Here is a 230,686-nt window from a genome sequence, read left to right on the forward strand (position 1 = left end):
ACCACATATATCAAGTCGGCGATATCAATCTGGCAGGAGGCATCGACATCGGCCGAATTCATAACCGGCGGTGGTGGGCCGCCCAAGAACATGTAATCTACCAAATAGACGAGATCGCCTATGTCGATCTGACCGTTGTTGTCGATATCACCATGTTCGCCTAAAACGACCGATTCACCGAATAGGTTTTTGGCATAGGACATCAGAGCGATGGCCGATTCGTCGGTTATGTACATCAGAGGAAAGGCCAGCACTACCCGTTTGCCGTTGGGACCGTCGTAGTAGACTCCACAGACGTTGCCCTCCGATGCCGGATCATCGGTCTTGGAGTCGTACAGGTAAATAGGCTGCCCTCCGGTGGCGAGACCCAGGGTTGGGATAAACGGCAGGAAGCCGAGCAGTTCGGTTGTGTCGACCTCGATATCCGGCCAACCACCTACACCGGTCGCACCGGCAAAGTCATATTCAGCATGTACCGAGTGGCTCGCAATCCGGCATTGGTCATACAAGAAATCTCCATTGGACAAAGGCGAACCGGTCCAGAACTCGATCGTCCGGAACCCGGCAAAAAACAGGTTTCCGGTGTAGCCGGCGTACCAGAAAAGGCTGTCTTCACTCTCGCTGGCCAACTTCGGCGAAAAGTCATCGTCGATCCAGAAGAGCGACGAATACTGACCGGCAGTGTTACGGGTGACAGGCAGACCGACTGTCTCGATCTGCACCAGGTTGTATGGCGTCGGAGCGAAATAGGAGGCGTAGCGCGCCTCCTGAGTTGGCTGGTCGGGCATACCGCCGCCCTGCCGGGTCTCATCGACCAACAGGATGCCGCCGTCAAAGGTGGCAGCATAAGCGGAGACTTCGGATGAGTAGTCGGACTCATAACCATCAAAATCGACCGCTGTGATTTTGTATGAGTACTCGGTTTGACCAAGCACCTCCGTATCGGTGTAGCTTGACGAGACGATGTTATCCTTGAATAGCGAATGGGGCAGCCCTTCAATTGCGCGATAGAGCCGGTAGTGACTGAAATCGGCTTCGGCGTTGTCGCCCCATTCCAGAAGTACCGAGTTCAACTCCGGCCCCGCCTCCGCTGCAGTCGGCGGCCTCGGTATCAAGTACGGGGTGGCGCTGGTTTCAGTACTGTAGACGGCGGGATACCCACCCTCGATCTGACTCAGGACATAGAAGAACCGTTCCTGACCGTCGATTAGGCCATCAACTATCCACGTGCAGGTGCCCGATGGAATATCGATACTGTCGGTGTAGAATCCCGATGAAGGGCCGTGGTAAAGCCGGTAGGTGTATTCCGGGGCGCAGGAAGTCAGATGTATCTCAAGAGCCTGTCCATCACCCTGATCGATGATCTGTTCGATTGAAATCGGGCTGGCGGAGTTACCAACTATGCCGAGGGTAGCTACGGTCATACGGGCGACCTGGTAAAGATAGTCAAAGTCCATGCGTGAAGTCAGATCGAGGTCGGTGTGCCAGCCGCCGTAGTTAAAGTCCTCTTCGATATTGTTGCAAATGTTGTAGCCGAAGTTCCAGAAAGACATGTGATCGGACGAGCCGGGACTGGAGGTACCGGAGAGTGCGACCAGATCGGGATTGACTCGACTGCAACTGGCAGCCTGCAATTCGGCATAGGCTGAGTTTTCTCCGGAGCCAACCTCGAACAACCACAGCCCGTTGCCGTTGTATCCGACCATGTCAAAGTTGAACATTACTTCCAGAGGTGTGCCGTCATGAAAGAAATCGGAGGCCGCATAGTATGACCCGACCAAGCCGACCTCCTCGGCGGAAAAGAGCATGAAGATGATAGTTTTGCGCATCGGAATGTCGGCAAGTATGCGTGCCATCTCAAGCGTGATTGTTGAGCCGGAGCCGTTGTCGTCGGCACCGGGAGCAAAAGTGTATGAGGACCCCCCGTTGTAGCTGTCGTAGTGGCCACCAATAACGATCACGTTGTCGGGTTCGGCATATCCAGGTTTTACAGCTTTAACGTTGTAACAAGGGGTACCGTTATGGTAGAACAGCGGCGTGGTGATATCTGTGTAGCCCCAATCGGCCAACTTCTGCACCGCCCAATCACGGGCAGCAAGAATCGAGTCCGTATCATAATAGCGGGTGCGAAAAAGCTCGAACCGAAGATTCATGGCGTAAATCGAGTCCTGATTTACCAGGTCTACCAGCGAATCGGTAGGGTAGTCGGTGATCTCCGACATGAGAGTGGTGATAGCAGGGCCGGTGAAAGTAATGGGTATCGGTCGTTCCGATAGCGCCACCGCAGCCAACGATGTATTCCTGGTCATTGACTCAGCTACCGATGGACTCATTCGGACCGCGTAGATATCGTTACCGAGATCAATGCTCTCCCCCAGCGTCGGTATGTCAACTGCTGCCAGTGGTCGAGTGTCCGGATAGAAAACAGCAAAGACCCGAGCTGGATCCACTTTTGCCATTATGATTTCGACCTTGATCCCGGCTGCCTGGAGATTTCTGCCTTGCTCATCTGAAACCTTCACCAGGAACCGGTTGCCGTTTCGTGAGTATGCAGTTCCCAGGACATTTTGAGCATGGTTCGCTTGATGCCGGTCGGTGATAGTAATGAAGGCAAGATCGTCCTGGTCGGCTCCGGCGCCGGGCAGAGCCAGACTAAACACAAGCAACAGAGTCCAGAAGTATCTCATCCGTTTCTCCTAAAGGATGCACCTCATCGGACTTACAGAACGACAGGTTATGGTGCTAAGATAGCCTATGTTGCCAATCTGTCAAGGTGCGGTTGTATCCGCGAATAAAGCAGCGGATAACTTGGTCGCAACCTGTCTTTCCTTTGCGCACCGGGTCGTGGTGGTGATGGGATCACCAGGCGCCTGGGACAGGCCGGCCCGTTACTCCACACAACCGGCCAGAGGAGCCGGGCCACCGAGGAAGATATACTCGGCCAGGTAAACCAGATCGGCAATGTCGATCCTGCAGGAGGCGTCGACATCGGCGGCGTTCATCGACCATGGAGCCGCGCCGGCGATGAACATGTAATCGACCACATAGACCAGATCACCGATATCCACCTTGCCGTTGTTGTCAACATCCCCTTCCACTTCGGTCACGGCCGACTCACCAAACAGATTCTTGGCGTAGTTTACTAAGGCAATTGCCGATTCGTCGGTCAGGAAATAAAGTGGGAAAGCCAGTACCACCCGTTTGCCGCCACTGGGACTATCATAGTAAATCGCACAGGTGGTGCCTTCGGCTGAGGGGTCATCGGTTTTGGAATCGTACAGGTAGATCGGCTCGCCTCCGGCGGCGATACCCAGCGATGGCACATACGGCAGGAAGCCCAGCACCGAAGTGCTGTCGACTTCGATATCCGGCCATCCACCCACGCCGGTGGCGCCTGCAAAGTCGGAAGCTGTGTGAACATTGTATGTAGCCACGCGCATCCGATCATAGAGAAAACCGCTCGGCGATAACGGCGATGATTCCCAGTACTCGATGGTGCGAAAGCCGCTGATGAACAGGTTTCCATCATACCCGGCGTACCAGTCCAGGCTGTCCTCGGACTCACTGATCAGTTTGGGCGAGAAGTCATCATCAAACCAGAAGACCGATGAATACTGTCCGGCCACACTGCGAGTGAGCAACAGCCCACTGGTTTCAATGCGATTCAGATCATAGGGCGTCGGGTCAAGCAGGCTGGTAAAGAAGGCCTCCTGTGTAGCCTGGTTGGGCATTCCGGCGCCCTGACGGGTTTCATCTATTACAAGAATGCCGCCATCGAAAGTACCGGCATATCCGGAAACCTGAGAGGACGGAACCGACTCGTAGCCATCAGAATCTACAGCGGTGAATTTGTATGTGTACTCGGCCTGGCCGATTACATCAACGTCGATATAATTCGAGTTGGCTACGTTGTCTTGATAGAGCGAGAAAGGCAGTCCACTTATGGACCGGTATATGCGGTAGTGATCAAAATCCGCTTCCGGACTGTCGGACCAGTCGAGCAGAATCTGATGATCGTCCGGGTCCAACACCGGCGAGACCGGTGCGCGTGGTATGATGTATGGTGTCTCGGTAGCTTCGACTGCATAGACGGCCGGATAGCCGCCACCGATAACACCGATAGCCAGGAAGTAATACGGCTGCCCCTCGGTCAAACCGGTTACCATATACGAACAGACGCCGGTGCCGATATCGACTGTATCGGTGTAAAGGCCGGGCGAAGTGCCATAGATCAAAGTATACTCATAGGAGGCGTTGCATGGTCCAAAAAACACTTCCAATGACTGCCCGTCCCCCTGATCAACTATTTGATCGATATTAGTCGGCTGGGCGGAGTTGCCGACAATGGCCAGCGATGCAACTGTCATCCGACCGACCTCATACATGTAATCGAAATCCATGCGCGAGGTCAGATCAAGATTGGTGTGCCAGCCGTCGTAGTTGAAGTCTTCCTCGATGTTGTTCACAACGTCAAAGCCGTAATTCATGAAGGCTGCATGATCGGAACTTCCACCGGGCGGGGAGGCGATTGGAATGAGTTGGGAGTTGACACGGTTACAGGTAGCCACCTGCATGTCTCGATATGCCGTGTTCGGCCCGGAGGAGATTTCAAACTGCCACAGCCCGTTGCCGTTATATCCAACCATGTCGTAGTTGAACATCACTTCAAGATCGGTACCGGCATTGTAAAAATCACCGGCAGCGTCGTATGAACCGTACAACCCAACCTCTTCGGCCGAGAAGGGCATGAAAATAATCGTCTTGCGCATTGGGACGTTTGCCAGAATACGCGCCATCTCCAAAGTAATAGTAGTACCGGAAGCGTTGTCGTCGGAACCGGGCGCATAGTCCATCGGATCGGTCGGCTGTCCGTAGGTGATGGCGTCGTAGTGACCGCCGATCACGATCACTTTGTCCGGTTCGGCATAGCCTGGCTTGACCACCTTGACGTTGTAGCACGGCAGGCTGCCATAGTAGAACTGCGGCGTGGTTATATCGGTGTATCCCCAGTCGATAAACTTTTGGACCATCCAGTCACGGGCGGCATGAATCGAATCGGTGAAAATATACCGTGTCTCGAAATCTTCAAGCCGGGTGTTGAATGCATAGATCGAATCCTGACTGACCAGTGCCGTCAGTGAATCGGTCGGGAAGTCGGTCACCATGGACAGAGTGTTGCCGATGACCGGATCGATGTAGCCAATCGGAATGGTTCTTTCCTCAAGCGAGGTCAAGGTAAGTTCGGTCGTTCTGGTCAACGATAAAGCAATCGACGGACTCATTCTGACGATATGCACGTCGGATTCCAGCTGAACCGTTTCACCAAGTTGAGGTACATCCACGCCGACCCCACGTCGTCCGTCCGAGTGGCGCGCGATAAAGGTCCTGGCCGGATCTATCGCTTCCATAATGACTTCAAACTCTATCCCCGCCCTGCTCAAAGCTGTTGCTTGCTCTTCATTGACAGCAACCACGAACTGGTTGCCAACCCGGCTGTAAGCCGAGGTAACAATACCAGCCACGACGTCGGCCTGATAACGACTGGCCAGATTCACTTTGGCCAAATCATCGGCCGCTACAGAACCTCCCCCAAGAACCACTAAACAGCAACAGATACACAGACATTTAGAGAGCTTCATCAATACCTCCGAAAGAAGCGAAAGTCAGCATGTACATTCCAAGGTGGGGACTTTAAGCATTGGCGGTATAAGGGCTTGTGTCCCGGCCGGTTTTCAGGAGTAACTTACGCGGATTGGGGCAATTGTCAAGGCAAAAAGGGTGGGGGGCAGGCCTGATGGCCCCTATAATTTAATACCCTTGCGGAGGGGCTCGAAACGCGGCTGAGAACTCTCAGGTTGGTCGGGCTTCAAGCCAAGTGAACTGGATTTGGGCATTGATGGATAGTCGGCCGGTGAGACCAGAGCCTGATTCTTGATGGCGTCGACAAAACTGACAGCCATCTGAAACTCACGGTTGAATCCGGCCAGTAGTTTCATGCGTTCCGATTCCGGCTTGAGGTGCCGGGAGTTACCTGTGAACGAGAAGACAAACTCCGGATTGGATGAGAAAATATGCAGATGCTTGATCTTGCGATCGGCCAGCTTGGTCTTGATGAACTTCAACAATGCAAAGAGAGCGCCAAACTCAAGGTCGATAGGATCACCCTCGGCCCTACAGCGAAAGAGAATACCCAATTCGGGGATGGAAAACACCACCAAGCCGCCGACCACGCCGTGAGCCGTCAGGACCGGGTCGATACTCTTCGGTTTTAGTCCGACTATAAAGCACTTTACACCATCGGTTGCCTTCATACCGACTGAGATAGCAACGTCGATGCCGCCGTCCGTTAACTAACAGATAGATGGGCTAAAACAGGTCGATGCATTCAGTTAGGACTCTGCCGGAATTCACGAGCCGAAGCCTGAGACGGCAAACAGTTTCACCGAAAGGTCAAAGTAATGAAAGAGCTTTCACTCTATCGATGATTCGAGAGTTTTTTTCAGATCGCTGCTTGCTTCAATGTACTTCCCGAGGGCGGTCGCACGTAACGTGTTGTCATTGCCTCGCACCTCCCCTTCGGTCAAATACAGTCTGCCCTTCGAGCCGGTGATTCGACCGGTGAACATGAGCCGATCACCGATGTTTACCGGGGCCAGATAGCGCACCGTAAGTTCGACTGTGACGGCAACCACCGGCTGGGCCAGAACCGCCTTGATCATCACTTCGTCCAAAAGCGTGGCAATGATACCGCCGTGGTAGATGCCGCGATAGCCTTCGAACGATTGGTCGGCTGTTAGTTCAGTGTATGCTTTCTCGCCGTCATAGAAAAACTTGGCCTTGAGGCCGTGAACGTTTAGATCACCGCAGACAAAACAGTGGGGGTATTTGACAACTTCTTTCATACTCAGACATAGTCCTTTCGCACAAGTCGTCGTGTCGAAACCTCACTTCGTGACCATAAATGGCATTCATGCCCATCGGGGCAGGGGTGTCGACAAACCTGGATCGCGTAGAGGGCGGCCTTGTGTCGCCCCAGAAATATGTCGCCCCTCGAGTGCCCTCGGGGTGACGGAGATCGGCGGAGACAAGCCCCGCCGCTACGCGGGAACCACCTTCCTTGTGATGGTCGAGTCTTCAGACTCGGCCATGCCCTCGGCGAATCTGAAGATTCACCGAGCACAAGTACTCTAACCAGGCGAACCTATCGGGCCAACAAAAAAAGCCCGGCCAAAAGACCGGGCTCGCAGAATAAAGTTGGGAATATTCTACTGAGGAACATCACACATATCGGAGTGGTATCCCCATACCGTGTTGCCTTTGCTGACCGAAGCAGTCATGGTGCCGTTGTTGAACGTAAAGGTGGCATTCCAGGTAGTGGTGACCGGATCGCCGTCGTCCTTGGTGTAGACCATCTCAATCGTCGTCGAAACCGAACCGCCGACGGGACAGTTGCTCCAGCCGGTGAAAGCCGAGTTCTTCAGCGTGACGTTGTTGACGTCGGCGGTGAAGGTAAAGTCACGCCAGACCGTTGAGTCGAGGTGGACAATCTTGTTGCTGGCGTTAAAGTCGCGGCTTCCGGTAACAGTGGCCAGACCTGTGGTCAGATCGGCGAAAGTGAAGTCGGCATTGCCTTCAAAGTTGGTGTGGTTGACCGTGGTGTCAAATACATCCCAGGTCCAGTGATGCTTGTACACCAACTGGTCATGATCTACCCAACTCTCCTGAGCGACACCGTTCTTCTTGTACTGAATGGAGTCGGCCAATGACATCTGCCAGACACCATCCTCGAATTGGTCCTTCTCGGTGTAGGCGATCTGGATGACATGCCAGCCGTTTGTGTACGAAGTGTCCCAGCTGTCCTGCTGTTCCGGATTCACTGCATACTGCGGCGGGATGATGTCTTCACCGTCTGAGATCCCCTGGAAAGTGTTGATACCATTCTCAAAGAAGGCGATGGTGGAATCGACGAAGTCATCCATCTGGGTCTTCACCGCCAAGAATTCGTGATCGGCCATCGATCCGGTGATTGTGGTGGGGGTGTTGGTCTCATCGTCGCCACAGCCGGCGACCAGGAGAAGCATGACACCGATCAGAATTGTCATTCCTGATACGAGAACGCGGTTTTCAAGACGCATGGGCCGTCTCCTTTCTGTTGTTCCCGTACAGGTGTCGGCGAGAGTCTGCTTATTTCAGGAGAAAGGCCATGATAGCCTTTTGAACATGAAGCCTGTTTTCCGCCTGATCAAAAACAACCGACTGCGGTCCGTCCATCACTTCGTCTGTGATTTCCTTGTTTCTTTCAGCCGGTAAACAGTGCAACACAATCGCTCCTGGGTCGGCAATCGCCAACAGGGAACCGTTTAACTGATACTTCCTTAGCTTATCTTCTTTCTCTTCAACCAGATGTTTCTGCCCCATTGAGGCCCAAACATCGGTATAGACTACATCGGCACCAGAAACGGCTTCTTTAGGATCATCGGTAATCAGTATTTTGCTATCTGAGGCGGCTTGGGCCTTTTTCAGGAGTTCCGGGTCGGGATGGCAATCATCGGCGGTCCCGACCCGCAGGTCGATGGGCAAGCGACAAGCCAGGTTAAGCCAGCTATTGACAATATTGTTGCCGTCGCCGACATAAGCGATTTTGTAGCGACCCCGTTTGCCGAGATGCTCCAGCATGGTGAAATAGTCGCCCAGAATCTGACAGGGGTGGACCAGATCGGTCAGGCCGTTGACAATCGGCACGGAGGCATGTTTGGCCAACTCCTCGACATCCGATTGTTTGAACGTCCGGATCATGATAGTCGCAACATATCGTGACAAGACGCGAGCGGCGTCGGCGACCGACTCGCGCTGACCGAGTTTGATCTCGTTGTCGGTGATGTAAAGGGCGTGACCGCCGAGTTCGTTGATGCCGACTTCGAACGATACTCTGGTTCTCAACGACGCCTTGGTGAAGATGCAGGCGACTGATTTGCCTTCGAACGGTTTGGGGGCGATTTTTTTGTTTTTCATCTGTGCGCAGAGATCGAACAATTCGTGCAGTTCGTCGGTGGTGAGGTCTGTTATTTGGCAAAGTGAGCGGGCCATGTTTATCTCCTTTGGACTGATGTTCTGTGTCTCACAATTCGGCTGAATAAATCAGAAAGGGTGGTGGATGTCAAGGCTAGTGAATTGGTGATAAATCACTCTTTTGCGCTTCGCGCGTTACTCATGTCATCCTGTTTGTGCGTAGTGTACATCCTCGTGCGCCACGGTATCAGTAGGTCAGGAGCCCGGTGCTCCTGACAAAGTTCTTAGCCGTTCAGCAGGGTCCCGGCTTTGCCGTAGGTGAAGGTGTGACCCTGCTGGTCGTTAGCGCGCTGGGTCTCACCCGCCTTCGGCGAGAAGGACCCAGCGCAACGTTGTGGGGCAATGCGACATGCAAATGGGTTCGTTTCCCGGAAAAAGTGTTTTCTGTGGGCGGCAGACGTCCTCGTCTGCACCAAGTCCGCTCTCAGTCAAGGTTTGCTCCATCCACCCAAACACCGCACAAATGGCTTTGCCTTGCTTGTGTCTGCATTATTGATACGGGATCGATGGTGATTATCGAGTGGCCCATAAACGGGTCCATTGATTCGTGCGCAGGTAACCACATCCTGAGCGGAGTCGAAGGATGCTGCGCGGCGGTGTGTATTGTGCAGGTGTTCATAGGATAGTCCTTTATGAGAGAACGTGCCACCGCGTTTTGGATGGAGTTGGTAGGGTTCTTGACAACGTGGATCGGTGGGGGTATACTTATGGTTGGAAGGCGCAGGAGACGATCACTGCAAACCAAGAACGGAGCGTGGCCCCAGGTCAATCTGGACCACCTAAAGGTCGGCAGACAGTCATCTACTGGAGTGAGTATTGTCATTAAACGTCAACGAGTGTTGAGCGAAGGCCCTGAGGTGCATGGGTGAACAAGCTGGTCAAGTGGCTGATTTTTAGTGTGATCGCCGCACTGGCGCCTCTGGTATTTCACTACATGAGTGCATTGACGACCGGTAAAGAAGTATCGTTTCTTGGACCTATTAGCGGAGGGGAGCTGCTCCTACTTTCCGTAGCATTAGCTGCCGTAGCAATCGGAGAGAACTACATGCTTGGTAATAACCATCTGACGAGGAAACTGATTCTCGGCGGTCTTTCGCTGCTGTCTCTTCTTCTTGCATCCTACTGGTACGCTTATATTTCGACTTTCGTAGGTGCGTCTGAAGCTGTCGACAGGGGATTCGTTGGTTGGGGTTCCATCATCATTTACGCAGTAACGTTGGTATTGGCAGGACTAACCATTGGTTTGCCAACCAAGACAGAGCGACAGGAGAGAGGTTAAATGAGCTCGGTTCTTGAGCCCGGTATACTTGGTAAGCTGATTAAACGTCTGCGAGCATTGGTACCTGACGTGCTAATTGCAACGGCACTGATGTTCCTCCTAAGTAGCGCACCAGCCATACTTGGTTGGCTAGGTCTGAACCAGGATAGTCGAGGCTTGCTTGTAAGATCAGAATGGATGCACTATTCACTGAATGAATTTGGCGTTCGTGACCAGGGCGTACTCATCCTACAATTGCTCAACAACACGGATCAGCCGATTAGTCTCGGTGACGGCGAGGTTCCTTTTCGAATTGAACTAAGCAATGTCGAAAGTATTCTTCGCAGCGCCACAATCCCGCAACGAGACACGGGGATGACGTCTGCGAGAATGCTGTCAGAGATGGGTGCGATCGAGATATTAAACTGGCTGATAGAACCGTCTGATTCCCTCGAGATTATGTTGATGGTTGCACCCACGATTGAGGGATTAGTCGAAGTCTCAGCTGCAGGTCCGGGATCGCCGACTGATGATTGGGAGGTTGTGGTTCTTGGATCGGAAGATAGATTCGGCAACGGCTTTGGGCTTGTCCCGTCCATATGGCTTGCACTCTCCATGTCCACGTTCATACTTCTAATCGCCATCGCTCTCCTTTACAGGAGGGTTGCAGTACGTTTTAGCCTAGATACCGTTGACTCGTCGTCCTCCCCTCGCGATGGAGAGGGAAAAGTTTAGAAGCCTAGACAGTAAGCGACAGTACCTGCTCCACTCCCCAAGAGATCTGCAGACATTAATCCAACAGTTCGATGTGATAGAGCCTTCAAATACAAGCGACGGATGTCGAAACCTCGTCCTTCGACTGCGCTCAGAACGACACGGTCAAGCCGTGGGTGACACGGTCAAGCCGTGACTCTCGCCCTTCGGCGCAGGGGTCTCGACCTCCCACTTTCTTCGTCCCCTCTCGAGAGGGGATTCAGGGGTGTGTTATTCTCTTTGGGGCAGACGAGGGCGTCTGCCGCCCACGGATTCGGCGGGTTCACGCCGCGGCGCGCAGGCGAAGACGGACCCGCCCTACTTCTAATCCCACAGCAAGCTGTGGGCCACCTGCCCACAAACGGTCGAGTCTGAAGACTCAACCGTCACAAGTATAAAACGATGTCGCAGGGGAAGACGAGGGCGTCTGCCGCCCACGAACAGTGGAAAATATTCGCTTTTTTAGCTTGCGGCGGTTTTGGCCAAAGCGTATCATCGGGGCTGATTTGACGGGCGGTTGTGCTGTCTTGTAGTCGTATAGCTGCCTGTAAGGTATGTCATTAGGAATAAAACGCCAGAATAAGGAGAAGTACAGGTGAAGAGCATTTTTAAGGGATTGATTTTGTTTGCCGTCTTATTTGCGGTAGCCGTTCCCGTGAGCGCCGACACCGAACTTAAGTTCTCTGGGCAAATCAGACTTCGCGAAGAAGCCGACTTGAGAGATTTTGACACCGCCAAAACATGGCTCACGTTTGCCAACCTGCGCACCCGCGTCGCAGTCGAAGCAACCGTGGATGCCAATGCCCATGTCTTCGTCCAATTCCAGGACAGCCGGCAGATGGGTGGAAACACACAGTTCGGCACCAGAGCGTCTGGGCAGTTGAACGACGGCAAGAATGTCGACGTGCATCAAGCTTACTTCCAGGTCGACCGGTTATTGGTCGATGGCTTGGGTTTCAAAGCAGGCCGGTTTGAAATGAACTTCGGCAACCAGCGTGTATTCGGCGCCGTCGGCTGGAGCAACGTGGGCCGGGCATGGGAAGGCGGCATGGGCTGGTACGATCATGAAAAATACCGGATCACCGGCTTCGGCTTGAAAGCTACCGAAAAGAACAACGAGTACTACCACGCCGATTTCGATATCGGTGGTCTGTATGCAACCTGCAAAGAAGCGAATGTCGATCTGTTCTGGTTCTATGAGTACGATGCCGACACCACCGGTTACTGGTACAGCATCAACCGTCTGGACCGCCTCAATGCCGGTACCTACTTCAAACGGGAATATCCGGACTTGAAGCTCGACTTCGAGGGCAATTTCGTCTACCAGTGGGGTCAGCAACCGCGCGGTCTCTACAATCCGTTCGGTGTGGGACTTGCCCGGAACAGGGACAAAATCGATATCGCTGCTTATATGTTCGCCTTTGAGGCTGGTTATAAAATCGACGCTCCGTGGCCGGGCAGGCTGGCTGTAGGCATCGACTATACATCAGGCGACGATGATGCTGCCGACGACAAGTTCAAAGCATACAACAATCTCTACGCGACCGCGCACAAGTTTAACGGCTTCATGGACTACTTCACCGACGGAGCCAAGAGTGGTAGACCGTATGCCAACTCAGGTCTGGTCGACATCGTGGTGCGCGCGGCGGCTGAGCCGTATGCAGGCTGGAAAGCCAAGCTGGATGCACACTTTTACTCGACCAATAAGGACTACATGTACACAGCGAGCGACGGCTCCACTGTTGTTTCCAACAAGGCCGGGATCGAACTGGATGCTACCCTGGCCACAACCGTGATTGACGGACTTAACATTCAGGGCGGCGCTTCATTCTTCTTTGCCGAGGATGATTTCACCATGGCCGCCTCCGGTGTGGCCGACGCCGACCCGGGTATGTGGTTCTACGCTATGACCACGGTCAATTTCTGATCGTTTGAAACTGAACAACTAAGGTCGCCTTATTCGTGGGCGGCCTTTTTTTTGCGTTTTTTTCTTTCTTTAATCTATGAGTCGGGTTGATTTGACTTAAGTCAAACCGGATCGATGTCGGTCTGTCGTTAATGAGATCAGACAAAGCAATCGTGTTCGGCACGATGGAAAAAGGAAGACAGTCAAGACAGGGAACGACCAAATTACACAGCAGAGGAAAGGGTTACCAAATGAAACGCATCAGTATCGTTGTTATACTCGGCTTATTGGCAGCAGCAGCCGTGTGGTCCCAGGGCGGTCGCTCGGTACCGGCATCGTTGTCGGAGGAATCGGCTTCGTGTATCGAGTGCCATGAGTCCGACATGCCGGGACTGACCAAAGAGTGGCGCCATAGCCGCCACTATGCCGCCGACGTAGGTTGTTATGAATGCCACGCCGCGGCCGAAGGTGACGCCGACGCTATCGAGCACAACGGCTACAGCATCGCCGTGATCGTCTCGCCGCTTGATTGCTCCAAGTGTCACAAGCAGGAGTTCGACGAGTTTCAGAAGTCGCACCATGCCGACGCCGGGAAGATTCTCGGATCGCTTGATAACGTGCTCGGTGAAGTGGTCGAAGGCCCGATGGCGGCCGTCAACGGATGCAAGCAGTGTCACGGTTCGATTGTCAAAGTGAACGAAGACGGCAGCCTTGACGCAGCCACCTGGCCGAACACCGGGATGGGTCGTATCAACCCGGACGGTTCCAAAGGTTCTTGCGCCGCCTGCCATTCACGGCATTCGTTCGATGCGGCGCTGGCCCGCCAACCGGAAAATTGCGGCAAGTGTCACCTTGGACCGGATCATCCGCAGAAGGAGATTTACGAGGAGTCCAAGCACGGTATCGCGTACTATGCCAACAAAGATCGGATGAATCTTCACAGTGCATCGTGGGTGGTTGGAATCGATTACTCCGCTGCGCCGACCTGCGCCACCTGCCATATGTCGGCCACCAGCGAGTTGCCGCTTACACATGATGTCGGCGATCGGATTAGCTGGACCCTCCGCCCGCTGGTATCGCAGAAAATTGATGCCGCCGCCAAGGCCAAAGGAAAGCCAACCAAGTCGTGGGAAGATCGTCGCAGTGACATGAAGAAGGTCTGCGCCAACTGTCACACATCGAATTACATCGATAATTTCTATGTCCAGTACGATGGTGCGGTAAACCTGTATAACGACAAGTTCGCTATCCCGGTGTCCAGAATTGCCAAGAAAATCCGCGAGGCTGGTTTCCTCACCAACGACATTCCCTTTGATGACGAACTGGAGTGGATCGTCTTCTACTTGTGGCACCATGAAGGACGTCGCGCACGGATGGGAGCCGCTATGTTCGCACCGGACTACACCCAGTGGCACGGTTTTTACGAAGTGGCCGACCGGTTCTATATGGAGTTCTTACCAGAAGTGGCAAAACTCGTTGAGCACGCCAAAGCCGAAGGTGGCGATAAGGCTAAAGCTGCCGAGGAAGTTGAAGCGATCGTCGCCGAAGTGCTCGAAATGGACGAACACAAATGGTTCACCGGCAACGAGCCGGCCGAGGTCAAGGCGGCGCGCATGAAAGCGGCCGAAGAGTTCAAGATGCGTTACGTTGAATAGTTTCCGATGGTAGTGTGGGTTTACAGCAAAGGCCGCCTGAGAAGGCGGCCTTTTTCTTGTGCTTCCTAGTTCCTACAAGTCCCGAGACTGATCGATGTGACATAAGTCAAACCGGAGCACCACCGATCTGTCGTTAATAGATTTAGAAAGAGTAAGCATGTTCGTCGCAATATTTCAATTGCATGAATTGGTTCTTTGCAATATTCTATCTTGTCTTGAGATCTTAGGGATCGTAAAGGAAAGGCTTTGTTATGATGCAAGAGATATCCCTGTGGTGGGAAAACTCAAACACATTCACGTTCATCGCTACCGGGATTTATGTAGTGGGCCTGGTGATTTGGTTATTCGTGTGGCGATTACTGGTCGGATATGCCTGGTTTAAGAAAGAGCGCATGCTGTATTTTCCGTTTTGCGGAGGGATAGTTGTTTTCTTTATTAATATTGTTTTGGCCCTGTTAGCCGAAATCCCTGAATATGGAATAGAAGTAGGCATATATGGTTTTGTTGAGAAGAACGCAGCAACTGTGGCATTGTTAACTCTGGGTATTGCGGTTTTTGTTGTAGTGACATTCAAAAAGCATGCAAAAATCCTTGCTCACGATAATTCTCGTAAGTTCCTGCAATTGGTATTCACTTCATTTCTTCTGTCAGTTCTAGGTGTACTACCTTTGTATTGGGTCCCTCAGGTTTTTGGATGGTTGACGACCCTCCGACATTTGAAAACGGTTCCATTTCTTTACTCCTTGTTCATATTGGGTGCTGCAATGATTGTCTACTTGCATGAAATCAAGAAGAACGACAGCCCCCTATTACCATCAGGTGACGAAGAGGACGAAGACTAAACGACTGCACGGTACCCCACCTATAGCGAAGCGACAGGTGGGATACTACTCGGTGCCTAGAGACCCCACCCGGCGCTACGCTTTGGGTGGGGTACCCTGTAGCCGAGTCTGAAGACTCGGCCACCACGAGTTTAGATTCATGGTTCGACTCCGCTCACCATGAGGTGATAAACCACAAGCATGGTGTCGGGCGGGGTCGCCCAACACCACCTGTATGAGATTACCGCGCTCCTCCGCCCCGCCTGCGGCGGGGATCGCTCGCAAGGACTTCACAAAATCAAAAGACCGGACTCAAACGGCATGGTAGGCGCCGTCGATCAGTTGCGGGACGGCAGTACAGGCGTTCAGTTGAGCTGCCACGCGAACGTCTTCTGCAAATCCCATTTCCACCAATTCGCACCCGGAAGCGCATGAGATCAGATTATCCAGCAGCGATGTTCGCATGCCGCGGAACACGGCCACGGCCGCCGACGCCTCGGGTGATAATGACGCATCGGTCATCGAATCGAGAATCGCCCCGGCGCCAATGAGATCCTCCAGAGCAGGACGCAGCAATCGTTGGGACTCGATGGATCGACCTTTTGAGTCGGTTGGCCAAAGCTCCCCCGCGGCAATCAGAGCCACCGACCGTCCCAGTTGTTGGGCGTGAGAAGCCACAGCCTGAGCGTTGCGCAAACATCCGCACAGGACATGGGAACATAGCTCCGCGGCGCTTAAGGACAATGTGGCGCCGTTGGGTGAGGGCAGAACAATGCTCTCACCCGACCTGATTTGCTGAAGCGACCTGGGTGAGAGCGAAAAGGGGTGCCTCCGGTCCATCCGGCTTCGCGAAACGGCCAGGCGCGCACCTTGCTTCCCGGCGAAAGTCGACACGGAGTCGTCCCGCATCGTGAACGGGTACACTTTTGCCCCATGCGCGACAGCCACACTGACGGCTGTCGAAAACGACAACACGTCGACGATTACCACAACATCGACCAACGGGCCTACCTGCAACAAGCCCTCAAGCCCCCACTCGAATCTCAAATCGTATTGCTTTTGCCAGAGTGTGCTCATCAGTTGCGCTGACCGCCATGACATGAATTAACTATCGACTTAGGAGTAAGAGGATACAGCAGTGGACGCCATCCGGCAAGCAGCTCTTTTGCCCGGCGTAAAAAAACACCCAGCGGTGCCAGCACTCGCACCACCAGGCATCATTCGTCAGCCCTTCCCCTGGGCTGACCAGCACGTTCCCCCGGCGTAATATTGCGGTCTCGCTAGCGACCGCAGGTCCTCCTCGCCACTTCCAAGCGGGAGGCATCATCAGCGACGAAACACTTCCACACCAGTTTCGACATAGAGGCTGGTCGGTTGGGATCGTTCCTCAGCAGCACCTCTGCCTCTACCCAGTGGGTAACAAGAACCATGCCCGTTATTGGAGTAAGGCCGACATTCTTATCTTGTTGATATACAGAGAGATAGGGTTGGTGTTGGTCTTTGCCAAGAGCGCTATGGGTAATAGTCACCAGAAACAGGCTTCGCGGGCTGGGTGAATTCAACCAGTTTCGATATCAAGATCTCGCAGCGTCTTGTGCAGATTCGATGGATCAACATCCAATTCGCGTGCCGCGGCGCTCACATTTCCACCGTGGCGAGCCAGGCTTTGGATAAGGACGAGACGTTTGAACTCTCTCATTCGCGTGGCAAGACCGCCTGCACCGTTGGGTCCGGCGCCGGCATAGACGAGGTAGTCCTGAACTTCTGTTCGTGTGATGAGATGTGACAACGAAAGGTCAATCAGAGACTGCACCGTGTCCTGAAGTTGACGAACGTTTCCCGGCCATTCGTACTCGATCATCAAGTCGCGTGCGCTCGGCTCGAATACTTTGATTCCACCATCTTTCTTTCGGCAGTAGTTCTCCGTGAAGAAATCAATCAGATCAGGAATGTCCTCGCGACGGTCGGCCAGAGCCGGCAGACCAATTCGGATTCCCTTGAGACGGTAGTACAGATCCTGACGGAAAGCTTTTTCCTTGACCATCTGTTCAAGGTCACAATTGGTGGCGCAAATCAAGCGTACATCGACACGAACCGTCTCCGGTGTACCAATCGGCTGCAATTCGCCGGTTTCAAGAACACGCAGCAGCTTGCCCTGGGTAGTGATGTCGAGATTTCCGATTTCATCGAGAAAAACGGTGCCACCGTCGGCATGTTGGAATAATCCCACTCGATCGGCGACCGCACTGGTGAAAGAACCGCGTAGATGACCGAACAGTTCGCTTTCCACCAGATCGGGCGCTTTGTGATCGCAGTTAAAGACAGCCAGCGTCATTTCCGAACGTTGACTGCGGCGGTGGATAGCACGCGCGACCAACTCCTTGCCGGTTCCGGTGGGACCCAGGACCATCACCTTGTTGTCGGTGGGGCCGATTTTTTCAATCATCTGGTAGACGTCGCGCATCAGGCGCGACCGTCCCACCATGCCATAATGTCGCCGCGCCAGTTCCACCAAGTCGGAACTGTTGGATTTCAGTCGGTGCATAGACACTGCGTTACGCACCGATCTCTGCAATCGAGCGGGACGCTCGTTCTTGCCGACATAGTCGAACGGCTGGTGATCGGAATCGATGTCACGTTCTGAGTAGTCGCCGGGATAACCGGTGTGAAAGATTACCGGCAATTCGGGATTGATATCACGAATTCGACAGGCCGTGTCCAGACCATCCATCCGGGCCATTTTGATATCAAGCACCACTGTGTCCAGATCGCCGTGATTGTCCAGTGCCTGCAGTGCTTCCATACCCGAGGCGGCCAGGACAATCTCGTAGTCATCCATGAATGTCTGGTGAAGGGCCTCAAGCACCAATGGATCATCGTCCACGATCAGTATTTTACCTGTCTTGGCCATTGACATGTCACCTTATGAAGGGTCTATCCGGGCTGACTTCAGAAATATAACGAATATGGACCCCTTGTCAACCATCGGCTCCAGGTCTATCCGCCCGCCGTACAACTCTACAATTCTTTTGACGATGGCCAGGCCCAGCCCGGTACCCCGTGTGGGTTTGGTGCTGAAGAAAGGATCGAATATGCGCGGTCGGTGCTCGGACGGTATTCCCGGTCCGGTGTCGATGAATCTGATTCGGACGACGCCCTTCTCCTCGGACGCCACCACCCTGATTTGCCGAGCCGTCACTTCTTCGAGCGCATCCAGTGCGTTGACCAGCAAGTTGGAGAACAAACTGTGCAGATGATCGGTTCGGCAACTGATGATTACATCTTCGGCAACGGCCAGATGGACGTCGATGTCCAGGTCGTTGATACGGTCGGCGTTGGTTTCGAGAATCTCATCCAGAAGCGACCGCAGGGCGACCGGTTCGGTCTTCTGCTCACTGTCCAGCCGGGAATACCTGGTGACCAGATCGGTCATCTCGATAGCTCGCCCGACGGCGCTTTCGGTCAACTGAAGCAATCGCCGATTTCGTTGCATGTCATCGGTCGATCCGTCCGGCAACCGATCGCTCAGTTTGGCCAGACAGCTGGTAGCCGGAAAGAGCGCATTGTAAATCTCGTGTGCGACGCCTCCTGCTATCTGCTTGACCTGGTTGTAACGTGCTTCTTCGGCCTCTCTGAGCCGTTGCTCAGCCTCGCGACGCTCAGTGATGTCTACCAGCGACCCGAAGAAGGCCGGTTCACTGTGAAAGGTAATAGGACTCAGTGAGAGTAGACCCCACAAGTAACTTCCATCCGCTCGGATGACCCTCGTTTCGAAGTTCCTGACCAGGCCGGTTTCACGGAGGATATCCAACGCCTGTGCGCGATCCGCCGGTGTCAGGTAGAGGTCAACAGCTTTCATACCGATGAGGTCTGACTGTTTGTAACCAAGACTCTCCGCAACAGCCAGGTTGGCATAGAGGATAGTGCCGTTGGCGGCGTTGGTGACGACCATCGAGATGGGCGTCGCCTCAGCCAGTGTACGAAACCGCTCTTCACTTTCCCTGAGCGCTTCTTCGGCTTGCTTGCGCTCGGTAATATCCTCTGTTAAAACGACCACCCGGTCAACCTGGCCAGTAACATCTTTGAGCGCATAGAAGTGTTGCGACAACCAAAGGTGTTTGTGCTTTGATGAGCCTTCAGCCTCGATTTCCGGGATATGCAGGTAGCCGCCTTCACCGTAAACCCGGCTGACCTGGTCTTTCCACTCGCCCAGATAGTTGTCACGTTTATCGAAGACGAGCTCCGGGCGTTCTCGGGTCGTGTAGTCATGCAGGTCTTGATCGGTGACTTGCCATATCCGACGCCATGCTTCGTTGTAGGTCAGTAGCCTGCCCGCCCGGTTGCGCACCGTCACGCCAACCGGTGATCGTTCGATAACGGCACGATTAAAATCCTCACTCTCCCTGAGCGCCTGCTGTCCCTGACGGCGTTCGGTGACATCCCTGAAATATCCGATCACGGCGTTTCGCCCATCAAAATCATGGATGACGCCGGTGACATCGAAATAGCGCAGGCTGCCGTCTTTGTGCAGAAACGGAAGCTCGGCAAAGATGTTGATCCTGCCTGATACGATCCCCTCAAAAGCCCTGAAAGCGTCCTCCACCGCACCGGGCGGGTGCATTGTCTCAATGCTCTTTTTAAGAATCTCCTCCTGGCTGAACCCGAGATGACGACACATACCGCTATTGACAAACAGAAACTCACGGGTCTGAGTGTCGACAACCCCGATCCCTATATCAGTCGATTCGACGAGCGACGCATAGCGTAACTCGCTCTCCTTGAGCGCCTCCTGGGCCTGTTTCTTATCTGTTATGTCCTGACCCACGGCGATGGCTACAAATTCGTCGGCCGCACCATTGAACATCGCTGAGTTTGACCACAGGATGGTTCTGATCTCGCCGGACTTGGTCCTAAGCGGCCCTTCGTAGGTATCCTGAGGATGCTCCTTGACCCAATTCACGAAATCGTCCAAGCCATCATGGTGAGATTCATCCGGCAGGAACGTCTCAGGCCACCTGAGGCCGAGAACCTCAGCACGCGAATAACCAGTGACCTCCTCGCAGCCTTTGTTGAACACGGTGATCCTTGCCTCGTTGTCCAGGCAAACGATCAGGCTGTTGGCGGTATCAAGAAGGGAACGCACGAAATCTTTTTCTGTTTCCAACTGCCGCCGGGTAAGGGCCAACTCTGAAATGTCTCGTGCAAATGCCGTCGCGGCCACCACCCGACCGGTAGTGTCCTTGACCGGTTCGATACCGGTGATGTAGCGGTGCAGTTTCCCGAGCAATTGTACCTCGGTCTCCTTGACAAGACCTTCACCAGTGTCAAGCACTTCGAGAATACTGGCCATTTGTGAATCCGCCTGCTCCTTCGGAAACAGATCCCACATTTTTTTTCCGATGAAGTCCGACGGCATACCCCCCAACCGTTCCGCGGCGATACTGTTCATGAACAGAAACTCCCCCTGTCGGTCCAGGCTGAAAATAGCCTCACTTGCACTTTCTACCAGACTTCGATATCTCTCTTCGCTCTCGACCAGGGCCTTGTCGGCGGCTCTTCGTTCAGTGACATCACGAATGACTCCCTCCACTCCTGCTATCCTGCCCCGACTGTCCCGATGGAAACTCGAACTGGTGCTGATAACCACGATGGAACCGTCTTTCTTGCGAAGCTTCACCTCATAATCGGATACGTGGCCGTCTTTTTTGATTCGTTCAATCAGTAGCTGCCGCTTGGCTGGGTCGACATAGTAATCAACTATCCGTGTACCTTTCACTTCTTCGACGCTGTCATAGCCCAGAATTTTGAGCGCCGCCGGTGATCCCCAGATGAATCGTCCTTCATTGTCCGATCGGTAAAAGCCGTCCTGGCTGGTTTGGAAGAAATCGTGCAACCGTCTTTCACTGAGGGCGAGGCGACGCACCGCCCGCTGGCGGAACATATTCACGGTGAACAGGGCCAGGGCCAGGAGTGTTAGCGCGATCAGGAATTGGCTCTGGTATTGCCAGAAGAGAAGTCTAACAAAATCAGAAAACCCCAGCCGCCTGACGGAGTAGATACGATTGACATTCGAATCGGTAGCGACCAGGTGTGTCACACTACCGCGGTCGTCCTTTACCAGAGACTGTACCCGACTGAAACTGGCCTCGATGGTCCCCAGGTGTTCGAACTGTCGGGAGTGGAATTGCAGCCCGCTGCCGGTGCGGAATAGATACGCCGGTTCGTCCATGCCTGCCAATCGAAAAGTGTCGACAAAGCTTCTCAAGAGCGTCTCATCGGACTCAGCCTGCAGGTTGAGTGAACCGTCGAAGATGCGCACGAACCCGTCTGAGGAAAGAGTGTAGTAGCGGCGCTCCTTGGCCTGGTCAAAAGGGTCCCACCAGGTGCTGACAATTCGATCATCCAAATCGACAGACGCCAACACGCGAAAGTCGGAATCAATTGTGGACAGTTGATATTTCTGGGGTGGTAGATGGCCGCTGTCGCCGGGCGCCACCATCGGCAGGGCATGGAACACCTGGAACAACCCATCGCTCTCGCCTGGCCATAAGCCCTTGCCGCCGTGCTCCTCGGAGATTATGCGTCGATGAAGAATCTCACCACGATTGTTAACTTTGGCCAGCCAGCAAAAGTTGTCGTCGAAGTTATCATCGACAACACCATTTTTGAAATTATAGGTGGCGAAGATGACGGCCGGGTTTGTAGAATCACGGCAGCTATAGAGATTCGAAGACGAGATTGCACCGGCCACCGGCAACGACCACTCAATGCTTCGAGTGTCCGGTTCGAGACAGACCAAAACCCTCGGCCTGAGATCGCGCCCCGGACCGACCCAGAGAAACACTTCGTCGTGCCCATCGAAATCGTAGTCCTCACTAAGCAGCGGGGCAACGTTGCCCTCCCATCGATCATTACCGGAATGATCCTCCCCGGTGGCCAGGAACACAAAGTCGTACTGATCCGAGCCGAGCAAGGTAATGGCCGCAAAAGAAGAATCGTTGCGGTGGCCCACAGCAACGACACCATCCTGACCCGATCGGCCATCGCGGTACAATGCAAAACTGGATAGGGTCAGGTAGAGAGGATTCCAGTCCACGACCTGACCGCGCGCATACATTTCCAGGCTCAGAACGGCCGGGTTGTCGCGATTAATGTCGCTGTTGAAGGCGTGGATGTACCAGGCCGTGTCGGACGAACCCATCTGGGGATGAAGGACCTGAATCTGATTGCCGACAGGTATCTTGCGCACGCTCCAGTCGTTAGACTGTTCGACAACAAACTGATAGGGCAAACGATTCTGGTCGCTTCGACTTTCGATCTCCAATCGATCGACACACTTGGCTGCTTCGAATGGAACAAGAGACAGAGTGATCCCGACCACCAGGCCCATCGAAATGGTGCGCAACTTAGGCATTGACTCAAGATACTCAAATGTCACCATGTTTGCAACGACCGAGGATGGAACCCGAAGTTGGGACGACCTGAAGGGGCCGCGTTTTATCGGGAGATCAGGGATGGCCGACCGCTGAGAACGTTACGAGCCTTCTAAGACGACTGCCGCTTGACCCGAAACTCGGCCATCGTGCAGTACAAGACCGGCACCAGGAAAACCGTGACCAGCACAACAGTCATACCGCCGAACGACGGGATGGCCATGGGCACCATGATATCGGCCCCCTTGCCGGTCGAGGTAAGCACCGGGATAAGGGCCAGTATGGTCGTGCCGGCCGTCATCAGAGCGGGACGGATACGTCGCTTGCCGGCTATGATGGTCGCTTCTCGAATGTCATGTACATTGTCCGGACGACGCTTGTCGAACACCTGCTCCAGGTAGGTCGATATTATCACGCCGTCGTCGGTAGCAATTCCAAACAAGGCCAGGAAGCCCACCCAAACTGCGACTGACAGGTTGTATGAACGCACCTGGAAGACCTCGCGGAGATCCACTCCGAACAGCGAGATGTCCATGAACCAACCCTGACCATAGAGCCACAACATCAGGAATCCACCCGACCAGGCCACGAAGATACCTGAAAACACCAAAAGTGTGGTGGGTACTTTCTTGAACTGAAAATACAGAATCAGAAAGATCAGCATCAGGGCCAGCGGCAGCACCACCATGAGCTTCTTCTCCGAACGAATCTGGTTTTCATAGCTGCCGGCAAAAACGAAACTGACTCCGGCCGGGATTTCCAATTCACCGGAAGTGATCTTGCCGTCAAGATACTCACGAGCCGCTTCGACCACATCTACTTCGCCATAACCCGGCTTTTTGTCGAAGATGACATAGCCGACGAGAAATGTATCTTCGGACTTGATGACCATCGGTCCGCGCCGGAAAGTGATTTGCGCCAATTCTCTCAGTGGGATTTGTGTGCCGTCCGGCGCACCTATCAGGATCTGTTCGAGCGATTCAATACTGTTTCGCAACTCACGCTGATATCGCACGCGCACCGCGTAGCGTTCGCGACCCTCGACCGTCGTCGTCAGACGTTTGCCGCCGACCGCCACTTCGATAATGTTCTGCACCCGCTGAATGTGAATCCCGTAGCGTGCGATAGCCTCGCGGTCGATCTCAATCTCAAGGTACGGCTTACCCACGATACGATCGGCAACAACGGCGTCAGGTTCGACCGACGGCACCTCTTTGAGCAATCGCTCGATGTCGTAGCCGACCTTTTCGATTGTTTCCAAATCGGGTCCTTTGACCTTGACACCCATGGGCGCCCGCATGCCGGATTGCAGCATCACGATTCTCGCTGCGATAGGTTGCAGCTTGGGTGCATTGGTGGTCCCCGGTAGCCGGGCCGCTCTGGTCAGCTCTTTCCAGATGTCATCCGGCGAAGTGATATGGTCGCGCCATTGACGGTATGGGCGTCCTTCCGGGTCCGGGATCGGTTCACCGAGATCATCAAGAACAAAGGCCTCGGTCTGGTGGTCGTACTTGAAGGTGATCACTCGCCCATCCTGATCAAGGCGATACTCCGGTTTGTAGTTGATAACCGTTTCGACCATCGAGATCGGCGCCGGGTCCAAAGGAGATTCGACCCGTCCAATCTTGCCCACCACCGATTCGACCTCGGGAATATTGGCGAACGCCTTGTCCTGATGTTGCAGGACATCCATCGCTTCCCCAATCGAGGCGTGGGGCATGGTGGTCGGCATGAAGAGGAAGGAACCTTCGTCAAGGTCCGGCATGAACTCCTTGCCCAGCCCGGGGAACATGTGGTTGACACTGGTATAAACCGACGTTGAGCGGACAAAGTCCGGCATGAATCCGAACAAACGGTCAAATCCAAGCCAGATCGACAAACCCAGGAACACAAGCAGCGTTGGCAGGGCCAAAAACAACAGCTTGTTATCAAGACACCATCTCAGGATCGGTTCATAGAAGTGTTGCAGCAGCCACAACAGAAAGAGAATACCGCCAAGCAATACGACTACGAACAGATAGTTGGTCACGCTGCCGGCTTCCAGGCCCAGCGGCATCCAATGACCGGCCAGTACACCGGCTACGATGAGGACGATCACGTAGTTGATCCAATGGGGTAGTCGTTCACGAAGCCGCTCTGGGATTTTCGTTCTGAATTGAAAGTAGGCGGTTGCTACCAACAGAGCCAAAGCCGACAGATACATCGACCAGACCAATGCCGTAACACCCGCGATCAAGAGAATCAATGGTAACAACCTGGTCAGCCATCCCCACCGACGGCGTTTGAACAACAGGTGCGCCAGAGGTGGAATAATCGTCAAGGCAACCACAACCGAAGCCAACAAAGCAAACGTCTTTGTGTAAGCCAGCGGTTTGAACAGTTTACCTTCGGCAGCTTCCATGGTGAAGACCGGCAAGAAGGATACCACCGTGGTGGCGATAGCCGTAAGCACGGCGCCGCCGACTTCCGACGCACCCTGGAAGATAACATCCCGCGAGCGAGCACCCGGTGGGGCGGCGTCGAGATGCTTGAGGACATTCTCGGTCACAACTACCCCCATGTCGACAATCGTCCCAATGGCAATGGCTATCCCCGACAGCGCTACGATGTTGGCGTCGATCTTGAACAGTTTCATGGCGATGAAGACCATCAGCACGGTCAGCGGCAGCATGCCTGAAATCAAGAGCGAGCTGCGCAGGTGCATGACCATTATTATGACGACTATGATAGTCACCAGAATCTCGTCCACCAGGGCGGTGTTGAGTGTCCCCAGGGTCTCGTAGATCAAGCCGGAGCGATCATAGAACGGCACGATCTTAATCTGCGAGACGGTGCCGTCCTCAAGAGTCTTCTTGGGCAGTCCCGGGGATATTTCCAGAATCTTCTTTTTTACATTCTTGATCGCAGCCAGCGGGTTCTCACCATAGCGCACGACCACCACACCGCCGACCGCCTCGGCGCCGCCTTTGTCCAGGGCGCCGCGTCGCATGGCCGGACCCAGTGACACGTTGGCTACATCTTTGATGCGTACCGGCCTTGATGATACTTGTTTGATGACCGAGTTTTCGATGTCGTCCAGGTCCTCAATGAAGCCTATCCCGCGCACCACGTATTCGACCGCGTTGATCTCAATCGTCCGGGCGCCGACATCGACGTTGGACATCTTGACGGCGCTGAACAGTTCGGTCAGGGTCACGCCGTGCGCTCGCAAAGCATCGGGATTGACGTCGATCTGGTATTCCTGCACGAAACCGCCGACCGATGCAACCTCGGCCACCCCATCGGCCGCCTGCAAAGCGTACCGCACCGTCCAGTCCTGAATGGACCGAAGTTCGTGCAGGTCCCAGCCGCCGGTGGGACGGCCCTTTTGGTCGCGACCTTCGAGGGTGTACCAAAAGACTTGCCCCAGCGCCGTAGCATCGGGACCAATGGTGGCCTGTACACCGGGTGGCAGGGTACCGGGCGGGAGTGAGTTCAGTTTTTCCAACAGACGCGACCGCGACCAATAGAACTCGACATCCTCTTTGAAAATCACATAGACAGACGAGAAGCCGAAGAAGGAATAGCTGCGGATTGTTTTGACACCGGGGATACCAAGCAACGAAACGGTCAGTGGATAAGTGATCTGGTCTTCGATGTCCTGCGGCGAACGACCCATCCAAGGTGTAAAGACAATCTGCTGGTTTTCGCCGATGTCGGGGATGGCATCGACCGGCACCGGGTTGCGGGGCAAGCCGCCAATCTCCCAGTCGAACGGCGCCGAAAGGAGGCCCCATCCGATGAAGGCCAGGGCCACCATGATAACAACCAGCTTGTTGTCCAGACAATAGGCAATGACTTTGTCAAGGACGGATCGCGCGGGTAGCGTGGGTTGCTGGGAGGACTGGTTCATGTCGACTTAGTTTCCTGCGTCGGTCGAAGCCATGCGGTCCTGGATTTCACCACAACGAAGCATCATGTCGCCGAAGTATGGGTTGTTGATGATGCTGTCGGTTTGCAGCCAGTGCGCCCCTTTGTTGTCGAAGGCCATGGGGCAGAAAGCCAGATAGTATGTTCTGTCACCGGCATGACCAAAACGTTTATGCAGATCGATCATGCCATAAGACACTTTTTCAAACGATGTTCGCAGGGTTTCGATGTCCTGCCCACCGGCGGCGGCCATGGCCGGACGAAAGACATTGGACGAATGTTCCGCCCACGGCATTCCGGCCGCCCCTTTGAACAGTGTTGCATCGACTGCGTCCAGGGCATCGATAAGTCCTGACACGGCCGTCACTGCGGCCTCCAAATCATCGGCGGCCAAGGCCTCCTGGAAACGGAAGTAGGCATCGTAGGAGGGTGTGAGAGCGCTGACCGCCTCGTGCGAGAGATCAAGCGGCTCGTCGTCGGCTTCGTCTGCGACTGCCGCCAGGCGGCTGCCGACATCGGAAGGATCGGGTTCATTGGTGCTATCATCAGGCGACATCATGCTCGGTTTGGCACGTATCTGTAGTTCTGCATCGATCTTAAAAGCACCGTTGACCACCACTCGTTCACCCTCAGAGAGTCCATCTTTGACGATGTAATAGTCACCGGCTCGCGGTCCCAATAGGACGATGCGACCTTCGAACAAGCGGTCGTCATCCTGCGGCAATTCGACGTAAACAACGGCCCGCTTACCGGTAACCAGCGGCGCCGTGGCCGGGATCAACAACGGCGCTGTGGCTGAGGCAACCCCGTCGGCAGTGGTCACTCGGCCGGCTGAGTCAAGCATGGACCGGACGACAGACTGGGTAAACATGTCCGGTTTGAGCCGTCCGCGACTGTTGTCGACTTCGGCCCGGATGCGCGCTGTGCGCGCCTTGCTGTCGATAATGGGGTCGATAAAAGTAATGACGGCTTCAAACTGCTCACCCGGGAACGAGCGCGCGGTAAACGTAACAGTTTGACCGACGGTCAGCCATTGTAGATCGGTCTCGTAGGCGTCGAGAATCAGCCAGAGTTTTGACAGGTCGACAATTGTGAAAAGCTGCGTCCCCGGCTTGACGTACATTCCCTCCAGCGCATCTTTCCTGATCACGATTCCTGAGGCCGGTGAGTAGACCGTAATGTGATCCACAGGCACATCGGACGATTCGATTTGTTCGATCTGATCGGCCCCCAGTCCATATAACCTGAGTTTCTCGCGGGCCGCTTTCAACGTCGCCTTGGCTGTGGACCGCGTGAGTTCGCCGGTCGACTCTTTTGCCACCACTCGGGCGGCCTGGATCAACTCCTCCTGGGCCGAGAGCAGCGCCGGTGAGTACAGTGACACCATGGGCTCACCCTGTTTGACTTCGGCGCCGGTATAATCGATGTGTAACTTGTCCAGACGTCCGGCCACCCAAGCGGTGATGTATGACATGCGTGTTTCGTCATAGGCCAGCCGCCCGTACATGCGGACCTCTGTTTCGGCAAAGGCGCGCTTGACCGGTTCCGTTCGTATCCGCGCCAGTAGGGCGGCGTTGTCGGTCAGGCGCAACTGATTAGGCTCCACCGTGCCCTGGTCGCCGGTCTCGACGGGAATCAGATCCATGAAACAGATAGGGCACTTACCCTGCTTGGGCAGTTGTATCTGCGGATGCATGGAACAAGTCCAAACAGACGGCTGCTCTTCGGCATGATCGTGGGAAGCTTGGCCCGAGGCGCCGGTGGTGGCGGAATCATCGCTTGAGGATATCATCCACCCGACCACGAAGGCGGCTGCAATTATGGCAAGAAAAGCCACCAGCCCCGGTCCGCCGCGCGGGATGAACCCGAACCATCGGTTGCTCTGACTTTGCGAGTCGGTCATAGATTCACCAACTTCGTCACTCAACTCTTAGTGTCCACCGCCGTGACCGTGGCCGGAGTGATCGTGGTCCTTGTCGTGGTCGTGATCGTGTTTCCCTTCTTCGGCTTCGGACTTCTCGGCCGGTTTGTCCAGAGCAGCCAGGAATTTCTTGGGGTCCTTTTCAAACATCGGAATGCAACCCTCGCAGCAAAGATACACGCGGCGACCTTCATAATCTGTGTACGCTTTGCCTTTTTTCAACTCTTCGCCGGAGACCGGGCATTTGGTCTGGATGTTCTCAAAGAGAACGCCTTCGGCCGCCGCCTTCTTGAAATACTTGTCGGGGTCCTTCTTTAGGGGCGAACCACATCCGGCACAGCAATGGTAGACTCGCTGTCCCTGGATGTCGGTATAGACGGTGGAATCGATCTTGCCGCCCATCACAGGACAATGGGTTTGGTTTTTCAGCGTGACTTCTTTCGCTTTTTCGACAGGCGTAGCTTCTTCGCCGGCCATCGCTACCGATACCATCAGCAGCAGGGCCATCATGGTTGCAAAAAAGATGCGTGTGAACATTTTGGTTCTCCTTCGTTGCGGGTACTTATAGTTAATCATTTGATTCGTATCCCATTAGCATCATCAGTTGGGCCTCCTTGACGGCCGCTGTTACCAATGCTTTGTCTTTGGCAAGTTGGAATCTAAGCAACTGGCGCTGCGCCTGCAAGAGAGTAAGAAAATCACTCTCCCCTGCCTGGTAGGCGGTGAAGGTGGCTTTGAGCAGTTGTTCGGTCCGCGGAATTAGTTGGTCGGAGTATAGCGCCAGTTGCCTGCGGCCGTCGCGGTACTCATGCATGATCCTACTGACCAACACGGCCAGGCGGTCGGCAGCGTCCTCTCGATGGTACTGGGCCGCACGGTAGCGAGCCTGCGCCTCTTTCTTTTTTGATTCGTTCTGCCCAAACCAGAGCGGAAGGTTGACTGATGCGCTGAGCATCCAGGGGTCCTTACCGCTTTCTTCCATCATCGGATTATCGGCCTCGCCGGTCACAAGGTAGGTCAGGCCGAGGTTGAAATCGGGGTAGCTTGTTTTAGAGGCCAGGCGTTTTCCGGCTTGTTCTTTTTCGATCAAGTGTTGCAGCGCCTTCAGGTCGGGATTGTTGGCCAGCATCTGTGCAGTCACGCTGTCTTCATCGAACGATCTTAACGAAAGCAACGGTCGACCGGGCCAGGGAAGTTCGACATATTCAGACAAGTTCAGTTCGGCCATGAGGACGGCGGCGGTTGTTCTTTTTTTGTCCGACAGTCCGGCCAGGCGATCCTCAAGGAGTCCCAATTCGACCTGCGCCTTGATCAGATCGGGATGCTTTTGTAGGCCCACAGTATAGCGAGCTCGCACGACCGACTCCCAAAACCTGAGCAGTTCCACGTTTTCCCGGGTTAACTCAGTCTGGCGACCGAGAAGGTAGAATTGATGGTATGCTTTCTTCACCCGGTAGATCACGCTTAACCGCTCAGCCTGAAAACGGCTGTAAGCCGAGTGAGCAGCCTGGAGGGCCATATCGTTTTTGGCGTCAAGTTTGCCCGGCCATTTAAGACCCTGCGACAGGCTGAGCCGCTGCTCTTGTGGTCCTACGCGAGTTTCGACATTCTCGACAAAGTAAGCCCACGAGAACTTCGGGTCGGCCCAGGCACCGGCGTAACCCAACTTTTCGACGGCGGCCTTGAACTTGTAAAAGGCGGCTCGCAGACTGTTGTTGTTCAGTTGGGCGATCAGTAGGTATTTGTCGAGGTCAGCCGGGGCACCCGGTTCGAGAGTCGCCCCGTCTTTTCCCTGATAGCCCAGCTCCAGTTGGCGGACCATGGCATTCAGGTCATCCCGCTGGGAGGCATCCACGCTGGTGAGTCCTGTGGCCCCAAGAGTCATCAAAAGGGTCAGCAGACCGGCCATGCTCAGTTGGCGGCGTCTAGAACTCGTAATATGTCGAATGGCAGTTTTCATGTTCTTCACTATCTTACACCTGGTGTATAGTCAAGTTTCGTGCCAGGTCGATCTTATCTCAATAAGTGTTAATTGGACAACATGTTAGTCAGACGGGGGCAAATCCGCAAATAAAATAACCAATAATATTGTTGAATTATTGAGAATATTGTTTGATTCAAGTTGAGAATATTATTGATTAGTGGAGAATTAGAACGTATAAGGTAAGCATGACTGGTGATAAGCTACGGCACCACAAGCGTTAAGCTTCTCCATCGGGGAGCTTGCAGAAAAGGGCACGGTTCCTGCTATGGGGTTAGGTCGGTATGAGCATGACAGTGACAACTGATAACAAGGTCAAGATTGTGTCGGTGGCCGGGCTGATCGGCCTGACCGTCGGCATTCACTACGGATGGCTGCTGGAGCCTCTGTTTGGCGAGTCGCATTGGATACATGCCATCCACGGCCGATTCTGCTACATCCCAATCGTGGTCGCGGCTACTTTTTTTGGAATGCGCGGTGGGCTTTGGGCGGCGGCGGCCATTAGCGCACTGGTAATGCCGTTTGTTCTTTCCGGTGAACATACCGACCACAACTTAGCCGGCGAGATTGTAGAAATCCTGTTCTATTTCGCCATCGCCATCCTTACCGGCGCCTTGACCGACCGTGAACGGATTTCACGTCGCCGCCACGAGCAGGCACAACTGCAACTGGAGAGGTCACACAAACTCTCCATGGTGGGACGAATGGCCGCCGGTGTGGCCCACGAAATCAAAAACCCGCTGGCTTCGATAAAGGGGGGCGTGGAGATTATTTGCTCGGACAGCACCGGCAACGATGAACGTCAGGAATTCCGAGATATCGTGGGCAGCGAAATCAAGCGAATCGACGGCACCGTCCAGGAGTTTTTGGATTTTGCCCGACCGCGAGAAAGCCAGCCGGAGGAAATTGATTTGTCGGAGGTGGTTGCCGCCGGTGTCAGACAGATTGAGAGTCAGGCATCGAGCGCTGGTGTCACTGTCGCACATATATCGGGCAGTGGAGTCGTCGTTTCTGCCGACCGTGAGAAGATCCATCAGGTGCTGCTCAACCTTTTGCTCAACGCCATTGATGCTTCCGTCAAAGGTGGAAAGATCAATGTTAACGTATCCGCCGTCAACGACAGCGCGGCCACCATGACCGTGCGGGATTTTGGACAAGGGGTAAACTCAGCCGACTCAGAACGGATTTTCGAACCGTTCTACACCAGCAAAACCAAAGGCTCGGGGCTCGGGCTGGCTATCGTGAAGTCGATCGTTGAGAGTCATCAGGGCACGGTCGAGTTGGGAACGGTTTCGGGACCGGGTGCGCTTTTTCGAGTTACCCTGCCGCTGAGCAAGGTGAACCGATGAGTATACGGATTCTGTTGGCCGATGACGACGCGGCTTTGTTGCGGGTAATCCAATACAAACTGAAGCAGCGGCAATTCGATGTCACCGCTGTGGCCGATGGTGCCTTGGCCCTGAAAGCGCTGAACGGTGGGCGCTACGACCTGTTGTTGTCCGACATGCGTATGCCCAAACTGAGCGGGATCGAATTGCTTGAACGGGCGAAACAGATTCAGCCCGACCTGGAAGTCATTCTGATCACGGCCTTCGCGACTATATCGCAGGCTGTCGAGGCGGTCAAGCTGGGCGCCTTTGACTATCTGACCAAACCGTTTGAGGACGAACAGTTGTTCGTGGCCATCGACAAGGCGCTGAAATTTCGTGATCTGCAAGATGAAAACAGGTATCTCAAAGGTCAGCTATCCGGTCGCGACTATCTGGACGGCATCGTGGGCGTATCACCGCAGTATCGCAAGATGATGTCCCTTGTTGAGAAGATTGCGCCAACCGATGCAACGGTGTTGCTGACCGGTCCTTCCGGCACCGGCAAAGAAGTGATTGCGCGGGCTATTCATCACCGCAGCCGCCGCGGTCAGAACGATTTTATCGCCGTCAACTGCGCCGCCATTCCCAGGGAGTTGATCGAATCGGAACTGTTCGGTCATGTCAAAGGTGCTTTCACCGGCGCTATCAAAGACAAGCGCGGGAAGTTCGAGCTGGCTGAGGGCGGAAGCCTGTTACTGGATGAAATCGGCGACCTCTCTACCGATCTGCAAGCCAAGTTGCTCCGAGTTATACAAGAGCGGGTAGTCGAGCCGTTGGGGTCTGAGTCCAGGCGAGAAATCGATGTGCGTCTGATGGCGGCCACCAATGTCGACATGAGGAAACAAGTGGCTTCGGGGAAGTTTCGCGAGGATCTGTTCTACCGCCTCAATGTCATACCGATCCATGTCCCGCCGCTGACCGAACGGCGTGAAGACATTCCCATCCTGGTCCGGGAGTTTCTTAGCCGTTTTGCCGCCGGAAGTGAGATTCGGGTGGCCGATGATCTCATGAGAACTCTCGTAGAACATTCCTGGCCGGGAAATATCCGCGAACTTGAAAACCTGACGGAACGAATGGTAATCCTGCGCCGGTCAGATGAACTAACGTTGGCTGATCTACCGGCCGAGTTCGATAAACTGCTCACCGCGGAATCCCCGGCGACCGATCCATCGACCAGTGAGAGTCTTACCTTTCATGAGGCTGAGAAAAAACTGATTCTGGGGGCTCTGGCAAAATCGGCCGGTAACAAGTCTCTGGCGGCCAAAAACCTCAACATTCCACGGCATGTACTTGTTTATCGAATGAAGAAGTACGGTCTGTTCTACGACAGCGATCAGCAGTCGTCTCGCTCTTCCGGCGCATCTGAATCGTAGGTCAGGACCACAGCGGTGCTGACTTGTCGTGCGATGTTAGGTCCGTAAAGGACCTGACCTGCAAAATTGCTCAATTCGTCGTGTGGCATGTGGTATGAGATTGCCGCGCTCCCTCCGGTCGCTCGCAATGACGTAAAACCGGACATTTCTATCTTGCTAAAAACCGGACATTTCTATTTTGCCTTGACCCCCACTAGTGGGTGGCTTGACAGTGAACACCATTGTCCTATATTACCTGACACCAAACGTGCAGACGAACTCAAACGGAGAGCCTCAAGATGCAACACCGCCCGGGCGCCAAAGTACTCCTAACTGTCATTCTAACTATATCGCTCGTCAAAATCTCTGCCTCGACAAACGGAGCGCCTGTCGAACCGGTCGACTCTTTAAGCCTCTTCGCTCAGCCCATCGAGGTGGAGGGGATGGTGATACGAGCCAATCGCATCCCGCTAACGGAACTGAGAATCCCGGCCGCTGCGACAGTTGTTCATCTTGATGATTCTCAACCGACGGCTATGGGCACTACCGGTGACCTCATGGCCCGACTGCCCGGTCTTAGAGCCTACCCAAGCGGCAATCGTTGGGGCCGGGCCAATGTCGATGTCCGCGGCTTTGCCGGCGGTGGCCAGGCGCAGTACCTGAAAGTTACCTACGACGGCATTCCGATCAATCGGGTCGCCTCCGGGCTGGTGAACTGGGCGGCGCTCGATCCGGCCGACCTGGATCGTGTCGAGGCAATCAACGGACCGGTTTCGGCGCAGTACGGCGATTTCGGTTTCGGCGGTCTGCTGGCGCTGACGAGTAGTTGGTTGCCGGATGATCGACGGGCAAAGGTGACGGCGAGCTATGGTTCATTCGATGCGGTCGCTATTCATGGGCAAGCGACTCATAGGTTTGAAGAAGGCCGGGCGCATCTGACTCTGTCGCAGAAACAAAGTGACGGTTGGCGTCGACACAGTCGGATTCGCGCCGAGAAAGTGGGTGTCAAGGTGCAACACAGTCTCGGCCACCGTGGCCGACTCAGCGCGCTGTTCAACTGGGCGCACACCGACGAAAAAGTGCCGGGCGCTGTTACTCAGGAACAACTCGACACAGACCGCACCGATGCCGCTCGGGACTGGGCGGGGACGATCCTGCCGGACCAATCAGACTCAAAAGATATACTGGCCGGACTGGCCGCCGACTTCTCGCTCGGTACTGATCATGAACTGAAGTCCCAGGTGTACTTGACTTCGTCAAGCGGCGATAGAACTGTTACCATAATCCGATCGGTTGACTCCGAACCTGAGTTGCTGACAGTGGGCGCAGATATTTCTCTGGGCATGCAGAAGCAACTGGGCGACCGATCGGTGCACCTGGTTTACGGAACCACCTTTGAATATGGACGGCTCAACAGCAGATGGACCGAGCATCTGGGGACGACCACGCCGGGTGAGGTTATCAGTTCCGGAACAGGCAAGCGAAGCGAGGTGGCTGGCTATGCGCATTGTGTCTTCCACCCGACCGCCGGGTTTCAGGTCTCGCTCGGCTTACGGGTCGACTACATCAAAACGGAATTCAAGGCCGACCCCGGTTTGGTCCAGAGGGCAAACGACACGGAAACGAATGAGCACACGGCTTTTTCGCCAAAGGTTGCAGTGGGTTTTGAAATCGCTCCGACCGTCACGACCTATGCCTCCGTCTCCGGCGCATTCAAGTCACCGACATTGCTGCACCTGTATGACTCCCCACCTTTCGCGGTGCCTCCTCAAGTTGGCGGCCCCTGGATATTGATTTCCAACCGACAACTCAAGCCTCAGGAAGGTACGTGCTATGAAGCAGGGATCAAGTGGATCAATAACGACACTCGACTGACGGCCGGCTACTATTTCTATGACATCACCAACGAAATCGATTTTGATCTGGCCAAAATAAGTTATGATAACATCGGTAAGTCTCGTCATCAGGGTATCGAACTGAGTTACTCACAGCAACTGAGTTCGATACTGTCGGTTCATGGGTCGGTTGCTACTAATCTGGCCAGATTCAAAGGAGGCGACAACGACGGTAACCAGATCAACGGCGTACCGACCAGGCAGTACAGTTTCGGTTTCAAGGTGGAGCCCGTCTCCGCCGGATATGTCTCTCTTCGTACCGTAGGTCAGAACCTGCAATACCTCGACGAAGCCAACGAGCACGAACTGGATGATTATGTCACGATTACTCTAAGCGCCGGGTATCAATACCGAGCGCTAAATATCGGGGTGACTGTCGACAATCTCTTCGATCGTGAATACAGCCACGATGGATACGTCGACCTGTTCGGTTACAATCGTTTCTACCCGGCCGCTACGCGCTCGGTAATGGTGACCGTGTCTGGAACGTTGTGATTTACGGGATCGGCGAACACGAGGCCCGCCGCTACGCCGAGAAATAAGATGGTAGATGGTAGGGCAGCCACAAGTGGCTTCCACTTGCCGCCCACGTTCCGTACAGGGGCCGATGGTAGGGCGGGTCCGTCCTCGCCTGCGCGCCGCGGCGTGAACCCGCCATCTCGGTTCCCCTGAGTCATTCTTCGACTCCGCTCAACATGACACGGTTATGCCGTGGGTATCACGGTCAAGCCGTGGGTATCACGGTCAAGCCGTGGGTGTCACGGTCAAGCCGTGGGTATCACGGTCAAGCCGTGGGTGTCACGATCAAGCCGTGGGTGTCACGGTCAAGCCGTGGGTGTCACGGTCAAGCCGTGGGTGTCACGGTCAAGCCGTGTTTCTCGCGCTACGCGCACCGCTGGTCTCACCCTGAGCGCCCCTAACCTCACCCTGAGCGCCCCTAACCTCACCCTGAGCGAAGTCGAAGGGTGGAGTATCAGTAGCTCAAGTGATTTAATAGTCAGTCCGGGCTAACCGGGTCGGGCTGGTCGGGGCCGAGATTGGCCGCATCGATGTCGGCCTTCACAAAATTCTCAGCCGGCACCGGACTACCATGCAGACGCCTGAGCAAGGCCAACTGCCCGGCGTGAGTCATGGCATCGGAGAATGGCCCCTGAAGGATTCGTTCCGGTGTCGTGCCTTCGAGCGGTGTCCCGTTATCCAAATGCTGCCCCAGACTTTCCAACAACTCATGGAACCTGAGAACTTCCTCCCGAAAAGTAGGCAGTCTCTCCGGACGCCACCGCCCACTCTCGAAAAAAGTCCGTGCGTAACCTAACACACCGGTCATGTGACGGATTAATTCGTGCGCTGTTCGAACGCCCGGCGCCGCCTGGTAATCGGCAAATGAGTCGGGCGCGCCGCGTAGCGCTTTTTGCGTTCGATAGGCCAGTGCGGCCAGAAAGTGGCGCAGGAGTCTTCGTGTTACCGGATCGTTCTTAGCGGCAGCGTTCAAGATTGTCTCCTCAGTGTTTTGTCAAAGTCTGCATCTTCCGTTGTAGAACCCACCCCTCGACTGCGCTCGGGGTGACAGAATTTCGCACGTGGTGTCGGGCGACCCCGCCCGACAGATGCCTTCTGACCCACAGGCCGTCAGGCGAGTCGCCTGACAGCACCGCCACATCCACAACCCACCTGTAGCTTCGCATCAGATGGGGTCGGAGTATTGTGTCATGCTTCGACTCCGCTCAACATGACACGGTTATGCCGTTTTTCTCGGTTGCGTGCTCCGCTGGGTCCACCCAACTCTTGTTGGCCGGGTCTGTCTTCGCCTGCGTGCCGTGGCGTGAACCCGCCATGGATTCCCGCCTTCGCGGGACTGACAATAGTCAACAGGCCGTCTGCACAACGCTCACCTGCATCGACCAACAAACCCGTCAGCGGTCTCCAGTTTCTCAAGCGCTTCCTCTTTACTACACTCGAATTGATGCATGACAATGGCGACTTTGACCGAACCATCAGCTCGCTCCAACAGTTCATGGGCCACAGTCAAATCAAGTTCCAGAAGATCCATCAGGATTTTGCGTGAGCGTGCGGCCAGTTTCTCCGAACGCGCCTGGAGATCAACCATCAGGTTGCCGTAGGTCTTGCCGGTCAGCACCATAGCGGTGGTCGAAATCATGTTAAGGACCATCTTCTGCGCCGTGCCGGATTTCATCCGAGTCGATCCGGCGATCACTTCGGGACCGACCGGCAAGCTGATTACAACGTCGATATGTTCAGGCACGTCCAGATTGTCGTTGCAGACCACGAATACCGTCCCGGCACCCAGCGAGGCCGCATACTGAAGCCCGGCCTGAGTGTAAGGGGTGCGCACCGAAGCAGCCAGGCCGATCACGAGATCATGTTGGGCCAGATTGTGCCGTTTCAGATCAATAACGGCTGCCTCTCGATCATCTTCGATTCCTTCTTTGGAAAGTACCATGGTAGCATAACCGCCCGCAATAACGCCCACGATCCGGTCCGGATCGCTTCCGAAAGTCGGTGGACATTCCGCCGCATCAAGCACGCCCAACCGACCGGAGGTGCCGGCGCCAAGATAAAAGACTCGTCCGTCCCGACGCAGCGATTGGGCGTATAGCTCAGCCGCCTGAGCAATCTGCGGCAGAGCGTTTTCGACTACCGCAGCGACTTTTTTGTCCTCAACGTTTATCTTCCGGGCTACCTCAAGAGAAGGCAAGCGGTCGATATCGACTGTGTCCGGATTGATCTGTTCGGTATCGAGACGGCGCAGTTGTTCAATGAGTTTGTCGTAGTCAGCCATAAGGCCAAGCTATTCGGGCCGCTGGGTTGGCGCAACCTAAAAGGTCGTGAGAACAATAAGAACCATCTGTCGCATCGCTACAGGTGGGGTACTTTATCGTTCATGCTTCGACTTGGCTCAGCATGAGGTGATAAATCGCTTTCTTGTTTGTGCCCGAGTGATCTTCAGATCGCCGGAGCACAAGAGTGTGAAGTAGCAAGGCGCTTAGGGCGAGAAAGCGATTTATCGCCGCGAAGCGCAAGAGACCCATTTATGGGCGGCTTGACCGTGACACCCACGGCTTGACCGTGACACCCACGGCTTGACCGTGTCGCCCCTCGAGTGCGCTCGGGGTGACAGAGTGTTTACGGGATGATGGTGTTGGGAGCGCCTATTGCATGGTCACGTACACCGAGTCTCGACCGGCAACAACGATTGTGCCAAACCGACCTGAGATAGGTGTCTGATCGATGTTGTCCGTCCGGTCTCCCGGCAGAGGTACCGGCAGCGGATCATCCGACAGGGCGCTGTCGGGGGCGCCTGTATAACTGTAGGCAAAAACGTAGTACCAACCAGTGTCCAGGGCGACACCGTTTGACCAGCGGAAGGCGCTAATTGGAATCGTCCCTTCCGAACTGCCGACCCATTCGCTGTACCCGGCGCCGGTGTAGGCCAGGTGTCTGGGTACAGCAGCCATGACGTAGGCGCCCGATCCGGCCGATTCGGTCCAGTCGAGTGTCACTACGTCGCCGCCCGGATTGAGCCGGTTCGGTGGGTCTGAGACCGTTACGCTGAAGGTGTCGGCGATGTCTATTAAGACGGTGTCCATAAACTCCGGCAGGTCGGCCAGTACGAGTCGGTGGCTTCCTTCTGGGAAAGTACCCGACGGTTCCACATTCAATCGATAAGTATCGGTGGTGGAATCGAAGCTGAGAGTCTCATCGCCAATCCAGACCAGCCCTGAGTCAAACAAGGTGTCGTTGCGAGAGACAGATATCTCGGCCCGAGTAGCCATCCGATTCCAGTCTTCGATGAGAACGCCCCGAATCTGGTATTCGGCTTCACCCTGGGCGCCCCCGGTACCGGATTTACCATCACATCCCAGCGTGGCGATAATGGCCGCCATGGCTAATGTCGCCGGTACCAGGAAATCTCTTTTGATCCAAATTGCTGTCATCTTAGAGTATAATCGACATTTAGCGGCCAATAATCCACTCAAAATGTTAGACAGTTTGCTGGTACTTTCCCATCCAGGCCGGTTGCCGACCCGTAATCCTGTCTCCTGGCTCTCCGGATGGTGGAATTGGGCAGAGAACAAGGGCGGTCTCAGGGGAGAATTTAGGTCAAAAAAGTGGCAAAAACTTGTGGTTTTTTCCCGTTTTGGAACTATATTACGCACAAGTTGTTTGGAACATAGGTCAAACGTGACCATAAAGGCCCAGGCGGCCGGATCACAGAGCACATGATCTGACAACAGTGTCGCCTGTTTTACGTCCCCGTGCCGTTCCCCTCCCCCGGCGCGGGGCGTCTTTTTGTGTCAGATTTCGTTCCGGGTTGCCGCACTCCTGCCTTAGGCCTTGTTGAAAGAGCCCCTCTTCCATGTTGCGGTGGGTCCTGTCCGCCGCGGCGGACGCCAGCGGATTCGTGTGACCCGCCGCCGCTGTCATGTATGGAGTTAGGTGTCGGGTCACAATCACGCCTTTGGCGCGCTCAGGACCCGACACAACCAAAACGGGGTTTGTCAATAAGCCCCTTAGCCTGACTTTTGCGATATCATATATAGCGTCATTTTCATTACCAACTTGGCGGTGTTTGCGTATAATTGTCAATGCAACTTGGTGACGTAACGAGATGATGAGAGCCTTACCCGATGCGTGAATTCTTTCCCCTGATTTTCTCGCTGATCGCCATCGGTGTGATCGGATTGATTGAGATTCTGCTTTTGGCGCTGGCCAACCGACCCTGGTGGAGTCGCCCCTGGGTGCGACGAGTTTCGTGGGGGTTGCCATTGTTCGGCATTCTGATGGTTCTGGTCTGGGGGCTCGGTCAGTACTACGCTGTGACCTGGCTGAGGTCGCCCGCGGCCGTTCTGGCCGTTTTGTCCTTTGTACTGGAAGTTGCGTTGATGTTATCGCTGCCGGTATCGGGAGTCATCCATCTGGCTCATTGGGTGGTCGATCGAGTGGTTCGTCGCCGCCGCCTGAACGACCCCAAAAGAGTCGATAACAATCGTCGGGCATTGTTGCGCGTAGCCGCGGCCGGATTGCCGGTGGCCGCCGTCAGCATGGGTCTGGCCGGCGTCACCCATGCCTTCAGCGACATCAGAGTTTATCTAAAACCGATCAAAATCGATCCCCTGCCACCCGCCCTAGAAGGACTGCGCATCCTGCACATCAGCGACAGTCATCTGTCGCACTATATAACTTTGGATGCTATCGAAGACGTGCTAACTCGAGCCGAGTCCCTGGCCCCCGACCTCGTAGCTATTTCAGGTGACATTGCCGACGATCTCTCTATGTTAGGCGGCGCCCTGAACATGATTACCGAACTGCGCGCCCCGCTTGGTGTTTACGCCTGTTTGGGCAATCACGAATATTACCGAGGTCTGCACAAGGTAAAGCAGATTTTCGGACGCACGACGGTGCCTCTTCTGGTCAATCAATCGGTCCGGCTGGATGTCAACGGTACCAAGTTGCGAGTAGCCGGGATTGAGGACCCCCGCTTCGTGGGCGGCGGGGATCGTGCTTTTTTCAAGAACGCTATAGACAGTATGCTCGAAGATACAGACCCAGCCGACTTCACCATACTTCTTAGCCACCGTCCATCGGCTCTGGATTATGCATCCGAAGTCAATCTTGATTTGATCCTGGCCGGCCACACGCACGGTGGACAGATCGGCGGCTTACAACGATCACTGTTTGAAGTGGTCAGTCCCGACAGCTACCTGTGGGGGCACTACCAAAAAGAGCAAAGTCATTTGTACACATCCAGCGGCGTCGGCCACTGGTTCCCATTCCGTCTGGGCTGCCCGGCTGAAGCGCCGGTCATCGAACTCTCATCGAAATAGTTGATCCAACCGCCAATTTCCCCTATGAAAACGACTCGCGCTGAGGCCTGTTTTTTTTTGCCCGACAGTGATCTTTTTTCTTGCAAAAAAACATTGAAAACTCGAATTTTAACGCTGGAAGCTAAGGATGGATGAACCACAAAGGTATCTTGTTTAGATTTGTCCATGATTGTTTGGATGTAAAGTGAGTCGAGTAACCATAACCTGAACGTTAAAGGAGCAACCAATGGCAGTAAAGAAAAAGGTTGTGAAGAAGACTGCCAAGAAGGCAACCACCAAGAAGAGGACGCCGGCCAAGAAGGCAGCGCCCAAGAAGAAAGCTGCGAAAAAGGCACCGGCCAAAAAAGCCGCCGCCAAGAAGACAGTGAAGAAGAAGGCTACGACGAGAAAGAGTACCGCCAAGAAGACTACGGCGCGTAAGACTACTCGCAAGGCCACGACACGGAAAACGGCCGCCAAAAGAGCTCCGGCCAAAAAGGCAGCCGCCACCAAGAAAGCTGCCCCCAAGAAGAAGGCGCCAGCCAAGGCCAAAACCAAACGCAAACCAAACCCGGCTTTCATGCGGCCGATGAATCTCTCGGATGCTCTCGGCGCCGTGATCGGCAAGAAGCCGATTCCGCGCACCGAAGTGACCAAGAAACTGTGGCAGTACATCAAGAAGAACGACCTTCAGGATCCTGTCAACCGGCGCATGATCAATGCCGACGAAAAACTGAAGAAGGTTTTCGGCGGTAAGAAGAAGGTTAATATGTTTGAGATGACCAAGCTGGTCTCCAAACATATGGAATAGCATCTCGAGTATACAACTTTGCGTGTACAAGGCCGGAGATATCTCCGGCCTCTTTTTTGTGCGGTGTTTTCGTTATAACTTCACAACTGCAAGAAGTTCATACTTCGACTCCGCTCAGTATGAGGTTACTGTAGGTTCGCGGTGAATCCGATGGATGCTCACCCTGAGCGGAGTCGAAGGGTGAATCTATCGTGCAGATACCTGCTCCAAACAAAGAGGCTGTGTCGCAATCGTGTGTTCCACCGGTTCCTGCGTTCGCCGAAGGCGAGCGTGTGAACCGGTGGTTCTTGAGGTTGCTCTCTCACAACACGATGCCGAGAATCGCAGGGTCACAACCACGCCTGGGGCGTGGTCAGGACCCTGCGAAACCCTATTACGACACAGCCTGAAGGTTTGGGACGGCCACGCCAGATCGTGTTTCTCGCGCTACGCGCGCGCAACCTTTGGCAATGTTTGAGTCATGTCACAAGACGCGAAGCACAAAGAAGCGATTTATCACCGCGAAGGGCGCAAGACCCATTCATGGGTGCCAAAAAAACCGGCCCCGAGGGGGGGCCGGATTCATAGGAGGAATAGGTTGGGAAATCTATATTCAAGAGAGTTTCGACGCGCCTGCTGCGCTCTTTTTTTGTCTCTCAGTTCATTATACGTGGACACTCCATTTAAGTTTCCAAAAACCGATAATCTCAGTTTGTGATCAACCGGACCCCGGTTTTATGGTGCTTGCGCAGGGCTGCATTTATGAGTATTATTGCCGACTTAGTCAGGAACAAATTGGCCACGCCCTTGACGGGAGACAAAGAATGGATTACAAAGTTCGAACCAAGATCGCCAGAATATTGGTAGACGACAAACTACCGGTCGACAGCGAGGTGACAATACTCGGTTTCGTGCGGACGGCTCGGATCGGTAAGGGGGTCGCTTTTGTCGAGGTCAACGACGGCTCCTGCATGGGTAATCTTCAGGGCGTGGTGGCCAATCCGGAGCAGTTTCCTATACTTGAGAAGATTCTCACCGGCGCTTCGGTTCGGATGAAGGGGAAGCTGGTCGTGTCGCAGGGAAAAGGGCAGAAATACGAAGTGGCCGTGGATTCCATCGACCTGATCGGTGAAGCCGACTCTACATATCCCCTTCAGAAAAAGCGGCACTCAATGGAGTTCCTGCGCGAGATCGCCCACCTGCGAGGGCGCACCAACACGTTCGGTGCGGTCAACCGGATTCGTTCGAAGATATCGTATGCCATCCATACCTACTTTCAGGAACGCGGATTCTACTACGTGCATACGCCGATAATCTCAGCCTCCGATTGCGAAGGGGCCGGTGATCTGTTCAGCGTTACCACTCTTGATCCGCAGAAGCTCCCGATGAAAGACGGGAAGATCAACTGGGACGAGGACTTTTTCGCCCAACAGGTCTTCCTGACCGTGTCCGGGCAGTTTGAAGCGGAAGTGGCCGCGCTGGCCTTCGGTGATGTTTACAATTTCGGTCCTACCTTTCGCGCCGAGAACTCCAACACGGCCCGTCATGCTTCTGAGTTCTGGATGATCGAGCCGGAGATGGCCTGGGCGGAGTTGGAAGACAACATGGATTTGGCCGAGGACTTCCTCAAGTGGTTGTTTGCTTATGCCCTCGAAAAGTGCACCGATGAAATGGACTTCTTCGGCAAGTGGATCGACAAAGAAGCTCGTCAGACTCTGGAGGGTGTGGTCAATTCGAAGTTCGAGCGCATCACCTACACCGAGGCCCAGGACATTCTGGCCAAGAGCGGCGAGTCGTTCGAGTTCCCGATTGGTTGGGGCAAGGATATGCAGACCGAGCATGAGCGCTACTTGACCGAGAAAAAGTTTGGTTGTCCGGTAATCGTGACCGATTATCCGGCCGTGATCAAGTCGTTTTACATGCGGGCCAACGACGACGGCAAGACGGTCCGTGGTATGGACGTGCTGGTGCCCAGGGTGGGTGAGATCATCGGCGGGAGTCAGCGTGAAGAGCGTTACGACGTACTTCAAGATCAGATCAAGCAGCACGGGATCGAAAACTTCGAGGATTACCAATGGTATCTCGACCTGCGCAAGTATGGTTCGGTGCCGCACTCCGGTTTCGGGCTTGGTTTTGACCGTGCTATTATGTACATCACCGGCATGGCCAACATCCGCGACGTGCAGCCTTTCCCCCGTGTCCCCCGCTGGGCGAAGTTTTGATCGAGTAAGGAATGTCGAAACCCGCCTCCGGCGGCCATAAATGGCATTTATGCCCTTCGGACCAGGGGTTTCGACCTACTTCCGAAGATCAAAGGGCACAAACCGGAGGTGGCGGGTTCGAAGACGGACCCGCCCTACGAAGAATGAGATTGCCGCGGCCCGCAAAGTGTGCCTCGCAATGACCTCACAATGACGTGAACCGGAGTTTTTTGGGTTTCCCCACCGCCCCAAGCGAAGATGGATTCCCGCCTACGCGGGAATGACAGAGGGGCGCGGGAATGACACCGATGAATCGGTTTCTTGCGCTTCGCGCACCGTTAACCTCACCCTGAGCGGAGTCGAAGGGTGCCACCCACACGATATCCCACAGCAAGCCGGTGGGCCACCCACCAAAAAAACGTTGCGGATAGTGTCTGAGAGCCGTAGTATTCCTCGGAAGAAAGATCCGTTGGGGGTGGCGTAAAAAACCGCCTGAGATTATACCCCCACGACCTGATCCGGGTAATACCGGCGTAGGCAAACGGAGATGTGCGAAGCATCCCCCGTCCCGCCCTTGGCGAGACACCCTATCGATTCAGGACGGAATCTTGCAGCAACTATAAACGTTCAATGCGAGGTTACTGTCATGAAGTGTATCACAGCACTGTTTATTTTCACTCTGTCATTCTCATTGCCGAGCCAGGCCTTCGACCTGAGCGGAAAGGTAGTGGATGACAATGGCGATCCGATTATCGGTGTCTCGGTGGTGACCGATGTCACCGGAGTCGGCACCGCCACTGATGAGCAAGGCGCCTTTACTTTGCCACAAGACGTATCCATGACCAGGATAACGTTTTCCGCGGTAGGCTACCGCTCCCGACAATTCCATCCGGGCAGCCTGCCTGAAAAAGTACAGCTTGAGCCTGTCTACATTCGCGGCGAGGATATCCAGGTTACGGCCGACCGAGCCAAGGTCGGAGTGACACCGATTGCGTTCGATAACTTATCGTCCGAAGATATCGAGCGCGACTACACTGTGGGTGAGTTTCCATTGTTGCTGGCCTCGACGCCCAATCTTCACGCCTTTTCGGATGGCGGGACGCCCCTCGGATATAGTTATATGAAGATACGCGGATTCGATGACAAGCGTATTTCGACCTACATCAACGGCGTGCCGTTGAACGACCCGGAAGATCAAGCCACCTACTTTGTCGACCTGCCCGACTTCGCGGCCAACGTCACAGACATCCAGGTGCAGCGCGGTGTGGGTAATTCGCTCTACGGCGATGCTAGTTTCGGCGGTTCGGTGAACATCGTTACTTCCGGTTTCAATCGGGAGCGTAAAACGACTTTGTCGTTCGGTTATGGTGAATACACTTCCGACGGTGGATCGGTCAGTGACATTTATAAACAATCGCTTGAGTACTCTTCCGGGCTGATCGACGGCCGCTGGTCTTTTGCCGGTCGTTTTTCCAAACAGAAAACGGGCGGGTACCGGTACAATAGTTGGTACCGCGGATGGAGCTACTATTTTTCGGTGGCCCGGCTCGACCGGAATTCGTGGACCGAACTTTTTGCCTACGGCGGACCGATGAAGATGCATCTTGCATACTCCGGAGCGTCGCGCGAGGTGCTTGATGCCGATCGCCGAGCGAATCCCTATCACACATACTCTAACGAAACCGACAATTTCAATCAACCGCACTATCATCTGCATAATATCTACCGATTGGGCGACCGCGCTACGTTGTCCAATACTCTGTACTATATTCGCGGGCGGGGTTTCTACGAACAGTTCAAGCAGGATCGCTGGTATCCCGAGTACAACCTCGATGCGTCCATGACCGGCGGTGAGCAGGAGGGTGATCTGGTACGACAGCAGTGGGTCGAGAAGAACCAGTACGGCTGGAATCCACGGTTGGATATCGATCATGATCGTGGTCGTCACTCGATGGGAGGATCGTTATACTATTTCGAATCCGACCATTGGGGACAGGTAGTCTGGGCACAACACATCACCGGCTCTTTTGATCCTCAACATCGCTATTACCAGTATAACGGCAAGAAAGTGGTGGGTTCGGTTTGGCTCCAGGAAAACTACGAGTTGACAGAGCAACTTTCGGTGTTGACAACGGCACAAATCAGGTATCAACGGTATAGCTTCGATCAGGCCATAATGGGGGCATTCAGAGGCTATGACTACACGGTTGACTGGCTGTTTTTCTCACCCCGGATCGGCTTCAACTACGACTTTGAAAACGGCTGGTCAATGTTCAGCACTTTTGCGATTTCATCGCGCACACCGACCGACGCCGCCATCTATGACGCCAATGATCCGTCAATTATGCCGTCGCTGGAGATCGAATCGGTTTCGTTGACCGCTTCGGGAGACAGCGTTTTTCAATTCGGCGATCCCACCGCGGCCAATGAACGAGTGTACGATTTTGAGCTTGGTGGAGAGTACCGACAACCCGGATACGCTCTCGGCATCAACGGATTCTGGATGAGATTCAACGACGAGATCATTCCCAACGGCGGTATTAACGATAACACCGGGCTACCGATCACAGTCAATGCCGACCATTCGGTACACGCCGGAGTTGAACTTACTGCGGCGGTGAAACCGCGAGAAGAATTCAAGCTCGACGGAAACTTTTCGTACAACTACAACCGGATCAGGAATCATCGTGAACACCTTGGGTGGGTAACGCTCAATCATAACGGCCGGACGATTCCCGGATTCCCGGAGTATCTGGGCAACTTCATAGTTGATTACAACGCCGACCCCTTTCGGGCAACCATGCGGACGCACTTTGTAGGCAAACAGTTTATGGAGTTGAACAATCTGGATGACCTGGCCATAGACCCGTACTGGACGGCTTCGGTTTCGCTGGCCTATACGGCGAAGAATCTGCTCGGGCTCGGCACCGTAACCGTTCAGGCAAGGATCGACAATTTGTTCGACAGACAGTACGAAACATCCGGATACGGAGACAGCTATGTCACCGGAGTCGAACCTAATGGCGACTTGGTTGCGTCAGGTTGGGCTGAGTACTTTGTTGGTCCGGAGCGTTCGATCTACGGGCAGGTCAAGGTCGACTTGTTCTGACAGGCAAGCCTGTTTCTCGCGCTTCGCTCGCCGGGTTCGGAAATGGCGAGGTGCTCCTTGTGGGCTGCTTCCGAGTAGTGTAAAGAACTTATGCATGTTATCGATTACAGTCTGATCGCTGCCTATCTCGCTTTACTCCTTTGGCTGGGGTTGCGCTATCGGGTGGAGGGCGGCAGTGGCGCGCGTGACATGATCGTTGGCGGGCGGATGCTTACGCTGCCGGCCTTTGTGGCCTCGCTGGTGTCCACCTGGTATGGTGGCATCTTAGGGGTGGGCGAATACAGTTACAACTACGGGCTGTCCAACTGGTTGGTTTTCGGGTTGCCGTACTATCTCGCGGCTGCTCTTTTTGCGATATTCCTGGCGCGCAAAGCCCGCCAAACAGAACTGCTCACTATCCCTCAGCGACTGGGGCAGGTGTACAACAGTCGGACAGCCATGGCCGGGGCGGTGACTGTCTTTTTCATGACAGTGCCGTCGGCTTACATCCTGATGTTGGGCGTGCTGTGTCAGTTCCTTTTCGGGTGGCCGGCCTGGGCTGGGATTCTGGGAGGGACCTTATTCTCGATAGTCTATGTTTTCACCGGCGGCTTCAAGTCGATTGTACGCACAGATGTGCTCCAGTTCGGGCTGATGTTTGTCGGCTTTGGCGGGTTGTTGGGGATGCTGTTGGCAGAGTATGGCGGGCTGGATTTTCTGGTGGCCAGCCTTCCCCAAACGCATCTCACCTGGCATGGCGGTAATTCCGGATGGTACATAGCCGTTTGGTATGTGATCGCGCTTGCAACGATGATCGAACCTGCGTTTTACCAACGCTGCTACGCAGCCCGATCACCCCGGACAGCCCGTCGGGGGATATTTATTTCAATAGGCTGTTGGTGCTTGTTCGATTTCATGACCACCACGTGCGGTCTGTATGCCCGGGCCTTGTTGCCGGAGCTGGCCGACCCGGTGGGAGCTTATCCGGCTTTGGCGCAGGCGGTCCTGCCGGTTGGTTTGATGGGTCTGTTCGCGCTGGCGCTATTGGCCACGGTGATGTCGACCGTGGATTCCTACTCATTCCTGGCCGCCTCGACCTGGGGTCACGATGTCGTTCCACGCCTGAGAAAACTGGACGACCAGGGTATTGTCCGTCAGACGCGGATCGGCCTGCTTTTGTCCAGTGGGCTGGCGGTCGTGTTGGCCCTTTTCTTTCGGTCGGTGGTGGATATCTGGCATGCCCTTGGTTCGATCGGCACTCCGGCCCTGCTGGTGCCGCTGTTCACCGCCTTTGTGGGCAATCGTCGTCTGCCGCCGCGAGTCGCGTTCGTCTCGATAGTCACGAGTTCATTGCTATCTCTGGTGTGGTACTTGTCAAAGTATATGAACATCGACGGCAGCTACTGGTGCCAGGTCGAACCTATCTTCCCCGGCTTGCTTTGGTCATTGGTTTTGTTCGCCGTTTTTTCGCGTCGTTCACCGCAGCCTGACTTGCCAGAATCCCGTTAGTTAATTATATTGATCTGGTTATGAGCGAATCGATCAAAATGTCACGAGCCGCGCTGGTCAAACTCGAGGCGGAGTTGAAACGTCTCAAGTTCGAAGAGCGCCCGAAAATCGTCGCCGAGATTAAGCGCACCATGGAGTTGGGCGACCTCTCCGAGAACGCCGAGTATCACGCCGCCAAAGAAACCCAGCGACACCTTGAGGCCAAACTGGCCGACCTGGAATACAGCCTGTCGCGAGTGGAACTGATCGATACCGATGCTATCCCATCGGACAAAGTTTACTTGTACGCCAAGGTGCTGGTGAAAGACCTCAGTGACGGTGAAGAGATTGAATACACTATAGTGCCGGCCGAAGAAGCGGATGTCGACAACGATATCATCTCGGTCAAATCGCCGGTAGCCTCGGCCATGCTGGGCAAGGCAGTCGGCGACAAGGTCGACATCAAAGTCCCGGTCGGGACGATCAGCTACGAAATTCTAAAGATATCCCGCGATTGAAAGCTGGGTGGCCAGGCTGGTGTTTTCGTTGTCGCGTGGAGCGAAGACACGATCAGACCCATCCGTTGGGGGCAGTAGCGAATGCAGAACTGGATGTCGGTTCAAGATCGGCATGATAGATACTGATGTCGAAACCTGCCCTTCGACTGGTTCATGCTTCGACTCCGCTCAGCATGAGGTTGTCGACACCTCGCCCTTCGACTGCGCTCAGGACGACACGGTCAAGCCGTGACTTTCACCCTGCGGGTCAGGGATTTCGACCTACCGCAGTGGGTGGGACGGCAGGTGTCGGGCGGGGTCGCCCAACACCACCTGCGATCTGGACCTTGTGGACTGGTCCGTTCAGGTGCTGTCAGGCGACTCGCCTGACGGCCTTTGGGTGGGACGGCAGGTGTCGGGCGGGGTCGCCGCGACACCACCTGGCGGCAGATGTGGACATCTGCCGTGCACGAAACACCACCGAACCGAGAGATTGCCACGACATCCCGCCAATAGGAGCCACTTTTGGCCGCGGGATTCCTCGCATTGCCGGTTCCGTAGGTTCGTCAGCAAGCCCGTTGCGTGGGGTGGCAGAGTTGTCGGGCACAGTACAAACTTGACAGAACAGCCGCTCAGATCGTCTATAGGTGAAGCACAAGCATATTCGTGGGAGGATCAGATGCATCAACTATACAGCGTTATAACAACCGGTCTGATCGGACTCTTGGTAGTGGGCGGCACAGCCTGGGCGGGTGCGGCCGGTGAAGCCAAAACCACCCGCGTGGCGACGGGCCTTTGCCTGAGCAACGCCCGGCTTTCACCAATCGGAGACCGCTTGGCCGTTACCAGGCGCAACTGCGATCATGACCCGCACCTGTCGGATTTCGAACCTCGTGTGGAGTTGTTGATCTCAGAGATAGGCAGCTCGGACTTCCGGAGCGTGCTGGCAGCCACCGATATCGATTATGTCAGTTGGTCGGCTGATGGAAAGCAGATCCTGGCCCGCGCCAAAGCGGACGGAAAACACCAGATCATGCTAATCGATGTGGATAGCGAAACCAACAGGCAGCTTGACCTCCTCCCAACCCAATCTTGCTGGTCGCCTGATGGACGCATCATAGCCACTTCGAGGCGCGGTGGTATACTTCTGTTCGATCTGACGACCACCGATTCAACGATCCTGCGCCTGCCCGATTCGACAGTCGGGCCGAGACGGATGGATTGGAGCCCCACTGGTAGGCATATTCTCTTCACGATTGGTCGGTCATCGAACAAACCTTGCCCCCTGTGGACGGTCGCTGTCGACGGTAGCACGGCGCCCATGCTGATTGACACGGCGGTGTTTTCAGGCCGATGGTGTCCGGATGGTGACGGCGTTAATGTTTTGCAATGCGGTCCGCGGTTGAACAAGTCGTTGGTCAGGATACCAATCGATCCGGAAACCGGAGCGCCTCAGGGCGACGGGACGACTCTGCTGCAGGGGATAGAGGGGGATGGCAGCTTCACCGTCTCTGCCGATGGGCGACGGCTGCTTTACGAGGAGGAAGTCATGGGGTCTGATGTGTGGCTGTTTGAAAGAACAACGTCTGGCAGCTATGTCAAGAAACTACTGCACAGCGACAACAGACCTCTGCGGTCACCGGCTATTTCGCGCGACGGCGAGAAACTGCTCTGCGTGCGCGAGTTTAATTCTGGCTGGGGACCGAGCGATATCTATGTGTTTGACCTGACCTCCGGGGAAGCTGACTCGGTAACGACCACAGCCAGTTTCACGCCATCGGCGGCCTGGTCGCCGGACGGTCGGTTCATTGCCTTACCCACCGGCGAGGGTGACTATTGTTCAGAATCCTACCTGACCGCTGTTCCAGCCGCCGGTGGCCCGCACAGGGTTTTTGAAACAGAAGTTACCAGGCGCTGTGGACCTCAGATCGCGTGGCAGCCTATGGAATTCATCAGCTACTTCGGCAAGACGAACAAGAACCGCAGTTGCTACTACCCTGATGTCGACAGTAGCGGACTGTTTTATTCACTGGACACACTGATGCTCCTCCCCGAGCATCACTCGGCGGCGATAGTATCACCAGATGGTCGGATGGCGGCGGTATACACGCACGGTGACTACCTGGGAATTATTCCATTGGCCGACCCGGCAGGGTACTACACAATCCGGGGTGACTTCTGGCCCCTGATGTGGTCGACCGACGGAGAGGTACTGTTCGTCTGGAAGTTCGAGCGCGATCGTGCAATCTGTCGACTCGCCCTGGGCTCCCGGGAGCCTGAGACAATACTTGAACTGTCGTTTGATACACCTTGGGACTACTTCCTATACGATCTTCCCGAACCGCCCGGAGTTGCCATAGATCCTTCGGGGGAAAGAATCGTCTACATTGAGGGCACTAATCGCAGCGACATTTGGCTGGTGGAAGATTTCGATCCTGGTGTAGAATGATCGCGACTTGACAGACCATAGGCCCTGTCGATTTCATACCTCGACCGCGCTCGGCATGACACGTACAAAGAAGGCGGGGTCACGCCTCGGCGCGCAGGCGAAGACGGACCCCGCCCTACAAGCTGGTTTCCGGTCAGGCGAGTCACCAGACAGCACCTGCAATCTCAATCGTTGAGTGACTCGCTGAGTGAGATTGCCGCGCTCAGCCGCGAAGCGCGGATACGCTCGCGATGACTCGAATGCGGACTTCTTCGACAAGCCCGAACGGTCGGTATGGCTCAGTTTGACCGGCAGTGCTTCGCACCACACAAACAAAGTAAATAAGGCCTTTTTGTCATATATCGCTTGACAACTGCACTCACACGAGGTAAGATAAGCATGTACAAACTTACGCAGCGGAATTCGCTGACGACTTCAGGTTTTAGGGACGTTATCAGAAAGGAGATGTTAGGCAATAATTCCACAAGAGAAAAGTTAACGCAAGCCTTCACGGGCTGATCTTTACAGCATTTGCGGGACCGCCCAAGAGTAAATGCATCTTTCGATTGTCGTCCGACGGTCTCAAACAACATTCGACATACTAATCGTGATTCATCATCGCACTCTGCGTTTCAGTGTGTGATGTTTGGGGTGGGCGTTGGCCTGCCTGAGTGAGAACATGAAAACGTGGATATAAGTCCACTGTAAGGCGGAAACCATTATGGCATTGATCTACGGAACTCATCATCGAAAGGTGGAAGCGCAATGAGACGCATTACTCCAAAGGAGGCCGATGTGTGGCCGCCGACAGCGAGCACAGCCGCCTCGGTACGACAATTGGGCCGGATTCTACTTGTAGCTATCGTGGTCTTTTCATGCGGCTGGTCCCTTGCGCAGGCCGCTCCTGAGGACTGGGATATCTACCTCACGATAGACAACTTCGGGACAGTCTACGCAGGTACCAACACACAAACTGTCGGAGGGCCTATCGGCGTATCCAACTCATGGCCGGTGGAAGATCATTTTACGACGACGCAGCCGTCTGACGCCTACCTTTATGTGGCAGCTTCATCGGATCATAGTATTGCTCAGGGATTTATCTGCAAGTTCATCAACATGACGCGGTATTTGGAGGGGTTCACCGGAGAACCGGCCTGGGAGGTCTTTCCCGCCGGTAAATATGCAAGTGCCCTGGGGATACCTGATCCCTGGCCGGCCAGCACTCAGCCGACACAAGCACAGGTCGATGCAGCCATCGCCTACGCGACGGCCAACAACCTTTGGGTGGCTCCAACGAGCGTTCCCGGCTATGATCTTGATCCCACTACTCCCACCGCACCTTTCTCATATGTCTGGGGTTACGGTTTCCCGAATATCTGGGTTGCGGCCTATTCACCCAGGCAGGCGAAGTGGATTTGGTATGAGAGCGGTCTCGTTCCCAGCGGCACGTTTTCGACCCCGTTCCAGGCCGGGAATCATCACGAGTTCCTGGTGTTCCGCATTCACGGCACCATACCGGGCGAGTATATCGAAGACTGCGGCACCATAATCCAAGGTGTCGAATGCCAGTTGTTTGATTCTGACAATTACGGAGTCTACATACTGGCCGACTATGGTGGTTTCACGGTCGGCGATCGGGTACTGGTGAAGGGACGATTGATGTCCCAATGCATTTCGTTTTGCCAGCAGGGCGACGGCTGTTTTCAGTACAACACGATTGAAGCTTGTCCCGGCATCCAGTTCTCAGTCTGCGGTACTATAATCCAAGGTGTCGAATGTTGGCTGCTTGATGCCGACAACGGCCTGGTTTATGAAGTTCAGAATTTCGGCAGCTTCAATCTCGGAGATCGTGTATTGGTAAGGGGCATAATACCCCCGGAATGCTTCTCGTTTTGCATGCAAGGCGACGACTGCATTCGAGACAACACGATAGAGGCTTGTTCCGGAGAAATTCCCACCCTGACCGAATGGGGGATGATCATCTTTTGCGTGCTGCTGTTCGCTTGGATGGCCTGGATGCTGGCGAAAAGGAAAAAGAGAATAACAATAGGAATATAGCTACAGACAGAGGGTGAAACCAGAGAGGTTTCAGCATATGGAGAGGATGTTATGAGAAACCGCACGTGTTTTTGTCTTGTGGCCGCACTTATGTTCGTCACTGGACTCATCATACCTAGTGAAGCCGTCGCCGGCAGGGTGCATGCCAGGACCAAGATCACATATCGCCGTGTCTTCCTGGTCGGCTGGTGCAACAAGATGGACGCCGACTACTCCATGTTCACTTGGGGCAGCGCAATGTGCTATCGCAGCGTAAGAGCCAGAGCCTATGCCCTGGAGGAGTGGCGGGGCACAGACCCTGGACAGGTTCCATATCTATACAATAGGTGGTGGAAGACGGATTACAGAAAATACCGTGGGTACGCTAGTGCGTGGCACAGCGGGTCTATGCCTGCCCGTGCCAGCGAGATGGGACCGACAGCCTGCTCCGAGCCGGACACGCTCTCGCCGCCGATTCCCGGTGACACCATGACCGCAGCGGACTTTGCTATCAGCTACATGGACTCTGAGGAGGGCTACATCGATATCTCCATCGACTCGTCTTCGTTCCTTCAAGTATACTTGGGTGACGTCGAAGAGGGTGATTCGACCGAGATGGAGTGGAAAGTCGATATCAATGGAGAGGTCAGCCGAGTCCGCCTGGTTGGTTATGTTCTGCCCCCTGGAGCGGATTCTGTTGCACCGAGTGTGGATGGACTCTTTGCCGGGTGGACTTACACGCTGACGCCGTACCCGGATCGCGTTTACGTGTTAACTTTCGGCCCGCTTCACTTCACCGCGCCAGGGACCGTGGAGGATTCCTATTTGGAGATATCTTCAGGCGATGAGCCGATCACTGAAAATATCCCCACTCTTTCCGAATGGGGGATGATTGTGTTTTGTGCCTTGTTGTTCGCTTGGATGGCCTGGATGCTTGCGAGAAGGAGAAAGAGAATAACGGCAGGAATGTAGTTAAAGACAGACGTCGAAACCACAGGGGTGTTGACCATCAGAGGTGTGAGGCGCTGTCAGGCGAGTCGCCTGACAGCACCGCCACCCCGGCTACTCGTCTTCTTCGTAGATGCCTTCCAACTCCGATTCTTCATAGTACCCTTCTCCCTCTTCCGGATCGAGGTCGAAGGCCAAGTTGGCGCAACTTTCGGAGCAATAGCTGGCGCCGGCCATTTGGATAGGTTCATCCAGGATTCTCTCGGTACAATGAGCACAAACCATTTGAATTCCTCCAAATGCTTATATTAACACGGTACTATGCCTGAAATATCGGGCAACTCCTGTTTTTCTGAATCCATATTTTTATATGCACGACTTGTTGTCAACTTTTTTTTCGGGACTCCCGATAGAGAAGAACCCTTGCTCAGAAGGGCATTAGGTTGGTCGGGGACAATCCGAGAGACGGAAACATCTTGACAAATCCAAGTTACCTGTTATAATCCATCTAAGATAGGCATTCTTGGTACATATTTATGACACCGATTTACACCCAGAAGACGATTTGCCGAAACAATATAGTAGGCTGTTGTTGTTGTAGTCAGCAAGAATGGCGAGGTGTGCCTTAGTCTGCCTTTGTATAGGAATTCTTGAAGGTCCACCTCGACGGAGGTGGATTTTTTTGTTATGATAGGCAAGGTTATTGATAGTACTAGATGAAAGGGAAAATGAAAACAAAACAGCAAGGGATCCAGTCTGTGCAGCCAAGTGGCCAATTCTACGGTGAGGACATAACAGCCGCTATCGGCAATACGCCTCTTATAAGGCTCCGTCGAATGACCACGGTGCGCAATATCAAGGCGACCGTCCTGGTGAAACCGGAGTTCCTGAATCCGACCGGTTCGATCAAGGACCGGATGGTTGTCTACCTTCTCGACCAGGCGGTCGAGCGCGGCGAACTGCCGCCCGGTGGCACAATTGTCGAAGCAACCTCGGGCAACACCGGCGCGGCTGTAGCCATGTATGCAGCAGCTAACGGCTACAATACAATTCTGACTATTCCGGACAAGATGTCCGATGAAAAAGTCGACACCCTGAGAGCTTTCGGCGCCGAGGTGCATATTTGTCCGACCGCCGTTCCCGGTGAGTCTCCTGAGAGTTACTATGAGACCGCCAAGCGAATCCACCGCGAGACACCCGGTTCATACATGGTGGGGCAGTATTTCAACCTCGACAATATTGAAGCGCACTACCGACTGACCGGCCCTGAAATCTGGCGCCAGACCGGCGGGCGGATCGATGTGCTGGTAGGCGGCGTTGGGACCGGCGGTACTGTTTCCGGAACGGCCCGCTATCTGAAGGAGCAAAACCGAGAGATAGAAGTTGTGGGCGCCGACCCGATTGGTTCGGTCTACTATCAGTACCATCAGGATCAGACCATGATCCAGCCGCACCCCTACCAGGTGGAAGGAATCGGCGAGGACATTCTCTGCCCCACGATTGACTTTTCGGTGATCGACAAGATTTATCAGCACACCGACCAAGAGGCCTTTGTAGCCGCTCGCGAACTGACCCGCACCGAAGGAATATTCGGCGGCGGTTCATCCGGGGCGGCGGTACATGTGGCGCTCAAACATGCCGCCTTACTTGAGGAAGGAAAGATCGTTGTCGTGATTCTTCCCGACAGTGGCTTCAAGTACATCTCGAAAGTATTCAACGACGCCTGGATGCGTGAACACGGACATATCGATTAGAGGAGTTCATGGACGACCATCTCAAAGACAGAAAGTTAGCCACCCGCGCCGTGCACGCAGGTCGCGTTCCCGAGGACGGCACCAATTCGGTGACGACCCCGATTTATCCCAGTTCGACTTATCGTATCGCCTTCCCCGGTGACGAGTCGGGGCATGTCTATTCTCGCTGGTCCAACCCGACCCGGGTTGCTCTGGAATGCGGTCTGGCTTCGCTCGAAAGCGGAAACCACGCCTACGCTTTTTCATCGGGCATGGCGGCCGTCAGTGCCGTCACCAATCTGCTCAAGACTGGCGATCATGTGGTGGCCGTTGATGATCTCTATGGCGGTACACATCGTCTGTTCGACCGTTTGTTGGGTAATTTTGGTCTTGAGTTCAGCTACGTTGACGGACGCGACCCGAGCGCCTTCGAGAACGCAGTCAAAGAAAATACGCGCCTCTTCTGGCTGGAGACACCGACCAACCCGCTGTTGCGTCTGATAGATATCTCCGCGGTCGCGAAGATCGGTCGTGCCCACGACATTCTCACCGCCGTCGATAACACCTTCGCCACGCCTTATTTGCAGCAGCCGCTCAAGCAGGGCGCCGATATCGTACACCACTCTCTGTCCAAGTATCTGGCCGGACACTGTGACGTTATCGGGGGCGCCCTGGTCACCGGCGATGAGAAGCTGGCCGAGCGATTGTGGTTCAACCAATATGCGGTCGGGGCACAACTCGGTCCCTTCGAATCATGGTTGGTGCTGCGCGGCCTTAAGACCCTGCATGTGCGGATGGATCGGCATTGTGACAATGCCTGTCGGATCGCTGAATTCCTGCAAAGTGTTGATATCGTCGAACGAGTTTACTTTCCCGGGTTACAGACGGAGTCGTTGCCGAACGGTATGATGGGACCGGGCGGAATCGTGTCGTTCAGAATCAACGCCGACTTTGAGCAGGTTAAGTCATTCGCTATGGCCACCAAGCTCTTTGTGCTGGCCGAATCGTTGGGCGGCGTGGAGTCGTTGATCAACCACCCGGCTTCAATGACCCATGCCTCTATCCCGCGCGCTGTTCGCGAACCACGCGGGGTCGGGGACGGACTCATCAGATTGTCGGTCGGGTTGGAGGATGTTGATGATCTGGTGGCCGATCTTGAGCACGCTTTTGAGGTTATGCAAAGTCACAAAGTAGTCCGCTGACATTTCGGCGGTGACAGCCCGGCGGCGGCGGCCGCTGACAGATACAAGTACTTATCGTTTGGCCGGTCGATACGGTCGGATGTTATCGAATACCATGGTTCGATCAGTATGTCCATGAGACAGATTTGAGGTAGATTATGAAGACACACAGTTTCAATCAAGTGGCCGCGGATTACTCCCAGAAAGTAGCACCTTACCGTTTCTCTCAGTTTCTCACGCTGATTCATGAACTGGATCTCTTTGGCGATGAGAAGGTGCTTGACATCGGCAGTGGTCCCGGGGAATTGTCGATGGAGATCGCCAAACGTCTGGCCGATGGAGGCTTTTTGCAGGGGGTCGATCTATCGCCACAAATGATAGAGTTAGCCAGTCGAATTGCCGAGCAGCAGAAGCGCAAGAATGTTGCTTTCGCCGCCGGTGATGCTCTTGATTTGGAGTTTGAAGAAAACTCGTTTGATGTGGTCGTATCGTCCAATGCTTTCCCCTGGGTGCCGGATCGGCAGAAATTTCTCAATGAGGTGCTGCGCGTGTTGAGACCAGGTGGTCGGCTTGGGTTGGTGGCGCTGTCCAGTCGTTGCTATCAGGAGTTCTTTCACGCTTTCGCGCGGGTGGCCGCGAGTAATCCCGACCTGTTTCCCCAGGAACGACCGCACGACTCTATGGGCGCACGGTTGCACACGCCCAAGGAGTTATCGGAACTCGTCGAAGAAGCCGGGCTGAAAGTGATAAAACGGTTTTCCGCCTCGACCGAAGAACCGATAGATGCAGCCGGATATGTTGAACGGGTCAACGCTATCGTGGGCGAAAATTATCTGGACCACCTGAACAACAACGGCGCACAGACCAAAGCCCGCGCCTTGATTCTGGACGCTCTCAAGAGCAAAGTCGACTTGAATATTACTGAATCATCGGCCTTTGTTCTGGCGCGCAAACCGGGTTGGGATATCAACTACCAGATTTGAGGTGGGGATTGCTCAGACTCAGGTTTGATCCCGACGACAGGTCCAATATAATCCCAATCAATCTCCAATGAAACTGTAGTGTCGGCAGTTAACTTATTGTTATAATTGCCGATAGCTTCCAATAAAAAGCCATTGACAATACAATATCAAACCTATAGTATTAACTATGATTCAGTATCGGTTGCCAGATTCCTGGCTCAAGTACGATATTGGCGCGATTGCGGGAGACTTAGTGGAGGCAAAATCGGCTGTTATATCATTGCACTCCATGCCATACCAGCGCTCATGGGTCGAGCAATTGCAGCAGATCGAACTTAAGCGTGAAGTGGCCGGCACCTCACGAATTGAGGGTGCCGATTTCACCGAGAAGGAGTTGGACATTGCGCTGGGCGAATCGCCCGACCAACTGATTACCCGATCGCAGCGGCAGGCTCATGCAGCCAAGAATGCTTACCTATGGATAGCTACTATCCCGGACGACAGGCGCGTGGATGCAGAGTTAGTCAAGGAAATCCATCAGCGCATGGTGCGAGGAGCCGATGATGACCATTGCGAACCCGGAAAGCTCCGAGGACCGGATGACAATGTAACGTTTGGGAACCCGCGACACCGGGGTGTGTCCGGTGGCGACGAGTGTAGTGATGCTCTTGAGCGGATGGTTGCGGCAATTCAGACTGGGTACAACCAACACGATCCGCTGGTCCAAGCATTGGCAGTTCATTACCACTTCGCAGCCATGCATCCTTTCGTTGATGGCAACGGTCGAACGGCGAGGGCACTTGAGGCTCTCATGCTTCAGCGGGCCGGGCTCAGGGATTTCTGTTTCATTGCTATGTCGAATTACTACTATGATGAGAAGACGAACTATCTGGCTGCGTTGGCCGCTGTGCGTGCTAATGAGCATGATCTGACACCGTTTCTGAAGTTCGGTCTGAAGGGCATTGCCACCCAAAGCAAACGGGTGTTAGGAGAAATCAAGACTGCCGTGGCCAAGGCTGTCTACCGCGACACCATGTATGACCTGTTTAACCGTTTGCTGTCACCGAGGAAGCGAGTTATCCGAGAGCGTCAGCTTGCGATTTTGAACCTGTTGCTAAAACATGATGAGATGAGCATTGGCGACCTCTATTATATTCATACCAAGCATCTTTACACAAGACTAAAGAAACAAGCCGAAGCGTTTTTCCGTGACATAGACGGACTGATATCCATTGGTGCGGTCTCCATTTACAAGATCGCAGACCCATCCTTCGGAACCTTATATCGCCTTCGTTTGAATCTTGATTGGCCGACTGAGATCAGCGATACAGACTTTCTTGAGCGGATGAAAAACCTGCCCCAAGCAAAGACCTATCCATTCTTGTAACCAGCCCCCGACTTCCCTACTGGCCGCCCTCTTCCACCAGCGACATCATGTCCTGCACCTGGATCGGTTCGACAGCATAAAAACCCTGACCAAATTTGCACCCGGCCTGCAAACCGAATGATCGAGCCATCGAGGCGATGTGGTCGATGTAGTCTTTCTCTTTGTCCGGATTGAGAAACTGTGATTCGTGAGCGCAGAGTGCCTGGCACCATTGGTCGAAGTAGGCCGTGATGTCGACCACAAAGTTGGGCGCTACTCGCGGCGGCAGAAAGTAGTGAAAGATTCGTTTTACCAGATGAGGCTTACCCTTCAGGTCGGCTTTTTTGAGTGAACATAGATTGGCCGCGTTTATAGCCAGGATGCCGGCGGCGACATGGTCGGAATGCGACTGGCGGCGTCCGTGACCGACGTGGGGATAGGGCGCCAGGACTATCCTGGGCCGGGTCTTTCGAAGTATCTCACCCAGTTGTAGTCTTCGTGGATAGGTATCCTCAAGTCGCGTGTCTCCCCAATCAAAGGTCCGAACGATGTCCACGCCGAGAATTCCAGCTGCCTTCTCAACCTCGACGGCGCGGATATCAGCGTCGCCGCCGGTACCCATCTCACCCTGGGTGAGTATGACGATACCGCAACGGTAGCCCCTTTTTGTCAGGCTGATCAATACGCCGCCGGTGCCGACCTCGACATCGTCGGGATGAGCGCCAATTGAAAGCAGATCGTAGGTTTGTGAGTTGTCTGCCATCGCAATAAAAAAACCCGGAGACTCAGGTCTCCGGGTATGTCATTTAGTTTCGAATCAGTTTCCTGCGCCGTTGGCTTCAAAGTTGTCGGAATGGAACTTAAGCATATCGCGCATCAGCTCGAAAATGTACTGGTGGGTGGTGGCTGGGTTTTCATCGGTGCCGGTATACTCCACCACTGTTGGTGAGTAGCCGCTGCCCTCCAGGGTCGATATCCACGACATGGTCTGATCATGATAACCGTAGTGGACTTCCGGGCTGGTGGCGATCCAGATATCAACGCCGTCCAATTCGTTCCCGGTCATCATGTTTTCCAGGTTGTTTTCAAGCCACAGGTTCCAGATGGGTGGGTGGGGCTGTCCTGCGTAATCAAAGGGCAGGTGGAAATCAAAGTTGCGAACATCCTCGGTAATGATTCTGGAAATCAGAGTTGTTGAATCCAGTATGGCGTAGCCGGCCGTCCCACGGGTGTTCTCGTCGATGGTTATCAGCAATTCTGAGAAGCCACCGGGGGAAGTATGCGGTTCCGTCTCATAGTCGAGGGCGGTGTCGTGCGGCGAGAAGGCCATCGAAGCGCCAATAAACATCCTGGACAAAGGATAAGCCGCTAAGCTGTCAAAACGGTTTCTGAAGTCTTCGTTATCAACAAAACCGCCTTGTTCTTCGGCCACGATCTGAGCCATCAGACCTATCAAACCGTTACCTCGTCCGGCCGAGCCGTCAAAATCCAGCGGGCCATCGACGACCGTGATAGACGAGAAAGCGCCCGGGTGGACAAGAGAGGCTCTGAAAGCGCCATAAGCACCTGTGCCGACGCCGCCGATTCCACGAAAGTCCGGATTCTCGCTTGGATATTCCCAGGTCTTACTGATGTAGTCCATCAGGGTATTGCCGATTAAGGCGTCGTTGTTTCCCGCAGCAAAGACCTTTGATCCGGCGTACATGTAACCGCCGAAGGCTTCAGTCGGATCGGAGGGTATGGTGGCGATATACATGGGCACAATCTCACCAGACGAAATCATCTGGTCAGCCAGGTCTTTCAGGCCATGTTCAAGATAGAAACTGGCGTCCTGGCCGTGCGGCGGCAGAAGTAACAGCAAAGGCAACTCTCTGGCGCCTGATCCGCCGTAGTGCACCGGGAACGACGCCCGCGGCATATACAGCATTATTTGAATGAGCTGAAACTGATTGCGAAGCTGCAGCAGTAGCTCGTCCACAAAGACGTGATTCTTGGGAGACATACCGCCGGTCGTGATGTCGGTTGTGGTGATCAGAGATTCCCGGTCGGAGCAACCTCCAACCAAAGCTAAGACCAATATCACTGTAGACAATATTATGAGTATAGTCTTTCTTGCCATCACTGATCTCCTCAAAAGCGATAATTAAATGCAAACACTGTTTGGTACGTTGCGCCCTCGAAATCACCCGCGAAGTTTTCCGGATGACCGTTGCCGTCGGCATCTTCTAAGTCAGCCACGCTGGCTGAGGGGTGGCGGGTATAGCTGGTGGAAACGCCCAGGTCCCAGCGATCCAGATGCAACTGCGCTCCGGTGCTGAAAGTCAACTTGGTTCCCAGATCAAAAAACAGTGGGTGGAATTTTTCTTCTTTACGCGCCGGTGACTGATCGTAAGAAAAGCCGCCCATAATGGTGAAATTGTCGGAGTAATCGAAGGCGGCGCCGGCCATCAATTCGACGGTATTTGACCAATCCACGGTATTGGATATGTCAGCCGTGAAGAACTCTCTCATGTCGGTGGCGGTATCGGCCGCTCCGGTGAGACCCCGGTGATTGCTGTATTCGAAATTGAACCCGTCAAACTGCGACCAGAACGTGTATTCGGCATCGAAGGAGACCAGGAGCCTCTCCGAGGCCTGGTAAGCCATACCCAGACCGACCGTCGGCGGCAGTTTCAGCTTGGCTTCGTAATGAGCCGAGTCGACAACTTTACTGCCGGCCGTCAACAGGTGTTCAACCGTGCCTTGATGCTCGACCGGGTTGTTAAGTTTGGGCATGTAGAATTCCAAGGCACTCTCACCTTTGGCCGTAACGGTAAAGGGCACCGCCACCGATGCGCCCAGTGTGAGGTTTTCGCCGTGCTTAAGTTTGGCGCCCAGGTTGAACCCAAGGCCCCATCCGCTACCGTCGTTGGAAGCCCATTGGGTGACCTTATTACGCGGATAGAAAGCCGGCTCCCACTCCGAATCACGGGCCAGGTAAGGGTTGTTTCGGAAGATTATTTCGGTGTACAGCAAGTCTACCCTGAGCAGTTGCAAGCCCACACCCAATGAGAGCTTATCGGCAATGTGCTCGCGGGCCGCCGTCACCTGAAAGGCAACTACGTCAAAATTGTTCTGGAACTGGTTTTTGGGAAAGGTCAATGAGTCGTTGTAAGTACTCACCGGCCGGTAAAGGTCCCACATGACATTATAGTCAAACGGCTGGTAAGCCGAGATTCCGAAAACGGACTCACCAAAAAACGGCATGCGAACAGCAAAGCCGGCCGAGGGATTATTCAGTATCTCGTCGAAATTGTAACCGGGTTGCCCGTTGAAAATACCGGACTCATACTGACCACCCCAGAGATAGTTGGGAGTAATCTCATTGCGATACTGGAACAGGGCCAGATTGGCGCCCATTTGATTGTCCAATAGGTCGGCATAGCCTGCCGGATTGTAGTATGCGGCAGTCCAGTCGTCGGCCACGGCTCTGAAGGCGCCACCCATGGCGGTGGCTTTGACACCCACGCCGTTGGCCTCAAATCCGCTCGCCATGATACCCGGAGCCAGCAGCAACAGTGCCAAGAGTCCCGCTGCCGTAAACCTAACTATCCCCATTCTTTTCTCCATACGATTTATAGACCAAAACTTCATATTTCCCATCCGTGTCCTCATACCTATGTTGCAACCGCATCGGCGGTAATTCGCCTAACCGCCGCCGGTCAATACGTGCTGTAAAGGGCAAAAGCGAAGGTCGCCGATAGCCTGGGTACAGCAACTTGCAAACTTACAAAATGCCATCTGTATTGTCAAGGGCCGCACCCGCTTTTTTAGGCCGTCCGCCCGCTGTCTGAGCGGGCTTGCCAAAGCCACGTCGGCGCCACATTTAGAGACGTAAGCCGACTGGTGAGCGTCTAATGAAAACCGCCCATATTTGGCGAGGTTCTGAGGGCTTCGGTGGGTCCGAACCATGAGATCGCGGCAGATGTGGACATCTGCCGGTCACGGAAAGAAAGAGCCCCTGCTATCCGTCATTCCTGCGAGCGCAGGAATCCAGACTTTGATCTTGTGGGGCGGAGGCTTTCTAGTGGTTGCACAATCGGTAGGCGGCAGAACCAGAAGCGGCTCGTCCCTACATCGGTTCTCGGTGGGGCGTCGGCCGGTCGACCGGCACCCCACGCAGGTTTGGTAACGTTACTTACACCGTCATACTACAAGGTGGTTGCTGAGGAGAGGTGCCCCGTCAACAGGGACCGTCCCAAAAGCATTCCCACTGACCGCCACCGACGGGACAGCAGACCCAATACCAACCGTTAATGCAGGTTGCGATGCACTTCGGTGCGGCCTCGACCGTTGGCGTCAGAGTCGATACTGCAACCCCGAGCACCAGGGCAACGATAAAGACCAATGCTAACAGTTTCTTCATCCGATTTCACCTCCTTTGTGTGGTTGAGATTAACCTCCTACTCCTGCGGACACAATGCGTCCATCCCGGGACATCCGTCTTCTCTCCGTTCTATCATTCGGCCAACTGAAAGGTATCCTCGTGTTTACCGGCATAACCAAAAACCCACCCTTCCAAGCCGCCGAGGCTTCACGGGTAACCATCGCCAACGGTTTGCGCCACAACTCGTGCTGCTAAGCCGGTCCCGAATGTTGATTTTGAGTTGTCCTAATACTCCGCCATTAGCGTATCGAATTCCAGAAAGCGTGTCAAGCGAAAAGACGACTTTTTTGTCGGTGCTTGGTCCCATGCTACGCCGTTCATGATGCCACTGCGCTCAATATGACGTGGTGAGTGTCGTCCAATTCGGAAGATGGACCCCGGCCTTCGCCGGGGTGACAGACAAAGACCGCGCGGTTCGGCTGTGCTCATGCTTCGGCTGTGCTCATGCTGCGACTGCGCTCAGTATGACGTAGAGTGGCGCCGAAATTTAGAGCGGCCCCTGAATCTTGTGTGAAAGAAGATCAGTCGGTGACCGGTTGGGTCAGGGCGTACTTCTCGATGCGGCGGCGAACAGTGGCTTCGCTGACGCCCAACAGAAGCGCTGCTTCGCGGCGGTTCCAGTCGCACGATTCGAGCGCCTTGAGAGTGCGCTCGCGTTCGGACCCGGATTGTTTGGCCAGGGCGATCATGCGGTCGATGTCGTTTTTACCAACGGTGACAAGTTGTTTCACCCGCGCCTGCAACTCGCGCACGTTGCCCGGATACTCCTGAAGAGCCAGCACTGCGGCAAAATGATCGGCGCCGTCGCCGTTCGCGGTGAAACCGGCTTCTTTGAGGAAGTGCTGCACCAACGGTGCGATATCTTCGGTGCGGGCCGACAGAGGCGGCAGGGTCAGCGGTATCTCGTTGAGACGATGGTATAGATCGACCCGGAAATGTCCGTCGTGCATGCGCGCTTTGAGGTCGTGGTTGGTGGCGGCGATCAGACGGAAGTTGACTTTTTTGGACTTGTTGCTGCCAAGTTTGCGCACCTCGCGGGTCTCCAGCACTTCGAGTAGCTTGGCCTGAAACTCCGGGGTGGCGTCGGCGATTTCGTTCAGGTAGAAAGTCCCTTTGTCGGCCAGTTCGAGCAGTCCTTTGCGCTCTGCCTCGGCTGAGGTGAAGGCTCCTTTGGTGTGGCCGAACAGTTCCGCCTCGATCATCGGGTTGGGAATGGCGGCGGCGTTGACGGTGACAAACTCACCTTTGCGACCGGAACAGAAGTGCAGGTAGCGTGCCAACAAATCTTTGCCGGTGCCCGTATCGCCGGTGAGGAATACGGTCATCTCCGACTGGGCCACGTGCTCGGCCAAGTCGAGCAGTTTTTTCATGTCGTCGTTGACGGTGATGATGTTCGGGCAACCGTCGGATGTTTTGTCGACGTTGACAGGTGACGGTTGTCGGCTGAGTTGCGTTTCGACCTTTGCGATAAACGGCGTGATCCCCTCTGCCTCGAAATATTCTCGTGCCATGTACAGCATAGCCGTCCGCTCACTCTTGCTGTAGAGCCCGGACGCGGCGGCCAGGTAGCGGGCGACGGCCAACTCATAGCGGGTGCCGATCAAGTTGAACAGATCGATCGCTTTATCGAACCACTCGCGCGCCTGGGCCTCCTCGCTACGGTGCTGCGCCACCTGGGCGAAGATGCGCCAACAGGCTGCTATCTCGACACGCTCGTTGATTTTTTCTGCAACTACCAGGGCTTCGGATGCAAACTTCTCGGCCAGGTCGTACTTTTCAGTGGCGATATAGAGGTCGCCGAACAGTCGTTTGTTCTGTGAAATCAGGGCCGACTCCGGGGCGATAGTGAGCGACAGTTCCAGACCTTCTTTGAGCGCCTTTTCGGCGGCAGCGTATTTGCCATCGAGGATATTGATCCAACCAAGGTTCTCGAAGTAAATAGCTTTTTCACGCGGATACTTATCGAGGTACGGCTTACATTTGGCGATCCGCCTGCGGGCTTCTTTGATGTCACCTTTGAGGGCGTAGGGGATAGCGGAGTTGTAGAAGAAGACGACAGCAAGCTTCTCCTCTGAAGCTGAGACTGAGGGTCCATACTCTGAAAAAACAGAGAGCGATTCTGTAAGTCTTCCAGAACTCCACAACACACCCGCCAAATTGATTGCAAACCTCGTTTGATGAAGATTGTCCCCAATTTCTTCATAAATCCTTATGGCATTTTCTAGGTTTTCAACGGCTGATTGAGTATTCCCGGTCTGTAATGAGCCATAGGCCAAACGATTAAGCACCAAACCTGCCTTATGTTTCTTCCCGCACCTCAGATAATTCGCGTATGCTTCAAGCAAGACCTGCTTTGCATCAGCGTGCATCCCTTGAAGCGATAGGAGCCAACCTTTCGCATACTTGGCTCTGGCAAACATCTCAGTTTCAACCGAGTGCCGGAATATCTCCACCGCTTCATCAATGAATCTCTCGTCATAAGTGCCTAAGTAGGCGTTTGCCTCGGTCAGGAGGATACAGTAGAATCCATAGTCTCGGCTCGAGAGCAAAGACGCATCCAAGGCTTCCAGTGAACTCAGAGCTGAGGCGTATTCACTATTGCGGAGCAGTTGTTCTGTCGTGGTCAAGACTTTGGCGGTCATTTCCATTACCCTGATCTGGCGTAACCGATGAATCCATCAACTCCAAGAACCAAAGGAAAAGTGTGGGAGCAGTGTACCTGATGTCAAAACAACCAAACTTGTTCTTACTCGGGCTGGAGGATTTGGTTTGGCCATCGACCCACCCTATATCATCCATCTCCGGCCTGACGATAACCTGGTCTCTTTCTGGAAAGACCTTATCGGGGGCCCATTGCGTGGCTGTCACTGTGGGCGCGAATATCGCCACACAAAAGACAGCCAAAAGCAGAAGGACGACAGCCCTGCGTTTTCCCGAACCTCTGGTATTGCTCATACCGTTTATCATAGCTTTTACCTCCTGAAAACCGGATTACGGTCTATACTATAAGTAGTCGACCGACGGGTCAATCCGATTTACAGGTGTTGCTAGTTCATTTATTTCCGTTCAATTGTCGATACCACCGGTGGCGCACCTTCCGATCCCACAGCAAGCTGTGGGCCACCCGTTCAGGGGTCTCGACCTGCATATAATTGTGCCTTTACTCCATTAGCCACTTGAATCGTATGTTGATGTTTCCCTGCATACGCAAAGACCCAACCTCTCAAAGCCGTCGAGGGTCCACGGGTAACCACAAGCGACGGACACGATACAACTCGTCCTGCGATGCCTGACCCAAATGTTGCTCTCGAGTTGTCCTAACTTTACACCAAATGATAGGTAAAGCTTGAAATTGTGTCAAGGGATAAAACAGGTTTTCTTTAGTTCATACTTCGACTCCGCTCAGTATGAGGTGGTGTGTGCGTGGTCCTCTTCTTGTCATGCCGGACCTTGATCCGGCATCCATCCGGAGATGGCGGGTTCGAAGACGGACCCGCCCTACTAGATGCTTACATCACCCCGCCTGCGACGCTATAATGGCTGTCTGCGACGCATTTACCCCGAATGCGTCGCAAAACGATCCCTTTTCGACGCTAAAAGGGCTAACTGCGTCGCTTTTTGGTCGTGCTGCGACGCTGGGCGGTTTGCGGATAAGTCGAGCGACCGACCCGGGAAATTGTTCCCGGTCGCATTCGACTCGCATCGCATTGTAAGCCAGTCGGATGCAAGAAAGATAGCTATCTTACAAGGCGTTTGGCACGATTGTTGTATAGCATACCAGTGGACAGCGGAAGGTTCCCAACCTCTCTGCCGCAAGAGCGCGGAGTTGCCAATAGCCGGGTGTGGGTGTTGGGTTTCACACGGGTCAAGACGCCCACCCCCCACCCGGCAAAAAGAAAAGGGGTCAGAATATGAAAGAGTGAAAGGACGCCAATGAGCGAGGCGACATACGACAATGTTTTATTTGAATTCACTCTGGAAAAAGGGGTAAGCTATGTACAAGAAGACTTTTCAAGAACTGTTTATGGTGTTCATGGTGGTAGCCATGCTGAACGGCACAATGGGCTGTGATCTGACCGACTTCTCTTCGCAGCAGGAGCTGGATGAGAACGTCTCCGTTCGTCTGACGGCGAATAGTATCGCTCATGAGACACTGCTGGATGAGACCGAGGCGAAGGCGCACGTATTACAGAGTTGTATGGCCAATCAGGATGTCGCATGGGGTCATTCGTGGCTTCAGTCACAGGGATACGCCTTCGTCGATACCAATTCGTTGGTGCTGATTGAGATGGAGTACCGAACCGATCCGCCGATTCAGGATGACGAAATCACACGACCGGGCCTCTCAAAACAGGGTCCTGAACCGGGTCATACGCCGATCTTGATTCGTGCCGATACGATGGTTTGGCAGGCGTTTGAGAATCCGACGCATGATTCGGCCAATCATACCGCGTTATTGACCTATTGGCGGAACGGCGGCGAGCCACAGACAATATTCTTTGAGTTGGATATATCGGACAACCCGCCCGTAGTATTACGCGAAGGGCATGTTAGCTCCGAACAGTTCATCGCAGGTGATGTCGGGATAGTGGATTGGTGGGGATGTGTGGTGGGCGGCCTTGCCGCAGCCGGCACACTTTGTCTATTCACCAATTGCGGGTGGGGGCACTGTGTAGTCGCCGGCGCTGGGGCAGCAGTAGTAGGCTGCACAGCGCAAGCCATCTGGAATTGGTAAAGGAGGTACTGAATTGAGTGATTTCTTGTCCGGTAGATACCTTTTGTCCATGCTCGGTGTCCTCATCGGCGTGTTGGTGGCAGAAACTTGTGCTAACAGATTGGCGATGCCGATCCTTGGTTGGTTTATCGGCGGGTGTGTAATTGGGACCTCATTACACATCCGCTTTCCGGTCAAGAAAAGCGAGTGGTATCTCGCTAAGGCGATCGGAGCAGTGATACTGACCGGAATTGTGGCCAGCGCCGCTTACTATATCGCGGGTCGACTCCTGTAAGAGCGAGACCAAATCTAGGCCGGTTCGGTATGATCTGGCCACGGCGGGTCAGGATCTGCGGAGCGATTGCAGCCCCATGCAAGAAGGAAAGCTATCTCCGCCGGAGATTCACAGCTGTTGGTAACTCATTTAGTTTCGTTCAAATGTCGAAACCTGCCTGCGGCAGCCCTTCGGGCCAGGGGTATCGACCTACGCTTGCTTCGACTGCGCTCAGGGTGACGGTGAATGAGATTGCCGCGTCACCCGCTTGCAGCGGATTCCCCGCAATGACAAGTTCCGGCGGACTTGTTGGTGAAGATCGGATGCCGGATCATGTCCTGCATGACAAACGAAACGCCTACTGGCGTACGCGGTACATACGTTTGATGGGAAGGGAGTAGCGGATACCACTGCCGTCGTCGAGCTCAAAAGTGACGGAATGCTCAAACCCGGTAGGAATGGCCTCATCTTTGACAATAACGCCGCCCCAAACGGAGTCCATTGCCGGCACCATCTCAGGCATTTTTATGTCAAAGACCTGATCGGCGTAGTCGATAACTTTGATTCGATAATCGACTGAGTCCTTGTTGTGAATCCAGAATCTCGCCCGACGCCTTACTTCCGGCTTAAACTGCGAGACATCAAGACGCGAGGGACTGAGATGGATAGGCATGATCGTATCAGGCTCGGGCAGGAGTTCGGACTGGAACCTGATATAGTACTTGGCTTCTGAGATATTGGTTTCGATATAAGCGCTCTTGTTCACGATTCCCCTAAACGACTTGGTGGAGAAAAACAACTCCAGAGTGGTTTTTTCCCCGGGGGCCAATACAGAATCGGCCAGTGGCGCCTTGGTGCAGCCACAGCCTGGAACTACTTTGTTGATCACCAGAGTATCATCACCGGTAGACGCAATGGTAAAGCGATGACTTAGCACGGCGTGCTGCGCGGCACGCCCAAAATTGAAACTGTCTTCGGCGATTTCGATATCCGCACCCGCCTCTACCGTTGTGAACAAGACAGTCAGACCAAGGATCGATAGTAGCAGAACTTTTATCACTTAAAATGCCTCAAATTTCACTGTGTTTGATGTCGGTAAATCTCAATAGAGGAATCATCGGCCTTTCTCGCTAAAGAATGAACAGGTTCGGCCGCTCACTTAGATGATGGTGAAGAGGCGATCGAAACGTACCTTCTCATGGAAATGCACGACTTCATGAATAAACATCCGTGGCACCGAAAGCGGGTCCTGCCAGTTCACTTCCGGTGACGGCGATCGTGTATCATCCCACGACCAGTGGATCATCATGGCTTTGCCCACCACCAGGTCCTTTGATACCGGACCCCAATAACGAGAGTCGGAGGATTTGTCGCGGTTGTCGCCCATCATAAAGAAACTGTTATCCGGAACCACACGCGGGCCGTAATTGTCACGAGACGGCTGAATCCGCCTCTGGCCGGTTCTCAGAGTATCGACAAATTTGGAATCATCCGGGTCCGGGAACCGCCTGCCGTTGACATACAGTTGTTTGTTGCGAACCTCGACCGTGTCGCCGCCCACGGCAATGCAGCGTTTTATGTAGCGAGTGGTTGAGTCTTCCGGGAAGAGAAAAACGACTATGTCACCCGGCTCCGGTTCACGAAAAGCGGGGAAGCGGTATTCGACAAAGGGCAGGCGAGCGCCGTAGATAAACTGGTTGCACACCAAGAAATCACCCACCAGAAGGGTATCCTCCATTGACGACGAGGGGATTTTGTATGCGGCCAAAACACTGGTCTTGAGCACGAAAAACAGAAGGACGTAGACGACTAACTCCCTGAAAGTGCGCCACACGGAGTATTCCGGGGCTTGGGCCGGACTGCTTTGAGGAATTGGAGCGGGCTTTGTCGTTTCGTCGTTCATAGTCATATCCAGGTTTGGCCTTCTTCCGGGGCCGCTTTTTGTTAGTTATTTATACGCAGATTCCGGCTGGTGGTGCCATTAGTCTGGTGCATAGGCTCAAAGACAGGCCACAACGCACAGCTTATGAGACCAGATTGAACAGACGTTTCCACCTGACCTTCTCGAAGAAATAGATGGCGTTATGGACAAACAGACGCGGCACCGACAATGGATCGGAGACCGTTACCTCGCCTGAGGGATGGATATCATCATTCCAGGACCAGTGAATCATCATCGCCTCGCCCAGGATATTTGCCTGAGGCACCGGCCCCCACCAGCGCGAGTCGTAAGAATTGTCGCGGTTATCGCCCATCATGAAGTAATGCCCGGGTGGCACCACGAATGGTCCGAAGTTGTCCGGGCTGTCGGTTCCTCCGGCTCCTCGCGGCTCAATCCGCGGCTTGAGAAATTTGGATTTATCCGGGTCGTCAAAGCGCGCGCCGTTTACAAAAAGCTCTTTGTTCTTGATCGTCACTGTGTCGCCGGCCAGTGCGATACAGCGTTTGATATACTTGGTAACACCGTCACGCGGGAAGATGAAAATTACAACATCCCCTGGTTCGGGATCGTGAAAAGCAGGCATGCGCCAACCGACGATGGGCAGTTGTGCCCCGTACACGAACTTGTTGGCCAAAAGAAAATCACCCACCAGCAGAGTGTCCTCCATAGATTGCGAAGGAATCTTGTAGGCTTCAACAATCGAAGTCTTGATCAGCAGGGCCAGCACCACCGCCACCCCAACTTGTTTGACATTATCCCAAAGTGAAAGAGAAAGATTTTTGCTCGCCATTTACTGTTTCCTGTTTGGTTGGGTCATCAAATCGTCCGGAATCATCCGCCCACGGTTAGTCGCCCAGTGGGCGTTTGATGTCCTCGTCTGCGCCTGTACCAGCGCCGGGCACGAACGGGCGGACATACCGGCCGTATCCATGTCTTTAGTAACCAAGAAAGAGTCGTGCAATATCATTATAGGTCACCATCAGAATAAGTCCCAGAATGGCCACCAGGCCGATCTGTTGGGCCCAGGTACGCGCCTTAATCGAGAGTGTCTTGCCGCGAATCTTTTCGATAGCCAAGAAGACCAGGTGGCCTCCGTCGAGTATCGGAATCGGAAGCACATTCAATACGGCCAGGTTTATCGACAGTAGTGCGATCAGATTAAACAGAGCGTAAGCTCCCCGGCGCGCCTGTTCGCCGGACAATTGGGCTATGAATATGGGGCCACCCACCGCCTTGGATGAGATATTTCCGGTGATAAACTCTTTCAAAAAGAAAGCGGTGGCGGCTACTTTCCAATGAGTGTCATTGACCGCTTGCACCAGCGCCTCACCCAGGCTGTATTGCACGCGGCCCAGCGTCATTTCGGTAAAGCCCAATTGCCCCACCGAATCAACACCCCCTTCAGCGTTTCTTAGAGGCCTGACAGCGGTAACGGCCGATGTCGAAAGGGTGTCATTATCGTGGAGCCAAACCAACTCGACCGCCTGGGCCGGTTTGGCGTAGATACGATAGCGCAGGCTGTCGAAACTACTGACCGGGTGACCATCGACACTGATAATCTGATCGCCGGTCTGAAGCCCGGCCAGTTCGGCCGGACTATCCGGCTGGATCTGGCCGATCATGACTCTGTCCGGGTCGGTGATAAACTCTCCCCCACCGAAAGCAAAGAGGCCGAAGGAGACGACCATAGCCAGAACATAGTTCATAAACGGTCCGGCAAAGATCACGGCCGCCCGATGGGCGATCGGTTTGGAAAGAAACTCGTCCGGCGCTCCGGCTGTTTCCTCAAGCGGATTGTCGCCGGCCATCTTGACATAGCCGCCGAGTGGGATCAAGCCTATACAATATGTTGTGTCGCCGACCTTGTGTTTGAAAATATTCGGAGGAAAGCCTAACGAAAATTTCTCCACACGAATCCCTGCCTTCTTGGCCACCAAAAAATGACCCAATTCGTGGATGAAAATCAGGATTCCGAGAACAAAAATGAATGATGCAATTGTTACCATTACTTAAGACCTGCTAAATGAGCCGCTTCTTTTCTGGCCAGACTGTCCGCCTCCAGAATATCACTGAGAGTAGGGCCTGACACAATAGTTAATTTATCGACCGCTTCTGCAATAACCCGGCCGATCTGCCCGAACTTGATCCGGCCATCCAGGAACGCAGCCACCGCCACCTCGTTGGCGGCGTTGAACACGGCCGGAGCGGTACCGCCGACGGCTGCTACTTCAAAGGCGATCTTAAGCGCCTCAAAGCGGTTGAGATCGGGCGGTTCAAAAGTCAGACGGTTCAGGTTGCTCATGTCCAGCCGCCCGAAATCAGACTCGACCCGCTCAGGCCAAAACAAAGCGTTCGTTATCGGTAAACGCATATCCGGCGTTGATAGTTGCGCCAAAATCGAACTATCTACGAATTCCACCATAGAATGGACAATCGACTGCGGGTGGATGACCACTTCGATCTGCTCAACCGGCACCTGAAAGAGGGCTACCGCCTCGATCACCTCAAGACCTTTGTTGGCCAGAGTGGCGGAGTCTATGGTTATTTTCGGACCCATTTTCCAGGTAGGATGATTTAGTGCTTGATCTTTGGTGATGTCATCGAACTGCTCAAGCGGGTATTCGCGAAATGGTCCACCGGAGGCGGTGATGATGATTTTTCTGACTTCCTCTTTTCGACCGCATGCGAGGGCTTGCCAAATGGCTGAGTGTTCGGAGTCGATGGGCAGGATAGTACCGCCGCTCTTTTCCATGAGGGCGGGGAATAGCGGTCCCCCGGCCACCAGCGACTCTTTGTTGGCCAAAGCCAGCGCTTTCCCCTTTTCGACCGCGGCCAGAGAAGCACGCAGTCCGGCCGCTCCGACCACCGCGTTGACAATCATCTCGGCCTCAGATAAAGAGGCCAGTCGGACCAGTTCTTCCTCACCGGCCAACACGGTGACCGATTGATCGCTCAGTTGTTCCGTAAGCAGCGACGCTTTGGACTCATCGACGACGCAGACGTATTCCGGGTGAAGTTTTTTGGCCTGACTGACCAGCAGTTCGACATTGGAATGCGCGGCCAGTGCGCAAACATTGAAGCAGTCGGCGTGGGCCTCAAGAACCTCTATGGTGGAACGTCCGATAGAGCCGGTCGAGCCTAAGATGACAATGTTTCGTTTGCTCATGCTTCTCTTTCCAGGAATCGAAGGCTCACTCCCCCCGTTTCTGGGAGTATTGAGTAACTAAAAACTCTCGTCATTGCGTGCGATCCCCGCGCCATGCGGGGTGAGCGCGGCAATCTCATGCCTCGACTCCGCTCGGCATGACACTTAGCCAACGAATTGAGATTGCCGCGGTCCCGCGAAAGGCGGGACCTCGCAATGACGGCAAACAGGGGTTTACCAGCAAGCCCCTTCAGCGGGGTCCAAGACCACACACAACGACTGGGTGGCACCCTCAAACCCGGTTTGGGGGTGGTTCTTGCTACCCGCCCCAAACAAGGTTTGAGGCGGCCACCCGGCCACCGGCTTGTCAGCCCACAAAGGGCAGGAATACCCCGCGTGGCGCGGGGTGTCGGGTCACAACCCCCGCTTTCGGGCTTGTTGATAAACCCTCTGCGCCGCCAAGTGACGTGCCTTGCGGTACCGGTGCTGTAAGGCGACTCGCCTGACAGCCAGCGGGTTGGACGATAGGTGTCGGGCGGGGTCGCCCAACACCACTCACGTTTTGGACCGTTTTCAACCCCAGCTTTCAGCGGGGTCCAGGACCCGACACAACGGCTTGATTCACAGCTCTTATACGTCAAAACCGGCCGTCTACAACGGACTCCCCTCGGCGTCGGATAGATAGGCTTTGACAATCATCACATCTTCGACCGGTTTGGTGTTTTCTTTCGGATTGGCCGGGTTAGTCATGCATTCTACATTGCCAATCGCATGCAACGCCTCATATCCCTTCAACAGATGTCCGAACACCGTGTAGGTCCCATCCAGTCCTTCTGAGGCAGCGGTACGGGCCAGGCAGATAAAGAACTGAGACGAGGCGCTGTTGGGATCTCCGCTTCGCACCATCGAGAGGGTTCCCTCAACGTGCGGTAGATCCGAGAACTCCGCCTTCAGATAATACCCGGCATTGCCCTTTCCGGTCCCCAACGGATCGCCTCCCTGGATTATGAAATTCCTCCAGACGCGATGGAAGATCGTTGAGTCGTAGTAGCCTTCGTTGGTGCGGGCGATAAAACTATCGACATGGACCGGGGCTACATCGTGGTAAAGTTCGAGCGTCATATCACCGTAGTTTGTAGACAACGTAACGATGGGATTGTCCGCATTTCTAATCATGGGACCATCGTCGACCAGGCTGTCGGTCTCGGCCTCAGAAACGGTAGTGTCGATCCTGCTTTCGGCGATATTGGTTGCCGAATCGGAGGCTGTCTGGTCGGTCGTCTCGCCGTTGTCGGAACAGGCCAACATGGAGAGAATACACAGCAGAGCCAACATCACGATACTGATTCTGATATTCACGGTGATTCCTTTCAGGTTGACAGACTTCGATACCGGGCGCGAATATAGAGTCTGCCCAGGACGGTGTCAAGGTAGTAAACCAAGGGGAGTCAAGGCAGCCTTGCGTCGCCGCGGATGTATGTCAGCCTTCGGCTGCCGGGCTGTGTCACAATCCTGTGTTCCACCGGTTCAGCGCTTGTGGCGGGTAACAATTGATTCCACCGCGTCGCAGACTGCGTCGACCTGGCTAAGCTTCAAGGTGGGATAGAACGGCAGCGACACCACTCGCAGACCGGCGTAGGCAGCATTGGGGAAGAATTGCGGCGACAAGCTGAGGTGGTTGCGATAGAACGACAGGTCGAACAGCGGTTTGTAATGTACGCCGCATTCGATCCCGCGCCGCGCCATCAGATCGATAAATCGATCACGGTCAATCTTGAGGGCCGAGAGATGCAGCCTGATAATGAAAAGATGCCAGCCGTGACGGCAATGTTTGCGTTCTACCGGCGGCTCAAGAAAGTCGGTCAGGTCGGACAGGTTGGCCAGGTATCTTTGGGCCAATCGTTCGCGTTGTTTTTGCTGTTTTTTGTATTCGCCCAGTTGGCCCAGCCCTACCGCCGCATGAAGCTCCGACATGTTGGCTTTGAGGCCGGGCCGCACTACGTCGTAGTCGGCACTGCCGGAGGTGCGTCGTTCGTGGGCGGTATTGGTCAAGCCATGCCGAGAGATTAATCTGACCATCTCGATGAACGGTTGATGACGCGACAGCACCATGCCACCCTCACCACAAGTCAGATTCTTGGTCGAATAAAACGACAGCACGGCGCCGTCGGCCGCCAGGGGGACACTGCGTTTTTTGTGTGTTGCTCCGATAGAATGAGCGGCGTCGGCTATCAACGGTACGGTGGCTCGGTTGCAGAGCGCTTGGAGGCGGTCGTAGTCGGCTGGATGACCGGCTATATCAACCGGGATCACTGCCCCGGTGCGGGCGGAGAATTTGCGGTCTATCTCATCGGGATCGATGTTGAGAGTATCGGGGCTTATGTCCGCGAGCACCGGATGTGCCCCTACGGCCATTATTGCTCCTACCGTGGCCACATAGGTGAAGGGCGTGGTGATAACCTCGCGTCCCGGACCGACGCCGATCGCCTGCAATGCAACCTGCAATCCGGTGGTGGCCGAGTTGACGGCCACGCCGTGCGGGACCTTCAGAAGTGAGGTGACCTTTTTCTCGAACGCGGCCACTTTCGGACCGGTTGACAACCAGCCGGAGCTCATCACAGCAGCAACTTCCCTTTTGGCTGCAGCCGACAGTTTGAGATCGAACAGAGGTATTTTTTTCATAGACCAAGCCTGCTATCTTTGGGCGCAGTTTCTAAAGTCCGTTTTAAGTCTAATGCGGCTGCCGCCGTGATGCAACATAAGTTTTGCATTGCCATAGCATACCGTTGACCGTATCGTTGACCGGCCTGAGATTCAGTGGACGCCTTGGAGCATGTAGAAACGACGAAAATGGGAAAACAATCCAGCCTATCGTATCGATTCCGCCGCTGGGCCAAACGAGTCGCGCCGCCGACTCTGGTCGGTTTGGCGCGCCGACCGTTGAAAGCAATTCGGTCTCGAATCGGAGCGCGAAGCCGACGCGGCGAAGCAATGCTCACAAGGGAACAGCTGGCTCACGACCTGAGACAGGCCGGAATTGCCGACGGCGACATCGTGATGGTGCATACATCGCTGTCCAAACTGGGGCATGTCGACGGTGGTGCCGAGACCGTAGTCTCCGGGTTGATCGATGTTGTGGCTGATCGCGGAACAATTCTGATGCCCTGCTACAACTCAGCCGACCAGATGATCCGTGAAATGAAGCGAGGCCGTCTTATCGATCTGACGCGCCACCCAGCCGTGACCGGCGCTGTGACCGAATGCTTTCGGACCTGGCCGGGCGTGCTCAGGTCCTCGCATCCTTTTTCATCCGTCTGTGCCTGGGGCGCCCAGGCCGAGTTTGTGACATCGGGTCATGCCGACCGCCCGGAAATCTGCCACGCCGCTTCACCGGTCGGTCGGTTGGTGGAACTCGACGGCTGCGTGGTCGGCCTGGGTATTTCAATCGCACAGGGGCTGGGAGTAGCCCATTGTGTCGAGGACACTACTGATGACTTCCCTATTGAAGTCCACACTCAGGCCTTCGAGGTGACCTATATAGATGGTCATGGTGAGCAGATCACACGCGAGATTCGTCGCTACGATCCGGTGGTTTCCGAAACTCGCATCGACTACCCCCGAGGTCGATGGATCCTCGAAAGACTCACGCAGCATCTGGTCGGCAAGGGTATTTTGGCAGAGTTTCGCTGCGGCGCGGCAGATGCCTGGATTATGCCGGCACGTCCGCTCTACGATGAGCTGAAACGGCTGGCCACCAAGGGGGTGACCATGTATCTGACTGAGGAGCAACTGACCGATAGAAACTCAGACATTGAGAATTGGTAACTGATCGTGCAAGGCCAAGCTCCACGCCCAATCAACCTGCTGATCACGGCCGACTATGAGTTGTTCCTGGGGCGCAACTTTTTCGGGCATGATGAAGTGCTGTTCGGTCCCGCCGAACAATTAATGGCAAGATGCGAAGGGCTGGGTGTCGGCGTTACTTTTTTTGCCGATGTTTGCTCGGTTTGGGCGCACCGCAGGTTCGGACTTTCCGATTACGCCGATCAATTCGAGACCCAGATGCAGGAGGCCGTGAAGCGCGGTCACGATGTGCAGCTTCACCTCCACCCGCACTGGCTGAATTCGACCTGGTGTGAAGATCGCTGGCAGGTAGCAACCGACCGGATGTATCTTGCAGAGTTCGGCTTTTCAAGCGACGAAGAGGCAGCCCCGGCTATCATCAAACGCGGTGTGGACTATCTGCACGACCTTCTGCGACCGGAAACACCGGAATATCGTTGTGCGGCTTTCCGCGCTGCCGGGTTGGCCCTGCAACCGGATGAGCGCAAGCTCATCGCCGCTCTGTTAAAACTGGGTATCAAGATAGATTCGAGTATTGCCAAGGAGCTCGTGCTCGATCTTGACACCATCGCCATCGACTACCGCCGGATGCCCGGCGCGGCCAATTGGTATCTCGCACCCGATTGTGGCATTGCACAGGACGCCGGCGCGGGTCTTCTGGAGATTCCGATTGCAACATTCAAGTGCGGTTTGCTCAGTCGGCTTGGCTTTCTGAGTCGCCGCCTTCGCTCGGTCCGAATGCGTCGCGGTGCCGGTATCTCAAGAAGCTCCGAACAGACTCGTTGGTCCAACCTGAGTACCATGCTGCGCTACAATCTTCGCTACCTGTACGGCAACCCGCTGTTTTCATTGTCGTGCGACACCAAAGGGCATAATCTCGACATGCTTTTGAACGGCTTCGGAAAATACTTAAGACAGCACTCAGACAGCTCACCTATATATGTGGCTATGATTAACCATCCCAAACTGATGTTCGATGCTCAGTTCGACATGCTGGAATCGTTCGTGAGCGCGGCCAGAAGTCGGTATGGTGATGCGCTCGATTTCGTGACCACTACCGATGTGATTAGGCAGATTGATGGCGAGAATTGACACGGCTCTTTAGAAGTAGGGTGGGTCCGTACTCGAACCAACGGTTTCGACCTAACGAAAGGTCACACGTGGCGCACGAGGACGTACACCACGCACGAGGATGGATGCCCGCCTTCGCGGGAATGACCCATAAATGGGTTCTTTGGCGCAACGCGCTGAAGATTCGCAGGGTGGGTTACTTGCAATCCCGCCTTTTCTTGTAGCATAGATAACAGCGACAAGAACAATATGCAAGGGCGTCCGCCCCGGCGGATTAGCGGTTCCGTCATCTATATTGGCAAAACCAGAAGCGGTTCTGCCCTACGTCGGTCAACTCATTTCGAACCGTCGGGCGTGTCGCCTGACGGCACCTGCAAACGGCCGGTCTACAAATGAAACTCGAGTATGTCTTCGTCGATTAGTTTGAAGTCGCGCTGGACCCGCTGACCATCGAACTTACCTTCCCCCCATATCTTGGCGAACTTGAAACGGGTAGCGAAATCTTTGTGCAGATCGACAGCGGCATCTTCGACCGTGCTGCCGATCGGCAGAATGACCGGATTGGAAAAATCCGCCTCTTTGCCGACCGGTTTGGTGTAGACGCGGATAATCGAGAGGTTCCGAAAAACGGCTGTCCGAAAAGCGTCCAGAGAATCGTCATCGAGAATCGAGGTTGGAACCATCTCAAAGTCTGAGAACTGCGCAGCGACTCTTTTTAGCATCTCGCCGGATTCGTCGTCGTACTCCTTGTGCCCGCAGAGCATGCAGCGCTTGACACAATAGCGCGGATCGTCCGGTTGTTCGTCGGCTTCAGGTTTCAGAATGATCCGCTTCTCGTTGAGTTTCTGCATAACGAATTCGAGATCATCGGGACATTCGTCAGCAGCCAGATCGCACACGAGCACGACCAGATCGGCGTTGCGAATCAGACCGGACAAGTAGTTTTCATACGACTCAGGCGAAATCGGTGGCGTGTCGATCAGTTGAATCTGAATGGTCTGAAAAGACATCATCCCGGCTTGCGGTTCACGGGTGCTATAGGGATAGTCGGCCACCAGCGGTTTGGCATGGGTAAGCGCGTCGAGCAACGATGACCTCCCCGAGTTGGGCGGACCGATCAGGATGACCTGTCCGGCTCCCTCTTTGTCGATATGGTCGTGGGTGGGTGCTTGCCGAGCGCCGGGGGACTTGCTCGGTTGCACGATTTTCTTTTTCAGCGCAGAGATTTTGGATTTCATCTCGGCCTGAAGTTTGTCGGTCCCCTTGTGCTTGGGCATCATGCGCAGGAGTTCTTCGGCCATACGCAGTTTTTCGCGGGTATCTTTCTCGGCGCGGAACTCGCGTTCCAGTTCGTAATACTGTGGTGGCAAATTGGCCGGCATAATCTTATAGATAATAATCATGGACCGCTTTGGCAAGGCGACAGGTCGCTTTTTTGCGCTTCGCGCATCGTAACCTAATGCAGCACGGAGTTGGAGCATTCCCCGGTGCGACTCCGAGTTGATGGGGTACGTTTCTTATGCTTTCGTCCGGCGAGTTTTTTGTCTATACTGACAGTCCAAGGAGAATTCTATGCCGCTCACCGTTGACATCGGCCAGCATTCAAGTGCATTCATCACCGAACAGCGCATGGCAGATCGTACCGGGCTGGGACTAGCCCTCATCTCTGTTGTGGTAGCTGGTCTGTTTTTTATCGGCTGCAAAGAGGACCCGACCAAGTCCGGTGGCTCAGGCTTTCATCCCCGTTACAAAATCGAAACCGAACCGACCCGCACGCTGGATGGTCAATACATTTACTATATTGCCACCGACACTCTCAACCTCGGCAATAGCGGTGTGTTTCGCGCTGAAATCGATAAACCGATACGAGAGTTGGTGCTGGCAGGCGAGGACCTCCACTCCCCCACGTTGGCGCCCGACAATAACAGACTGGCCTACCTCAACGGTGGAATCATCGAGTACTACAATCTTTCCACCCAGGCGGTTGATACATCCAGCATTGACCGGGAATTCAGTTCGATAGTGTATCTCAATGACACTTTGCTGGTGGGACGCGCCAACATGTCTATCTATATAGTGAACGAAGTGCGCGGGACGTTAATCAATGTAGGGAATGGTTGGCATCCATCGGTGGTAACACAAGATACGTTCACTTACACAGCGCCAAGACACGGCCTTAACGACGTGGTAGTGAAGCGCGATGCCTCGCTGACTGTAAACGACACCCTGCTGACGTTGCCGCTTGAATCTACCTGGAGGACAATTCTATGGCCGGGCGGGGACCCATCAAGCGATCGTTGGGTCTGGGTGCGTTCCAGCAACAACGGGCTGGCCCTACATGCCGTTCAGTTGCAGCCGTATGTCGACAGAATGCTCGATTCGACCATGAGTGAGAAAGCACTGTTGCTGGGTCCTGACAAAATCATCTTCACCAGCTTTGACGGACGCTTTTATGAGACTGACTGGGCCGGCTCTGATCCATTCCCCTGGTGGTACCAAGAGCCGAACGATTGACAGGGTCAAGGCCTGTTTTTCGCGCTTCGCGCGTTGCCACCATCACCCTGAGCGGTTGAATGCGGCCCCCAATCATGTCATTCAGGGCTTTGACCCGGAATCCAGTCTTGGATTTGAAGGCTGGATGCTGGCCTTCGCCAGCATGACAGTAGTCGTCAGGACCACAAGGGTCCTGACCTCTAAGATTGCGGTGGCCGGGAACCAAGGCGACAAGTCTCTTCCTTCCTGGGTGGCCGTCCCAAACCTTGTTTGGGGCGGTAATCCACACGAGAAGAATCACCCCCAAAGAGGCTTTGAGGGTGCCACCCGCCGACAAACCAGGCGCCACACAGTTGTCAATGTCGAAACCTGCCTTCGGCAGTCCTACGGACCAGGGGTTTCGACCTACCTTACACACAAGGATGGATTCCCGCCTGCGCGGGAATGACAGAGCACCGCGGATCAACGATCAAGTGACATTGAACTTCCTACTACCACGCTGGGTGAGGGATTCGCCATTGGCACAAAGCGGACATTCGTCGGTCGACCAGTCGTCGGCGACAACGGATGCAAGGGCATTGAACGGGTAATCGAAGGTCACGGTACCATTGGAACGTTCAAGCATGACGTTGATCGAGACAATGTCGGCATCGTACTGGTTCACCAGTTCGATACACTCGCGCACAGAACCACCACGGGTGAGTACATCGTCGACAATGGCTACTTTCTGACCCTTTTCCAGTGAAAACCCGCGCTTGAAAACACGTCCGCTTTCCCCCGGTTCGGCATAGATCGCTTCGAGTCCGAGATACCTGGCAACATCGTAGGCGATGATAATTCCGCCGGTGGTGGGACCGACAATTGTGACTGCGCCGCTGGGTCGGATGCGCTCGGCCATTTCTTCACAGATGCGCGTACAGATAGCCGGCTGTTTTAACAACGTGAATTTCTCGTAGTAGATGTCGGAGTGGCGACCGGAGGACAATTTGAAGTGTCCGTCCAATAGAGCGCCTGAGTCTTTGAACAGTTTCAGTAGTTCATCCTGATTCATGACGGGTCCTCAAAAACAGCCACCGCGGCGGCGTAGTTTCGTTCGTGTGTGATCGACAAATGGCATCGTGCGCCCTCGAGATTCGCTTCAACATCGCTCGGCATTTCAAGCCGTGGTTGTCCCGAGTCGTCGTTGATGATCTGAAGGTGCTGAAGCGGCGGTCGGTCGGTAAGGTATCGCCCCAGGGCTTTCACGATGGCTTCTTTGGCCGCGAAGCGTCCGGCCAAAAACAGCGTCTTATCCTGACGTTTCTCGAACATTGCCAGTTCTTTCTCGCCCAAGATGCGCTCAACGAAACGAAGACCGAATCGTTTCACATCTTTTTCGATCCGAGCGATCTCAACAATGTCCAAGCCTACCGACGCTATCATCCGTGTTCAATCCCTGTTCGTTCGATCTTTCTTTCGGCCCACAACATATTATAAAATGTGGTCTGAGGCAACCACGTCAAAATTATCTTGCGAAAAAGTTTGTTCATTTCGATATTACTTATAGATAAGAGTAAAGTGTGGAGAGAGAGGTCATTTGAAAACCTCTAACAATTTGCTCATGAAGGTCGTCTCTTGATTGCTGCGCCGACGCCGTGACCCGCCCTTTGGACGGCAGCGAGAGCTAAATGCCGCAAGTGGCTGTAAAAACCCTTTACCGTGAATACGGTGAGCGTTTTCAAATAGCAGTCTCTCTCCCAATTATTCAAAACCCGTTCTGTGTGAGCGGGTTTTGCTTTACGTCGCGGTTGCGTTTTCTTATCTTCGAAAATCGCAGGCGAGTTTACGGACGCTTTGACATGGGCGGCTGAGTAACTCGCGTCGGACATGGATGGCGTCTTACGCCTCACAGAAAGGAACGTGAATGTCTCGCCTCTCTGCAGGACGCAAAACCAAAATAGCTGCTCGCACCGCGCTCAATATTGTGCGTGGAAAACCGGTCACGGTATCATTTGAGATTACCTACAACTGCAACGCCAATTGCGAACACTGCGACCTCGGGCATTATGTTGAGGAACCTCGCCTGGGTCCCGAGGTCTTTGCCGACTGGGTGCCAAAGCTCAACCCGGCCGTAGCCCAGATATCCGGCGGTGAGCCGACCTTACGCAAGGACCTGGTTGATATAGCGAAAGCGATGAGAGCCAAGGACAGCACCATGATCCTGGTGGTTACGACCAACGTGCACAACCTGAACGAGAAGAGATACCTCGACTTAAAAGAAGCAGGCATAGACCATTTCTCGTTCTCACTGGATTATCCGGATCAGCGTCACAATACTTTTCGTCATCTTAAGAAGAACTTCGAGCACATGGAAGAGCTGGTGCCCAAACTGGCCAAGCACGATAATCAGGACATCATAATGGCCTGTGTCGTGCAGAGTGACAATTTTCGTGAGTTACCGAAAATCGCCGAAGTGGCCAAGCGCTGGGGGGTGGCGTGCAATTTCTCCACCTACAACTCTCTGCGTACCGGCAAGGATTTCTACTTTATCAGCGAACCGGACGATCAGGCGGAACTGGCCGAAGTAGTCGAAAAACTTCTGGCCATGCAAAAAGAGGGGTATCCGATCCTGACTTCGGAGTGGACCCTGCGTGCAATGATGAAGTTTTTCAAAGCGGGGAAACACACCAACTGCAAAGCGGGAAAACGGTTCGCCATCGTGAATCCATGGGGCAAGCTGACACCGTGTGGGATGGTGCGTGAGCAGTTCGATACGCAGGCCGACATGGTCGAGAGGTTCACTCAGGAGAACCGCTGCGAGAAGTGCTTTACGGCCATTCGCGCCAATTGCGAGAAGACGCCCGGACGCATGCTGAAAGACTCGCTACGCGCTGTCAGGGCCCGGTAGGTTTTCCATGCGCAGAAACGATAGAGAGTTTACCGATCCAGAATCCATGCTGGAATTGTTGAGCCGCTGTCAGGTCGGACGACTGGGGACGGTCGGCTCCGATGGCCGGCCGCGAATCAAGCCGGTGAATTTTGTGGCTTTAGACAACTTCATTTATTTTCACACAGCCTTAGAAGGGGAAAAAATAGACGACATCAAACGCGACGGACGAGTCTGTTTTGAAGTTGACCTGCCTATTGCCTACGTGGCCAGCGGAAACAAAGCTTGCAGCGCCGGGTATCTCTATCGCAGTGTCATGATCCAGGGGAACGCCTCGCTAGTGGATGATCCTCAGGAGAAGATCGGTGCTCTGGATGGTCTCATGCAAAAGCACGAAGGGGCTGACAAGCCGTTTCACTATGGCCGGGCTGCTCTTGAGGAAACCGGTATCGTCCGTATCGCAATCGAACAGATGACCGGTAAAGAATCACTCGGCCAGGGTAAAGCGCGCGAGGCGGCGCTTGAAGCGCTTGACACGGGCGCACCTTTACCCATTGTGATTAAGCCAGAATGAACCGCAAGGGGCTAACGCCTAAGATCCAACTGAATTCCTGTTGACTTACGAAGTATATGCGAGGTAACTTGGAGTCGGTCGGATACTTGGCTTGACAAACTCCAATCGACTTCGTAAAGCCGGCAAGGAGGTTTTTATATGTCACTCTCTTTCAACTGCCCCCACTGCAATGCCTCACTAGTGGCACAATATCTAAGACCGGGCGACGTTTGCAAGTGTCACCAGTGTGGGCAGGAGTGCAGTGTGCCGGTCGATGCCACCTCGGTGTGGCAACCTTCTTCCGCGGACGGCCAGCCGACTATGGCGGCCCCACCACCACCCCGCCAGGTGGCGGGACAGTTGGCTGATCGCGGTACCAGGCTGGGTGCACAGCTAATTGACGGCTTACTGGTTCTTCCTCTTATTATTGTATGGGTCATCATAGCCGGTACGTCCGAATCTGATGCCGGTGAGCTGATGGGATTCTTGCTCTTCATTCTGGGCATGGTTGGGCTCATCGCTTACCAATGGTGGCTTCTTTCGACCGAAGGCCAGTCAATCGGCAAGAGAATGCTCAATATTAAGGTTGTCAAATTGGATGGCACCAACGGTGGATTCGAAACTAATGTCCTCATGAGACTGATTATAAACGGATTTATATGCATCATTCCATTATATTGTTTGGTGGATGTGCTCTTTATCTTCAGCGAGGAACGACGCTGCATTCACGACCATATCGCCGGCACTAAAGTGATAATGGTCTGAATGAACGGGTACATGCTTAGAGAGTATAAGAGCCAAACATGAAACATCTGGTAATCATCATATCGGCTGTAGTATTGCTACTGCCAACGATGGCGAAGGCCGCCGAGCAGATCAGTTTCGACCAAGCCGCCAAGCTGTCATCCCAGGGCGGGAAGCCGCTGCTTTTGGAGTTCTTTCGCGACGACTGAGAGTATTGCGAACTGGCCGCTCGTGAAGTGGCCTCGGAGCAACGAATCAGCGACGCGCTCACCCAGGTGGTGCACCTGCCGCTGAATATCAAAAAAGGTGAAGGGATTCAACTGGGCGAACGGTACAGCGTGGGACCGTACTTTCCGGTGTTCATACTCACCAACAGCGAGGGCGCGGTCATCAACCGCTGGACCGGATACACAGGCGCCGAACGTTTTCTCAGATCGTTTTACAAGGCCATGTCGAACCTTACCCCGATTGCTGAACGCATTGCCGCCTTTGACAAGATGCCCAGTCATGCCGAGGCATTGTTCCTTGCCTCCTACCATGCCGACATATCGGAATTCGTAAAAGCAGCCAAATACTATCAGCGTGCCCAGACGCTCAATGGTTCATCGACTGATTACTCATACCAGGTCTTCGAGAACTACGCCAACGCGGCATGGAACGATCAGATTCCGTTCGACGACGTCCTGCCCGCCGCCGACGCTGTACTTGAAGCGCCGCGCAAGAATTTACAGAACATCGCAAGTGTGGCCCAGTTGATCTGCAAGCTGGCGCGGCGAAGAGATGCAACCGACCGGATTGCGAAATACTTGCAAGCCGGAATCGCGGCCTCCGGTGCGCGTAAAGATGACAAAGGTCGCAAGCTGCAGGCCGAGCTTAAAGCCGATCAAGCGCTGTATGTCCATGGGGACACGTTGGGTGCCATCGAGCAAAAGAAGTCCGGTTTTGGTGAGAACTGGGACACGAACCTGAACAACTACCTGCCCTTTGCAACTTACTGTTTTGAACGGCGGATCAATCTGGAGGAAGCGCAGCGTTTTGTCGAGACGGCGGCGCAGCGCGCCTCGGACGGATCGTTCAAGGCCAAGCATCTGAGTTTGCTGGCCAACATTTGCGAAGCGCGCGGCAACTTCGCCGATGCGCTCCGGCATGCCGAGGCTGCCGCTGTGCAAGACCCGGATAACGAGGCGTATGCCAAACAGCTTTTGCGCATGCGCGAGGCTGCGGGGCGGTGATAAATCACTTTTCCCGCTTCGCGCACCGCACATCGGGTCTTGAACCATCACATGTCACGCAGAGCGGAGTCGAGGGGGTTTTCGTGCGTGGTGTACGTCCTCGTGCGCCACGGATGGATTCCCGCCTGCGCGGGAATGACATAGGGGCGCGGGAATGACACCCCGCGCCACGCGGGGTCCTTTGCGCTTCGCGCACCCTTCAACTGCAATCGGAGTGACAATGGCTGCGCGGGAATGACAGCGGGGAGCGGGTTCACGCCGCGGCGCACAGGCGAAGATGAACACAGCCTGCAAAACCCCAGACCTACCGTTGGTGGCGGGTTCACGCCACGGCGCGCAGGCGAAGCCGGACCCGCCCTACAAGAAGAGATGTACCCCGGCCTGCGCCGGGGTGTCAGAAAGTAAGGGGCTACGGCACGACCTCGAAGCAGTGCGGGCCGTCCCAACCCGGTGGCTCGGCGCCTGCACTACCGAACGACCACATCCAAGTGCCGGACGGAGGATAAAAGCTGGAGTCGAGACAAATGTGTTTTCCCGCTTGAGAGGCATCAATCGGACCAATGGTAATCGCATAGGCGACATCATCGAACCCATCAACCATACCGGGGCCGGACATACTGGCCCCACCGTAGGCTACTGTGTCGCTGCCGCTACCACTGATGGAGAAGGAATTCGACGTAAAGATCAGATCGTAATCATCTTTGGTTAACGCACCCGTCGTGTCAATGGATGTCGTAGTCCAGGTGGCATTGTCGGTTGAGTAGATTCGCCAGCCGTTGGTGATCCCTTTGGCCACGAAGCCGCTGGCGTTTTTCAGACGAAGATAAAACACCACGCTGGTACCGACCGAGATTTTCCCAGCCGCCGGTGAACCATCGACATGATCCAGAGTTATACTGCGCAGCGAATCAACAGGCCCGCCACCGTTACCACCATTGTTAATATCGCCGTTGGTTTCATCGTCGTCGGCACACCCGGCAACTATGAAGATCAGACCGAACATCAGACACAGGATCAGATTACGCATGTTAGTTTTACTCCTATAAGCGTTGCACGAATCTTCTACACAATAGAACCAGTATAGCCCAGACCATCTCGCCTGTCAACGGCAAGTTAACAGCCGGACTCCGTTTTCAAAATGTGCTTTGGGTTACTATTGAGTGTATAAGAAAACAGACAAGACAGTGGTTAATCTAAGGAGACTTTGGGATGACCCATCACGATAAGGACCAACATCGGCCCACACCGCTATGGGGATCGATTCTGACGGTCATTGCCGGCGTGACGATCATTGCGTTGGCCGCGACTGTTATCCATTACCGCGATTTGTACGGTGACACCCTTGATGATTTGCGAAAAGCCGAGTTCCGACGCAAGACGCTGGAGGAAGACTCTTCCAATTTCCGCTATGTTCAAAGGGACAAGTCGGCATACACACTGCAACTGATTCCGACCCTCACCCAGGCGGAGACGACGGCCTTTCAAGCGAGAGGACTGCGGGCACCATACGACGACCTGGCGGCCGACCTGGTCAACAACTGGGACTCGCTCGGTCGACTGGACAGACCGTCCGGCAGTCACGACTCGCTGGTGCGAGACGCCGTATGTGTACTTGGGCCCGACCGCGCTTTGGCCTTGTTCGATGACGGAGACCGGCATGGTACCGCTTTGCTGGCTTATCGAGTTTCGGAAAGTGGTGAGATTACTTGGCAATTGCTTGAAACAGTCGTGCAGTAATTCAGGACCCTTGTGGTACTGATGATAATGTCAGGTCCGTTAAGGACCTGACCTACCGTTGTCTTCGGTTGTCGAAACCTCGCCCTTCGACTGCGCTCAGGACGACACGGTCAAGCCGTGTGTGTCACGGTCAAGCCGTGGGTATCACGGTTAAGCCGTGTGTGTCACGGTCAAGCCGTGGGTATCACGGTTAAGCCGTGGGTGTCACGGTCAAGCCGTGGGTGTCACGGTCAAGCCGTGGGTGTCACGGTCAAGCCGTGGGTGTCACGGTCAAGCCGTGGGTGTCACGGTCAAGCCGTGGGTGTCACGGTCAAGCCGTGGGTATCACGGTCAAGCCGTGTTGCTCGCGCTTGGGGGTAGGGAACTCGATTTATATTTACATCGACAGATTGAAACAACGGTACAGCAACCGATCATCGCCGGTACCGATTCAATACGCTGTCGATAGCCGGACCCGACGGCGGCGCCTCAAAGAGAGACACATCGAATTCCTCGGCGATGTCGATCTGATAGACGGTACTGTCTGACTGGCGACTCCAAAGGGTCAGGTGCAGGGCATCAAAGACTACTTTGTGGGATAGCAGGTTCGGGTCGCTGTTGTCTACTATGACGAAATCAGGAAAACCATAGATCGGTATGAACTCGTTCCACCAATGCGAACCGATTCCGAGGCCGTCGATGGTAGTGCCCTCATATCGTGCACTCATAGTGGCGCCGCTGGGTGGTTGTGGATAAACGGAGTCAACGACAATAATCGAGAAAATCGGCGAAGTTGCTTCGATAACACCGTTTGTGTCGGTGTCATAGATGACAAAGACCACCCCCATGGTCGCTTCGTAATTGGCCACAAGAATCTCAGCACCCGGAAAAACATCGAGCGACACGGGTGGGCCGTTGAAATCGACAATATCGCCATAGGTGTCATCGAGCAATACATACTGCCCCTGCCCATGGTCCCCCGGAACCAGCAAGTCGGCCCGCAGATAGACTTCGAGCGTATCCAGATTGCGGGCAATAGCTCGGATGGTGGCATGCCCCATATTGCCGGAGAAGTTGTATTCGAGGGTCACCAGCCCATCGCTCCCGGACTTGATCGAGTCGGCGGAAATGCTGCCGTCCCCTTCCAGGAGCGAGAAGTGGATCCATTGATCGACCACAAAACTGCCGCTTGAGTTTTTCACGCCAAACTGAAGCGGCTGGTCAAGCCCGGAACCGCCCATCACTCCCTTGTAAACCTGGCCGTTCACAGCCATCACGCCGGTCGGATTGGGCGGCTGGGGCGGATCGTCACCGTTGCAGCCGCAGCCTGAGACAATTCCGATAACGAGTATCAGGGACAACAAAAGACGGGGCGAGCTTGCGATCAACTTGGGCCTCTCAGGTTTTCTGGTTTCTTGTTTTATCGGCCGAATCAGGGTCGAAAGTAATACTTGAGCGCCGCACCGACATTGAGATACTTGGGCCGATTGCCGGAGGCGAAGAGGTCATAGCTGTTGACCGAGGCCAGGGTCATAAAAGATTGCTTTTTCGCGCCCTCCCAGAGTTTCAGCTCAGCCCCACCGCTGGCCATAAACACGGTGTTGATGTGGGACTCCGACTCAAAGCCTGAGGCCGAAGCGTTGGTGAAACCGGCACGAACGCCTACACCGACGAAGGGTGCAAAGCTCTTCTCAACAATATTCATGAACAAGTAATAGAACGCGATTTCGAGATCATACTGATGAAGTTTGGCTTCGGCCGTCTGGTCATCGGGGCCAAAAAAGATCAGCGGGTTGTCGCCGGCCTGCTCAATACGAGTGTATCGAAAGCCTACATCCAAAAGCATTTGGTTATTACGCAATTGTCCATAGCTGAGCCCGAGATTGTATGTCGGGTCGTAGACCTTGTCGCCATCGACCTCGACCAGCCGTCCCTGTTCGTCAAGGAAATCTACAAACCCGGCTATCCCCTCGTATTTTCCGACCGGGCTGGAGGAGCCTGCGAAAAAACTGATGACGTTGTATCGACGAGCCACTCTGACGATTTCACCGTTGACCGACGATGAGAACAAAGGTAGAATGAGCGCCACTAGCATCGCTGTCTGTGCAAATCTGAGCATTTGGGTATTCCTCGTTTTTCGGTCTGTTTCGTCTCGATTGCCGGTTATCATCGACCTGCCCGCAATCAAATCAATAGGCCGGGCTTCGTCAACTTTTTCTACAATTCAGAAGCGGTTTGGCCGACTTTTGTAGTAGCAAGATTGTTGGGTGAATTCGGTTTGACCTGAGCCCAACTATGTGCTTACTTGACCATGAAACTATGGATGGGCCCGAGCCGAGTCGGGCCGACACAAAGGATTAGGTTATTCGATGTCAAGAACGAGAATAATAATCATAGGCGCCGGCGTGATGGGACAGGGACTCAGTGAGGCGATTGCTACTTCCGGCGAGGAAGTCACGTTGTGCGACAAGACAACCAAGCTGGCCGAGCGGGGTATCCGCGGTATCGGCGAGTCGATCGACCGAGAGATCCACAAGTGGGGCCTTACCCAGACCGACAAACGAGCTATACTTGCCCGAGTGTTTCCTTCGTCGGATGTGTCGCTGGCTGAAGATGCCGAGATCGTGATCGAGTGTATTCCCGAAAACCTTCAGAAAAAACGGGAACTGTTTATTGAGTTGGATAAAATCTGTAGTAGCGACGCTCTGCTGATTACCAATTCCGGCACCCTTTCAATCTCCGAGATCGCCGAGGCCACCCAGCGTCCGAGCAAGATTATCGGAATGCATTTTCTCAATCCGGTCACCAAGGTGCCGTTGGTTGAAATCGTCAAAGGTCTCAAGACCGACGAAGAGACTTTCCAAAGAGCGGTTGACTTTGCCGAGCTTCTGGAAAAGAAATGGATCACCGTCAACGAATATCCGGGCTATGTAACCACACGCATCATTGTACCGCTGCTGAACGAAGCCATGCATGTGCTGATGGAAGGGGTGGCCACAGCCGACGATATCGACAAAGCGTTGAAGCTGGGCTTCGGTTTCAACATAGGTCCATTGGCCCTGGCCGACATGATGGGTCTCGATGTGGTGATGTCGTGGATGGAGAACCTGCTGGCCGAGCTGTCCGAGCATAAATACAACCCTTGCCCGCTGCTTAGAAAAATGGTTCGCGCCGGGCATCTCGGTGTCAAAACCGGTTGGGGGTTTTTCCGCTACGACCAGGACGGCAACCGCATCGCCAACGGTTCAGATATAGCGCATGATAAAGAGGGGGAAAAGGTATCATGAAGTTGTTGGTGATCAACTGTGGCTCGTCCTCAATAAAGTACCAGCTTATCGACTCCGAAACCGAAGCGGCTCTGGCCATGGGAAACGTCTCGCGGATAGGTATGGCCGGCGCCGTACTTACGCACAAGCCGTTCGACCGACCGGAAGTAAAGGTGTCAGGCGAAATCCTCGATCACATAGTTGCTATCCAGTATGTCGTGTCGATTTTGATGTCGGAAAACCACGGTGTTATTGCAGACAAGTCCGAGATTGCCGCTGTGGGTCATCGCGTGGTGCACGGCGGTGAGACGTTTACAGAACCGGTTTTGGTCACGCCGGAGTTGATGCAGAAACTGCGTTCACTTATCGAACTGGCTCCGCTGCACAATCCACATAATATTCGCGGCATCAACGCAGCCATGAAAACGCTGCCCGGGGTGCCGCAGGTAGCTATGTTCGACACTGCTTTTCATCATCGGATGCCCCCCCATGCCTACATTTACGGCATCCCTTATGTGCTGTACAAACGGTATGCTATCCGGCGCTACGGTTTCCACGGCATGTCACACAGGTTCGTCAGTAACCGCACAGCCGACATTCTTGGTCGACCGATTGAAGAGCTTAAGATAGTCACTTGTCACCTGGGAAGTGGTGCTTCGATGGCCGCGGTCAAAGGCGGCGTGTCGGTGGATACCTCGATGGGCTTCACGCCACTGGAAGGGTTGTTGATGAGTACGCGGTCAGGTGATGTCGACCCGGCCATTATCCTGCACATCATGGCGCGCGAAGAACTCAACCTGCACGAGGCCAATACGCTGTTGAACAAGCATTCCGGCCTGTCTGGGCTTTCCGGAGTGTCGTCGGATCTGCGCGACATCGAGAGCGCCGCGGCCGACGGCAACAAAAACGCACAGTTGGCCATCGATGTTTACTGTTACCGACTAAAAAAGTACATTGCCGGGTACGCTGCGGCGATGAGTGGACTCGATGCATTGGTATTTACAGCCGGCGTTGGCGAGAACTCGTCGATGGTACGATCCAGAACATGCGAAGACCTGGCATGGATGGGTATCTCGTTGGATGAATCCCTGAACACTGAGTGCCAGGCCACCGAAACGGTGATTTCTGCCACTGACAGCAAAGTTCAGGTGCTGGTCGTGCCGACCAATGAGGAACTGGTCATCGCGCGCGAGACGAAACGGCTTGTGGAGTCGATTAAGCAAGCGGAACCTGCTAAGGCTGGGCAGGTGGAGTAGAGAGGCAACGCCAGACACCTCTTTCCACCCCCTGGTCACGTTACCTGAACACGCCCGCTTTTTCCAGATACCTATCCAGCCAGTCGGTGTCCTCGGATTCGTGCCACAGCGAACCTTCATAACCGCGCTCTTTGGCAATCGCAGCCACCCGCCCCTGGTTGTTGAGCAAAACGTCCGGGAGTTCATCGGCTATGGGATCGGTGTAGGCCTCGGTAGGCGAGATGATAGTCCAACCCTCGGCGCGGATGCGCGCGATCAGTGCATCTATGAACAGGGCAGCCACGTCGTTCTCGTGAAGCAGCAAGACATGCTTCGGAGAGCAACCCAACGTGCGCACAGCGATACTGTCATAGAATAGTATGCCCGACCAGAGAATGTCGACATACGCAACTTTGAGTTTTTCAAAATCAACCGCGCGATCATCTTTCAGCGCCGTTTGAAACGCTTTATCGATATACCAGTCGTAGTTGTCGACGGTCACGTAGCCATTGATGTAGCCGTGTTGCGCCAGGAGTTCACGCACACTGTCGCGCTCCGGCCGCGTGCGTCCTTCATGCAGATAGGGATACCGAAACCAATCGACCCGGGACGTGAACGATGTGAGCTCCTGGTGCGCGCGCGTGATGTTGGTGCCGAACCGCTTGGCGCCGACTTTGTCCAGATCGGGATGGTTGTGGGTATGATTGGCCAGAAGATGTCCGGCCTCAGCGTACAACTCCAGCCGCGCCCGCCCTGAATGACCGTCGAGCCGATTGGTGACACAATAGAAGACGACTTGTTCGATATCCAGGCTGTCGAGTTTTGCAATCAGTGTGCGAGTGCGCTCCATACCGGTCAGGTAGCCACGCCCGCTCATGGGAGCATCGTCGAAACTGAGCGCGATTTCACCGGCGGCGCAATACCCAGCGACTGCCAGCGATAACAATGTCGTTGTCAAGAGAACCATTATCTTGTTCATTAACTCAGTATCTGTTGATGACCGTTGCGCATCAACCAAAACATGCCCGGTGATTCGAGAGGATTGTAGGAAACTGAAGGAGATTCGATATGCAAAACTTTGACTACCGAAACCCGGTCCGCATTCTGTTCGGGAAAGGACAGATCGCCAAACTGGCAAGCCTGGTCGACCGCTCACACAAGATCATGTTGATCTACGGCGGTGGCTCGATCAAAAAGAACGGTGTGTATGACCAGGTGACCAAAGCGCTCTCCAAAGTGGACTTGATCGAATTCTCAGGAATCGAACCGAATCCGCAATACGACACCTGCATGAAAGCTGTGGATGCTATCAAGAATGAAAAGGTCGATTTCCTGCTTGCGGTCGGTGGTGGATCTGTGGTGGATGCCACCAAGTTCATTGCCGCGGCGGCTTGCTTCAAAGGCGCCGACCCATGGGCCATTCTCAGTCAGTGGAAACCGGTCAGAGAGGCGGTGCCTTTCGGTTCGGTGCTGACACTGCCCGGTACCGGGTCGGAGATGAACTCAGGCTCGGTGATATCGCGCGCCGAAACCGATCAGAAACTGTTCTTCAACTCACCGGCTGTCTACCCGCAGTTTTCTATTCTTGATCCCGAGACGACATTCAGCCTGCCGACAAGGCAAACAATCAACGGCATTATCGATGCCTATGTTCATGTCGCCGAGCAGTACCTGACATACCCGGTTAACTCTCCTCTGCAGGATCGATACTGCGAATCAGTCTTGCTGACTCTCATTGAAGAGGGGCCCAAAGTTCTGAGAGAGCCCAACGACTACGATGCCCGCGCCAATGTCATGTGGTGCGCCACTTGCGCACTAAACGGTTCGGTCGCTCCCGGTACCCCGAGCGATTGGGCGACGCATATAATCGGCCATGAGATCACCGCCCAGTACGGCCTGGACCATGCGCAAACATTGGCCCTGGTTCTGCCGGGAACTCTCCAGGTCCAAAGAGAGGCCAAGAAAGATAAGCTGTTGCAGTATGGCGCACGAGTGTTTGGCATCGACAGTGGTGCAGACGACGAACGTATCGACGCGACTATTACTGCGACCGAAGAGTTCTTCCGTTCACTGGGTCAGATGACACGCCTGTCCGAGTATGAAATCGCCGACGAAGCTTGCGATATCATTGCCAGGCGGATGGGCGCCAAGCCGGTGAAGTTCGGCGAGCATCAGGATATCGGCCAGGACAAAACGCGGGAGATAATGAAGCTGAGGGTGTGAGAAAAAGTGTACGTTCTTGGAACCGCATGTACAAAAGCGGAAGGGGTGGGAATCGAACCCACCGGGGACAGCATAACTGCCCCCCACACGGCTTTGAAGGCCGGGACCGCCACCAGACGGCATCCGCTTCCGAAAACAATATAGGAAATCGGACAAGCGACGGCAAACTCAGAATTCACAGCTGTCAGGCGAGCCGACAAGTCGGTTTCTCGCGCTACGCGCGCCGTCACCCTATCTTTGGCTCGGCACAATAACCGCAAGTGCGTGTTTCAGTGATTGGCAGATTTAACCGACAAACAGGTTATGGCAGTGAAAAAAGTAGCATTCCAGGGCGAACGAGGCGCCTTCTCCGAGCAGGCGGCCCGTCAGTTGGCCGGTAGTTCGGCGCGAGTTATCCCCTGCGATTCGTTCGACACTTTGTTTGACAGAGTCGAGTCCGGCAAGGCGACGGCCGGGGTTATTCCAATCGAGAATTCGTTGATTGGATCGATCCATCGCAACTACGATCTGCTGTTGGAGCGTGACCTTCATGTAATCGACGAGACCCAGGTGCGGGTGCTGCACTGTTTGATAGCTCCACCCGGAGTTACCGTGCGCAGGGTCAAAAAGGTTTTCTCCCACCCGGCGGCTCTGGATCAGTGCCGCAGGTTTTTCACCAAGCATCCGGGCCTGTCCGCTGAACCGTTCTACGACACGGCCGGTGCGGTCAAGATGCTCTCAGAGGAAACACCTCCCAATGCCGCCGCGATAGCCTCTCCCCTGGCCGCTGAAATCTACGGTATGAAAGTACTGCGCAAGTCGATCGAGGATGAAAAGTTCAACTTCACCCGTTTCCTGTTGTTGTCAAAAAAGATGCGACCAGTGCGCGGTGTGGCCAAAACATCGGTGGTGTTCTCATTGAAGAACGAACCGGGAAATCTCTACCGTGCCCTGTCGGTGTTCGCACTGCGTGATATCGATCTGCGTAAGATCGAGTCGCGCCCCTCCCGACGCAAGGCATGGCAGTATTACTTCTATGTCGATTTCATTGGATCGCTGGACGAGGATCGGGTGAAGTATGCATTGGCCAATCTCGATGAGATCACGCATTTTGTCCGGATACTCGGCTGCTACCCGGCCCGCGTGAACGGGTGACGCGGTCAATCGCTTTTTGTGCTTCGCACTCGTTGAATTTCAGATATAGCACGGGCCTGCTTTCGCGTGTAGTTTCCGTGTGAACTTGGTACCCCACCCAAAGCGCTTCGCGTCGGGTGGGTTTACTTTGTGCAAAGAGGATTCCACCTGTCGCTTCGCTCTGGGTGGAGTACCGAAGACAGAGCGCTCATAGTACGGCTACGCTCACCCCTCGACTCCGCTCGGGGTGACATGGTGTCGAAACCTCGCTTCGCGGCCATAAATGGCTCTGACTCCCTTCGGACCAGGGGTTTCCGACCACATTGATTTGACCGTGTCACCCTGAGCGGAGTCGAAGGGTCGCCCCTACTTTCCCTTTTGACCCTTGTTGATCTTGGCCCAGGTATCACGCAGAGTTACGGTGCGGTTGAATACCAGTTTGTCCGGCGTTGAATCTTTGGCGTCAACACAGAAATATCCCTGGCGTTCAAACTGGTAGGTTGTTCCCACCTTGGCATCCTTGGCAGCCGGTTCCAGTTTGGATTGGTCGAGGATTTCCAGCGAGTTCGGATTCAGGTTCGACGTAAAATCTTCGCCCTCTTCTGTAGCCAGGGGATTCTCCTTTGCAAACAGATGATCAAAGAAGCGCAAAGTGGCGTCAATAGCATGTTCGGCCGATACCCAGTGCAACGTGGCCTTAACCTTGCGCCCATCCGGCGAGGAACCGCCGCGCGACTCGGGATCATAGGTGCATCTCAATTCCACGATATTGCCATCGTCGTCCTTGATGGCTTCCTTGCATTTGATAAAGTAGGCGTATCGGAGCCGAACCTCGCGTCCCGGCGCCAGCCTGAAGAACTTCTTGGGCGGGTCTTCGTGGAAATCATCGCGCTCGATATACAGGGCCTTCGAAAACGGCACTTGGCGCGTCCCGGCAGAGTCATCTTCCGGGTTGTTGATTGCTTCCAACTCTTCGGTCTGACCTTCGGGGTAGTTCTCGATCACAACTTTGAGCGGTTTAAGCACGCCCATAAGACGCGGCGCATGTTTGTTGAGGTCTTCTCTAACCGCAAATTCGAGATCGGCCATCGAGACGATACTGTCGCGCTTGGCTACTCCGATACGCTCCAGAAAAGTGCGGATCGCTTTAGGCGTGTATCCTCTTCGCCGCAGTCCGGCTATGGTCGGCAGTCTGGGATCATCCCAACCGGTGACATGACCCTCGGTGACGAGTTTGAGCAGCCTGCGCTTGCTGAGCACGGTGTAACTTAGATTCATTCGCGCAAACTCAATCTGCTGGGGATGGAACACTTCCAATTGGTCGAGGAACCAATCATATAAGGGTCGGTGGTCCTCAAACTCCAGCGAGCAGAGCGAATGGGTAATGCCTTCGATCGAATCGGACAGACAGTGCGTGAAGTCATACATCGGGTAGATACACCACTCGTCGCCGGTGCGATGGTGGTGAGCGTGCAGGATGCGATAGAGCACCGGGTCGCGCATGTTCAGGTTGCCGGAGGCCATGTCGATTTTCGCCCGCAGTACGCGCGTACCGTCCGGAAAATCGCCTGCTTTCATTTTCGCGAACAAATCCAGGTTTTCATCGACCGAACGATCCCGGTATGGACTGTTCTTGCCCGGTTCGGTCAGGGTGCCCCGATACTCGCGGGTCTCGTCGGCGTTGAGATCGCAGACATACGCCTGTCCGATCTTGATCAATTGAACGGCGTGCTCATAGAGTTGATGAAAGTAGTCCGAAGCATAGTACAGCCGGTCTTCCCAGTCGCAACCCATCCACCGAATGTCCTCCAGGATGGAGTCCACAAACTCAACCTCTTCTTTGACCGGGTTGGTATCATCAAATCTGAGGTTGCACAGACCGCCAAACTCGGCCGCCATACCGAAATTGAGACAGAAGGCCTTGGCGTGGCCGATGTGCAAACAACCGTTGGGTTCCGGGGGAAAACGAGTATGCACCCTTCCCTCATGTTTTCCTTTGGCGACATCGTCTGAGATGATGGTTCTTATGAAATTGGATGGTGCCGTTGCTTCGTTATCTGACATGTTCTCACTTTCTGTGTTATTCACAAACTATGGCCTCACCCTTATGGCGAGATTTCGGCAATGATAACTATCCGGCCCGCGATTGTAAATCGAATTATTCCCAAAAGGAGTCATAGGAGAGCGAGCGACCATGAGTACAGTTCGTGGTTCTGCCTTGAGAAAATAGTTGCGATTGCAACGATCTCTTCGTACCATATTCAGCCCGATCGACAGGGTTCAATTATGAGTAAACACCGAAACATATTGTCACCCCCTTTTGGACGCACCATCGGCATGACAGCCAGGGCGTTCAAGAAGAGGCTGAGCCGCAATCTGCTCAACTCCGGAACCGATATCACGGCCGATCAGTTTATTACACTGATGAATGTGCGACTCAGAAACGGACTGTGTCAGCGGTCGGTTACGGACATACTCGGATGCGACAAGACCAAGACGACGCGGATTATTGACGCTCTGGAGAAAAGAAAACTGGTCACCCGGGTGCCTGACAAAGTGGACCGACGACAAAAGATTGTTCATGTCACGACCAAAGGTAGAGCGACCTGTCTTCGGCTTCAGTTAGTTGGAGAAACAACACAAAAGGAAGCGCTTCGCGGAGTGCAGGCAGGCCGGTTGAAAATCTGCCGCGGAGTGCTGGATCAGGTTTTGGATAACCTGAATAGGAGAGATGAAACCAATGATTGATCATAGGTGCAGATGCAATCGTCATAAGAGCAACCGTTGGGGATGCCGGGTCGTTACGTCCGGCCTGATAAATCCCAATATCTGTCGGTCGCCTTACTCCACTTTGTGCGGGGAGCATTCATGAACCGAGTTACCAAGGTTATCTTGCCGCTCGTGATTCTGGGCTTGGGCGCGCTTTCCATGATGGTATTTCTGGGACTGCGCTCGGACCCGCCGCCGCGGGAACACACTCCACGACCGAAGATCGTTCAGGCTTATCTGGTGGATATTCATCCGGTAGCTACAGATATCACCGCCTATGGCCGGGTGGTCAGCGCACAACCGCTGGAATTGTACAGTGAAGTATCCGGAGAACTTATGTCCGGCCAGGTTGAGTTTCAGCCGGCTCAGGATTTTTCCAGGGGTGATCTCCTGCTCAAGATTGACGATCGACAGGCCCGGTTGCGGCTGAACAGTTCCAAGAGCGAACTTCTATCGGCTCTGGCCATGGCCCTGCCTGAGATCAAGACCGACTTTGGCGAGGCGTGGGAAGATTGGCGGGAGTTTTTCTCCGGCTGTGACTTTGATCGCGGCCTCCCGGCCTTGCCCGAGACATCCAGCGAACGCCTAAAGCTGCTGCTGGCCCGATTCAATGTTTATAAGTTGTATTACGCAGTACGAGATCACGAGATCGTGCTTGAGAAGCACCTGTTTTACGCACCCTTCGACGGGTCGATTCTCCAGGTCAACCTGAGGTCCGGCTCGACGGCTCGTAGCGGCAGCCTGCTGGGCAGCATAATCAGTCTGGAGCGACAGGAGGTGCAGGTGTCGCTGCCTGCCTCAGAACTCGGTTGGATCGACGACAGCCGACCGGTGGTTTTGACCTCTTCTGAGACCGCCGAGAGTTGGCGCGGCCGCGTGGCGCGTATCGGCAAAAACGTCGACACACGCACCCAGACGGTTGATCTGTTTGTGGCCGTTGATCAGCACGGCGCACCGCCGTTGTTGAATGGAGTTTTCCTGCAGGCATCGATTCCCGGTCGCACGATCGACAGCGCCGTGACGATTCCTCGTAGCGCCATCTACGATGACAAAAGCGTCTACCGGGTTGTAGACAGCAAGCTGCAAAGCTGCGAAGTCACCGTTGCCCGCTGGGAGGTTGACTCGGCAATAGTTGCGGCGGGCCTCAATAACGGGGATACCTTGGTGGTCGAGGCGTTACAGGGTGTGACTGCGGGAATGCCGGCTACGCCAAAACTGAGCAGCGATGAAGGAAATCTCTGATGCGCCGGGTTATTGCCTACCTCATTCGCTATCCGGTGTGGACGCACGTGCTGTTGTTCAGTGTGATCGGTTTTGGTTTGATCTCTCTGGTCCAGTTGCGTTACTCTTTCTTTCCCGAGACTACACCCAGCGTGATCACAATCCAGGTCGCCTATCCCGGTGCTTCGCCTGACGAGGTTGCCGAAGGTGTAGTACTCAAGATAGAGGAGAATCTCGACGGACTGCAGGGAGTCGACCGAGTGACTTCCGTCTCCAGAGAGAATTTCGCTACGGTGAGTGTTGAGATCACTCGAGAGGCGGAACTGGACAAAGTTCTGACCGATGTGAAAAATGCTATCGATCGTATCAACTCTTTCCCGGTTGACGCCGAGAAGCCGGTGATCTTTGAACAGAAGTTCCGCATGCGGTCTTTGTCGGTGGTCTTGTACGGTTCTACCGACTTGTACAACCTGAAGTATATCGCCGAAGAATTCCGAGATGAACTGATGGCCACAGAAGGCATTTCGCAGGTGTCTTTTGAAGGATTGCCCAACCTTGAGTTTGCAATCGAAGTGTCCGAGTCGGACCGGCGACGCTACGGTATCGGTTTCGATGAAATCACAGCCGCTGTTCGCAAAGCCAACCTGAACATTTCCGGCGGCAAATTCGAAACAAGGGACGAAGAGATCCTGATCCGCGCCTGGGGTCGGGATTACTACGCTTCGGAACTTTACGACCTGCCGGTGCGTGGAGCTCAAGACGGCAGTGTTGTCTATCTGCGGGACCTGGCAACCGTCACCGAACAGTGGGAAGACATTCCGGATAAACGGTACTACAACAACCAAACCGCCGTCATCCTCAATCTTGATCAGACTGAGCAGGAAGATATAATTGCCATCGCCGACAGCACCAGAGCGTACATTCAACGCTTCAACGATTCGCACGAAAAGGTGCAGGCGGTCGTCTGGGATGACCGCACTATTCCGTTAAGACAGCGTATCGATTTGTTGATGAAGAACGGGCTGATCGGTTTGATGCTGGTCATAATGGCCCTGGGGTTCTTCCTGAAACTGAGACTGTCATTCTGGGTCGCCGTCGGCATTCCGTTCTCGTTTGCGGGTATGTTGATCGTGGCCGGGTTTTGGGGAATCACTATCAACGTGATTTCGCTATTCGGAATGATCATCGTGGTAGGTATCCTCGTCGACGATGCCATTGTCGTGGCCGAGAATATTTACAGCCACTATGAACGCGGGGCGCCGGCGCTGAAAGCGGCCATTGACGGCACGATGGAAGTTCTGGCGCCGGTGACAACTTCGGTGTTGACAACGGTTATTGCATTTGTCCCTTACTTCTTTCTCGACGGCATGCTCGGCAAGTTCATCTGGCACATGGCGCTGGTGGTTATTGCGTCGTTGTTGTTTTCGCTGGTGGAGGCTTTCTTTGTCCTCCCGGTTCACCTGGCTCACTCACGCGGTCTCGACATAAAACAATCAATCCCGGCAATTCGTCGGAAGATCGAAGGTATAATCCACGTGCTAACGCATCGCGTCTATGCTCCGTTTTTGCGCAAGGCGTTAACATACAAGTGGATCACAATAGTTACACCCATCGCCCTCGTAATGATGACCTACGGCATGATCCGAGGCGGCCTGATCGGCGTGACGATCTTTCCCTTTGTGGACCGAGATACAATTCCAATCAACGTCTCGCTGGTGGCCGGACGACAGGAAAAGGACACCGACTCTCTACTGGCTCACGTCGAGCGGGTTTGCTGGCAGATTAACGATGAGATCAAAAGCGAACGCGAAGACTCGGCCGACGTCGTCCTGGGCATCAAGCGAGAGATTGGCACCAACTCGCTGGGAGAGTCCGGTGGTCATGCCGGACGAATTACGCTGCAACTTCTGGACGCCGAACTTCGCGACATGCAGAGCTATCTCATTGCCAACCGAATCAGGGGCGCCGTGGGGTCTCTGCCCCAGGTTGAGAATATCACATACGGAGGATCGGGGCACTTCGGCAAACCGATTTCGGTCAGCCTGCGGGGTCACGACTTTGAACAGTTGGACAAAGCGCGTGACCTCTTGGTGGCGCGAATGGGAGAGTTCAGCATACTCAAGGATGTAACCGACTCCGATCAGGAAGGTCGGCGTGAGATTGATATCAAACTCAAGGCACGAGCCCATGCGCTTGGTCTCACCCTGCAGGATGTGGCCGGTCAGGTGCGGCAGGGATACTTCGGCCAGGAGATCCAACGCATCCAGCGGGGACGCGACGAAATCAGGGTGTGGGTACGGTATCGCCGTGAAGATCGGCTGGCTCTGGGACAGATAGATCAGATGCGCATTGTTGCTCCCAGCGGCAACGTCTACCCTTTCAGCGAGCTGGCCGCCTACAGTATTAAACGCGGGCTTACAACCATCAACCATGTCGATCGCAAACGCGAAATCAAGGTCGAGGCAAACCCGACCGAGGTGGAGGCGGACCTGCCACCGATCCTGGCTCAGATTGAAGATGATGTTCTGCCCGGCATACTGGCGCAGGTGCAGGGGGTCACGGCTTCCTTCGAAGGCCAATCGCGCGACCAGATGAAGATGCTGAAATCTATGCGCAGGACTTTTCCGGTAGCTCTGTTGGGAATGCTCGTCCTGGTGGTATTGGTCTTCAGGTCCTACGCCCAGGCCGGCCTGATATTTTCGTTGATTCCCATCGGCGTGCTGGGCGCTATTTGGGGCCACGGCATCCAGGGGATTCAGATCAACATGCTTTCATTTGTGGGCATACTCGCCCTCTCGGGAATCATCATCAACGACGCAATCATCTTAGTCGACCAGATCAACCGCAATCTAAGGCAGGGGCAGCAGGTGTTCGAGGCTGTCCACGCAGCCGGAGTGGCCCGCCTGAGACCGATTCTGTTGACCACTATTACCACGTCGCTGGGGCTGGCGCCGCTAATTCTGGAGACAAGCCGTCAGGCACAGTTCTTGATCCCGATGGCCGTAGCCATTGCTTATGGATTGATCTTTGGAACATTGATCCTCTTGATAATCCTGCCGTCAACATTTATGGCCTTTAGTTCCATCCGAGTCACCTGGGCGCGTCTTCTGCACGGTCGAAAGTTTGAACGCGAGGAAGTCGAACCGGCGGTCAGGGAACTGTCACGACCGGTTGTTGACTGACAAATCACCTGAGGATAAAACCGTCGCGCCGGGGGTCGTTTGGATCGATCAGGAACTCATGTCGTCCGGTGATGTAGGCGCTTCCCCCCACTTCCGGGATCACAGCGGACTGCTCGCCAAAAGTAGTCTCTTCCACAATGCGACCGGTGAACTTGCTACCGATAATGCTCTCGATTACAACTGTTTCATCCAGGGCAATCTCGTTGCGAGCAGCCAGCAACGCCAGCCGCGCACTGACTCCGGTGCCGGTCGGGCTGCGGTCGACCTCCCCTTCGGCGAATATGCAAACGTGACGACTGTGTGATGATTTGTCGGCCGGCGGTCCCGTGAAGATCGTGCCGTAAAGGAAACTTAGATCGGGTTCAAAGGGATGAATAACCGGACGGCTCTGCATAATCGCGCGCTTGATTCGCATGCCCGTGTCGATCAGCGCCGCATAATGCTCCGGCACACACTCAAGGCCTACCTGAGCTGCGTCGACAAAGGCATAAAAGGCGCCGCCGAAGGCCAGATTATATGACACCGCGCCGAGTTCCGGCAGCTCGATAGTCTCGTTCAATGCCTGAGCAAATGATGCAACGTTGCGAAATGAAACGGAGGTGACCGATTCGTCCTCCAGATGCGCAAACGATGTCACCAAGCCGGACGGTGTGTCGATTCTCACCTGAGTTACCGGAACGCTTTTCGATACCAGCCCGAGTTCCACTGCAACTTTGGTCACTGCGATGATACCGTGGCCGCACATGCTGGAGTATCCCTCGTTGTGCATAAAGAGAACGCCGAAATCGGAACCTTCCGTCACCGGTGGCGTTGTCAGGCAACCGTACATGTCGGCATGGCCGCGTGGCTCCCACATTATAGTTGTGCGAAGATGATCCAGATTCTCAAGCAGGTAGCGACGTCGATCCAGAATTGTCTTTCCCGGCAGTTCGGGGAAACCGTCCAGGATAATGCGCAACGGTTCCCCCCCGGTGTGCGCATCGATGGTGCGAATCTTCAACCAGTGCGCCGGTGGCTCCCAGTCGTCGGCACATCGGGGCCAGAGGAACGGCGCCTTCATGTTAGAATGTGCCCTGTTCAGTGCGACGGATGATCTCGTCTTGCAGGGCGTCGGTCAGGTCCACGAAATAGTCGCTGTATCCCGCTACCCTGACAATGAGGTCACGATGTTTGTGCGGTTCTTTCTGGGCGCAACGAAGGGTCTCTGCCGTCACCACGTTGAACTGTACGTGATGCCCGTCCATGGTGAAATAGGTGCGCACCAGGTGAGCCAGTTTGTCCAGACCGTCCTGATCCTGCAAAAGCTGCGGACTGAATTTCATATTGAGAAGAGTGCCGCCGGTTCGCAGATGGTCGATCCCGGCCGCCGAGTTCATGACAGCCGTGGGACCCTGTCGGTCGGAACCCTGCACCGGCGAGATACCTTCGGATAGCGGAACACCGGCCGCTCTTCCGTCCGACATGGCGCCGACTACACTACCGAAGTAAATGTGACAAGTGGTCGGCAGCAAGTTGATGCGATGATGACCGCCGCGAGTGTTGGGGCGGCCGTCAAGAAGTCCGAAGTAGCTCTCAAAAACGCGACGGGCCAAATCATCGGGATATTTGTCGTCATTGCCGTACTTCGGCGCATCCTGCTGCAAGGTTTTTTGCAGCTCCGGATCATTGGCGAAATCCTCCCGCAAAACGTTCACCAATCGGGGGAACGTAACGGTAGGATGATCGAACACGTGGAACTTGATGGCGGCCAGACAATCGGTGACGCTTCCCAGACCCACACCCTGAAGGTATGAGCTATTGTAACGAGCACCACCGGCGTTGTAATCCGTGCCGTCGGCGATGCAGTCATCAACCAATACTGAAAGGAAGGGCGCAGGAAGGTTCTTTGCCCACAAGCGTTCGATGATCAGGTTGCCCTTGATTTTGATGCCGATGAAGTGAGCCAGTTGATCCTCAAAGGCTGCATAGAATTGATCGAACGTCTCAAAAGAGGCTGGGTCGCCGGTTTCGAGGCCGATTTTCTCACCGGTGCGCGGATCAAGACCATTATGAAGGGTGATCTCCAGGACCTTCACGATGTTGAAGTACCCGGTCAGGATGTATGCCTCTTTACCGAAGGCACCGGCTTCGACACATCCACTGGCGCCGCCGTTTCTGGCATCCTCCGGCGTCTTCCCTTGCCGCAGGAGTTCGGATATGATAGCATCAGTATTGAACAGCGATGGTTGGCCGTAGCCGGTTTTGATGATCTCAAGGGCTCGCATAAGCAGCCGCTGCGGACTCTTCTTGGCAATCTGCACCATCGAACTTGGCTGCAAAAGACGCATCTCTTCAATGACATCAAGAATCAGATAGGACAATTCGTTGGCTCCATCGGACCCGTCCGGTTTCACACCACCGACATTGATCAGACAAAAGTCGGTATAGGTGTTACTTTCCTGCGCCGTGACGCCCACCTTGGGCGGCGCCGGTTGGTTGTTGAACTTGATCCAAAAAGACTGCAACAACTCACGCGCGCGCTCAGGTGTCAGTTTCCCTGAGGCAATATCGCGTTGATAAAACGGGAGCAAGTGCTGATCAAGGCGCCCCGGGTTGAAAGAGTCCCAGGTATTCAACTCGGTGATGACACCGAGATGCACGAACCAGTAATACTGGAGGGCCTGCCAAAAACTGTCCGGGGCATGGGCCGGAACGCGACGACATATCTCTGTCATCTGCACAAGCTCGGCCTTACGCTCGGCATCGGAGGTTTCTTGGGCCAAACGCTCAAGTTCATCGGCATGTCGGTTGGCCAATCCGATCAGAGCATCGGTGGTGATGGACATGGCGGTGAGTTGGTCCCGTTTGTCCAGGGCGCCGGGGTCGTATTGAAAGTCAAGCCGTTCAATGGCGGCACTGATGTCGGCTTTGAAGTCGAGCATCCCCTTATGGTAGATTTTGTCATCGAGCACGGTATGACCCGGCGCGCGTTGTTCTTGAAACTCCGTGAACACGCCTGAGTCGTAAGCAGTCTTCCAGTCAGGGTCCATCTCTTCAAAGATGCGGTCCCTAAGAGAACGACCCGACCAAAAGGGGATCACCGTTTCGCGCTGGAGATCACGCACCTCATCGCTGACGGCGAACGAGATTTTGGGGCGATCATTCAATATAGCCAGATCGTCCAGACTATGGGTGCAAATCTCAGGATAGGTCGGCGTTGCCTTGGGCGCTTCACCGCGTTCGCCCACGATCAACTCGCCTGAGTTTATGCATATAGTTTTGTGCTCAAGAAGATACGCAAAGGCCAGGGCCCGGGCTACCGGTGTTGAAACCTGTTGCGGCTTGCCGCTACTATAAAACTCCGTTAGGAGCACCGCCCGTTCAATCGAAACCCGGGGCGTGGCGTCGAGACTCTGGAGCCGCAGTCGTTTGATCCGGTCGTTCATGCAGACTATCCTCCGACTTTTATCTTGAATCCATGTGACTCGAACCGGCGAACCACCGATGCCGTCTGCTCATCGGTTTGAGGCCTAAGCTCGCCCAACCGTTGTACCTGGGCCGGGTCCTTAACCTTGTGATGGAAATAATGATGATACTCCAATAGGCTGATTTGATCGATTTGCGACAGTGGTTTTACAAAGGCGCAGATGGCCTCTATGTTCTCCGGCGTGTCGGTGATGCCGGGTATCATGGGCACCCTGATGATGATAGCACATCCCAGATCGGCCAACATCTTCAGGTTGTCGAGGATCAATCGGTTTGACACCCCGACGTGCTCTTGATGCAGTTTGGCATCCATTATCTTGAGATCATACAAGAACAGCCCGACCAATTCCACGATACTCCGAATCTTCTCGCCGGGCGCATAGCCGGTTGTATCAACAGCGGTATGAATAGATCGTCTCCGGCAGGCCTTAAGAAGTTCGGTCAAGAACTCAAACTGCATCAACGGCTCACCGCCCGTGAAGGTTACGCCACCGCCGGACTGATCATAGTACGGAACATCGCGAGCCACCGCATCTATTACATCATCGGGCGGGACCGACCCCTTGGTGAGCGATGCGCGACTACCGTTGCCGCGTTGATCGTCGGGTGCGGCAGATGGGCAGCGGCTCTCCGGATTGTGACACCACCAGCAGTTCAAGGGACAACCACGCAAAAACACGGAGGTGCGAATACCGGGGCCATCATGGATGGCGTAACGTTTCAAGTCGAATAGGGCGCCTTCTACGGGCACAACAGGACTCCTGAATACGGGCCGCTCACTTTCACTGCCGGCCACAATATACAGAGGATAGGGTTTTTTGGGCAGAAAAATGACAATACTTGCGGCCGGTTTGAGCGATGGCCAAGGCTGAGACCAGCGCCGACGGAGTGGATGACGTGCTGTCGGGCGACTCGCCTGACAGCTTGCGGGTGGTGTCGGGCGGGGTCGCCCAACACCACTCACCAAGATCGCCCGACGAAATGAGAATTCCACACCACGTGAAGCATCTGGCTCGCAGTGACGTTGATTTGCACTTTTGACTGTGACTTCAGAACTGGAAGACGAAGTGGATTATACTTGAGTTGGCCGCAGCGCTCACCTATTATGTTGGGCAATAATGAAGAGCAGACCCAAAGTTGTGTCAATCGTCGGCGCCCGTCCACAATTCGTCAAATTGGCGCCGTTGTCTCGCGCCCTGACCGGGCAGTGCCGTCATGTTATCGTCCATACCGGTCAGCACTACGATGACAACATGTCGCAGTTGTTTTTTCGACAACTCAGACTGCCGCGTCCGCAAGTGAACTTAGGTCTAAGCGGCGGGCGGCATGGCGCTATGACCGGTCGCATGCTGAGCGCTATCGAGAAACTGTTCAGCACCGATCGGCCGGATTTTGTAATTGTCTACGGCGACACCAACAGCACCCTGGCCGGCGCCCTGGCCGCAGCCAAGCTGTCTATCCCGGTCGGACATGTCGAGGCCGGGATGCGATCATTCGTAAACGACATGCCGGAAGAGATCAATCGGCGGTTGACCGACCACCTGGCCCAGGTACTTTTTTGCCCGACCGACACATCCATGAAAAACCTGCGCGCCGAGGGGATCAAGCAGAACCTTGTCCACTCCGGTGACTTGATGTACGAGCTGCTGCACGATTCGCGCAGTGTTATCAGAGCACACAAGCAAACTCTGCGTCGCTTCAATCTGACGGCCGACCGGTATTTGTTGATAACCGCGCACCGCGCCGCCAACGTCGACACCGTGGAGAACCTGAAGCGGTTGGTTGAGGTTTTTCGATCTGTGGATCTCCCCACGCTTTTTCCGGTGCATCCACGCACGCGGATGCAGTTGAAACGTAATCGCCTGTGGCCAACGCTGCATAAGTTGGAAAACCTGATTCTCTGTGAACCGCTCGGTTATCTTGACACCCTCACGGCGGCCATGCATGCCCGCGCCGTTCTGACCGATTCCGGTGGGTTGCAGAAGGAGGCGCTGTTTCTGGGTACGCAGGTGCTCACTATGCGCGAAGAAACGGAGTGGGTCGAGACGTTGGGGCGCGGCAACCGATTGGTCGGTCTGGACGCCAAGCGTATTCGTCGCGCTCTGGATAATCCACAGAAGGTCGGGCGGATACCGTATCTGATCAAGCGCCGCCGACCCTCGCACATAATAGCTGCAACTGTTAATCGATTCCTGACGGGGAGGTAGCGGTGCCGCGACGCTTGCGCACAGCGATCTACTCGGTTGCTTCGGTCGTCTTCATTTCCAAAATCCTCGGCTTTGTTCGTGGCATGGTCATAGCCCACAAATTCGGCACCAGCGCAGAATACGACTTCTACCTGATCGCGGTGATGCTGCCGGCATTGGCTTCCGGTGTGCTCGGTTATGCATGCTACTACCAGTTTGTTCCGTTCCTTACCCGCAAGGCAGAGCAAAGCGGCCCGGACGACCCGGCACTCTTCTGGAGTTCCACCTGGTCTGCGGTCAATCTCACCCTGCTGGTCAGCGGTGCCATCACGGCGGCAATTGTCTTGATCGCGCCCTATGTACTGACTTTTTGGGATGCCGGATGGTCCCCGGAACAGTTCGATCTGATTGTCTTCTACTGCCGACTAACGGCTGCATCGGTCGTTCTCTCGGTGTCCGAAGCTTTCATGCGAGCGCTGTTGAATGTCAAAAAAATCTACGCCTACCCCGCTGCCGGGTTGAGTTTGTTCAATCTGTGCTCGATTGCCGCCATCATGCTCCTGCATCAGCACATCTCGGTTGGGGCTGTCGCCGTTGGCATGGTCGGCGGCATGATCGTGCAAAACCTGTACCTGGCCGTGCGCCTGATTCCATCGCAAGCGCTTCGATACTTCAAGGCTTCGATTGTGGACAAAGAATCCCCGCTGTTTTTGTCGGTGGCTTCGACGCTGATACTGATCGAACTGATCAACCGATCCTACTTCATGATCGACCGCTACTTCGCACCACGCCTCGGTGAGGGTATAGTGTCGGCGCTAAATTACGGACAGGTCCTGGTGCAACTACCGGAATCAATCGTCGGATTCGCAATCGGCGCCGTGTTGTTCCCGATTTTCGCACGGTCCGACGATACGTCCGATATGTCGAGGTTCATCGCAGCCTATCGCAAAGGGATCACGGTGGCTCTTCTGTTCGCGGTACCGCTGGCCGTCTTCTTCTTTACGAATGCAGAGTCATTAGTCCATATAATCTACCATCGCGGCGCGTTCGACGAACAGTCGGTCATTATGACGGCCAGGATTCTCCGCACATTGGTGCCGTCGATCGTCGCTCTGTTTGTGGTCTCGACATCGATCCGAGCCTGCTACGCCAAAGGCTGGACAAGACCGGTACTGGTGTTCGCAGGGGTTTTCCTGGTAACCAAATTGGCCGCCACAGCCCTCCTGCCGCAGTGGTTCGGTTATGTCGGAATCTCCGCAGCTTCGTCGCTGTCGCATGTCGGATTCGGACTCGGGCTGATGGGATATATCGTGGTGCAGTGGTCACCACACGATAGAAACCGGTTTCTCTTCACTCTGCTCAGGTTGGTGCTGGCCGGTTTCTTAGTCTACCTGGCCGCCTCTGTTTTTCGCCGAATCACCTGGCCGCTCGTTGAAGAGTCCTCGCACGTGGTGATGTATCTCGCCCTGGCGGCTTCGGCCTTGGTTGTTTTTGGAACCTATGCCGCGGTTGTGGCGATGCTTGGGTTCAAAAAGTATTTCAGAGACGCTTTACCGTGGCGTCGATCGACGCGCCAGACAGAACAGGATTTGCCATGCGACTAATGATGATTGCCATGGGTGGGTCCAATCACACCACCAAGTGGGCCACGGCCATGAGGGATGTCGGCCACGAAGTCATGCTGGTAACTTTTTATCCACCTACGCCGATCGAGGGGGTCGATATCCGCCACCTGAAATGCCGCACCCGTCCGGGCATGTTGCTTGAGATCGGGCGCGTGCGCAGGTTGGCCCAGGAGTTCCGTCCCGCTATCGTGCACGCCCACTACGCCAGCAGTTGCGGCTTCGTCGCCGTGCGCGTAGGAGTCCGGCCGCTAGTGCTTTCGGTCTGGGGGGATGACATTATAGAATTCCCGCACAGGTCACCTCTCCACCGATGGATAGTGAAGCGGGCGATTATCGGCTCAGACTTTGTCAGCGCCACCAGCCACATGCTGGCCGAGGAAACAGAACGACTGGTTGGCGGCGCGGTAAAGCCGCGCGTGATTCCGTTCGGCGTGGATTTGAACCGGTTCACTTTCTCGGAACGACCCTCGCGGTCGACCGTTCACATCGGCACGGTACGTTGGTTGACGAAAAAGTACGGCCTGGAATACCTTATCCGCGCCTTTGCCCGACTTGCCGCCACTCGTGACAACCTGAAGCTGACAATCATCGGGTGGGGACCACTTCGGCCGGAGCTGGAAGGGTTGGCAGGTTCGCTGGGTATTGGAGATCGGGTTACTTTTACGGGTCGTCTGCCCAACGATGAAGTGGCTCGATGTTTCGAGAGCTTCGATCTTTTTGTCATGCCCTCGGTCAGCCGGGGCGAAACTTTCGGCGTGGCCGCGGTCGAGGCGATGGCTTCGGGATTGCCCGTGGTGGCTTCGGATATCGGCGGCCTGCCTGAGGTGGTGGCCGACGGCCTGACCGGACGGCTGGCGCCGCCGGGCGACGTGGAAAGACTGACCGCCGCGCTGGAACACTATGTTGACTCCGAGGAAACTCGGCGGCGGGATGGTCGACTGGGACGCGAGCGGGTGGAAAAACTCTTTGACTGGAAACAAAATGTTCAGATGATGTCTGCGTTCTACGCTGAAATCCTGGCCGATCCGCGATGGAGTCTCAAACCATAGGGCATGTTGATAAACCTGTGTTCTGTTGTGTCGGGTCTTGATCCCGCCCCAGCGGGAGTGTGACCCGACACCGATACATCGGTTTTTTGCGCTTCGCGTACTGGTGTGCCGCGTGGTGAAACCGGAGAGAGCCGGCTTGACCGGCCGGCGGGTCACACGAATACCGGTGCTGTCAGGTGACTCGCCTGACAGCCAATAGGCTGGATAGCAGGTGTCGGGCGGGGTCGCCCAACACCACAGGACCCACCGCAACAGGCTGGAGGACTTTGTCAACACTCCCCAATAGCCGGGCGGCGCACTGGTTGAATTATACTTGACTTGACCATTCCCCCGACCAAAATTGACGACATGAAACGCCGTTACCATTTTGACTTTCGTGACATTCTCTGGGCGCCGGCGCGCGCCCTCTCGGCCAAGAAGATTCTGGTCATGACCCTGGCCCTCTGTCTGGCTATCATCTGCTATGACCTGTTCACCTATTTGGCCCTGGCCATCGCCGGCGAGGGACCGAACTATGTTTTCTCGACCGACGGTTTCTTTCCCTTTCAGGTTTTTGCCTTGGGCAGCACTTTCGCCTGGCTGGTTTATGGAATCGGCGTAATCCTGGCGCTGTTGGCCCTGATGATGGGTTTCACGGCGGTGGCAGCTTTCAACATCGAAGAAGCTCGCGGCAACCGTTTTTTGCACACCCGGCAGGCGCTCAGATTTGCATGGCAAAGGCTGCCGCAACTGTTCCTGACCGAACTGGCTCTGGCGCTTTTTGTAGCCTTCATTGTCCTGCTATTTTTTCTGTTCGGATTGATAACGAGGCTGCCGGTAGTTGGTGAATGGTTTTACGCAATCTTCTTTACACTTCCCGCGTTCATCATTGCCATCCTCACCGTCTTTATCATTGTCGTGTTCCAGGCCTCATGGGTCCTTACCCCGGCTGTGGTGGCGGCTGATCGGGTGCGCGAGACGTTCACGGCCATTCTTGAAACGTTCTCGACATTGATAAGGCAGCCGGTACGATGGTTATTGTACACCGGCTACTCGCTGGTGGCGGCCAAACTGTGCAGTTTCGTTTATGCCTATTTCTGCTACCGGTCGGTACAGTTTATCGGCTGGGCAGCTGGGTTGGGCGGCGGGCGACAAACCACCGACCTGATCAAATCGGGACTGTCACACCTCCCGGCCACATCCGACACGGTGCAGGAGACGTTCAACATCTTTCCCGGCATTGACTGGGGCATCTCGATTGGGCATTGGGCACGCGGCGGTGGTGGGGGGGATACGGTCGGTTACGTCATGGCCTTGATGCTCTTTTTGATTTTCGCGTCGATCATCGGCTACTTCCTTTCGATTATCGCTACCGGGCAGGCGCGGGCGTATATCGTGATCCGCTATCTGAAAGACAACTACGACCTGACCGCCGAGCCGCCTTTGTTCTCAGAAGAAGAGCCGGTCACAGATAAATAGAATGAACGTCTGTCAGGTCACACTCCGCCTTCGGCGGATCAAGACCCGACAGAACATTTACGCACTTGACAGAACATGGGAATCGTTGCGTGTTCTGTCGGGTCTTGGTTTTGGCCGGCCAAAATCGTGACCTGACAGAGATTCTCACAATCTATAAGGCTCCATTTGCTTTCGAATTCCGCTTGCAATTCATTCCGTGCAACTCAATATTCCCCCCATGCAAACCATCCGCTCGATAAAGAAGATGCAGCTGGCGTCACGCATGTTGTCAGCCAAAAGTAAGACAATCGGACTGGTGCCGACCATGGGCTTTCTGCATGAAGGCCATCTGTCGTTGATACGACGGGCGAAAAAAGCAGCCGATGTGGTCATCGTGACTATCTTCGTCAACCCAACCCAATTCGCACCCAACGAAGACCTCGACAAATACCCCCGCGATGAAAAAGGGGATATCAAAAAGATCAAACAGGCCGGTGGCGATATTGTGTTCATCCCGAAAGCGTCGGACATTTACCCGATTGACTTTCAGACTTATGTTACGGTCGAGAAGCTGACTAAGGGACTTGAAAGCAGCGCACGGCCAACACACTTTCGCGGCGTGACAACGATCGTGGCCAAACTGTTCAACATCACCCGCCCCGACGTTGCGGTTTTCGGCATGAAAGACTTTCAACAGGCGCAGGTGCTCAAACAGATGACCCGCGACTTAGGCTGGCCGATCAAGTTGATCGTCGCACCTACTCTGCGTGAAAAGGACGGCCTGGCTATGTCATCACGCAACAAGTACCTCACCGATCAGAAGCGAACCGAAGCACGCTGTCTTATCTATGCTCTGCGCAGCGCCAAGGCGATGGTCGCAAGCGGAGCGGTGGATACCAAGAAGATCAGGCGCGAGATGCGGGCCGCTATCAAAGCGACTTGTGTGGGCGCGAAGGTCGACTACATTGCTTTCACCGACGCTGCTACTCTTCGACCTCTGTCCAAAGTGACTAAAGGCACCGTTTGTTCGTTAGCTGTCAAAGTGCACGGTGTCCGGTTGATCGACAACATGAAGCTGTAGAATTGTCGGTCACTCTGAGCATCCCACAACCTCACCCTGAGCGGAGTCGAAGGGTGACACTGTCAGGATCACAAGGATTCCTGACCTACAAGATGAGATTGCCGCGCTCATCCGCGAAGCGCGGTTTCGCTCGCAATGACCCGAAACTGAATTCGGCTTAACAACGGCGGGTCCTGACATCCCGCGGCAGGCAAAAAAATGACCGCTGGGTCGGGCAAAACCCAGCGGCCTTCCACAGGCTATCCTATAGCCAGGGGAGGGAGGTGTTTTTACTCGGCTACTTTGTGCCCAGCATTCTCAACACCGAGTTGGCCTGAATCCTGGTGTGCGACATCAAAGCCAGCGATGACTGCACCTTAATCATTTCACCCACCATCGTTGCCACTTCCAGAGCATAGTCGGCATCGCGATGCAGCGACTCGGCCGCCTGTAAGTTCTGCGCCGTGATCTCAAGTGAGGAACGTCGCGACTCCAAATCGTACTTTTGGGTCGCCCCCAATTCAATCTGCACCGAATCCAGTTCGGCGATAGCGTCATCAATAACCGCAATAGATGCTTCGGCCGCCTCGGCGCTGGACAGATCGACGTTTTCGAGTTTGCTCACATCGGCCGGCGCCCCTTCGGAACCATCGAGCATGTTGGTACCATTGTAGACCGCACTGTCGGCGGTGTGGTTGTAGTTATCGACGATATACTCCCCCGCCTGGGCGAGAGCCGCCTGAGAAGTGTCGTCGTTGAATCCCTCACTGGCGGCGCTGACGGCCAGGCCGCGCAACTCGGTCAACTGACTCCTCATCTCACCAACCGTCGATGATGCGGTCTCGTACTTATTAATCAGGTGCGAGGTGTTCTCTATTTCTTGATTGAGAGACCCTATCTGGGCTCGAAACTGCTCGGAGATTACCAGCCCGGCCGGATCGTCTGAAGCCCTGTTGATTTTCAGACCGGATGTCAGTTTCTCCATACTCATGTACAGATTCGAGTAACTGTCGGCGGTCTTTCTTGCCACGCTCAAGGTGGCCAGATTAGTGTTAATACTGATGCCCATGCGCCCTCCTTTCGAGGCAGCCATCAGTGGCTGAGTTCCTTCAAGGTTGAATACAGCAGCCTGCGTGCCGAACGGTTACCGTCGTAAGCCTGTGCGTGTCAACTCGTTAGGCGACACGAGCTGAATCGCAATATGCGAATGTATCGTCTCGTGCCCATTGTCTGTAGGTCGGTCAACCCAAACGAACGGCGCACGCCAGGCGGTGAGACTTCCGGAGGCGGCAACTTCAATCGTCCAACTGCGTATAGCCGTATTAATGTACGAACCGCAAACAACTTCAACTCGATCACGATGGTATCTGCGTCCGTTATCGCAACCAGCCGACTGACTCGTCGCTACGGCAGCCTGGTGGCTGTGGACGCCCTGGACCTGACCGTTCCGGAAGGGTGTGTCTACGGCTTTCTGGGTCCCAACGGTTCCGGCAAAACCACCACCGTTCGGATGTTGCTTGGATTGATTGGCCAGGACTCAGGCTCCGTGTCCATTTTCGGCGGGAATCTGAAGACTGATCGACGAACGATTCTCAGTCAGGTCGGCGCCATGGTGGAGCAGCCGTCATTGTACATGCATCTTACCGGACGAGAGAATCTCGAAATCCATCGGCGATTATTGGGATTGAATAATGATCGGATCGATCAGTCCCTTCGGATCGTTGAGATGGATGATGCTGCCGACCGCCCGGTGCGCACATACTCGCTGGGTATGAAACAGCGGATGGGATTGGCCCTGGCTTTGCTGGCCGAGCCGAAGTTGCTGATTCTGGACGAACCGACCAACGGGCTGGACCCGCAGGGCATTATCAAGATGCGCGATCTTATCAAACGGCTACCTCATCAGATGGGTGCTTCCGTCTTTTTGTGCAGCCATCTGCTGACCGAAGTCGAGCAGGTCGCCGACTATGTCGGCATTATAAACCAGGGCAATCTGCTGTTTGAGGGAACGTTGGATCAACTCAGAGATCGACAGCAGCGAGTAGTTCGGCTGCGAGCCGACCGACCTGATGAGTGTCTTAGCCTGTTGAATGAAAACGGGTGGTCGGCGCACCTTGGGCCGGATTGTATGATTGAAATTGGCGTGGCTGAGTTCGACCAAGCGGCGGAGATTAACAAACTGTTGACCGGGGTCGGCATCAGTGTTTATGAACTGCGCCCGGTCAATCCTTCGCTTGAGTCCCTTTTTCTCAAAATGACCGCAAACTCCGGGGACACTTAGGATGCATGATTTCACGCGGGCGTTAAGTGCGGAACTGTTGAAAGCGCGTCGCACCGCCGCCTTGTGGGTAGCCATTTTGGCGCCGTTGTTGGTTGTCGGCATCCAGACCATAGTCATGTCACAGATCGACCAGCCGACCTGGGGCGCGGACAACGCCTGGGTATGGCTGCAGCGATCAACCGGCGCCATGTGGGCATTGTTTGTGTTCCCGATGCTGATCGCGCTGATTACTACACTGACCAATGCCCACGAGCACAACTCACGCGGGTGGAAACAACTCTTCGCCTTACCGGTGAATCGCCAGGCCGTTTATCTGGCCAAGCTGGCCCTGAGTTGTGGGTTATTGCTCATCGCCACGATGGTACTGTGGGGTTCGTATCTGACCGCCGGTTGGGTTATGAGTGTTATCAAACCGGATTTCGGTCTGGGGGCGCCTGCTCCGATGGCTCAGACGCTACTGACGTTCGTGCAAATCTTTTCGGCGGCCGGTCTCTTGATTTCATTGCACCACTGGATCTCGGCGCGTTACGCATCGTTCGCGATTGCAATCGGAGTCGGCGTGGCCGGTACTTTCATTGGCATGGTGCAGGCGAAAGGTTTGTTCCAGAAACTCTTTCCGTGGAAACTGCCGATGAATATTCAGTCGAATGACCCTGACATGATACCAATCGCCCTGCTGGTCGGTATCCTGGGTGGGTTAGCGCTGGCCGTTATCGGGAGTATCAGTTACTGCCGCCGCGACGTTGTGTAGGTTTTGTGTCTTGGGATCACTCAATCGCCGGCGGTACATTTCCCGCCCCAAAAAGGACAGCGCCGCCGGCTGGGTAGGTCCGGCAGCGCTGCAGTGGAGGAACCAAGTATCATATAGAGCCCGCCGACTGGCGGCGTCTCCAATATGCCTTTGAGATATCTGTCGATGAAGACAGACTAATTAGTTATTCTCATCCAATCTCCTGATATAGGCCGGGATGGTCAGATCATCTTCGGAAAACATCGGAACACGATTGCGCGTAACCCCGGTGCCGCCGTTGCCGCCGGATATTCGCGGATTGTCGCTGAACGAAGGAACGGAATCCTCCTCATTGGTACCAGCCGCCATGGCTTGAGCCGGATCGACCGGCTGCGCCTCTACATGTGGATGTTGCTGTAGAACCACTGCGTTGTCCGGGAAGAGCGACATCGGTTTGCCGGGCCCGGCCGGCTGTTGCTGTGTCTTCGTTCTCTGTATAACCGGCTGTTTGGAGTCGGTTTCACCGATACCGGTAGCAATTACCGTGACTCGCATCTGGTTGTCCATGCTCGGATCAATCACGGCGCCGAAAATGATATTGGCATCACTGCCCGCTTCTTCATAGATCAGCGAGGTAGCCGTGTTAACATCGAACAGCGTCATGTCCTGCCCACCCGTGACATTGATGAGTACGCCATGGGCGCCGCCGATAGCGACATCCTCCAGGAGGGGTGAAGAAATCGCCTGGCGGGCCGCATCGGTTGACTTATCATCACCAGTGCCAAAGCCGGTGCCCATGATGGCGTTGCCCATTTCCAGCATAACCGTGCGAACATCGGCAAAGTCACAGTTGATCAGGCCGGGAATGGTTATCAGGTCGGAGATACCTTTGGTTGCCTGGTGCAGAATCTCATCGGCGATGGCAAAGGCTTCGGTCAGTTTGGTCCGTTTGTCGACGATCTGAAGCAAGCGTTCGTTGGGGATAGTGATCAGCGTATCCACCTTCGCCTTCACTTCGTCCAGTCCCTGATTGGCGCGCTGGATACGTTTGTTACCTTCGAACCTGAATGGACGGGTCACGATGGCAACTGTCAGGGCACCGGCGGCCTTGGCGATTTCGGCCACAACCGGCGCCCCGCCGGTTCCGGTGCCGCCCCCCATACCGGCGGTAATAAACACCATGTTGGGGCTGCCGATTGCCTCGGCCACCGCCTGACGGCTCTCTTCCATGGCACGCATCCCCACCAGGGGATCGGCTCCGGCACCCAGCCCGCCGGTGACCTCATGACCGATCTGAATCTTCGTGTCGGCCAGTGCCTGATCCAGCACCTGGGAGTCGGTGTTGACACAGATGAACTCGACTCCTTTGAGACCGGACTCGATCATGCGATTGACGGCGTTCCCACCGCCACCGCCGACGCCGACTACCTTTATGTTGGCGTAGCCGATGAAATCGTCAGCGAAGTTGAACTTGTGTTTTGTTTCTGCCACGACTTGTTCCTCCTTGAACAGGCTATTCAGAAGCGTTTTGTTATCCAATTCTCGAATCGTTTTAACAGACCACGACCGCTGGACCGATTGTCTACCACCGTCTCATCCTGGAAACTGTGGATCAACAGCCCATGGGCGGTGTCGAAACGATTGTCTTTCAATTCATCCGCGGTATGTTCTATCTGACTGATTTCTCCAACCCTGACCCTGGTGTCAAAAATCTGTTCGGCCAGTTGGATCATTCCGTCCAACAGCGCACCACCCCCGGTCAACACCAAGCCGCCGGTCAGCATGTCGGCGACGGCCGCTTTTTTCACTTCTCTGAAGGTCAATGATAGAATCTCTTCCATGCGTGGTTCGATAATCGAAGCCAGGACGTTGCGCGATATCTCCTTGGGTGTCTGAGCCGAGGCTGATGGTATTGTCAACATCTCGGCCGGATCAGCCATTGAGGCCAGGGCGCAGCCATGCGAGAGTTTGAGAGTCTCGGCTTGGTCGACCGAGCAGCGCAGGCCGATTGCGATATCGTTGGTGACATTGCGCCCACCCAGCGGTATTACGGCGGTGTGTCTGATGGCTCCCTCGTGAAAAACCGAGAAGTTGGTGTGATCACCGCCGATATCGAGCATGACGATACCGTTCTCGGTTTCCTCATCGGTCAGTAGGGCGCCCGACAGCGCCAGCGACTCAAGCACCATGCGGTCCACTTCCAGGTGACATCGTTCCAGAGCGCGATAGATGTTCCTGGCCGTGGTGATCGAGGCCGTAACGATATGAGCTTCTACTTCGAGTCGCACGCCGGCCATGCCGATGGGATCCTTGATGCCGGACTGGTCATCCACAGAAAACGTTTGCGGAATAACGTGAATGATCTCGCGATCAACCGGTATGGCCACGGTCCGCGCAGCTTCAACAGCCCTTCGGATATCGGCGCGGGTGATTTCATTGTCGGAGCGACCAACCGCGATCACGCCGTGACTATTGATGGAACGGATGTGTTCACCGGCGATGCCGACCGTGATCCGATCTATTTCCGTGGCCGAAGTCATCTGGGCGTCTTTGACGGCGCGCATGATCGAACGCACCGTCTTCTCCATATCCACAACCACGCCGCGCTTTAGACCTTCGGCGGCGGCTTCGCCATGCCCGATGACATACATGCGCCCTTCTTCGTCCGCTTCACCCACCAGGGCTACGATCCTGGTGGTGCCTATATCCAGCGCTGCTCTGAGATTCTCCGACGCCATCTTAGCTTTTGCCTCGCTCACAAATGATCATGTCATCAAAGCGCAGGTCCATCAGCCGCACTTTTTCAAAGTCGACGCCGAACCGGGTGATGAACCGGGCAAAACGATCCATGTCCTGGATCATCGTCTGCGCCCGGAGTTTCAGCCGGTACGGCAGACCGGCCACGGTTACGGTCAGTCCGAACTGGTCCGAGAAATCGATCTCCTCGATCAAGCGGAATAGATCGCGATGTTCATGGCGTAACCGTATCAGCTTTCGCGTGACCACTTCGGCCCTTGTTTCGCTGCACCGTTCGAACATCGAACTCACGGTCAAGCCGGTCAACACGGGGCGCTCCCAGTTGTCGACCGGGCGTGTCAGTGGGACGACCCGTCCATGGTCGTCGATGCCGTACAAACGAGTCGTTTTCTCATCGAGCAGAAAGCACTCGGGAACGAAACGATTGGTGGCGATTTCGAGACGATGGGGCAACGACCACGAGAGATCGACTTTGTACACGTCGGTCTCCTCAAGCATCTTTTCGGCGGCAGACTCAAGCGATTGGAAAGGTCCTCGGTTGCCGTCCAACATCTGAAGTTTTTGACGCCAATCCTCGAACGAAGCATCATTTACCGTGACCTCGCGCAGTCGGCAGGCCTGAGTGTAGTTTACCACGAAGACGAGCGCCACACCTGCTACCGATGCGGCCGCGAGACCCAGTTTCATTCTGCCGGACAAACGATTCATAGTGTCTTCAATGCTTCTTTCAATTCATCGCAGGCCAACGTTATCGACCCGGCGCCCATGATGATTATCATGTCACCTTTGCGCACTAGTTTCATCACCTCTGCCGCCACGTTGGAGCGCGGACCGATGCACGAAAAGCGGGCGCCCTCTGAGGCGCCGGCCCGACGTGCGATCAGTTCGGATGTGACGCCTTCGATTGGCTCCTCACGGGCGGGATAGATATCGGTCAACAGACATTCATCGGCTATCGAGAGCGACTCGGCAAACTGACCGGCGAAGTCGCGTGTGCGGCTGTACAGGTGCGGCTGATAAACGACAATGACGCGACGCCCGTAGGTCTCACGAGCGGTTGTCAGTGTGGCCGCGATCTCTGTTGGATGATGGGCATAGTCGTCAACCAGGATGACCTCGTTGAACTCACCAATGATTTCAAAACGACGCCTGACCCCGCCGAAGGATGCCAACCCTTCGGCTATGGCCGACATGGGTACCTCCACTTCACGGCAGGCAGCCACGGCAGCCAGCGCGTTTAATACGTTGTGGCGGCCGGGAACAGACAGGGAGACTTCCCCCAACAACTCGTCGATGTGCCAAACAGTGAACCGGGTGCGACCGGCCACCAGCTTAACATCGGTGGCTCGATAGTCGGCGGTCGCGTCGAAGCCAAAAGTGACCATGGGACGCGCTATCTCGGGGCGCACCAGCGCGAGGTTGGCATCGTCGGCCGAGATGATCACCGACCCGTAGAAAGGCACGCGGTTCATGTATGTGACAAACGAAGCGAGCAAGTGGTCCATGCCGTCATAGCAATCCAGATGGTCGGCTTCTATGTTGGTGACGACGGCAACGGTTGGGTACATGGCCAGGAACGACCGGTCGTACTCATCAGCTTCCGCTACCAGATAGTCGCCCTTTCCGAGAGCCGCCCCGCTACCGAGACCGGCCACCACGCCGCCGACGATGATAGTCGGATCGTAATCGGCGTGGCGCAAAACACTGCCGATCATTGAAGTGGTGGTCGTTTTGCCGTGGGTCCCGGAGACGCCGATGGAACGCTTGAGACGCATCAACTCGCCGAGCATCTCGGCCCGTTTGATGACCGGGATACCAGAATCGCGTGCGGCCATCACCTCAGGATTGTCGTCGCTGACAGCCGATGAAATCACCACCAGATCGGCGTCCTCCAGGTTCTCAGCAGAGTGTCCTTGGTGGACCTTCACACCGAGCGTGACCAGATAGTCGGTCACGTCACTGGTGGCGAGATCGGAACCTCGCACGTCGAATTCGAGGTTGAACAGCAACTCGGCGATCCCGGACATACCGGCGCCGCCGATACCTACGAAGAAAAGTTTTTTGTACTTACCAAACATAGTTTTCCGACACCGAAAGGCGGCTGGTGTTTTGGTGACAAGGCTCGTGGTCACGAACGCTTGGCCTTTCGTGTCTCTTCTATCAGTTCAATAATGTCCTTGGCGATGACATCCACCGCCGGTTTTGAGTCCCTGGTCTGAGCGACCACCGCCGCTTTCATGGTAGCATGCTGCCCGGACTCGAACAGATCGACAGCTCGGCCGATCAGGTCACACTCATCCAGGTCGTTCTGATCCACCATTACGGCCAATCCCCTCTGGACGAACTCCAGCGCATTCTTGCGTTGGTGATCTTCGGCCGCATGCGGAAAGGGAACGAGAATCGCCGGTATGCCACAGGCCGTCAGCTCAGCCAACGACAGCGCTCCGGCGCGGGCTACCGCCACGTCGGCAGCCGCGTAGACCAGGTCCATACTTTGTGCAAAGGGGAAGAGGGAGCAACCCTGAGCCTTATCGCCCGCATCGACGGTCACATCCTTGTAATCCCTCTTTCCCGTTTGCCACAATAATTGATACTTATTCTTCAACGAATTATTCTCAAGACTCCTTAGCACTGCCTGATTGACGGCTCGTGCACCCTGACTGCCACCGAGCACGAGGATCGTCCGTTTGTCGGGGTCCAGCCCGAACTCATTCAGGGCCGCAGCCCGGTTGCCGCCCATTACCGATGATCGCACCGGATTACCGGTCACCATGATCTCACCCGTCGTCTTGAGGTAGTCCGCGGCGCCTGAGAATCCGAGGTAAATCCTTTGGGCTCGGTTAGCCGAATGTCTGGTAGCGATACCCGGATACGAGTTTTGCTCCTGCAAGACCGTGGGGATACCTCGGGCGCCGGCCACGCGCAACACCGGCCACGAAACATAGCCACCGGTGCCGACGACGACATCAGGTGCAAAACGTCTCAGCAGCGCCGATGCTTTGAACAAAGCCAGTGCGATCACGAACGGCAGCAGGAGATTACGCGGCGTCAACGAACGCACGAGGCCGCGCATGTTGATCAATTCCAACGGATAGCCAAGTGAATCGCGCAGACGATATTCAAGGCCATGTTTGGTGCCGACAAACCTGATCTCGACATCAGTATGTCCGGACAGCATCTCTTTGACACGATCAGCAATAGCAATGGCCGGATACAGATGACCACCGGTGCCGCCGCCTGCGAAGAGTATTCTGAAACCACCGCTCATGATCTGACCGTCCGTCGTGAGAGGTTCAACAATACACCAACGGCCGCACTGGACATCAACAAAGATGATCCACCGTAGGAGATGAAAGGCAGCGGTAGCCCGGTAACCGGTAGCAACGATGTCACCACGCCGATGTTGACGGCAATGTTGACAAACAACGATAGAGTCATACCGGCCGCCAGCAGGTATCCGAATTTGTCGGGTTGTTCGTATGATATCTTGAGACCACGCCACAAAAGGTAAAACAAGACGCACAGGATTAGCATGAGTCCGACCAGGCCGACTTCCTCGCCTGAGGCGGCAAAGATAAAGTCGGTGTGCGGGTATGGCAGGAAAAAGAGTTTCTGTCGTCCTTCGCCGAGTCCCACACCCAACCAACCACCGGCGCCCAGAGTCAGCGCGGCCTGTTTGGCCTGGTAACTACCCAACAGTGGATCAGCCACCGCAGCCAGGAAATCTGTGATGCGATCTTTCTTATAACCCAGGCCGAAGACAACTGCCGCTCCCACCGCCGCCAATGGCAGTACAGCCGCCGCCAGATGTTTCAGTCGTGCGCCGGCCAGGAAGAAGATGCCGATTACGGTAATGGAAATCACTATGGTGCTGCCGAGATCGGGTTCCAAAAGAATCAGCGCCAGGCCGACGCCCACCAGCGGCAGATACGGCATGAGTAGTTGTCTGAGATCGGTAAGATCGCGACGCGGGTTGGCCAGTGAAAAGGCCAGGTAGAAAATGAGCACGAACCGGAAGACCTCCGAAGGTTGACCGGAGAAGGGTCCCAGAACTATCCAACGATGCGCTTCGTTTCGGGCGGGTCCGAAAAAAGCAAGCACCAGAAGGGCCATGCTGAGGGCTACAGCCGGCGCCGAGTAGATGGCCAGCCTTTGCAGGTTCAGCTTGCTGATTACAAAAACGGCGACCAGCGACAATAGCGTCCAGAGACATTGCTGGCGTAGGAACAACAGATGAGAACCGAAACGTCCCTCGGCCAATATCGACGAGGTTGAATAGATCATGACCAATCCGATAACCAGCGCCGCCAGGTAGGCCGCGAGAAGTCGTTCATCGATGGCGCCTTTAGTCGCTGATCGTTTCATTCTCTTTCCTGTCGCTTCTGAGTTCGGCCACGGCTGTTTTGAAAGCCTTGCCGCGCTGCTCGTAATTGTCAAACATGTCGAAGCTGGCACATCCGGGTGACAACAGCACCGTTTCACCCGGTCGCGCCTGAGCGAAACTGGTCCTGACCGCAGCCTCGAGTGATTCTGCAAACTGCACGGCGAAGTTTCGACCCAGACTGTCGAACATTTTGTCTTTGGCTTCACCGATCAGCACGACACTCGATATCCTCCCGCGTCCATAAGTCGACAACGGTTCGTATGATGCCCCCTTGTCGCGACCACCGGCGATGAGATGTATCGGCGTGTCGATCGAACGCAGGGCATAGCAAACCGAGTCGACATTGGTGGCTTTGGAGTCATTGATAAAGTCTATTCCGGCCACCCGCGCAACAGATTCGAGCCGATGTTCGACACCGGGGAATTTTTTGAGAACTCGGGCCATCACCTCGACATCGACACCGATCAATCCGGCCACAGCCACAGCCGCGGCGGCGTTTTGAAGATTATGCGGTCCGGGGATGCGAATATCCCGGGCAGAAACTACTCGCGATCCCCGACCGCTCAGTGCTAAGAAAAGATCACCGCCTGAGACCCAAACCGCATTGTCGGTCGTCTCTTCGGTGGTAAAGAACATTTTGGTAGCCGCCGTTTGAACGTTGTCGGCTATGATCTCATTGTCCTGCGCATTCAATATGAGGAAGTCATTCTCGGTCTGATTTTCGGTGATTCGGTATTTGAGTTTCTTGTAGGCATCGAAGCTACCGTGCCGGTCGAGGTGGTCGGGCGATAGGTTCAGGATCAGCGCTATGTGCGGATTGAAATCTGCAATCCGTTCAAGCTGAAACGTCGACACTTCCACCACGGCCACGCTGTCCGGTCCGATCTTATCGGCCACCTGCGCAAAAGGCAGCCCGATATTGCCGCACACCAGGCTGTCCAGTCCGGCTGCGGTCAGGATCTCACCGATTAACGTTGTCGTGGTGGTCTTGCCGTTGGAGCCGGTCACGCCTATGATCTTGCCGCGACAAACCCACGAAGCGAACTCAATTTCGGAGAAAACAGGGATACCTTTGCTCTGGAGTTTTTTCAGGATATCAGCGGTGGGCGGTACGCCGGGCGAGACGACGACATAATCTGATTGCAACAAACGATCAGTGTGGCCGCCGGTCTCGAATGGGATACCTTCCTGTTTGAGCTGGGCGGTCACTTCGGACAGGCTGTCGGCTCCGGCGGCATCGGAGACAAAGGGCAACCCTCCGTAGGCGGCGGCCAGCGATGCCGCGGCCAGCCCGGAGCGTCCCATTCCAATTACGCCGATCGATCGCTCGTTTATTCGTTCAGCAACAGTCATCACATCCTCATCGCACCTTTAGAGTGGCCAGAGTAACCAAGGCGCACAGGGCGCCGACAATCCAAAACCGGACAACGATCTTTGACTCCGCCCATCCGCACAGTTCGAAGTGGTGGTGGATAGGCGCCATCTTGAACACGCGCTTGCCGCCACGATAGCGATACGACAAAACCTGGATGATAACCGACAAGGCCACCATCACGAACACTCCCGCCACAATCACCAGTAGCAGCTCTTTCTTCAACAGGATGGCGATAGCACCCATAGCGCCGCCAAGGGCTAACGATCCGGTGTCGCCCATGAACACTTCAGCCGGATGCGAGTTGAACCACAGGAAGCCTAAGGCTGAGCCGATAGCGGCACCGCAGTAAATGGACAACTCCCCGGCACCGGGCAGGTAGTCGATGGCCAGATACTGCGAGAAATCGACTCGTCCGGACACATAAGCGATGCCGGCAAAAGTCATGAAGCAGAGACCGCACAATCCGATGGCCAGGCCGTCAAGTCCATCGGTGAGGTTGACGGCGTTTGAGGAACCGGTAATCACCAGCACCACGAAGGGGGCGTAGAATACTCCAAGAGTCAGGACGTAGTTTTTGAAGAATGGTATCTCAGTGGTGCCGTCGTAGCGATTTTCCGGCGCCAACCAAATAAGTGCGGCAGCAAAGATAGCTCCCAGCAGAAGCTGTCCGATCATTTTCTTGCGCGCCACCAGTCCTTTCGGCTGGCCTTTGATTGCTTTGAGATAATCATCCATGAAGCCGATCGCTCCCAGCCAGGCAGTGACAAGGAGGATCATCTGCGTGAAATAATTTGTCAGGTCCGACCACAAGAGTGTTGGAATAATGATCCCGGCAAGAATGATCAACCCGCCCATGGTCGGCGTCCCGGCTTTCTTCTGATGACCCTGGGGTCCCTCCTCGCGAATGGTCTCGGTTACCTGATACTTTCTGAGCAGGCGAATGAAAAAGGGACCGAGGATCAGACAGATGAAGATAGCCGTCACGGTAGCACCGGCGGCTCGAAAAGTAATGTAGCGGAAGACGTTCAGTCCGGACACATACTCGGTGAGGGGCGCCAGGAGGTGATAGAGCATTAACCATCCTCCCCTTGGTGAGCAACAGCGTGGATAACTGCCTCCAGTCCGACTCCGCGTGAGGCTTTCACATAGACGAAGTCATTGGCCATGAAGTAGGCGCCAAGTTCGACGGCGCAGGAGGCGGCGTCGGGGTGGTGACGTAGTCTCGATAGTTCAATACCTGTACCGACCAGCGAATCGAAAGTGTGTTTCGATAGCGGTCCTACCAGAGCGGCCAAGTCAAATTCATGTTGCGCCAGCAGTTCCCCGACTTCCCGATGGTACTTCTCTGCCTCACGACCCAGTTCGAGCATGTCACCCAAAACCACAATGCGTCGGGACGCCGCCGGTAAAGCGAAGAATGCCTCCAGACCGGCCCGAACCGAGGCCGGGTTGGCGTTGTAACAGTCTGAGACAAAAGTGATTCCGGCATGCTCTACGGTCTGTCCACGCATCGGCGCGGTGGAGAGTTGGATGTTCTCAGTGTCGACGTCTTCGAAATCGAAGCCCAGCGTTCTAACGATGGCGTAGGCGCCCAGCAGATTGGCCACCTGGTGTCGACCGGCTAACGGCAGCCGGAATTTGTAACCTTCGATTGTGACGTTGGTACTGTCGACACCGTTCGGTTCGACTTGGTCGACAGAGAAATCCGCTTCACTGTCCAGCGCGAAGGTGATCGGATTGTCACGTACCAGCATAGCCTGTTTCATCAGGATAGTATCATCGGCGTTGATAACCAGCGGTACACCGGGGTCAGCGTCGCGTACCAGATCGAGTTTGGCGCACGCGATTGACTCGACAGTGTCCAGAAACTGTAGGTGAGATGGACCCACGTTCGTAATGGCTACCACGTCGGGCCGCACGATCTCGGCTAGTTTCGGCATCTCGGTGGTTGTAGAGATGCCCAACTCCAGCACCGCGTGTTTAGTATTCGGATCAATGGCAAAGAGCGCCAGCGGCACACCGTACAGATTGTTGAGATTGCCCGGTGAACGGTACACGTCGGGCGTCACCGCTGCCAGTAAGTGATATGTTAGTTCTTTGGTCGTAGTTTTGCCGTTGGAGCCGGTAATACCGATAATGCGTGCATCAAGTTTGTCACGATAGTCTGCGGCCAGGGTGAGCATGGCCTGGTGACTGTTGTTTACGGCTACCACGGCTACATCGCCCCGGACGTTTTGGAGACCGGGCCAGGTTTGTTCGGCCACGATCCCGGTCGCGCCTGCATCGACTGCGGCCGTTATGAAGTCATGTCCGTCGTTGTGCTCGCCGCGAATGGCCACGAAGAGCTGTCCGGCTGTGATCGAGCGGCTGTCTATGCCGACACCCGCGAAAGTGCGGGCGGCGTTGTCCGTGTTGTAAACGGTACCGCCGGTGATGGCTGCCAGATTATCGAATCGCAACGTAATCAATTCCCTTTGTCACTCACTAATCCGGTGTATCCAAGCTCGGCCAGAACGCGGCGCGCCTCCAAGGCATCGTCGAACTCGTATCTGGCGCCCTTGATTTCCTGATAGTTTTCGCTTCCCTTGCCGGCCAACAACACGACATCGCCGGGTTGCGCCATCTTCAACAGGGCCTCGATGGCCGCACGTCGATCTTCAATGATCTCGTGTTGATCGCCTTCGAGGCCGGGTACTATTTCATCGATTATTGTTTGAGGGTCTTCGCTTCGTGGATTGTCCGAGGTCACGACGCAGAAGTCGGCCGCGGCACTGACCGCCCGGCCCATCAGCGGGCGCTTTCCACGGTCACGATCGCCACCGCAACCGAACAATGCCAGCACCCTGCCCTGCGACATCTCGCGTGCAGTTTCGCAGAGGCGGGTCAGAGCATCGGGCGTGTGGGCAAAGTCGACGTAGACGGCGAACGGCTGGCCGCACTCGATGTAATTAAATCGACCCGGAACCGGTTGGGCGCTCTCCAGCCCACGAACAACACTGTCGATATCAACTCCGGCGGCCAGGCCGGCCGCGGCGGCAGCCAGGCCGTTTATCAAGTTGAACCGACCCGGCAATGGGAAGGTGACGGTGTGTACGCCCATCGGTGTCTTAAGATCGAACACCGTCTGAGCAGCTTCCAGTTCGAAGCCGGTGCAGTATACATCGGCACTGCTGTCTTGCAGAGAGTAGGAGATGTAGGATGAACTGAAGTCGCCAAAGAAAGAACGAAATTCCGGCACATCGAGATTGATGACGGCGTAGCTCAGAGGTCCGTCGAGTCGTTTTACGAGCTGCTTTTTGATTTCCAAGTATTCTTCCATGGTCTTGTGGAAGTCCAGATGATCGCGTGTGATGTTTGTGTAAACAGCCACGCGGAATTCGATGTTGTCTACCCGGTGCAGGGCCAGCGCGTGTGAAGACACCTCGATGACGGCATTGACGCAATGATTCCTCTTCATGAGATGCAGCAGCCGCTGAAGGTCCAGCGACTCCGGCGTGGTGCGTTCGGCCGGGAAAGTCTCTTTGCCCGTGTCGTAGACGGTGGATGTCACCATCCCCACCGTTTTGTTGCGCGCCTGGAGAATGTTTCTGATAAGATAGCAGACGGTGGTCTTACCGTTGGTGCCGGTGACACCGCAGGCCTTGATCTTTTTGCCCGGGTAGTCGTACAGGCGAGCGGCCAGGTCGGCCAGGGCTCGGCGGGTATCGGGTACTTTGACATAGTTGGGCGTTAGTTCGCATTCATCATGCTCACCGACAACAGCCACGGCTCCGCGCTCGACAGCGTCGGCAATAAACTCGTGGCCGTCCACCTGGAAACCTGAGATGGCGACAAACAGACTGTTGGGCGTTGCCTGTCGCGAATCGTAGGCGATGTTATCGATTTCGATATCGCCGGAACCGGTCAGGTCGGCCTGCTTTAGTCCGCTGAGCAACTGGCCAAGTTTGATGTCGACCTCCAACATCCTATATCGACCGACACTTTAGTCGGCAGGTTTGGTCGTTTTTCAGTTCGGCGCCCGCTCGGATTGATTGTTTTACCACTCGTCCACGGCCTTCGATGGTAAACATCACGCCGAGGTGATCCAGCCAGGCAGATGCTTCCCGAATCGATAGACCCACCAGATCGACCATGCATGGCGAGTCATCGTTGGCGGAGGAGACAGCCGCCAGAACATGATCATCACGAACGATCATGCGGTCGGCGGCCGGGAACTGCCAGAGGACAAAACCGCTGTCGGCGTTGCAGCGCAGACTCAGACCACGACTTTCGGCTCGCGCCCGAGCGGCATCGACATTTCTCCCGATGAGGTCCGGGACCTGAGCGGTGGTTTCCAATTCGTCCGTTCGCTCCACCAGTATTCTTTCCGGCGGCGTGAACAGTTCGGCGTTGAGACGCGCATAGCGCTCGGCGATCTTGCGAAAGGCCGGACCCGCCGTCCAGCCGCCGTAATGAACCGGGTGCGGTTCCACCAGCAACACGATACCGGCAATCAGCGGTTGTTCGTATGGAAAGAAGCCTGCGAAACTGCCGATGAATTTATTCTTGAAGTAACGTCGGTTTTCCAAATCAGGAATCTCGGCCGTGCCCGTCTTGCCGGCGATTGAGACAATATCCGACTGCACCGGCTCGGCTGTGCCTACTTCCACCACGCCCCGTAGGACCGCCTGCAACGTGTCGATAGTCTCTTTGGTGGCCACGCGACCGATGACTTCGCGGGATCGCCGGTCGGCTATGTACCCGTCCCCATCAACCCCGCCCAGGATCAGGTGTGGTCGCAATAGTTCACCACCGTTGGCGATGGCCGCAAACCCAGTGGCCATCTGCAGCGCGTTGACGGCTACGGCGTGGCCCATGGCCAGGGCCGACACGGTGTAGTCCGACCATCGTTCGGGAGCCACAACACTCCCCCGTGTTTCGCCCGGCAGACCGATGCGCATTTTCTGGCCGATGCCGAAACGCCGCGCCGTGTTGTATAACTCATCGCCACCCAGTTGAATGGCATACTTGCCCATACCAATATTGCTGGAGAGTTCCATCACCTGGCGAAAGCTCATCCAGCCGTGCTTCTTGTCATCACGCAAGAGCCTTCGTCCAATCCTCCACTTGCCCTCTTCGCAGTATACGGAATCATCAAAATCTATAACGCCCGCATCCAGCATACCGGCGGCGGTGAAAGCTTTGAAGATTGAGCCGGGCTCGAATTGGTCGGTGACGGTACGTAGTTTGGTGGGCCGGGTGGGCGTGCGGTCGCTGGGATCGAAGTGGGCCATGGCCAGAATGTCACCGTTGTTACAGTCGAGCATCACCACCATGCCGCTGACCGCTTTGTGCTCGGTCACGGCGGCTTTCAGTTCTTCTTCGGCAATCTCCTGCAACTGCCAATCGGCCGTGAGCACCACCGAACGGCCCGGGGACGGTTTCACCAGAGCCTGCTCCTTGACCCGGAATGTGTTGCGCAAACCATCGCGGTAGATGTCGGCCATGCCTTCGCGACCGGCCAAAGTTGAGTCGAAAGCGTACTCAAGTCCGGAGCGGCCGGCGTTGTCGATATCGGTAAAACCGAGTATTTGCTTGCCCACCAAGCCAAAAGGATAGGAACGATGAGCCGAGCGTCTTAGATACAAACCGCGCGGTGCGGTTTCGGAAATGTGTTCAGCGGTGGCATCATCGAGCTGCCGTTTGATCCATCGGAACCGGCGCGAGGCCAGACCGAACTTGCGCTTGGCCGTGCCGGATTTCAGCTTGAGAAACTTTTCGAGATAGCTCCCTACCGATTTTAGCTCCTCTTGATTGGCCGGATAGGCGTACAGAGAAGAGACTATTATGTTATCGGCCACCACCTGGCCATTGCGGTCGTACACCAGACCACGGGCGGCCGGGATGTCGACGGTTCCCTCTGATTGATTCCTGACGATCTCGGTGTATTGAGCATGCTTGAGGACTTGCAGATGTACCAGACGCGCCGCGACCACCACAAAGAACAGACATACCAAAACCAACAGGGTTCCAAGGCGCAGTCGTTGCTGCCGAGTCAGACTCACCGATCACCCCCCTCATCGCCCAGAACATCCGGCCTTAGCCTGCGGAGATCACCGGCCGTGGCGCGGCTTGGTGAAATGGCCGGGACGTGACGGGTAACTCGTTCGATGGCTTGAAACATAGTAGCCAGGTCGTCCGGTTGGGGAAGTTTTTCTTCCTGAGAAACCAGGGTGAAGACCTGATCAGCCATGGCTGGTTCGAGCCCCAGCGTGTCCCGAGCGTAGCGCTCAATCCGACCGGCCGAGGATAATTCGGCCAGGCGGACGTTGAGTTTTGAGGCGGCATCGACGAGACGGTTGTTCTCGGCCCGCAGTCGGGATACATCCTTGACCAATTCCAGAACCCGCACCCGCTGCCAGACATGAATGACGCAGATGGCCAGGAACAGGGTCACCAGAATGGCCACCGGGAAATAGCGGTGGGCCATAATCCGGTTGGCCGTCGAAGAGCGTATTTCAACTGTTTCCTTGAACTTGCGGACCGGCTTTCTCATGATGCCAGCCTCTGAGCAACGCGTAGCCGAGCCGACCGGGAGCGAGGGTTGGCCGCCTTTTCATTCTCTGAAGGGGTAACTGATCGGCGCGTGATGATGTCCACTTGCGGTTTCTTGTCGCAGGCACAAACCGGGAGTTTCGGCGGACAGATACAGCCGGTGGCGGCCTCTTGAAAGAAGCGTTTGACCATACGGTCCTCGAGCGAGTGGTATGAAATGACGGCCAGCCGTCCGCCCGGCTTGAGGCAGCTCAGTGTGTCGGGAAGAACTTGTGTTAACTCAGCCAATTCGGCGTTGACGGCAATACGCAACGACTGAAAGACACGAGCCGACAATTTGATGCGGTGTGGCGGCGGTGAGTGATCCTTGACAACGGCGGCAAGGTCTCGGGTGGTGGTGAGCATTCTCTTTTGTCTTTCCCTGACGATCGCGCCGGCCAGCCTGGCCGCCTGCTTCACCTCACCGAAATCACGCAGGATGGCGGTGAGTTCATTCTTGCTCAGCGAGTTTATCAGTTCGGCTGCCGTTGGTCGACCGGACCCAGGGTCGAACCGCATGTCCAGAGGACCGTCGATACTGAATGAAAACCCGCGCTTGGCATCGGCCAATTGATCCGACGAAAGTCCCAGATCAATGAGGATGCCGTCATAACTTGTCTCTCCAATGCGACCGGCTACAGTCTTGAGATCACCATAGGCGGCGTGAACAACCTGCTTGACCTGCCCGCAGTCGGCCAGGTGCTGTCGAGCCCGCTTGACCGCCTCCGGGTCTTTGTCCAGTCCGTAGAGGCGGGCGACTCGGCCTAAACCCTTGGCCAGCGCTTTCATGTGGCCGCCACCACCGGCGGTAAGGTCGATATAGGCGCCTTCCGGATCGCCGATCAAAAGCTCGACAACCTCGGCTACCAGCACCGGCTGGTGACTACTCGCGCTCGCGCCCGGGGTCATGAACCGATGACAGTCGCTCGGCTACATCCTCGTAGCTTCCGGCGAACTGCTCGAGATAGTACTCATACCGTTGCGGGTCCCATATCTCCAACCACCTGTCGACCCCGATCACCAGCAGGTCCTTCTTCAGGGCAGCTTCACTGATCAAATGCCCCGGTATCAGAATACGACCACTGCGATCCGGCTCCACGGCGCCGGCCGACGAATAAAAGCGCCTACTGAAATAGCGAAAATCTCGTTGCGTGAAGTTGAGGGAGGCGAAACGACGTTGGATTTCGGCCCATTCCGCTTCGGGATAGAGAGTCAGACAACCCTCCAGTCCTTTGGTAAGGACCAGCGAACCAGTCAAAAGCGATTCACCGTCCGGCCCTTTAACGGCGCGCAGCCTGGCCGGAAGGGCAAAACGGCCCTTGCCATCCATTGTCGTTTGGTAGCGACCGACGAATCCGGTCAAAAGTGTGTTCCTCCACTTTTCGCCACTTCTTGCTCTTATTGACCATAGTGTACTACTTCACCCCACCAAATGTCAAGCTGTTTTATACCTATTATTGAGAAAATAAACGGGCTTAAGCCTCAGTTATTCAAAGAGTAAGCGATGGGCAATTTGTGATGTGAGCTAAGGTTGTGAACCCGAACCAAGTTTGGCCCATAGCCGCACACGAAAAACAGGCTGGAATCGTGGTCTAAATCCTTTGACTATTGGCAGTTCGCCACTGTTCGCCGGCTCAAAACCGGGCCACCGTCAATAATCCTCCACCTCAAACCACCCACCTAACAGCTTGACACACAACTTATTACAAATCAAAAAATAATGAGCCAGGCTCGCCTGGCAGCACAGGCCGACTGTTTGCACTACTATGAGCGGATTCAGAGTGAAACGGATGGCTCTAAGTGAAACTTGTAGTATTGACAACGTTCTTACCGATCTTGCTTGCCTGTACAACCACGGCGACCGAAGCCCCGACCATAGAATTCGACCCAGACCTGGTGGCGTTTGTGGGAGAAATTGGCCAGGTGGGGTATCATGACTTCGAACCGGTCAGCGTCGGCCGATCCCTCACTCTGCCGGGCAGGACCTACTACGTCGCGCTTGAAAATGGGCAGGACGAGTCCGCGATAAGCTATAATGTGGGCGAGGCTCACACTCTTGGTTCGCTGGCCGATGAACATCTGCTTGAGGACATGCAAACCCGCTCCGGCGAATTCAACCCGGACGACTATGACGGCCTGCTTGATCCTGTCAACACTTCGGAAGCGCTTCAGGCTACCGGTGTGGTGGCGGTGGGAAATGTCCGCTGGGCCAAATTGCTACTTCTGCCGATTACCGTGTCCGAGTCCGGTGAAGTTCAGTTTATCGACGGCCTCACTGTTTACCTGGATCAAGAACCAGTCGCCAACGATCAACTCATGCAATCCGATCCCGCGGGGTCATCACACGCCGGGATGGCGGATCGAGCGGACCTTTCAGTAAGCTCCGAGGTGGCCTCATACTTGATCATCACAGCCCCCCATCTGGCCGCGCCCATGCAGCGGCTGGCCTGGTACAAGAACAGTATTGGATGTCGGACGTCGTTGGCATACATCGATGAAATCCTCGCTATCCAAACTGGTCGCGACGAGGCTGAACAGTTGCGCAACTATCTGACTGAGTTTTACGCCCAAGGCGGCAGCTATGTTCTTCTGGCCGGTGATGCAACCGTTCTTCCAATCCGCTACGCCTACCACCGGGCCGTTGATGAGGCCCCGCCGCTTCTGCAACAACAGGTCAGCGATCTGTACTTCGCCGACCTGAGCGGTGAGTGGGACCTTGATAACGATAACGTGTGGGGAGAGCGCACCCACGACCAGGCCGATCTGACCCCGGAGCTGATGGTGGGGCGGTTGCCCTTCAACACTATCGAACAGTTTGACGATTATGTCGACAAACTGATTGCCTACGAAACTGAGCCGGGCGGTGATGAAAGAGAGTACCTGGATCGGGCCTTCTTCTTTTCATCGGATCAGATGCGCGACTATTCCGGCGGCGGCCAGCACGCACGAATCGCTTTGGCCTATCCGGACCACTTCGGCATCGACACCGCGGCCGGGGTCGAATTGACGCGCGGCGACGATCCCGACCCGCACAACGCGCTACCCCGCGAGCTGGAGGATGTGCTGTCGGACGGTTATGGCATCGTGAACATCATCGCACATGGAACAGGTAATCTCTTCGAAGTGCGTACCTCCGGTTACAATAACTGGCCCAAGACCAGGTTCACTACCGACACAACGGCCAGCGACAACGGTGCCGTGGGGAATCTGACAGCCAACGGCAAGACCTCGTTTTACTATTCGCTGGCTTGTGACAACGGCGCTTTCGATTATGATTACAGTGGGCTCTCGCCCAACTTTGTGGTATCGGCGCTGGCTCAGCCCAAAGCAGGGGCGGTGGCTTTCGTGGCCAATTCACGTTGGGGTTGGGTGGGCTCCAGCCATCTTTTGCAAAAAGCGTTTTTCGATTCGATGTTTGCTCACCGCGGTCGCGCCGCTGTTGAGGCCATGTACGGCTCCAAACTGCGGTATTACTACGTCCGTGATGTCGTCTATGGACAGAACTTCTATGGCGATCCAACCGTGGTGGTCTACGACCAGGTGCCCGGTCTTCTTGATGTCGACATCATGACGGACGCCGGTAGTTTCGAGATTGATGTGACCTCCGGCGGCCAACCGGTAGCCGGATGCCTGGTCACGCTTAGTGACAGCACAGGAGCAATCCTGAGCATAAGCACGTCGCAATCCGGTGATGCTTCCTTTGAAGTTGAATACTCGCCGATGAACAGCTACACCATTGCCGCGGTCAAAGGTGGTTTCACGGTGACCCGACGCTTTCTGTCGCCCGCCATCGCCGCCGATGTCGATGAACTTGTCGACGACAATCTCCCGTTGGAATTCAGTCTCTCACAGAATTATCCAAACCCGTTCAATCCCACCACTACTATTCTTCTTGAGTTGCCGCATCGTACCAATGTGTCTCTGTCGATTTACAACGTTCTCGGTCAGCACGTAGCGAAGTTGATCGACGGCCCTCGTTCACATGGCACCTACGAAGTAACCTGGGACGGTCGCAACAACGACGGTCGACAGGTTACCAGCGGTGTTTATTTCTATCGTCTGATTACCGACAACCATAGTGCAACCAAGAAGCTGATGTTGCTTCGTTAGAGGTTGGCGGAGTAAGGCGACCAAGATTGCGGAGTTCATCCTTCGACTCCGCTCAGGATGAGGTGGGTGCTATCATGCTTCGACTGCGCTCAGCATGACATCCATCGCCGGGCGGACACGGTACGCCACCAAGAGGCTTTGCGTCGGGTGGGATTCTTGGTGTTCGCAGAAATGTAGTAGGGCAGGCATGTCTTCAGACCTGCCGACGGTGGCGGGTTCACGCCGCGGCGCGCAGGCGAAGACGGACCCGCCCTGCGGGTGCCACCCGCCCATAAATGGGTCTCATGCGCTTCGCTATAGGTAGGGTACCGTGTGGCGGGCGCGCGAAGCGCGAAAAACAGGCCTGCCTGTCACCCCGAGCGGAGTCGAGGGGGGCTTCTTTTAGGGCGACGCAAGGCCGCCCCCTACGCGGCGCTTTGTGCTCAGTCCTGAGTCACTTCCCGAATCACCTGAACAAACTGCTCGACCATTGCCTCCGACGTATAGCGACGCGCATAACCTGGTCGCGGATCGATGATCAGTGTCCCGTCGATCGCCTTTCGTGCCATTTCCATAACGAACTCCACGGCGCGCGAGAGCTCCGATGAACTATTCTGATCGAAACTGCAACCAGACTGGGTCTCCTCGATCATTTGAGCAACCTGACTGTCCGGCGGCACGGCTGCAATGATCGGTCGTCCGGATGCAAACAGATCGAATAATCGGGACGGCACGATTCCTTGTTCCTTGGTCGAGGCAAGACTGATGTACAAAAGCGAAGAGACCGACAGAATCTCAATCGTCCGCCGTCTGCTCTGAAAACCATGAGCTTGAATAATACCGCTCAATTGATATTTGTGCAACTGAGCCTGAAACCAATCTGTGTCCAGACGACCTACCTGGAGCAGTTTTATTCGGTTGAACAATTCAGGTGATTGCTTGCGCAGCATTGCCAACAGTTGGAACAAAGGCTCGACCGGCACCAATTCGTCGAAGGTACCCAGAAGCCCGATATTTACTGTCGTGCGATCACTCGGCGGCTGCCATATCCGGGCCAGGTCGTTGTCATAGCCGTTGTATATCGTTCGACCGCTTCCAAGGTATTGCGCGATGGCCGGATTACACGTCGTCAACGCCGCCGCACGCCTTTTGAAGCTATCGATTAACTTCCATGCGCGTTCACATCGGGCACGGTCTGCAAAGGTATCTTCGATTTTGTGACTCAGCCAATAGTCGCGAAAGTCGGCGATCCAGGGCAGCCCGGTTTCAGCCACCAGCGCTTCTGCAACCGAATGGCACGAGATCGGTGGTGAGGTTGAGATTATTGCAGCGTATTCATTGGCCCGCATCAGGCTCTTTGCTTTCTGCACGGCCCGGCGGACCCAACCGCGTTTGTTGTCGGGGAAGAATCTGTCGGACAACCATCCGGCCCTTCGAATTTTTGCGTCGCTGACTTTACGAATCCCAGCCAGATACATAAGCCTCTGCGGATCATAACTGCCGGAACGATGGATGCATGATCGGTCGAGTCCTTCGAGCAATTCAGTCTCGAAAACACGATAGGCCACCGGCTTGACCGTGAGCACGTCGCAATGAAGGCCATGTGCAGGCAATAGTCGAAACAGCGACAGGGGTCGTCCCACACCGGCGCCGCCGAGAGGTGGGAAGTAATAGCATATTAGCAAAACGCGCGGTGTCATCGGGATCTACTCTCGGCCAAATTGCGCATGATTTCAATCTGAGCGGCTACGTTAGTTTCAAAGATAGCATCCTTCCGCACTCTGTCCAGATTGGACTGTCTCACCGCACCGAAGTCATCCGCCCGGTCAACTAATGCTCTTAGAATCAATCTCAATGATTGGTCATCATCATTGGGATATAGGCGTCCGTTTTCGTCGTTCAGCCACTCCCGCACGCCGGGTATATCGGCAGCGATGGGAAACAGCCCCAAGGCCATAGCTTCGATCAGCGAAGCCGGTGAAGAATCCGAACGTGAAGCCGAGAGATAAACATCGTGCTCGGACATGAGTTTAAGAAACTGCCGGCGCGGTTGCCGATCATAGAGTTGCACGCTCGGCGCGGGACAGGCGGCAACCTGCTCGCGGAACCTGGACGCGCCGACACCCCACGACGGAAAAGTCAGTTGAACGCTGCCGTCGGTAAGCAACGGCTTTAGCGCGCGCAATATGAATTCATTGTTATAGACCGGCGCCTGTGTTCGCGGTACGATAATACGAAGCGGCTTTTGAAATCTGTAGTCGGTTTTGTGCATGGAAAGAAAGCGACGCTCAATTCCCCAGGGAACGACACTCCTGGCTTTCAGATTGGCGATAGATTCAGCCGCAGCTACAAGATAGGCGGAGTCGCCGATTACGTGGTCGGCAGTGCGTAGCGCGCGGCCTGTTTTCCATCGGTGCAAAACCGATTTGTGCGGCACGATGAGAACATCAGACCCCCACAGATTCAGCACGATTGGCGGGCTGGTACCCTTCCGGGCCAAAGCTGCGGTGAAACCGTAACCGGAGGCGAAGTGTGGATTGATCACGTCGGGATCGAACTGCCTGATCAGTCGACGTGTCTGCGGCACGGTCGAAAGATAGTAGAGCGCTTTGATGGGACCACGACCTTGGAGCAAGTGATGTTCCATCCGGCCCGGCTCCAGCGATGCGGTCATAACCTCGCAGCCCTGAAGCTCCAGTTGATCGGCATACCTTTCGGTATGAAAGGCCACGGCGTCGGCCAACAACAGTACTTTCAGGGCCGCCCGATTCATAGCCATCGCCCCAACCAGGATTTGAAAATGTGACAATTGTACGCGTGAGATTCTCCACCCCACTTGGACTTGTATTCCAGCAGCCCCTGTGCGTCATCTGGCGAAGCGCCCAGGTTGAGACGTATCACGCCACGCTCTCTCAACCGACGAATCAGGTCCCACAACATGTATTGATTTGCCTTCAGGTTCGAGAACGCTTTGTCGTAGCAAACCTGCCAGTGCAAAGCGGTCGTTCCTTCGACAAGACAGATGTGTGAGACCACGGGTTGTCCTTCGTGGTCACACCAGAGCCAGATTATTCGATCATCGCGTGCCGCCAGTGCAGCCAGCCCTTGATAGAACCGTGCGGAGTATGTTAGCTTTCTCTTGTGTCGTCGCTCCGTCGCTTCCATCAACCGCATGAAACCCTTCATGTGCGACTCGCTGCGAAACCGTTGGATTGTCACCTGCTCTCGTGCCGCTTTGCGCAATTCTGACTGCAACTTCTTGTCCGGCGGCGTCCACTCTGCACCCGAGATGCCGATGATCGTGGTGGAACAAGCCAGCGCCGAGTAGTTGGTGAAGGTTTTGTAGCGGTTGTCAAAATCGGTGAAATGTGCTTTCAGGTATCCGGCCTTGGCAATCGCGTCGAGGATAACTTCAGCGGCCTGATCATGCAGTGCGGTATCCCCGGCGCGCAACAAAACGCGGCTGCCCAAACCATCAGGCATCGACTGAAAACGTCGCACCGGTCGCATTCCGAATTCCACTCCCATAAGCAGGGCAACGATCTTAGAATCTGCATGGGCCGCCCAATAGACAACTCTGCCGCTCAAGGGCGCCCATAGAGATGCAAATGCTTTCGACAGCAACAGCGAATCGCCGCTTAGGATTTGCAGCAGGTCCTCATGAGTCCCGTCTGCTGTGAGTCGTGTGACTTTCATCACTGACGAACCAGTAGAATCTTCCCTCGCTGAACTCCTCCCCGGTCGTCCTCCAGTATATAAATGAAGACTCCGGAAGCCACTGCCGTCCCGGCATCGTTGCGTCCAAACCATCCACGGTTGGCGTCCAATTCTGAAACCAGCTCACCGGCGGGCGTGTAGATACGCACCGTGCCTGGTCGGCCCCAGTTGAAAGCAAGGCTGTCGTGCGGCGAACGGATTACAAATGGATTCGGAAATGCCACCACTTCTTCCAGATCAAAGACGATTTCTCCCACCGGTGATGTCAAAAGAGAAATCCCGGCGTCGGTAGCAATGTACAAATCGCCGGTTGCCTGGTTGAGAGTAAGGGCATTGATCTTGTCATTGACCAGGCCGCTGTTGGACGTTACGTATACATCAAAGCTACCGGCGGTGGCGTCAAAACGAGCCAGCCCCGACCGAGTCCCGATCCAGAGATTTCCGCGCCCGTCGAACTCAAGGTCTGTGATGTCACGGTCGACCCCGGCCGGTAAGTCGACGTCAACGAATCGTTCGATACCCGGATCGTAGCGCGAAAGCCCGACATTGGTACCAACCCAGAGGATACCGTCGGGGGCGAAACGAACCACCCGGACATTATTGGAGCGGAGGAAGCTATTGTCTTCCGTATAATGCACACATGAATTGTCGCCGCGATCAAATGGGTCCACACCGACATTGCAGACATATACACCGTTGAATTCGTTGCCGACCGCCACCAGGCCGGCGCGATAGTCAAGGGACACAACAAAGGTGTGATCGATGCCGTCGGTGGAGCCGAGCGCATCCCATCCGTTGACGGGGTCATCGATGTTGCTCAGGTCGGCTATGGCAATCGGATTGCCGTTGGCGGCGCGATAGCACGGAACGAAGAGATAACGTCCATCGGTGGCCAGGTCATAGATGACCACGAATCTCAGACCGTTGGGCGGATCATCGGTGTTGCCGATCAGAGTCGAGTTCTGTTCGTCGTAATTTGTAACCGCTCCGTTTTCAATTCTGAACAAGCCGGTTCCGAAAGTCCCCACCCATGAGGCGCCGGTGGAATCCGAGATGGCCACCATTGTACGCGAACCGTTATCGAAGTCGTAGGTTGTCCACAGTTGATCGATTAACGTAGCTGAGGTCGTGTCGGTGAATACGGCTGTAATGCGGCCGTCGGCGTTGACGGTCAGATCGGCGACCTGATTGGAGGGTAACCCGGTCCAGGCATATTCGCTGAAGACGGTGCCGTTATCATAGTAGAGCCCCACCCGGTCGGCGGCCAGCCAACGACGATCACCGAACATTAAACCGGTACTGGGCGCTCGGGGCAGACCCGGTGTCGGGAGCAGCACGGGTGTGCTGTCGGCAATCACACCGTACCCACCGGCGAAGTAGAAGAACAGGGAGTCGTTTTCGATTGACAGATCGGTGAAGGGTCTGCCGATGCCGACATTCAGTCGAACAACGCTGGTATCCGTGGGGCTGACGGTAAGACGCCATAGTCCGGTGGAGGCGGCCACAAAAAGATCTGCCCCAAAGGCAACCACCCGCGCCAGGCCACCACCGTTGAAGAGCTCCGATGAAAAGACTGTCCAGTTATAGCGCGACTTAAGCTGCACCGGGTTCACAGTGGTGGCCACAGCCAATCCAGCCGAAGTGGCCAACCAGATCGTGTCGTTGATCAACAACAGATCGTTAACTTCCGGGAAATCCGGCAAACTGCCGAAGCGACCGTAGCTGTCTTGAATCTGGCCGTTGTCCTTCGCCTTGGAAAAAAGCACCAGTCCAATCGAGGTGCCGACCCAAAGGTCATCGCCGTCGTCGGCCAAGGCGAATAGATCAATAGGGTCATCATTGTTATCTCTGAACACGAACTGTTTGGGCGCGGTCTGGTTGAACCTGACCAATCTGCCTTTACCGGCCACCCATTGGCGGCCCGAGTCGTCAACAATCATCTCGTGGATCTCGGTGGTACCGAGACCGTCGACGTTTGTAAATGCTCGCCCTGGTTGGTCGAAATCAGGAATGGCCAGCAATCCACCGCTTGAGGCTACCCACAAAGTATCATTGATTACAGCCAGCCGGTTGGCCTGCCTAAGGGAGGTCCATGTCCCCCACTCAAGTGCAACGACCGGTCGACAAAAGCCGAAGACAACGGCCGGCAGTATCAGGAACCAGAGTTTTTGGAGGCGGGCATGAACTTTCGGATTATCCATAGTGCCGTCAATATAGCCACGATTGAAACCGTAAACAAGAACGAGAACCGACCGACCAGATCGCCGTGCTTCGTATATAAGGAGTATTCATCCAATAAGCCCACTTGACCGACCAGGGCGTCGACCGTATACAAGTCCAGTTCGCCGTGCATCCGTCCGTAGCCATCAACAATGAAAGTCAGGCCGCTGTTGGCCGAGCGTGCAAACCAGCAACGATTCTCGACGGCCCGAGTGATAAAGATGCGTGCGTGCTGGTGAAGACCCGGTGATCGGCCCCACCAGGTATCGTTGGTAATGCCCACCACGAACTGGGCGCCATCGATAATGGTGCGGCGCACAAACTCCGGGAATGCAGTTTCGAAACATATCAAAACCGAGTAGCTGGCTTCCGGCAGATTGAACATCACCGAGGAATCGCCGGGACGAAAATCGGACCACCATTGGACATCGTATTGATCGATAAAGGTGAGGTACTTCCTCAAAAAGTCCTTGCGCATGAACGGCAGTTGGTCCTGGTATGGCACCTGTTCGGAAAAAGGTACCAGTTTGACCTTGTGGTACGATTGCTCAAACCCTCCGGTGGGGCCAAGCTGAAAGCAGGAATTGTGGTAGCGCTGCACGCCTCCGGGGTAACTGATCGCCAAGGCGCCGACCAAATGGTAGCCGGCCGACTTGCGAGCCACTTCAGCGACTCTCTGGCGACAACCGCGGTCATTGGACAAATAGCAGGGCGCCGCCGTCTCCGGCCATACGTAGAGCTTCACATCCTCTTGGGCCACCGCCTGAGTGATGGAGTCATAGAGATCGATACTGTGGAACTGGTTTCCCTCGCTCCACTTTTCATGCAGCGGCACCGAGCCTTGCATCAAAGCCAGTTTGAAATCACCATCGATCGGAATGCGCGGCAATTCGATCCATCCATAGGCGGACAAAGCGACAATGATACCGGCTGAGGCAAACAACGCCGTAATCCGACGCTCCGGCGAAAGTGTCTTGCGAAAGCACTGCCATAACAAAACGTTGACCGTCACGATCAAGAACGTAAGCCCGTGCACCGAGGTGACGGAGACGAATTGCAGGATGTATGAGTAGTACGCCTGAGTATAACCCAAGTCGGACCAGGGAAAGGCAAACTGCGTGAGCGTGCGAAAATACTCCATGCCGGTCCAGAGAATTGGTAAGGCGACCAGAGCAAAAACCGGTCGTAGCCGATAGAGTTTCCAGAAAGTCATCAGAACCGCCGTGTAGTACCAGCCCACAATCACCACGGCGGCAATCATGCCCGGCGGCGTGACCATGCCGACCCACCAGATTGAGAACAACGTGAAAAAGAAACTGAAAAAGTAGGCGGCGTTGAAAGCAGCTCGACGTTCAAGCGAACTGATGATCCAAATCGGACGCACCAACGAGAACCAAGCCAGAAAACCCAGATGCTCCGGGTAAAAGGCCAGTGAAAGTAAAAAGGACCAGACCAGCAACTCGAGGCGACGCCGTCGTACAACGACATCCTGAGGAAGAATGACGCGGCCGATTCTTGTCAACAGGCCAAGCAGCTTGTTACCCTCGTTCTATTAGTGATTTCCCGGTCATCTCAGCCGGGACGTTGAGTTCCATAACGTGAAGAACAGTGGGTGCAATATCAGCCAGAATACCACCTTCGCGCAGAGCAACAGTTCCCTTTCGTCCAACCTTCTCAGCCGGATCATACAAAACGCACGGAACCGGGTTGGTCGTATGTGCGGTCCATGGCCCACCGGAGTCGGGATCGATCATCATTTCAGCATTGCCGTGATCGGCCGTAATCAGGGCCACCCCAGCCTGACTCCCGACGGCCTCCAACAGCCGCCCCAGTCCGATATCGACAGCTTCCACAGCCTGCCTGGCGGCATCGAAATCGCCGGTATGACCGACCATGTCGCAGTTGGCATAGTTCAGCACAATCAGATCATACTCGCCCGATGCTATTTTTTGCACCGCATTGTCGGTAACAGCCACCGACGACATTTCCGGTTGGAGATCGTAGGTAGCCACTTTGGGGGACGGGATCAAGTCGCGATCCTCTCCATCGAATGGTTTTTCGACACCGCCATTGAAAAAAAACGTCACATGCGCATACTTCTCAGTCTCAGCCGTGCGAAGTTGTTTTTTGCCGGAGCGCGCAAGAACGGCGCCCAGAATGTTGTCAAGCCGCGTTGATTGGAAAACCACTTTGGCCTCGGTCATGGTGACATCGTAGTTGGTCATGGTGACCAACTCGACCTGAGGGTTGTCGGGGTGGTGGTAGCCATCGTTGGCATAACCCAGGAACATCTGAGAGAGCTCGCGCACCCGGTCGGCGCGGAAATTGAACATGACAGCCAGATCGTCATTGTTCAGACATCCGGACGGCCCGCCGTCGTTGGTTATCACCAACGGCTCGATGAATTCATCGGTGACGCCGGCTGCATACGATGCCTTGATGGCTTCGAGCGGGTCGTCGAACCTCTGTCCCTCTGCATGCACGATTGCTCGGTAGGCTTTATCCACACGCTCCCAGCGCTGGTCACGATCCATGGCGAAGTAACGACCGGATATAGTGGCCACCCGGCCCAGCCCTATCTCCTTGAACTTGTCCAGCACCTCTTTCATAAAATGTTGACCGGAGTCGGGTGGCGTGTCACGGCCATCCATGAAGGCGTGGAGGTAAACCTCGCCGACGTTTCTATCTTTGGCCATCTGGACCAGCGCGTAAAGATGCTCCAGGGAGGAGTGTACGCAACCATTGGAGACCAGTCCGAAAAGATGCATCCCCTTACCCGCAGCCGCGGCGCGATCAATGGCTGATGATAGCGATGGATTTTCGAAGAACGAACGGTCGGCGATTGCCTGATCGATGCGCGAGATATCCTGATAGACGATGCGGCCCGAACCGAGATTGAGATGCCCCACTTCGCTGTTGCCCATCTGCCCGTCGGGCAGGCCAACGGCAGCGCCGGAGCCATCAATCAGAGTGTTGGGATGCTCGGCCATCAGCCGGTCGAAATTCGGTTTGGTTGCTAAGGCGATAGCGTTGTCGGGCAGCGGCTCGCGCCAGCCAAAACCATCCATAATGCACAGAAGAATCATGCTATCCCTTGGATCAATGCAGTCGTTCAGTCACCGATCATGACCACCGGTTCGCTTCCGGTGACAACTCGGCCGATCCTATAAACCTGTTCACCCATCTGTTCTACAGCGGCACAGACGCTATCGGCATCTTTTGCCTCGACCACGATTATATAACCGATGCCCATGTTGAAGGTTCGATAGATGTCGTCAGGATCGATGTTCCCCAGGTCTTTAAGAATCGTGAAAATCGGCGGCACCGGCCACTTGCTCTTGTCGATCTCGGCGCTCAGACCGTCGGGCATGACGCGATTGAGATTGCCCTGGATTCCACCGCCGGTAATATGCGCCATGCCGTGGACGGCAAACTGAGGCAACAACGGATGCACAATCGGCGCGTAACAGCGATGCACAGCCAAAAGCGCCTCACCGATTGTCGTTTTTAGCTGCGGGAAAAAATCGTCCGGCTTGAGACGAGCGATCTCAAAGACGACCTTTCGGGCCAAAGTGAAACCATTTGTGTGCAGACCGTTCGAGGGCAGACCAAGACAGACGTCACCCTCTTTGATAGCCGAACCGTCGATGACATTGGCCCGATCAGCCATACCGACGATAAACCCGGCCAGATCGTACTCACCCGGCTGGTAAAGATCTGTTAGTTCCGCTGTCTCGCCGCCCAAAAGAGCCATGCCGACATTTCGACAGCCGCGGCTGAGTCCTTCGACCAAGTCGGCCACCACGTTTTGGTCAAGCTTGCCGATGCCGATGTAGTCCAAGAAGAAAAGCGGCTTGGCGCCGTGCACCAGAATATCACCAACACAATGATTGATCAGGTCTTCGCCGACAGTGTCGTGACGCCCGGTCACGAAAGCCAGTTTCAGTTTGGTGCCGACTGAGTCGGTCGAGGAAATAAACACCGGCTCGGCCAGGCCGCTCATGTCCGGCTTGAATAAACCTCCGAAAGCTCCAATATCGCTCAGCACCTGGTCGTTGAAGGTCGACGCAGCCAGTTTCTTGATTCGCTGCACGGCGGCGTCACCGGCTGAGATATCGACTCCTGAGTCGGCGTATGTGAGTTTGGTTTTCTTGCTTGAGTCGTTCATTGGCATTATATATGTGGCGACCAAATGAAAGTCAACCAGTATACAGGAGCGAGAGATGCCTGAACCCAGAAATCCCTATGAGAATCCCGACCTGTACGAATTGGCTTTCAGTTGGCGCGATTACGCCAAAGCGACCGATTTTATCAGCGAAGCGGCCAGACTGGCCGGCTGTGCCGAGATCAAGTCGATGGTCGAACTGGGCTGCGGACCGGGGCAGTACTGCCGCGAATTCGGACGACGGGGCGTGACCGCCTACGGTGTCGATTTGTCGCCGGAGATGGCTCTGTACGCTCAGAGAACCTACGACGAAGAGAAACTGCCCGGCCATATTCTCGAAGCCGACATGCGGGATTTCCGGCTGGAGCAAAGGGTCGACCTGGCCTGCTGCATGATGGCGACTTTCAGTCACCTGTTGACCAATCGCGACATTGTCGAACACCTGGATGCCGTGGCGGACAACCTGCGAGAGGGTGGGTTGTACGTTTTGGAACTGCCACACCCGCGTGATGCCTTTGACACCGGGAAAAGCACCCAGGATGTTTGGGAGATGGAAGAAGAAGGGGCCAAGCTGTCGATTGATTGGTGCTCGGACGGAGTTTTCGATCCGCTAACCGAGACCGACTTAGGGACGGTAAAATTCAGCCTTGAGCAGGACGGCCTGGTCAAAAACTATGAGAGTCCGAGCGAGTCACGACGCCTCGTGTTTGGAACCTTGCGAGCATTGTTGGACCTGTCCGGGCGGTTTCATATTGCCGCGATGTATGGCGACCTCGATGTAAACATTCCGTTCGACAACGCCAAAGCAGCCTGGCGGCTGGTGCTTGTGCTCCGGAAGAGTCCGTAATGAGACTAACCCACCCGCAATTCCACAGGAGTAGGTCAGGACCCTTGTGGTCCTGACTGTCGGTCTTTGTCAGGTCCGTAAAGGACCTGACCTACAAGAGAAGCAACCGTAGGTCGAAAGCCCTGTGGTTTCGACATCCCGCGCAGCGCGGGATTCTTTGGTTTTGGCTTGGTGGTCGATAATGTCGAGACCCGTCCTTCGACTCCGCTCAGGACGACCCTTCGGGCCAGGGGTCTCGACCTACAGAGAATTGCTACAAGAAAAGATGGACCCCGGCCTTCGCCGGGGTGACAGGTAACCGAGCATTACGGCGCACCCTTCGACTGCGCTCAGGACGACACGGTCAAGCCGCCCATAAATGGGTCACATGCGCTTCGCTCCTCCGACGAGCGAGGAACCCATTTATGAGTGATTTGTCTACCGCCCCTCTTCATCCAGGACATCCAACAAATCCTGATAATCTTCCGGGGGATCGCGGTGGAGGTCAAGAAGGTCACCGGTCACCGGATGCGTGAACTTAAGCCGCGCCGCATGCAGCGCCTGGCGGGGTAGAATCTCAAGCAGCTTTTTGGCCAGCAGTCGTTCCGGAGCAAAGATACCACGGTGCCACTTCTGGCGGCCACCATAATCGGGATCGCCAAACACGGGATGACCGACGTGCGAAAAGTGCACGCGTATCTGATGCGTCCGTCCGGTGTGGAGGTTCACTTCGAGCAGATCATAGGATCGAAATCGATCCTGTAGCTTGTAATCGGTCACCGATTCCCGACTGTTGACATGAGTGACTGTCATCCTTTTGCGGTTTTTCAAGGACCTTCCTATCGGAAGATCGATAGTTCCCGCCTCCTCTTTGACGTGCCCGCAAACTAAAGCGGAATAGCTGCGTGTCACCCGACGTTCCTGGACCGCTTTTTGCAGAGCGCTTAGCACAGTGTCGGTCCGAGCCACCACCAAGAGACCAGAGGTATCTTTGTCCAGTCGGTGCACGATTCCCGGACGGTCGGCGCCGCTCGACTGCGGCAGGCTGCCCAGGTGGTGAACCAGAGCGTTGACCAGTGTTCCCGAATGGTTTCCGACGGCCGGATGGGTGACCATCCCGGCCGGTTTGTTGACTACCACCAGATGCTCATCCTCATGCACGATATCGAGCGGAATCGGTTCGCCTTTCAGGTCCGTTTTGACCACCGGCGGGATGGCCAGAATGATTGTCTCCCCCCCTTTGACCCGATGTTTCTTGAGGACCGGCTGACCGTCGAGCGTGATCAGACCGCTTTCGAACAACTTCTGGATGCGGCTGCGAGTGAGATTCAGATCATCGCGGGAGGCAAGATAGCTATCCAGTCGTTTGGGCGGCAGGTCATCCGGGATAGTGATCACTACTTCCGGTCTATTCTGATGGCTGGGCTTGGGCACAATGGTTCTTACTGGGTCGGCACCGGTTTATCAATCAACCTCAGCATCTCTATTACTGCCCGCTCGTACCCCACCAGCAGGGCGCGGGCGGCGACGGCGTAGCCGACTACGAATTCGTCGGCCAGGCCCAGTTCCACAATCGGCGAGAGATTACGATAGGTCAGACCCCGTCCACAATTGACGGCTAATCCGGCTTTCGCAGCAGCCGCTGCCGTGGCATCGATACGATCCAGTTCCTGCTGAGCGGCTTCAAGCGTCCGGGCGTTGGTGTAACCCAAACAGTTCAGCAGGATGGTGGTACCGCCAAACCTGGCCACCTGCTTAACCTGCTCGCTCTGAGGGTCCACAAAGAACCCAACCAGCACGCCGACTGCCGTCAGGCGGTCGGTCAGATCGCGATAGTCAATCTCGGTGTTGGTAAGATCCACAGGCAGGAGAGCAGCATCACCACCCTGTTGATCGGATGCGAATGTCACCATCCACGGCTTGACTTCGAGCGCCTTGGTCACAAACTGCTCGGACGGCGGCATTTCAAGGGTGAGCCTGGTTTTGACCACACCTTTCAAGAGATACAGATCACGATCACGTATGAACTGACGTTGGGGTGAAATCTGGATGGCTATCCCATCGGCGCCGGCCAACTCAGCCAGCACGGCGGCCTGCACCGGGTCCGGTTCGGCAAAGCCGCACAGACCACGCAGCGCCGCCACTGCATCGACATTTATCGTGAGTGATGACAAGAGACACTCCTTGTTTCAATTTAGGTCGAGCCCTGATCCTTGGTCCCGACTCTCATCAAACCAAAACCTATCGATAGCCATTAAGGATGTCAAATTCAAAATGTATTTAGATGATCTACCTGGTTAGATGGCTGACCAACTCGTCGGCCAGGGCGCAGAACTGTTCGGTGGAAACTTGCTCGGCGCGGATGTCAACCGGCAGATTCATTTTCAAAAGCAGCGACCGCAGGAATTCGGGGCCTGTGGTAACCTCACCGAGTAGATTGTTTACCAGCAGCTTGCGTCTTTGTCTGAATGCCGCGCGCACGATTCGCTGGAAGGGCACCGGATCGGCCACGACATCGGCGGCCTTCGGAGTCATTCTGACTACCGCCGAAGTCACTTTGGGCGCTGGTCGAAAAGCGCTCGGCCCAACCGTGAAACAGGTCTCCACGTCAAAATACAACTGGGTAAAAATGGCCAGGGGTGACCAGTCTTTACTGCCGGGCGACGAGGCCAAACGTTCGGCAACTTCTTTCTGCATCATCAGAAAGGCCACCTGCACGGACTCCCGGTTCTGCACCACCCACTCGATCACCGGAGAACTGATCTGGTATGGAAGATTACCTACCAGCACAAAGGGTGCGAGCTTGGCCGCTGTTGGGTCCAACCTGAGAAAGTCCTGATTGAGTATCGAACTGTTGGGGTAGTTTTCGAGGAGCTTCTCAAGATATCCAATCAGATCCCTATCGATTTCTACAGCGGTAACGATGGCGCCTGATTGAGCCATCGGCAGGGTCAACGCGCCGCGGCCGGCGCCGATCTCGATTATAGACTGGGCGTCGGTGGGTTGAATCAGATCTATGATTCTTTGGATGGTCTCTTTTGAAATCAGGAAGTTCTGGCCCAGACGTTTCTTGGGACGATAGCCGCTCATGGGTCAATCCCCAAAAGTCTCCACCAGTCGGTACAGTTTCTGGCAGGCTCTATCGGTAACCCTCTCTACTTCGTCGACCGAAATCGAACGAAGCTCGGCCAGCTTGCGGCAGGTGTGTTTTAGGTAGGCCGGTTCATTTGTCTTGCCGCGATGTGGTACCGGCGTCAGGTATGGCGCATCGGTTTCCAGCACGATTTTCTCAAGCGGCACCTCGGCTGCCACTTGAGCCATCCCGGCACCTCGGTAAGTGATAACACCACCCAGACCGACGATAAAGCCCAACTCAAAAACCTCGTGCGCTTCCTCAACCGTTCCGGGGAAGCAGTGGAACACACCGCCCGGCAAGTCAGCTGAGTACACACGCACAATGTCAACTGTCTGGCGAAACGCCTCGCGAGTATGAATCACAACCGGCATGTTCAGCTTTGCGGCCAATTCCAATTGTTGATGAAAGGCTTTCTTCTGGACCGGACGAGGTGACAGGTCCCTGAAAAAATCCAGCCCGATCTCGCCGATAGCGACTACTTTGTGGTGAGAGGCAAGCTGCTCAAGCTCGGTGAGGATGTCTTCGTTGACAGTTTTTGCATCGTGCGGATGAACACCAACCGTGGCATATATCATCTCGTGGCTTGAGGCCAAGTCGACCGACCTTCGGGAGGATTTGATATCGGCGCCGATATTGACTACTGTGTGAACAGAGGCACCCCGGGCCGCAGCCAGTACCTCGTCGAGCCTGGAGTGGAACGGTTCAAAGTCCAGATGGCAATGGGAGTCGATCATCAACTCACTCTGGCGCCCAGCGGCAGGTCGCCGTCCGGTATCACCAAAGCCAGCTTCTTGCCTTTGCTTGCCGCCAGCAGCATGCCGTTGGATTCTACGCCACGGATTTTGGCCGGCTTGAGATTGGTCACGACAATTATGCTCATGCCGATGATCTTTTCCGGGCTGTACTGTTTGGCAATACCGGCCACGATCTGACGTTTATGGTCACCCAGATCGATCTGAAGCTTGAGTAGTTTGTCGGCTCCTTCGACTGTCTCAGCTTCCAGCACTTTGGCCACGCGCATGTCGGCTCTGGCGAAGTCGGAAATGTCCAGCAGGTTGGCTTCAGCCGATCCCGCATCCGCGGTTACAGCCGGCTTCTTGGCTTCGGATGGCTTCAGACGCGGGAAGATCGATCCATCGATATGAATCTTTGCGCCCGGCTGGAGGTTAAAGAATTCGCGTGCATTGTCCAGGGAGAGTGTGCTGTCGTCGAGTGAGAGTACGCCACGCAGCTCACGCATCTTTGTCGGCATAACCGGAAAGAGCACCACCGACACAATCCGCAGGATTTCGCAGCAAGTATACAGAACACCGCCAAGCTCATCGGTGCGTCCCTCTTTAGCCAGTTTCCAGGGGGCCAGGTCATTGAAGAATTTGTTGGCGGCGCGCACCATGTCTATCGCATCGCCGATGGCGCGACCGATGCGAAAACCATTTATGTGTTCGTGTGCGGCGTTCGGCAGTCGCTCCGCCTGTTCCATCAAAGCCTGCATTCCCTCAAGGCCCTCCAGCGGTTTGGGCAAACGACCCTCAAAGTTGACCATGACCATCTTGGCCACCCGTGAAACCAGATTGCCGAGGTCGTTGGCCAGGTCGGAGTTGTATTGAGTGATAAACCGGTTGGCCTGAATGTCGCCGTCGATGCCGAATGGGTACTGCGTCAACAAGAGGTATCGGGCCCCATCCGCGCCGAATTCAGAGACCATGTCATTGGGGTCTATCTTGGCCCCGATTGACTTCGACATTTTCTGTCCATCCACAGTGAAGAAGCCGTGAAGGAACATAGTCTCGGGGAGTTTGACTCCGGCCGCCATCAACATGGCCGGCCACCAAAGACAATGAAACTTAAGGATGTCTTTGGCCATGAGGTGGACCACGTCGGCCTTGTTCCACCATTTGTCGAACTTGTCCGGATCATCGGCATACCCGATGGCACTGATATAGTTCGAGAGGGCGTCGACCCAAACATAAGCCACCTGCGATTCATCGAACGGCAACGGGATGCCCCATTTGACTCTTTCGCGCGAGAGAGAAAAATCGGGCAAGTCCTGATCGATCAGTCCGAGGACCTCTCGTCTTCGTTCATCGGGCAGAATTTTCAGTTCGCCGGTCTCGATCTTCTCCTTCAGAATAGGCAGGTAGGCGCTGAGTCTGAAAAAGTAGTTTTCCTCTTTGAGTTTTTCCGGTGCTTTCTGGTGATCCGGACAGAGGCCATCAACCAGCTCCTTCTCGGTGAGAAATTTCTCGCAACCGGTGCAGTAGAGACCTTCATAGTAGCCAGAGTATACTACATCAAGGCCGTCGTCTGTCTTGGCGGCTCGCATGGCGTCGAGGATTTTCCGGACCGCCTCTTCATGACGTTTGGAAGTAGTGCGAATGAAATCGTCGTAGGCAATATCGAGATTCGTCCAGGCTTGTTTGAAAGTTTCGATCGATTTGTTACAGAACTCGACTTCGGAGACACCGGCTTCAGCAGCGGCTTCGGCTACTTTGGAACCGTGTTCATCGGTCCCGGTCAGGAAAAAGGATTCGCGTCCGGTCAGTCGATAGAATCGAGCCAGCAGGTCGGCTGCAATTGTCGTGTAAGCATGGCCAATATGCGGTTTATCATTGACGTAATAAATCGGCGTGGTAACATAGAATGGTCTTGGCACCTGCTAACTCCTCTCTGATTCGGTATCAGTTTCCGGCGGTCGACCGTTTTTGTCCGACGGTCTATTTGTCGGCCTTTGACGCCTCTTCCTTGCGTCGGTGGAGCCGTCGGCAGTTGAGCCATGGATGGTCTCGGCCCGTCCTTTGGGGGTCATGAGCCCGTCGGCGGGGCTGCTGAAGCGATGACCTTCGGAATCTCGAATGATTGCTTCTTCCTTGAAGATATCAATCCGTTCGATAGTGCCCGACTCGCCCGCTTTGGTAGTGACATGCGAACCGGCAGCCGGAAAACGGCGCTTGCATTCACCATACTGCCCGGCTTCATAGCGAAGGCAGCAGAGCAGGCGACCGCAGTTGCCTGAGATTTTGGCCGGGTTCAAAGGTAAATCCTGCTCGCGGGCGTGCTGCGTGGAGATGGGAGCAAAATCCTGGATGAAGGTGTTGCAACACTGCCTCAGACCGCAGATACCGTAGCCACCCAGCCGCCTTGCCTCGTCGCGCACACCTATTTGTCTAAGTTCGATACGGGTCCGAAACTTGGCCGCCAACTCCTTTACCAGTTCGCGGAAATCCACGCGGTGATCGGCCGTGAAGTAAATGGTCATCTTGTTGCCGTCGAACTGACATTCAACATCGACCACTTTCATCTCCAGCTTGTATGTGGCGACTGTCTTGATGACTTCGCCTTGAAAGTCGCGTTCCCTGCTTCTGAGGTCTTGAAGCGCCTCGACATCTTCGCCCGAAGCCCGCCTTAGAATGGAACGGGGTCGCCCGCGGTCACCTAAGTCCGATTGAGTTTCTACTTTGTTGAGCAACACTCCGATGTCCTCGCCTCGTTCGGCTTGCACGATTACCAGGTCATCGATTTTGAGGGAGTGATAATAGCTGTTGAAGAAGTACTCTTTGCGCGAACCTTTGAATTCTACCAGATATAGTTCAGCCATCGATTTATTCCATTTACTGCCGACGCCGGATTATTAACGTGATCGGGTGGCGTCGATCAACGCCCTGAGCTTGAGCACCAGAGCTGTCAATGAGCCAAGAATATGCACATTCAAGCCCAAATCGGCAAGGCTAATCTTGATTTGGTCGGACATCTCGGCCGCCAGGCGAGAATCGACAAAATAGGTCGACAATTTCTTCAGGTCGGCGGCAAAGTCGATGTTGGTCAGTTCGTTGTCGTCGCCAAGGACGGCAAAGCGCGAACAGTCACGGATTAACGATTGCCACAGCTTCAGCAATTGATCCGCCTGGCCACGATCGCGGGGGCTTATCAACTCCGACAGGTGGGCCACGACTTCGGGGCCATCCTGCGTGAGCAAAGACTTGAACAGGAGAAAACCGACCGCTCGCTGGGACGAATCCTCATCCTCTTCGCCGTGGATCAACTCGATAGCTTTGCCCAGTGAGCCGTCGGCAATGCGGGACAGAAGCTGAGCCCGGCTTGCGGTCAATTGGTACTGCCCGATCAGATACTGTTCGATTGCTTCGGAGCCGATACGTTCCAGCCTGACTTTTTGGGCACGCGACTGGATGGTCGGCAGAAGCGCTTCCGGCCGTTCGGCGGTGAGCACTATAACCGTATCGGTGGGAGGTTCTTCGATCATCTTCAGCAGGGCGTCGGCTGAGTCGAGCCTCATTCGTTCCATGCGATCAAACAAGACCAGCCGCGTGATGCCTTCGGGCGCTTTGCGACTGAGTGAACGTTTGATTTCGCGGGCCGTGGCAATGGGAATATTGGTGGTGGCCGTGGCAGTGATGAGGGCAAACGGTTCACGACGCCGAGTTTCCAAAACCTCGTTGGTCAACTCGACGGCATCAGTCGAGGTCTTGTGCGGCGGCAAAGGAACGGCCACCATGAGACCCTCAAAATTCAATCCGAAAACAGCGCGGCAGTTGCGACAGGCACCGCACGGAGTGAGATCGGTGTCCTCTTTTTTGGGCTGCTCACAGTTGAGCAAGGCGGCCAGCGACACCGCCAGAGCCCAGGGACCCAGTCCTTCGCGGCCATGAAAGAGGTATGTTCCGGCCACCCGGTCGGACTCGAATGACCGCGCCAACAGCGTCCAGGCTTTGGGTTGGAATTGTCGGATATCAAAGGGCATCAAATCGTATCCACTTCACGGGATCAAGCGGCTGGCGTCCCTCTCTCAGTTCGAATTTCACGCGACCTTCCGAGGCCGCTACGGCCACCTGGTCACCGGCATGCACATAGCGACCGACTGTCACCGCGACGCGGTCCAGTCCGGCATAGGTGCTGTAGTACCGATCACCGTGATCCAGGATAACGAATTTCCCGTAGCCACGCAAATCCCCAACGTAAGCCACTGTGCCTGCCCCCACGGCTGTGACCTTTCGCCCCGCCGCAGCCTTGATGGTAACACCCGGTGAGAACGATTTCAGGTGGGTTATCGGATGCACCTTCGATCCAAAAGTCTCGATGATTTTCCCCCGCACCGGCGGCGGCAATTGTCCCTTCATCGACGCAAATACGGACGGCGGCAGCGTCTGACCGGGCGGTGGCTGACGCTGTTGTTCCAAGCGGGCGATGATGCCCTCCATCTCCTCGGCCGCCTGTTGCAGCATCAGCAGATGGTCGGCTTCTTCGGTTTTACGACGACGCAGGGCCTGAAGCTTTTTCTGTTGCCGCTCTTTTCTGCTTTTGTCGAGCGCCGTGGCGGTCTCTTTCTTCTTCTTGAGTCCGGCCACGCGCGATTTTTCACCTGAGAAATCATCCAACTGTTCGATTGATTCGTTCAGATAGGCCGATGCGGCTGCTACGTGACCGGCCTCGAAATCAGCCAGGGCCGTAAGGTAAACGACGCGACGGTTCAACTCCACTTCCTGATTGGGCGCTTCGGAAGTTGCCGCCGTGGGGCTATGTGCTACCAGATAAAAACGATGAACACCAGCCAGGAATCGACGCCGGGTCTGTTGGTAATCATCACGGCTCTGTGTCAACTGTTCGGTGGCCGCTCCAATATCTTTCTTTATGGCATTCAGCTTCTTGTTCAAGCGCTGGATCACCTTCCGATTGGATACGATTTTCTGATCGTACTCGGAGACGTTTTTTTGAACGCCCGTCTCTTCGCGCTTGAGTGAGTCCAGTCTCTTTTGCCCCTGTTCGACTTCCTCTTGAATCTGCTGGAGTTCTTTTCTCTGATCGAATATCTTCTCTTTTTGGTCCTTGGCCGAAAGCAAGCCGACCGGGATGCACACGGCCAAAAGAACTGTCAGGGTAGTCACTCGCATGGGTCTACCTGAGCATCTTTCTGATTCCGAGGTAGCCGCTCACCAGACCGACAAAAGATACCACGCCTACGAACATGGCCATTTCTTCAAGTGGCGGCAGAACCAGCTCGAATCGGGCGAAGGACACCCGCGAGTGAACGTATAGCACCGCTGCCCATCCGGCCAGGCCGGAAAGAGAGCTGATGACGAGTCCCTCCAGTAAAAACGGTGCAGCCAGAAACATGCGACCGGCTCCGAGAATCTGCATCTGGCGGAAACCAATGGCCCGGGTCTGGGTCATGAGACGGATATTGTTGGCCGAACCAATTAACGCCGCCATCAGAATCAAGCCGCCCAGGATCATCCCCAGGCTCAGAGTGATGGCTCGCGTCTCTTCGGCTTTGGCCAACCAGCGTTGCCCGTAGAAGGCCAACTCAACCCCTTCCATCTGCAGTACCTGGGTCTCGACTTCGGTCATTGCCTTGGTGGTGAGGGCATCATCTTCGAATGTTAGTATATATGAAGCAGGTAGCGGATTGGTGCTGTCGTAACCGACTAACAGATCGGCGCCGATCAGGTCGGCCAGTCTGCGGCGCGCCTGATCGGTTGAGATGAAAGTCACACTCTTGACACCGTCGACCTCCTGAAGCTTCGGCTGCAAGTCGAGCTGGGTTGAATCCGACGATGGTGCTTCTATGAACAACTCCATTTCCATCTCTGACAGCATCTGCGTATAGAAGCGATCCGATGTCCCGGCCGCAATCCAGAAAAGATCGAACAACAAAAACAACAGAGTGAGCGACATGAACGAACTGAAAGCGGCGCCTGGATGGCCGAAAAGATTGCGCAATAACTCTCTTGCGATGTGGGTCAGGGCTTTCACAGCAGAGTACCGTTTTCGATTCGTAAGTGATCACTGGCCGGCAGGACTTTGCTGTCGGTCTCGGAGGTTAGAATGATCATCGACCGCCCGGACAACGAGACCCGCACCAGGTAGTCGAAAATGTCCCCATAGGTGGCCGGGTCCAGCCCTGCCGAGGGTTCATCGATTATCAACAACGGTTGGTGGGCTATCGAAGCGCGCGCAAACTGAGCCAGAGTGTATTCCACCCGCGTGAGTTGATATGGACGCAGTCCGGCCTGTTTGAGTAGCTTGAACTCGGTCAGTGTTTTCATCAGCCGCTCACGGCGGATACGTCGACGTTCGGCAATGAGGATCAGCGGGAAGAGTACGTTTTCGGCAACCGTCAAGCTCGGCACCAGATCATAGACACCACCCACGCCGCCGACCCGACGTCGTAGTCGTTTCAGCCGATGCCTGCGCCCCGGCTTCAGAGTCTCACCAAAAAGCTCGACGGCGCCACTGTCGGGAAACTTCAGGCCCAATAACAGTTCGATCAGAGTCGTTTTGCCTGAGCCGGCCGCCCCGGATATGACAACCGACCTTCCGGCGGAGATAGACAAATTGACATCTTCAAAAATCGGTTCGCCGCGATCCGAAGTATGAAAGACGTTGCTGAATTCGACTATCGGTTTGTTCGCCATAGACAGAGACCAGTGCAGGATTCTCAGATCGTTTGACTTTGCAGGCGCAAGGTCGTAGTTTCAATTGTTATCAACAATCGGTCAACTTTACCGAACTATGATTGTAAAAAGGCTACGAACAAAATGACAACAAAAAACCTCATGATCCGCTCACTGGTCGCCACCCTGATAACGCTGTGCACGGCCGGTCAAGTGTCCTCACAAGAGTGGCAAAGCATCAAGTTTCCCAGTCCGGCCAATCTTACCGGCGTATGCTTTGTGCATCCCGATACCGGCTTTGTGGTCACCGACTATGGTGAGTTTGGTCGCACCGTCGATGGTGGCAAACGCTGGTTCATGAAGCAAATCACTACCGGGGCAGCCCTTGAGGATGTGTCGTTTATCAGCGGAAATCTGGGTTTTGTTTGTGGTCGCGGAGCATCGCTCTATCGCACTCTTGACGGCGGTGCAACCTGGGATAACATGTCGCTAAAAGACACTATCCCCTGGCTGTTCGACATCGAATTGCTCACCGGTCAGGTTGTAATGGTGGCCGGCGCCACCCGGGCTCAGGCCGATCCGTATGAAGGTCTTATGCTCAGATCGACCGACGGCGGTAAGACTTTTGATCGCCAGAAAATAGTGGGTGTGGGATACAAAGAGTTTTTCTATCGCCCCGGCGGGCCGCTCTTCTTGTTGACTATGGGTGGATTAAGCCGCTCCGAGGACCTCGGCGAGAGTTGGAAGACCAGCCTGACATCCGACGGCAAACCGGGCCGAGCCTTGTCATTCGCCGGCGCCACCGCCGTTATCGCCGGGCCGCAAGGTATGTGCGCTTACTCAGCCGACAGCGGACGGACCTGGCGGGTGAATGACCGATCGGATAAGGAAGTCTACATCGCCGTCGAGATGATCGATGAAAAGACCGGCTATATCGGTGGTCATCCCGGAGTATTGCTCAAGACCGAGGATGGCGGGCGCAGTTGGTCAGACGAGCCTATGGCGACCAAGTTCACCGTGCTCGATTTCTATTTGATGTCGGACAAACTCTACGCCGTCGGCACCGGCGGCGGGATGGCCGTCAAAAAAGTGAAGTAGGCCGACGGGCCAGCCCGCTCTCCGCTACACCCAACTCAACTCGACGCCTGAAAAGCTCATACCCAACACAATCAGTCCGACCATCAGGCCGATAACTATCACCGCCGGAATGGCCGCGACCATTATCCCTTTGCCTCGCGATATGCCAAAGACAGCAGCATACCCGATACCGGTCACAATGACCCCCCAAATGACGAAGAAATCCATCATGGAGAGTAGCGCGTAGAGGATTGAGGTGAAGTCTTTGCCCGGCATCAGGGCGGCGAATCCGAGAGAAACGTAGGCCGTGTCTTTGGCCAAAATCAGCGGCATTCTAATCAACCCGCCGACCACTGAAATCAGACTGCCCATAATGCCGACCGCCCAGACCGCCGAAAACTTGGCCTTCCCGCCGAAAACGAAGCTGCCCAAGAACCAGGCGATCAGCGCCCCGATAATACTGCCGATCAAGATACCGAAAAACGGGCCGAGTGCGCCGCTGACCGGTCCGGAATCGAGAGCCTTTTGATGTATCTCTTCCAGGGCGGAAGCAGGAATGGTGGTCGAGGTCTTGAGCATGTCATACTGAATCATGCCGGTCTGCTTGACGGTCACGGCGCCGGTTATCGCAGCCAGAATCAAAACCGTGATGAGGGGAACTATGAGTCTGGGGCGTTTGCAGAACTCGTCAAAGGTCTGACCGGGCGCCGTGAAAACGCCCATCATCAAGCTCGTGATGCTGCGGCCGGAATTCGAGCCGGCGACCGGGTAACCGCTCGGCGAATTGGAAATTGGAGGAGTTTCCATTGTCTTTGTCCTTTTTGTTAATCTGTCCTGATTTAGGTACGAGTAACTTGATGGAAAATTCAACCAAAAGATAGATGGAAATCGAGAGTGCCCGCGGGCAGCCTGGACTGCGCTTGGCATGACTTCGATGTCTTCTCTTTTGTAGCGGCTGGCTGAGCGACCCCGGACTTTGAAGTCTTCTCTTTTGTAGGGTGGGTCCGTCTTCGGACCCGCCAGCCTCGAATTGACTGACACGGTAGCCCACCCAGAGGCTTTGCGCCGGGTGGGTTCCTTGTCGCGGTATCAATCTCGTCATGGCGGATTGACCCGCATCCAGGTCTGTGTTCGAAGACTGGATTCCGGCCTTCGCCAGAATGACAATTCAAGAAGTTCGAAACATGGTGTACAGCACAATCGGTTCCTGTCACGCCGGCGAAGGCCGGGGTCCATCTTCTCGTGTAGGTCAAAACCCTGTCCCGAAAGGATCGTCACCCTTCGACTCCGCTCAGGGTGAGGTGGGCGCCTGCTCAGGTGAGGGTTGGAGACGCGCGGAGCGCGAAGAAGTGATTTATCACCGCGGAGCGCGAAAGACAGGTTTACCTGTCAGTCCTTCATCGAAGCTAAGAACCGTTCGTTGTTCTTGGTTTTTTTGAGGCGATCATTGAGGAACTCCATCGCTTCAATCGGATTCATCTCAGCCAGGAACTTGCGCAAAACCCAGATCTTAGTCAGCACATCTTCGTCCATGAGCAACTCTTCCTTACGAGTCGATGAACGATTGATGTCCATGGCGGGGAAGATACGACGGTCGGACAGCCTGCGATCCAGCACCAGTTCCATGTTGCCGGTCCCTTTGAACTCTTCGAAGATAACTTCGTCCATTCGCGATCCGGTTTCGATCAGAGCGGTGGCGATGACCGACAGTGAGCCACCCTCTTCGATGTTGCGAGCGGCGCCGAAGAACCTTTTCGGTTTGTGCAGCGCGTTGGAGTCGACACCGCCGGAGAGAATTTTGCCTGAATGCGGCACGACCGAGTTGTGGGCGCGCGCCAGTCGGGTGAGCGAATCGAGCAGGATGACAACATCATGGCCGGATTCGGTCAGACGTTTCGATTTCTCAAGTACCATGTTGGCTACCTGAACGTGTCGCTCGGCCGGTTCGTCGAAGGTCGAGGAGATGACTTCACCGTTAACCGAGCGCTTCATGTCGGTAACTTCCTCGGGACGTTCATCGATCAGCAGGACGATCAGCTTGACCTCGGGATGGTTGGTGGTTATGGCCTGGGCAATGTTTTGCAAAATGATGGTCTTACCCGCTTTGGGCGGCGAGGTGATCAGAGCACGTTGGCCTTTGCCGATGGGACACATGAGATCGATAATCCGGGTGGTCAACCGCTCGGGGGTGACCTCAAGTTTGAAGGCCTCATCGGGATAGAGCGGCGTGAGATTATCAAACAGTATTTTGTGCTTGGTTTTCTCCGGATCATTGAAATTGACCGACTCGATTTTGAGAAGAGCAAAGTATCGTTCATTGTCCTTGGGCGGACGCACCTGCCCGGCCACGATGTCGCCTGTGCGCATATCGAATCGTTTTATCTGCGACGGCGAGACATAAATATCGTCCTGCCCCGGCAGATAGTTGTAATCCGGCGAGCGCAAAAAGCCATAACCTTCATCCAAAATCTCCAACACGCCGTCGGCCAAAATCGTGCTGTCTGAGGATGAAGCATTTTCCATGATTTTGTAAATCAACTCCGACTTTCGCAGACCTGAGACACCGGGGATATCCATGTCCTCGGCCATCTTTAAGAGGTCGGCGATAGTTTTTGCTTTGAGATCAACTAACTCCATGATAAGTCCTTAAGTTAAGAATATGTTGTACTTGTCTTCGTCCCCGGGGAGGTTCAGTCGTCGGACAATTCCTCAACCGGGGCATCGCCCCATAATCGTTCGAGGGCGTAGAATTGACGTGTCGATTCCAGGAATATGTGTACCACAACGTCGATATAATCCAGCAATACCCAGCTACCCTGTGAGTATCCTTCGCGATGATATGGCTTGTACCCTCTCTCCATCAAGCCGTCCTCCACCGCTCTCACGATGGCCTTCACGTGGACATCCGCTTCGCCTGATGCGATGACAAAGTAGTCGGCCACCGACGAGACAGCTTTGACTTTCAGGATTTTGACATCGAATCCCTTCTTCTCCAAAGCCAGTCTTCCGGCCAGTTGGGCCTGCTCGAGCACCGAAAGTTCCTTCAAGAGTTTAGGCTATTTCTCCTTGACGTGGTTTTTTAGCAGGTCAATGGTTTCCCAGTCTTCACCCAAAACCAGTGTGACCGAAACCTGACGGTAATTGTTTTCGAGCGGCCTGCAGCCAATTTCGTCTGCGGGCAGCCCCAGTTTGACGGCCAGCAAACCGGCAATGCTAACATCTTCATCCCGGGACAACATAAAGGTCTGTCTGACCGTGGAGACTTCGAAATTGTCGGTGTCAACCACTCGGATTTCCAGGTCGTCGTCGGCATAGTTGGACAACCCATCGGCCAACCGTGAAGCCAGGCCGGTGACACCACAGCCGTTGAGAATCTGTAGCCTGACCACATGCTCCGGTGATCCCAGAGTCCGCGAAACACCCTGACTTACCCGAATCGACATGCTGACCACGTAGACCAAAACGATTACAAACACAGCCGCGATCGACAGTTCCAAGAGCCGGGAGCGCTGTACACGCTGCCGCCACGAAACCGGATTGGCCCCATCGGTTCTTTGTGGCTTTGATGATTTATACATTTGAGTTTTGAGTGAAAGAGGAAGGGAATCACGGAACCTGAGCCGGCCGCCAACGACTAGCGCAGACCGATCGGACTATGCCAAGACCTACTCCTGTCAACCAAAGGGTTCAAAACTGCATCGTATCGTTGAATCATAAAAGTCATCCGGAATTTGTCCGAAGGATGATAGTCCAAAGTAAAGCCCGGCAGAAGCGTGGCCTCACGGCCTTCACCCCAATTGCCGCCGGAGTGGGCGACGCCCAGGTTAAGACTCAAACTGAGCTTGGAGGATATCTCGTAGAACATCGTTGAATTCAACAACCCCACCGAACCGGAAGCAGCGCCGCCGGAAAAGAAGCCCACGGAATAACTATGAGACCAGGTTATCCTGGAGAGGTCCAACAAAGAAAAAGGATTGGCCGCAGGCTTGACCGACAACCCGCCGGTCTTCGACAGATTCTCAAGCTCGGCGCGATCTGCCATCTGGGCCGACGCCAAAGAAGCCAACGTGACCAGCGCCAAGGCCATCAACAAGTATCTCAAATGATGGTTCATAATCTTATACATAGAATCTATCTCCATTTCCTTGAGTCGTCAACCAAAAAAAGACAAAAGGTCTATAATCTGCCGGACATCTTTCTCACCATTATAACGTTGCAGTTGGCCTCATAGATCAATCAAATCGTCAATTGTTCAAGTTTTTTCGGCAAACTTCCTGGCCAACAGGTCCAGTTGTTCGGTCGAATTGACACCCAAACCCTCATCAGGATCCTCTGTTGTTACCACAGCGACCTTTTGGCCGGAGCCGTGCAGTATCTTAATCGTGTCGGTCAGGTAGTACTCCTGCTGACTGTTCTGATTTGTGATCTTGTCCAGCGACTGGTACAAGAGTCGGTTATCAAAACAAAAAGCTCCTGTGTTTATCTCTTTTATCGCAAGAATCTCGTCTGTTGCATCCCTATGCTCCACGATTTCCTGCAAAAGGTCCGAGTCCGGTACTCTGACAATTCGGCCGTATCCGGTCGGGTCGTCGAGAATAGCTGTCAAACAAGTAGCCGCGGCGCCGAGGCTTTCGTGAGTGTCGAACAGGTTCTTGAATGAGTCAGTCGACACAAAGGGCATGTCGCCCAAGGCCACCAGAGTGGTCCCCTCGAAATCAGCTAATTCCCTGCGGGCCATCATAACTGCATGGCCGGTTCCGAGTTGCTCACGCTGCCAAACAAAATCCACCCGGCTGTCAGCCAGTTGTTTCTGGACCAACTCGCCCTGGTATCCTATAACCAGCACCGTTTTGCTTATATTCAGAGTTTCCAGCCGCTCCAGTACTACGGAGATCATTGGACGACCATTGATCGTGTGCAGCACTTTCGGCAGGTCGGATTCCATCCGCTTGCCTTTCCCGGCGGCCAGGACGATAGCGGCTCTGTTTTTGGACATCGGGTTCTTTCGTTCCTTGCTCAGATTGTGATCCCGCATAGCGGGCGGGTCGTGTCTCCACCGAACATTGTCACCCTGAGCGCAGTCGAATGGCGCCATTCTCCGGGGCGACGCAAGGCCGCCCCCTACGAGGCGTCATGCGATATTCCTGTTACCGTTTCGTCGGGTCTTGGCGTCCTGCCCTCGGTGGCCGCAAAACCTGACGAAACTCGCACTTTTGAGACAGTCCTCCAATCAGATAGCGGCCAAATCCCGTTAGCGGCTAATCCACCGGCCTGTTGTCTTTATCGACATGGACAATAGCCGGCTTGAAGAGTTCGGCCTCCCCTTTTTCGAGATGGCCGTAGGCAATGATGATGATCAGATCACCGATACTCCCCTTGCGAGCGGCCGCGCCGTTGAGGCCGATAGTGCCGCTGTCTGCCTTACCCTCGATGACATAAGTTTCGAAGCGTTCACCGTTGGCGATATTGGCCACCTGGACCTTCTCAAATTCAACCAGATCAGCCCGACCCATCAGTTCGGAGTCGATGGTAATACTACCGACATAATCCAGATTGGCGTCCGTGATGGTGGCACGGTGGATTTTGGATTTACAGACAGTTATCAGCATTCAGTTCATAGGCCTCATCATTTGGCGAAGCAATATAGCAAAAACAGCCGATCACGCAAGCGCTTTGGTCACCTTTGCAGTCACCGTAACGTTATTATAACTTTGTGGTAAGCAGTCAGTTCCATCGAATCGGCAAAAACGGCGGGGTCACAAAAAAACCGCCCTTAAGGACGGCTAATTCGTTACCGGCTGGCCGGGTCCCTTAGGGCGTGGCCTCAGGTGCAGCCGGTGCAGCCTTGCGGCCGCGGACGTTCTTGATCACCTTACCGGCTCGCAGACAGGAGGTGCATACACTGACCCGTTTCGGTTTGCCGTCGACCAGGGCTCGCACCCGCTGGAGATTGGGGTACCAGCGCCGTTTGGTGGTATTATTGGCGTGAGAGACGTTATTTCCGAAACCTGGCTTTTTGCCGCATACTTCGCACATTTTGGACATTTCAGTCAACTCCTTTCAGTCAAGCTGCCTAATCTATGAAATCTATCGGAAAAGGCAAGCGATATTTGAGCAGCCCGCAAAGTAGAAATGTCCGGTTTTTGTTCGCGGTGGTGTCTTCACTCGCTCGGACTACGGGCAGTCCGTAGGTATCGAAATCGGACACACCCCGCAGATCGACCGAGCAACCTTGTAGGTCAGGTCCTTCACGAACCTGACAAGATAGTCAGGACCACAATCCGCCGCGGCGGACTGACCTACCTGCCCATCGGAGGCGGGTCCACGCTGCGGCGTGCAGGCAAAAACGGTCCCGCCCTACAGCCCTACGGGCAATCCGCGGGGTCGGGGCCGCCGGTGAACATGAAGTCGACCAAGTACACCAAGTCGGCGATGTCGAGATCATCTGATGTCTCCTCGCCCGGTGACTGATCATCGCTGCCATTGACATTGGCCTCAGCCCAACAGGCAGGATCCGGACCGGCCGTAAACATGTAATCTACCAGCCAGACCAAGTCGGAAATATCAATCGCATCGGCCAGGTCGTAGTCAACATTGCCGCGAATCGGCTTGATACAGCAACCGTCACAAGCATCGCCGAGTCCATCCTGATCTTCATCCTCCTGACCGGGGTTGGGTACATCGATACAATTATCGCACGAATCACCGACACCGTCAACATCCAGGTCTTCTTGAGTCGGATTGTCGATCAGATCACAATTGTCGCAGGCATCACCGACTCCGTCTGTGTCTGATTCCAACTGGTCGGGGTTATAGGTGTTAACACAATTGTCACACACATCACCCACCTCGTCCAGATCAGCGTCCTCATGCGATGGGTTGGGAATCTCCGGACAGTTGTCGCATGCGTCTCCTGAGCCATCGTCGTCGGTATCCAACTGGTCTGAGTTGCGATCGGCCGGGCAATTGTCACAGAGATCACCCACTCTGTCGCCGTCGACATCTTCCTGCGCCGGGTTTTCCAAGCCCAGACAGTTGTCACAAGCATCCCCCCGTCCATCGCTGTCGCCGTCGTCCTGGCTGTTGTTGGCAACGGCCGGGCAGTTGTCGCACAGGTCGCCGAAACCATCGCCGTCAACATCGCGCTGATCGGTATTGGCCGTTGAGGAACAGTTATCACAAGCATCGCCGACACCGTCGCCATCACTATCGGTCTGACTTGAATTGGGTTCGGTCGGACAGTTGTCTGCCACATTGGCCACGCCGTCCGAGTCCAGGTCGCCGCCTTCACATGCATCAAGGACCCGGTTTTGGTTTAAGTCATTGCCGGAGGCGGGCAGAAAGCACAGACCGGCCGGCTCAAATAAGACATCGGTGCCACGCACGAATGACCGGTAGTATCTGGCGTCGTTCACATCGTACTCAAATATCCGCCCCTGGCTGCCGGAGAAAGCGGAAAAATAGACGTTGCCGTTGGGTCCGATGCACATCCCCCATGGGGAGGTGAAACCATATTCATCACTGAAGACGCGAATGAACGCGCCGGAACTGCCGTCGTATTCGAGGATCTGATCGCTGCCGTAGCTGCTTACCAGAAGGTTTCCGTCCGGCTTGAAGGCCAACCCGCGCGGATCGTTCAGTCCGCCGGAACCGGGGCCGGCGAAAGCATCGATAAAGGCACCGGTAGCGCCGTTGTATTCGTAGACGGCATGGTTGCCGCTTGAAACGAAAAGGTTCCCATTGGGACCAAAGACGAGGCCCATTGGCTCCGTCAACGAACCGGCTCCACCAGCCACTAAATCACCCATGGAAGCCCCGGTGGACCCGTTGTACTTCTTCACGGCGTCGTTGGTTTCGTCGGCGACATATAGATGTCCGTCGGGCCCGAATGTCAAGGCGGTGGGTCGGCCCAGGCCTCCTGTGCCGGCCGAAACAAAGGCTTGACTGGTCCAGGTCGACAACTCCAGGCTCCAGACTTCAGACAGATGCCATCCAGCTATGAAAATGTGGGTACCGGCATCGTTGGCAATTACATCGTAAGGATTCCGTATGCTCACAAAGGCCGAGGGCACACCGCTGCGTCCGTGGAATTCCTGAACCCGCACGGCGGCGTTGTCACACACCATGAGGTTGTGCTGGCGGTCCATATCGATCCAGTCGGGCTGAGAATTTCCGTTGCAGTCCTGGCATTCATCCAGCACGCGATCACGGTCCAGATCGAGGGCCATGTTGTTCTGCATCTCAGTATAGTCCAGGGTTCCGTTGTTGTTACAGTCCGGATCGCACTCGTCGGGGATGTTGTTGCCGTCCTCATCCGGTGCCGACCCAACCCAGGTCTCATACAGATCCGGTATATTGTTGTTGTTGCAGTCCGGCTCGCATTCATCGAGGATTCCGTTGCCGTCGACGTCGGGCGCGCCACCGGCAATCTCCACCGGGTCGAGGATGGCGTTGCCGTTGCAGTCTTCGCATTCGTCCGGAATACCGTTGAAGTTGGTGTCGTCGCTGGTGCCCAGAAGGATGTCCTCATCGTCACCGATATTGTTGCCGTTGCAATCACGCGGGTGGCAGCCGCCCCCACCCACATCAGCTGTGATGGTCTCCTGTATTCGTCGGTGAAAACGCAAATCGATGTTGCTCTGATAGCCGGGATGACTGTGGCAGTAGCTCAAGATAGTGCCGCGGGAGGGTACGCCGTTACCGCAGTCATCGATGTGCGGATCATAGTAGTCGCTGTGCGTGTGCGGTCCGCCGCAATTGTGCCCCATCTCGTGCGCCACGACATTGATGTCCCAGTTGCCATTGTCCGGATATGTCACCGGCGCCAGGAAACTACCGTTCAAGTATGCATCGATGCCATAGGCGCCGTTGCCACAGGTACCGCCAACGAATGCGATGCCACCGAAAGGTGCATCGCGATCACCGCTGAACAAGTGGACGATGCTGAGGCCGGTCGTGTCCTCGTTGTTCCACCAGTAGTCACGAAAGCCACCTACGTCGTAGGAACTGAACGGCTCCCCGCCGGACGGCCAGAGCCGGGCAAAGGCCAGGGCCATGCGAATGTTGGTATCTCGTTCATAGATGGCTGAGACCGCGCCGATCAATTGCACGATGTAGTCTCTCGCTTCTGTCTCACTGTCGAATATATCGACGTATGACTGGTTGGCATCGATAGCGACACGCAAAAGGAGCGGTCCGCCTTCCTCCGGCGGGGCTGCGACAGATTTGTCGAGTTCAGGAATCAAGTCCAACTCAATCTCAGTACCGCAAAAGGGTACATCCAAACCACCGATAGCAGTAACCGGGCTGATCGTCAGAGCACCGTTACCGGCTTTCAGATCATCGGGCAGCGTGGTCATCGCGTAGCCGGGATGCCCCGCGCGGTCGACAAAGCCGTTAATCATTCCGGATGACGAAATGGCAAAATAGGCGTGCGAACTCTCGTCGCCCGACACCCGTCCCTTGAACAATGTAATGTCCGAACGCTCCATGGGAGCATCGCCTGAGGGACTACCGATCAGAAAACGGGCATCGTCCGCCACGACGTCAAAGCGTTCAAGTTCCAGCAACAGGGTCTCATTCATGCTGACCGGGAGTTCCAGACTCTGATAGTCCGGACCAAGTTTCGCTCTGTCAGAGGCATCGGGCGCGACTGTGGCGCGGATTGCTCGGCCGTCGTTGGTTGCTTGCAGCTCGGTGAAAACCGATGCATCCAATCCCGGTGCTGAATCGGTCCTGGCCTGACTGGGGCTCAAGACAAAGATGCTCAAAAGTAGGATGGCCAGAGTTGCTACCCGTCGAGGGCTACACGTTGAGATACCAGAGTGATGATACAAGTGAATTCTCCTCACTGTTGTTTGGACTATCTTGTCTGAAGGCGTTCTAACGCTTGCAGTATTGTAGCCTGTCGGACAGGCTTGGGGTCAATCAGTTACAATATAACAACGAAATACGAGGTGTCAATGCTCAGCGCAAGGTATGCGCCGCGAAAGCCGGTTCGCAGCCAGTTCCAGCAGTAAGCCTGATCACCGAGTTCGCGTCTCCAAAACTACTGGCGCTCGGTGAACTTTTGCGTATATTGGGCGATAGAATAAGTGAAAGAGATACCCCGGTCAAAATCGATCCGGGGCTTTTGTGCTGTCTGAAAGGAGCCATCCGCCTGGAAACAACCACCGACACGATCAAGTCAAGCCGGAACCTGCCCGCGGTGCTGGCCCGACTGAAGGATCATGCGCCGTACCGGCAATTGCTGGGCTCCCTGGAAGATTCATCATCGCGGATGATCGCCGGCCTGTCCGGGTCGGCGGCCTCATGTCTGATCCATGCGATGTCCGGGGACTTGAACCGCCCGATTCTGGTCATCGCCCCGGATGCGGAAAAGGCCAACGACCTCTACGACGATCTGCATTTTCTTATGGGACCGCACCGAGCCGGCCACTTTCCGGCCCGGCAGATCTTGCCATACGATTTCCGCGCACCAGTCGGGGAGGTGATGGGTCGACGTATCTCCACGCTGGCCGGGATGGTCGACGGTCATCTTAAAGTGGTGGTGTGCTCGCTACGCGCTTTGATGGAACCTACCATTGAGCGCGACTACCTTAGAGATAGTATGATCGCCTTGACCAAAGGTGAAGAGATCGACCTTGACGATCTGGTGACGCGGTTGGTGCGGCTGGGTTACAGACGGGTGTCGGTAGTCGAAGAGGTGGGTGATTTTGCCGTGCGCGGCGGCCTGATCGATTTCTTTACGCCCGACTCGGACGCACCGGTGCGGGTGGAACTGTTCGGCGACGAGGTCGACACCATCCGCGAATTCGATGTCGCCACACAGCGCACTCTGGCTCGTATAGATCGCGTACATTTGTTACCGAAGCGCGAGATACCTATAACGCAGGAAACACTGGAGGGTTATCTGGAGCGCCTGCCCGCCGATGACGCCGATGTTATCCGTGCACGATACTTGAACGACCCCGAACTGCCCGGCCTGGAGTGGATGTCGATCTTGTTCGGTCTCAAGCAAGGGAGGTTACTGGACTACTTTGCTGCCGATGGCGTCGTCTACATGCAGGGCGAGGGGACCCTCAGGGTGGAAGCGGATTCTATAATGGCCGAGGCGGCCACACTTCAGCAGCGACTGCAGGGGCGGATATCCAGACTGCCCGACCCGGAGGAGTACTACCAGCCGATCGACGCTCTCTTTGCACACCTCAATGAACATGCACGAGTCGACCAGGTACCTTTCCGCGGCGGACGCGGCGGCACTATCGATTTTGGATGTCAGAACCACCCATCGGTTGGATCGAGATTCGATCTTCTCGAAAAGATAATCTCTGAATACAATGCGCTGGGGTTGCGGTTTCTAATCGGGACCGACACCGATGGCCAGGCGGCCCGGCTGGAAGAACTGTTCACGGAGCGCACTTCGCTCACCGTACCGCCGCCGTTGGAAGTGGCTAACCTCAAAGGTGGTTTTGTATGCAAGGACGGTGGCTTTGCCATACTGACCGACCATGAGATATTCGGACGCTATCACCGTCGCGTCCGTCGCAAGAAATTCAAAGAAGGTGTGGCCATTTCGGACTACTCCAACTTGACCGTTGGGGACTTCGTTGTGCACACCGATCACGGGGTGGCCAGGTACCTCGGGTTGGAGACACTCCAGGTGGACGGTAAGAATCGAGACTGCCTGACCCTTCAGTATGCCGAAAAAGATCGGTTGTATGTGCCCATCGAGGAGTTTAACCGCGTCTCCAAATACTCGGGGAAAGATAGCGCTCCGCAATTGATGCGACTCGGCGGGCAGGCCTGGGAGAAGCTCAAGACAAAGACCAAGAAAGCCATCGCCGACATGGCCGCCGACCTGATAAAGCTATACGCCGAGCGCAAAGCCAAAAAGGGATTCTCCTGCGGCGAGGACACAGTCTGGTTGAAGCAGCTTGAGTCATCGTTCGTTTTCGAGGAGACGCCGGATCAACTGAGAGCGATCAACGATACCAAGCGGGATATGGCCGATGACCGGCCGATGGATCGATTGATCTGCGGCGATGTCGGTTTCGGTAAAACCGAAGTGGCCGTGCGAGCCGCCTTCAAAGCCATCGAAGCCGGCAAGCAGGTAGCGGTGCTGGTGCCGACAACGATTCTTGCCCAACAGCACCACGAGACTTTTTCCGAACGGCTCAAAGAGTTTCCGCTCAGAGTTGAGATGCTGTCACGTTTTCGCAACCGGGCGCAGCAGTTGGAGGTTATCGACGGTCTGGCCGACGGCACCGTTGATTTGGTGATCGGCACGCATCGGTTGCTATCCAAAGATGTGTTTATTAAGGACCTCGGTCTTCTGGTAATCGACGAGGAACATCGGTTCGGCGTGCGGCACAAAGAGAAACTGCGTCAGCTTCGCAGTATCGTTGACACGATCTCCATGACGGCCACGCCTATTCCACGGACGATGCAAATGTCGATGATGGGTGCGCGCGACATGAGTCTGATCACAACCTCGCCCAAAGATCGGTTGCCGATTATTACTGAGATCGAGGAGTTCGATCCGGCCATTATCGCGACAACGATTCTGCGCGAGATTGATCGCGGCGGACAGGTCTTCTTCTTGCACAACCGGGTGCAGACAATCGATGCCATGTACAACTATCTCAAAAAGATCGTACCGCAGGCGGAGATTGCAATCGCGCACGGACAGATGCATGAGAAATCGCTTGAAGGAATCATGCTGGCTTTCATGCGCGGACGCTACGACGTTTTGTTGTGTACTTCGATCATTGAATCCGGCCTGGACATTCCGTCGGCCAATACGATTATTATCAACCGGGCCGACCGCTTCGGTTTGGCGCAACTCTACCAGATTCGCGGACGGGTGGGACGGTCGGCACGACGGGCTTATGCCTATCTGTTGACCCCGCCGATCCGTCGCCTGAAAGCGGACGCCGTCAAGCGGCTCCGGGCGCTGGAAGCACATTCCGATCTGGGCAGTGGGTTTGCCCTGGCCATGCGCGACCTTGAGATTCGTGGCGCCGGGACAATCCTGGGCGCCAAACAATCAGGGTTCATCGAAGAGATCGGGTTTGACATGTACAACCGGCTTTTGGAAGAAGCGATTGCCGAACAACGAGGACTCAGTGTGCAGCCGCTGCCACAGACCAAGCTGGAGCTGGATTGCGAGCTGCATATCAACGAACAGTACATTAGTGATCGTCATCAGAAGGTCGACGTGTATCGACGATTGGCCGATGCGTGCAAACTGGAAGAGGTCGAAAAGATTCGCGACGAAATCACCGACAGGTTTGGCAAGGTTCCGCAGTCGACGGTCAATTTGATTGAAGCAACGGCGGTCAAGATCGTCGCTGCCGCTCTGGAGATCGACAAGGTCAGATTGAAATCCGGTCAGGCACGTCTGGCGTTCAAAGAAAGCCGTGCCTTAACGCGACCCGAAGTGGAGGCTTTTCATAAAGCGACCGATTGCCCGTTGTCGTTCGACCTGGCCGGACGCGCCACGGTACGGATTGATCTCGGAACGATCAGCGAAGCTACCCGTCTCAACTACCTGCGCGGCGTGCTGAGTAAGATTGGGTAAGCGATAAATCGCTTTCTCGCGCTACGCGCACATTGCCCAAAGCACTCTGCCTAATGGCACCACAGGCCACGAAGAGCATGAACAGAGCCGATTTATCGGTGTCATGCCGGACTTGATCCGGCATCCATCTTCGTAGGTAAGGTTTGTCTTCAAACCTGCCAACAAAGGCGGGTCCACGCCTCGGCGCGCAGGCGAAGACGGACCCGGCCTACAATATAGACGGTTGCACGGTCTCATTTTGCATCGAGTTGGTAACGTTCTTGTGGGGAGGGCTGCTTGACCTGGGGTACCAATTGTCTTGACTCGCACGCAGCGCATCGTTATCAATTGTGGAGATGGAATTCCGTAGGCTCTTATCGCATGGCGAGGGGTTGTGACTTTTGTTCAACTACAACTGCTGATTGCATCGACCAGCGATCAAACCGCCGAGCCCGCTGTGTTCTGGAGTTGGGCGGGGATCGTTGCCATCTGCGCCATACTGATTGCTGCTTTTAGTGCCGTCGATTGGCTGTTGCGCCGACGGCACAAGGATCACATTCTGCTCGTGATGAGTGATTTACAAGACAAACTCGAACACTTGCCGGTGAAGGATTGGCAGGTCACAATAGCTAACGCGGGAATCGTCGTTTGGGGTTCACTTGGGAATCCGATAGGTTGGGTTGCTGACAAGCTCGAGCCCTTCTATCATTCTCATTCTCATGCGCTCAGAGTTTTCGCAAGGGCTGGTGTAGGTGCAATGGCTATGATGGGAGCTTTGATCATATTTCCATTTTCGGAGCGATGGACTGTGTTTGAAGATATGCCTTGGTACGGCAGAACTCTTTCTCAAGGGCTGGCTGCAATAATGGTTGGCATCGCTTCTGGGGCTGCCCGAATATACGAGGCTCCGGCCCGATTCAAACCTCATGTACTTCGCTGGATGTATGTAAAATCCCTGCCCGTGTTTGGCATCAGCATTGTGTTAACAACACTCGCCGCTCTAATCGGCACGGAGCTTCTTTATTGCGACAGTCACAGCGTATGGTTTACTTGCACAGAGTCCGGAATTGAGATTCCGACGGACCTGCGAGGGCTGACCGTTTTGAACTTTCTATTCGACCTCGCGACTTTTGTGATAACCCTCAGACTTCTTCGTCTAGTGAGCCAGACCAGTAAGTGGTTTATCTGTGCGGCCATCGTTGACATTGCTGCCAGCGCTGTCCTGCTAATCCTTCTACATTCTATCCTGCTGATGCCCACGGGCGGAAGCGTGTCGACCGCTTGGGACTGGTTCATTCAGGTGATCACATTTAGTGCGTCTTCCACTGACCCCAACTGGCCGCTGACGCCTATTTTGTTCACGACGTTCATCCCTGTCGCGCTCTACATGTCTGCATTTCTGTTCTTGGGAATACTCGTCAAGCCATTTGCTAGAGCATCCGCATACCTCTGTGGTCTAATGTGGGAGAAGGAGCAGACGCCGTTTCTCGTTTTCGCGTTGGCGCTATCCGGCATGTTGACCTTGACGAAGGCCATCTCTGAGTGGAGGTGGGTTGTTGACAAACTCGGCGGATGAGATTGCCGCGTCGTCTCCGCCAAAGGCGGAGCCTCCTCGCAATGACGAAAAACAAAATTCTTGCAACACTCACGGAAGAAAAGCCCCTCTGCCCTGTATTGACAAGCATGGACAATTATGTATATTCAAGACAGCTTGTGAACACGGAGTACGGAGGAAGAATCGTTGCATCGAATGAATCGTCATCTAATAGTCCTCGTTGGTGTCGGGTTGATCGCGTTGCTGATGCTCGGCTGTTCTAGGTTCAAAGGATCGGACAGTCCGCTCGAAGTTCAAGTGTCGGGTCGCGTGCTGGCCTATATCTGCGGCCCGTTGGGCGAACCTGAAGTCGGCCACTACCCCGACACGTTGCCGTATTCGGTTCAGACAGGACTCCCGGCAGAGATTGAGTTCACCAGTGAGTCAGGCGTCACAACCAGCCTTGAGACCAACAAACTATCGACGTTCGAGCTAACTCTCCCCCTTGGCCTGTATTCGATCAGAATCGAAACCGACCACACCCGTCCGGATGTTTTTGACAAGGTGGCGCTAACCGCAGACACTGCGATGAATCTGGTTATACGTTACGACTACGCCGTGACCAATTTGATTTACCTGGCTTTCTGCTACGAGTCAAGCGGAAGTATGCCGCTTACGCCCGAAGCCGAACGAGCGATACTTGATGAATTGAATGATGATGTCGGTGGCTTGTTGCTGCTCGATGATGCCACCAGATTCCCCTCATCATGCGTACTATACCGCATCCCGACGGTCCCCGACCACCGTTTGTGGGAGGTGGCCCAGGCGGTTGGTTTTCGGGTGAGGACGACCAATGTGCACGAAGCGTTACGCATGTCGGTTCCCAATTACGGAATCTGTCCTGAGGATTTCGTGGTAATCGGGGACACCATCTTTGTTATACCCTTTGACTCAATGATAGTGATGGACCCGCCGGACAGCATTGTTGTCTACTGAGCCGGCCACCCTGTCAGTCGCGGCGCATGAGGACATACACCGCGCACGAAAGAGAGAAGATGGATTCCGGGTCAAAGCCCGGAATGACAGATGTGGGAGCAGCCTTCGACTCCGCTCAGGGTGACACGGTCAAGCCGCCCATAAATGGGTTTGTGGTGGCTGAGTCTTCAGACTCGGCGGCGATAACCCGCGCGATCTGAAGATCACGCGGGCACAACGACAGACGCAGATTCACCCCTCGACTCCGCTCGGGGTGACATAGCAAGCGATGGGTGACGGGCAAGCCGCCCATCTATGGGCTAGTCAAAACTTCCGCCCACGCTCAATGTGAACTTGTTGGTGTTGTAGTTGGACAACTGCCAACTGAAGAAAAGTTTGAGGCCAATCGGTGGAATCTGCCCTAACCCGAATCCGATCTCTTCATACGAAGTCGGTGCGATGACTATCAGGTCATCGCCCGGCATGTGCGCGTCTTTATCCAGATCGGTCCAGAACACTCCGCCGTACACGCTAAGAGAAAACGGCAGACTTTTCACAATGGGAAGACCGCTCCGACGGAACAGCCATTTCCCGAAATCATGATTGAGGTAAACATAAGCAGCCGGACTGCCTCTAAAATTCTTCTCGCCGAGCGTCTTGAAATTCATGTTGCCCGACAGGAATTCATCGCCGAAATCGACTGAAAAATACCGTTGAGGCGGCAGGTGTCTCTCAGAACCCCCGACCATAGCGTGAATAGTGGTCAATCCCGAACCAAAAGTCCGCTGCTGACGCCGAAGTTGTAGTGAGTAGCGCACAAAATCGAAATCGTTGTCGATGAAATCGGGCGAGGCGTACTCGACATTGAATTCCAGTCGGGTCATCGGTACGCCGGGGAATATGACCACTTCATTTTTGAGTTTCACCACCGGGCGGGAATCGTAGACCAACCGTGCGAATCCGGAACGAAGGGTGCCTTCAAGTATCTCAGGATTGGGTCTGTGGGCTGTGTCGGAACGGAAGAAACTGTAGCTGGTGTTGTTGACTTCGTTGTAGTGACGGTGATCGTTGTAGCCTACTCTGAGCCCGATCCGGTTGACCAGTTTCACTCTTGTGTAGGCATGTACGCCACGGCTGCGGTAGTAGTCAAGTGGATCGATCTTGTTGAACAGAGCCATCAATGTGGGGTTATAGCTGGTCGTGATCATACTCGACACCGGTAGGATATCATCGGTGTAGGTAAGGCCGATGTCGAGTAGCCGCTTTTGCCACAACCGGAAGCGTAACGAGTAACGATGCTGCCATCGCTGTCGGTCAAAGGCATAGCCGGTTTTGTACCATAGCCTGGTTCTCGGAATTAATCCGCGCTGAGTTCCGGAATACCCAAGGTAGGCGCCTTCGACGCGATTGAAATGAAAGAAGTCTTCATCGAACAAAGCGCGCGCAACGGTCCTGACCGCACCTCGCAGCAACTTTTTCCCCAACGGTTTGGGAGCGTTCTCAACAGAGTCGATCCGTTCATAGCCTCGTTGTTCCATAGTTGTCAACGGGATCAACTGGCCGGAGTGCCATGTGGCTGAATCAATGTCGTCGGCTTCGGCGTCGACTTCGAGAGCGTAGTCAAAAACATCCTTTTCATGCTCGATTTCGAACGAGTAGTTGTGCAGCGCGGCCACATAGTCGGCCGAGTAGATCGGCATTCCCGGAATCGGCAGGTCAATATTGGCTGAAAACCCGATTTCGACCGGCATCCAATACTCGTTGTCAAACTGAGTACACCGCTGGCGGTACTTCAGGCTGTCGATAAACGGTGTCTCGAAGCCCTCCGAGAAACTGCCGTCGACCCCGACTACTTCGAACGATGAATCGGCGATGTCTATGGTCCCGACGAACAACGGGTCGGCGTTGTTTTTCGGTTCCAGTTCGAGACGGAAGATCAATTGATCGTCAATGAACACCGTGTCGATCAGGTAGTAATTGTAGTAGTCGAGTGCATCGGTGGCCGTCGGCGACACCACGGCATAACGGTCAATCTCGATCCGGTTAGCATTGAAATTGAGGATTTCACCGATTGTGACCAGCGTCCCCTCCGCCTGCACATTCGAGCTTACTTTTCGCGCGGTGATAATTTCTTTGTATTTATCCGGCTGTTCCCAAAAGCCTTTCATCTGCATCTCGGTGATGAGAACCACGCTCTCAGTGTCCGATTTGGATTCATCCAGGATCACCAGGCGCGTGTATGCATCGAAATCATAGCTGCCGAGCCGCGACAGGATTTCTTCTTTTCGTCGGATGGCCTCCATTATGATGCGCTGAGCAGGATCATAAGCGCGACTGTAAACAGTGGTGCCGGGAACTTCGATCAGTGCCGAAGGCAGCTCGGCATTCAACATCTGGTCGATCTCGGTGACCTCAATCTCGCTGATTACCGAGTAATGGGCGACATGGCTGAACTTAAGTTGGTAGCTGCCCGGATCGAGACGAATCCGATACGATCCCTGGTCGTTGGCCAGCATCGAGCGTGAAGTTCCCACCACCCGCACGGTGGCGCCCGACAGCGGCTCGCCGGTTTCCTGGCCGGTCACTTTGCCGGTGACAACACCCGCCCGGATTTGCGACACCAATAGGATCACCCCCAGAAGAACAGTTAAAACTGACAATCGCATAGATTTCCTCTCATATCTGTGGTCTCGATTCACCGGGGGCCGCGTTGAATCTACAGCGAACCCGTGACGTAATCAAGGGCAAAATCGGTCGTGAGCGGTCAGACAAGTTGGAGTGGTGTGATGATCTTCCTTGCTCATCGGTTGGCAGTCTCTTAGATTCAATCATTGTGCTCAAGAACTCGACAGTCGGTCATAATAAACAGCCAAACAAACCGGCAACACTTGTTGGAACCTGACAGTGTGGCGTTTGTTGCATACTGGTAACGAAAGACAGGAGAATGCGAAGTGACTAATAAACCGAAACACCGAATCAGGCTTGATGCCATAGCGGACCGGACTTGAGATGCGCGCCTATCTGGAACTCACCAAACCGACTATAATGTTGCTGGTCACTTTCACCGGTGCGGCTGCGCTGATCGTCGAGGGAAGTTTGCTTTCGTCTCCTATCCGCTTGTTTTTGGTGCTGATCGGGCTTTTTCTGACCGGCGGCGCGGCCAACGGTCTTAACCAATATTTCGAACGAGAGATCGATGCCAAGATGTCTCGCACCGCAGGACGACGCCCTCTGCCGACCGGTCGGGTCAAACCGTCCCATGCGCTGGCTTTTTCGATATTGATCGGCGTGGCCGGTGTTGTCTTGTTCGCCACCTGGTTCAACCTGCTCACGGCGGCGCTGGCTTTGGGCAATATTCTCTTCTACGGTCTGTTTTACACATTATATCTAAAACCGTCGACCCCACAGAACATCGTAATCGGCGGGATTGCCGGCGCTATGGCGCCAGTCGGGGCCTGGACAGCGGCCACCGGCCGGATGGAGGCACTACCGTGGCTGATGTTCCTGCTCATATTTCTGTGGACTCCGCCGCACTTCTGGACACTGGCCATGAGGCTCAAAGATGATTACAAAAAAGCCGAGTTGCCCATGTATCCATTGGTCAAAGGTGATCAGGCGGCGCTGGACAGCATTTTTCGGTATACATTGGTTTTGTTCGGGCTCAGCTTGAGCCTGGTGTTCTTTGGCATGCAGTGGCTGTATATGACCGTGGCGCTGCTTTTGGGCAGCGTGTACCTGGTTAAGACCTGGATCGCCAAGCGGGGCGCCGGACCGAACCGTCTGGCGGGGCTCTTCAGGTTTTCTCTGATTTACCTGTTTGGCCTGTTTACGGCCATTATAGTGGATCGCTTTGTCTGAGGAGCGGCGTGGTACGATGATTTGTCCGGACATTGGCGCAGGTGGGAACCGTCCGAATGATGTACTGTTATGGTACACAATGAGCGGCGCCGACATTTGCCGCAGAAGAAAAACGATGCAGGATTAGAGAAAGTGACCACCCACCGAGCGGACACGGTGGGGCAATGACAACGACTGAGAAACGAAGACATAACGAGACGCAGGTTTGGCACAATTCTTTCCCAAATGGACCAATCGGCTGCCGCTATACGTCGGCCTCGGCGTAGTTCTGACAGCGGTCGGCGTGGTTGCCTCGGTCTGGTATTTTGGATCGCCCTGGTACACCGATGTAGGCTATCAACCGGTACAGCCGGTTGCCTACAGCCACAAACTGCATGCCGGTGATCTGGGCTTGGACTGTCGTTACTGCCACACCAACGTCGAACGGTCGGCGGTAGCATCGTTGCCGCCGACTCAGACTTGCATGAACTGCCACAAGTTTATCCTGCCGGAGAGCGAAAAGCTGGCCCCGGTGCGAGCCAGTTGGGAATCTGGCCAGCCGATAGAATGGGTGCGCGTTCACAATCTGCCCGACTATGCCTACTTTGACCACAGCGCACATGTCACGGCCGGAGTTGGGTGTGTCTCCTGCCACGGCAACGTGGCCCGGATGGAGGTAGTGCGGCAGGTTGAGCCGTTGAGCATGTCCTGGTGCCTGGACTGTCATCGCAATCCGGAGCCGCACCTGAGGCCGGTTGAAGAGGTGACCAACATGACCTGGTCGCCGCGCCAGGATCATGACCAGTTCGCCAAAGACCATATCGAAAAGATGAAGCTCTCCCCCTCGACCGATTGTTCCAGGTGCCACCGATGAGTGACAAGATAAAGATCGAACAGCAACAATACTGGCGCAGTCTCGAAGCAAGAGCCGCCGGCGGCGAAGTCTTCGACCCGGTACCTGACAGCGCCGGGCATAGCAGCGACAACTCCTGGTCGCGACGCAGTTTTCTGACCCTTATGGGCGCTTCAATGGCCATGGCCGGGTTGGCCTCATGCCGCCGTCCCAAAGAGAGAATCATCCCCTACGTGCAGGCGCCGGAGGAAATCGTTCCCGGCAATCCCAAACAGTATGCCACCACCATGCCGTTCGGCAATCGGTCCTACGGCGCCCTGGTGACAACCCACGAGGGCCGACCGACCAAGATCGAGGGGAACCCGCTGCATCCGTCGTCGTTGGGTGCGGCCAGTGCTTACATGCAAGCGTCGATCCTTGATCTGTACGATCCGGATCGGGCCGGTGGCGTGGTGCACGACGGTGTCGACGCATCATGGGATTATTTCGTGGCACATTGGAAGACGCTCGAAGAGAAGTTTCTTGCCAACGAAGGTGAGGGGCTGGCCGTTCTGGCCGAACCGTTCGCCTCGCCGACACTGTTCAGGCTCAAACGTGAGTTTGAGAAACGCTTCCCCAGAGCGACCTGGGCGACATGGGAGCCGGTGAGTGATGAGAATGTGGTTAAAGGTCGAAAACTGGCCAGCTATACACCGTCCGAAGATCACCGACAGGTTTACCGACTTGATCTTGCGAAGGTGATCGTAGCCGTCGACTCAGACTTCCTGCTTGGCGAACCGGAGAGTATCACGATGGCTCGCGGGTTCGCCAGTGGCCGCAAAGTGGCGACTGAGAACGATGAGATGAACCGGCTATATGTGGTTGAAAGCGCTCACACCGTTACCGGTGCTTCTGCCGACCACAGACTCCGGCTCAAACCGTCGGAGATCGGGCCATTCCTGAAAGCCCTGGCGGTCGAGTTGAAAAAACAGGGGCTCAATCTCGGCGACATTCCGGAAAGTCACGGTTTCGGTGAACATTCTCAGAGCATCGCAGTCATGGCACGAGACCTAATGGCTGCACAAGGAAGCGCTGTCATTCTTGCCGGACTCCATTTATCGCCGGAGGTACACGGTCTGGTTGCGCTCCTGAACGATGTTATGGCTGGAGAACCAATTGTCCGTTGGGTTCGTGGGGGTTCATCGTCGGTAGCCGACACAAGCGCTTTAGGTTCTTTTGCCGCCGACGTTTCTGAAGGTCACATCGACACAATGGTTATCTTGAGTGGTAACCCTGTCTTCGATATGCCGGCCGATGTGGATTTTAAGAGACTACTGAAGAACACCAGAAACACCATGCATGTCTCGCTTCACCGAAATGAGACGGCGCAAGAGTGCAACTGGTATCTTCCTAAGGCTCATTACCTCGAATCCTGGTCTGACGCGCGCGCTGCTGATAGTACCTACAGTGTAATTCAGCCCACGATTGAACCGCTGCACGGCGCGAAAAGCGAAGTGGAACTGCTGTCGCTCATGGTGTCGGGAACTGATAAATCCAGTCATGAAATCGTTCGTGATACGTTTAAGTGGATGATGTCCTCCGGTGACTTCGAGAAATCCTGGCAACGTGTGCTCCACGATGGTATTGTCCGCCTGGAACCGGAAGGACCCGGGCCACGACCGAATCCGAACGCTGCGAAGTCGATCCTCGAAAACCGCGTGTTCGCGCGACAAGTGACTGAGGCCTCTAACCTTGAAGTCATCTTCACGCCCAGCTACTCTACTTATGATGGGCGATTCGCTAACAACGGTTGGTTGCAGGAGTTGCCCGACCCGGTCACCAAACTGGCCTGGGACAATGCAGCGCTGATCAGTCCGACAACAGCCAACGAGTTTGATCTTGTCAACGGTGATATCGTAACGCTGGCCCTAAAGGGACGCAGTATTGAGATACCTATCTGGATCGTGCCGGGGCAAGCTGACCAAACGGTGATACTGCCGCTGGGCTACGGACGGACCCAGGCCGGTCGTGTCGGCAGCAATGTCGGCGTGAACACATACGAGCTTCGCACCACCGACGCCATGCATTTCGCCACCGGTCTCTCAATGACCAAAACGGGACGTCGCCGCGATGACATGGCCAACACGCAGGATCATTCCAGTATGGAGGGCCGTCCCATCGTGCGCGAAGCAACTCTTGACGAATACAAAAAACATCCGGAATTCGCGCGTGAGATGGTTGAACATCCGCCTTTGACATCGCTGTGGGAAGAGCATGATTACAGCGAGGGATACCAGTGGGGCATGGCCATTGATCTCAACGCCTGTATCGGCTGCAACGCCTGTGTGGTGGCCTGCCAAAGTGAGAACAATATTCCGGTGGTCGGGCGCGAACAAGTGCAAAAAGGTCGTGAGATGCACTGGCTGCGAGTCGATCGCTATTTCAACGGCGAGCCTGAGAATGCGCTCATGGTTCATCAGCCGGTGGCTTGTCAGCATTGTGAGAACGCCCCCTGTGAGCAGGTTTGTCCGGTGGCCGCGACCGTGCACGACAAAGAGGGCCTGAATACGATGGTGTACAACCGTTGTATCGGGACGCGCTATTGTGCCAACAATTGCCCCTACAAAGTGCGCCGGTTTAATTTTTTCAATTTCACCAAAGACATTCCGGAAACGACTCAGATGGCGCAGAACCCGGATGTCACCGTGCGCTCTCGCGGCGTTATGGAAAAGTGTACATATTGTACTCAACGAATCAATCGCGCCCGTCGCGACACCAAACTTGCCGGGGCCAAGTTGAATGATGGTGACGTAGTCACAGCTTGTCAACAAACCTGCCCGACCGGCGCTATCGTGTTTGGTGATATTAACGATCCGAACAGCGAAGTCTCCAAAGTGAAAAAACGCAACCGTGGCTATGAGTTGCTGTCCGAGTTGAATGTCAAGCCGCGCACGTCGTTCCTGGCCAAGATACGCAACCCCAACCCGGAGCTTGAGGAAAGTTAAGGCGTGAGTTCTGATACCCACAAATCGGACACGGCTGTCCTGGAGCCACCACTGATCGGTGGCGATCCGACATTTGAATCGATCACCCAGGATGTCTCCCGGATCGTCGAGCGAAAGCCGCCCAAGTACTGGTATCCGGCTTTTACAGTTTCGTTGGCCGGTGCGTTGATGTTGTTCGGCTTGATCGGCTATCTTGTCTGGGAGGGGACCGGTATCTGGGGTCTGAACAATCCGGTTGGATGGGGTTGGGCCATTGTCAATTTTGTCTTTTGGGTCGGTATCGGTCATGCCGGAACATTGATTTCCGCAATTCTATTTTTGCTTCGTCAACGCTGGCGGACATCGATCAATCGGTTCGCCGAGGCCATGACGATTTTCGCGGTGATATGCGCCTTGATGTTTCCGACTATACATGTCGGTCGCATGTGGGTCATTCACTGGACCCTGCCGCTGCCGAACCAGATGAGCATGTGGCCGAATTTCCGCTCACCTCTGTTGTGGGATACCTTTGCAGTTGGGACGTACTTTATATGCTCGTTCTTGTTTTGGTATGTCGGCCTGATACCGGACCTGGCAACGCTGCGCGAACGCGCCGTGGGACGTATCAGGAAATTCTTCTACGGCATCTTCTCGCTCGGCTGGCGCGGCGGCAACCGTCAATGGCGCCATTATGAAGTCGCCTACCTGGTGCTGGCCGGTATCTCAACACCGCTGGTGCTCTCAGTACACAGTATCGTCAGCACCGACTTCGCCACCAGTTTACTTCCCGGCTGGCACACCACGATTTTCCCGCCGTATTTTGTCGCCGGTGCTATCTTTTCAGGTTTCGCCATGGTGATGACTTTGTCGGTGATCGCACGGCAACTGTACGGCCTGACCCACATCATCACTCTCAAGCATCTCGAACGCATGTGCATTATCATGTTGGTAACAGGAAGCATGGTCGGCTACGCCTACGCCACTGAGTTTTTCATCGCCTGGTATTCCGGCAACGAGTACGAATCCTTTGCCTTCATAAATCGTGCTTTCGGCCCCTATGCCTGGGCCTACTGGATAATGATCTCGTGCAACGTGATAGTGCCGCAATTGTTTTGGTTCAAGAAACTTCGCACCACCATCTGGGTCATGTTTATAGCGTCGATTCTGATTAACGTCGGCATGTGGTTCGAACGGTTCGTGATCGTCATGACCCTGCACCGCGATTATCTACCATCGGCCTGGGACTACTACTCGCCCACGATTTACGACATTGGAATCTTCGTGGGATCGTTTGGGCTGTTCTTCACTCTCTTCTTATTGTTCCTGAGATACATGCCGATGGTGGCCATGTCCGAAGTGAAAGGTGTCCTGCCACAGGCGGAAGTACATCACAAGGAAGCTTCCACCGTTGCCGCCGGAGAGGTGCCATGAGCAGGGCCACCGCGAAACTGGTCGGACTGCTGGCGCAATTTGACACGCCCCAGGCATTGCTCGATGCAGCCCAGGTCGTGCACAAAGCCGGCATCAAAAAGTTTGACAGTCATTCGCCGTTCGCGATTCACGGTATGGACGATGCTATGGGGCTGAAACGTTCGCCCCTTGGTTACATTGTCGGTGTGATGGGGACCATCGGTCTTCTGGGCGCGCTTGGTTTGCAGTACTGGACCAGTTCACAGGCGTATCCGTTGGTAATTTCGGGCAAGCCGCTCTTCTCATACCAGGCATTCGTGCCGGTGACGTTTGCAATCACGGTGTTACTGTCGGCCTTTGGAGCTTTCTTCGGTCTGCTCGGTCTTAACCGCCTGCCGCGACTGAACCATCCGCTGTTCAACTCCGATAAGTTCAGCCGCGTGGTCGATGGTGGCTTCTTTATCAGCATAGAGGCCGACGATCCTGAGTTTGAAGATGCGAAGGTGAGACAATTACTGACCTCGTTGGGGGCGAATTCGATAGAGGAGGTGCGCGAGTGACGCGATGCGCCCTAAAAACGATTGTTTCGGTGTCGCTTCTGGCGCTCGTATGTTTGGCTGGCATCTCCTGTGTTCGTGAGCGGGTATCAGAACGCGAACCTATCCATCTCAATCCCAACATGGACGATCAACCCAAGTACAAAGCGCAATCTTCAAGTGAGTTTTTCGACGATGGTTCAGCCATGCGCCGGCCGGTCGAGGGAACGGTGGCCCGCGGTGACTTGCGCGACGACGTAGCTTACTTCACCGGTAAAGACGGCTTTGGAACGTTTATTGCCCACATGCCGACCGCGATAACCAAGGCATCCTTGAAACGCGGCCGAGAACGATTTGATATCTACTGCGCGCCCTGCCACGGACGGGTCGGCGACGGACGCGGGATCATGATCCAGTACCAGTATGCACCACCGCCGTCGTTCCATAACGAACGTGTTCGCAGAATGTCGGATGGAGAAGTTTTCGACATAGTTACCAACGGTGTCCGCAACATGCCGTCATATAAGCATCAGCTACCGGTCGATGACCGCTGGGCCATCATCGGATACCTGAGAGCCCTCCAACGCAGTCAGAATGCTACTCTCGACGACCTGCCTGAGCAGATTCAAGATAGCCTGAAGCAGGTGGAACAACCATGAACCTGACGAGCGAGAATTTCTATCTGCATAATCCCGGTGCGACCGGTACGGCTTTTCTGGTTGTGGGTATCGCGGGCCTGGCCATGAGTGCGATTGGTTTCGCCACCGATGCAGCCCAGTTTTTCCACTCGTATCTGACCGCCTTCGTCTTCTGGCTGTCGATCAGCCTGGGTGGACTGTTCTTTACTATGCTGCATCACCTCGTCGGCGCCAATTGGAGCACGGTACTCAGACGATTGTCGGAGTCTATCATGATGGTCCTACCGTTGATGGCCGTTTTATTCTTGCCGGTCCTGCTGGGGATTTCAGAATTGTACCATTGGAGCCACGATGACATTGTGGCGGCCGATCAACTCCTGCAAAAGAAAGCTGCATATCTCAATATTCCGTTCTTCGTGACCCGTGCCGTGATCTTCTTTGCCATCTGGTCGACCACTGCCTGGCTATTGTATCGGCTATCCATTCGACAGGATTCCGAACATCAGGCAAAGATGCCGTTGGCTTCGAGGCGGATCAGCGCGGCCGGGATGCTGTTGTTTGCCATAACCACCACGCTGGCGGCGTTTGACTGGTTGATGTCTCTCGACGCCCACTGGTATTCGACGATTTTCGGCGTTTACGTTTTCTCGGGTAGTTTTCTGGCTGTGCTGTCGTTTGTCATACTTTCTGCTTTGTATATGCGCAGACGCGGGGTGTTAAAAAACGTGATCAGCATTGAGCACTTTCACGACGTCGGCAAGCTGACTTTTGCCTTTGTAATTTTCTGGGCTTACATGGCTTTCTCGCAGTATTTTCTCATCTGGTACGGCAACATTCCGGAGGAAACCGTTTGGTTTTTGCACCGCTGGGAAAACCCGTGGCGTTACATCAGTCTGATAATTATCTTCGGCCATTTCGTGCTGCCGTTTGTTGTTCTTTTGACGCGCAGGGCCAAACGGAGCCCGCTGGTATTGACCATCATGGCACTTTGGATACTCACCATGCGCTGGGTGGATCTGCACTGGCTGGTACTGCCGAATCTGCACCGCCACGGACCGCATTTTTCCTGGATGGATATTTCTACTATGATTGGCGTTGGTGGTTTGTTTCTTTGGTACTTCTTCAGGCTCTGGTCCAGGAAAGCGCTGGTGCCGGTGAATGATCCCGGACTGGAGAAATCGATTGGTTTTGTGAACCATTAGAGTGAAACATGACAAGCGAAAACTCAGACAAACAGACAGAGCACAAAGACGACGGCTACGACCGCCACGACATAAATGTGCGATGGGTAGGTGCCATCACGATTATTACGATTATCGTGATAGCCGGGTCGGTGATAGCCCTCTACGAATACTTTGTGTATGAAAAAGAACGACAGATTTACGAGCTTACACTTGAACCTGAATCAGAGAAGTTGCTGGAGCTGCGCGTGCTCGAAGAGAAGACCCTGACCACCTACGAATTGAAGCCGTCCGTCACCGGCACCTATCGAATACCGATCGACAGCGCCCTTAAACTGATGGCCGAGGAGAACAGCCCCAGCAGGGCAACATCCGGAGGGAACCGTTAGATGCACGGTACTGCAATCATGCTCCGGAATATGGCGGTTCTTTTGCCTCTTTTGCTCTTGATGGTGACACCGTGTTCACGCGCCCAGATCGTGCGTGACCAACCGGTCGAGTTGAAAGCTATCGATGTCGAAGAGCATCTCGGAGAGAAAGTACCGTTGGACCTGGTCTTCACCGATGAAACCGGTCGCACCGCCGCGCTTGGTGAGTTCATGCAAGGTGACAAACCTTGCTTGATAATCCTGGGGTATTATCGTTGTCCCATGTTGTGCAATCTGGTTTTCAACGGACTGGCCGACGGCCTTAACGACCTGGGCTGGCCGCTGGGTGACAAATACACTGTACTGTCGGTGAGCATTGCGCCTGATGAGCGACCCGAACTGGCCGCAGCCAAAAAAGAAAACTATGCCCAGACAGTTACGGCCAACGGGTTTGACGCAGGCTGGCTCTTTCTCACCGGCGTGTCCGAACAGTCCGGGGCTTTGGCCGACGCCGTCGGTTTCAAGTACTACTGGGATGAATCGAACGAACAATGGGCACATCCCGCCCTGGTGACAATACTTGCACCCGATGGAACCATTAGCCGCTACCTCTACGGCATCCAGTTTAACGAACGTGATCTTCGACTCGGACTGGTGGAAGCGTCGCAGGGGAAAATCGGCAGCACCATGGATCGCATAATCCTGTACTGCTTCCACTACGACCCCGATGCCGGAGGTTATGTGGTATTTGCCGGCAACGTAATGAAACTGGGTGGATTGTTAACTCTGGCCCTTTTGGGCGCCTTGCTTTTGTTTCTTTGGTTGCGTGAACGAAAACGAAAATCAGTCAATCCGGCACCGACAACGCAGGGTGCAGGATTTTGAGGAAGCATGGATAGCAGTTTTACAACGATAATGCCGCCGCAATCTTCGACTATCGCCTCAGAAGTAGATGCTCTTTTCTATTTCATATTGTACGCCGGGCTGGTCATTTTCAGTATTGTGGTCGTGCTGTCCGCATTGTTCGTGCTGAAATACCGGCGGAGCAAACGAGCCAAAACATCCGGGGTGGATCACAACACGGCTTTGGAGATAGTCTGGACGGCCGTACCAACGGTGCTGATCATCATCGTGTTCATCTGGGGATTTCGGGGGTTCATGAAGATGAACGTGGTGCCCAAGGATGCTATCGAAATCAAAGTGACCGGCCAGAAGTGGTTCTGGAGTTTCGACTATCCGGACGGTGTCACCACCGTGAACGAACTGGTGGTGCCCATCGACAAACCGGTTAAGCTCCTTATGTCGTCAAAAGACGTGATCCACAGTTTCTTCGTTCCTCAGTTCCGCGTAAAGATGGATGTGCTGCCCAACCGATACACCGTAACGTGGTTTGAAGCTACCCGACAAGGGACATACAACTTATTCTGCACCGAGTTCTGCGGCAAAGGACACTCGGAGATGATCGGCGCGGTCAAGGTGGTTTCGAACGAAGACTACCTGGCCTGGCTCGAAGAAGGTGCGTCACTGGGCTCCGACTTGCCACCTGAAGAGTTCGGCGCCCGGCTGTTCGTGGCCAAGGCGTGCAACACCTGTCACAAAATGGACGGCTCGTCATCAACCGGTCCCAGTTTGAACAACATCTTTGGACACTCGGTCCCGCTTGAAGACGGTACCGAGACAACGGTCGATGAGAACTATCTGCGGGAATCGATGTTGAACCCAATGTCCAAAGTGGTGGCCGGGTATCAACCGGTGATGCCGACCTATCAGGGACTCTTGAGGAACCATGAGATCGACGCTTTGATCGCTTACATCAAGTCGCTGAACAAAGGCGAGGAGCCGACGCATGAATAATCAGGTTGCACAGCACAACTATCTGAGCGAGCCACGCGGAATCAAAGGCTGGTTGTACACGCTTGACCATAAGCGGATCGGTGTGCTCTATTTGTTCGGTGTCATGATAGCTTTCGCGCTCGGTGGGTTCTTCGCCATGCTGGTGCGGCTGGAACTGTTGAGCCCGAACAAAATCTTGGTCGACGCCGATACCTACAACCAACTGTTCACCCTACACGGCGCCGTGATGATCTTTCTGTTTATCATACCATCGATCCCGGCCATACTGGGCAACTTCGCGCTGCCGTTGATGCTCGGCGCCAAGGACGTTGCCTTCCCGCGCCTCAACCTGGCCAGTTGGTACATATATGTTCTCGGAACGCTGATCGCGCTTTTCTCTTTGTTCACCGGCGCCGTCGACACCGGCTGGACTTTCTACACACCCTACAGCACGCAGACGTCAACATCGGTTATCTCGATGACTTTCGCCGCTTTCGTGCTCGGCTTTTCATCGATCTTCACGGGGCTGAACTTCATAGTCACCATTCACAAACTCCGCGCCCCCGGCATGACCTGGTTCAAGATGCCGCTTTTCGTCTGGGGACTCTATGGCACGGCGATCATTCAGGTGCTGGCCACACCGGTGCTCGGGATCACGTTGCTTCTCTTGATTGTCGAACGAACGGTCGGCATCGGTATCTTCGACCCGGCCATGGGGGGCGACCCGGTCTTGTTCCAGCACTTCTTCTGGTTCTACTCGCATCCGGCCGTCTACATCATGATTCTACCCGGCATGGGTATAATCTCAGAAGTTATTTCGGTTTTCTCGCGCAAGAAGATTTTTGGATACAAGGCGATCGCCTTTTCGAGCCTCGGCATTGCCTTTGTGAGCTTCCTGGTTTGGGGACACCACATGTTCCTGAGCGGTCAGGCGGAACTGGCTTCTATGATCTTCTCGTTTCTGACTTTCTTCGTGGGTATACCTTCGGGTATTAAAGTGTTCAATTGGGTGGCAACGATGTACAAAGGGTCCATCGACCTGAAAGCGCCGATGTTGTACGGCCTGAGTTTTCTGTTTTTGTTTTCGATCGGTGGCTTGACAGGTATTTTTCTTGGGACGCTGTCGGTAGATGTCCACCTGCACGACACCTACTTTATCGTTGCACACTTTCACTACACTATGATGGGCGGAACGGTGATGGCTTTCCTGGCCGGCCTGCACTATTGGTGGCCCAAGATTTGGGGACGTTTGTACAGCGAAGGCTGGGCCCGGGTAGCTGCGCTGTTGATCTTCATTGGATTCAACATGACCTTCTTCACCCAGTTCCTCCTGGGTACTCAGGGGATGCCGCGCCGGTACTATAGTTACCTCGACCAGTATCAACCGTTGCACGCCTTTTCGTCGTTCGGTTCGTGGGTGCTCGGTTTGGGCTTCATCATTATGGCTATCTACCTTATCGAGGCCATTTTCCGCGGACGACCGGCCGGTGACAACCCGTGGGGTAGCCTGACCTTCGACTGGCGCACCACCTCGCCACCTTCGCCGCACAATTTCGATGAGATACCCAAAGTCACGCATGGTCCCTACGACTACGACACCGTTACTCCGGTCGAAACCTATCCTACCGAGAAGGAGCAAGGCTAACCCCATGCACGACCCTTCGGCCACCCCGCATCATCTGGAACACCACTTCGCCGACGTGGAACAACAGCGTGAGTCGGCCAAGCTGGGCATGTGGATTTTCCTGCTGACCGAGGTGCTGTTGTTTGGTGGCTTGTTCGTTGCCTATTCGATATATCGCGCATGGAATCCGGACATTTTTCACAACGCCCACGTACACCTGGATGTCACGCTCGGTGCCTTGAACACGGTTGTGCTTATTATCAGTTCGGTGACTATGGCCTTGGCTATTCGTAGTATGCAGCTCGATCTGAAGCGCGCCACTTTGATCAATCTCGGCATCACGCTGGCCTTGGCCCTGGTGTTCCTGATTGTGAAGTACTTTGAATACAGTCACAAGATACACCTCGGCCAGTTGCCGGGGAAGTTTTACAGTTTTGAAGGAGTAGCCGGCAGTAACCCGCACATTTTTTTCAGCATCTACTTTTTGATGACCGGCCTGCACGGTATTCACATTCTCGGCGGTATGGCCACGATTGGATGGATAATGTGGCGCACCACCCGCGATCACTTCTCGCCGGAATATTACACGCCGATTGAGATGACCGGACTCTACTGGCATTTGGTGGATTTGATCTGGATTTTCCTTTTCCCGCTTTTCTATTTGATAGGTTGAACGATGACCGCACATGACGACAAAACCAAACCGCACATTCTCCCGTTGTCACTCTATCTGACAATCGGTGGTGCTCTGCTGGTGCTCACCGCTGTTACCGTGCTCGTCTCGTTCTTCCAGTTCGGAGCGTACAATCTGGTCGTGGCCATGTTTATCGCCGCCATCAAGGCAACGCTGGTGGCGCTGTTTTTCATGCACCTCAAATATGACAACAAGGTGTATCTATTGGTGTTCGTGCTGGCCATATTGTTCCTGGCTGCCTTTATTATCTTCACCATGTTCGACACCATGCAGCGCGACCAGATTTATCGAATCAAGTCGGGACCGATTGACAAGGACGCGATAATTTACGAGACTCAGACCGGTGCAGATTCGACATCGGTAGAAGCAGATTCAACAGCGAATCGTGCAGATACTGTCACTATCATGGATGAAGGTCATTAGATGGCGTAACTGCGGGCGTTTGTCGTTCACGGGACGCCAATGAAGACAACGGCATCGTGACGTAACCGGACAGAGGAGGTTCACAGGCGATGAACGATTTCAGAAAAGTGGCCCTGGCGGCGACGATAGCAACCTATCTTCTGATTCTCATGGGCGGTTTGGTGCGCGTCTCCGGCGCCGGGCTGGGTTGTCCCGATTGGCCGACATGTTTCGGGCGATGGATTCCCCCGACCAGTGTCGAACAACTACCGCCCGACATAGATACCGAACAGTTCAACTTCAGGCTGGCCTGGACCGAGTACATAAATCGGCTGTTGGGGATGATAGTCGGACTGTTGATTGCATACACGGCGATCCTGGCCTTGATGCAATACCGTCGCACGCCGCGTATCCTCTATCCAAGTATCGCTGCTGCTGTGCTGGTCGCGATCGAGGGCTGGCAGGGTAGCCAGGTGGTCGCATCAGAACTGAAACCGATCATCGTCTCCGCCCACATGGTCCTGGCGCTCATAATTGTCTGCCTGCTGACCTACGTTGCACACCTGGCCCACATGCTGGAGGCGGACGCATCCTCGAGCTACCGCCTGCCCAACACCTCACGAAACCTGCTGGCCGGTCTGGGCGTCATAACTGCCCTGCAAGTTGCGCTGGGCATCCATCTGCGAGAAACGCTTGAGATCATCGCCGCGGGATTTTCCGGACTAACCGAACAGGAGTGGCTGGCCCGAGTTGGACTTCCTAATCACATTCACTTGTTTATCGGCATACTGCTGGCTGTCTCGACATGGCTGGTGATGCTCAAAATCCTTCGGATAAAAGACAACTGTTCACCGATGGTCAAAAAAGCGGCCCGGGTGCTTTTGGTCCTGTCGCTTCTGCAACTAATGGTCGGTCTTAGCTTCATCCCGTGGGGCCGGGTACCGGTGTTGCAGCTTATGCACATGTGGCTGCCGACGCTTTATATAGGCACCTTGCTGCTATTGTACCTGGCCGGTCGTTCGTCAAGGAGGTTGGCATGAGAGGTATTGGCCTGATCGTGGCGTTGTTCATTCTGACCCTGATACTGATCGGCAGCGCTGTATTTATGAAATGGACAACCGAGGAGTCAGAGCCACTCGCGCTCTTCGGAGAGCTGCCTGAGTTTCAGTTTACCGATCAGTCGGTCAAGGCTTTTGGAAAAACGGAAATGCTGGGCAAGGTTTCGGTGGTCGATTTCATTTTCACAAGGTGCAAAGGTCCGTGCCCTTTGATGGCGGTTAACATGGAACAGCTTTACCGCGATTATGCAACAAACAGTAATATTCAGTTTGTTTCGATTTCGGTCGAACCTTCGCACGACACACCGGAGGTGTTAAGCCAGTACGCCATCGCACGAGGTGTGAACGATGATCGATGGAGATTCCTGCACGCGCCTATCGAAAAAGTGGTCGAGCTTTCCGAGCTTGGATTCAAGCTGGCCGCCGACGATCTTCCCGGCGCCCATACCACCCGCTTTGTGCTGCTGGATACGCTGGCACAAATACGTGGCTACTACAGCGGCACCGACACGGCCAGCGTTGCTGTGATCCAGGCCGATATCTCAAGACTGACCGGGACGGCCAGGTGACTTTCAACGACCTGCCGACAATCAACGCCGCGTTGAACTGCACCGGTACAGTATTGCTCATATTCGGCTACAGGTTTGTCAAACAAGGACGACAGACGGCACATAAGAGATGCATGATTTCCGCCCTATGTGTGTCGGCCTTGTTTCTGACTTGCTATCTTATATATCATGCCGAGGTTGGATCGGTACCGTATCCGCATCACGACTGGACTCGCCCGCTCTACTTCGCCATTCTGGTGCCGCATGTAATTCTGGCTGCATTAATGGTGCCGTTCATCCTGATCACGGTCTGGCTGGCCTGGCGCGAGAAGTTCATCAGGCACAGACGGCTGGCGAGACTCGTCTGGCCGGTCTGGTTGTTTGTTTCGATCAGCGGCGTGGTGATTTATCTGATGTTGTATCGGCTGTAGCACGATCTGGGTGGCCGTCTCAAACCTTCAAGCTGTGTCATAAACGGGTTTCGCGGGGTCCTGACCACGCCAACAGCGTGGTTGTGACCCTGCGATTCTCGGCATGGTGTTGTGGCAGAACAATCTCAGGAACCACCGGTTCACACGCTCGCCTTCGGCGAACGCAGGAACCAGTGGAACATACAATTACGACACAGCCTGCTTGTTTGGGACGGCAGGTCACCCTTCGACTCCGCTCAGGGTGAGGTTACAAGATTCTGTAGGGCGGAACCCTCTTAGCGGTTCCGCCACGTTGCGGTATGGGGCAGATGTGGACTTCTGCCGCCCACGAAGTCAGGCGAGTCGCCAGACAGCACCTGCATGGTAGACGGCAGAACCGAAAACGGCTCCGCTCTACTTGATAACGGCCAGTTTACCGATCTGAGACCCATAGTCCGACTCGACCACCCAGTAGTACAAGCCCGTCACTACCCACATGGTGTTGCGCGTTATGAGATTCCATCGATGTGTCGAGGCCGTGCCGGATTCAGGCTGTTCGTCATGCTGGAGCTTGCGCACCAGGTCGCCATCAAGTGTGTAAATGGATATCGTACACTTGTTGGGCAGATTTGCGAAATAGACAGTGGCCGAACGTGACGGTGCAAATTGGCCGGCCCGATTTTCAAGGCCGCGATCGGCATAGTCGGCATCCAGCCGGTACGGGTTGGGATAGCAGTAAACATCAAGTTGGCCGTTGTTCAGCACCGCCTCGCCTTGCTTTACCGCCATAACCTCGATCATGTTCTTATAAGGTGAGGACTCCAAAGCCTCCAGGCTCTTGGGGGGATGACCGAAGTCAAAAGCAGTTACCGTTACGAAATAAGGCAGGGTTGGAAGCAGGTTGTCCATGACGTACTCGTACTCATAAAAGCGCATGCGACCTTCTTCGTCGACGTCGGTAGTGTCGTTCAACGCATCCGGATAGAGTTTGTGGATACCTTCGGGGCGGCCCAACTCTGATGCGTTGTAGTCGACTTTCTCGAAGTAATAGGTGTTGCCGTCGGCCACCAGCGGGAAGCCGTATCGGTATTCGAGGGGATCGAAGGATTCTCCGTAACGGGCTTGTAGGGAGTCAAGGGTGAACGGCAGTTCCTTGAGCATAAAACGTTTGCGGCGCCTGTCCCAGGTGTAGCGGTTGAAATCATGCCGATCATAACTGGCCAGCAGAGTCGGCTCATCGGCGATCTCCGAACGCGACATATAGACGCGGTATCCTTCGAAATCGTGGGCGCGGCTGAACTGATCGAAATGCGTTTCGGTGAGACGACCGTTCCAACGAAGAGTAATCCGGCCGTTATCCGGGATCACTCGCAACTCCGGCGGTGGCGGCGGGGCGGCGCCGTTCAAATCCGGTACGCCGTCACCTTCGTAGTAGACCCTCACGGTGTCGTTAACCTCCGGGTCGTAGCGGTCGAAGTACTTTCCGGAGTCGCCATCAAAATCGGTATCGACGCCGGGATTGTCGAATATGAGTCGTGCCCATCGGACATTGGTGACAAGGTCGTCGAAATCCAACTGGGCTACAAATGGATCGGGCTGAAGCGGATCAAAAAGCCGATGGAAGGCTCCCCGGTCGTAGTGCACCTCTTTGCCGATTGCCATGGCTACCGAAAAATTAACGGCGCCGCCCGGCGGTATGGTCGACGGTCCGTATGAAACCACGACTTCCGGCAAGAACCCATTGGCGATTTCTTCGGCATACTCATGCGGTGGTAGCCAGCCACCGTTCGAGTAGTCGATAGCCGCGCGGTAGCCTGAGTAGTCGATTTCCGGTTTGGACATCAGGTAGTATTTCTCGCGGTCGCTGAGCGGAACACCCAGGCCACCTTCGAAGAGTCTGAGCGGCCAGTCAGCCGTGCCCTTTTTTCGCGGACCCCAATTGTAATGGGTGCCTATGTTATCGTACCACCAGTTGAAATTGTACAGGCTGGCGCCCTGGGGAATCCTTAGCGGCGCAATGGCGAAGGCGCTCGAGGTGTTGACCATATCCCATCCAAACGAGTGCGACCAGCCGTCGGCATCCAACAGCCAGGCCGTATTGAGAAGTTCATCGCCAAGCTCCTCGAATTCGTGCGGCCAATATCGGATGTACCCGACGACGTCATCATCCGGCGGCGCGAATTGCTCACTTCGATGTTGATTGCAGCCGACATAGTAGATGCCCACGAAGGCATCGTAAATGGTATCGACGCCGACGTTTTCGATCTGATAGTCGACAATCATCACATCGCGGATATATTTGTAGGACCAGCTATAGGTCGTTTGCGCGACAGAGAGGCCGAGCGGTTTGTGACTGCGGGCGTCGTAGTCGTTGTATGGAATCCACCAGCCGGACCCAATCGTGTCCATATAGGTAGTGGTGTGCTGCAATTCCGCTTTCGCCTCGGGGCTAAAGTATTCCGACGTTGGATCATCCGATGTGGTGTAGATAAAACTCGACGGCCACTCGAACGGCCAGAACTCCATGGGTGGCATCCAGGTGTTGCCCTTCCAGTCCGTCTCAATCGCCGTTGAAACCAGCGTGTCGCCGTTAAGTACGCCACCCACCCAGAGAGCGGTGTAGTATCCATGTTGGACGCGGCTCATACGTGGATGGTAAAACGTGGGTGCTTGCTTGGATTCCTCCGGCATCTGAAAACGGAAGACATTGCCCATAGCGCCGTTGTTGTGAATAGTGGTCCAGAGGTAACCGTTGTTCTGTAACTGGTAATCAATCCAGGGCCAGTACTCGGCCGCTTTCAAGGCGGGACGCGCATGCACGGAACTGTCCGGGTGAAACAACAGAGGTTCACGCGCCAACGCCTGCTCACCCAAAGTGGTACATACAATCAGCAACAGGGCCAAGATCAGCGATATTCGAACAGGCGTTGTTGCGCCGGACCATCGCCGAACATTCAGCAAGAAACAGAGGGGCTCTCTCATACTCTGGTGTCTTTGACTGACAGTCGGTGCTTTGGCCTTGTCCAAAGCTACCTGTCTCGTTCCGTCAATGATAACTTACGACCGGACTGCCGCGATAGCCAGCACTAATTCAGAAGACGCAGATTATGCGGGCTTGTCAGAGGTGGAAAGAGCTTTCCAATTACTTGATAATAACCAGCTTACCGACCTGGCTGTCGAACGTAGTTTCGACCACCCAGTAGTAAAGACCGGAGACAACCCATTGCGTGTTTCTCGAAATGATATTCCAGCGATGAACCGACGCCGTGCCCGAACCTTCAGCTTCATCGTGTTCCAGTCGTCTCACCAGGTCACCATCCAGGGTGTAGATTGAGATACTGCACTGGTGCGGCAGGTTTGCAAAGTAGATCGTCCCGGCTCGGGCGGCCGGGAGTTCGTTGCCGCGGTTTTCGTAACCGCGCTCCGGATAGTTGGCATCAACTCGATACGGGTTGGGATAACAGTAAACATCCAGTTTGCCGTCGCGAAGCACATCTGCACCCTGCTTGATAGCCACTGCTTCCACCATGTTCTGGCGTGGATGTGACTCCAGTGCATCCAGACCCTTGGGCGGATGCCCGTGATCGAAGGCGGTCACCGACACCCAGTAAGGAACCGTAGGCAGAAGGTTTTCAATGAAGTACTCGTACTCATAGAATCGCATCCGTCCCTCTTCGTCTACATCGGCCGTATCGTTGATGGCATCGGGATAGAGTTTGTGTATACCTGACATCGTTGATAGATCGGAAACATTGTAGTCGACCGGCTCGAAATAGAACCACTCATCACCCACTTCCAGAGGATCTGCATAGGAGTAGGCATAGGGATCGAGATCGTCACCATACAGAACCAGCAGCGAATCGAGTGTGAACGGCAACTCGGTCAGCATGTATCGCAGGCGACGCTGATCCCATTTGTAGCGGCTGTAATTATGTTTGTCGTATGAGGTCAGCATTGCCGACTGGTCGAAATTGGCCGATCTGGAAATATACACGCGATATCCTTCGAAGTCGCGGGCATAGCTGAGGGGGTCAAAGTAGTTCTCGGTGTTGCGACCGTTCCACCTGACGATAATGCGACCGTCCTGTGGGGTAACCCGCACATCCGGCGGTGGCGGTGGCGTAGCGCCGCGAAAGTCGGGTACACCGTCACCCTTGTAGTAGATTCTGACGCTGTCGCCGGTCATGGTATCGAATCGATCAAAGTACTTGCCGGAATCACCGTCAAAATCAGTATCGATACCGGGATTGTCGAAAACCTGTTTGGCCCAGCGGACGTTGGTGATCAGATCATCGAAATCCAATTGTTCCATGAAGGGATAGGGGTTGAGCGTATCGAAGGTCTCACGATAGGCCACGCGGTCGTAGTGTACATTCTCTCCGATGGCTATAACCATGGTAAGATTGGTTGCCGCGCCGGGCGGCAGTGTCACCGGTCCGTATGAAGTGAGCACCTTGGGGAAATGCCCGCGCGCCGTTACACCGGCATACTCATGGGGTGGCAGCCAGCCTTCGTCGGAGTGGTCTACCGCCGTCTCGTAGCCATTATAATCGACCTCGGGTTTGGACATCAGGTAATACTTGTGTTCGTCGCTGTAGGGAATTCCCAGGGCTCCGGCAAACCGGCGCAGGGGCCACTCATGAGTTGCTCTTTTTCGAGGTCCCCAGGCAAACCGCGCCCCTTCCTGATCGGTCCACCAGTTGAAATTGTACAAGCTGGCGCCCTTGGGTACCCGCAAGGGTGCAAAGGCCGACGCTGAGGCAGTGTTTATGAAGTCCCAGGCGATGGAAAAAGAGTGCCCGTCATTGTCGAGAACATAGGCCAACCAGAGATCCTCCATGCCGACCTCTTCGAACTCATGGGGCAATGATCTGATGTAACCTTCAACATCGTCATAAGGAGGCCACGGTTGTTCGCCGCGATGAAAGACACCACCCACGTGATAGAAACCAACGAATCCATCGTAGATCGTATCCCTGCCCTTGTTCTCGATCAGGTAGTCGATCAGAATGAAATCACGCGCGTATTTGTAGGACCACGAGTAACTGGTCTGGGTCACCTTTAGACCCATTGATTTATGGTCGCGACCATCATACGGGTTGTAGGGAATCCACCAGTAGTCTTCGGCCGTGTCGGTGTACACCGCTTCGACTTCAAGCTCTGCTCTCGCATCCGTATCGAAGTAGGGTGAGCCGGGGTCGTTGGAGCGAACCGTCATGTTGCCGAACGGCCATTCATCCGGCCAGAATTCCATCGGATAGCCTCTATCGTAGACATCCCAGAAGTCCCAGGCGACATCCATACCGACCGTGACCAGAGTGTCCCCACGAACTACGCCGCCGACCCACAGCGCGGAGTAACGGCCATGCTGCTTTCGATTATAGCCCGGATGGTAGTATGACGGCGCCTGTTTGCTTTCATCGGGCATCTCAAAGCCGAAAATGTTGCCGATAATGCTGTTGTTGTTCACGACATTCCACAGGTATCCGTTGGCGTGAAGCCGGTATGTAATATATGGAAAGGCAGCAGCCTTTTGATCAGGCCGATCGCTTTTCTTGGGTGCTTCATAGAACTGTGACAAGCGTTGAGCCCAGCTATCGCCGGTTATCAACCCTGAAAGCATGACTACCATCAGAGAGACCAAAACTGACTTGTTACAAACCCTGTGCACTAATCGGGTCTCCAATCCTAAACATACTCCACAGTATAATATACGATTCCAAATCTTTTGTAACAACTGTTCAGTGGCATCACATGATTGGTCGGATGAGCGTTGCAGCCCTTACAAGCTACGCTCATTTCAGAATGACCAGTTTGCCGATTTGGTTGCCAAAATCCGATTCCACTGTCCAGTAATAGAGACCGGTAACAACGGCTTCGGTGTTGCGGGTGACCAGGTTCCAGCGATGAACCGACGAAGTTCCGCTTCCGGGTGGTTCGTCATGTACCAGATTCTGCACAAGGTCGCCGTCGAGTGAGTAGATCCTGATACGACAGCGGTGCGGGAGATTGGCGAAATATATCGTTCGCGCCCGGTCGGCGCCGGATTCATCATGACGGTTCTCCAGACCCCGTCGGTAGTAGTCGTTATCCACTTTGTACGGGTTTGGGTACACGTACACATCCAGCTTGCCGTCTTTCAGGACCGCGTCGCCATGATCGAGGGCGAAAACTTTTATCAAAGACTGACTGATTGATGACTCCAGCGGGTCCAGAGACTTGCCCGGATGACCGAAGTCGTGGGCCGTGACCGCGACCCAGTATGGAACCGTCGGCAGCAGACCGTCTATTATGAACTCCCACTCATAGTAACGCATGTTCCCATCTTCATCGACGTCGGAAGTATCCAGCTCGGCATCGGGGTAGACCTTGTGGATGCCTCTTGGGTCCAAGAAGTCAGACTGATTGTAATCCACCGGCTCGAAGTAATACAAGACACCGTTGTGTTCGAAGGGCGTGACACGCGTGTATTCCAAAGGGTCGAACGACTCGCCGTAGAGTATCTGCAATGAGTCAAGGCTGAACGGTATCTCACGCAGTTCATACCGATTTCGCCTGGGGTCATAGCGAAAGCGGCTGAAGTTTTCATGGTCAATCGAAGCCAACAGTGTTGCCTCCTGCTCCAGGCTCGAACGTGACAGATAGACCCGGTAGCCTTCGAAGTCCTGGGTTCGTGTCATCGGGTCGATGTGGTTCTCAGACTCATAGCCGTTCCACCTGAGCTTGATACGCCCGTTCTCAGCCGACACACGAACAATCGGCGGCGGGGGTGGGGTGGCGCCGCGATAGTCCGGGACACCATCGCCCTCGTAAAACACCAGGACGGATTCCAGGGTTACAGGGTCCCAGTGAATAAAGGACTTGCCCGAATCGCCATCCTGATCGGTATCGACGCCGGGGTTGTCGTAGATCACTTGAGCCCAGCGAACGTTGGTGACGAGGTCATCCAGGTTGAGGTAATCCAAAAACGGCTTCGGGTTCCTGGCGTTGAACAACTCTCGGTAGGCCATTTGATCGGTGTGGGCATCCTCACCTATCACAATGGCCACCGCAAAGTTCTCGACACTTCCCGGGGGCAGAGTGAAGGGTCCAAAAGAGGTCACGATGTTCGGTTGCTGGCTGGTTACGTTTCTTGTGGCGCTGTATTTGGGAGGTTCCAGCCAGCCATCGTCGGAGTGATCCAGAGCGGACACGTATCCCCCGTAATCGATCTCCGGCTTGGACATCAGATAGTAGCGGTTGCGATCGCTCAACGGCATCCCCAGCCCACCGTAGAACGACCTAAATGGATATAACACTGTTTTGGCACGACGCGGACCCCAATTGTAAGTCGGTCCCCTGGCTCCATTCCACCAATTGAAATTGAATTGGATAGCGCCGGTTGGAACATGCAGCGGCGCGATACCAACCGCATGAGGTGAGCGGGCAAAGTCCCAGCCGAAGGTCTGCGCCCAACCATCCTTGTCCACCAACCAGGCAATTTTCAACAGCTCGTCGCCGAGTTCTTCAAACTCATGGGGCCGGGAATAAATGTACCCTTCCACGTCGTCCGGAAACGGATAAGGCATCTCGCTACGATGATGGGCGCAGCCTGAGTAGTACATACCCACCCAGGCCGACTTGATGGTATCCATCCCGATGTTGGCGATACGGTAATTGACAATCAGAAGGTCCTGCGCATACCGGTGTGACCAGGAGTAGCTGGACTGCAAGACATGCAAGTTCAGGGATTTATGCGTGCGGTTGTCGTAACTGTTGTAGGGTACGAAGGGATTATCTTCGAATGTGTCGGTGAAAGTGGCGTGGTATTCTATCTCGCCTGAGGCTTTACGGTCATAGTGCGGTGAGGTGGGCACGTTTGACCTGGCCTCAATACCGCCGCCCGGATAGAAATCCGGAAAAAACTCGCGTTGACCAATCTCGTCGATGGCCGTAGTCACCAGCGTATCATCGCCGACTACGCCGCCCACCCACAGGCCGGCATAGTAGCCATACTGAACACGACTATACGTCGGATAATAGAAAGTCGGCGCTGTCTTGCGCTGATCCGGAAGTTGGGCGCCGTACATATTGCCGATAATACCGGCATTGGTGATAGTCGTCCAGAACAAGCCGTTCATGTGGATTCGTGAAGTGTAATTCGGATAACCGGCCGTGGCCATCGGAGGAGGGTCAAAACGGGTTTGGTCTCTGGGCGGCGGGATCGAGTCCGTCACCTGGGCAGAGCTATCCGCACAAAAAACGGCTGTCAGCAAGAGTAGTATTAGCGACAGCCGGGCGATATTTACGGCAGCCAGGATCAAAGACGTCATTTTTGCAACCGGGCCAATATAGTATAAACAGCGGCCATGTTCAACCTCTATCTACAACTACCGGCAGTGCGGTTTTGTGCAAAAATAAATCGCACAACCGCACAGAATGGTTTGTAACCCTTCATTCTCTTGCAGTACGGCAGCAATAGGCAAATTGTTCTGAAATATGATCGGACACTCGTATTCCACGCACAAAACAGCAAGACTCTGCACAGAAAACTGCCCAGAAACAGCACTAAACGCATGATAATAAACCACTTGCCACTACAGAGCAGGACGGTATAGTTGTTGCTTCTGTATAGCCAATAAACCTATGAGGAAATAAACATGAGAATCTGCCTTGCCCTTTTGACTTTGGTGATGGTTGTCGTGTCCGGCGCTTTCGCATCCGACGCCTACTACCAGGAACAGATCGATGATGACGCCACACTCCGATGGACTTCGTTGTCCGATGACAGCGCCAAAGTGTACTGGAGCGCAGTGCTGCCCGGCAACGACGAGTTCGGCCAAGCGACGTCATATCTGAGTTTCGTTCACTCGGTGAACGACATCGACCCATCCCTGATACCGGATGGTGTCATCAGGCTGGTCAAGCTGAAACTGTTCCTGCATAACGCTGCCACCGGCGAGTTGGAAGTCACGGTCGATTCGCTGGACCTTGACAGTATCCGTCGGCGTCACTTTCTCATCGGACCCGACCTGGCCGATTCGATCAGCGTTCATGAGTCTGTCCTTGAGGACGGTGACTTGGAAATCGTAATAAGCGGTTCCTCAGGTGACTCGAAACGCCCAGACCCGACTTTTGTACTGCGTCGCTCGGTGTTGGACGTTTCATACACGCCCGCTCTACCGATGGCTGCGCCGGCCGACGGTGAGGGCATGCCCGAATCTTACATTTTGTCAGCCAACTATCCCAATCCGTTCAATCCTTCGACCACGATAGAGTACAATCTTCCGACCCGCTCGCAAGTGCGCGTGGAGGTGTTGAATGCTCTTGGCCAGACAGTACGTCTGCTGGTAGATGCGCCGGTTTCGGCCGGACTCCATCGAGTGGTGTGGGACGGTCACAGTCAGGACGGTACGCCGGTCGCCAGCGGAGTTTATTACTATCGCATCGTGGCCGGAGATTTGATCAACGCCCGCAAGATGATCCTGCTAAAATAGTAGGGCAGGTCTGTCCTCAGACCTGCCGATAAAGGCAGGTTCACGCCGCGGCGCGCAGGCGAAGACGGACCCGCCCTGCAAGACTCCGCTCAGCATGAGGTGAGATGACTCAGAGTGAGGTAAAGGACGCACGAAGCGCAATGAGTGATTTATCACCGCGAAGCGCGAAAAAGTGATTTATCACCTTCGACTCCGCTCAGCATGAGGTGGGACGACTCAGAGTGAGGCGAAGGACGCACGAAGCGCAATGAGTGATTTATCACCGCGAAGCGCAATGAGTGATTTATCACTGCGAAGCTCGGAGAAGTGATTCATCACCGCGAAGCGCAAAAGAATCATTTATGACTCACTTCCGCCAAAACGACGACCGGAAAATCACCAGCACTGTGAATATTTCAAGCCGACCCAACAGCATAGAGAACACTAGAATCCACTTACCCGGCAACGGAATCCAACCATAATTCTCAATCGCGCCGACACCGGACAGACCAGGACCGATATTGCCGATAGTCGCTATCGAACAAGCCACCGCCGTGGTCAGGTCGGGCACGAACAAGGTCATCAGGAATGCCACCACCACGAACAGCCCGACAAACAGGATTGAAAAAGTGACCACGTTAATGATCAACTTGTCGTCGATTGCCTCCTCGCCGATTTTGACCGGCGCAACCAGCCTGGGTTGGGTCAGCTTGCGCAACTGATTGATGGCCATCCGCACTACGATCATTATTCGAATCATTTTCATGCCGCCACCGGTGGACCCGGCGCAACCACCGAAGAACATCAGGGTCACCATCAGTATCAAAAGAAAACTAGGCCAGAGATCAAAGTCGAATGTAGCAAACCCGGTCGTGGTCACAACGGCCACCGTCTGAAAGACAGCCACTCGAAAAGTATGTCCGAAAGTCTCAAGCTTGGCCTGTTGATCGTTGTAGTGCTCATTGAATTCGACAGTGGTCATCGGTTCGTTTCGAAAGTGTTGGCTGGTGGCTTCCGCCGTGTCGAGCTTGCCGAAATAGAGCACACCCGTGATCACCACCACCGCCGCCACGATGACGCCATTGTAGAACAGGAATTCCTTGTTGGTCAACATCGAACGGACGTCGCCCCGGAGGGCGCGAAAGTGCAAGACGAAATTCACCCCGGCCAGGTACATGAAGATGATCACCACCCATTCGATGAAGGCAGAGTTGTAGCCGGCGATAGATTGGTTACTGTTGGAGAAGCCACCGGTGGCCATGGTTGCAAAAGCATGGCAGACCGAATCGAACAGACTCATGCCACCGACCATCAAGAGAACGGTTTCGGCCGCCGTGAAAATCAGGTAGACACCCCACAGGATGGACGCGGTTTGCTTGAGCCGTGGCATCAGTTTGTCTTTGCTGGGTCCCGGCACTTCGCCGCGAAACATCTGGTAGCCGGAAGCACCCATTGTCGGCAGGATGGCTATAGCCAAAGTAATAATGCCCATCCCACCCAACCAGTGGGTCAGAGCGCGCAGGAATAACAACGAGCGCGGCATGGCCTCAACGTCGCTTAGAATGGTTGCGCCGGTAGTGGTGAACCCGGACATGACTTCGAAATAGGCATCGGTGAAGGCATAAGCTATACCGCCCAGGTTGCCAGCGCGGCCGGCCATGAAATAAAGGCAGAAAGGAATAGCGGCCACAAAGGCCAGCGCAAACCAACCGAAGGTAACGATTGCATAGCCCTCCTTGACCCCTTGATAACCACTTCCCCGCCTGAACAACAAGGCCAAAGCGGTTCCGCAAAGAAGCGAAAACAGAATGGCCACGGCAAAGCCGCTGACTTCCGGCAACTGAAAGGCCGAGGAAATATCGGTCGACCAGCCGTCATAAATGCCGATAGCCAACGGCACCATGAGCACCAGCCCCAGCACCTGCATTAGCTTGCCGACAGTATAAGCGACGGCTGTTTTATGCATGATCCACCTGTGTTAGCGGCCTCATTGCGCTTGAAACAGTTTCGATATCGCCTTAAGATTCTTGTGGTGCGTGATCATGATAACATGATCCCCGGCCTCAATCACTGTATCTCCACTCGGCAGGATCATACGATCCTCGCGCACCACGACACCGACTATCGAACCCTTCTTAAGCTTGCTTGACATTTTCTTGATAGGCCGCCCGGCTGCGTAACTGTGGAGTTCGACATTGAACCGTACCGCTTCGATGTCGACGTCGGAGAGACGCACCACCGCACCGATATGACCGCGCGATATTGTCTCCAGAATCTCGCGCGCCGTGGTCAGCCTTGGGTTCAGGACATGGTCGATCCCTATAGAGGAAAATATCTTGCCGTGATGTGACTCGGTCGTGATAGCCATCACTTCATGGGCACCTTCGGATTTGGCCAGAAGGGCTGAGAGCATGTTGTAGTCCGCGGCGTCGGAACAGGCGATGAAGAACGATGCGGCATCGACATTGATCTCGCGCAGGACGTCGTGCTCGGTGCAGTCGCCGTGGATCACTTCGACATTGTTGAATTCGGGCGCCCATTTTTCGGCGTGCTCAATATCGGGATCGACAAAAACCACTTTGTGGTCGGTATCGTCCAGAGCCTCGGCCAGTTGTACGGTTGAATAGGAATTGCCGGTAATGACAATTTTGCGACTCGACTTGGATTCCACCCCGACCAGTTCGAGGAATCTATCCATCGATTCCCGTGGGAACAGTGAGTACAGTATATCGCCCGGTTGAATTCGCTCATCACCATCGGGAATGATTCCACTGCCGTTGCGCACGACAGCAGCGAAGAGCACGACATGCGGGGCGATCTCGTTGCGAATCTCACCCGGCGTTTTGCCGGCCAATTCCATGGATTCGGTAATCCGATAACCCCGCATCAGAATCTTCCCGGACTCGAAATTGGCCGACTCGACAGCATGTGGAGTTTCGACAAACTGCATGATATGATCGACCAGGACGTTTTCCGGATGAATAACCGAGGTAACGCCAATCTTCTCCAGGTCGATGGCCGATTGCTCTTCTGAGAATTCACGATTGCGCAGCCGGGCGATACGGCGGCCAACTTTGTACTGAGCGGCAAAAGCGCACACCACCATGTTGACTTCGTCATTGGGTGTCACGGCCAGCACCATGTCGGCGCCGTCGAGCCCTGCCTGAAGCAAAGCTGACGGGGATGAACCGGAGCCGTTGAGCAGTTGGATGTCGAGTTTACTCGATATCTGGCCGCACAACTCCGGGTCCGACTCCACCATCGAGAGTTGATGTTTTTCTTTCAGCAGGTGTTCGGCCAGGCTGTAGCCGACCACACCGCCACCGACAATGACTATCCTCATCTCATTTCTTTCCAAGTTCAACGGCCAGGGTTTCGAGCCCCCGGCGACTGAGCTAATCTCTGCTTTGGCCGTCCGATACGCAAACTTTTTCTTCGGCCGGCGAATTCGGCCAATTAATAAGCCGGACGCAAATAGCGTCCGGCTCGGAGAGACCAATATACACTAAAATCAGGTTATTGACCGAACATTAATTCTATCATCAGCAGCAAATCGGTGATATCGGAGTTGCCGTTTTGGTCTAAGTCCGCTGTTTCCAACAACTCAGGCGCCTGTCCGCCGGTGAAGAAATACTCCACCATAAAGACCAAATCAGATATGTCAATCTTGCCGTCGAGGTTCAGATCACCTGAACGATGGCCGTAAATCGTCAATTCGGTCTCGAAACTGAACAACTCCACTCCGACATACTGACCGCTTACCGTATAGCCGTGCTGCACAAAATCAAACAGCGGCTGATAAGGTGTCAGAAGATCGGCCAAGGGGAAATATAGTCTGGCCACGGCACCCTGAAAGCCCGGCCAACCGGGCAGAACCACCATCGAATCGACCGGCGGCAATCCGTTGAGAGCCAATGAAGCAAAATCGATTTCGTTATAAGTCTCAGCATCCGCATCGAATCCAAAAGTGATCACCGCCTCGACAGGCTCAAGAGCGTTGAGCATCATCATGGACACCGGGTCGGGGTCGATCTCTGTCTTAAACACGACCGGGAGCGGCGGTGGTTTAACCAACTCCCAAATCAGTGCGGTGATGGACGACAACCGGTCCGGACCCTGACCGACAGCCATTTTGATGAAGATATACTGGCTGTCGCCGGGCATCATTGTGAACGGTCCGCAGCTACCCATCATGCGACGGTCATAGGGATCAAAGTCCAGGTCACCATAGTTTGTTACCGGATCACCGGAGTGCATAAAAGACAGTACATTCCCGTTGTACATGTACGGAGTACCGTTGGCGTAGAGACCTCTCATGTAGTTGTATGTTTCCACAAAGTTGTTCGGGTCGGTCCCGTTGATATACTTGCTGAAAGCCGTCATTGGCAGATTCTTGTACCCCGGCATAAGCACGCCGTCAAAATCGGCGGTGTCATCAGGGTTGCCGGGTACAATCGGTCCGGACATGATTCTGAAACCTACCGCCGGTGGCGTGTCTTCATAATGTCCGGCATCATGGTTGTCGGAGTTATAACAGTAGAACAGATCAAGCATGGTGTCGCAGCCGACAAGATCGTCTGTGTATTCACCGAGATCAGGATCGGCCCAGAGCGAGATGTAGGCGTCCTCGATGACGTTGCCGCCTTTGTTGAACAGCTTGTATTTGGTATAGATTGTCCGGTCGGGGGAGACGGCAACAGTGCTGATGGCGGAGCTTGGTATGAAAGTAAACAGATCGGCATCAAGTTCCAAATCGGGCGTTAGAATTCTGAAAACGGTACCTTGTTCGGGACACTCCTGATCAAAGGGGGGCGTTTCACCACCGTTCCAGCTAACCAGAACAGTGCGGGCGAAGACTTCGTCTGCCAAGTTCGCGAAGCTATACCCATTTCCATCCAGCATATCCGCTTCGGCTTCGAGGTATCCGGCTTCACCAGGTGACATGTCGGTCGATGTGTACCAGTAGACCCAGTCGGTAAAGGGATCGTCATCGCCGTCGGATACGGAGTGCTCACATGCGCCTGAGCAGGTTCCACCGGGACCTGACCCCCAGTTCTCAAGATTGTAGATGTTGTTTTCGTTCCAATCGATTATAAGGGGGATCAGGCGAATGTCATCACTCGGATCATCCGGTGTCCCGACGCCTGTGTTCCACAACTCGAACGGCACCCAAAAAACGTTGTCATCCTCGAATGCCTCGACCGCGTAGCTTCCTCCCACACCGGGATTGCTGTTGTCACCGGTAAATCGCATCTCGTAGTCACAGTTGCCGATAACGCCGTCATTACCACCGTTGCGAGTAACGCGGACTTCGAAGGCTTCAAATGATCCACGGTTTCCGCCACCCGAGGTGCCACCATTGTCCCCGGTATGGAACAACCAGCGCCCACCGCCGACTTGCTGCCCATCGGTCGGAAAGCCGTCGGGGTCTACGTCGGTCGGTACCGGGAAACCGGCTGTGGGATGAGCGCCCGATTCCGGCGGATCAAGCTCTCCGGCGCCGTTTGCCACCACCTGAAACGATCCAAATATCGAGGTCGATGCCTCCACCTGGACTGCGAATCCCTCGTCTGTGTGCATCGTGGTTCCGGAAAAGTTAGCCTGGTCGGCAATGAGAACGGTTGCATTGGTGACATTACGCAGCTGCCACATCGGACCTGCGACCGGGTCATTGAAGATATCAACTGCATAAGAATCCAACGTCAACTGAGACTGGTCGGTAACAAAGGCATGCACCTCGACCTCTGAGGACCCGGCCTGAGTTACTTCAATCTCGTTAGTTACAACGATACTATCCTCCCCGTGCCCACCGGATGCCCAAGTGGTCTGTTGGACTTCGATACCCAGCGGAGCCGTTTCACCGGCGTCGTTCAGGTGCTGGTTCGGGTCGGCGTCGTTGAAAACCGACCAGAGCATCTGGTCACCGAGCATCAGCGGCTGGCCCAACTCATTCACCGGCGCACCTTGTTGGACCGGCCAGTTCAAATAATCGAGGTTGGGATTGTCGGCCAGGCTATCGCGGTAAAGTTTGTAGACCTTGAACGATGGATCATCCGGTTGATAAGTTCCGTTGGCCATCGGACCCGGAACATATTCGTCGGAGTATTCGGCTATGGCTACTCGTGTCTGGCCGTCGACTTTGCCCCCCAGCCAGAGACCGACTGAGTAGAGCACGAAATTGGTCAGCGCACCACTCTCTATGTTGTCGATTGATACGAATGGGAAAAAAGTCCCGCCGTCGTATCCAAATACCCCGGCCAGGTCGCGTCCGAAATTGCCGTGGTTGGTCACGAACATCAGAATACTATTGGCGTTGATATATTCTTCGTTGTCCCAGGCTCGCTCCTGATTGTAAGTGGGCGGTTCAAAGCCGACCGGGGGTATGGCCAACGATGTTGCCGCAAACAGAATAAGCCCGAACATTGAAGTCATCACATAGGTGCATTTCATGGTTTCTGTCCTCGCCTGATTACGAACGGTGTGTCTTTGTGCTGTGATAATATACCAACAGGGCTCTGTTTGTCAAGCGATGGTGGGGGTATTCGGGCTGTAACGGTAGGTCGAAACCCCTGTGGTTTATCGCCGTTCAGCAGGGTCCTGGTCCGCCGCGGCGGAGTGTGACCCTGCTGGTCGTCCAAGCGCAGAGTCTCACCCGCTTTCAGCGGGAAAGGACCCGGCGCAACGGTGTGTTCGGATGTCGTGGGCGGTTTGGCCACCCAGTGATCAATGTAGGAGGTCGGTTGAACTTGCACGGTATGTGATTCATTGACTGGCATGCGCTCAATAACAGCCCCGGGATCACTGTAATGATGCCCTGAAAAACAGGTAGTAATTTCTTTCCTCAAATTCCAGAACATAGTCTTTGCTTAAGATCTCGATGAAACAGTCCCCATTAACAGGCTCTATCCGTGCAAACCCTTTCTCACGCACCAGCGCCTGGATTGTTGAGGGCATCCATTTGTAAAAGAACTTTGTTAAACTGTTGGCTGAAGACCTAATGAATGATCTTGTGTAACCATATTTGCACCTATCCCATTCCTTGTATTTCTCTTCTAGAAAACAACTCCCAATAAGAACGCCGCCAGGTTTCAAGGAGTCTTTTATTGAATTCAATAGAATTCTTAGTTGTGAAACATGATGAAAGAACTCCATACAAATAACAACGTCAAACTCACATGGATACATATGGCCCACATTATAAGCATTTGCACATACGGTCTTTACACAGTCACCAAACACTTGCTCCGCCATATCGAGTGTAGATTGGTTCAAGTCTAGCGCTGTAATTATGCACTTTGTTCCGAAGAGGTCTAAAACGATCTTCGAGAATCTCCCGGTTCCGCAAGCCAAGTCCAACAACTGAATTCGTTTGTGTGCCTCTCCACGATTTACAACTACTCCAAGGCTGTCAATTAACATTGCCTCCTGATTCAAGAACTCCTCTCTGATCTTCGTCGGAACCTCTCGCAACTGAGAGTATCTGTCCCAAGTGGTTTTTAGCCAATACTCGTTACTATCAAACCTGATCATCGGTGCCTTTTAGTTTTCGATTCTCCATAAGCGCCTCTAGCTGTTTTATGGCCAAAGCCAAAGTGAATGCACTTCCATATTGAATCCTGTGGTTCTTCAACCATGTCTCCAACCGTTCATCATAAATATCGATAAACTCAATAGATTCACTGGTGGAGCTTCCCGCCCCAACCTCCCAGTTTGCTTTCATTGACATCCTTATTGACTTAATAGTGTCGATATCCTCGATTATCGCTAAGAGAGCTATGTTGCCAGTACCATTCAACGCATCGATCCCAAAACCCAAAAAATACAACTCAAATTTCCCATCAGACTGCAGTTCAAGAATCTTTGATGCTTCTGGCAACTGCGTAAACCAGTCAGGAGAGGGGCGGCGCTCTTTCTGTGTATCAATGAGTTGTTCGTAATCGAATAATTCCTCACAGTACTCCCGCAGGAAGTTGTGAAATAATATGCTGTATTCACTTTTCCCTCGTTCAGATGAATTCGGTTCTAACCCAAAATTGGGAATTACTGCCTTAGTACCACCAAATGTCATTGTCGAGTGTGATCTCGTATGCAAAGCGAGTTCATAGCTATTCTCCTCTCGAAAGGCGAGCGCTACAGTGCAACCTGTTGAATAAGGTAGGGTGTTTACTTTTCCTGCTACCTCCAGGCTGGATAAGCTCTCATCTCGAATTGGAGTATGGAAGAGTCTCCCCCACCTGGCAGTTCTGAATGTTTCTTCTTCAAGGGATACTAGCGCAGTGGCCATTTGGTAAAACCGACAACGCCTGACGTGTAACTGCAGGCTTCCATGATCTGTTATTCTATCGAGGCAAAGAGTATCTCCGCCACCAAAAATCCTTTGCCCCAGATTATGCCTTTTCTTCAGCATTCGCATGTTTACTTTAGCAACATAGGGTGAAGCTTGTTTGTGAACTACGATATCATCGGAATGAGGCGCTATTAGCGTAGTCCCTTGCCAATCTCTTTTTGTGAAAAAGGGTATTCTTGATTCACTTCCACCAATAACGCAAACATAGAGATCGTTCAGTGCTCCTCTGCCCCGATAATAATCGAGAAGCCACTTGTGTACCTTACCGGACTCAAGAAACTTCTTTCGCTGATTTCTTTTGAAACTCATAATCGCGGATGATAGAGAAACAGCGATCCTCGGAATCAACATGCCACACACAGTACCGAGGATGGCGCCTGCAGCAAGGGATGCCATATTCAGTTGATTGTAAATACTCGATACCCATTCCATACCAGATCCATCCTCCTCTCACATCCACACGTCTCCACACAAATCGGACGGGTGATGTTGGAATCTAAGACGTACTTTCTCTCATGGCAACGGTTCTTTTTTGAGTTTGTCTACTCGCTTTCACTCCTTGTTCTATGATTCGGTTTTCTCTTTCGGGCATCCGTCGAGCCCGACCAGATCAAACATCGACCCGACTTCATAATTGAACCTCTGAAGTTACCGGCGGCGGTGATCCGCTTCCTCCGTTTTGAACGGGGTGGCCGGCCATGGGTGGCCGTCTCAAACCTTGTTTGGGGCGGGGAATTAAGAGGAGTCACCCCCAAACCGGGTCTGAGGGTGCCACCCAGAAACGCGCATAGCTCGAAAAAGCGATCTGTCGCCTAGATACTCAGCTCCTCGCCAAGCCGTTCGAGGCCGTCGGTCGGGCCGATCAGAACGAGCGTGTCGGAAGTCTCCAGCAGAGTCTGAGGTCCAGGCGCAACCGACATTTGTTCGCCTGTTTTCTTTATGCCGATAATCGTCGCCTCGTAGTCATTTTTCAAGCCGGAATCCATTATGCACTTGCCGACTAACCGACACCCATCCGGTATGACCACTTCCTCGATTGATAATCCACCCTCACCCAGGGTAGTGATGTGCATGAAGTCTACGACGTTCGGCCGTAGCGAAGCCAGCGCCATGCGGTGGCCACCCAGAACGTGCGGCGAGACGACATGGTCGGCCCCGGCTCTCATTAGCTTCTTCTCTCCTCCTTCGACATCGGCGCGCGCGATAATGTGGAGATCCTTGTTCATTGCCCGAGCCGTCAGGGTCAGGTATACGTTTTGAGCTTCGTCGGGCAAAGTAGAAATCAGTGTCCGCGCCCGTTCGACCCCGGCATGCAGTAAGACTTTGTCGTCGGTCGCCTCACCTTTCAGAAAAACAAAGCCGTTGGTTCCGTTTTCCATTTCCGGTTCCGGTTCTTTTTCGATGATGACAAAAGGCACCTTGCGGCGGGCAAACTCCTCGGCCACCTGGCGACCTACCCGCCCGAGCCCGGCAATAATATGATGATTGCTCATCTTCTTCAGTTTCTTTTCCATTTTCTTCCTGCCAAAAACCTGTTTGAGTTGACCTTCCAGAATAATCTGTCCAATTGTCGACGCTGCATAAGCACCCAGCCCGACCCCGAAAACGATCAACAACATAGCCAGCACCCGACCGGCATCATGCAGTGGCGTGATTTCACCGAAGCCGACAGTTGATAGAGTAATCACCGTCATATACAAGGCATCAAATGGAGCCATGTTTTCGATAATGACAAACCCGATCGTGCCCACCACCAGCACCAAGGCCAGCGCCGCCATGACGCTGAGCAGTTTGGTAAAATTGGTCTGGGTGGGTGTCGTCAATTCACCTTTGGGCGGAGATAGATACTTTGGCAACATCGACATCTTCCTTCTATCAGGCGGCCAATTGGGCCACCGAGTAACGTAGCCGCTCTTTCCGGGCGCTGACGACACAGGTGAATTACTCATTTTGGTTGACCGAAATCAATAATATGTTTAACCATTCGCCCATGCAGAATTCGAAAAACCCGAGCGGAAAATGGCATCGCTTTCTGTACTACCATTTTCCGATGATCCTGTACGGTGGTCTGATAATCACGATCTCATCGATTCCGGACCTGCACACGCCTCAAGTGCGGAATATCGCCTTTGACAAGGCAGCGCACTTTGTGGAATACGCCCTTTTTGCCTTTCTTACTTTTCGTTCGTTTTCCAACTGGGACTGGATGAACCGGCTGGGGCGAGGTTGCATTTTCGCTGCACTTTTTCTGACGCTGTTTGCGGTTTTTGACGAGTTCTACCAATCTCTGATTCCGGGCCGGTTTGCCTCGGTTTACGACGTTTTTGCCGATCTTTGCGGCGCTCTTCTGGTGCTGGCCTTTTTCGAGGTCCGCAGACGCCGTTTATCGCGATCCTGACCAAGCTGTTCAAAGATAGTTCAGGCGCCAAGGGCTTAGGTCCTAAGCCCTTGACATTCCAAGCGTAAGTGCTATATTTTCATGGGCGATGGCATAGTTTGCCACTGGCCCACGTATAAACAAAGAAGGCCATTACTACTGCCTGCTTGGTCTGACATGAAGGCTGCACACGGGCGGCTCTACTGACTGCCGCAGCCACGATTTAACTGGTCTGATCTGGGTCCTAAACTGGGGAAGCCATTTGTCTGTTGAAAAACTCGGAGTGCCGAGGATTGTCCCTTGAGGCTATAATCGGCCGGAATACATGACATGGTTTCCATCAATCTCAGGCATCAATGGCCAAAAGGTCATCCCAGCGGCGGCATTGGTTTTGCTTTGAGGCATGTCAGAAAAATATCGCCGGGACCAAAACGGCTCCCCGGGGAGATATAGCGACTCGGTTTTTTACGAGTCGGATATAAGTTGTGTTGTTAAAGAGCTTTTTCAGGAGAATAAGCAGTATGAGATTGAGAAATCTGGTCTTCATAGGCGCCATGTTGATCTTGCCGTTCGGCCTGGCTTATGGTCAAAGTATGTCGCTCGACCATGTTGACGGACTGAATCCCGGCAACTATCTGGAGCTCGATGTCCCGATAACTTACCACATCCGACTTACCGGCGATGGCGACGCCCACGGCGGTATCACCAACGGATTCCGCATTTATTCTCCGGAAGGAGCCGGCTGGAATACCACGGTCGGTGACACCGTAGGCATCGGTAAGGCGCAGTTTGACGGTGGCTTTTTTATCAGCCCCTTCAGCGTGACAGGCTCCGGCGCCGATACTATCGGCTTCGGTGGTTTCCGCTTCTTTGGTACCGGCTTGCCGGCCGGGTTTGACGTTGTCGCTTACACTCTGGACGTGGGCCCCCTCACGGCTGCCGATGAGGGCAAAACGCTTTGTCTGGATTCAGCCTTCTATCCCCCGTCCGGTATTTGGAAATGGGCCGGACCGGATGTGTTCCCCGCCTGGGATGGACCCCACTGCTATGCTATCGGTCAGGGTTCACCACCGCCGACGATTGACTGTCCCGACCAACCGCTGGCTGCATCGGCCTGCCCCGGTGGAGAGATTTGCATCCCGCTGGCTATTACCGATGCTGAGACGGTAACAGTTGAAGGCGCCACCTGGGTTGATGGACAGCTCTGTTTCACGGCAGACATTACCGGCCCGATGGGCTTCCATGTTGAAGCCACCAACTCAGGTGGTACTGTTTCTTGTGATATCGAGGTCAATGTCTCCTGGGACCCGGCACCCGTCATCACCTGCCCCACCGAGCCGATTGTCATAACCAATCTGGCCACGACTATCTGCGACGGCTTGCCAATCAGTGACGCCGATGCGGTTACGGTTACCAGTGACAATCAAGATTACACCGCAACGTGGGCAAACAATCAGATTTGTTTCAATGCCGACATAAACGGTTCGTTCACAGCTACTGTAATAGCTTCCAACGCCTGCGGCGCCGACACCTGCTCGATCCTGATTGAAGTGGGTGAACAACCGGCCGCTCCGGTTATCGACTGTCCGACCGAGCCTCTGGCCTTGGAAGGCTGTGCCGGCTCGTTTGCTTGTTTTCCCCTGGCCATCTCTGGTGCCACGACCGTAACCTCCAGCAACGGCACCTGGGAAGCGGGCCAACTCTGTTTCAATCTCGATCCCGGTAAAGCAGTTTATGCATTCACGGTGATAGCCACCAACGACATCGGCGCCGATACCTGTGATTTCACGGTCGATGTAACGCTGTTGTTCCCGCCGGTGATTGCCTGTCCGGACCTGCCGATCGATGAATTCCTCTGTGCTCCCGGGGACATTTGCATACCCCTGGTAATTGAGAACAGCGTCCTCCCGGTGGCCGTCTCCTACGGCACCTGGGCAGATGATGTTTTGTGTTTCAACGCCGACACGGCCGGCCAATATGTTATTAATCTCGGTGTCTCGGAGTCCTGCGGTGAAGCTTTCTGCGAGGTCGTTATCAATGTATCTATGGGCAGCGGACCCGTCATAAGCTGCCCCGATGAACCGAGCGTGACGGTCGACTCAACCGACGCCCTGATCTGTGAGGAAATGATGATTGCAGGCGCCGATGAGGTTGAGATCCTTGTTGACAATCAGGACTACCAAGTCACCTGGGCCAACGACACCGTCTGTTTCAGCGCTAATGTCGTCGGCAGTTTCACCGCCACGTTCATTGCGGCCAACTCTTGCGGCGCCGATACCTGCGCTGTGTCTGTGACTGTATTACCGCCGCCGTGCGTTGAGATGTTTCTGTCGCAAACCGAATTTGTGTTTAATATGACAACCGCCGACGGCGTCAATCCGGACGACCAGTATCTCACCGTCTATTCTGATGAGTTACCGTTTGATTTCGAGATCGTCACGGCCGGCGAGAGTTGGCTGACAGTCGATCCGCTGTTTGGTGGCAGCCAGCAAACAGTTACTATCAGCGTGGACGGACTGGCCCTGGAAGCCAACACCTATGAAGCGGTTGTGGCCGTCGTTGGCAATCCCGATGTTGTCTGTGAGCCCATGACACAGTACTTCACCGTCACCCTGAACGTGACTATCCCGCCCTCCGACGACGATGTTATAAGCATTCCCACCGTGCCCGCCGTACTGGGTGCACGAGTGGCGGTACCGATTTCGATGGAGTTCCTATGCGATCTGGCCGAGCTTGATGTCTGGCTGGAATTCACCACCAACGACCTGGTGGAACTTGACTCCATATCGTTTGCAGGCTCCCTGATCGAAAGTTGGGCCAACAAAAGTGTCACGCTGGGCAACGACGATCTTAACCTCGCCGCCGCCGTGTCGGCCGGTGAGAGTTTGATCCCGGGCGCGACCGGCTTATTGATGACCATGCACTTCAACGTACATGGCCATGCCGCGCCGGGATTCTACCCGATCACCGGCATCTTACCCGATCCGATCTTCACCTACGATTGCGGTTCCGGACCGGCCTCGGTGGTACCGACGATAATCAACGGTGGTATCGTCATCGGTACTTCCGAAAACTATGTCTGCGGCTACGTCGTCGATCCGAACGGTCACTCCATCGAAGGCGCCACGGTCGAACTGTGGCCCGACTTCCCGTATGACACCTGGGACGATCAGACGCACTCGGATGCCTCCGGTCTCTTTGAGTTCTTTGACTCTGAGATTATTCCCTTCGATGTTTACGCTTACAAACAAGGTTACTACCCCGGAAAGGTGGAGAATATCAACTTCGCCCAAACCGGTATCATGATAGTGCTGACCCCGGTGCAGCCGATCACGCCAACTTTGGAGTGGGTCAACTTCTACTGCGAGACCAATCTTTACATGAACGCTCCGCTGCCGGTCGGTTCGGTGATCGATGCCTTTGATCCCGACGGCGTACATTGCGGCAGTTGGTTTGTCTCAGAAGCCGGACGCTATGGCTTCATGCCCATCTACCGGGATGATCCGTATACTCCAGACGTCGACGAAGGGGCCGATCCCGACGACAACATCCGCCTCTATGTCAACGGCGTCCAGGCCTACACTCCCGACCCGACGGTGTGGACGGCCAATGGTGATATCCACCAGGTTTGTCTGGATGTCGGGGATATCATTGTCAAGAGTTGTGACCTGCTGGAAGGCTGGAACCTGGTGAGTTGGAATGTCGACCACGAAAACGACGATATTATCGAGGTGCTGGCTTCTATCGAAGGTTGTCTGGAAGTCGTGCTCGGCTTCGAGGGCGAGGGTCTTACCTACGATCCGAACCTGCCGATGTTCTCCAACCTGAAATTCGTCGACCATCTCTCAGGCTACTGGATCAAAGTTAACTGCGATGTGACGCTTGAGATCGCCGGTGAGGCGGTTCCGGTAACGACCGGCATTCCGTTGATCAACGGCTGGAACCTTGTTTCCTATCTGCCGGACTACAATCTCCCGACCGAGGAAGCGCTGGCTTCGATTCACGACGATCTTATCGTAGCGCTTGGTTGGGACCCGTCAATCGGCAATTTAGTCTATCAGCCGGGTGATATCCTGCACAACGATCTTTTGGAAATGGGTCCGTGCAGCGGTTACTGGCTCAAGAACGACTTCCCCGGCGTCCTGGCCTATCCGGGCGCAGGGCCAAAAATCGCGCCGCAGCCCAACCGCCACATCTTCGCGGCCAAGGGTAGCCTTGAGGGCGTCACCGCTACCAACAGTTGGATGAACGTCTACGCAGAGCGTCTGACTGTCGACGGCGCCACGGTCAAAGCCGGCAGCATAGTCAGTGCTCACAACGAAGAGGGTCTTATGATCGGCCGCTTCATAGTCGAGCAGGATGGTCTGTTCGGATTCATGGCTGTCTATGGCGACGACCAGACAACCGACGAAATCGACGGCGCCCGTCCCGGCGAGGCGTTCTCGCTGCGCATAAACGGCCTGGAAACCAACGAGGACTTTACATTCAGCGGTGCTACCGGCGGCAAAATGGAAATCTCTGCCCTGACGGCCAAAGGTAACTCGGACGGCACGCTGCCGACTAAGTACTCGCTCGGCCAGAACTATCCGAATCCGTTCAACCCCAAAACGACCATCAGTTTCGTCCTGCCGACCTCAGGTAAGGCGACCATTGAAGTCTACAACGTACTCGGTCGTTTGGTTTCGACACCGTTCGACGGCGTGGCCCAAAGCGGCGTCAATGAGGTCATTTGGGAAGGTACAAATTCCGCTGGCGAAGCTGTTGCTTCCGGCATATACTTCTACCGCCTGAAGACCGAAGGTTTCACTGAAACGAAGAAGATGACTTTGTTGAAATAGGCGCAAGCCGTACTGGATTGAAAGTAATGAACCACCGATCGGTTTAGAAGCCGGTCGGGAAGAGATAAGGATCAAGCGTGAACAAGAGATACACGATCGGAAGTCTGGCGATAGGGTTGGTGTTGATGCTGGCTTTGGCGGTGACCGCCGGTGTAACACCTACACCGTGGTACAAGGGATTCATCGGCGAAGCGTTCTACAACGGACAGCCGGCACCCCAGGGAAGCAAGATCGACGCATACGATCCCGATGGTGTTCACTGCGGTTCCTTTACCGTGGGCGCCAACTACGACACGGTCGGCATTTTTGGGATGTTGTTCGCTTACGGCGATGATATTTACTCAGACGATATCGATGAAGGTGCGCTTACCGGCGATTTGATCACGTTCACGGTGAATCATCGCAATCCAAGCACATCGATTCTTGACGGTGATTTATACTGGCAGGACAAGGCGCAGGCTGAGGTCAATCTGTCTGTCGATGATGCTGTGATGTGCCTGAGTCCGATCAATCTGCCTGCCGATCGGATCGGAAAGCCAAACAGTATTGTCCGGGTCGAAATTGACGTTAGAAACTGCGGCAACGGCTTGGACTTCTACACGGTCGAAGCGATATCCACCAAAGGCTGGTCGTTGAACATCCCCAGCGGTTTCACCTACGCCGCTTCAGGCGAAGTGGTTTCGGTCTACTTTGATGTTTCACTGCCCATCTGGCCGGGATCATCAGAAAGTGATCGTATCGACACCGTTGAATTCGCCGTCACTTCAGAGCTCGATGCCTCTGAGACGACCACCGGCTCGTTGCAGGTCACTGTCGATGCATCCGACGTTTACGCCATCGAACTGACCGACCCGCCGATAGCCAAAGAAGGCCAGCCCGAGGAATGGGTACAGTTTGTGGTCGGCGTTCGTAATGTGGGTAATGTCTTCGATGAGTACTCGATCACGGCTGAATCCGATTTGGGTTGGGGCATCAGCGTCGAAACGAAAGGGTTGGTCAATGCCAATCCCGGCGAGGAAGTGTACCTGTCGTTTGAGGTGTTGATCCCCACCGACGCCCCCGACGGGGCAGCCGACCTGCTGAGCTACACAGTGAACTCATTGAATGATGTGTCTGTCTTTGTCGATGGTGAAGTTTTACTGACCTCCCACTCTCCCACCGATGTCGGCGATGACGGCGCGGGGCTTCTGCCCAATTCGATTCAACTGGCTCAGAACTACCCGAATCCGTTCAACCCGAGTACGACAATCTCGTATACGCTGCCGTCACGCTCCCGGGTGAGTCTGGCTATCTACGACGTCCTGGGACGGGCGATAGAGCAGATCGATCTCGGAACGATGCCGAGCGGTACTCACGAAGTCGAGTATGATGGTTCATCGCTGGCCAGCGGCGTTTATTTCTACCGTCTGGTGACGGACTTGGGACAGGAAACCCGCAAGATGGTGCTGCTGAAGTAGTGGTGTTGGGCGACCGCGCCCCAACTCGTTGACAGGGCAGTCAGGTGAGTCGCCATACGGCACCTGCAAATAATTGAGATTTATGAAACCCCGATTGACTAATCGGGGTTTTTTTTATTGTCAGACAAGCACACTTTCCTGATATTGCGTCAGGTCAATTTCGTTTCGTTGAAGGGACCAAATAGCCGTGAACGAATCTGAAAACAGCAGGGTTACATAGTGGCACTTCGTTATAATGTCGTCGGGCGAACCGACGTAGGGTTGGTCAGGCCCGGCAATGAGGATACTCTCCACATCGACCGCGAGAGCAATGTCCTGGCTGTCTGCGACGGTATGGGCGGGCATCAAGCCGGCGAAGTTGCCTCGCAGTCGGCCTCGCAAACTATTCGAACGATCTTCAAGCATCTTCACGACGAACTTCTGGCCGATCCGGACCTGGCTCTGGAACAAACCTTGCCGTCGTCCGGAGAGCTTTTGGTAAAGGCCATCCGTCTGGCCAATCGTGAAATCCACAACCGCTCAACCAACGATCCGGCCCTGAGCGGCATGGGCACGACAGTGGTGGCCGTAGCGCTTGAAGACAATGTTATGTCGGTGGCGCACGTTGGCGACAGCCGGGCCTATCGCTTGGAAGAACGACAGTTGGTGCCGTTGACCACCGATCATTCCTGGGTGGCTGAGATGCAGTCCAAGCAACTGATGTCTTCAGCGGAAGGACTTGGCTCGGTCGGCAAAAATGTGATCACGCGTGCTCTCGGGGTTCGTGAAAACGTCGAGGTGGACTATCGTTTGGTATTTGTCGATCCGGGCGACACGTTTGTCCTCTGTTCGGACGGTCTCTGCGGATTCGCCGAGGACGATGAGATATTCGCAACGGCTGAAAAAGCAGGTGGTGACCTCAAACGGATCGTCGATGACCTCATTCAGATGGCCAACGACCGTGGCGGCGCCGACAACGTCACGGTGATTGCGTTCAGAGTCGAGGAAACTTCACCATCCAGTTTTGACGAACTCGATGTCTTCACCCTTGATTCCGAAAACCCGGAACTGTTGGCAATCGAGGACACCTGGCTTAAGCAGATGGCAAACTATCGGGCGGAAACTGCCAACGACGAACAGCCGTCGCCTGTTAACGACTCGCCCAATAAGCTACTACTTACCGTCATATTTGCAGCCTTTGTCATCTTGGCGGCAGCCATCATCTATCTGACTACACAATCGTAGGCTCTCTCCGATGCCCACCCCTTCCCCAGCCTCAAAACAAAAAGCCGTCTGGTGGGTTATCATTGTTGCGGCGGCTCTGCTGGCGCTGGCCATTCTGATGAAGTCAACATCCGACACCGAAGAGTCCGCCGAAAGATCCCAAGCCGATGAGTACTTTCTGAAGGGGATGGAGTTAGAGAAAGACGGAGACCCGGTCGGCGCCGTGGCCAACTATCGTGCGGCTCTGAAGCGTTACCCGACCCATCCCGAGGCTTGTTACCGGCTGGCTTTGATCAATTACGCCAATAAACACTTTGAGCGGGCCGGGCTTTTGTTGGACCGGGCGCTGAAGAGTGATCCGGCCAACCACCTGATTCACTACCAACTCGGGCTGGCGTTTGACCGCGTTTCCGAGCCGGATTCGGCGGTGTCATATCTGCGACGGGCAGTTGAACTGGAGCCCGAGTTTGACAAAGCCGCTTACAGCCTGGGACTTTTGTGGTTGAACCAACAGCAACCGGACTCTGCCGTGAAATATCTCGACCAGTATCTCAAGCTGGTGGATGACGACAGCCCACAGGCCGGCGAGGTGCGCGAACTGATCGAGTCTATACAATACGAGCGGTGAGGTTTCCCAGGCGGTACCGGTCCCGAAAAAACCTTGACTTTCTGAGGTGTGGCGGTTTATTCAGGGCTGGAATGCGCCCATAGCTCAATTGGATAGAGCGTCTGACTACGGATCAGAAGGTTGGGGGTTCGACTCCTCCTGGGCGTATTTTTTCTCCAACTCAGTCGCTGTGTTGTCCGTGTCCAACCATTAGCCCAATCAGACCAGACGATCCCAGCCTACCTGCAAGGTACCGGTGGCGGGCCGCCGGTAAATAGATAATCCACCAGGTAAACGAGATCGGCAATGTCTATGGCGCCAAGCCCATTAATGTTGGCTTCATCAAGATTCGGCGGCTCAGGACCACCCTTGAAAATGAAATCGATCAGCCAGACAAGATCCCACAGGGCAATTATTCCGTCATCGTCATGATCTACGTTACCCCCAACAAGACAGTCGGCCAGTCTCAGGTTGAACGGATAAACACAAGAGTACTCGGCTGCGCCGACCGGTTTCACCCGCCAGTAGTACAGGTCGGCAAGGGCCGTGTCCAAGGGTGGCGAATGGAGGTAACTGCCTGAGGGCGTGGCGATGGCCACCAGATTGTTGAACTCAATGTCGGTAGCCAATTGGAAATCGAAACTGCCGCTGCCTTCCCATTCAAAAGTAAACTCGGAGCGATATACATAGACACCCGGCGGCGGGTAAACCGGGGAGCGGCTGAACGGGTAGAGCCCAAACTCGTATCCCTGGGTCGACATCGGTGCTTTGTCGGCGAATCGATAGGGATAGCCACCAACCGTTAGTTCCAGTGAAAACGTCTCGTCCGCCTTGTTCGCATCCGGTTTGGGCTGCACCTTGACGGCATAGGTGCCCGGTTCAACAGCGCCTACCGTGATGCCGTCGTCCAGGATGGTGTTCAAGTTGACGTTTCGGCGATAGTACTCACCGGACGAAACAGAGCTTCGCATCTTGTTTACAACCTGGCCGCTCGGCGCGCGAAGTTCAATCTCCGCGTTGTCCAGGGCCGATACAACTATCGGCATGGTCATGAATCCGTGCGGATCGAGTTGGTTGCGAAAGAGTATCAGTGAAGCTCCTTCGGTGAGGGTACCCGAGGCAGCCACCACGATATCCAAATCGCCGTCGAGGTCGGCGTCGAAACAGTCCATCCGCAGGGGTTGGAAGTGTTCGATTTCAAATCTCAACTCGTTGGTGAAATCTCCGTCACCATCGCCAAACAGAACGGCACAGTAGTTTTCGCTCCCGTTGACGTATGCGATGTCGAGGTCGCCGTCGTTGTTGAAATCACCCGCACAGTTGGCCATGACATGGCCCAAAGGAGAGCGCACGACTCTCTGCCCGAAAGTACCGTCGCCGTTTCCCAGGTAGACCACAATTTCGCTATGGCTACCGTAAGTCGACGGCGTGGCCAAACAGAGGTCGTAGATGTTATCGTTATTGAAATCAGAACCTGAGTTGGTGATCTCGATGTCAAGCGAACCGTAGGTCTGGTTGTGAAACTCGATAAACTCAAACCCGCCGCTGCCGTCGCTTTTGAAGATTCTCAACCCGCTCTCGGTTCCAACAGCCAGATCATCCAACCCATCGCCGTCAAAGTCGGCCGAGTTGACCGACATTGCCTTTTCACCGATGTCGAAGTGGACTGGCTGCAAGAATACAGGATCGTCGCTACCCGCGCAAATGCGGATGCCGCTGCTTCCGACGTAAACGTAATCAAGGTACTGATCACGAGTGAATTCACCGAGAACCGCGCCGCGCGAGTCGACCAAAGGCAGACTGATGCTGTCGCACCAATATCCGTTGTTGCCATCGGAGTAGAAGACCTGCAATCCCTGCGGCAAAGTGCTGACAATGGCCACGTCGGGGTATGCATCGTTGTTCAGGTGTCCAACTACCGGAGTTCTGAACGGCCGAGCGCGCCCAAAACTGTAGACGTTTGAGAGCGTCATGTTAGCATTCAAGTCCCACAACGAGGCCGTGATCTCTTTCAACAAACCGCTTGAGCAGATGAACAACTCCGGCTTGGGGTCGTCATCGGTGTTGGCATGAGCCATAGCCAGGGTCCCCGGTGCATCGACCGTCTCGACCTGGTGAAAGCTAACCAGATAATTATCATCAGTTACCACCTGGATGGTCACATTGCCGTTCACACAGGGTCCGGTCACGTCGCAGGCGCGGAAGCCGGCCGACCACAGCCCTACATCGGCCTCGGTAGGCAGCCAACTGAAGTGAGCCGGGTTGTTACCGTTCAACGAAGGTGCGTTGACAGGCGTCCCGGCCCCACCTTCCAAACGAGCAAATTCGGTCAACTCAATTTCAACGACGTTGTCCTCCGGCGACTCGGCCTCGACTTTGAATGACACTTTGGTCCCGGCATCGGTGCTGGGTTCTTCGTCGGGCAGAGTCAATAAAGGTGGCAGACTGCCCTGAATGACCGTTAGGGTATCGGTGACAAACTGAGGTCTGTATGACGGCCAATAGTCCCCGTGAGGGAACTCATGGATTATCTCGAACTTTCCGACGGGCGGGAAGAACCCGCTATCGACCACCATCTCACCCGGCGTCAGCCCGGTCAGGTATAATTCCAAAACAGCATCGTTGCCGGGCGCCAGCATCACAGGGTTGGCGAAAGTCCGCGCCGACACAATTGTCATGTCGGGCGACACTCCCCCCGAGTCTCTGAAGACTACGATGCGCCATTCCAACACCTCAGGACTGCCCATGCGATTGACGAAGATAATCGAGTCGGCCTTGGCGAATCCGCCGTCCAGTGTCTTCGAAATCAAGCCGAAACTGAACAACCGGATGTTGTAATCGTTGGCAATGGCCATTCTGATCGGCATCGATACACCCACCTGGAGCGTGTCCCCTTCGATTCTGACCGTGTCCGGGATACCCTCATCATGGGACCATGCGGTCGCAAATAGGCAATTCACCAGTAAGAGTGTTACAAGTGTGGTTTTCATGATTCCCTCCTATGAATGTGTCGGCACTGATCCTGTGCCTAAGTGATTGCGTCAGTCATTCCGTTTGAACTGACTCCTCCGATTGTCGCACTATATTCTACACAAACAAAACAGTCTTCGCACGGAAAAACTGACCCGCAGGCCTATTATCGAGTCGCTTCGAGGGTCCTTGAAATCTAAAAAAACGTCGTTTCCTGCCTGCAATATTGGACGTGCAAATCGATGAAATGTTTAACCGATTTCCGCAACGAAAGTCCGCCAATGTTAGTCACCGACCACAGAAAACAGGAGAAGGCATAAATCCTGCTCCGCTTGGTTTTATTTTTCCGCTGGACACTCACCGTCCAGGACACGCCCCCGGCGCTGGCCCGTCGTTGAACATGAAATCAACTATGTAGACCAAATCTGCTATGTCGACGACATCGTCACCGTTGAGGTCGGCCTCCTGTGGGCAGGGCGGTGGATCGCCGGCGAGGAACATCCAATCGACCGTGTAGACCAGATCGGAGATGTCGGTATTCTCCTCCTGATCACCGTCGACATTGCCGCGGATGCCGGTACAGCAGGAAGGTACCGGGGTCGGATCGCACGGGCTGGGTACGGGATAGCCGCCATAGGGATCGAACACGCTTAGGCCGAACACGAAGTAATCCTCATAGAGCTCAAAGTCGGCCACATCGACCACGTCGTCGCCGTTCAGATTACAGCTATAGAGTTGCGGGGGCTCCGGACCGCCGCTAAAGATAAAAGCGTGAAGGTAGACGAGATCGCCGGTGCTGAGACCGATACCGTCGTCGTTGGCGTCACCGTCGGCATAGCAGGTGCTCGGTCCACCGATAGTCCAGCAGTACGGCCCGCCCCAACCAGGTGGGGCTGACCCACTCGACGTCGCCCACATCCACGCGCCGGTGGGCGTGAGTATGGCGGTGTCCACACAGATTGTATCCCCGAAATCGGTGTCGCTGATCTCACTGCTGAATCGAAAGAGTTCCAGACCGGTCTGTCCATCGGGCATACCAGACGTAAACAAGGCCAGCGCCGATATGCCTATCATATCGTCGCTGATGCCATCCAAACTAAGGACGTTTATACCATTGACGTCGAAGTAAGTGGTGAAGTCCGGACCGACAGCATACGTGGGCACCTGCCAGGTGGCTCCTTGCAGCGAGTATATTCTAATACTGTTGGACATCGAGGTTACGGTACTGCCGACGTCGTTATCCGCTTTGACATACCAGGTCAAGGGCTCATTGGTCGGGAGGGTGTCGAAGATTTCCCAATCGGTGGTGTCGACCAGTTCAACATAAACACCGGCCATCACGCCGGATGTCGAAAACAGTATTCCGAAGAGAGTCAGAGTTAGACTAACATAGAAGTTCCGCATAGAAACACTCCATTCGTGGTGTCTGTCTGGTTGCGATTTACGGGTCCTGCGTTTTTGATATTCGCAATCTCTCCTGATGAGACTTCCGAAGTATCTGAGAACTCGATATGGTCTGTTTCCTGGGTAAGCTCCTCTCATGGAGCTTGTCCGAGAAGATACAATAGAAAATTCAGTCTACTTATCCACTATTATAGGGATTAACGCTGTTTTTGCAAGGCTTTTCGATGTAGGCGTAGTAAATCCCGTGATTGAAGTGGCGCTCCCGACCACCGATCAACAGTCCATCGCCGCTGGAGCGAGCGCCGTCACGCCGTTGTTTAGCGTGCAACTACATCTGCCGCTTCAAGGGCTTCGTCGTTTTTCTGTGAGCCGAAATCTGAGGGCTCTCAGACCAGCAACTGCTGGTAGTCGTCGTAGGGAATCACCGGCCAGGTCTCGGTCTCCAACAAACCCAGACCGTTAATCTCCGAGGCCACTTTGAAAGCAACCGTTTGATCATCAGCGCTAAACATGGCCAGATAATCATACCGCCCCAGCGTGGCAAACAACTGATCGACATGGACGCCGTGCCGAGCAAAAGCGTTCATCGACTCGTCGATTTGGTGCGGCAAATCGGCATGTTGCTTCTTGGCGTTCGGATTGAGGGTCATGGCCATGATATAGGCAGCCATAGGCACTCCTTTGCAAAACCGTTTGATACATATTATACGCAGAGCAGATGTTAGTCAATAGGGTCCATTTCGATTTGTCCGGATACAGGAGTTGCCTCTTCAGCAGTAGGTCAGGACCACTTGCGGTCCTGACATCCCGCGCCACGCGGGATTCCTTGGTTTTGCCTTGTTCGACACTAGGTTGCCGAGACCGTAATCCGCCGCGCCGGCAGCCTCACAAGATCAAAGCTATCAGGCGACCTCGCCCGACAGCACCTGCGTTTCGGAATTTCCGTTGACAGTAGTGTCTACATCACGTACAGTTACTCGGACATAGATTATGACCGAGTAGGCGCCGGACAGTCACCCGGGCGGGCAACGATTGGACGCTTTTGGCTGTCGGTACGTCTTACTGATAAATTGACTACATGAAGGGAGTCTTAATGTACCGCCAGAGAATATTGAACATCTGTCTGATCGTCTTGTTGCTCGTCTCTGTTTCTCAGGCTGAAACGGATTTCTTCCGGAAGCTCAAGAGCGACTACGGAGTGCTTTCTGAAGACCTGATGAACCATGCCTGCGAAAAGGCCACAATCAGCGACTTCGTGTACGAAAAAGATGTGGCCACGTTTACTTTTGAGGAGGGTGATCTCTATCTACTGCGATATGTGAATGAACGTCCCACCACAGCGATCTTTATCGGTAAGGGTAGTGCCCGGATAGAGATTCCGTCGCACATGGAACGGCAGTCGTTGATGGCCGTCTCAGGTGACAGTCTGGTCGACCAGGTGTTCAAAACCTGTTTTATCCGAATAGGGGATGACTTCGATCTCAAGGTTAAGGAGAGATTTACCACCGACACCACTGAGATGAAATGGAAGCAGTTCAACATCGGCGCCAAGAAGCCACAGGGAGAGATTTTCTTCCGACCGATCATCCACCACACTTACGACAACTACTTCCAGTTGCTTCGTTCCATCTATGAACGCCGTTCCGATGGTTTCTTCTGGATTGACTTCAATCGATATGTCTACATGTTCGACCCCAACCGGCCGGAAGAGGTCGAGGTGGCATACGAATACCAGGGCGGTGACATCGTGGCCACCGACGGCGCGCTTTTCCAGAGACAGGAACGCAACGTCTACCAGGATGCTCTGATGTCGGATATTAACTACTCGACCACGATCCTCGACCGTCAGGCCGAGATTGAGATGTCCGGTCTCGACGGCAAGTTTCTTGAAGGAGCACAGACGACTATTCAAGTGCTGGTCAATGCCGACAGCATGAAATTCGTCACTCTGTTCCTGCATCATAACCTGAAGACAGACTCCATATACTACGATGGCCAGCCGGTCGATTTCCACCGCCGTAAGGATTTCGCCGTTATTGGTGTTGTCCTGCCTCAGTACCGATCGCGGGGAGACACCCTGAGTTTCACTCTGTGGTATCATGGGAAACAGTTCGACCACGCCATGCCCTATGTGGCAAACCCACAAGTCAGCCCGCATACATTCACATTTGTCACACCGAAGGACTTCAACTACTTCATGCCCGGTATCGGCTCGGCTGAGGAGGTCAACGGACGACGCCAGCGCTTCGAAGTAACGCCCCAGAATCCATACCGTGAGTATCTCTATCAGTGTTACGCTTCCGGTCTTGACACTATGACGGTCGCTTCCGAATCCGGTCTGCCGCTGAACTTTCTGGTCTGGGAACTGATGGACAAAAAGTATTCGGACTGTTTCATCCCTCAGGAAACGTATGAAGAGACAACGCTGGAAGCATTCAATTACATGTCGTCTCAGTTTGGACCGCCTGTTGGCGCCTTCTCTGTTTACGTCAGCCCGGCCGGAACCTACAGTATGCCCGGCGTCATGTGCATACCTCAGATCGCCTGCGTCACCGAGGGTTCCATGCACGCCCTTGGTGGTTTCCATGCGGTAGCCGGACGGCAGGTGGCTCGGCAGTGGTTCGGATCATTGATGCGGCCGGCCACGGATCGTGAGATGTGGCTGACTGAAGCTGCGCCTGAGTACGCCGGGGTCCTGTTTCTACAGTCGGCCCTCGGTGCGGTCGGGTATTCCCACCTGCTGCACCGGCGTGACTCCGTCTATCGTGTCGACGACCTTAAGCGGGATCGCCCGTTGGCTGTCGGAAGCCGAGCCAAAAAGGAAATCAGGTCGAACAAGGGCCTATGGGTCCTGCACATGCTCAGACTTCTCATGTACGATGTCAGCACGCACACAGATCAGGTCTTCCTCAAATTCATGCATGAGTTGGCCCTGATCACAAGCATGAAAAGCTACACCAATGACGAAATCGTCAAGCTGGCCGAGAAACACTACGGTGAACCGCTCGACTGGTTTTTCAAACACTGGCTTTATGAGACCGGATTCCCGGACTATCGTGTTGAGTATAAGATCACAAGCCAGGACGAAGGGTACTATGTCGAAGGGGATGTTGTCACACGGGACGTCGATGCGTCTTTCAAGATGCCTGTTGTGATGCGAGTTGTCGCCGGCGATAAAGGATCTGTTTTCCTGCGTGAAACGATTGACGGTTTGCACGATACTTTCAAGTTGGGACCGTTCAGCGTAGAACCTACCGAACTCGTATTCAACGAGTTCTACAGTGTCCTTTGCAAGCAGAAGGTGAAGAAAAAGTAGGTTCCCTATTTTCGATGTCATTCTGGCGAAGGCCAGAATCCAGTCCTCGATTCGGGCGGCCGCCTCAGACCTTGGTTGGACCGGATTGCACGTTCCGCCGGGTCACGCCCCGCATCCAGCGTGCAGGATTCTGCGGATCAAAGAGAACCCGAAGTTCATGGTTCGGCTCCGCTCACCATGCCGCGGCCAAGCCGCCCGTAAGAGGGTCCCCTGGGTTTCACAACGCGGGACCAAAGAGCACGGACGGCTGAAAACCCCGCGCAGCGCAGGATGTCGCAACCACAGGGGTTTCGACCTACTGTTAGTGGAACGAGACTGAGGGTGACGTTGTGGAGGGTCCGGGTAAGAGGGTGAAGAACCAGCGTGAGGCCTTGAGCCGCGTAGCGTAAGAAACCCATTTATGGGCCGATTTGCACAGGCGGATCAAGCATTTGTGGCCGATATAAGTAGTCATAGACAACCTGGACGATGAAGGAGCCTTAGTTGGACCCCGTTAGACGAATCATGGGAGCATTAGCTCTCCTTGCAGTTTCGATCATGATTCAACTGCCCACACTTGCCGCACCACCGACAAAAGAAGCTGTCGAGAAATGGATAGCCGAAGGGGTTTGGGATGATATCGTGGCTGCTCATCAAGCGTTCAGGGCCGCAGGGGGTGACAGCCCCGAAATACATACACCTCTGAAGCAAGACCGAACCGGCCGGCGGTTGGCCCTGAGCGCGCACGTTATCGACACCGCCTACGTGATTGTCATTCTGGTTGATTTCTCGGACAACCCATACACCGTCGGCGGTGTTGCCGCTGAACCATATCAGTTTGACTCGGTACTGTTC

General features: G+C 54.7%; 171 protein-coding genes, 2 tRNA genes, 1 pseudogene and 1 riboswitch (2 of these 175 only partly in view). Of the genes and pseudogenes, 78 read left to right on the plus strand and 96 right to left on the minus strand.

The window, feature by feature from the left end; translation table 11 throughout:
* The 6 genes from OEV49_00905 to argF form a co-directional block, all read right to left on the minus strand.
* A protein-coding gene (locus OEV49_00905) for a M28 family peptidase (protein ID MDH3889614.1) crosses the window boundary here: on the minus strand, positions 1 to 2,687 show its 5' portion. 52 nt of this gene lie to the left of the window's left edge; 2,687 of the gene's 2,739 nt are visible here — the first part of the coding sequence; the start codon lies at positions 2,685 to 2,687; its stop codon lies beyond the left edge, outside the window.
* 201 nt (positions 2,688 to 2,888) lie between these two features.
* A complete protein-coding gene (locus tag OEV49_00910; protein MDH3889615.1) occupies positions 2,889 to 5,639 on the minus strand; it encodes a M28 family peptidase in 2,751 nt (916 codons plus the stop codon).
* A gap of 162 nt (positions 5,640 to 5,801) precedes the next feature.
* Entirely contained in the window at positions 5,802 to 6,311 is a 510-nt protein-coding gene (locus OEV49_00915; protein MDH3889616.1) for a hypothetical protein, read from the minus strand.
* A 159-nt stretch (positions 6,312 to 6,470) separates the two neighbouring features.
* Positions 6,471 to 6,902 (minus strand): PaaI family thioesterase, encoded by a 432-nt coding sequence (locus OEV49_00920; GenBank protein MDH3889617.1) that lies wholly within the window; start codon positions 6,900 to 6,902, stop codon positions 6,471 to 6,473.
* A gap of 363 nt (positions 6,903 to 7,265) precedes the next feature.
* Positions 7,266 to 8,135, minus strand: a complete 870-nt coding sequence (locus tag OEV49_00925; GenBank protein MDH3889618.1) for a hypothetical protein — start codon at positions 8,133 to 8,135, stop codon at positions 7,266 to 7,268.
* A 49-nt stretch (positions 8,136 to 8,184) separates the two neighbouring features.
* Complete coding sequence (argF, locus tag OEV49_00930; GenBank protein ID MDH3889619.1) at positions 8,185 to 9,087, minus strand: ornithine carbamoyltransferase; 903 nt, start codon at positions 9,085 to 9,087, stop codon at positions 8,185 to 8,187.
* Between the two features lie 847 nt (positions 9,088 to 9,934).
* On the opposite strand from argF, the gene OEV49_00935 reads away from it, so the two are divergent.
* The 5 genes from OEV49_00935 (at position 9,935) to OEV49_00955 (ending at position 15,483) form a co-directional block, all read left to right on the plus strand.
* Entirely contained in the window at positions 9,935 to 10,348 is a 414-nt protein-coding gene (locus OEV49_00935; GenBank protein ID MDH3889620.1) for a hypothetical protein, read from the plus strand.
* Positions 10,349 to 11,062 carry a hypothetical protein gene (locus OEV49_00940; GenBank protein ID MDH3889621.1) on the plus strand — a complete coding sequence of 238 codons (714 nt, stop codon included), beginning with the start codon at positions 10,349 to 10,351 and terminating at the stop codon, positions 11,060 to 11,062.
* 613 nt (positions 11,063 to 11,675) lie between these two features.
* Positions 11,676 to 13,007, plus strand: a complete 1,332-nt coding sequence (locus OEV49_00945; GenBank protein ID MDH3889622.1) for an alginate export family protein — start codon at positions 11,676 to 11,678, stop codon at positions 13,005 to 13,007.
* Between the two features lie 230 nt (positions 13,008 to 13,237).
* Entirely contained in the window at positions 13,238 to 14,641 is a 1,404-nt protein-coding gene (locus OEV49_00950; GenBank protein ID MDH3889623.1) for a multiheme c-type cytochrome, read from the plus strand.
* A gap of 251 nt (positions 14,642 to 14,892) precedes the next feature.
* Positions 14,893 to 15,483 (plus strand): hypothetical protein, encoded by a 591-nt coding sequence (locus OEV49_00955; GenBank protein ID MDH3889624.1) that lies wholly within the window; start codon positions 14,893 to 14,895, stop codon positions 15,481 to 15,483.
* Between the two features lie 291 nt (positions 15,484 to 15,774).
* Here the strand turns inward: OEV49_00955 and OEV49_00960 are convergent, their stop codons facing one another.
* From OEV49_00960 to OEV49_00990, 7 genes are all read right to left on the minus strand, one after another.
* Positions 15,775 to 16,539 carry a 2-phosphosulfolactate phosphatase gene (locus OEV49_00960; GenBank protein MDH3889625.1) on the minus strand — a complete coding sequence of 255 codons (765 nt, stop codon included), beginning with the start codon at positions 16,537 to 16,539 and terminating at the stop codon, positions 15,775 to 15,777.
* Between the two features lie 481 nt (positions 16,540 to 17,020).
* Positions 17,021 to 18,373 (minus strand): sigma-54 dependent transcriptional regulator, encoded by a 1,353-nt coding sequence (locus OEV49_00965; protein ID MDH3889626.1) that lies wholly within the window; start codon positions 18,371 to 18,373, stop codon positions 17,021 to 17,023.
* A 12-nt stretch (positions 18,374 to 18,385) separates the two neighbouring features.
* The gene (locus OEV49_00970; protein ID MDH3889627.1) at positions 18,386 to 22,876 is read right to left on the minus strand and encodes a PAS domain S-box protein; all 4,491 of its coding nucleotides are present in this window, start codon (positions 22,874 to 22,876) and stop codon (positions 18,386 to 18,388) included.
* Between the two features lie 131 nt (positions 22,877 to 23,007).
* Positions 23,008 to 26,787 (minus strand): efflux RND transporter permease subunit, encoded by a 3,780-nt coding sequence (locus OEV49_00975; protein ID MDH3889628.1) that lies wholly within the window; start codon positions 26,785 to 26,787, stop codon positions 23,008 to 23,010.
* A gap of 6 nt (positions 26,788 to 26,793) precedes the next feature.
* Entirely contained in the window at positions 26,794 to 28,707 is a 1,914-nt protein-coding gene (locus OEV49_00980) for an efflux RND transporter periplasmic adaptor subunit (protein MDH3889629.1), read from the minus strand.
* 27 nt (positions 28,708 to 28,734) lie between these two features.
* Positions 28,735 to 29,262 carry a hypothetical protein gene (locus OEV49_00985; protein ID MDH3889630.1) on the minus strand — a complete coding sequence of 176 codons (528 nt, stop codon included), beginning with the start codon at positions 29,260 to 29,262 and terminating at the stop codon, positions 28,735 to 28,737.
* Between the two features lie 31 nt (positions 29,263 to 29,293).
* Positions 29,294 to 30,685, minus strand: a complete 1,392-nt coding sequence (locus OEV49_00990; GenBank protein MDH3889631.1) for a TolC family protein — start codon at positions 30,683 to 30,685, stop codon at positions 29,294 to 29,296.
* Positions 30,686 to 31,002: 317 nt separating this feature from the next.
* Between OEV49_00990 and OEV49_00995 the strand changes: the two genes are divergently transcribed.
* The 3 genes from OEV49_00995 to OEV49_01005 all read left to right on the plus strand — a co-directional run bounded on the left by OEV49_00995 (position 31,003) and on the right by OEV49_01005 (position 35,818).
* Complete coding sequence (locus OEV49_00995) at positions 31,003 to 32,055, plus strand: ATP-binding protein (protein MDH3889632.1); 1,053 nt, start codon at positions 31,003 to 31,005, stop codon at positions 32,053 to 32,055.
* Complete coding sequence (locus OEV49_01000) at positions 32,052 to 33,449, plus strand: sigma-54 dependent transcriptional regulator (protein ID MDH3889633.1); 1,398 nt, start codon at positions 32,052 to 32,054, stop codon at positions 33,447 to 33,449. The genes OEV49_00995 and OEV49_01000 overlap by 4 nt, the downstream gene beginning before the upstream one ends.
* 278 nt (positions 33,450 to 33,727) lie before the next feature.
* Positions 33,728 to 35,818 carry a TonB-dependent receptor gene (locus OEV49_01005; GenBank protein ID MDH3889634.1) on the plus strand — a complete coding sequence of 697 codons (2,091 nt, stop codon included), beginning with the start codon at positions 33,728 to 33,730 and terminating at the stop codon, positions 35,816 to 35,818.
* Positions 35,819 to 36,320: 502 nt separating this feature from the next.
* On the opposite strand, the gene OEV49_01010 is transcribed toward OEV49_01005, so the two are convergent.
* The 3 genes from OEV49_01010 to OEV49_01020 all read right to left on the minus strand — a co-directional run bounded on the left by OEV49_01010 (position 36,321) and on the right by OEV49_01020 (position 39,279).
* Complete coding sequence (locus OEV49_01010) at positions 36,321 to 36,815, minus strand: hypothetical protein (protein MDH3889635.1); 495 nt, start codon at positions 36,813 to 36,815, stop codon at positions 36,321 to 36,323.
* Positions 36,816 to 37,211: 396 nt separating this feature from the next.
* A complete protein-coding gene (gene murQ, locus OEV49_01015) occupies positions 37,212 to 38,123 on the minus strand; it encodes an N-acetylmuramic acid 6-phosphate etherase (protein MDH3889636.1) in 912 nt (303 codons plus the stop codon).
* A 370-nt stretch (positions 38,124 to 38,493) separates the two neighbouring features.
* Positions 38,494 to 39,279: a hypothetical protein gene (locus OEV49_01020; GenBank protein MDH3889637.1), complete on the minus strand. Its 786-nt coding sequence runs from the start codon at positions 39,277 to 39,279 to the stop codon at positions 38,494 to 38,496.
* Positions 39,280 to 39,972: 693 nt separating this feature from the next.
* Here OEV49_01020 and OEV49_01025 point away from each other — a divergent pair.
* The 9 genes from OEV49_01025 to OEV49_01065 all read left to right on the plus strand — a co-directional run bounded on the left by OEV49_01025 (position 39,973) and on the right by OEV49_01065 (position 54,649).
* Entirely contained in the window at positions 39,973 to 41,169 is a 1,197-nt protein-coding gene (locus OEV49_01025; protein MDH3889638.1) for a metallophosphoesterase, read from the plus strand.
* Between the two features lie 226 nt (positions 41,170 to 41,395).
* On the plus strand, positions 41,396 to 41,959 hold the full coding sequence (locus OEV49_01030) for an SWIB/MDM2 domain-containing protein (GenBank protein ID MDH3889639.1): 564 nt from the start codon (positions 41,396 to 41,398) through the stop codon (positions 41,957 to 41,959).
* 803 nt (positions 41,960 to 42,762) lie between these two features.
* On the plus strand, positions 42,763 to 44,160 hold the full coding sequence (gene asnS, locus OEV49_01035; GenBank protein ID MDH3889640.1) for an asparagine--tRNA ligase: 1,398 nt from the start codon (positions 42,763 to 42,765) through the stop codon (positions 44,158 to 44,160).
* A gap of 440 nt (positions 44,161 to 44,600) precedes the next feature.
* A riboswitch (TPP riboswitch) is annotated at positions 44,601 to 44,696 on the plus strand.
* 89 nt (positions 44,697 to 44,785) lie between these two features.
* Positions 44,786 to 47,248 (plus strand): TonB-dependent receptor, encoded by a 2,463-nt coding sequence (locus OEV49_01040; protein MDH3889641.1) that lies wholly within the window; start codon positions 44,786 to 44,788, stop codon positions 47,246 to 47,248.
* 90 nt (positions 47,249 to 47,338) lie between these two features.
* A complete protein-coding gene (locus OEV49_01045) occupies positions 47,339 to 48,736 on the plus strand; it encodes a sodium:solute symporter family protein (protein MDH3889642.1) in 1,398 nt (465 codons plus the stop codon).
* Positions 48,737 to 48,756: 20 nt separating this feature from the next.
* A complete protein-coding gene (gene greA / locus OEV49_01050; GenBank protein ID MDH3889643.1) occupies positions 48,757 to 49,233 on the plus strand; it encodes a transcription elongation factor GreA in 477 nt (158 codons plus the stop codon).
* A gap of 658 nt (positions 49,234 to 49,891) precedes the next feature.
* The gene (locus OEV49_01055) at positions 49,892 to 51,661 is read left to right on the plus strand and encodes a hypothetical protein (GenBank protein MDH3889644.1); all 1,770 of its coding nucleotides are present in this window, start codon (positions 49,892 to 49,894) and stop codon (positions 51,659 to 51,661) included.
* A gap of 744 nt (positions 51,662 to 52,405) precedes the next feature.
* Positions 52,406 to 53,698, plus strand: a complete 1,293-nt coding sequence (locus OEV49_01060) for a hypothetical protein (GenBank protein MDH3889645.1) — start codon at positions 52,406 to 52,408, stop codon at positions 53,696 to 53,698.
* Positions 53,699 to 53,749: 51 nt separating this feature from the next.
* A complete protein-coding gene (locus OEV49_01065; protein ID MDH3889646.1) occupies positions 53,750 to 54,649 on the plus strand; it encodes an IPTL-CTERM sorting domain-containing protein in 900 nt (299 codons plus the stop codon).
* Between the two features lie 90 nt (positions 54,650 to 54,739).
* Here OEV49_01065 and OEV49_01070 read toward each other — a convergent pair whose 3' ends face one another.
* The gene (locus OEV49_01070) at positions 54,740 to 54,910 is read right to left on the minus strand and encodes a hypothetical protein (GenBank protein MDH3889647.1); all 171 of its coding nucleotides are present in this window, start codon (positions 54,908 to 54,910) and stop codon (positions 54,740 to 54,742) included.
* A gap of 443 nt (positions 54,911 to 55,353) precedes the next feature.
* Here OEV49_01070 and OEV49_01075 point away from each other — a divergent pair, with 443 nt between their 5' ends.
* The 4 genes from OEV49_01075 to OEV49_01090 all read left to right on the plus strand — a co-directional run bounded on the left by OEV49_01075 (position 55,354) and on the right by OEV49_01090 (position 59,888).
* The gene (locus OEV49_01075; protein ID MDH3889648.1) at positions 55,354 to 56,379 is read left to right on the plus strand and encodes a cysteine synthase family protein; all 1,026 of its coding nucleotides are present in this window, start codon (positions 55,354 to 55,356) and stop codon (positions 56,377 to 56,379) included.
* 8 nt (positions 56,380 to 56,387) lie between these two features.
* Positions 56,388 to 57,560 carry a PLP-dependent aspartate aminotransferase family protein gene (locus tag OEV49_01080; protein ID MDH3889649.1) on the plus strand — a complete coding sequence of 391 codons (1,173 nt, stop codon included), beginning with the start codon at positions 56,388 to 56,390 and terminating at the stop codon, positions 57,558 to 57,560.
* 137 nt (positions 57,561 to 57,697) lie between these two features.
* Positions 57,698 to 58,522, plus strand: a complete 825-nt coding sequence (locus OEV49_01085) for a methyltransferase domain-containing protein (protein ID MDH3889650.1) — start codon at positions 57,698 to 57,700, stop codon at positions 58,520 to 58,522.
* Between the two features lie 166 nt (positions 58,523 to 58,688).
* Positions 58,689 to 59,888 (plus strand): Fic family protein, encoded by a 1,200-nt coding sequence (locus tag OEV49_01090; protein ID MDH3889651.1) that lies wholly within the window; start codon positions 58,689 to 58,691, stop codon positions 59,886 to 59,888.
* A gap of 16 nt (positions 59,889 to 59,904) precedes the next feature.
* Here the strand turns inward: OEV49_01090 and OEV49_01095 are convergent, their stop codons facing one another.
* The 5 genes from OEV49_01095 to OEV49_01115 all read right to left on the minus strand — a co-directional run bounded on the left by OEV49_01095 (position 59,905) and on the right by OEV49_01115 (position 66,935).
* Positions 59,905 to 60,630: a PIG-L family deacetylase gene (locus OEV49_01095; protein MDH3889652.1), complete on the minus strand. Its 726-nt coding sequence runs from the start codon at positions 60,628 to 60,630 to the stop codon at positions 59,905 to 59,907.
* A gap of 54 nt (positions 60,631 to 60,684) precedes the next feature.
* On the minus strand, positions 60,685 to 61,986 hold the full coding sequence (locus OEV49_01100; GenBank protein MDH3889653.1) for a hypothetical protein: 1,302 nt from the start codon (positions 61,984 to 61,986) through the stop codon (positions 60,685 to 60,687).
* 11 nt (positions 61,987 to 61,997) lie between these two features.
* Complete coding sequence (locus tag OEV49_01105; protein ID MDH3889654.1) at positions 61,998 to 63,464, minus strand: outer membrane protein transport protein; 1,467 nt, start codon at positions 63,462 to 63,464, stop codon at positions 61,998 to 62,000.
* A 625-nt stretch (positions 63,465 to 64,089) separates the two neighbouring features.
* Positions 64,090 to 64,272, minus strand: a complete 183-nt coding sequence (locus OEV49_01110; protein MDH3889655.1) for a hypothetical protein — start codon at positions 64,270 to 64,272, stop codon at positions 64,090 to 64,092.
* 542 nt (positions 64,273 to 64,814) lie between these two features.
* Positions 64,815 to 66,935, minus strand: coding sequence for a sigma 54-interacting transcriptional regulator (locus OEV49_01115; protein ID MDH3889656.1), 2,121 nt, complete (start codon positions 66,933 to 66,935; stop codon positions 64,815 to 64,817).
* Positions 66,936 to 68,287: 1,352 nt separating this feature from the next.
* Here OEV49_01115 and OEV49_01120 point away from each other — a divergent pair.
* Entirely contained in the window at positions 68,288 to 69,028 is a 741-nt protein-coding gene (locus OEV49_01120; protein ID MDH3889657.1) for a hypothetical protein, read from the plus strand.
* A 13-nt stretch (positions 69,029 to 69,041) separates the two neighbouring features.
* Entirely contained in the window at positions 69,042 to 69,302 is a 261-nt protein-coding gene (locus OEV49_01125; protein MDH3889658.1) for a hypothetical protein, read from the plus strand.
* 337 nt (positions 69,303 to 69,639) lie between these two features.
* Here OEV49_01125 and OEV49_01130 read toward each other — a convergent pair whose 3' ends face one another.
* The 7 genes from OEV49_01130 to OEV49_01160 all read right to left on the minus strand — a co-directional run bounded on the left by OEV49_01130 (position 69,640) and on the right by OEV49_01160 (position 77,050).
* Positions 69,640 to 70,341, minus strand: a complete 702-nt coding sequence (locus OEV49_01130) for a DUF1573 domain-containing protein (protein ID MDH3889659.1) — start codon at positions 70,339 to 70,341, stop codon at positions 69,640 to 69,642.
* A gap of 99 nt (positions 70,342 to 70,440) precedes the next feature.
* A complete protein-coding gene (lepB, locus tag OEV49_01135) occupies positions 70,441 to 71,184 on the minus strand; it encodes a signal peptidase I (protein MDH3889660.1) in 744 nt (247 codons plus the stop codon).
* 121 nt (positions 71,185 to 71,305) lie between these two features.
* Positions 71,306 to 72,013, minus strand: coding sequence for a signal peptidase I (lepB, locus tag OEV49_01140; protein ID MDH3889661.1), 708 nt, complete (start codon positions 72,011 to 72,013; stop codon positions 71,306 to 71,308).
* Positions 72,014 to 72,158: 145 nt separating this feature from the next.
* Positions 72,159 to 73,229 (minus strand): RIP metalloprotease RseP, encoded by a 1,071-nt coding sequence (rseP, locus tag OEV49_01145; GenBank protein ID MDH3889662.1) that lies wholly within the window; start codon positions 73,227 to 73,229, stop codon positions 72,159 to 72,161.
* Positions 73,229 to 74,389: a 1-deoxy-D-xylulose-5-phosphate reductoisomerase gene (dxr, locus tag OEV49_01150; GenBank protein MDH3889663.1), complete on the minus strand. Its 1,161-nt coding sequence runs from the start codon at positions 74,387 to 74,389 to the stop codon at positions 73,229 to 73,231. The genes rseP and dxr overlap by 1 nt, the downstream gene beginning before the upstream one ends.
* Positions 74,390 to 75,019: 630 nt before the next feature.
* The gene (locus OEV49_01155) at positions 75,020 to 75,727 is read right to left on the minus strand and encodes a peptidylprolyl isomerase (GenBank protein MDH3889664.1); all 708 of its coding nucleotides are present in this window, start codon (positions 75,725 to 75,727) and stop codon (positions 75,020 to 75,022) included.
* Positions 75,728 to 75,895: 168 nt separating this feature from the next.
* Positions 75,896 to 77,050 carry a DegT/DnrJ/EryC1/StrS family aminotransferase gene (locus OEV49_01160; GenBank protein ID MDH3889665.1) on the minus strand — a complete coding sequence of 385 codons (1,155 nt, stop codon included), beginning with the start codon at positions 77,048 to 77,050 and terminating at the stop codon, positions 75,896 to 75,898.
* Between the two features lie 168 nt (positions 77,051 to 77,218).
* On the opposite strand from OEV49_01160, the gene OEV49_01165 reads away from it, so the two are divergent.
* Entirely contained in the window at positions 77,219 to 78,193 is a 975-nt protein-coding gene (locus tag OEV49_01165) for an AAC(3) family N-acetyltransferase (protein MDH3889666.1), read from the plus strand.
* A 6-nt stretch (positions 78,194 to 78,199) separates the two neighbouring features.
* Entirely contained in the window at positions 78,200 to 79,303 is a 1,104-nt protein-coding gene (locus OEV49_01170) for a hypothetical protein (GenBank protein ID MDH3889667.1), read from the plus strand.
* A 365-nt stretch (positions 79,304 to 79,668) separates the two neighbouring features.
* Here OEV49_01170 and OEV49_01175 read toward each other — a convergent pair whose 3' ends face one another.
* Entirely contained in the window at positions 79,669 to 80,685 is a 1,017-nt protein-coding gene (locus tag OEV49_01175) for a 50S ribosome-binding GTPase (GenBank protein ID MDH3889668.1), read from the minus strand.
* Positions 80,686 to 80,854: 169 nt separating this feature from the next.
* On the opposite strand from OEV49_01175, the gene OEV49_01180 reads away from it, so the two are divergent.
* Positions 80,855 to 81,796: a hypothetical protein gene (locus OEV49_01180; GenBank protein MDH3889669.1), complete on the plus strand. Its 942-nt coding sequence runs from the start codon at positions 80,855 to 80,857 to the stop codon at positions 81,794 to 81,796.
* A 448-nt stretch (positions 81,797 to 82,244) separates the two neighbouring features.
* Here the strand turns inward: OEV49_01180 and pyrE are convergent, their stop codons facing one another.
* Positions 82,245 to 82,826, minus strand: a complete 582-nt coding sequence (pyrE, locus tag OEV49_01185) for an orotate phosphoribosyltransferase (protein ID MDH3889670.1) — start codon at positions 82,824 to 82,826, stop codon at positions 82,245 to 82,247.
* The gene (acpS, locus tag OEV49_01190) at positions 82,823 to 83,197 is read right to left on the minus strand and encodes a holo-ACP synthase (GenBank protein MDH3889671.1); all 375 of its coding nucleotides are present in this window, start codon (positions 83,195 to 83,197) and stop codon (positions 82,823 to 82,825) included. The genes pyrE and acpS overlap by 4 nt, the downstream gene beginning before the upstream one ends.
* A gap of 481 nt (positions 83,198 to 83,678) precedes the next feature.
* On the opposite strand from acpS, the gene OEV49_01195 reads away from it, so the two are divergent.
* From OEV49_01195 to OEV49_01215, 5 genes are all read left to right on the plus strand, one after another.
* A complete protein-coding gene (locus tag OEV49_01195; protein MDH3889672.1) occupies positions 83,679 to 84,662 on the plus strand; it encodes a radical SAM protein in 984 nt (327 codons plus the stop codon).
* A 7-nt stretch (positions 84,663 to 84,669) separates the two neighbouring features.
* Positions 84,670 to 85,215 carry a pyridoxamine 5'-phosphate oxidase family protein gene (locus OEV49_01200; protein MDH3889673.1) on the plus strand — a complete coding sequence of 182 codons (546 nt, stop codon included), beginning with the start codon at positions 84,670 to 84,672 and terminating at the stop codon, positions 85,213 to 85,215.
* A 138-nt stretch (positions 85,216 to 85,353) separates the two neighbouring features.
* On the plus strand, positions 85,354 to 85,959 hold the full coding sequence (locus OEV49_01205; protein MDH3889674.1) for an RDD family protein: 606 nt from the start codon (positions 85,354 to 85,356) through the stop codon (positions 85,957 to 85,959).
* A gap of 38 nt (positions 85,960 to 85,997) precedes the next feature.
* Positions 85,998 to 86,147: a hypothetical protein gene (locus OEV49_01210; protein ID MDH3889675.1), complete on the plus strand. Its 150-nt coding sequence runs from the start codon at positions 85,998 to 86,000 to the stop codon at positions 86,145 to 86,147.
* A gap of 27 nt (positions 86,148 to 86,174) precedes the next feature.
* The gene (locus OEV49_01215; protein MDH3889676.1) at positions 86,175 to 87,170 is read left to right on the plus strand and encodes a hypothetical protein; all 996 of its coding nucleotides are present in this window, start codon (positions 86,175 to 86,177) and stop codon (positions 87,168 to 87,170) included.
* 409 nt (positions 87,171 to 87,579) lie between these two features.
* Here the strand turns inward: OEV49_01215 and OEV49_01220 are convergent, their stop codons facing one another.
* Positions 87,580 to 88,197, minus strand: coding sequence for a hypothetical protein (locus OEV49_01220; protein ID MDH3889677.1), 618 nt, complete (start codon positions 88,195 to 88,197; stop codon positions 87,580 to 87,582).
* A gap of 182 nt (positions 88,198 to 88,379) precedes the next feature.
* On the opposite strand from OEV49_01220, the gene OEV49_01225 reads away from it, so the two are divergent.
* On the plus strand, positions 88,380 to 88,907 hold the full coding sequence (locus OEV49_01225) for a hypothetical protein (GenBank protein MDH3889678.1): 528 nt from the start codon (positions 88,380 to 88,382) through the stop codon (positions 88,905 to 88,907).
* A gap of 413 nt (positions 88,908 to 89,320) precedes the next feature.
* Here the strand turns inward: OEV49_01225 and OEV49_01230 are convergent, their stop codons facing one another.
* Positions 89,321 to 90,274 carry a hypothetical protein gene (locus OEV49_01230; GenBank protein ID MDH3889679.1) on the minus strand — a complete coding sequence of 318 codons (954 nt, stop codon included), beginning with the start codon at positions 90,272 to 90,274 and terminating at the stop codon, positions 89,321 to 89,323.
* A 44-nt stretch (positions 90,275 to 90,318) separates the two neighbouring features.
* The gene (locus tag OEV49_01235) at positions 90,319 to 91,005 is read right to left on the minus strand and encodes a hypothetical protein (protein ID MDH3889680.1); all 687 of its coding nucleotides are present in this window, start codon (positions 91,003 to 91,005) and stop codon (positions 90,319 to 90,321) included.
* Between the two features lie 250 nt (positions 91,006 to 91,255).
* Here OEV49_01235 and OEV49_01240 point away from each other — a divergent pair, with 250 nt between their 5' ends.
* Both OEV49_01240 and OEV49_01245 read left to right on the plus strand, forming a co-directional pair.
* Positions 91,256 to 92,173 (plus strand): 3-hydroxyacyl-CoA dehydrogenase NAD-binding domain-containing protein, encoded by a 918-nt coding sequence (locus OEV49_01240; protein ID MDH3889681.1) that lies wholly within the window; start codon positions 91,256 to 91,258, stop codon positions 92,171 to 92,173.
* Positions 92,170 to 93,408 (plus strand): acetate kinase, encoded by a 1,239-nt coding sequence (locus tag OEV49_01245; GenBank protein ID MDH3889682.1) that lies wholly within the window; start codon positions 92,170 to 92,172, stop codon positions 93,406 to 93,408. The genes OEV49_01240 and OEV49_01245 overlap by 4 nt, the downstream gene beginning before the upstream one ends.
* Before the next feature lie 40 nt (positions 93,409 to 93,448).
* Here OEV49_01245 and OEV49_01250 read toward each other — a convergent pair whose 3' ends face one another.
* Positions 93,449 to 94,366, minus strand: a complete 918-nt coding sequence (locus OEV49_01250) for a polysaccharide deacetylase family protein (GenBank protein MDH3889683.1) — start codon at positions 94,364 to 94,366, stop codon at positions 93,449 to 93,451.
* 89 nt (positions 94,367 to 94,455) lie between these two features.
* Between OEV49_01250 and OEV49_01255 the strand changes: the two genes are divergently transcribed.
* Positions 94,456 to 95,610: an iron-containing alcohol dehydrogenase gene (locus tag OEV49_01255; GenBank protein ID MDH3889684.1), complete on the plus strand. Its 1,155-nt coding sequence runs from the start codon at positions 94,456 to 94,458 to the stop codon at positions 95,608 to 95,610.
* A 36-nt stretch (positions 95,611 to 95,646) separates the two neighbouring features.
* On the opposite strand, the gene OEV49_01260 is transcribed toward OEV49_01255, so the two are convergent.
* Positions 95,647 to 95,741 (minus strand) — tRNA-Sec (locus OEV49_01260).
* Positions 95,742 to 95,913: 172 nt separating this feature from the next.
* On the opposite strand from OEV49_01260, the gene pheA reads away from it, so the two are divergent.
* The gene (pheA, locus tag OEV49_01265; GenBank protein ID MDH3889685.1) at positions 95,914 to 96,744 is read left to right on the plus strand and encodes a prephenate dehydratase; all 831 of its coding nucleotides are present in this window, start codon (positions 95,914 to 95,916) and stop codon (positions 96,742 to 96,744) included.
* Positions 96,745 to 97,089: 345 nt separating this feature from the next.
* Here pheA and OEV49_01270 read toward each other — a convergent pair whose 3' ends face one another.
* Positions 97,090 to 98,787 (minus strand): glutamine--tRNA ligase/YqeY domain fusion protein, encoded by a 1,698-nt coding sequence (locus tag OEV49_01270; protein MDH3889686.1) that lies wholly within the window; start codon positions 98,785 to 98,787, stop codon positions 97,090 to 97,092.
* A gap of 222 nt (positions 98,788 to 99,009) precedes the next feature.
* Between OEV49_01270 and OEV49_01275 the strand changes: the two genes are divergently transcribed.
* The 3 genes from OEV49_01275 (at position 99,010) to OEV49_01285 (ending at position 103,895) form a co-directional block, all read left to right on the plus strand.
* Positions 99,010 to 99,471 carry a MarR family winged helix-turn-helix transcriptional regulator gene (locus OEV49_01275; protein MDH3889687.1) on the plus strand — a complete coding sequence of 154 codons (462 nt, stop codon included), beginning with the start codon at positions 99,010 to 99,012 and terminating at the stop codon, positions 99,469 to 99,471.
* A gap of 120 nt (positions 99,472 to 99,591) precedes the next feature.
* Positions 99,592 to 100,734, plus strand: a complete 1,143-nt coding sequence (locus OEV49_01280) for an efflux RND transporter periplasmic adaptor subunit (GenBank protein ID MDH3889688.1) — start codon at positions 99,592 to 99,594, stop codon at positions 100,732 to 100,734.
* A complete protein-coding gene (locus tag OEV49_01285; protein MDH3889689.1) occupies positions 100,734 to 103,895 on the plus strand; it encodes an efflux RND transporter permease subunit in 3,162 nt (1,053 codons plus the stop codon). The genes OEV49_01280 and OEV49_01285 overlap by 1 nt, the downstream gene beginning before the upstream one ends.
* Positions 103,896 to 103,899: 4 nt before the next feature.
* Here the strand turns inward: OEV49_01285 and OEV49_01290 are convergent, their stop codons facing one another.
* From OEV49_01290 to OEV49_01300, 3 genes are read right to left on the minus strand one after another with little or no spacing between them, the layout of a single operon-like run.
* Positions 103,900 to 104,955: a proline racemase family protein gene (locus OEV49_01290; GenBank protein ID MDH3889690.1), complete on the minus strand. Its 1,056-nt coding sequence runs from the start codon at positions 104,953 to 104,955 to the stop codon at positions 103,900 to 103,902.
* Between the two features lies 1 nt (position 104,956).
* Positions 104,957 to 107,320 (minus strand): glycyl radical protein, encoded by a 2,364-nt coding sequence (locus tag OEV49_01295; GenBank protein ID MDH3889691.1) that lies wholly within the window; start codon positions 107,318 to 107,320, stop codon positions 104,957 to 104,959.
* Between the two features lie 5 nt (positions 107,321 to 107,325).
* On the minus strand, positions 107,326 to 108,111 hold the full coding sequence (locus OEV49_01300; protein MDH3889692.1) for a glycyl-radical enzyme activating protein: 786 nt from the start codon (positions 108,109 to 108,111) through the stop codon (positions 107,326 to 107,328).
* A gap of 107 nt (positions 108,112 to 108,218) precedes the next feature.
* Here OEV49_01300 and OEV49_01305 point away from each other — a divergent pair, with 107 nt between their 5' ends.
* From OEV49_01305 to panC, 6 genes are all read left to right on the plus strand, one after another.
* Positions 108,219 to 108,401 (plus strand): hypothetical protein, encoded by a 183-nt coding sequence (locus OEV49_01305; protein MDH3889693.1) that lies wholly within the window; start codon positions 108,219 to 108,221, stop codon positions 108,399 to 108,401.
* A gap of 77 nt (positions 108,402 to 108,478) precedes the next feature.
* A complete protein-coding gene (wecB, locus tag OEV49_01310; GenBank protein MDH3889694.1) occupies positions 108,479 to 109,567 on the plus strand; it encodes a UDP-N-acetylglucosamine 2-epimerase (non-hydrolyzing) in 1,089 nt (362 codons plus the stop codon).
* Positions 109,568 to 109,569: 2 nt separating this feature from the next.
* On the plus strand, positions 109,570 to 111,150 hold the full coding sequence (locus OEV49_01315) for a hypothetical protein (protein ID MDH3889695.1): 1,581 nt from the start codon (positions 109,570 to 109,572) through the stop codon (positions 111,148 to 111,150).
* Positions 111,141 to 112,220: a glycosyltransferase gene (locus tag OEV49_01320; protein ID MDH3889696.1), complete on the plus strand. Its 1,080-nt coding sequence runs from the start codon at positions 111,141 to 111,143 to the stop codon at positions 112,218 to 112,220. The genes OEV49_01315 and OEV49_01320 overlap by 10 nt, the downstream gene beginning before the upstream one ends.
* A gap of 348 nt (positions 112,221 to 112,568) precedes the next feature.
* Positions 112,569 to 113,678, plus strand: coding sequence for a hypothetical protein (locus OEV49_01325; GenBank protein ID MDH3889697.1), 1,110 nt, complete (start codon positions 112,569 to 112,571; stop codon positions 113,676 to 113,678).
* 217 nt (positions 113,679 to 113,895) lie between these two features.
* Positions 113,896 to 114,738, plus strand: a complete 843-nt coding sequence (gene panC, locus OEV49_01330) for a pantoate--beta-alanine ligase (protein ID MDH3889698.1) — start codon at positions 113,896 to 113,898, stop codon at positions 114,736 to 114,738.
* A 277-nt stretch (positions 114,739 to 115,015) separates the two neighbouring features.
* Here panC and OEV49_01335 read toward each other — a convergent pair whose 3' ends face one another.
* A complete protein-coding gene (locus tag OEV49_01335) occupies positions 115,016 to 115,786 on the minus strand; it encodes a flagellin (GenBank protein ID MDH3889699.1) in 771 nt (256 codons plus the stop codon).
* Positions 115,787 to 115,918: 132 nt separating this feature from the next.
* Between OEV49_01335 and OEV49_01340 the strand changes: the two genes are divergently transcribed.
* Positions 115,919 to 116,998 (plus strand): ABC transporter ATP-binding protein, encoded by a 1,080-nt coding sequence (locus OEV49_01340; protein ID MDH3889700.1) that lies wholly within the window; start codon positions 115,919 to 115,921, stop codon positions 116,996 to 116,998.
* 1 nt (position 116,999) lies between these two features.
* A complete protein-coding gene (locus OEV49_01345) occupies positions 117,000 to 117,749 on the plus strand; it encodes an ABC transporter permease (GenBank protein ID MDH3889701.1) in 750 nt (249 codons plus the stop codon).
* A 477-nt stretch (positions 117,750 to 118,226) separates the two neighbouring features.
* Here the strand turns inward: OEV49_01345 and ftsZ are convergent.
* The 14 genes and pseudogenes from ftsZ to mraZ all read right to left on the minus strand — a co-directional run bounded on the left by ftsZ (position 118,227) and on the right by mraZ (position 134,180).
* A pseudogene (gene ftsZ / locus OEV49_01350) lies at positions 118,227 to 119,177 on the minus strand (cell division protein FtsZ).
* Positions 119,178 to 119,245: 68 nt separating this feature from the next.
* The gene (gene ftsA, locus OEV49_01355; GenBank protein MDH3889702.1) at positions 119,246 to 120,487 is read right to left on the minus strand and encodes a cell division protein FtsA; all 1,242 of its coding nucleotides are present in this window, start codon (positions 120,485 to 120,487) and stop codon (positions 119,246 to 119,248) included.
* Positions 120,468 to 121,193 carry a hypothetical protein gene (locus tag OEV49_01360; protein ID MDH3889703.1) on the minus strand — a complete coding sequence of 242 codons (726 nt, stop codon included), beginning with the start codon at positions 121,191 to 121,193 and terminating at the stop codon, positions 120,468 to 120,470. The genes ftsA and OEV49_01360 overlap by 20 nt, the downstream gene beginning before the upstream one ends.
* Positions 121,190 to 122,563 carry a UDP-N-acetylmuramate--L-alanine ligase gene (gene murC / locus OEV49_01365; protein MDH3889704.1) on the minus strand — a complete coding sequence of 458 codons (1,374 nt, stop codon included), beginning with the start codon at positions 122,561 to 122,563 and terminating at the stop codon, positions 121,190 to 121,192. Before murC ends, OEV49_01360 begins: the two co-directional genes overlap by 4 nt.
* Before the next feature lie 50 nt (positions 122,564 to 122,613).
* Positions 122,614 to 123,753 (minus strand): undecaprenyldiphospho-muramoylpentapeptide beta-N-acetylglucosaminyltransferase, encoded by a 1,140-nt coding sequence (gene murG / locus OEV49_01370; GenBank protein MDH3889705.1) that lies wholly within the window; start codon positions 123,751 to 123,753, stop codon positions 122,614 to 122,616.
* Positions 123,750 to 124,850: a putative lipid II flippase FtsW gene (locus OEV49_01375; GenBank protein ID MDH3889706.1), complete on the minus strand. Its 1,101-nt coding sequence runs from the start codon at positions 124,848 to 124,850 to the stop codon at positions 123,750 to 123,752. Before OEV49_01375 ends, murG begins: the two co-directional genes overlap by 4 nt.
* Entirely contained in the window at positions 124,831 to 126,222 is a 1,392-nt protein-coding gene (murD, locus tag OEV49_01380) for a UDP-N-acetylmuramoyl-L-alanine--D-glutamate ligase (GenBank protein MDH3889707.1), read from the minus strand. Before murD ends, OEV49_01375 begins: the two co-directional genes overlap by 20 nt.
* Positions 126,223 to 126,229: 7 nt before the next feature.
* Positions 126,230 to 127,318: a phospho-N-acetylmuramoyl-pentapeptide-transferase gene (gene mraY / locus OEV49_01385; GenBank protein MDH3889708.1), complete on the minus strand. Its 1,089-nt coding sequence runs from the start codon at positions 127,316 to 127,318 to the stop codon at positions 126,230 to 126,232.
* A complete protein-coding gene (locus tag OEV49_01390) occupies positions 127,318 to 128,703 on the minus strand; it encodes a UDP-N-acetylmuramoyl-tripeptide--D-alanyl-D-alanine ligase (GenBank protein ID MDH3889709.1) in 1,386 nt (461 codons plus the stop codon). The genes mraY and OEV49_01390 overlap by 1 nt, the downstream gene beginning before the upstream one ends.
* 5 nt (positions 128,704 to 128,708) lie before the next feature.
* Positions 128,709 to 130,208, minus strand: a complete 1,500-nt coding sequence (locus OEV49_01395) for a UDP-N-acetylmuramoyl-L-alanyl-D-glutamate--2,6-diaminopimelate ligase (GenBank protein MDH3889710.1) — start codon at positions 130,206 to 130,208, stop codon at positions 128,709 to 128,711.
* Between the two features lies 1 nt (position 130,209).
* Positions 130,210 to 132,288, minus strand: coding sequence for a penicillin-binding transpeptidase domain-containing protein (locus OEV49_01400; GenBank protein MDH3889711.1), 2,079 nt, complete (start codon positions 132,286 to 132,288; stop codon positions 130,210 to 130,212).
* Entirely contained in the window at positions 132,285 to 132,779 is a 495-nt protein-coding gene (locus tag OEV49_01405) for a cell division protein FtsL (GenBank protein MDH3889712.1), read from the minus strand. Before OEV49_01405 ends, OEV49_01400 begins: the two co-directional genes overlap by 4 nt.
* The gene (gene rsmH / locus OEV49_01410) at positions 132,776 to 133,690 is read right to left on the minus strand and encodes a 16S rRNA (cytosine(1402)-N(4))-methyltransferase RsmH (GenBank protein ID MDH3889713.1); all 915 of its coding nucleotides are present in this window, start codon (positions 133,688 to 133,690) and stop codon (positions 132,776 to 132,778) included. The genes OEV49_01405 and rsmH overlap by 4 nt, the downstream gene beginning before the upstream one ends.
* 10 nt (positions 133,691 to 133,700) lie before the next feature.
* Positions 133,701 to 134,180, minus strand: a complete 480-nt coding sequence (mraZ, locus tag OEV49_01415) for a division/cell wall cluster transcriptional repressor MraZ (GenBank protein ID MDH3889714.1) — start codon at positions 134,178 to 134,180, stop codon at positions 133,701 to 133,703.
* 437 nt (positions 134,181 to 134,617) lie between these two features.
* Between mraZ and OEV49_01420 the strand changes: the two genes are divergently transcribed.
* Positions 134,618 to 136,927 carry a C25 family cysteine peptidase gene (locus OEV49_01420; GenBank protein MDH3889715.1) on the plus strand — a complete coding sequence of 770 codons (2,310 nt, stop codon included), beginning with the start codon at positions 134,618 to 134,620 and terminating at the stop codon, positions 136,925 to 136,927.
* Between the two features lie 422 nt (positions 136,928 to 137,349).
* Here the strand turns inward: OEV49_01420 and OEV49_01425 are convergent, their stop codons facing one another.
* Genes OEV49_01425 through purM form a run of 7 tightly spaced genes read right to left on the minus strand, consistent with a single transcriptional unit; the run spans position 137,350 to position 147,011 of the window.
* Complete coding sequence (locus OEV49_01425) at positions 137,350 to 138,606, minus strand: hypothetical protein (protein ID MDH3889716.1); 1,257 nt, start codon at positions 138,604 to 138,606, stop codon at positions 137,350 to 137,352.
* Positions 138,603 to 139,685 carry a glycosyltransferase gene (locus OEV49_01430; protein MDH3889717.1) on the minus strand — a complete coding sequence of 361 codons (1,083 nt, stop codon included), beginning with the start codon at positions 139,683 to 139,685 and terminating at the stop codon, positions 138,603 to 138,605. Before OEV49_01430 ends, OEV49_01425 begins: the two co-directional genes overlap by 4 nt.
* Complete coding sequence (locus OEV49_01435; GenBank protein MDH3889718.1) at positions 139,676 to 140,602, minus strand: GNAT family N-acetyltransferase; 927 nt, start codon at positions 140,600 to 140,602, stop codon at positions 139,676 to 139,678. The genes OEV49_01430 and OEV49_01435 overlap by 10 nt, the downstream gene beginning before the upstream one ends.
* Positions 140,602 to 142,824: a hypothetical protein gene (locus OEV49_01440; GenBank protein MDH3889719.1), complete on the minus strand. Its 2,223-nt coding sequence runs from the start codon at positions 142,822 to 142,824 to the stop codon at positions 140,602 to 140,604. Before OEV49_01440 ends, OEV49_01435 begins: the two co-directional genes overlap by 1 nt.
* A complete protein-coding gene (lnt, locus tag OEV49_01445; protein MDH3889720.1) occupies positions 142,776 to 144,365 on the minus strand; it encodes an apolipoprotein N-acyltransferase in 1,590 nt (529 codons plus the stop codon). Before lnt ends, OEV49_01440 begins: the two co-directional genes overlap by 49 nt.
* A 16-nt stretch (positions 144,366 to 144,381) precedes the next feature.
* Positions 144,382 to 145,929 carry a 2,3-bisphosphoglycerate-independent phosphoglycerate mutase gene (gene gpmI / locus OEV49_01450; protein MDH3889721.1) on the minus strand — a complete coding sequence of 516 codons (1,548 nt, stop codon included), beginning with the start codon at positions 145,927 to 145,929 and terminating at the stop codon, positions 144,382 to 144,384.
* Between the two features lie 26 nt (positions 145,930 to 145,955).
* The gene (gene purM, locus OEV49_01455) at positions 145,956 to 147,011 is read right to left on the minus strand and encodes a phosphoribosylformylglycinamidine cyclo-ligase (protein MDH3889722.1); all 1,056 of its coding nucleotides are present in this window, start codon (positions 147,009 to 147,011) and stop codon (positions 145,956 to 145,958) included.
* A gap of 55 nt (positions 147,012 to 147,066) precedes the next feature.
* Here purM and OEV49_01460 point away from each other — a divergent pair, with 55 nt between their 5' ends.
* Complete coding sequence (locus OEV49_01460) at positions 147,067 to 147,855, plus strand: class I SAM-dependent methyltransferase (GenBank protein MDH3889723.1); 789 nt, start codon at positions 147,067 to 147,069, stop codon at positions 147,853 to 147,855.
* Between the two features lie 417 nt (positions 147,856 to 148,272).
* On the opposite strand, the gene OEV49_01465 is transcribed toward OEV49_01460, so the two are convergent.
* From OEV49_01465 to OEV49_01510, 10 genes are all read right to left on the minus strand, one after another.
* Positions 148,273 to 149,268: an RluA family pseudouridine synthase gene (locus tag OEV49_01465; protein MDH3889724.1), complete on the minus strand. Its 996-nt coding sequence runs from the start codon at positions 149,266 to 149,268 to the stop codon at positions 148,273 to 148,275.
* 8 nt (positions 149,269 to 149,276) lie between these two features.
* A complete protein-coding gene (locus tag OEV49_01470; protein MDH3889725.1) occupies positions 149,277 to 150,008 on the minus strand; it encodes a pyridoxine 5'-phosphate synthase in 732 nt (243 codons plus the stop codon).
* Positions 150,009 to 150,123: 115 nt separating this feature from the next.
* Positions 150,124 to 150,924 (minus strand): 16S rRNA (adenine(1518)-N(6)/adenine(1519)-N(6))-dimethyltransferase RsmA, encoded by an 801-nt coding sequence (gene rsmA / locus OEV49_01475; GenBank protein ID MDH3889726.1) that lies wholly within the window; start codon positions 150,922 to 150,924, stop codon positions 150,124 to 150,126.
* Positions 150,925 to 150,927: 3 nt separating this feature from the next.
* A complete protein-coding gene (locus OEV49_01480) occupies positions 150,928 to 151,704 on the minus strand; it encodes a TatD family hydrolase (GenBank protein ID MDH3889727.1) in 777 nt (258 codons plus the stop codon).
* Positions 151,704 to 153,623, minus strand: coding sequence for a methionine--tRNA ligase (gene metG, locus OEV49_01485; protein ID MDH3889728.1), 1,920 nt, complete (start codon positions 153,621 to 153,623; stop codon positions 151,704 to 151,706). The genes OEV49_01480 and metG overlap by 1 nt, the downstream gene beginning before the upstream one ends.
* 3 nt (positions 153,624 to 153,626) lie before the next feature.
* Positions 153,627 to 154,565 (minus strand): regulatory iron-sulfur-containing complex subunit RicT, encoded by a 939-nt coding sequence (gene ricT / locus OEV49_01490; protein MDH3889729.1) that lies wholly within the window; start codon positions 154,563 to 154,565, stop codon positions 153,627 to 153,629.
* A 33-nt stretch (positions 154,566 to 154,598) separates the two neighbouring features.
* Positions 154,599 to 155,726 (minus strand): hypothetical protein, encoded by a 1,128-nt coding sequence (locus tag OEV49_01495; protein ID MDH3889730.1) that lies wholly within the window; start codon positions 155,724 to 155,726, stop codon positions 154,599 to 154,601.
* Positions 155,716 to 156,873: a peptidoglycan DD-metalloendopeptidase family protein gene (locus OEV49_01500; GenBank protein MDH3889731.1), complete on the minus strand. Its 1,158-nt coding sequence runs from the start codon at positions 156,871 to 156,873 to the stop codon at positions 155,716 to 155,718. Before OEV49_01500 ends, OEV49_01495 begins: the two co-directional genes overlap by 11 nt.
* Before the next feature lie 4 nt (positions 156,874 to 156,877).
* Entirely contained in the window at positions 156,878 to 157,702 is an 825-nt protein-coding gene (locus OEV49_01505; protein MDH3889732.1) for a permease-like cell division protein FtsX, read from the minus strand.
* Between the two features lie 29 nt (positions 157,703 to 157,731).
* Positions 157,732 to 158,397 (minus strand): ATP-binding cassette domain-containing protein, encoded by a 666-nt coding sequence (locus OEV49_01510; protein MDH3889733.1) that lies wholly within the window; start codon positions 158,395 to 158,397, stop codon positions 157,732 to 157,734.
* 123 nt (positions 158,398 to 158,520) lie between these two features.
* Between OEV49_01510 and OEV49_01515 the strand changes: the two genes are divergently transcribed.
* Entirely contained in the window at positions 158,521 to 159,474 is a 954-nt protein-coding gene (locus tag OEV49_01515; GenBank protein ID MDH3889734.1) for a YCF48-related protein, read from the plus strand.
* A gap of 24 nt (positions 159,475 to 159,498) precedes the next feature.
* Here the strand turns inward: OEV49_01515 and OEV49_01520 are convergent, their stop codons facing one another.
* From OEV49_01520 to OEV49_01560, 9 genes are all read right to left on the minus strand, one after another.
* Positions 159,499 to 160,260: a YIP1 family protein gene (locus OEV49_01520; protein ID MDH3889735.1), complete on the minus strand. Its 762-nt coding sequence runs from the start codon at positions 160,258 to 160,260 to the stop codon at positions 159,499 to 159,501.
* A gap of 582 nt (positions 160,261 to 160,842) precedes the next feature.
* Complete coding sequence (gene rho, locus OEV49_01525; protein ID MDH3889736.1) at positions 160,843 to 162,090, minus strand: transcription termination factor Rho; 1,248 nt, start codon at positions 162,088 to 162,090, stop codon at positions 160,843 to 160,845.
* Between the two features lie 53 nt (positions 162,091 to 162,143).
* The gene (gene rsfS / locus OEV49_01530) at positions 162,144 to 162,500 is read right to left on the minus strand and encodes a ribosome silencing factor (GenBank protein MDH3889737.1); all 357 of its coding nucleotides are present in this window, start codon (positions 162,498 to 162,500) and stop codon (positions 162,144 to 162,146) included.
* Positions 162,501 to 162,509: 9 nt separating this feature from the next.
* Complete coding sequence (locus OEV49_01535; protein ID MDH3889738.1) at positions 162,510 to 163,031, minus strand: LytR C-terminal domain-containing protein; 522 nt, start codon at positions 163,029 to 163,031, stop codon at positions 162,510 to 162,512.
* A gap of 56 nt (positions 163,032 to 163,087) precedes the next feature.
* Positions 163,088 to 163,579 (minus strand): hypothetical protein, encoded by a 492-nt coding sequence (locus tag OEV49_01540; protein MDH3889739.1) that lies wholly within the window; start codon positions 163,577 to 163,579, stop codon positions 163,088 to 163,090.
* A 126-nt stretch (positions 163,580 to 163,705) separates the two neighbouring features.
* Complete coding sequence (locus OEV49_01545; GenBank protein ID MDH3889740.1) at positions 163,706 to 164,449, minus strand: NTP transferase domain-containing protein; 744 nt, start codon at positions 164,447 to 164,449, stop codon at positions 163,706 to 163,708.
* Between the two features lie 262 nt (positions 164,450 to 164,711).
* Positions 164,712 to 165,062, minus strand: a complete 351-nt coding sequence (locus tag OEV49_01550) for an aspartate 1-decarboxylase (protein MDH3889741.1) — start codon at positions 165,060 to 165,062, stop codon at positions 164,712 to 164,714.
* Between the two features lie 202 nt (positions 165,063 to 165,264).
* Positions 165,265 to 165,498, minus strand: a complete 234-nt coding sequence (rpmB, locus tag OEV49_01555) for a 50S ribosomal protein L28 (protein ID MDH3889742.1) — start codon at positions 165,496 to 165,498, stop codon at positions 165,265 to 165,267.
* A gap of 320 nt (positions 165,499 to 165,818) precedes the next feature.
* Complete coding sequence (locus OEV49_01560) at positions 165,819 to 169,289, minus strand: thrombospondin type 3 repeat-containing protein (protein ID MDH3889743.1); 3,471 nt, start codon at positions 169,287 to 169,289, stop codon at positions 165,819 to 165,821.
* 242 nt (positions 169,290 to 169,531) lie between these two features.
* Between OEV49_01560 and mfd the strand changes: the two genes are divergently transcribed.
* The 3 genes from mfd to OEV49_01575 all read left to right on the plus strand — a co-directional run bounded on the left by mfd (position 169,532) and on the right by OEV49_01575 (position 175,544).
* Positions 169,532 to 173,035: a transcription-repair coupling factor gene (gene mfd, locus OEV49_01565; GenBank protein MDH3889744.1), complete on the plus strand. Its 3,504-nt coding sequence runs from the start codon at positions 169,532 to 169,534 to the stop codon at positions 173,033 to 173,035.
* A gap of 373 nt (positions 173,036 to 173,408) precedes the next feature.
* A complete protein-coding gene (locus OEV49_01570; GenBank protein ID MDH3889745.1) occupies positions 173,409 to 174,590 on the plus strand; it encodes a hypothetical protein in 1,182 nt (393 codons plus the stop codon).
* Positions 174,591 to 174,764: 174 nt separating this feature from the next.
* Entirely contained in the window at positions 174,765 to 175,544 is a 780-nt protein-coding gene (locus OEV49_01575) for a hypothetical protein (protein MDH3889746.1), read from the plus strand.
* A gap of 299 nt (positions 175,545 to 175,843) precedes the next feature.
* Here the strand turns inward: OEV49_01575 and OEV49_01580 are convergent, their stop codons facing one another.
* A complete protein-coding gene (locus tag OEV49_01580; protein MDH3889747.1) occupies positions 175,844 to 178,189 on the minus strand; it encodes a DUF5686 and carboxypeptidase regulatory-like domain-containing protein in 2,346 nt (781 codons plus the stop codon).
* A gap of 343 nt (positions 178,190 to 178,532) precedes the next feature.
* Here OEV49_01580 and OEV49_01585 point away from each other — a divergent pair, with 343 nt between their 5' ends.
* The 16 genes from OEV49_01585 (at position 178,533) to OEV49_01660 (ending at position 193,899) form a co-directional block, all read left to right on the plus strand.
* Complete coding sequence (locus OEV49_01585) at positions 178,533 to 179,381, plus strand: heme o synthase (GenBank protein MDH3889748.1); 849 nt, start codon at positions 178,533 to 178,535, stop codon at positions 179,379 to 179,381.
* 205 nt (positions 179,382 to 179,586) lie between these two features.
* Complete coding sequence (locus OEV49_01590) at positions 179,587 to 180,234, plus strand: cytochrome c family protein (protein MDH3889749.1); 648 nt, start codon at positions 179,587 to 179,589, stop codon at positions 180,232 to 180,234.
* Positions 180,231 to 183,197, plus strand: coding sequence for a Fe-S-cluster-containing hydrogenase (locus OEV49_01595; GenBank protein MDH3889750.1), 2,967 nt, complete (start codon positions 180,231 to 180,233; stop codon positions 183,195 to 183,197). The genes OEV49_01590 and OEV49_01595 overlap by 4 nt, the downstream gene beginning before the upstream one ends.
* 3 nt (positions 183,198 to 183,200) lie before the next feature.
* Positions 183,201 to 184,607 carry a polysulfide reductase NrfD gene (nrfD, locus tag OEV49_01600; protein ID MDH3889751.1) on the plus strand — a complete coding sequence of 469 codons (1,407 nt, stop codon included), beginning with the start codon at positions 183,201 to 183,203 and terminating at the stop codon, positions 184,605 to 184,607.
* Positions 184,604 to 185,146, plus strand: a complete 543-nt coding sequence (locus OEV49_01605; GenBank protein MDH3889752.1) for a DUF3341 domain-containing protein — start codon at positions 184,604 to 184,606, stop codon at positions 185,144 to 185,146. The genes nrfD and OEV49_01605 overlap by 4 nt, the downstream gene beginning before the upstream one ends.
* Entirely contained in the window at positions 185,143 to 185,781 is a 639-nt protein-coding gene (locus OEV49_01610; GenBank protein MDH3889753.1) for a cytochrome c, read from the plus strand. Before OEV49_01605 ends, OEV49_01610 begins: the two co-directional genes overlap by 4 nt.
* The gene (locus OEV49_01615; protein ID MDH3889754.1) at positions 185,778 to 186,962 is read left to right on the plus strand and encodes a hypothetical protein; all 1,185 of its coding nucleotides are present in this window, start codon (positions 185,778 to 185,780) and stop codon (positions 186,960 to 186,962) included. The genes OEV49_01610 and OEV49_01615 overlap by 4 nt, the downstream gene beginning before the upstream one ends.
* An 8-nt stretch (positions 186,963 to 186,970) precedes the next feature.
* Complete coding sequence (locus OEV49_01620; GenBank protein ID MDH3889755.1) at positions 186,971 to 187,330, plus strand: hypothetical protein; 360 nt, start codon at positions 186,971 to 186,973, stop codon at positions 187,328 to 187,330.
* Positions 187,331 to 188,194 (plus strand): SCO family protein, encoded by an 864-nt coding sequence (locus tag OEV49_01625; GenBank protein ID MDH3889756.1) that lies wholly within the window; start codon positions 187,331 to 187,333, stop codon positions 188,192 to 188,194.
* A 6-nt stretch (positions 188,195 to 188,200) separates the two neighbouring features.
* Positions 188,201 to 189,163: a cytochrome c oxidase subunit II gene (gene coxB / locus OEV49_01630; protein MDH3889757.1), complete on the plus strand. Its 963-nt coding sequence runs from the start codon at positions 188,201 to 188,203 to the stop codon at positions 189,161 to 189,163.
* Positions 189,156 to 190,787 (plus strand): cytochrome c oxidase subunit I, encoded by a 1,632-nt coding sequence (ctaD, locus tag OEV49_01635; protein ID MDH3889758.1) that lies wholly within the window; start codon positions 189,156 to 189,158, stop codon positions 190,785 to 190,787. Before coxB ends, ctaD begins: the two co-directional genes overlap by 8 nt.
* Positions 190,788 to 190,791: 4 nt before the next feature.
* Entirely contained in the window at positions 190,792 to 191,439 is a 648-nt protein-coding gene (locus tag OEV49_01640) for a cytochrome c oxidase subunit 3 family protein (GenBank protein MDH3889759.1), read from the plus strand.
* A 3-nt stretch (positions 191,440 to 191,442) separates the two neighbouring features.
* Positions 191,443 to 191,883: a cytochrome C oxidase subunit IV family protein gene (locus OEV49_01645; GenBank protein MDH3889760.1), complete on the plus strand. Its 441-nt coding sequence runs from the start codon at positions 191,443 to 191,445 to the stop codon at positions 191,881 to 191,883.
* A gap of 89 nt (positions 191,884 to 191,972) precedes the next feature.
* On the plus strand, positions 191,973 to 192,902 hold the full coding sequence (locus OEV49_01650; protein ID MDH3889761.1) for a COX15/CtaA family protein: 930 nt from the start codon (positions 191,973 to 191,975) through the stop codon (positions 192,900 to 192,902).
* Entirely contained in the window at positions 192,899 to 193,489 is a 591-nt protein-coding gene (locus tag OEV49_01655) for an SCO family protein (GenBank protein MDH3889762.1), read from the plus strand. Before OEV49_01650 ends, OEV49_01655 begins: the two co-directional genes overlap by 4 nt.
* Complete coding sequence (locus tag OEV49_01660) at positions 193,486 to 193,899, plus strand: DUF420 domain-containing protein (protein MDH3889763.1); 414 nt, start codon at positions 193,486 to 193,488, stop codon at positions 193,897 to 193,899. Before OEV49_01655 ends, OEV49_01660 begins: the two co-directional genes overlap by 4 nt.
* A gap of 393 nt (positions 193,900 to 194,292) precedes the next feature.
* Here the strand turns inward: OEV49_01660 and OEV49_01665 are convergent, their stop codons facing one another.
* From OEV49_01665 to OEV49_01675, 3 genes are all read right to left on the minus strand, one after another.
* Positions 194,293 to 196,860 carry a hypothetical protein gene (locus OEV49_01665; protein MDH3889764.1) on the minus strand — a complete coding sequence of 856 codons (2,568 nt, stop codon included), beginning with the start codon at positions 196,858 to 196,860 and terminating at the stop codon, positions 194,293 to 194,295.
* Between the two features lie 160 nt (positions 196,861 to 197,020).
* Entirely contained in the window at positions 197,021 to 199,510 is a 2,490-nt protein-coding gene (locus tag OEV49_01670) for a hypothetical protein (protein MDH3889765.1), read from the minus strand.
* Positions 199,511 to 199,673: 163 nt separating this feature from the next.
* On the minus strand, positions 199,674 to 202,190 hold the full coding sequence (locus OEV49_01675; protein MDH3889766.1) for a hypothetical protein: 2,517 nt from the start codon (positions 202,188 to 202,190) through the stop codon (positions 199,674 to 199,676).
* Between the two features lie 327 nt (positions 202,191 to 202,517).
* Between OEV49_01675 and OEV49_01680 the strand changes: the two genes are divergently transcribed.
* Positions 202,518 to 203,354, plus strand: coding sequence for a T9SS type A sorting domain-containing protein (locus OEV49_01680; GenBank protein MDH3889767.1), 837 nt, complete (start codon positions 202,518 to 202,520; stop codon positions 203,352 to 203,354).
* 346 nt (positions 203,355 to 203,700) lie between these two features.
* On the opposite strand, the gene OEV49_01685 is transcribed toward OEV49_01680, so the two are convergent.
* The 6 genes from OEV49_01685 to OEV49_01710 all read right to left on the minus strand — a co-directional run bounded on the left by OEV49_01685 (position 203,701) and on the right by OEV49_01710 (position 213,539).
* Positions 203,701 to 205,299: a TrkH family potassium uptake protein gene (locus tag OEV49_01685; GenBank protein MDH3889768.1), complete on the minus strand. Its 1,599-nt coding sequence runs from the start codon at positions 205,297 to 205,299 to the stop codon at positions 203,701 to 203,703.
* A gap of 21 nt (positions 205,300 to 205,320) precedes the next feature.
* Complete coding sequence (trkA, locus tag OEV49_01690) at positions 205,321 to 206,676, minus strand: Trk system potassium transporter TrkA (protein MDH3889769.1); 1,356 nt, start codon at positions 206,674 to 206,676, stop codon at positions 205,321 to 205,323.
* 173 nt (positions 206,677 to 206,849) lie between these two features.
* The gene (locus OEV49_01695) at positions 206,850 to 209,783 is read right to left on the minus strand and encodes a dockerin type I domain-containing protein (GenBank protein MDH3889770.1); all 2,934 of its coding nucleotides are present in this window, start codon (positions 209,781 to 209,783) and stop codon (positions 206,850 to 206,852) included.
* 348 nt (positions 209,784 to 210,131) lie between these two features.
* Complete coding sequence (locus OEV49_01700) at positions 210,132 to 210,863, minus strand: class I SAM-dependent methyltransferase (protein ID MDH3889771.1); 732 nt, start codon at positions 210,861 to 210,863, stop codon at positions 210,132 to 210,134.
* Positions 210,850 to 212,112, minus strand: a complete 1,263-nt coding sequence (locus OEV49_01705) for a hypothetical protein (protein ID MDH3889772.1) — start codon at positions 212,110 to 212,112, stop codon at positions 210,850 to 210,852. Before OEV49_01705 ends, OEV49_01700 begins: the two co-directional genes overlap by 14 nt.
* Before the next feature lie 380 nt (positions 212,113 to 212,492).
* On the minus strand, positions 212,493 to 213,539 hold the full coding sequence (locus OEV49_01710) for a potassium channel protein (protein ID MDH3889773.1): 1,047 nt from the start codon (positions 213,537 to 213,539) through the stop codon (positions 212,493 to 212,495).
* A 77-nt stretch (positions 213,540 to 213,616) separates the two neighbouring features.
* On the opposite strand from OEV49_01710, the gene OEV49_01715 reads away from it, so the two are divergent.
* From OEV49_01715 to OEV49_01740, 6 genes are all read left to right on the plus strand, one after another.
* Complete coding sequence (locus OEV49_01715) at positions 213,617 to 214,078, plus strand: VanZ family protein (protein MDH3889774.1); 462 nt, start codon at positions 213,617 to 213,619, stop codon at positions 214,076 to 214,078.
* Between the two features lie 500 nt (positions 214,079 to 214,578).
* Positions 214,579 to 218,895 carry a T9SS type A sorting domain-containing protein gene (locus OEV49_01720; GenBank protein ID MDH3889775.1) on the plus strand — a complete coding sequence of 1,439 codons (4,317 nt, stop codon included), beginning with the start codon at positions 214,579 to 214,581 and terminating at the stop codon, positions 218,893 to 218,895.
* Positions 218,896 to 218,972: 77 nt separating this feature from the next.
* Complete coding sequence (locus tag OEV49_01725; protein ID MDH3889776.1) at positions 218,973 to 220,352, plus strand: T9SS type A sorting domain-containing protein; 1,380 nt, start codon at positions 218,973 to 218,975, stop codon at positions 220,350 to 220,352.
* Between the two features lie 219 nt (positions 220,353 to 220,571).
* Positions 220,572 to 221,576 carry a protein phosphatase 2C domain-containing protein gene (locus tag OEV49_01730; protein MDH3889777.1) on the plus strand — a complete coding sequence of 335 codons (1,005 nt, stop codon included), beginning with the start codon at positions 220,572 to 220,574 and terminating at the stop codon, positions 221,574 to 221,576.
* A 10-nt stretch (positions 221,577 to 221,586) separates the two neighbouring features.
* A complete protein-coding gene (locus tag OEV49_01735) occupies positions 221,587 to 222,183 on the plus strand; it encodes a tetratricopeptide repeat protein (GenBank protein MDH3889778.1) in 597 nt (198 codons plus the stop codon).
* A gap of 73 nt (positions 222,184 to 222,256) precedes the next feature.
* Positions 222,257 to 222,330: transfer RNA gene (locus tag OEV49_01740), tRNA-Arg, on the plus strand.
* A 71-nt stretch (positions 222,331 to 222,401) separates the two neighbouring features.
* On the opposite strand, the gene OEV49_01745 is transcribed toward OEV49_01740, so the two are convergent.
* From OEV49_01745 to OEV49_01760, 4 genes are all read right to left on the minus strand, one after another.
* On the minus strand, positions 222,402 to 225,152 hold the full coding sequence (locus OEV49_01745) for a VCBS repeat-containing protein (protein ID MDH3889779.1): 2,751 nt from the start codon (positions 225,150 to 225,152) through the stop codon (positions 222,402 to 222,404).
* Between the two features lie 337 nt (positions 225,153 to 225,489).
* A complete protein-coding gene (locus OEV49_01750) occupies positions 225,490 to 226,536 on the minus strand; it encodes a hypothetical protein (protein ID MDH3889780.1) in 1,047 nt (348 codons plus the stop codon).
* A gap of 178 nt (positions 226,537 to 226,714) precedes the next feature.
* Entirely contained in the window at positions 226,715 to 226,864 is a 150-nt protein-coding gene (locus tag OEV49_01755) for a hypothetical protein (GenBank protein ID MDH3889781.1), read from the minus strand.
* 58 nt (positions 226,865 to 226,922) lie between these two features.
* Positions 226,923 to 227,207 carry a GYD domain-containing protein gene (locus tag OEV49_01760; GenBank protein MDH3889782.1) on the minus strand — a complete coding sequence of 95 codons (285 nt, stop codon included), beginning with the start codon at positions 227,205 to 227,207 and terminating at the stop codon, positions 226,923 to 226,925.
* A gap of 422 nt (positions 227,208 to 227,629) precedes the next feature.
* On the opposite strand from OEV49_01760, the gene OEV49_01765 reads away from it, so the two are divergent.
* A complete protein-coding gene (locus OEV49_01765) occupies positions 227,630 to 229,852 on the plus strand; it encodes a hypothetical protein (GenBank protein ID MDH3889783.1) in 2,223 nt (740 codons plus the stop codon).
* A 483-nt stretch (positions 229,853 to 230,335) separates the two neighbouring features.
* On the plus strand, positions 230,336 to 230,686 hold the 5' portion of the coding sequence (locus OEV49_01770) for a M6 family metalloprotease domain-containing protein (protein ID MDH3889784.1). It continues 2,316 nt past the right edge of the window; 351 of the gene's 2,667 nt are visible here — the first part of the coding sequence; the start codon lies at positions 230,336 to 230,338; the stop codon falls past the right edge of the window.

This window comes from Candidatus Zixiibacteriota bacterium, assembly GCA_029860345.1.
Classification (GTDB): domain Bacteria; phylum Zixibacteria; class MSB-5A5; order GN15; family FEB-12; genus JAJRTA01.

What these genes read in the sequence shown, in the direction of transcription:
- OEV49_01480 (MDH3889727.1), bottom strand. Translation starts at nt 151,704, where the DNA reads ATGATCGACTCCCATTGCCATCTGGACTTTGAACCGTTCCACTCCAGG.
- OEV49_01225 (MDH3889678.1), top strand. Translation starts at nt 88,380, where the DNA reads ATGACCCATCACGATAAGGACCAACATCGGCCCACACCGCTATGGGGA.
- OEV49_01200 (MDH3889673.1), top strand. Translation starts at nt 84,670, where the DNA reads ATGCGCAGAAACGATAGAGAGTTTACCGATCCAGAATCCATGCTGGAA.
- OEV49_01670 (MDH3889765.1), bottom strand. Translation starts at nt 199,510, where the DNA reads ATGGTAGTCATGCTTTCAGGGTTGATAACCGGCGATAGCTGGGCTCAA.
- OEV49_01745 (MDH3889779.1), bottom strand. Translation starts at nt 225,152, where the DNA reads ATGAAAACCACACTTGTAACACTCTTACTGGTGAATTGCCTATTTGCG.
- OEV49_01375 (MDH3889706.1), bottom strand. Translation starts at nt 124,850, where the DNA reads ATGAAACGATCAGCGACTAAAGGCGCCATCGATGAACGACTTCTCGCG.
- OEV49_01275 (MDH3889687.1), top strand. Translation starts at nt 99,010, where the DNA reads ATGAGTAAACACCGAAACATATTGTCACCCCCTTTTGGACGCACCATC.
- OEV49_01720 (MDH3889775.1), top strand. Translation starts at nt 214,579, where the DNA reads ATGAGATTGAGAAATCTGGTCTTCATAGGCGCCATGTTGATCTTGCCG.
- OEV49_01345 (MDH3889701.1), top strand. Translation starts at nt 117,000, where the DNA reads ATGCATGATTTCACGCGGGCGTTAAGTGCGGAACTGTTGAAAGCGCGT.
- OEV49_01540 (MDH3889739.1), bottom strand. Translation starts at nt 163,579, where the DNA reads ATGTATAAGATTATGAACCATCATTTGAGATACTTGTTGATGGCCTTG.
- OEV49_01685 (MDH3889768.1), bottom strand. Translation starts at nt 205,299, where the DNA reads ATGCATAAAACAGCCGTCGCTTATACTGTCGGCAAGCTAATGCAGGTG.
- OEV49_01750 (MDH3889780.1), bottom strand. Translation starts at nt 226,536, where the DNA reads ATGCGGAACTTCTATGTTAGTCTAACTCTGACTCTCTTCGGAATACTG.
- OEV49_01020 (MDH3889637.1), bottom strand. Translation starts at nt 39,279, where the DNA reads ATGACAGCAATTTGGATCAAAAGAGATTTCCTGGTACCGGCGACATTA.
- OEV49_01060 (MDH3889645.1), top strand. Translation starts at nt 52,406, where the DNA reads ATGAGACGCATTACTCCAAAGGAGGCCGATGTGTGGCCGCCGACAGCG.
- OEV49_00950 (MDH3889623.1), top strand. Translation starts at nt 13,238, where the DNA reads ATGAAACGCATCAGTATCGTTGTTATACTCGGCTTATTGGCAGCAGCA.
- OEV49_01605 (MDH3889752.1), top strand. Translation starts at nt 184,604, where the DNA reads ATGAGCAGGGCCACCGCGAAACTGGTCGGACTGCTGGCGCAATTTGAC.
- lepB (MDH3889660.1), bottom strand. Translation starts at nt 71,184, where the DNA reads ATGAACGACGAAACGACAAAGCCCGCTCCAATTCCTCAAAGCAGTCCG.
- OEV49_01760 (MDH3889782.1), bottom strand. Translation starts at nt 227,207, where the DNA reads ATGGCTGCCTATATCATGGCCATGACCCTCAATCCGAACGCCAAGAAG.
- OEV49_01710 (MDH3889773.1), bottom strand. Translation starts at nt 213,539, where the DNA reads ATGTTGCCAAAGTATCTATCTCCGCCCAAAGGTGAATTGACGACACCC.
- OEV49_01235 (MDH3889680.1), bottom strand. Translation starts at nt 91,005, where the DNA reads ATGCTCAGATTTGCACAGACAGCGATGCTAGTGGCGCTCATTCTACCT.
- OEV49_00925 (MDH3889618.1), bottom strand. Translation starts at nt 8,135, where the DNA reads ATGCGTCTTGAAAACCGCGTTCTCGTATCAGGAATGACAATTCTGATC.
- OEV49_01195 (MDH3889672.1), top strand. Translation starts at nt 83,679, where the DNA reads ATGTCTCGCCTCTCTGCAGGACGCAAAACCAAAATAGCTGCTCGCACC.
- OEV49_01240 (MDH3889681.1), top strand. Translation starts at nt 91,256, where the DNA reads ATGTCAAGAACGAGAATAATAATCATAGGCGCCGGCGTGATGGGACAG.
- murD (MDH3889707.1), bottom strand. Translation starts at nt 126,222, where the DNA reads ATGACTGTTGCTGAACGAATAAACGAGCGATCGATCGGCGTAATTGGA.
- panC (MDH3889698.1), top strand. Translation starts at nt 113,896, where the DNA reads ATGCAAACCATCCGCTCGATAAAGAAGATGCAGCTGGCGTCACGCATG.
- OEV49_00965 (MDH3889626.1), bottom strand. Translation starts at nt 18,373, where the DNA reads ATGGCCAAGACAGGTAAAATACTGATCGTGGACGATGATCCATTGGTG.
- OEV49_01620 (MDH3889755.1), top strand. Translation starts at nt 186,971, where the DNA reads ATGACAAGCGAAAACTCAGACAAACAGACAGAGCACAAAGACGACGGC.
- gpmI (MDH3889721.1), bottom strand. Translation starts at nt 145,929, where the DNA reads ATGATTCTTCTGTGCATTATGGATGGTTTTGGCTGGCGCGAGCCGCTG.
- OEV49_00985 (MDH3889630.1), bottom strand. Translation starts at nt 29,262, where the DNA reads ATGTTCACACGCATCTTTTTTGCAACCATGATGGCCCTGCTGCTGATG.
- murC (MDH3889704.1), bottom strand. Translation starts at nt 122,563, where the DNA reads ATGTTTGGTAAGTACAAAAAACTTTTCTTCGTAGGTATCGGCGGCGCC.
- OEV49_01045 (MDH3889642.1), top strand. Translation starts at nt 47,339, where the DNA reads ATGCATGTTATCGATTACAGTCTGATCGCTGCCTATCTCGCTTTACTC.
- OEV49_01595 (MDH3889750.1), top strand. Translation starts at nt 180,231, where the DNA reads ATGAGTGACAAGATAAAGATCGAACAGCAACAATACTGGCGCAGTCTC.
- mraY (MDH3889708.1), bottom strand. Translation starts at nt 127,318, where the DNA reads ATGCTCTATCACCTCCTGGCGCCCCTCACCGAGTATGTGTCCGGACTG.
- trkA (MDH3889769.1), bottom strand. Translation starts at nt 206,676, where the DNA reads ATGAGGATAGTCATTGTCGGTGGCGGTGTGGTCGGCTACAGCCTGGCC.
- OEV49_01615 (MDH3889754.1), top strand. Translation starts at nt 185,778, where the DNA reads ATGAACCTGACGAGCGAGAATTTCTATCTGCATAATCCCGGTGCGACC.
- OEV49_01255 (MDH3889684.1), top strand. Translation starts at nt 94,456, where the DNA reads ATGCAAAACTTTGACTACCGAAACCCGGTCCGCATTCTGTTCGGGAAA.
- dxr (MDH3889663.1), bottom strand. Translation starts at nt 74,389, where the DNA reads ATGAGCAAACGAAACATTGTCATCTTAGGCTCGACCGGCTCTATCGGA.
- murQ (MDH3889636.1), bottom strand. Translation starts at nt 38,123, where the DNA reads ATGGCTGACTACGACAAACTCATTGAACAACTGCGCCGTCTCGATACC.
- OEV49_01395 (MDH3889710.1), bottom strand. Translation starts at nt 130,208, where the DNA reads ATGTTGGAGGTCGACATCAAACTTGGCCAGTTGCTCAGCGGACTAAAG.
- OEV49_01510 (MDH3889733.1), bottom strand. Translation starts at nt 158,397, where the DNA reads ATGGCGAACAAACCGATAGTCGAATTCAGCAACGTCTTTCATACTTCG.
- OEV49_01175 (MDH3889668.1), bottom strand. Translation starts at nt 80,685, where the DNA reads ATGATTATTATCTATAAGATTATGCCGGCCAATTTGCCACCACAGTAT.
- OEV49_01095 (MDH3889652.1), bottom strand. Translation starts at nt 60,630, where the DNA reads ATGGCAGACAACTCACAAACCTACGATCTGCTTTCAATTGGCGCTCAT.
- OEV49_01210 (MDH3889675.1), top strand. Translation starts at nt 85,998, where the DNA reads ATGAAACATCTGGTAATCATCATATCGGCTGTAGTATTGCTACTGCCA.
- OEV49_01520 (MDH3889735.1), bottom strand. Translation starts at nt 160,260, where the DNA reads ATGGAAACTCCTCCAATTTCCAATTCGCCGAGCGGTTACCCGGTCGCC.
- OEV49_01640 (MDH3889759.1), top strand. Translation starts at nt 190,792, where the DNA reads ATGCACGACCCTTCGGCCACCCCGCATCATCTGGAACACCACTTCGCC.
- rho (MDH3889736.1), bottom strand. Translation starts at nt 162,090, where the DNA reads ATGGAGTTAGTTGATCTCAAAGCAAAAACTATCGCCGACCTCTTAAAG.
- OEV49_01515 (MDH3889734.1), top strand. Translation starts at nt 158,521, where the DNA reads ATGACAACAAAAAACCTCATGATCCGCTCACTGGTCGCCACCCTGATA.
- OEV49_01285 (MDH3889689.1), top strand. Translation starts at nt 100,734, where the DNA reads ATGCGCCGGGTTATTGCCTACCTCATTCGCTATCCGGTGTGGACGCAC.
- OEV49_01080 (MDH3889649.1), top strand. Translation starts at nt 56,388, where the DNA reads ATGGACGACCATCTCAAAGACAGAAAGTTAGCCACCCGCGCCGTGCAC.
- OEV49_00915 (MDH3889616.1), bottom strand. Translation starts at nt 6,311, where the DNA reads ATGAAGGCAACCGATGGTGTAAAGTGCTTTATAGTCGGACTAAAACCG.
- OEV49_01105 (MDH3889654.1), bottom strand. Translation starts at nt 63,464, where the DNA reads ATGGGGATAGTTAGGTTTACGGCAGCGGGACTCTTGGCACTGTTGCTG.
- OEV49_01160 (MDH3889665.1), bottom strand. Translation starts at nt 77,050, where the DNA reads ATGAAAAAAATACCTCTGTTCGATCTCAAACTGTCGGCTGCAGCCAAA.
- lepB (MDH3889661.1), bottom strand. Translation starts at nt 72,013, where the DNA reads ATGGCGAGCAAAAATCTTTCTCTTTCACTTTGGGATAATGTCAAACAA.
- OEV49_01665 (MDH3889764.1), bottom strand. Translation starts at nt 196,860, where the DNA reads ATGAGAGAGCCCCTCTGTTTCTTGCTGAATGTTCGGCGATGGTCCGGC.
- OEV49_00910 (MDH3889615.1), bottom strand. Translation starts at nt 5,639, where the DNA reads ATGAAGCTCTCTAAATGTCTGTGTATCTGTTGCTGTTTAGTGGTTCTT.
- pheA (MDH3889685.1), top strand. Translation starts at nt 95,914, where the DNA reads ATGGCAGTGAAAAAAGTAGCATTCCAGGGCGAACGAGGCGCCTTCTCC.
- purM (MDH3889722.1), bottom strand. Translation starts at nt 147,011, where the DNA reads ATGAACGACTCAAGCAAGAAAACCAAACTCACATACGCCGACTCAGGA.
- OEV49_01075 (MDH3889648.1), top strand. Translation starts at nt 55,354, where the DNA reads ATGAAAACAAAACAGCAAGGGATCCAGTCTGTGCAGCCAAGTGGCCAA.
- OEV49_01065 (MDH3889646.1), top strand. Translation starts at nt 53,750, where the DNA reads ATGAGAAACCGCACGTGTTTTTGTCTTGTGGCCGCACTTATGTTCGTC.
- OEV49_01250 (MDH3889683.1), bottom strand. Translation starts at nt 94,366, where the DNA reads ATGAACAAGATAATGGTTCTCTTGACAACGACATTGTTATCGCTGGCA.
- OEV49_01735 (MDH3889778.1), top strand. Translation starts at nt 221,587, where the DNA reads ATGCCCACCCCTTCCCCAGCCTCAAAACAAAAAGCCGTCTGGTGGGTT.
- pyrE (MDH3889670.1), bottom strand. Translation starts at nt 82,826, where the DNA reads ATGAATCAGGATGAACTACTGAAACTGTTCAAAGACTCAGGCGCTCTA.
- OEV49_01645 (MDH3889760.1), top strand. Translation starts at nt 191,443, where the DNA reads ATGACCGCACATGACGACAAAACCAAACCGCACATTCTCCCGTTGTCA.
- OEV49_01030 (MDH3889639.1), top strand. Translation starts at nt 41,396, where the DNA reads ATGGCAGTAAAGAAAAAGGTTGTGAAGAAGACTGCCAAGAAGGCAACC.
- OEV49_01000 (MDH3889633.1), top strand. Translation starts at nt 32,052, where the DNA reads ATGAGTATACGGATTCTGTTGGCCGATGACGACGCGGCTTTGTTGCGG.
- OEV49_01070 (MDH3889647.1), bottom strand. Translation starts at nt 54,910, where the DNA reads ATGGTTTGTGCTCATTGTACCGAGAGAATCCTGGATGAACCTATCCAA.
- ricT (MDH3889729.1), bottom strand. Translation starts at nt 154,565, where the DNA reads ATGGCTGAACTATATCTGGTAGAATTCAAAGGTTCGCGCAAAGAGTAC.
- OEV49_01245 (MDH3889682.1), top strand. Translation starts at nt 92,170, where the DNA reads ATGAAGTTGTTGGTGATCAACTGTGGCTCGTCCTCAATAAAGTACCAG.
- OEV49_01585 (MDH3889748.1), top strand. Translation starts at nt 178,533, where the DNA reads ATGCGCGCCTATCTGGAACTCACCAAACCGACTATAATGTTGCTGGTC.
- OEV49_01440 (MDH3889719.1), bottom strand. Translation starts at nt 142,824, where the DNA reads ATGGATAATCCGAAAGTTCATGCCCGCCTCCAAAAACTCTGGTTCCTG.
- OEV49_01040 (MDH3889641.1), top strand. Translation starts at nt 44,786, where the DNA reads ATGAAGTGTATCACAGCACTGTTTATTTTCACTCTGTCATTCTCATTG.
- ctaD (MDH3889758.1), top strand. Translation starts at nt 189,156, where the DNA reads ATGAATAATCAGGTTGCACAGCACAACTATCTGAGCGAGCCACGCGGA.
- OEV49_01700 (MDH3889771.1), bottom strand. Translation starts at nt 210,863, where the DNA reads ATGATCAGGTTTGATAGTAACGAGTATTGGCTAAAAACCACTTGGGAC.
- OEV49_01205 (MDH3889674.1), top strand. Translation starts at nt 85,354, where the DNA reads ATGTCACTCTCTTTCAACTGCCCCCACTGCAATGCCTCACTAGTGGCA.
- OEV49_01165 (MDH3889666.1), top strand. Translation starts at nt 77,219, where the DNA reads ATGGGAAAACAATCCAGCCTATCGTATCGATTCCGCCGCTGGGCCAAA.
- OEV49_01100 (MDH3889653.1), bottom strand. Translation starts at nt 61,986, where the DNA reads ATGGCAAGAAAGACTATACTCATAATATTGTCTACAGTGATATTGGTC.
- OEV49_01705 (MDH3889772.1), bottom strand. Translation starts at nt 212,112, where the DNA reads ATGGAATGGGTATCGAGTATTTACAATCAACTGAATATGGCATCCCTT.
- OEV49_00940 (MDH3889621.1), top strand. Translation starts at nt 10,349, where the DNA reads ATGAGCTCGGTTCTTGAGCCCGGTATACTTGGTAAGCTGATTAAACGT.
- OEV49_01675 (MDH3889766.1), bottom strand. Translation starts at nt 202,190, where the DNA reads ATGACGTCTTTGATCCTGGCTGCCGTAAATATCGCCCGGCTGTCGCTA.
- rsmA (MDH3889726.1), bottom strand. Translation starts at nt 150,924, where the DNA reads ATGAGCGGCTATCGTCCCAAGAAACGTCTGGGCCAGAACTTCCTGATT.
- OEV49_01405 (MDH3889712.1), bottom strand. Translation starts at nt 132,779, where the DNA reads ATGAGAAAGCCGGTCCGCAAGTTCAAGGAAACAGTTGAAATACGCTCT.
- rseP (MDH3889662.1), bottom strand. Translation starts at nt 73,229, where the DNA reads ATGGTAACAATTGCATCATTCATTTTTGTTCTCGGAATCCTGATTTTC.
- OEV49_01290 (MDH3889690.1), bottom strand. Translation starts at nt 104,955, where the DNA reads ATGAAGGCGCCGTTCCTCTGGCCCCGATGTGCCGACGACTGGGAGCCA.
- OEV49_01005 (MDH3889634.1), top strand. Translation starts at nt 33,728, where the DNA reads ATGCAACACCGCCCGGGCGCCAAAGTACTCCTAACTGTCATTCTAACT.
- OEV49_01120 (MDH3889657.1), top strand. Translation starts at nt 68,288, where the DNA reads ATGTACAAGAAGACTTTTCAAGAACTGTTTATGGTGTTCATGGTGGTA.
- OEV49_01115 (MDH3889656.1), bottom strand. Translation starts at nt 66,935, where the DNA reads ATGACCGCCAAAGTCTTGACCACGACAGAACAACTGCTCCGCAATAGT.
- OEV49_01220 (MDH3889677.1), bottom strand. Translation starts at nt 88,197, where the DNA reads ATGCGTAATCTGATCCTGTGTCTGATGTTCGGTCTGATCTTCATAGTT.
- OEV49_01305 (MDH3889693.1), top strand. Translation starts at nt 108,219, where the DNA reads ATGGCCAAGGCTGAGACCAGCGCCGACGGAGTGGATGACGTGCTGTCG.
- rpmB (MDH3889742.1), bottom strand. Translation starts at nt 165,498, where the DNA reads ATGTCCAAAATGTGCGAAGTATGCGGCAAAAAGCCAGGTTTCGGAAAT.
- OEV49_01765 (MDH3889783.1), top strand. Translation starts at nt 227,630, where the DNA reads ATGTACCGCCAGAGAATATTGAACATCTGTCTGATCGTCTTGTTGCTC.
- OEV49_01575 (MDH3889746.1), top strand. Translation starts at nt 174,765, where the DNA reads ATGAATCGTCATCTAATAGTCCTCGTTGGTGTCGGGTTGATCGCGTTG.
- OEV49_01550 (MDH3889741.1), bottom strand. Translation starts at nt 165,062, where the DNA reads ATGCTGATAACTGTCTGTAAATCCAAAATCCACCGTGCCACCATCACG.
- argF (MDH3889619.1), bottom strand. Translation starts at nt 9,087, where the DNA reads ATGGCCCGCTCACTTTGCCAAATAACAGACCTCACCACCGACGAACTG.
- OEV49_01320 (MDH3889696.1), top strand. Translation starts at nt 111,141, where the DNA reads ATGCGACTAATGATGATTGCCATGGGTGGGTCCAATCACACCACCAAG.
- OEV49_01025 (MDH3889638.1), top strand. Translation starts at nt 39,973, where the DNA reads ATGCGTGAATTCTTTCCCCTGATTTTCTCGCTGATCGCCATCGGTGTG.
- OEV49_01180 (MDH3889669.1), top strand. Translation starts at nt 80,855, where the DNA reads ATGCCGCTCACCGTTGACATCGGCCAGCATTCAAGTGCATTCATCACC.
- OEV49_01650 (MDH3889761.1), top strand. Translation starts at nt 191,973, where the DNA reads ATGAACGATTTCAGAAAAGTGGCCCTGGCGGCGACGATAGCAACCTAT.
- OEV49_01695 (MDH3889770.1), bottom strand. Translation starts at nt 209,783, where the DNA reads ATGAAATGCACCTATGTGATGACTTCAATGTTCGGGCTTATTCTGTTT.
- OEV49_01430 (MDH3889717.1), bottom strand. Translation starts at nt 139,685, where the DNA reads ATGGCTATGAATCGGGCGGCCCTGAAAGTACTGTTGTTGGCCGACGCC.
- OEV49_01680 (MDH3889767.1), top strand. Translation starts at nt 202,518, where the DNA reads ATGAGAATCTGCCTTGCCCTTTTGACTTTGGTGATGGTTGTCGTGTCC.
- wecB (MDH3889694.1), top strand. Translation starts at nt 108,479, where the DNA reads ATGAAGAGCAGACCCAAAGTTGTGTCAATCGTCGGCGCCCGTCCACAA.
- coxB (MDH3889757.1), top strand. Translation starts at nt 188,201, where the DNA reads ATGGATAGCAGTTTTACAACGATAATGCCGCCGCAATCTTCGACTATC.
- OEV49_01495 (MDH3889730.1), bottom strand. Translation starts at nt 155,726, where the DNA reads ATGCCCTTTGATATCCGACAATTCCAACCCAAAGCCTGGACGCTGTTG.
- OEV49_00990 (MDH3889631.1), bottom strand. Translation starts at nt 30,685, where the DNA reads ATGAAAACTGCCATTCGACATATTACGAGTTCTAGACGCCGCCAACTG.
- OEV49_01580 (MDH3889747.1), bottom strand. Translation starts at nt 178,189, where the DNA reads ATGCGATTGTCAGTTTTAACTGTTCTTCTGGGGGTGATCCTATTGGTG.
- OEV49_00920 (MDH3889617.1), bottom strand. Translation starts at nt 6,902, where the DNA reads ATGAAAGAAGTTGTCAAATACCCCCACTGTTTTGTCTGCGGTGATCTA.
- OEV49_01625 (MDH3889756.1), top strand. Translation starts at nt 187,331, where the DNA reads ATGCACGGTACTGCAATCATGCTCCGGAATATGGCGGTTCTTTTGCCT.
- OEV49_01500 (MDH3889731.1), bottom strand. Translation starts at nt 156,873, where the DNA reads ATGCGAGTGACTACCCTGACAGTTCTTTTGGCCGTGTGCATCCCGGTC.
- OEV49_01545 (MDH3889740.1), bottom strand. Translation starts at nt 164,449, where the DNA reads ATGTCCAAAAACAGAGCCGCTATCGTCCTGGCCGCCGGGAAAGGCAAG.
- OEV49_00970 (MDH3889627.1), bottom strand. Translation starts at nt 22,876, where the DNA reads ATGCCTAAGTTGCGCACCATTTCGATGGGCCTGGTGGTCGGGATCACT.
- OEV49_01280 (MDH3889688.1), top strand. Translation starts at nt 99,592, where the DNA reads ATGAACCGAGTTACCAAGGTTATCTTGCCGCTCGTGATTCTGGGCTTG.
- OEV49_01655 (MDH3889762.1), top strand. Translation starts at nt 192,899, where the DNA reads ATGAGAGGTATTGGCCTGATCGTGGCGTTGTTCATTCTGACCCTGATA.
- acpS (MDH3889671.1), bottom strand. Translation starts at nt 83,197, where the DNA reads ATGATAGCGTCGGTAGGCTTGGACATTGTTGAGATCGCTCGGATCGAA.
- OEV49_01270 (MDH3889686.1), bottom strand. Translation starts at nt 98,787, where the DNA reads ATGTCAGATAACGAAGCAACGGCACCATCCAATTTCATAAGAACCATC.
- OEV49_01110 (MDH3889655.1), bottom strand. Translation starts at nt 64,272, where the DNA reads ATGAAGAAACTGTTAGCATTGGTCTTTATCGTTGCCCTGGTGCTCGGG.
- OEV49_01425 (MDH3889716.1), bottom strand. Translation starts at nt 138,606, where the DNA reads ATGACACCGCGCGTTTTGCTAATATGCTATTACTTCCCACCTCTCGGC.
- OEV49_01055 (MDH3889644.1), top strand. Translation starts at nt 49,892, where the DNA reads ATGCATCAACTATACAGCGTTATAACAACCGGTCTGATCGGACTCTTG.
- OEV49_01535 (MDH3889738.1), bottom strand. Translation starts at nt 163,031, where the DNA reads ATGTATAAATCATCAAAGCCACAAAGAACCGATGGGGCCAATCCGGTT.
- OEV49_01360 (MDH3889703.1), bottom strand. Translation starts at nt 121,193, where the DNA reads ATGAATCGTTTGTCCGGCAGAATGAAACTGGGTCTCGCGGCCGCATCG.
- murG (MDH3889705.1), bottom strand. Translation starts at nt 123,753, where the DNA reads ATGAGCGGTGGTTTCAGAATACTCTTCGCAGGCGGCGGCACCGGTGGT.
- OEV49_01295 (MDH3889691.1), bottom strand. Translation starts at nt 107,320, where the DNA reads ATGAACGACCGGATCAAACGACTGCGGCTCCAGAGTCTCGACGCCACG.
- OEV49_01085 (MDH3889650.1), top strand. Translation starts at nt 57,698, where the DNA reads ATGAAGACACACAGTTTCAATCAAGTGGCCGCGGATTACTCCCAGAAA.
- OEV49_00955 (MDH3889624.1), top strand. Translation starts at nt 14,893, where the DNA reads ATGATGCAAGAGATATCCCTGTGGTGGGAAAACTCAAACACATTCACG.
- OEV49_01435 (MDH3889718.1), bottom strand. Translation starts at nt 140,602, where the DNA reads ATGAAAGTCACACGACTCACAGCAGACGGGACTCATGAGGACCTGCTG.
- OEV49_01460 (MDH3889723.1), top strand. Translation starts at nt 147,067, where the DNA reads ATGCCTGAACCCAGAAATCCCTATGAGAATCCCGACCTGTACGAATTG.
- asnS (MDH3889640.1), top strand. Translation starts at nt 42,763, where the DNA reads ATGGATTACAAAGTTCGAACCAAGATCGCCAGAATATTGGTAGACGAC.
- greA (MDH3889643.1), top strand. Translation starts at nt 48,757, where the DNA reads ATGAGCGAATCGATCAAAATGTCACGAGCCGCGCTGGTCAAACTCGAG.
- OEV49_01325 (MDH3889697.1), top strand. Translation starts at nt 112,569, where the DNA reads ATGAAACGCCGTTACCATTTTGACTTTCGTGACATTCTCTGGGCGCCG.
- OEV49_01090 (MDH3889651.1), top strand. Translation starts at nt 58,689, where the DNA reads ATGATTCAGTATCGGTTGCCAGATTCCTGGCTCAAGTACGATATTGGC.
- OEV49_01340 (MDH3889700.1), top strand. Translation starts at nt 115,919, where the DNA reads ATGCGAATGTATCGTCTCGTGCCCATTGTCTGTAGGTCGGTCAACCCA.
- OEV49_00975 (MDH3889628.1), bottom strand. Translation starts at nt 26,787, where the DNA reads ATGAACCAGTCCTCCCAGCAACCCACGCTACCCGCGCGATCCGTCCTT.
- OEV49_01335 (MDH3889699.1), bottom strand. Translation starts at nt 115,786, where the DNA reads ATGGGCATCAGTATTAACACTAATCTGGCCACCTTGAGCGTGGCAAGA.
- OEV49_00980 (MDH3889629.1), bottom strand. Translation starts at nt 28,707, where the DNA reads ATGACCGACTCGCAAAGTCAGAGCAACCGATGGTTCGGGTTCATCCCG.
- OEV49_00960 (MDH3889625.1), bottom strand. Translation starts at nt 16,539, where the DNA reads ATGAGCACACTCTGGCAAAAGCAATACGATTTGAGATTCGAGTGGGGG.